The sequence below is a fragment of the Singulisphaera chitinilytica genome, from assembly GCF_049331405.1.
Classification (GTDB): Bacteria; Planctomycetota; Planctomycetia; order Isosphaerales; family Isosphaeraceae; genus PoT.
In genome coordinates, this window is sequence record NZ_CP186274.1 from 4,420,379 (window position 1) to 4,651,064 (window position 230,686).

Consider the following 230,686-nt stretch of genomic DNA (forward strand, 5'->3'; position numbering starts at 1 on the left):
GCGACCCGACCTACATCCACAAGGGGGGGATCTTCCCCCCCATCCTCCTCGCGAGTGCGGCCGGAGGCGCCGACGTCCGCGAGATCGGCATCAAGGTGGAGTCGGTCGCCTCCTTCTCGCAGGCCCACGACCTCGGCCTCGACATCAAGGGATATGCCCTCGGCCCCTATCGCTCGGGGCGGATCCGGGGAGAAGCAACGGACCTCATCGTCGTCGAACGCCGAGGATACACGGGCTTCGAGCCGTTCCCGGGCGAGCTAGCCCGCGAAGGCCGGATGAGGCCACACGCGGCGCGCGACACCATCGCCGCCCGCGAACTCTGGCAGGCCCGGCGGCGCCGGTTCGAAACCGACGAGGAAGGGTTCGATGCGACTGAGGAGACGCTGGCCCGCGTCATCGAACTCGCCGGCTCGCCCGACCTGGCCTGCCACCTCGTCTTCGAAGTCGAACGCGACTACTGGCAGTCGCGGAACCGCGCCGCACAGGTTCAGAAAGCCCGGCAGGACCGGCTCGGGCTGGGCTGGGGGAACCACGATCACCACACCTTCCGCTCCTCGCGGAAGAACTTCCCGCGCCTGATCGGGATGTTCGAGCAACTCGGCTTCTTCCTCCGCGAGAGTTTCCACGCCGGGGCCCATGCCGGCTGGGGTGCGCAGGTGCTCGAGCATCCGACGACGGGCGTCGTGATCTTCGCCGACCTCGACCTCGCCCCCGACGAGGCCTCGCAGGATTTCGCCCACAATCCCCTGCCCGACCTGCCCCGACCCAACACGGTCGGGCTCTGGGTCGCGCTCCATGGTGAATCGATCCTCGAGGCGGGTATGCACCACCTCGAAGCCCAATTCGACTTCGATGCCCTCCGCGACTCCCTCAAATCGGAGGCGGGCATCGAGGTCATGAAGCCTTTCTCCGACTTCCCATTCCTGCGCCAGGCATTCACCGCCGGCGAACGCTGGTCGGTCGCCAAGCTTCGCGCCGACCGTTGCCTCGACCTCGGCTGGATCGACGCCGAACAGCACGCCAAGTTCCTCCGGGACGGGACCCTGGGCAGTCACCTCGAAAACCTGCAACGCCGAGAGGGCTACAAGGGCTTCAACCAGCAGGCCGTCAGCGCCATCATCGCCGCCACGGACCCCAGGCTCCATTGATGGGCTATTGGAGCAGGATTCATGCGACCCCGATGTGGCTAATCAGGGTATCCGGGAGGATTGCATCGCCCCGGATACCTGAGCCATTTAGGGAGACCTGCTTTCCCTACAGAAGGAGACTCTGAGCCAGGTGGACATCGAAAGGTGATTGCATGCGGGGGCATGGGGACTGTATGCTAGACTCTCGAAGTCGACGCTCATCGCTGCTCCTTTGCGCCTCGCGATGGCCGCGAAATGGCAGAGGCACCGTCCCCCCGACCTCGATCCTCCCGAGGGTACGATAACGATGACTCCGCGCTTACTCTTAAAACTAAGCCTGGCGATCCTGCCGCTTCTCCTACTGCCCGGCGCTCCGACCCTGGGCGCGGACGCCCCCGCCGATTCCGCCTTGCTATCGAAAGGGCTCAAGCGAGTCGGGACCAACTACGTCCTGACCGAAGAGGCCACGATCCAGAAAGAACTCAACGAGGCCCGCGCCCTCTACAAGCAACTCACCCTGGCCGTCCAGCAGCAGCGGGCCCTGGCCCAGGAAGCCGAAGAAAATAAGTACCTCTTCAAGGAAATGATCCAGCGCCGGACCCTCCTGAATCAGCAGCTCGGCCAGACGTCGACTGTCGCCGAGCACAACCAGATCGTGACGATGCTCAACGACATCAACGATCGCATGCGGCTGATCCACGACGAGGAGAACGACTCGAAGGTCAAGGATGAGTCCAACGTCAAGGCCGCCCAGCGCCGCGAGGCCTTCGTCCAGGCCGTCATCGACCTGCGTCAACGCATCGACGAGGCCCAGAACAAGTACAAGGAACTGGCCGAGGACGCCGAGGTCAAGGACACCCTCGCCGCCCTGAACACGAAGACGAAGGCCAAGATCGCCCTTGGGCCGTCCAAGACCTTCCTCAGCAACGTTAAGCTCGTGGAGAAGATCGAGGCCTCGGTCCTGACCGAGAGCGTGACCATGAGACGCGACAACGGCGTCTTCTGGCTCGACGTCACCATGAACGGCAAGGTCACCGAGCCGATGGTCTTCGACACCGGGGCCGGCCTGACCGTCCTCTCGAGCGACCTCGCGAGCAAGATCGGCCTCAAACCGAGTGAATCCGACCCCACCATCGAATGCCAGATCGCCGACGGGTCGATCGTCGAGGCGAAGAAGATGACAATCCCCTCGGTTCGCGTCGGCAAGTTCACGATCAAGGATGTCGAATGCGCGGTGATGCCCCCCTCGAAGAAGGAAATCTCCCCGCTCCTCGGCGGTAGCTTCAACAAGTATTTCGACTACAAGATCGTGCCGGACAGCGGCAAGCTGATCCTCTCGAAGGTCGACACGGGCGAGGAGCCCGCCGCCCCCAAGTCGAGCACTCCCAAGTCGAAGGCCACCCGCACCAAGGCCCGTCGATGAACAACTTGGGTCGGTAGGAGGCACACAGCCCCTATCGACCCCGGCTGTCGTCCGTATCGGGACTCCGCCTCAACAGGCAAACCACCCTTCCTGGCCAATCAGCTTCACGAAACGGCAGGCCATGATCTCTTCGGAGATCGGCTCCCCGTTCGACTTCCTAACAACGGTAAGCTGCTGCCCTTCATCATCGCCGATCGGGACAACGAGGATGCCGTTCTCGATGAGCTGACGAAACAGCTCGGTCGGGAATGTCGGGGCGCCTGCCGTGACGATGATCCGGTCGAAGGGAGCCTCCTCGGGCCATCCCAGCGTCCCGTCGCCGATCCGGTAGTGGATGTTCTCGGATCCGTTGCCGTCGAGGATCCCTCGGGCCCGTAGCGAGAGCGTCGGCAGGCGTTCAACGGTGAAGACTTCGGCGGCGAGCCGGCTGAGCACGGCCGTCTGATAGCCGCTCCCCGTGCCGATCTCGAGGACGCGTTCCGCACCCCGGAGTCTGAGAGCTTGGGTCATCGCCGCGACGACGACCGGCTGGCTCATGGTCTGCTCGCAACCGATCGGAACGGCCCCATCGATCAGGGCCTGATCTCTCGTCTCCGGGGGGAGCAATTGGGCCCTCGAGATGGACGACATCACCTGGAGCAGGCGAGCGTCCTGAATCCCGTGCCTCTGGAGTTGGCGGATGATCTCCGCGCCCGGTACGGCATCAGGCGGATTGGGGACGCGCATGTTCTCGCCCCTCATCGAATTGGAAGTCTTTGATCTCAAGTTGCACTTCGCGACGACCATTCCATTCGTTGATCGAGACGTGGAAGGCCAGCGAGCAGACGCTGCCAGACTTCAGGGATTTCGCCCGCTCGGCCAAGTTCCAGGCGATCGCCTTGACGATGGTCCCACCTTGCGAGACCTTGAATTGGAGGTGGTTCTTCCTCTCCCCGACCGCCCGGGGATCGCCCACCACGCGGACGTCGCTGGCGATCAGAAGCGGCTTGGGGTTGCCCATGCCGTGGGGCTCGAGCGACTCGATCTCCTCGACGACCCGGGTCGTCAGTACGCCTAGGGGAACTTCGGCATCCACCTTGAGGATGCGATGGAACCGCTCGGGCTCGACGGTCTCGCGGCAATGCTGCTCGAACAGGGTGGCGAAGGCCTCGAAGTGGGCCCTGGGGATCTTCAGCCCCGCCGCGGCCGAGTGGCCGCCGAAGCCGAGCAACCCTTCCGAGCACGCGCTGATGGCCTCGTACAGGTTCACGCCCGGGATAGAGCGGCCCGAACCCTGCCCCATCTCGGCATCGAGCGCGATGACGATTGTAGGCCGGTGATATACGTCGGCAAGGCGACTGGCGACGATGCCGATCACGCCTGGATGCCACCCCTCCTTACCAAGTACGATGGCCCCACGACCGCTCACCCCCCCTTGCTCCGCGACCATGGCGTGGGCCTCGGAGACCATCGTCTGCTCGAGTTCCTGCCGTTTCTTGTTGAACTGATCGAGTTCGGCGGCGATCGTCTGGGCGAGCAGCGAGTCATCGGTCGTCAGCATCTCGACGGCCTTCATCGCACGCTCGAGCCTGCCCGCAGCGTTGATCCGGGGGGCCATGCCGAAGCCTACGGATCCGGTGGTCAACTTTTTCTTGTCCAGGCAGCCCGAGACCTTCATCAGCGCGCGGAGGCCGACGGGCGGGTCCTGGAACATCCCGGCCAGGCCTGACCGCACGAGGATCCGATTCTCCCCTTCGAGGGGGACGACGTCGGCAATCGTCGCGAGGGCGACAAGTCCCATCGAACGCACGAGGTAGTCTCGCAAGTGGGGCGACGCCTTCTTCCCGTCGCCGAAACTCTTGCAAATCTGCCAGGCGAGTTTGAATGCAACCCCCGCGCCACAAAGCTCGCCGAATGGATACTGGCTCCCGGGCAAGCGAGGGTGAACCACCACGTCGGCGTCGGGGATCTCGGGACCGATCGTGTGGTGGTCGGTCACGATGAACTCGATCCCGAGCGAGCGGGCGAGCCGGGCCTCCTCGATGGCGGAGATGCCGCAATCGACGGTCACGATTAACTCGGCCCCTTGCTCGTCGCGGAGTCTTCGGATGGCTTCGCCATTGACGCCATAGCCTTCGTCGACGCGATGCGGGATGTAGTAGTCGACGTTCTCGGCCCCTGCCAGGCGAAGGCAGAGCCAGAGAATGCTCGTCGCGCAGACCCCATCAACGTCATAGTCGCCGTAGATGACGATCTTCTTACCCGCCATGACGGCCCGGACCACGCGATCGGCGGCCTCGGCGACGCCCGGGAGGGTCTCGGGGTCGTGGAGTTGGGTCAGCTTGGCCCCGAGGAACTCGGAGACGAGTTGCGGCTCGGTGAGCCCGCGGTTGAGCAGGATCTGGGCGATCAGCGGCGAGACCTTCGCCGCGCGGCTCAAGGCCTGGATCATCTCCCGGTCATGGGGCAGTAATCGCCAGTGCGTGCTCATATCCCACGACCCCAAAAGCATACCCGACGCGGCAAGGATCGCCCGTTCGGAACGGCCGAAGGCTCCTCACTCGTATCGACCTTCGACCGTCCAAGCCTGGAGCCAGGTTTCGCCGATCACCTGAGCCGGTTTGACCCGACTTGATCACTTTCGTTCACGCCGCAGCTTGATTGGCGATGAACATAATTCCTCTACGCAATTCTAGCCGCTGTGGGCTGGAAGTCTCGAGGATTAAAACCAGCGACGATGCTTCGCCCAGAGATACATGCCGATTGGGGTCGATAGCATGATCAGGCAAGATCCGAAGAAGAGGAAGAATCTCGGCAATGGGGTCTGAAAGACGAGATTGTCGCCGAAGAAGTTCATGCCGAAGAAACTGGTGAGGAAGGACATGGGCAGGAACATCACGGTGGCGAGGGTCATCGCCTTCATGATGTCGTTCGTGCGGTTCGAGATCGCCGACAGGTACGTATCAAGCGCCCCGGCGATGAGGTCGCGGAGGGTCTCCGCGATGTCCTGAACTCGGACGATGTGGTCATACACGTCGCGGAAGAAGACCCGGTGATCCTGCTGGATCGGGTCATACTCGTCGCGAGCCAGGCGGTTGAGCACCTCGCGCACGGGGGCGAGGAGGCGATGGAACCGGAGGGCGGAGCGTTTAACTCGGAAGATCGATTGCAAGGTCTCGCGCGTCGGCTTCCGGAAAACTTCGTCCTGCGCCGCGTCGATCGCCTCGTCGAGATGCTCGATCACCGGGAGGTAGTCGGCCACGATCGTGTCGAGGATGTGGTAGAGGACGTAGTCGGCCCCATTCCTGAGTCGGCTATTCGGCTCGCGCTCGATATTCTTGTGCAGTTGCTGCAACGAAGGGATTGGGGTGTTGTGGAAGGTCACCACGTAGTTCTTGCCGAGGAAGACGTCGAGTTCGTGGACCCTGAGGAAGTCGGTGTCCTCGTCAAACTCGAGGGTGTGGAAGACGAGGTAGAGATACTCGCCCCAATCGTCGAGCTTGGTGATGTGGGTCTCGCAGAGCGCGTCTTCGATGGCCAGGGGGTGGAACTTGAAGACGTCGCGCAGCAGTTTCTCGATATTGCCGAAGCACTCGGGATCGTCTTCGAACAGGTCGACCCAGAGAGTCCCCTTCTCGTCCTTCAGGGCCTCTTCGAGCTTCTCCTTCGGCCAATCGAGATGGATGTTCCCCTGGCCATCGCGAAAGAGCGACTTGATGCGGATGCTCTGATCATCCGCGGCCCGGGTGCCCGACCTCGGCCGACTGATCTTCGTGGGCTCGGCGTCCGTTCCCCCCTCGTAAGATCTCAAGAGCCTTCTCCCTGCGAGCGACGATCCCGGAGCATTTCGGTGAGGAGATCGAGTTTGAGCTCGGCGCTTTCCCCGTCGCGGATGGTGCGGTGGATGGGCGTACCGAGCGGGTGGAACGTGCTCAGGAGGCGTGGGGCGATCGGGGCATACATGATCCCTATGGCGTTCTTACCGACGGGCACCCGGTCGATGTCGAACCGCCCATCAGGGCCGATCGGCGCCGTCCGTAGGTTGCCGACGGTGCCCAGGATCGGGGTGACCTCGATGAATCCCCCCTTCACAGGCTCGCCCCCGACGGAGACCACTCCTCGAACCCGTGTCGTCTTGAAGGAAACGGGGCCCAACTCCTCGCCGCAACCGGCCCCCAGAGCGAGGAGCACTCCGGCGGCCAGTGACCGTCCGATGCGTCCCATCAAGGGAGTACGCCTTCGCTTCGACCCCGACTCCATGCACCAGCCATCCTTCCGAAGAGACCCGAATCGCACGCCGTCTCCATCGACGATCCTCGTGATTCGTCCGAAACGTCGGGTCGATGGCCTCGACATTATAGATGTATCGCGCTCAATCCGAACACGACAGTGTCCTCGACCTGGGGACGTCCTGAAAAGCGCGGAAGCCGGTTCAGGAGGCAGAGGGACCACCGGCGAGGAGCGATGCAGCGTCGTCGATCCAGGGGGCGAGACCGCTGACGGCGCCGCGGAGCGTCTCGAGTTCACCCGGAGTCGCATCACTCGCCGAGCCGAGACGCACCAGTCGCCCGCCTCGATGACCTCGGCCCGCGTGTGGACCAAGCCCCGAGCCGTCAACGAAGATAAGGCCGCCCGACTGCCGCTCTCCGGCGAGTCGACCGACCCGTCCCAAAACGACCAGGACGCCCGACTTCTGGTTGAGCCCGGCTCGATTCCCGGCATTGCGGTTGGTGATGATGACTCCGCCTTCTTGCGCATAGCCGAGGCCTTCACCGACATCACCGCAGACGAGCAGCCGTCCGTCGCGCAAACCGCGACCGGCTCCATCGGCGGCCGCCCCGCGACAGATAACCGTCACCCCCGGGGCGTCAAGGCCCGCCGCGAGTTCGGGGCCGGCGCGGCCTTCGACCTCGATGAGAGCCTTCCAGCTCCCGCGAAGGCCCGAGACCAAAAAGCGTTGGCCCTCCGCGCCGACGAGTCGGACGCGGGGGCAACCTTGGTGGAGCAGTTCGATCAGCTCTGCGTTGATCCGCTCATAGTCGCGAATGTCCGGGATCGAGATTTGTGGGACATTCAAACTCGAATCGTCTTCGCTCATCGGGCACCGGCACCGGCGGCGACCTTGGCGGGCTGGCCCTGAGCACCGGCCACGTCGGCCTTGACCGGGTACTGCGTGCCTTGCGGGACCAGGAACGTGTTCGAGGGGGGATTCTTCTCGAGGTAGGCCCGAAGCTGACCAACCCGTTCCGTCAGGTCTTTGGCGACCTGCGCCTGCGTCCCCTTGGGGGAGTTAATCAGGTCGACGGAGGTCTTGACGAGCGGCTTCACGAGCTCGGCGATCTCCTTGACGGCCCGGTTCTGGGCGACCGCGGGGATCTTCATCAGGCCCGAGTCCCTCGCCCCTTCCTGGCCGTAGAAAGCGGGGAAGACCTGATAAACGAGGACCGAGGTCCAGTACTGGGCGAGGGTGATGTTCTCTTCATAGGAGTTCGCGACCTTCTCGCCCACCGTCGCCGCCACGTCGCCAATGAAGTAGGCCACGAGTGGATAGTTGAACTGGACGACGCCGCTATTAAGCCGCATCATTCCCAGCGACCAGGCGGCCTGGGCACGCACTTCGGGTTTAGCCTCGCGATTGGCGAGTTGGTGGACGACGGCGTCGGCCATCTCCACCTTGCCGGCGGCGGCCGGGTCGGCCGCGAGTCGCAGAGCACCGAGCGCCTCGAGGGCTCGGACCTGGACCGGCCAAGGGATTTCCGCCTCGCGGTTCAGGAAGTTCGACAGGGCCTTGGCCGCCGGGATCGCCCGGCCGCTCAGGACCTCATCGACCCGGTTACCGCCCGCACCCGTCTGGACGATGTTCGTGATCCCGCGTGCGGCCCAGAGCTTCACCCAAACCAACTGGTTCTTGTCGTTCAGTTGCTGGGTGTAAACGTTGATCGCGTCGGGGCTGCCCGTCTGCCCGAGCACGATGATGGCCTGGAGCCTGGAGATCGGGTGATTCTCGAGGATTCGCGGCAGGACCTTGAGCAGTTCCTGGCTGTAGGAGTTGAGGAACTCCTGATTATTCCCACGCTTGGCGATGTCGATGGGGTCGAGGAGATACCTGACCGCGTCGCGGATCCCGACCTTGGCGCTCTGGCTGACGGGCTTGCCATCCTCCACGATGGCGCGGATGTAGGACGGATTTGTTAGATCGGCGGCAAGGCCGGCGATGAACTTGGAGAGGGTGTCGCGATTGATGGGAGCGCCACCGGCCATCTCGGCGACAAGCTTCCTCACCTGGATCGTGGGAGTAACCCCCGCAAGCGGCTGGTATTTTTTTGAGAGCGCCTCGACGGCCTTCGGATCTTTGAAGACCTCGATGGCATGCTCTTTGGTCGATTCGCTGGCGGCGGTCTCCCCTTTGTCCTCGTCGGCCTTCTCAGCGTCGGCGGGGGGCGCGTCCTTGGACTTCTCCGCGTCCTTCGGAGCCGGAGCCTCCTTTTCCTTGGGGGCCGCGGCGTCTTTCTTCGTACTACCTGAGCTCTTGGCGGGCGCCTGCGAATGCGCATTGAGAGACAGCGCCGCGATCAGCCCGATCGAAAGGCACACCCACGAGTACCCCCGTGGCAACCTCGGGGCGAGCACTCTGAACATGTTCGACAACCTCTCGTTGGACCCTCGAACGGCGCACTCGGCCATACTCTTCGGCCAGGGCGCGGTCGTGAGGTCAGGTGCGCGTGTCTCAAGATTGGGTCGACGATACTCAGGCGAGTATCCCAGCCGAGAATCGGGGACCGGTCATCGGAGGGCCCAGGAAATGGCCTCGATGGGTACCCTAGGCCCCATGGAAGGGCTTGCGTGACGTAGACAACGACCGGGTCGGAAATTGCCGGATGTGACAATTCCTCATCTCGCGACAGCCGTATGACTTCCATCAAGCATAACCTAATTCAAGTTACCCTGCGGAATCACCCATGTCAAGTTACCCAACCACCTCAATCGCATGCAGTCAGGTATCGAAAACGCGAGCCGGAAGCCCTGTCAGGACCACTACAAGGCTCGCGTCGAAAACGGTCACAATACCTTTCTCTTTCAAGAATCGGCCAGGGAATTCGAGCTCGACCTGGACCTAGTCTCTTGGACGCATCCGGTCCCTATCGGTTCCACAGTCTCTATCTTTCATGAAGCAGGGTGCGACGCAAGGCCCCAAACGTCGCAGCCAGGCGCGTCGATGCAGGCCGACTCGCATGGGCGAGGGTCGAGGGTCCTGGGTGTTGTCGACGGGATGAGGGCTTCGTACAATCTGGCAGCATACACCTCCGCCGCTACCGACTACGCGGGATTCGAGCCTTCAAGCACTCGTCCACGTCAAGTCCTGGCCGGAGGGGAACGCCAGGAGCATTGGAGAGGAATGGTCGAGCGTCGTTATATATTCCCTGGTGTGATCGAACTGAACGTGCAGGCTCGGCGTCGGCTGGGCGTCAACATCTACCTCATTGATGGCGGATCGGAGTACGCGCTCATCGACGTCGGCTTCCTGGACGAACTGCCCGACGTGCTCGAGCTGATCCGCCAGATGAACTACCCCCTCTCCTCCTGCAAGATGATCCTGGCCACCCACGCGGACGCCGACCATACCCAGGGTCTGGCCCGGGCGCGCGACGTCCTCAAGTGTAAGGTGGCCGCGCATCCCAAGAGCGTGGCCCCACTTGAGGACGGGGACGAGGTCCTCACCTATGCGAGGATCGACGCCCAGAACATCCACATCCCCATGCCCAAGTGCAAGGTTGACATCAAGATTAACGAAGGGGACGTGATCGAGATCGGCGACAAGAAGCTCGAGGTCTGGAGCACGCCCGGACACACCGCGGGCCAGCTCTCGTTCCGGATGGGCGACCTCCTCTTCTCCGGCGACAACATCTTCCGTGATGGGTGCGTCGGCGTGATCGACGCTCACCACGGATCGAACCTCGTCGAGTTCATCGCGAGCCTCAAGCGGATCAAGGCTTGCGACGCCAAGTACCTCCTGCCGTCGCACGGGCCGATCTTCCGCAAGGACAACGCCCTGCTCGACGCGACGATCACCCGGCTCGAGTCGTACACCCATATGTCCGACTTTGGGACCTGCGCCATCGACTGGCCCCTCCTCGACGCCTGGGAGGACGAGCTGGCGCAGGGAATCGTGAACCTCTGAGACTGATCTGAACCGAGACAATCCTTCGCGGACGAGCCGAACCAGGGTCCGACCGCGTGCGTCGGATCGCGGCCGACCTCCGACGGTCGGCCTCGCTCTCGTTCCGCCCGGCAACCGCCCGAGGCCGACCGGATTGCGAGTTACCTTCGCTCTCCGGTCGGGAACAGGCGGACCGTCCTTCCCCCCCATGAGACCCGGCCTCGCCGGGTCGAGGAGTTGGCGGGAATGTCGAATCTCTTGGCCGCTCGCTGGCAGATGGCCATCTCGCTCGGATTCCACATCATCTTCGCCGTGATCGGGATCGCCCTCCCGCTGTTGATGGTGATCGCCGAGGCCCTCTGGCTCAGGACGAAGGATCCGGTCTACCGGATCCTCGCCCAGCGCTGGGCGCGCGGGGCGGCGATCCTCTTCGCGGTCGGCGCCGTCTCCGGGACGGTCCTTTCCTTCGAGCTCGGGCTGCTCTGGCCGAAGTTCATGGAGTTCGCCGGGGCGATCATCGGGCCGGCCTTCTCGCTCGAAGGGTTCGCCTTCTTCACCGAGGCTATCTTCCTCGGAATCTACATCTACGGTTGGGACAAGGTCGGCCGCCTGACGCACCTCTTCGCCGGGACCGTTGTCGCCGCCAGCGGAGCGGCGTCGGGGGCGCTCGTGGTCCTGGCCAACGCCTGGATGAATACGCCACAGGGGTTCAAGCTCGATGCCCAGCGTAAGCCGATCGACATCGACCCGATTGCCTCGCTGTTCACCCCGTCGGCCCTCTCTGAAACCCTTCACATGACGCTCGCCGCTTATGCGGCTACCGGCCTCCTGGTCGCCGGCGTCCATGCGGTGGCCCTGCTCCGCGACCGCACGAACCCTTTCCATCGCCACGCCCTGATGATCGCCCTGTTCGTCGGGGGCATCGCGTCGGTCCTCCAGCCGCTGAGCGGCGACTACGCGGCGAAGGTGGTCGCCAAGACTCAGCCGGTGAAGCTCGCCGCGATGGAGGGGCAATTCGAGACCGAGAACCGAGCCCCGCTCCGGATCGGTGGGATCCCGTTCCCGGAGGAGCGGGTGACGCGATACTCGATCGACATCCCCGGGGGCCTGAGCTTCCTCGCCTATGGCCGGTTCGATGCCCAGGTCAAGGGGCTCAATGAATACTCCGTCAACGACCAGCCGGACGTCCGCGTGGTCCATCCCGCGTTCCAGGTCATGGTCGGATGCGGATCGGTGATGATGCTCGTCGTACTCTGGGCGGGACTCCTCGCCTGGCGTCAGAAGAAGCTTCCGGACGGGAGGCTCTTCCTCAGGGTCGTCGCACTGACGAGCCCACTGGGGATGATCGCCATCGAGGCCGGCTGGATCGTCACCGAGGTCGGCCGGCAGCCCTGGATCGTCCATCAGGTGATGCGCACATCGGAGGCCGTCACGCCGGTCAGGGGGATCTGGATCTCGCTGATCGCCTTCGCCGGCTTGTATCTCGCGCTGGGGGTCATCGTGGCGAAACTGCTGCTCTATCAGTTCCGCTCGAGCCCCTCGGTCCAAGCCCTCAACGACCCCGCGAGCCTGGAATACGATGCCCACGACCACTGACGAGGCCTTGCTGATCTCCCTGGCCATGCTCGGGGGCTTGCTCGTCTACGCGCTCTTCGGCGGCGCCGATTATGGCGCGGGCGTCTGGGACCTGCTCGCGCGAGGCCCCCGGGCCGACGCCCAGCGCAAGACGATTTCGAAGGCGATCGGCCCGGTCTGGGAGGCCAACCACGTCTGGCTGATCCTGGTGATCGTTTTGCTCTTCACGGGCTTCCCGACCGCCTTCAGCGTCGTCATGATCCACCTGCACGTCCCGTTGACCCTGATGCTCATCGGAATCGTGCTCCGCGGGTCGGCCTTCACGTTCCGGGCCTATGACAATGCGCCGACGGCCCACAAGCGTTGGGGCGGGTATTTCGCCGTCCCGAGCGTCACGACCCCCATCTTCCTGGGCGTCGTCATCGGCTCGATCGCCACTGGCCAGCTCGAGGCGGTCGACAAGGGCGCGATGGTCCTCTTCGGCCAGGTCTGGCTCAGCCCCTTCCCCTGGGTCGTGGGCGTCTTCGCCTTGAATCTCTTCTCATTCCTGGCGGCCGTCTATTTGACCCTGGAAACCGAGGACATGGCCGTCCAGGCCGACTTTCGCCGCAAGGCGCTGACCTCGGGGATCCTGCTCGCGCCGGTCGCCCTGGCCGTCTACCTGGTGGCGAAATCGCAGGCCCCTCTGATCTACCAGGGCCTGGATACCTCTCCCTGGGGATTCCCGGTTCGTCTCGCGACCGGGACCTTTGCCATCCTCACCTTGCTCTCGCTCTATCTGCGATGGTTCCAGGTCGCCAGAGTCGGGGCGATGGTGCAGGTCACGCTCATCCTCCTTGGATGCGCACTGGCCCAGGCACCTTACCTGATCCCTCCCCACCGATCCCTGGCGAATAGTGCCGCCCCGACCGCGACGCTGAGGTTCGTCCTCTACGCCCTCGTCGCCGGCTCGGCGATCCTCTTCCCTTCCATCATGATGTTGTTGCGTGTCTTCAAGTGGCACACCATGCCAATCAACGCGAAGCCCACGAAAGCCCCCGATCGCTCTTCAGCGAGATAGCAACAAGCATCCCACTCCATCCCAATCCCTCCCGCTCAGGTCCGATTTCACGGGGCCTGCCCGTACCACTGCAAGTGTCGTCCCTTCTCACTTACCCCGAGTCCGACCCCAATCCATATCGGCAAACCAGATATTTGCAAGATTACGCATCACGGTATTGCCGGGACAATTCGGCAGTGACATAGGACACCATCGAGTGTCACTGCGCCACAGGCCATCAACTCATAGGAGTTCTGAGATGGCCCGTGGACAGTTCTCCTCGAACGTGCGGCGAGATTCGACATGAAAAAGATCTCTCATGATCTTTGGAATGTTTACAGAATCCGAAATTTGGGTAAGATACACAAATTTGTTCGCACTTTCCCCCCGCGAATCCTACGCATCCCCGATAACTCGACCTGACCGATTGCACTGGACTTCAACAGAGGAGCTCGGCATCTCCATGCAACGTTCCACGAGGCCCGAACGCGCGAACAAGACGCCTAAGAACCGGGTGAACCTCAATGTCGAGGTCCTGGAGACAAGGCTCGTCCTCAGCAGCGGGATGACCGCCGCGAGCGGCCGCGAGGCGATGGGATTCATTTCCGGCCACATCTCAAATGATGCGAATGGGCGAGGTTTGGGGAGGGTCTCGGTCGAGTTGATCGCCGCGTCGAATCAGGTGGTGGCAACCACGCGTACAGGGCCCTTGGGTAATTACCTATTCCGTGTCCGAGCCGATGGCCCGTACGTCGTGCATGCGGTCTCGCCGAGGCGATTCACCCAGACCTCGCCGACGTTCTCGAACGTCGAACCCACTGGCTCCTATGCGACCAATCCCAAGACGGGATTACCCTACAACAGTTCCAGTTGGAATTACCACACGGGCAATAATGACCCGGCCAACGGTCCGGTCGGGCCGGCATGGTGGTCGACCGTCGCCCCTGCCGGTGACGAGCCGTTCGAGTCGCCGATCAATATCCAGGGATCGCCCATCGACCTGAACCAGTATCTGTCGATCAATTATCAGAACGCGATCCCCAAGGCCATCGTCAACAATGGGGCTCAGATCCAGACCCAGTTCGCCTCGACCACGCTCGACACCATGTCACTCCATGGTCAGTCCTACACCCTCTCGCAATTCCACCTCCACGACCCCTCGGAGAACCAGGTGAACGGCTCCACCTTTCCGATGGAGCTCCACTTCGTCAATCAGAGCGCCTCGGGGGCTGAGACGGTGGTCGCCGTCTTCTTGCAACTCGGCAATTACAACCCCGCGCTGCAGACGGTGCTCGACGCGGCCAGCAAGGATCTCACCCAACCGAACTCGACGACCACCATCAACACCCCGATCAACTTCTCGGGATTGCTCCCTTCGAACCTGGAGGGCTGGTTTTACCAGGGCTCGCTCACGACGCCGCCGCTCTCACAACCGGTGAACTGGCTCGTCCTGTCGACCCCGATCACGCTCAGCTATCAGCAACTCCAGCAATATGAGGCGGTCGCTGGCGGCGCGGGATTCCTCCCGAATGCCCGCCCCATCCAGCCGTTGGACGGCCGGCAGATGAACCAGTTCAACATCGAGTTGAATTACCGGGGAGGGTCGATCCTCGGGGCGAATTTCTCGTTCGCTCCGCGAGCACTCGGTTTGAACGCCACCTCCGTCGACGCGAATCCAAACTCTCTTGATGCCCTGACACTGCCGATGAACCACAATACCAGGAATTCGATGATTTCCCGGGCAGCTCCCAAAGCCTTCAGCCGATCGTAGACTGCAACGGCCATTTGTTCTTGGTGTCCTGCGCCAATTCGCTTCAGTTTGTACTCTCGGCCGTCGGCAGCGGCAGATAGCCCCGAAGCTCTACCCAGAGTGTAGACGCTTTGGGGTCTCCTTTTCGTTTCTCGGGAATGGCCGGCCGAGCCATTCGAAAATCGGACCAGGATCTGCGGAATGACCCCGAACGCCAAACTAAACGGCCCATTGGCCCACTTCAGAGGGCCATCCAGATCCGTAACCTTCAAGTCAAAGAAATTACCCAGAACAAATATCCGAGCTAACACGTCAACGTTGTTCTTTTATAAATTTTATCTCTACTCATGTCTATTACGAAAGGCCGACTATTCGGAGTCTGGGATTCACCTACCAGGCGCAACGCCGAGCTTCGAATGCTCGGTAATCGGAAGAAGCTGGACGAGAAGCAAGGTCCGAATTGCATGAATCCCCGAGATAAACCGCGGAGACACCTGATTTTGGGCAAACACGGCTTCTCTCGAGAGAGAGAAATACATCTATCGGATGATAATCTCCGTTGATTTTCGATTCTCTATAATCCAACTCAACAATGAATATGGCTGGCCCTATTGACTGGAACGAATTACAACGAAGTCACCGTTCTCAACTCTCGCGACAAACACCTCAATCTTAATTGTTTAAGCCACGCTCACCCCCTCATGCGTCTTCGGAAATTAAATTTTCTGATAATATTTCGGTTGCCAGCGGCTTAATTGCGCGTTATCTAGGAAAAGTCATCGTGCTACGAAGGAGATCCTCCCGAGGGCATGCTGAAGGGCCTCCACTCCGAAGACTTTGAGGCCGGGGCTTCATCCTCTCCCCCGGCTCGACGGGTTGCTTCCGATTAATCTGACTTCGCCGATGGCCCCGCCGCACGACCCTTGCGCGGTGCCAGGCCCGGCTACAAATGCGAAAAGTGCTACACCATGTTTTCGCATCGATCCCGCTTCACCGCGCTGGCGACGGTCGTCGCGCTCACCTCGGCGGGGGGTTGCGGCAGTTCCAGCTCGGATGGCCTCCCCCGCAGGGCCATCTATGGGTCGGTGACGCTCGACGGCGTCCCGCTCTCGAAGGGGGCCATCTCGTTCGATCCCGCGGAGCCGGGTAGCACCGGCTCGGTCTCGGCGGGGGCCGTCATCCTCGACGGCGACTATTCGATCGACAGGCAGCAAGGGCCGACGCCCGGCAAGTATCACGTCTCAATCCGATCCGTCGCCTCCTCCGTCGCCGACAAGGGCGATTCGGCGGCCGCGACGAAGTCCGCTCCCGGCATGCCGCCCAGGCTTAAGAAGGGGGCCAAGGCCAAGGATCAGGATCAGGTCCCGAGCAAGTACAACAGCAATTCCGAGTTGATGGCCGACATCACCGTCGACGGCCCCTCCAACTTCAACTATGAGTTGAAGTCCAAGTAAGTCGGCACGTGCCTATCTTTCCTCCACGCGGACCGTCCCGGCAGCATTTCGCCGAGTCGATACGATCGCCCTGCGCCCGCCGCTGCCGATCCGAGTTTTCGTGACACCACGTTTCGCGTCACAATCCTGGCTCTGAGGAATCCCAATGACGAATCGTTCACGTCGGGGCCACGAAATTGGCTTCACCCTGATCGAATTGCTCGTGGTCATCGCGATCATCGCGGTCTTGATCGCGTTATTGCTCCCGGCCGTGCAGGCCGCTCGCGAGGCCGCGAGGCGGGCTCAATGCGTCAATAATCTGAAACAAATCGGCCTGGGCATGCACAACTACGAGTCGACTCACAGCTCGCTGCCCCAGGGCATGCGAGGGTGTTGCTGGGGCTCGTGGTTGATCCCCCTGCTCCCATATGTCGAGCAGCAGGCGCTTTTCAACTCGTGGAACAGCGTGGGGAACAACTCCGGATTGCCGGGCTACGTCGATGGCGACTTCCGATACGCCGGCGCTGCCAATATCACCGTGACCTCCACGCGAGTGAACGCGTACTATTGCCCCAGCGACGGCAATAACACGCAGACGGCCGGCATCAGCAACCTCGGCAAGAACGTCACCTCGCAGAACTACGTGGTCAACTTCGGCAACATCACCATGCAGCAGGGGAGCGTCCAGGGGGGCTCGTTCGTCCCCTACCTCCTGGATAACAGCGTCCGAGTGGACTTCATGGGCGCCCCCTTCGGAGACGTCGGTGCCCCGCTGCCCGACATCGCGGCCGGTGGCGGCCAGGGGGCGACCAACGGCGTCGTCCGCTTCGCCGGGATCACCGACGGCCTGAGTAACACCATGATGGTCTCCGAAGTCCTCGTCGGGATCAGTGGCGCGAGTTTGGACCTTCGTGGCTTCTCGCACTGGGCCTATGCCGCGAACTTCTCCGGCTACCTCACACCCAACACATCGAAGCCGGACTGGATGCAGGACCAGGGTTATTGCAACTACCCTGGATCGACGAATCCGCCCTGTATTGCCGGCCCCAATGGCCTGGTCATCACCGCCGCACGCAGCAAGCACCCGGCGGGCGTGAATGTCGGGTTCTGTGACGGCAGCGTCAAGTTCGTCAAGGACGCGGTCAATCCCCTGACCTATCGGGCGCTCGCCAGCACCAGGGGTGGCGAGGTCATCAGTTCCGACGCCTATTGAACCTTGGGAATGAGGCTCCTCGGCCGGAGGCCGAGGTATCAGGAAGGCCCCCCGAGGGGGCCCGATACGTGAGGAAGCCCCCGTTGGGGGCGATGACTTGAGTCGCTCCGTCGGAGCCCGGTACATGCGGTAGCCCCCGCGGGGGGCGTAAGGCCAGGAAGGCCCCCTCGGGGCCTACGGGGTTACTCCAGGTTCAACTCGCCCTGCCGACGATCCAGCTCATCCTGCTCGCGGATGTACTGCCGCACCCGGGCCTCATCAAGGCCCACCGTGCTCACGCAATAACCCGTCGCCCAGAAATGCAGGCCCGTCATCCGGCGCTCCTTCAACAGCTCACGATGGATCCGGACGGCGCTCTTGCCCTTCAGGAACCCGATCGTGTTCGCCACGCTATACTTGGGCGGTATGCTCAAGCACAGGTGGATGTGGTCGGGCATCGCGTGCCCTTCCAACAGATCGATCCCGCGTTGACGGCACAATTCCCGAAGGATCGGGCCGATCTGATGCCGAAGCCTTCCGTAGAAGACTTTGCGGCGGTACTTCGGTATGATCACGACGTGGTACTTGCATTCCCACCGGACATGGGAAAGGCTCTGCCATTCGTGCATAGGCTCCTCCTTCCTGCCCCTCGGGGCCTTCCTGGAAGGAGGAGCCTATTTCATTGCACGTCGGATCGCTCGAAGCTCTTCGGGTCGCACGGCCAGAGGCCGTGGATTTATGACGTATTAAAACGCCCGGGAGACGCACACTGTCTCCCCGGGCGACATCTCCTCAGAGACTTCACCTCGAAGCCTTTCAGATGGCTCGCGCGATCCGTTCCTCCCTCTTGCCCGTCCGGACCACTCGGGGAAGATGAAGCCGATCCCTCGCATGGCTGCAGCCGACGACTCGACTCATCGCGGTCGTACGCGTCGGCTACTCATGTGGGGCTCGTCCCTCTATCGACCCCTGGCACGATTCAGGCATGACGGAGAATCCCGATGGCGAGCGAGCCATCAGATCCTCAAGACACCGACCTCGTCATCGTGGGTTCGGGTCGGACCGGCTTGATGGCCGCCCTGCTCCTCACTCATCGTGGGATCAAGACAAGGATCCTCGACAAGGGTGAGCAGCAAGCCCATGAGTCGCATGCCTTCGGGATCCACGCCCGGTCCATGGAGCTCTTCCTGAGCCTCGGCCTGGCCGATCGGTTCCTTGAGCGGGGGCTGATCGCCTCCGGGATGCAGGTCTTCGAGGCCTATGGGCTGAGCCACGAGGTCCCGCAGGCTCCCTTCCTGATCCACCCCGACGGCTACATCGCCTATCGCGCCGATCGGCTGGACATCGCCGGGCTTGGGCGGTTTCTCCGTCGCTCCGATCGAGGTCAGGTCGATTCCGGCTCGGTGAAACTCCCGCCCACCTGAAATCGTTCCGCCAGGTCTCTGGGAACCTTGATCGGCCTGGACGTCGTCAGGCGGACGAAGGCTCCGGTCTGGATCGCGGTCGCCGAGAGTTCACCGTTGACCAGCAACTCGCACTGGAAGATCCAGCGCGGGCCCTGAAATTCCACGAACCAGATCCGCCCCAGAACCTCATCGCCGAACCGGATCGCCCGTTTGTATTCGATCTGCGTGCTTGAGAGGACCGGCACGAAATCCTGGGCAATCATCTCCTCGAGGGGATAGTGCCGATCGCAGAATCTAAGCCGAAGGTCTTCCAACCAGCGAACATAGACGATGTTGCTGACGATCCGGGCGAAGTCGATGTCGTAGCCCTGGACGCGAAAAGGCATCTCCACCTGCAGTCGCGCCGGCCTCTCGGAAAGTGACGGTTCCATGAATCCGCGGCCCGCGTGACGGGTCGCGCCCTCTTAAGAGGACAGGGCTCACTCAACTTCGAGGCGAAGTGCCACAAGCGCGTCGCTTCGCCGAATAACCTGGGACAAGCGTCAAACTCTCGACGATGGCCATTGGAAGCAGAATTGATGGCATCGTCCCAAGCCTCATTGTTGCGTCCCTATTCTAATAGTCGATAGTCAATGGGTACGAAAGTTCCTGTCGGCGAATAAGTGCCTGAACACCCCTCGAGAGAAAAGCGGGCTCGAGCATTCTCGGGTCGGGAATCCGAGCCCGGAAATCTCGCCAAAGGCTCGAACGATCGATCTCTTGAAGGATTCGGGAGCCCATTTTCGCCGATGAGACTTGCGGTTATCGCCGGATAAGTCCTCCACCCAAGTCGATCACCGTAACCCGACTGGCCGGATGGCACCTCCGGCGCGTTGCCGCGCAGGAATCATTTGTACGGTGCCGTAGCGTCTCGTACATTGATGGATCTTCCCTCCACACCGACTCGATGGTCCACGGCAACCCCGGGCCGAGGCAGAATACCGGGTCGCCGACCGAGAAATCGCCATGACAACCGAGATCCTAGCCAGCCCTGCGACGACCCAGGCCAAGGAGGCCCGCCCCCTCCCCCCCTTGCCCGCTCATTGGCGGTCGCTGCCGCGCGCCTTCGTCTATGAAGCCCGCAGCAACCCCAAACGACCCTGCATGTCCGACAGCACCGGGTCCGAGCTCACGTCCTCGGAGACGCTGCTGCGCTCGCTGGCGTTGAGTCGGGTCCTGGCAAGGCTGCTCGGTCCGGAGCCTTATGTCGGCCTGCTGCTCCCCCCCACGGTCCCCTCGGCCGTGGCCAACATCGCCCTGGCGCTCCTGGGCAAGATCGCGGTCAATCTGAATTACACCGCGAGCCAGGACCTGATCAACGCGTCGATCGACCAGTGCAAGATCGCGCAGGTCTTGACGTCGAAGAAGGCGCTGGATCGGTTCAAGGTCACACCCAAGGGGAATCTGATCTATCTCGAGGATATCCCCAAGCAGATGACGCTCGTCGACAAGATCTGGGCGGCCACCGTCTGCAAGGCCGTGCCGATGTCGATGCTCGGACTCTTCCTGCCGGGGCTCCGCGACGAGAGCCTCGACAAGACGGCCACCGTCATCTTCACGTCGGGCTCGACGGGGGATCCGAAGGGGGTCGTCCTCTCGCACGGGAATATCCTCAACAACATCTCCCAGTTTAATAATCAGATCGTGCTCCTGAAGGATGAGTCGGTCCTGGGTGTCTTGCCGTTCTTCCACTCGTTCGGGTTCACGGTGACGCTCTGGACGCCGCTCTGCCTGAGCAAGCGGGTGGCCTTCCACTTCAGCCCGCTCGACGCCAAGATCATCGGGACCCTGTGCGAGAAATATAAGGTGACGCTGCTGCCGGCCTCGCCGACGTTCTTCCGGGCCTATCTGCATCGTTGCGACCCCAAGCAGTTCTCGTCGCTGGTCCACCTCGTGCTGGGCGCCGAGAAGCTCAAGCCCGAGTTCGCCCGCGAAATCCGGGACAAGCTCGGCATCGAGCCGCTCGAGGGGTATGGCTGCACCGAGCTCTCGCCGGTCGTCGCGGTGAACATCCCGACCGACATCACCCTGGCGGATGGCCGCAAGGTCTCCGGCAATCGCCCGGGGACCGTGGGCCGACCGCTCCCCGGCACTCACATCAAGATCCTCGACATCAATACCGGGGCCGAACTTCCGCAAGGGGTCGAGGGCATGATCCTGGTCGGAGGTCCCCAGGTCATGGTCGGCTACCTCGGCAAGCCGGATGCGACGGCGAAAGTGCTCAAGGATGGCTGGTACAACACGGGGGACCTCGGCTATGTCGACCCCGACGGGTTCCTCAAGGTCACCGACCGCCTGAGCCGGTTCTCGAAGATCGGCGGCGAGATGGTCCCGCACATGGCCGTCGAGTCCGCGATCGTCGAAGCGGCCGGCACGACCGACCAGCACATCGCCGTAACCTCCCTCCCCGACGCCAAGCGGGGCGAACGCCTCTGCGTCCTGCACACGCCTCTCGAGATTTCGAGCGAGGAGATCTGCCGACGCCTCAATGCGAGCAACATGCCCAGGCTCTGGATCCCCTCGGCCGACGACTTCATCCCGGTCGACGAGATCCCGGTGTTGGGGACCGGCAAGATCGACCTCAAGCGGCTCAGGGAAATCGCCGCCGAGCGACTGGTGAAATAGCCCGACGGCCAAGACGGCCCCGTCGCTCGTCCCTTCGCACCCTCGGCCGCAATGACTTCGATCAGGAGTACCGCGTATGAGCCGATCTCGGCTATGATAGTCTACTAGGTTATCTCCGTGGGCCGGGCATGGTTCTTTGGCCATGCCCCTCACCGTATCGACGTCGTCGTGGTCGAGACATATTGGATTGGGATAACCTCGACGAGAGTCTGTCCGCTTCGGGGTTTCGGAGAGTCGGATGCAGGTCGTCCTTCGGGTGACAGGGGGCCCGCACTCAGGTCGAGAACTCTTGCTGAGCGACCGCGACGCGGCAGTCGTCGGACGCTCGTCGCAAGTCCGGTTCTCCATGCACGAAGATCGGCTCCTCTCCCGAGAGCACTTCCGGATCGAGGTCGAGCCGCCGCAGTGCATCCTGCAAGACCTGGGGAGTACGAACGGGACGAAGATCAACGGCCTCCGCGTCGAGTCGACGCCCCTCCGCAACGGAGACGTCATCACGGCGGGCGATAGCGCGTTCGACGTGGTGGTCGACCGGTCGACGTCCAACGGTACCTTCCCCATCTATTGCCTCGGCTGCGGCCGGGCCGCGCCCGAGGGCTTCGACACGCCCGAGCATCGGGCGAATCCCAGCGAGCCGGTCATCTGGCTCTGCGATCAGTGCGAGTCCATGAGGCGCAGGTTCCCGGAGACGCATCCCGACTACCTCATCGAGCGGAGGATCGGCGGCGGCGGCATGGGCGAGGTCTTCTTCGCCCGCCAGCTCTCGGTCAACCGGCCGGTGGCCATCAAGATGATGCCCTCCGTCGGCGTGACGAACGACCGCGCCCGCGACTACTTCCGTCGCGAGATGCTCGTCCTCAAAGACTTGCTGATGCCTTCTGGCCAGTGCCATCCGAACATCGTCGCCTTCTACGACATCTTCGAGCTCGACGGCCAGTTCCAACTCATCATGGAGTACGTCGCCGGCCGCAACGCGCTCGAATGGGTCTCGACGCTGTCAACCCCCCTGCCCTACGGGACGGCCGCGAGGATCGGACGGTTTCTGCTCTCGGCGCTCGACTATTCGCATTCCAAGGGGTACGTGCATCGCGACGTCAAGCCGTCGAATCTGCTGATCGTGGGCCCACCCCACCGCCCGCAGGTCAAGCTCTCGGACTTCGGCCTCGCCAAGAGCTTCCGTGAGAACGAGGCGTTCGTCGGGCTCACGCACCAGGGGGACATCGGCGGCTCGATCGGGTTCCTGTCGCCGGACCATATCCGCGATTTCCGGGACATCAAGGAGTCGGCCGACCTCTTCAGCGCGGGGGCGACCCTCTACTATCTGCTCACCCTCAACTATCCGTACTTCGACTTCGACCCGAGGCGGAACGACGCGTACAGCATCATCCTCGAGAATCCCTCGGTCCCGCTGCGCGCCCACCGGCCCGACGCACCCGAAGGCCTGGAGCGTCTGCTCCGTAAGGCGCTCGAGAAGAATCCGAAGGATCGCTGGAAGTCAGCCATGGCTATGTCCGAGGCGCTCAAGCCCTTTCTGGACATCGGAGTGTAATACCGTCGGCCAAATTGCGATTCTCGAGCTAAAGTTGCGAGAAAGGGCAGACTAGGCAATCCCGATCGAGAGAGGCATTCTGAGTCTTGGGCATTGGCCTGGTTGGAATTTCGTATTAAAATTTTTAAATCGTTGCCTGGCGATGTCGAGGAGTCGTGAATTTTGCCGCGTCTTGGGACCGTTGCAATCGTCGGAGTCGGCTTGATCGGCGGATCGGTCGGGAAAGCGCTTCGGGAACGGGGTCTGGTCGAACGGGTCGTGGGGATCGGTCGCGATGCCTCGAGACTCGATGAGGGAGTCCGGCACGGGGCGATCGACGAAGGTACGACCGATCCTCGACGAGGGGTGGCCGCAGCGGAGGTCGTGGTCATTTGCACGCCGGTCCCCCAGATCGTCGACGACGTCCGGAACGCAGCCGAGTGGGGGCCGGAGGGGGTCTTGGTGACCGACGCGGGGAGCACGAAGCGCGAGATCGTCGAGCAGGTCGCCAAGCACGATCGATCGCGCGCGGTCTTCGTGGGGGGACACCCGATCGCAGGTTCCGAACGCAAAGGGGTGGCCTTCGCCGACGCCAACCTCTTCGTGAACCGGTCATGCGTGCTGACCCCGACGGCCGACACCCCGCCCGATCGCCTGCAACGAGCCCGAGAGTTCTGGGGCGGCCTGGGTTGCCGCATGATCGAGACGACCCCCGAAGACCACGATAAGGCCCTCGCCCTGACCAGCCACCTGCCGCATGCCCTGGCCTCCGCGCTCGCCGGCGTGATCCCCGCCGAGATCCTGGCGATGGCCGCCGGGGCTTATCGGGACGGGACGCGGGTCGCCGGGTCGGATGCGAAGCTCTGGTCGGGGATCTTCCGGGCCAATCGCGAGGCGGTCCTCGAGGCGATGACCGCGTTCGAAAAGCGCCTCTCCGCGTTCAAGGACGCCCTCGTCGCCGATGACGAACCGACGCTGAATGACTTATGGGATTCGGCCAAGGCCCTGCGGGCTCGTTTCGACTCGGAAAACTCGGCGGTGGGCATCGAAAGTTGAGAATTGCATCCTGATGACTTGATTTTCATCCTGGAACGGACAACCTGGAAACGTATCCTTGATCCTGCGGTGCGCGTGAACTCGTTTCTCCCGCCTCGCGGCCCCGGTGGTCGTCGTCGACAAGATTAAAGCGTTACCCTACCTCGCCGATCACGGGCCACCCCCTGGCCCGCGACCGGTCGCGAAGCTAGTCCCTCAACATGGGTCTTCGGCACACCAACGGATTGGTACATCGGCTGACTTGAACGAACCTTTGATCCAATTTCGTCCTCTTCGAGTTAAATCTCATCATGTTATGGCATTTGCAGATTGACGCAGCCGCGGGCACCGTCGACCGCGAAGGTCGACGGATCGAGGCCGAGTCGGTCGAGTTGGGTCTCTCGGGTCCTTGGCGAATCACCGCAAGTCGCGGATTCTTGGTCGAAGGGACGCTCTCGAAGGACGACCTGATCCGAGCGGCCGAGCAGATCCTCGTCGATCCGGTCGTCGAAGCCTTTTCCGTCAAGCCTTCGCGTGAGTCGGGCCTCGGCCGGGCGAACGCCGTCCACGTCCTCCCCAAGCCGGGCGTGACCGACCCCGAGGCCGAGAGCGCCCTGGCCCTCCTGAAGGACCTCGACTTCGGTGTCGAGAACGTCCGCACGATCCGGACGTACCTCGTCGATGGCCCCGCGGAAGAGCTCCCCAGGCTCATCCAGCGCGTGCTCGCCAACGACGCCGTCGAGCAGGCGATCCAAGGAGCCTTGCCCTTCGATCGACTCGGTCAGGGGCATGAGTACAAGTTCCACCGCGTCGACGTCGCGCTCCGCGGCATGAATGACGCCGAGCTCCTGCACCTCAGCAAGTCGGGCCAGCTCCACCTCAGCCTGGCCGAGATGCAGACGATCCAGCGCCACTTCGCCGAGCTCGGCCGCGACCCGTCCGACGTCGAGCTCGAGACGCTCGCTCAGACGTGGAGCGAGCACTGCTCGCACAAGACGCTCCGCGGACTCATCGAGTTCGAAGGCCAGGTCATCAACAACCTCCTGAAGCAGACCATCTTCCAGGCCACTCGCGAGCTCGACTCCGACTGGCTCGTCAGCGTCTTCGCCGACAACGCCGGCGTCGTCCGGTTCGACGATGATGTGGACGTCTGCTTCAAGGTCGAGACGCACAATCACCCGTCGGCCATCGACCCCTACGGCGGAGCCAACACCGGCCTCGGCGGCGTGATCCGCGACCCGCTCGGCACCGGCCTGGGCGCGAAGCCGATCTGCAATACCGACGTCTTCTGCGTGGCCGCCCCCGACTTCCCCCCCGATGCCCTCCCCTCCGGCGTGCTCCATCCCAAGCGCGTGCTCAAGGGGGTCGTCGCCGGCGTGCGCGACTACGGCAACCGCATGGGGATCCCGACGGTCAACGGCGCGCTCGTCGTCGACCCTGATTTCCTCGCGAATCCGCTCGTCTTCTGCGGCACGATCGGCGTGATCCCGCGCGGGATGTCGAGCAAGAGCGTCGAGCCGGGCGACCGGATCGTCGCCATCGGCGGCAGGACGGGCCGCGACGGCATCCACGGCGCCACGTTCAGCTCTGCCGAGCTCACGGCCGAGAGCGAGAGCCTCTCGGGCGGCGCCGTGCAGATCGGCAATGCCATCACCGAGAAGATGGTGCTGGATGTCGTGCTCCAGGCCCGAGATAAGGGCCTCTTCCGCTCGATCACCGACTGCGGCGCGGGCGGTTTCAGCTCGGCCGTCGGCGAGATGGGCGAGCACCTCGGCGCCCTCGTCGACCTCGAGAAGGCCCCGCTCAAGTATGAAGGGCTATCCTACACCGAGATCTGGATCTCGGAGGCCCAGGAGCGCATGGTCCTGGCCGTGCCCCCGGAAAACTGGAAGGCGCTGCACGACCTCTGCGCCAGAGAGTCGGTCGAGGCGACCGACCTCGGCGAGTTCGTCGACACGGGCAAGCTGACCCTCCGCTATCAGGGGGAGACGGTTGCCGACCTCTCGATGGAATTCCTCCACGAGGGCCGGCCCGCGGTCGTCCGCACGGCGACGTACACCGCGCCTCCCGAGAAGGACCTGCCGCTCCCCGATCGGACCGACTACGGCGACGACCTGCTCAAGATCCTCGCCGCCTGGGATGTCTGCAGCAAGGAGTGGATCGTCCGCCAGTACGACCACGAGGTCCAGGCCCGCACGGTGGTCAAGCCGCTGGTCGGCGTCGACGACGACGGCCCCGGCAACGCCTCCGTCGTCCTTCCCGTGCGGGGATCCCGGCGAGGCCTGGCGGTCGGCTGCGGGATCAACCCGCGCTACGGCAAGCTCGACCCCTACGCCATGGCCGGCTGCGTGATCGATGAGGCGATCCGCAACTGCGTGGCCGTCGGCGCGGATCCCGAAAAGATCGCCCTGCTCGACAACTTCTGCTGGGGCAACACCGAGCGCCCCGAGACCCTCGGCTCACTCGTGAGGGCGGCTCAGGGGTGCCACGATTACGCCCTCCAGTACGGCACGCCGTTCATCTCGGGCAAGGATAGCCTCTACAACGAGTACACCCACGAGGGGCAGAGCCGGGCCATCCCGCCGACGCTGCTCATCAGCGCGATGGGCCAGGTCCCGGACGTCGGCACCTGCGTGACCATGGACCTGAAGGAAGCGGGCAACGTCCTCTTCGTCGTGGGTGAGACCAAGCTCGAGCTGGGCGGCTCGCACTGGGCCCTGACGCAGGGGACCGAAGGCGGGCGCGTGCCCAGAGTCGACGGCGAGCGCGGCAAGGCGACGTTCGCGTTCATCCACTCGGCGATCAAACAGGGCCTGATCCGTAGTTGCCACGACCTGAGCGAAGGGGGCCTCGCCACAGGGCTGGCCGAGATGGCCTTCGCCGGCGGCCTGGGCGTGAAGGCCTCGCTGCAAGATGTTCCCCGTCCTGAAGACGCCTCCCACGACGCCGCCCTCCTCTTCTCGGAGTCCCCCACCCGCTTCCTGCTCGAAGTCCATCCCGATGCCGTCCCCCCCCTGCTCAAGCTCGCGGCGTCCCTCCCCATCGCCCGAATCGGCGAAGTGTCGCAACCGGCCGGTGAAGTCGCGCCTCGCCTCGTGATCACGGGGCTCGGGGGCCAGCCGGCGATCGACGTCTCCCTCGACGACTTGAAGTCCGCGTGGCAAGTTCCGCTCCGCTGGTAGATCGAGTCTCCCACCTCAACGAGTTCTTTATGGATGTAAAATCTGATAGGGAATCAAAAATGCTAAGATTCGTGACATTTGTAGATGGATCCAATCTTGACGGCGTCCTGAAGCACCTGAATCTGCGCGTGGACGACTATGGCTCGTTCTACCGGCATGTTTTCGAGCAGAGCGTGCACTACTGGGGCCGGACGTTCGCCGAAGGGTCCCCCTGGCCCTCGGCCCAGCATTCTCGGATCTACTGGTATGTCGTCGGCAAGATGGACGAGTGGGACCTGAACGACCCCAAGGCGGAGTCCCGGCTCCGCAGCCGATTCGAGCTGAATCCGAGGCTCCGCGACAGCTACCTCGAGGACGTCGGTCGCAGGATGCCGGACCTCTCGGCGGAGCGCCGGGCGGAAGAGGCCTGGAACCTCTGCTTCACAGAGACCCGCGAGTGGTACGAAGGCAAGCGACGCGCCCTCGAGCGAAAGAAGCGGTTCTATCACGGCGTCCAGGCGGCGACCGACTTCGTCGAGATCCGCCAGGAAGGGCACTGGAAGGTCGACCTGCTGCACCACACGCTGAACGAGAAGGGGCTCGACACGAGCCTGGCCGTCGACATGGTCGCGCTCCAGGATACGTACGACATCGCCCTCCTGATCTCGGGCGACGCCGACGGTATCCCCGGCATCAACTATGTGAAGGGTAGGTCGAAGCACGTTGGCGTGGCCGAGTTCCGCCGGGGAGCCCCGGCCGACTTCCCGGCCAAGGGGGCCTCGTCCCGCTTGAAGATCGCCGCCGATTTCGTGGTCCAGGTCTATGAAGCCGACCTGATCCGTCGCAACCTGGCCTATCGCGCCGAGGTCGACTATCCCGCCACCTACTCGCCCAACGAAGGCAATTATTGATCATGGCTAGACCTCGCGCCATCATCCTGCGGGCCCCGGGCACGAACTGCGACGAGGAGACGGCGGCCGCCTGGCGGCTCGCCGGCGCCGAAGCTGAGACCTGGCACGTCGCGCGGCTGCTCGAGGAGCCCAGGGCCCTCGACTCGTACCAGATCCTGACCCTGCCCGGCGGATTCTCTTACGGCGACGACCTGGGCGCGGGGCGCATCCTGGCCACCCGCCTGGGGACCGTCCTCAACGACGCCATCCGGAACTTCCACGCGCGAGGCGGCCTGATCCTCGGGATCTGCAACGGATTCCAGGTCCTGGTGAAGGCCGGATTCCTGCCCGGCGAAGGCTGCACCGGCGCCGCGACCATCACGCATAACGACTCGGGCCACTTCGAGTCGCGCTGGGTCCGCATGCAGCCGAACCCGGGGCTCTCCCCGTTCATCAGCGACGATGAGCCGATCGAACTGCCCGTCGCCCACGGCGAAGGCAAGTTCATGCTCTCGGATCCGGCCGAGCTCGCCCGGCTCGAGGCGGCAGGCCAGGTCCTGCTGCGCTACGCCGACAAGGACGGCAAGCCCACGGCCGAGTATCCGGCGAACCCGAACGGTACGCCGGGCGCGGTGGCCGGCATCTGCGACAGCACCGGCCGCATCTTCGGCCTCATGCCCCACCCCGAGCGGTTCGTCGACCCGCTCCACCACCCGCGATGGACACGGAACCGCACCGACCGGGAAGGAGACGGCATGCGGATCTTCCACGGGGCCGTCAAGGCCCTGAGCGCCTGATCGCCGATGCCGAGTCGTCTCTTCGCCCCTGACGAGACGGCTCGGCCAGTCTGGGATTCGTACAGGTCGACATCGACTCGTTGCGAGGGAGTAGTCCCCCTACCTCCGAGTCGGTTGATGGCTCACTCGCTCGGCATGAGCTGTTCGATGTAGGTCTTCATCGCAAGGAGAACCTGACTGCCCCCGACCGCGAAAAAGTCGTTGTGGCCGGCCGCATCAACGGTGAACTTCATGACGGGCGTGTGCGCCGCCTCGGCGAGTTTCTCGGCCATCGCGTGGGGGATGAGCGTGTCTCGGGCGCCGTGTCCAATCAGGACCGGGCAGCTCACCTTCGACATCTTCGAGAGGCTGTCGAAGCGGTGGCGGAGCAGGAGTGAGGCCGGCAGGAACGGGAAGTTCTTGCGCGACATGTCCCCCATGCTCGTGAATGTGCAGAACGAGATCAGGCCGGCGACCTTCTCGCGCGAGGCGAGGTCGATGGCCACGGCGCCACCGAGCGACCAACCTGCGGCGACGATCTTCCTCGGGTCGATGTCTTTGCGCGTGCGGAGGTGGGCCAGGGCCGCGTCGGCGGTCGCCTGACAGCCCGCTTCCGACGCCTTGCCGCCGCTCATGCCGTAGCCGACATAGTCGGGGATCATGACGTTGAAGCCGAGCTTGCGGAAGTGCTCGAGCTGGTCTACGGCATCGCTCAGGCACATGGCGTTGCCGTAAAAGTAGAGGATGGTCGGACGGATGGTCGCGTCCGGGAGCTCCTCGCCCCTGAGAGAGAGCGCCGGGGCGAAGAGGGCGATGACCTTGTCCCCCTTGGCGGTGGTCAGGGTGACGAGTTCCTCGTCGGGCCTCGGCTTGACGACGGTGTCGGGCTGCCCCTGTCGCTTGGCGCCGGGGAAGATGAGGTCGGACTGGAGCGAGAAAAGGACGCCGGCGAGTCCGACGTAGACCAGGACGAAAATGCGCGCGATGCGCCAGGGCCAACTGGGCCTGCGACGGACGGGTGCCGGTTCGGGCCTTGGTCCTCGAGGTCGGCGTGGGGCCGGATTGGGCTGTTGGGTTTCGGGCTCCTCCATCAAGCACGATTGTAGCGACACCGAGGACCTCCCGTCATGACGAAACGAAAGCCACGGCGCGAAGGCGCGCCGTGGCCGGTCGAATGCAGGTCAATTCGAGGTCCGCAACCCCCGGGACGACGTCCACGCCCGGAGGTCGCTCGACGCTCCTTCATCGCAGCTCAAAGGCCGTTGCCGAAGCCCTGCGAGGTCTCGCGATCCGAGCCGATGCCTTCCGGCGAGCTCTCCTTACGAGGGGAGACGTGCGGCCCGCGGAGGACCGACTGGCTGCCGCGAGTGTGCTGCGTGTGGCCGCGGAGGGGCCCGCGGCGGAGGGGCGGCTCGCCCGCATGGGCGGCGACGGCCGGGGCGGCCGGGTCGAACGGCATATCGTATTCGGCGTCGAGATCGTCATACCTCGACACGTAGCCCGGCAGCTTGGAACGCTCGAGTTCGTCGGCGTACGAGGCGAGAACGGCCCCCTGGATCTTCTCGCGGCACATCGAGTTGATCGGGTGCGCGATGTCGGCGTGCAGCTTGGCGCGGCCGTCGGCGTCGCGGATGGCCCGGTTCTCGTCCAGGCGGCTCCCGCACTGGTTGCAGAACCGGCTTCGCAGGTGGTTCTTGGTGCCGCAATGGTGGCAGCGGTCCGTCAGCTTCCGCGAAGGCATCGCGACGAAGAAGCCCTTGGCGCCCTCGATGATCTTGAGGTCGCGGATGACGAACATATCATCGAAGGTGATGGAACAAAAGGCTTGCAACCGCTCATTGCTGCCCGAGTTGTCTTCCATGAGCTTGATGCGGACTTCGGTGATCTCCACAGCCGGTACTCCTTTACGAGGCGTTCTCTGCTGCTTGAGGGCCGCAGGATACGACCCGGACTCGTCCTAGTCCGAGCGTTTCAAGGTTGCGAGCTGCGGCTTGCGCCGCGCCCAGGTCGCGGCCCAGCCCGAAATAGGCCGAACCGCTCCCGCTCATTAGATACCCGTCGAGCGACGGGTCGAGACTCGCCAAGCCATCGCGGACCCGCGAGAGTGCGGGGGCGAGCGACTCGGCAACAGGCTGGAGCCGATTGAACAGCTCCGGCCCGAGGACGTCCGGTCGAGCTGCGACCAGAGCGTCCACCACCCTACCGAGCGGCCGAGGCCGTTCGGGAGGGATCAGGTGACTGTAGACGTCCGCCGTGCTCACGCCGATAGGCGGACAGATTAGGACGAAGTAAAGGGGCGCCGTCAGCGCCAGGGGCTCCACGACCTCGCCTCGGCCGCGACAGATCGCCGCCGGAGCATGCCGGAAAAACGCCACGTCGCTGCCGATTTCCCCGGCCAGGGCGTCGAGCTGGTCGGGAGGAGTCCGCAACTCCCAGAGTTCATCCAGGGCCACCAGCGTCGCGGCCGCGTCGCTCGAGCCGCCCGCCAACCCCGCTTGTGCCGGGATCGACTTGCTGAGCCCGATGGCCGCGCCTCGCGTGCATCCCGACGCCCGCTTCAGCCGCTCCGCCGCCTTGACGACCAGGTTTTCACGCCCGGTCGGCAGGGTCGGATCGTCGCAGGTCAGCGTGATCTCCCCCGAGGGGTCGTCGGAGAACGTCAGGGTGTCGTGCAGGTCCACGGCGACCATAAGCGATTCGATCTCATGGTAGCCATCGGGCCTGCGGCCCAGGATTTCCAGGAACAGATTCAGCTTCGCCGGGGCGAGCGCTCGCACCCCACCGGCATGGCGACTCACGATCATTGGAACCCCGTCCAGCGCCCGCTCGTCGCGCCTTGATCTACAACATATCGGAGATCTTTGAGAAATTTATCGCTCGGGTAACTTTCGCTCCGATCTCGACTTTCGTCGAGGGGGTCGGGGACGGGTCTCTCCGGCGACTCTTTTCGCATCGGTCTCGAACTGCGAGTCTTCTATCCCGATCGCAAAATCATCGCAAGGCCGAAAATTTCACTAAAGTCGAGATCTCCGGCCCTCAGACGACGATCAATATCAGTTCGGGCACGATTCGCGATTTCGGGCGAAATATGGGCGGCGAAGTACGCTTTCGGAGTGGTGAAATGGGCGGTCGCGTTCACACTCTCGACGCGCCCGTTGTAACTCTTACGAAGTGTCTCAACGGTTGCGTGGAGGGCGGCTGTTCCCTCGCCCTTCCCCGAGCAGCGAGGCCGCGAGATTGCGGAGATCCGCAGCCTCCTCAGGCTTGCCCAGGCCCTCATAGCAGGCGATGAGCCCATCGATGGCGTCGTAGAAAGGTTGGTTCGCCAGGCGATGGCGCGGCAGGCGGCCATCGAAGCCGGGCGGGATGGCGCGCTGTGCGAGTTCGAAGCCGTAGCCGAAGTGTCCCCGGGCGAGTGCCGGGTCGTTGAATTCCTCGAGAGCAATCCGGCCGAGGGCCACGTGGACCCAGAGATTGTCGCCACAGCCCTGAAGGGCGTATCGCAAGGCGTCTCGGGCCGCCTCGGGGTCGCCGGCCTCGCGAAGCTCGATCCCTTCGGCGTAATCGAGTTCCATCTCCTCGACGCAGCGCGGGTGTTTAAGCTCGAAGTCGCGGCCTCCAATGCACCTCAGGTTGAGGCCGCCACTCTTCTTCGGGACGCTCGGGGGTCGTGGCCCGCCGGGTGGGCGAGGCCCTTTGCCGTCAGGTCTTCGCTTCGGAGGGCGATTCGCACCTCCGCCATTCTCTCCCCCAGGGTTCGGCATAATCTCGGCACCTTCTCGCCCGTGAGGAGTTCCCTTGCCCTCTTTGCGGCGATCTCCAGGATATCCGACGATCGCCAATCGCGACGAGTCCTTGATGGTATTCCAGGAAAAAAGGGCAGGCCCCGTCGTTTCGAGGCCTGCCCTGGATTCAACGTTTTCGAGCGAGCCGATCAGGCCGTGACCATCCTGGGGGCGGCGATGCCCTTGGGGGTCGGGTAGAAGGTCGTCCCCTGCTGGGCGTGCTGCAGGAGCGTCTGGGTGGGCTCGAATCGCTTGCCGAGTGAGGCAAACCGCTCCAGCCGATCAACGATCCGCTCGGCGCCCTCGGCGTCGGCCCATCGGAGGATGCCGCCTCGGAAGGGCGGGAAGCCGATCCCGAGGATCACGCCCATATCGACGTCCGCCGGCTCGCGCACAACGCCTTCCTCCAGCACGCGGGTCGCCTCGAGCAGCATCGGGAAGATGAGCCGGTCCACGATCTCCTCGGGGCTCGTGCTCGTCCCGGAATTTTCCACCCGATGCTTCGCGAGCAAGGTGTCGAACGCGGGGTCGGCGACGGGCTTCTTGCCTCCGTGCTTGCGGAAGCCGGAGCCCGACTTCTGCCCCAGCCTTCCGGCCTTGAGCAGATCCTTCAGGAGCCCCGGGGCCGAGGCCCGGTCGGGATAGGCGGCGGCGAGGACGCTGCCGGCATAGAACGACGTGTCGATCCCCACCAAATCCTGGAGGGCAATCGGGCCCATCGGCATGCCGAACTTCGTCGCGGCGGCGTCGATGGCATCCATCGGCACCCCTTCCTGGAGCAGGATGAGCGCCTCGTTCATGTAAGGGAACAAGACGCGGTTGACCAGGAACCCTGCGCAGTCCTTCACCACGATCGGCGTCTTCCGGATCCGCTTGGCAAGCGCGACGATCGTCGCAACAGTGTCATCCGAGGTCTTCTCACCCCGGACCACCTCGACCAGCTCCATGCGATCGACCGGGTTGAAGAAGTGCATCCCGATGAAACGGTCGGGATGGGGGACCGACTCGGCCATCCTGGTGATCGAGATCGTCGAGGTGTTGCTGGCCAGGATCGCCCCGTCGCGAAGCACGCCCTTAAGTTGCTCGTAGGTCGCCTTCTTCGCGGACTCGTCCTCAGTAATCGCCTCGATGACGACGTCGCGGTCGGCGAGGATGCCCGGCGAGGTCGCCGTGCTCAGCCTGGAGAGCATATCCGCCATGTCCTTGGGGGTCGCCCGGCCGATCTTGATCCGGCTCGCAACGACATCCTGGGCGCGCTGCATCCCCGCGGCGAGCCTGGCGTCATCAACATCGACGATCGCCGCCGGGATGCCCGAACGAGCATGCGCGGCCGCGATCCCCGAGCCCATGAGCCCCGCGCCGATGACGCCGACGCGCTCGACCTTGCGAGGCGTCACGTCCGTGCGATCGACGCCCGAATCCCGGTCGAGCCGGTTCTTCATGAAGAAGACGGCGATCAGGTTGGCGGCGATGGGAGTGCCCATCACGGTCAGGGCCACCTGCTTCTCGACATCGAGCCCCTGGTCGAGGGGCAGGCTGCTCCCCTTCTGGATCGCCTCCAGGGCCGCGAGGGGTGCGGGATACTGCCCCTTGGTCTTACCCGCAATCTGTCCCTTGGCCACCGAGAAGGCGAACATCTGCTGGTCGAGCCTCAACTTCAAACGCCCGCTCAGCTTTTCGCGACGCTTCACCCACACCCCGGAGTCTCGGAGGTACTCGATCCGACGGACCCCGTCCTCGATCAGCTTGTCGACGGGGACGGCGTCGAACGCCAGCCCGAGCTCCACGGCCTTCCTGGCGTTGACCGGCTCTCCGCCGCAAACGAATTCGATGGCGTTGAGCCCCATCAGGCGTGGAAGCCTCTGCGTGCCTCCCCACGCGGGGATCAGGCCGAGTTTGGTCTCGGGGCAGGCGATCTTCGTCTCGGGCGAATCCGAGGCGATCCGGTCGTCCATCGAGACGACGAGTTCAGTGCCGCCCCCCATGCAATTGCCGTCGATCAGGGCGACGGTCGGGAACGGCAGGCGGCTGACCTTGGTAAACAGTTGATGACCGAAGTCGATGGCCTGCTCGATGTGCTCTCGAGGCGAATAGGCCAGTGCGCCAAGCTCATTGAGGTCGGCCCCCGCGATGAACTGGCCTCGCTTCCCGCTCCGGAAGAGGAGCCCTCGGAGGTCGGTCCGCGACTCGAGCTGGGCGACGAACCTGGCGAGCTCGGCGAGCACGCCGCGGGAAAGCGTGTTCACCTTCTTACCCGGCAGGTCCAGGGTCAGTAGGGCGATCTTGTCGTCCCGCTCTTCGAGTTGAAATGCGTCGGACATCGCGACCCCCGTATCTTTGCAAGAATTGAGATATGTTGAATCGGAAATATTTCGGCTCGTCGAGTGTCCCATGGGAAGTGCCTCGACGAGCCGGCCGGACGCCTGAACTCAGGCGGCCGGGTCGTTCTGATAGGGCATCAGGATCGCCTCGGGCTCGATGCCGGCGATGGCCTGGAACCCGCCGTTGGCGACGGTCTCCCCCAGCTTCGTGACGGCCCGGAGATAGGCGTCGGTCGGACGCTTACCCGAGAGCTTGCGCCGGAGGTCCTGGCAGAGGATGTCCGCCGCGGCCTGGACCACCGGGCTCGACTGCCTGGTTCCCCAGCAGCTCGTGGCCAGGATCACGACCATGTCCTGGATCCGCTGCGAGAGCTCGGCCATCCGGCACTGGCGGTCGGCCAGGCGGAGTTGATGCTTGCGCATCACGCCGTCGACCTCGAACCGACTGCGCTGGAGGGCCTTCATGGCGAAGCGAGCATGATCCGCGAGGGGACCGGTCGCGTCAACGGTCGGGATCGAGCTCCCGAACGGCATGTGCTCGCGGAACCACCAGCCGGCGTAGGGGACCAGGGCACTCCGCAAGGCCCAGGCATGCGCCGGGTTCAACGGATTGGGCTGGCGGATGCCCGCCGCATGCAGGGCCAGTCCGATCGGCTCGAAGTAGTGCTTGCCATGGTCCTTGATCAAGGACTTGAAGAAGGCCATCCCCAGCATCTCCCCTTCCCCTTCATAGATGCAGGGGGCGAGATACTCGTGGACGTTGTCGCCGAAAAGGTGCCCGTGCAGGAATGCGCGACCGCCGTGGGTCTTCATGAACAGCTCGACGGCCGCTTCCTTCTGCGCCTCGCTGCCGAAGATCTTGGCGATGATGCATTCCATCTCGCCGCGATAACCCTGGTCGAGCAGCCCCGCGCACCAGTCGACGAGGGCATCCGCCCCGACGATCAGAGCCGCGAGCCGTCCGATCCGACGCTTGACCAGCTCTCTCGTGTCGATCGCCGCGCCATAGGTCCGTCGGAAATGGGCCCAGGGGAGCATGTTCGCCAGCATCGTCCGCATGGTGCCGGCCGCGACCGAGCAGAGGGCTACGCGACCCAAGTTCAGGCCGTGATAGGCGATCGTCAGGCCGTCGCCGCGAGTCGGTTCGAGCAGGTTCTCCTTCGGGACGCGGAAGTCCTGAAACTTCAATCCATTGTTATACGAGTGTTTAAGCGCATGGAGCCCGTAGGGCACGATCTGGAAATGCTCATCCTCGCGCTCGGGCAGGTCGGCGATCAGGACCGCCGGCTTCCCCTCGATCAGGCAGACGAGCCCGATCGTCCGCCCCGGGACGGCGTTGGTGATGAAGAGCTTCTCGCCGTTGACGACGTATTCGTCCCCTTCGAGCCTGGCAGTCGTCCGCAAGGCCGTGAGGTCCGAGCCCGCGCAGGGCTCCGTGAGGGCGAAGCCGGAGAGCCGTTCGCCGCGAGCCAGCTTGGGCAGATGCCGAGACTTCTGCTCGGCCGAGCCGAAGGTCCGCAGAGGGTCGACCGCGCCGATGCAACCGTGGACCGAGGCGAGCCCGGCGACGGTTGGGTCGATGGTCGCCATCCTGGTCAGGAACCGGGCGAACACCGAGAACGGCATCCCCTGCCCGCCGAATCCGGGGTCGACGAGCATGCCCCAGTAGCCGGCGCCGGCGAGATCATTGAGCAAGGGGTTTGTGACCTTGCCGTGACCGTCGATCAGCGTGCTCGCCCGCTTGTGGTGGCGTACGACGGAGAGCGAACTCTCCATCGCGCGTTCCCATTTCGACTCGTCCTGCGGGTCCTGGGGCATGAAGAGATCGAGGGGGAAATCGTGCTCCCAGACCGCGCGATGCACGGGGCTCTTGGACGTCTGATAGCGTGGCGCGAAGAGGGCTTCGACTTGGTCGTCGGCCCGGTCGAGGGTCCCCGTTCGGCGTGATTCCTCACGACTCTTCCCACCCAGTTCCAGGGCGGTTTCGACGAAGGTCTGCGGCTCGAGTTCTTGGAGGTCCTGGCTCATGGTAATGATCCTTCCCTCTTCGGCCATGATTGAATCGTTACACCGCTTCGTGGGGCGATGCAAGCCCCTGCTGGCCCGCCCCGCGGGGGATGGACACGGCGTCCGGAGCAGTCGAGGGCTGGTGGTCGAGAAGCCAGTCCTCCAGGGTGATGTGGACGAGGAACGGCAGGCGCAACAGCGCGGCCTTGGACGGGAGCAATCGGTTCAGCCAGGCATGGCTATTCCACCCCGAGGCGAACCCCCTTCCGATCATGTGTACATACTTTCCTCTCTGCTGCAACTGTCGCGTGACGTTGTTCTCGAGCCTGGAGAACGTCGCGGGGATCAGGTTCGGCGCGGGCCCGACGTGGATCACCAGCTCGACGCCGCTGGACAAGGTCTTGTCGATCACGTCCCAGAGCTTCTGGGGCCGGTCCGTCCATCGGATCAGGACCTCTCGCCCTTCCGCCTCAGGGCCGGCATAACTCTGCTCGCCGGTGACGCACGAGAGGACCGGGGGCTTCGGGGCCTTCGGTAGCTCGTTCATCTGGTAGAGCATCACGGCGGCCCGGTTCGGGATCGATCGCTCCCAGATCAAGGGGGAATGGAGCGGGGGCCAGCGATTCGGGTTCCGCTTGAGGATCACCTTCTCGGAGATGAACTCCGACATCCTCTTCTCGACCCGCTCCAGGGTCTTCCCCCGGCCCAACAGCAAGGCCGTGTTCGGAGACAGATAGGCGGAGGGGCCGACCAAGCCATGCCCCTCGGCGCTCACCGCACGGCAGAGGCGCTCGACTTCCTCGGCGGAGAGTTCCCCGCCGCGGGTGAAGAGCACGCCCAGGCTCGTGTCCTCGGCGAGTTCGGCACAATCGGGGGCGAGCCGCAGCGGGACCGGAAGCAACCCTTCCAGCGAGAAGGCCCCGCCGAAGATCAAGGCCGACATCTCACCAATGCTATACCCGAAGCACATCTTGGCATTGTGCACGGGGATGCCGTGGAACTGCTCAAGCAGCTCGAGCTGCGCGAGTTCCATGCCGACGATGGTCGCGACGTCCAAGGGGAACTTCGCGAAGGACGTCGGTTCGGATGCGACGATGTGCTCGGCGATATCGACCTTCCTGCCCAATGCATCGGAGCTGACTTCCGAGACCTTGGCGAGCTTCCGACGCACGACCGGCCCATAGGCCGGGTGCTCGAGCAATTCGAGGCTGCGTCCGAGGTTGCTGACGTCATAGCCCCGGCAGGCAAGCGCCGCCGTGCCGATCCGCCTGGCCAAGGCCTCGCTCGTGATCTTTGAGGCCTGCATCTCGTCCGACTCATTAGGGCGGGCCTTCCCGGACGATCCCTTCGTCGCCCGCGGCTGATCCGCATCGATCGTCGCCCAGCGCAGCCAACGCCCGTCGATGTGCTTCATGGGATGGCTCCCTTCGATCGGGTGACCCCGGGTCGTCTTGGCCCGGCTACATAGACTTAATACGGGACTCGCGTCGGAACGGATCGAAATTTCGAAAACTCGAAGCCGGCCTTGCAAGCATGCGCAACGCGACCCGGACCCGGAGAACCCGCAATCGCAGGTTCATGGATCAAACATGCGCAGATAAACGATGGGAAGATGCTAACGACCCGGTCCTCGCCGTCAAGCATTGCCGGCGAGGCGACTTCCCATGACGAGCAGATGGCCGAGAAAGCCATAAAAGATTCGGACCCCGTCGGCACTTCGGCCGCTGAGGATGCCCGCGCACTGGTAAATTGTAGACCAGGCTAAGCCCAGAGAAAGGGGAAAAGAACGAAATGTTTCGATCCAGCCCTCGTTACAACCGACAAGTCCGTCGCCTCAATACCCGGGACGATTCGCCCTCAAAAGAGAAAGGCCGAGGCCCCGCATGGTGCGGGGCCTCGGCCTCGTTTCATCGCCTCGCGAAGCCTGTATCCCGAACAGGGACGGGTCAGCTCCCGACCTTCTGGGTGACCATCGACTGGGCGAACTTCTCGAGCTTGCGGGCGTCCGCGTAGAACTTGCGGATGCCGTCGCTGAGCTTGTCGACGGCCATGGCGTCTTCGTTGTGCATCCAGCGGTAGGTCTTCTCGTCGAGCTCGATCTTCTTGGCGTCGCTCGCCTTGGCGGACTCGGCGGTGAGCTTCGGCGTGACCTCGCCCGCGCCTTGCTGCAGCTTGGCGAGCAGGTCGGGGCTGATCGTCAGGAGGTCGCAGCCGGCGAGGTCCGTGATCTGCTCAACCTTGCGGAAGCTCGCGCCCATGACCTGGGTCTTGTAGCCGAACTTCTTGAAGTAGTTGTAGATCTTCGTCACCGAGGCCACGCCCGGGTCCTGGTCGGCCGGGATCTCGGCCCCCTTCTCCTTCTTGTAGTAGTCATAAATCCGGCCGACGAACGGCGAGATCAGGGTCACGCCGGCCTCGGCGCAGGCGACGGCCTGGGCGAAGCTGAAGAGGAGGGTCAGGTTGCAGTGGATCCCTTCCTTCTCGAGCTTCTCGGCCGCCTTGATCCCCTCCCAGGTGCTGGCGATCTTGATCAGGACCCGGTTCCGGTCGATGCCGGCCTCTTCATAAAGGCCGATCAGGCGATGGGCCTTCTTGAGAGTACCTTCGGTATCAAAGCTAAGCCCAGCATCGACTTCGGTCGAGACCCGGCCCGGGATGATCTTGACGATCTCGCGGCCGAAGCCCACGAACAGCCGATCCATGAAAGCCTCGGTCTGCGCTTCCTTGCTGCCGCCGTCCTTCGCGGCGTCGCTCAGTGCCTGCTCGACGAGGTGGGCGTACTGCGGCTGCTGGGCCGCGTTGAAGAGCAGGGATGGGTTCGTCGTGGCGTCCTGCGGCTTGTACTGGGCGATGGCGTCGATGTCGCCAGTGTCCGCAACCACGGTCGTGTACTTCTTCAACGAGTCGAGAAGGCTCATCTGTCAGGTTCTCCAGGGTAATTCGCCAGCGAGAACATCGATTATACTAAAATTGGCGTGAGCTAGGGATCCCCCCGCCTTCCCCGCTTCGGCGCGGCACATCGAAGACAGCCCCTCGATCCCTCAAACTCATACTCCCGGGCCGGCGAGCCCTTCCGAGCGGCCCTCTTTCCCGCTATGACTAGGGCAACGACCGTCGCACGCCACCGTCTTGTCGCGCGACCTCGGCTCAAGCCCGCCTCTCGAGCGCCATGCGACCTTGCCGCGGACGCCTCCCCTTTGGATTTGAGGTTCAAACCTGTGGACACGGCCGGACCGCAGATCGCTCCCGCCGGGCGAGGCCGGATCGCCTCGCTCGACCAGTTCCGAGGCTACACGGTCGTCGGGATGCTCTTCGTCAACTTCATCGGCGGGTTCGCCGTCATGCCCGCGGTGCTCAAGCACCACAACACGTATTGCAGCTATGCCGACACGATCATGCCGCAGTTCTTCTTCGCGGTCGGCTTCGCCTTCCGCCTGACGTTCTTGCGGCGGTTCGAGACGATCGGATATCGGGCCGCGGCGATCTCCGCCATCAAGCGGAACCTCGGGCTCCTGCTGGTCGGCTTCGTCTTCCACCACCTCGACGGCGACTACAAGAAGTGGTCCGACCTCGAGAAACTCGGCCTCGGCGGCTTCTTCGCGACGGCCTTCTCGAGGGAGATCTTCCAGACCCTCGTCCACATCGCCTTGGCCTCGATCTGGGTCCTGCCCGTGATCGCCCGAGGCCCCATGGTGCGAGTCGCCTACCTCGTCGCGAGTGCCCTGCTCCACCTCGGGCTCTCGTACGGGTTCTACTTCGACTTCGCCTGGAAACGACCGGTCATCGACGGCGGCCCGCTCGGCTTCCTCTCGTGGTCGATCCCTGTGCTGGTCGGCTCCCTCGCCTACGATATCGTCGTGAGTGCCAAAGGTCACGCGGTCGCCCGCCTCGCCGCGTGGTCGATCGTATTGATGGGGCTCGGATATGCCCTGTCGTGCATGGACGGCTCGCTCGCCTCGCCCCCCTTCTTCCCCCCCTCACGGCCGATCGACCTCTGGACGATGAGTCAGCGCACGGGAAGCATCAGCTACCTCATCTTCTCGGCCGGGTTCTCACTCGCGGTATATGCGATCTTCGTCGTCCTCTGCGACCGAGCGGGCCTGCAAGCGGGGATCTTCCGCACCTTCGGCCAGAATGCCCTCGTCACCTACCTGCTGCACGGGATGATCGGAGGCGCGATCAAGCCGTTCGTCCCCAACGACTCTCCGCTCTGGTACGTGGGCGCGGCGGTCGGCCTCTACTTCCTGATCAATTATCTCTTCATTCGATCGCTCGAGCGCGACGGCATCCACCTTCGCCTCTGACCGGCCCCATTACGTTCCCCCCCGACCCTTGCCGACGAGGTGTCACCATCATGTCGTCAACGTCGACGACCGTCCCCGCGCCGTCCTGGCCAACCCTGATCTTCACGGGGCTCTCCCTCTCCATCGGCTGGGGGATCCGCGGCAATTTCGGCCATGAGACCGGCGCGATGATGGCGGGCTCGCTCTCCGCCATCGCGATCGCCCTGACCTCGCGACGCGAGGACTGGCAGAGGCGCGTCGCCTACTTCGGCATGCTCGGGGCGCTGGGCTGGTCGTTCGGCGGCAGCATGTCGTACATGCAGGTCGTGGCCTACACGCATTCGGGCCACTCGCCATCGGTCCTCTACGGCTTCGCCTGCCTCTTCGTCATCGGATTCCTCTGGGCCGCTCCAGGCGGGATCGGGACGGCCCTCGCGGCCGTCCTCGATCGCGAGCGCCTGACTCAGCTCTTCGGGCCGATTTCGGTCGTGATCGCGACGTGGTGGGCTCAAGAGGCCCTGCTCGAACCCTGGCTGCGAGCGCGAGGCTACTCGCTTAACTGGCACGACACCGACTGGCTCGGGTCGCTCACCGCCATCCTAGCGGCCCTCGCCTATGCGGGCGTCCGGCGCAAGGTCGATCTGGCAACCTCTCTCGTTCTGTACATGGGGATTGGCTGGTGGGTCGGTTTCGCGGTGCTCGTACTTGTGCTCGGCATGAGGATGACGCCGCCTCGTGGCGATAACTGGTCGGGCTGCGTGGGATTGGTGGGAGGCCTCTTCGCCTATTGCCGACGCTACAACCTGGGCGAGGTCGCCCGCGCGGGCCTCGTCACGGGGATCCTCGGCGGGATCGGATTCGCGGCCGCCTCGATGCTGAAACTCGTCGAGGTTACCAGCGGCTACGACACGAACTGGCACAGCATCCTCGAGCAGACGACGGGCCTCTTCAACGGCTTCGCCCTGGCGATCGCGATGATCCCGATCGCTCGATGGTCTCCGGCTCTTTCGACGTCAGGTCGACCGAGGCGATTTACCGAGGTCTACGCCGTAGGCTTCATCCTCGTCTTCATCAGCTATCTCAACTTCCGCAAGAACCCGGCCGAGTGGATCCGCCTGAAGGCCGTGCCGGCCGAAATGATGGGGATCTCCGCGGCGCACTGGTTCGACATCGCCTACATCCTCATCGCGCTGACGATCCTCGTCCCCCTGCTGCGACACATCAGGAGGCCCTTAGCCCTGATCCCGGCGAGCGCGTTGGGACGGGGCCAATGGCTCTTTCTGGCTCATGTCTGGTGGCTCGTCGTGGGTAACTTCGAGCGGGCCCTCGTGGGATTCACCACTCAGCGATTGGTGACGGAAGGGGTGATCCTGCTGAACGCCGCCGTCTGCACGCTGCTCTGCGTGCTTTTCCCCGTCGAGCCTATCGCCGCGGATTCAGAGCAGGGGTCGAAGGAAAGCGGCATCCCTCGTCCTCATTTTTCCCTGCGAGCCACGGCTATCATCGGCTGCGTCCTGGCCTCCCTGTCGATCCTCGTCGACTGGCAGGTCGTGCGGGCGATCTATGGGGATCGCTTCGCCGGGCACGCCAAGTTGCACACGCGGTTCGGACCTCAGGCCACGTCGAGCGAGAAGCCCAAGCCGAAGTCCTGAGCTTCGAAATACGCGAGGGGCGCCAGCGCCGACGCCCCTCGGCTCTCACTCCGAATCAGACTCGCAGGAAGATCTTCCTACGATAGAGGAAGAGGAGGAAGAGCCACTCGACCAGGAGGATCCCCGTCGGCATGACCACGCTGCCGAAGGTTCCCGTATGCGTCGACAGCCCCGTGAAGAAGAAAGCGGCGATCTTGCGGAAGTCGATGATGTTCCGCCCGAAGTAGATGGTGATCGCGTTCGTACCGATGACGACGAAGAAGAAGGCCCACTTGCGCAGCTTCAACACGTCAATGACCATGTAGAAGAGCGCCAGGAGCAAGAGGCTCCAGCCTCCGGCGAACAGCACGAACGAGCTCGTCCAGAGGATCTTGATGATCGGGAAAACCATCCCCCAGGCGTAACCGACCCCCAGGCTCACCAACCCCGCCACGGTCAGGCCGAGCACCTTCATCCACGGTGAGTTCGGCGAGCGGAGCCAGTGGCCGGCCAGGACGCCGAGCAAGGCCGTCGCGACGGCCGGGATCGTCGAAACAAGCCCTTCGTTGTCGCCGAAGCCGTAATAGGCCTTGACGATCTTGCCCGGGAGGACGTGACGATCCACGTAACCCGCCAGGTTCCCCTCCATCGTGAGATCCCCCGCCTTGCCGCCCGGGACCGGCGTGAACGAGAGCAAGGCCCAGTAGCCGAGCAGGATGCCGACGACGATGAAGGCCAAGGTGCGAGGCTTGAACCTGAGGGTAAGGATCGCGGCGAAGAAGTAGCCGAGCGCGATGCGTTGGAGCACACCCGGCCAGCGCAGGTTCTGGAAGTCGAATCGGAGGATGTTGTTGGCGAGCAGTCCCAGAACGAAGAGGGCCAGGGCCCGACGCGCGACGCGAAAGTAGAGGGCACTATTGGCCCGCCCTTCCTCGCGGATCTTGCCCAATGAGAACGGCAGGACCGTCCCCACGATGAAGAGGAAAAGCGGGAAGATCAGGTCGAGGAAGTGGAAACCTTCCCACTGGACGTGCTCCAATTGCGTCTCGAGGACCTCGAAGGTCTTGCTCGCCGCCGGCGATTTCGTGACTTCCGCGATGAACTTGGACCAGGCGAGGACGAGCCCCTCGCCGCCGATGATCCAGAACATGTCGAACCCGCGCAACGCGTCGATGGAAACGAGTCGCTCGGTGGGCGTGGAGACCGACTTCGTCAGGGCGACGCTCGGCTCAGGGGAGGGTGATTCTGCGACGGTGGACATGGGGTGCTTCTCGGGGTCGAACGTGCGGGGAAATCGAGAGCCTTGGACGGCCTCCTGGCGATGATCGCGGACGCGTAATCCGGCGATCGGCAAGGGCCGTGGGGGGACGTGCTACTCGGCCGGCGGCAGTTCCGCGACGAACTCCGCCAGCTCGGCCAGGGAAGGACTCTTGGCAGTCCGCACATAGTATCCACTGGTCGACACGCCAGCACAAAGACTTTCGGCGAGGTCGAGCCCCAAAATCCGGCCGAGGCAGAACCCGGCGTTGAAGTGATCCCCCGCGCCCGTGCTGATGATCGGCTGCCTGACGAAGGGCCCGTCGAACTTGGCGGCCTCCGTCGCGGTCGCCGCCGCCGCGGCCCGCCTCGGGTGGATCACCACGCAGGAAAGTCCGAGTGCTTCGCGGATCGCCCGGGCCTCGTCGGCGATGGCACCCTCCGGGTCTGCGTGGCTCGGAAGGTCCAGGACCGCGTTGATCTGGAGTGCCTCCTTGAGGTTCAGCCCCAGGATCACCTCGGCATGCTCCTGGAATCGACGCAGCAAGCCCAGCGCAGCCCGGATCTCTTCGGGCGTCCGCTTTTCCGGGTCCGCCAGGTCGATGAAGATGATCCGAGGCCCCTGGCCGAGCTTCGGCAGGACCTCGTCCGCGAGTCGTTCCCAGATCTGGCTCATCCGGGGGATCATGGTCCAGTTGAGCATGCCGACGAGATTCGCGCCGCCGATCAACCCTTCGAGTCTTTCCTCGCCGACCCGCTCTACAATCGTCTCCCAGTGGATCTCGTTCAGGGAGCCGTTCTTGCCGAGCATGACCTTGCCGTCGTCGAATTCGAGGGCGTCGGTGTGCCCCGGCTGGGCGATGCTGATCAGTTCCGCCCTGGAGGCGAACTCGGCGAAGACCGGATCCGGGACGGGGAGCCCGAGGCTGCCGACGTACGACACACCCATCCCGAGGCATGCCAGGGCATTGGCCAGGATCGGCCCGTTGCCGCCGAGCTTGCGATGCTTGACGACGAGCTCGTAGTTGGTCGACTCCCCGGCCGCGGCACGGATCTTGTCCCCCATCGCGCCGATGGTCCGGACGGGGTCGAAGCGACCGTCCACATAACGCTTGTCGACGACGGCGATGATCTCGTCGACGAACCCGTCGAACCCGAGCAAGGCGCGGGCCTTCGCGGCCTCGCCCAGCCCGGTCGCCAGCTTCCGCGAGGTCGACGCGCAGATTTGCCCACGAGGACGGTTCATGCGAGCCATCCATTCTCCAGGAGACGAGAGAGGAGCCTACCCGATTGGGATATCGGCAACACTATACTCGTCCCCGGCGCGGTTCGCCCGAGGTTTTTGCGCACAGAGCTCAGACAGCTCAACTTTCGACCGAGCGGGCTCCTGGAACCCTCAAGGATTCGAGGACGGGGCAACCCCCTCGGACCTCAACGTTTTCAGCATGGCCAGAGTCTCGTCAACATGTTTGTTGACCTGCAACTGAGATGAGAAGATGTGCCTGACGACCCCTTGCCTGTCGATCAGATAGGTCACTCGACCGGGAAATAGCCCCAGCGTTTTGGGCACGGAATACGTCGCCCGGAGCTTCCCGCCCGCGTCGCTGAGCAGGTGGAAGGGAACCTGGAGCCTCCCCGAGAACTGGCGGTGCGAGTCGACGGAGTCGGAGCTCACCCCGATCACTTCGGCCCCGGCGTCGCGGAAGGCCTCATAGCTGTCGCGGAATGAACAGACCTCCGCGGTGCATCCCGGCGTGTTGTCCTTCGGGTAGAAGAAGAGCACGACTTCCGCCTTACCTCGGAAGTCGCTCAGCCTGACGGTTTCTCCCCCCGAAGCAGGCAGCTCAAAGTCAGGGGCGATGTCGCCCACACCGACGGCCTTGCTGGCCAAAGTTCGAACTCCTTGATGCAGGGACGAGGGCGGATCGGGGCGATCCTCTCGCCACGATCCCTCGGCCCAGCCTACACCAAGGAGTCCGAGACCGCCAGGAAGCTTTGCACTCAACGGACTTTCGACTTCACGGTGACATCACCGACGTCGCGAACCTCGCCGGGACGCAGCTCGAGTTGGCGAAAGACATCGCCGGTGTCGAGGCGGAAACCGGGTTTGGACGGGTTCTGGACGTGGACCGAGACCTTCAGACCTGGCCTGATCCCTGCAACCTGGAAACGGCCTTGGGCGTCGGTCGCCCAGATTTCGTCATCGGGCCATAAGCCCTGGAACGAGGGTCCGAAGCCGCCGATACCGGGGAAGTGCGTCTGCGCCATCAGGCCGGATGAAGCCATGGGGAGGCCATCCTCGTCGACGAGCCGTCCCTTGATCGTCGCTATGGGTTCGAGCCGAACTACCAGGGTTTCGCTCGGCTTGCGGTCCTCCTTCGTCACGGAGGCCCAGCCGACCAGTCCCCGCTCTTCGTGGCCGAAGACGATGAGACGCGGAGTTCCTGGCTTCAATCCGAGGACTTCGAACGCGTCGCCTTCGAGACTCCTGGCCGGCGTCCGGACGTCGCTATGACCAGAATACTTGGCGCCGAGGACCGCCTTACCGTCGGGACCGATCAGCCGCCCTTTGAGCGTGTCGCCCCTGGTCAGGTCGAGCGCGACATCCAGGGTCGTCGCGTCGACCGGGATATCGAGCATCTGGTAGGCATGGTAAGCGTTGAGGGGCATCGTGATGGCCTCTCGATCCTCCAATCCGCCGATCCCCTTGCCCTTGTCGGCCGGCCTCAACCTCGCCCGCAGGTAGGAGAGATTCTCCCCTCGAAGATTCGCGGCAAGCATCCCACGACCTGGCGGGACCGTGATCCGGAAAGTTGGGTCGACGATGCCACTAGTGCTGAGCTCGGCATCCCCCTCATTCTTATTCCCCGGGGCCTTGTCATAGGCGACATGCTTGGCACGCATGGGTTGTCCGGTTGCCGGGTCGACGAGGCGTCCGACGAGGATGACGCCCTTCGGGACGACGAGGTCCTTGACGATCGGGTCGAGCCCCTTCGTATCCGGGACCACGACCTCCGCGCTCAGATAAGGGTCGATACCGGTGCTCGGGATGACGCGGAGCTTATACGAAACCCCTTTGGGCAGGCCCAGGAGTTCAAAATGCCCTTTTTCGTCGGTCAGCGCCGAGACCTCGGTCCAGGTCAAGGGCTCGGTCGCCAGCACCTGGATCCCGGCCAGGGGTTTCTCGGATCCTTTCGCCTTCACCGTCCCCATGATCGGCTTGGTCGGGCCCAGGACATGCTGAAAGCTGGCGCCGACGAATGGCAGTGCGGGCGGAGGCCCGCCAGGTCGGTTCATGCCTGAGCCTCGATTCGTCTCCGGGCGAGTCCGGGCCTGGCCCTCGCGGGCCATGGCGTGGAGATACCCCTTCTGCACATTCGGGCCCCGAAACTCGAGCCGGACGACCCGATCACGGCCAACACCTCGGATCTCGAAACGACCTTCGCTGTCGGTCGTCCGCGGCTCGATCCAGGAAGGTCCGGAGTACTGGGACACGGCCTTCCCCATCTCGCCGCGGTTCAGGCTCGTCTCTCGACTCCGTTCGTCCAAGTCGATGACCTCGCGGGAGAAGACCGCGACCCCGGAGACCGGACGGCCTTGCTGGTCGAGGATACGTCCCCGGAGCGGCACGTCGTCGCGGACGAGCTTGAATAGAGCCTCATCCTTCTTCAGCAACGATTCGGCCGATACCCAGGCCATCCCGAAGCCGGGAGACACGGCGGCGATCTGGGCACCATGCCAGACGGGGAAATCCCTGTACGGGAAATTGCTCGCCGACTTGTCGAGATCGAATCGGAATCGGCCGTCGGGATTGGTACCCGCGACCTTCTCGGAGTGGGACTCGGGGATCGTGTTGCCCGTCGCCCTGGTCAGCAGGTCGAAGCTGTAGTGATGCACGTAGATCGTCGCGTCGGCGACGGGCTTGCCATCGGGGTCGACCACGCGGCCCTTCACCGGGAACGTACCGACAGCATCGAGCGGGTCGGGTTCCAACGCGGGCCGGGCCGCAACGACAGATGTTGCCGACGTCGGTAGTTTTGTTTTGGATTGCGGCTCGTCGCCTCGAAGTTCCAAGGCGGCAAGACCTCCACCGGCGATGACCGTCATGATGACGACGATCGATAAGATTTGCTTGAGTTTCTGAACCATCATGATCTTGAGTACCTCCTGACCGAGGATCACCGCCGAGCCGGCCGTCCCCTTGATGACGGCCGTCGTCATGGACGTTGATAGAGCGGCCCGGACGGTCGAGTCGATCCATGGCGACGGAACGACCGAGGTGGCTTCGCGAACGCGGAGCATGGCCATGCTCGCGGAGCCGGCCTCGAAACCTCGGCGACGGAGCCGGGCCTTGAGTTTCTCGCGGCCTTCCGTCAGTCGCCGTCGCAAGGTCCGTTCGCTCCAGCGCAATGACTCGGCCGCACGGACGAGAGAAAGGCCTTCGAGGTCGCAGAGGACGACGGCCTGGCGTGCCTTATCCGGGAGCTTCGCGACTTCGTCGTGGAGCGCCGGGGTCAGCTCATCGGGGATGTCGCGTCCTTCCTTCAAATTCGAGATCGCCAATTCCCCCGCCCTCCTCTCCTGGACACGTCGCCGGGCCTCGGCGGCGTTGGCCTGGATGGCGACCCTGTAGGCGACCAGATAGAGCCAACCGCCGATGTTGGCGCGACCTCGGAGGCTGCTTGCCTTCCGCACCAGGATCATGAAGGTCGCCTGGAAGGCGTCCTCCGCGTCGCTCGGGTTCTGGAGCACGCCCCGGCAGGCCCGCAAGACCAGGGGGCCATGTCGGGCGAGGAGGGACTCGAAGGCCAACCCGTCTCGTCCCGATAGGAAGCGGTCGATCAGTTGGGCGTCGGAGAGCCCCGTGACCGTCCCCTCGGTGAAGAGGCGTTGGATCTGGAACATGGTGGCGCCCGCCGGGTCTATGGTCATCTGGCCTGATTCCCCCTCGGATCGTTGCCTTCCGCCACTAATAGGGGCGGCTCTCGAGAATCTGGCCAAACTTTTTCGATGGATCGCCAACACGACCCGTATCAATTTCAAGGGACGTCGTCACAAATGGCCAGGACCACTCTAGTAACAACACCGGGATCAACTCATTCAAAGGCATGAAATCTGCAAGAAAGTGGGGGGGGGGCTTGCGGCCTGATTGGTTTCAACGGCGTCTGGAATGGCTTCCTTCGACCAATAACCGACGCTGGGCCGACGATTGCGTGCGAGAGGTGATGGGACCGAGGATCCTCCCTGACTGAATGGGCTTCGGCTATCTGTGATTTTGACGCAACTTTGCCGATCGATCGTCCGAGCCTGGCAAACATGAAGATGTCCAAACTCCAGCGAGGGCTTGCGGACGAATGCCTTGCCGCCAACAATCTGGCTGGCCGATTCCCGGCCCACATCGACCGGAGTCGGCGGCGAGCCGGCTCCATCACCCAATCCGGGTCGTGATTGATCCAAGAGGACAGGCGTAGAGTCCTATGAAGACACGAATCTCGGTCGCGCTCGGCGTGGCGATGGTCATGGGTTCCTGGCTGGCCGCTCAGGAGCCGAGCACGCCCAAGGCGCCCGAAGCCCCGGAAGGGGCGGCGGCTGCACGCAGCCACGATGAGCAGGCGATCAAAGGAGCGTATGAGGCCTTCTCCCAGTCATTTCAAAAGGGAGACGCCAAAGCACTCGTCGAACTATTCACGCCCGAGGGGGAGACTGCGGACGCGGAGGGGGGGATCCTCCACGGCCGCGACGCCCTCTTGCAGCACTACACGTCGCAGTTCGGCGGCGGCACAGGGGACCAGATCAAGACGAGCGTCGAATCCGTAACCTTCCTCGATGGGATGCTCGCGCGGGCGGCCGGGACCAGCGAGATCGTCCCGGCGGGCGGGGGCGCGACGCACCACTCGCGGTTCCACGGGCTGCACATCAAGCGCGACGGCCGTTGGTACCTCGCCAGCCTCCGCGAGTTGCCGAGTTCCGACCTCGCCCCGCAGGAGCACCTCAAGCAGCTTGAGTGGCTGATCGGCGACTGGATCGAGGAGACGGCGGATGCGGTCGTGCATACGTCTTACAAATGGTCGGAGGACAAGGCCTCGATCCATCGGACGTTCAGCGTGAGCATGAAGGGGCAGCCGGCCTTCACCGGCACCCAGCGGATCGGCTGGGATCCGCTCACGAAGCAGATCAAGTCCTGGGTCTTCGACTCCCGAGGGGGCTACGGCGACGGGCTCTGGGTTAGGTCCGGGAACCAGTGGTTCATCAAGGCGACGGGGGTGAGGAGCGACGGTCGGGTCGCGACGGCAACTCAGATTCTCACATTCGTCAACAAGGATCAGCTCGAGTGGAAGTCGACCGACCGGACCCTCGGAGCCGATGTTGAACCGGAAGTCCTGGAAATCGTCATGGTGCGGAAACCGCCCGAGCCCAAGTGAACCATATGCGACACATCTCTGCCCCCATTTCCCCCCCAACTTCGTCTTGAGGTATTCGAACATGCCGAACACCATAGTGCGACGGACACTCCTCTCGGCGATCGTCCTTGCCGGCGCCTCGGCGCTGGTCGGGGTGAATGCCGCGCCCCCGCCCCGATCGAATCCGGCCGCCAACCGTGCTCGGCAAGTCGCGCCGCCTCGGGCCGCACATCCGCAAGCCCGGCCCTCCGGGCCTGCCCACGCCGCGTCCAGGCCCGCCGGACCCACGATGCAGGCTCGCGGATTCAAGGTCCAGCCGATCCTGGCAGCCCCGCCCCGTGGCGGAGGCGGTGGGGGGCAGCGGCCGGGTGGTGGTGGGGGACCACGACCGGGTGGTGGCGGTGGGCCTCGACCCGGGAATCCTGGAAATCCTGCTGCGCGACCCGGCGGACCCGCCAATCTTGGCGCCAGACCCGGCAACCTCGGGGCTCGGCCCGGCGGAGCGAATCCGTTCGGCCCCGGCGCGGGCGCCCGCCCCATGCCCAATCGCCCTATCGGCGATAACCTCGGCGTAGTCAATCGCCAGGCGGCCATGGAAGCCGCGCGGAACCGGGCTCAGGCCAACCACATACCGCCCCACAATCCGGGCATCAATCCGAATATCCAGAATCGGCCGAATCTCAACAACAACGTCAACATCAACCGGCCCGGGATGATCAACCGGCCAACGAACATCAACAACAACAATATTCGCAATAACATCAATAACGCCAATATTCGCAACAACGAGATCATCCACAACAATGTCCGAAATAATACGAACGTTGTGAACAACAACGTCAACCGGAACAACGTCAACGTCAATAGAAACAACGTCAACGTCAACCGCAATCAGGTTACCAACATCACGAATGTGACGAACGTAACTCAGAACAACAGCCGTAACAACTTCCATGGTCATGGCGGCCAGGCCTGGGGCATGTATGGCGGCGGGCGTCCCCCCGGCGGCTACGGCGGCAGCAACGGCTTCCGAGGAGTCGGCTACGGTGGCTGGGGCGGCCCCTCGCGGTACGCCTCCTATCACTCGAGCTGGGTCAACGGCGGTTGGAACCCGAACTACTTCCGATCGGGCTGGGGCTCCAACCGCTTCTACGGCGGGGGTGGGTACGGTTTCGGCGGGGGTGGCTACGGTTACAACAACGGCTACTACGGCTATAACAACAACATCGGGAATAGCGCCCTCGGCTGGGGTGTCGGCATCGGCGTCGCGGCGCTTGGCATGAGCGCCCTGTTCAACCAGTGGGGATATTCCCGCTACTCGAACCCGTATTACGTCAGCCCGGCCCTGGCCCAGCCGGCGATCGTCGTCTCGCAGCCGGTGATCCCGGATCAGCCACCACCAGTCATCTACGACTATTCCCAGCCGATCGACCCTTCGGCCCCGCCGCCTCCTCCGGAGATCATCACCCAGGCGGTCTCGGAGCTCGATGCTGCCCGAGGTGCCTTCAAGGCGGGCGACTACAACGCCGCCCTGGCTCAGTGCGAGTCGGCCCTGCGCAAGACGCCGAACGATCCGATGCTCCACCAGTTCCGGGCGATCTGTCTCTTCGCCATGCAGCGCTACGACGAGGCGGCCGTCCCGCTCTACACGGTGCTGACCGTCGGGCCAGGATGGGATTGGACGACCCTCTCCGGACTCTACCCGTCGGTCGACATCTACACCCAGCAACTCCGAAACCTGGAGGGATACTGCGACGCGACGCCGAGGGCCGCTGCCGCTCGATTCGTCCTCGCCGACCTCTATTTGACCCAGGGGCACATCGAGGCGGCGATCTCCAAGCTGAGGGAGGTCGTTGCGCTCCAACCGCAGGACCGGCTCTCGGCCCAGCTCATCGAGACGCTGACCCCCAAGCCCGACGCCAACGCGGCCAGTGCCACACCTCCCGGACCTGTGTATGATCCGAACGCGACGAACGGGACGCCCCCTGCCCAGCCGACGAACGGGACCCCGCCGGAGCCCCCTTCTCTGCCGACCAACCCGGTTCCCCCGAAGCTCGTCGGCACCTGGACGGCCAAGCCGGATCCTTCGGTCACGATCACGCTCGCGATGGACGGCAACAAGAACTTCGACTGGAACGTAGCCTCGTCTGGCCAGCCGAATGCGATCAAGGGCCAGGCCACCTTCGATAACGATACGCTCTTCCTCGCTCCCCCCGACCAGCCCCCGATGGTCGGCAAGGTCACGTGGAAAACCGATCGCCAGTTTCAGTTCAAGGCCCTCGGCGGACCGGACAACGATCCGGGCCTCGAGTTCACCCTGAACTGAGTCGACCGAAATCTAACCCCTGAATTCGCAACCGCCACCGCGGGAGCCGCCTCGAGAGATCGGGCCGCTCCCTCCGGTGGCGGTCGGCGTTTGCGTTGCGTCTGAATTGCCAGCGATGATGAAGATCGTTCCCACCTCGAGCCTCGGCCGGAATCTTCTGGCGAGGTCCCCCTCGGTCTGATCCAATACCCGACATATCAACGTACTGCATCCGTTTTCGGCAATGGGACCTCAACGGTCCGGATAACCCCCCATGCGAGGCACGCGATGACCACCCACGGGCGACTCTTCGTGTTTGCGTTGACCGCTATGTTGACCCTGGTCGCATCGAGAAAACCGGCATTAGGAGAGGAGCGATCGATCTGGGAAGACCCGGTCATGACGCAGCCGTTCGACACGCAGCCATTCCGGCCGGTGGCAATCCCGGAGTGGGTGCAGGAGACGGTCGGATGCGGATACACCCTCTCGGTCATGGATTCGGAGTCGCGTGTAAGGGCGGCGACGCATGGGGTCACGATCAGCGAGATGGGCTTCGTCGATCCCTTCTTCACTTATTACGAGAGCCGCTTATTGAAGAAGCGTAGCCCGCATGTGCCTCCCGACCGGCTGGTGAAGGATATCGCGGAGTACAAGCGATTGGGCATCCGAATCCTCGCCGTCTATCCCCCTTGCCTCCAGAGGGAGGTCTACGAGACTCATCCCGACTGGCGCCGAGTGGATAGAGACACCCTGGAGATGCCCCAGATCGACATGCAAAAGTCCCCTCATGGCGGGATGCTTTGCCTGCTCGGGCCCTATGGCGACTTCTTCATCGAAGTCCTCGCCGAGATCCTCACAAAATTCCCCGACGTCTCCGCCTTCAGCTTCGACGGCCTACACTACGGCGGATTCTGCTACTGCCAGCACTGCCGCGAGGCCTATCGTCGCGACGCGGGGGAACCGATCCCGGCCGTCGACATGAATGACCCGGCCTTCCGCCGCTATCAGCACTGGGCCGACCGCCGGATGGAAGGCCTCGTTCGTCGCATGCAAGTGCGACTCAAGGGGATCAAGCCAGACGTGGCACTCGTCACGTGGACGACGAATGCCGGGAGGTTCGGCCACTTCCTCAGCATTCCCAGGAACATGCCTTCGCGCATGAACCTCTTGCTCGATGCCCCCGACCAGGAATTCTGGCTCGACGAGACGAACCGGGGGATGACGATCGTCCCGGCCTTCGCCAACGCCTATATCTGGTCGACCACGAACCATCGCGTGGCCTTCAGCGAGCCTTACATCCTCAGCCACGGCAACCCCTACGGTAAGGACAGCTTCCCGCCTCACGAGATCGGGCGCCGCATGATGCTGGCGCTGACTTACGGGGCCGCGCCGAGCATCGCCGTCAGCCAGCCCGCATTCTTGCAGAAAGAGCTGTACAGGTGCCTGGATCAAGTCCAGGAGCGCAAGCCATGGCTGACCCACAAGGAGCCAGAACGCTGGGCGGCGCTCGTCATGAGCGACAACTCGCGGAACTTCTACGGCCGCTCCCCGGGCCAGGTCGAGGAGCGCTACATGGCCAACGTCTTCGGGACCTTCCGCACGGCGGTCGAGGAGCACTTACCAGTTACCGTGATCAATGATTGGAACCTGAATGACGCCGACCTCTCGCGTTACAAGGTTCTGATCCTAGCCAACACTGCCTGCCTTGACGGGAGACAACTCGACGCCGTCCGCAAGTTCGTGAAGCAAGGAGGCGGCCTGGTGGCCAGCCTCGACGCCTCGCTCTTCGACGAATACGGCAACCCTCGACGAAACTTCGCGCTCGCCGACGTCTTCGGCGTCGACTATCGCGTCACGGCCGACGCGAAGCCTTCCGAGGCCAGGGATCTGGATGTCAATTTCGCGAAATCGATCGGCACCGACTACTGGGAGAAGCGGAAGGACGTCTTCGACTTCCGGCTCAAGACGCAATCATTCCTGAACCAGGGACGCATGAAAACCTACGTGAACGATAGTATCGTGACCTATAAAGGTCCCGCGGTCTGCGTCGTCCCTCGCGCCGACACGGAGACGATCGGGACGCTGCGAGTGAAGTCGAAGCCCGACGGCCAGGACTTCCCGGGAGTCGTCATCCACAAATACGGAGAAGGCCGCGTCGCCTACCTCGCCGCCGGCTTCGACTCGGCCTATTATATCTACGCGTATCCATATCAACGTCTCCTGCTACGAAATGCCATAGACTGGGCTGCGTCCGACGGCCCTCCGGTGAGAGTCGAGGCGCCGATGTGCGTGCACGCCAACTTGATGAGGCAGCGGCGCGACGGCGGTCAACGCCTGATCCTGCACCTCTTCAATGACCTGAACACTTCCGCCGCCCACGCCTTGCCGAACGACGATGTGCCCCTCCGCGAGGAGGTCATCCCGATCCACGACATACGCATAGCTTTCGCCCCGACTTACCGGATTCGACGTGTCCATCTCGAGCCGAAGGGCCAGGGCTTGTCGACCCAGGTGACCGCACAAGCCACGATTGTTGTAGTCCCTGAACTCGATGTCCACGCCATGGTCGTGGTCGAGCTCGGCCATTGAAGATGGCGGCACATGCGCCCTATAGGGTCGCCAAATGCTCGCAACAGCGGAGATCATTCCCGAGCGAGGAATTGTCGGGATACGTCACTCCATAACGGCCGTCTGCACGCGAGAAGCCGGGGCGAGGTCTCGCAAGACCTCGCCCCGGCTTCCATGCGAACCTCAAGAACGTATCGCGAAGTGGAGCCGTTAGAGCCGGGAGGTCAACGGCCAGTCGCCTCGGAGTATTCGAGCATCTGCTTGGTCAGATCCATCGGATACGAAACCTTGACGTCGATGATCCGACCGTCGGGGCCGGAGATGGCCTCGAGCTTCGGCATGACGTAGGCTGTGTAGGACGGCATCTCGAGCTTATCGACGCGGTCGCGGACCTCGTCGCGGAGCGTGGGGTCGAAGTGGATGCCGTAATCCTCGAAGAGCTTCTTCGCCGCGGGATAGTCCCCTTCGGACTTGATGCGCTGGACCTCGGCGAGTAGCTTGCCGACGCCTTCGTGGAAGGCCTTGGCGTCGACCATGACGTAGTAGGTCTTGCCCTCGCGCTTGCGGACCTCGATCGCCTTGGTGTGATCCATCAGCCAGCGGACGACCATCTGCCGGTTCCGCATGTGGTCCTCTTCGATCTGCGAACCTTCGCGGATCCGACGCAACTGGACCAGTGCGTTCCTGGCGTAGTTCTCGTAGGCGGCCTGGACGACCTCGGCTTGATCTTCGGCCCTGACGAGGCCAAGCTCGGCTAGCTTCGGATTACCCATGAAGTAGAGGGCCACGAGGTCGGCCCGGCCTTCCTCAAGGGCGGAATACTGCTCCTTGAGCAGGTCTTGCGGCTGCCCCTTGAGCTTGTCGGAGAGCCGGCCAGAAGCGTGGCCGATGACCTCGTGCATGTTCACCAGCAATTCGCCCGCGAGGGTCCCCCACTTCGCGGCTCGCTCGGCTTCCTCGGGGGTCCAGGCGAACTCGGTGCGGAAGCTGCCGGGCATCGACTTGTCGCTGGCCTCGAGGACGTTGGAGAGCGAGACCGACTTGCTGCCGTTCTCCTCCCGGATGCGCTGATCGTTCGGGAGATTGATGCCGATCGGGGTGATCGGGCCGCATTCACCGGTCTCGATCACCACTTCGATGGCGTTCGCCGTGATCCCGCGCACGTTCGGCTTGCGATAGATTTCGAGCCAGGGCATCCGGTCCTCGAACCACTGGGCCGAGGAGGCGAGCTTGCGGATGGCCCCAGTCTTCTCCGTGTTCACGAAGTAGACGGCGGACTCCCAGGCCCCCTTGGCTCCCCTCGGGTCGAGGTAGACTTCGATGAAACCGTTGATCGTGTCGACGGGCGAATCTTTATCCGCGACCCAGGCAATGTCATACGCCTCGCGGTCCTTGGTCTCGCCCGTCTCATAGAAGCGGGAGAGGGCCGCGAGGGCCGCCTTCATCGGGGCGGGAGCATAGGCCTCGGCCGCCTTGAGGTGACGTACAATGTTCGTGATCGGGTCGCTGTAACGTCCACCGACGCGGTAAGGCTCCTCAACAAGGCCGCTTTTCGTCTTCACGAGCCGGGAATTGAGCGGATAACGTTCCTGGAAGCCCTCGAGGTCCTTCGTGCTGACGCCGACGTAAAGGTTGTTGGCGCTCTCGGCGAGGATGTCCTTGCCCGGGCCCGGCGTCTTGTTGGTCACGATCGGCTCGACGCTAGCGTCGAAGAAGCTGGGCTTGAGCCGTTCGAGGAGGGCGTCGAGCGTCTCTCCCGAGGCCAGCGGGAGCTTGGCCCCGGCCTTGTCGGCGGCGTGCACGGCGGCGGTGAAGGCCTCCGGGGTGCATTTGAGGACGAACTTCCGGGCTGTCAGGTGGTTATAAGGGCCACTGTTAATCCAGAAGAGCTTGGTATAGCGGGTGACCTCGGCCAACGTCTGGGGATCGATCGATCCTGGATGCCGGAGGATCGCCTCGAGCACCCCGCGCATCTCCAACCCGTGGCGATAGCGCTGGTCATAATAGATGTCGCGGCCGGCGAGAGCGGCCTGATAGAGGTGCCACGTGAGCTTCTTCTCCTGGAGCGGCAGGCGGCTGAAACCGTCGGCGTAGACCTGCACCACGGCCGCGTCGTCGACGCGTTCGAGGAGGTACTTGCGCCCGGATTCCGGCTCCGCCGCCACCACCTGGATGCCCGTGGGCAAGAGCCCCAGGAGCATGCCCCAGCATCCCAACCACCTCAAGACCCGCTGCATGCGCTCTGATCCTCCTCATTTCCGAAGGGCCGGGAAGCATTGACGCCATCCGACGCCGAAGCCACCCGAGCCGATCTCTACCCCGGCGAATCATCGACAAGCCGGCCATGATAACGGTGCGGAACGCGATCCGCAGCCTTTCCATGACCCTCCGAGGGGAAGATGGAGGAATTGAGGCAGACCAGTGACCTCGTCACTCGTCATTCGGTAGAAAGGATTCGATGGAGGTTCAGGGCCGAACGACGGCTTACGAATCGACAAAATCCCCGGCGACCATGTGACAAGGTCTCTGGGAACGGTCGACGCGTGGGAGCCGGCCGGCGATCAGATCGAGGCGCGGTTGCGGCCGAACGCCTTGGCGCGGTAGAGCGCCTGGTCGCTCGCCTGGAGGAGCTTGGCGGGATCGTCGGCGGGGATCTCCGGGATGCTGGCGACGCCCAGACTCAGGGTAATCGAGAGCGGGACGTCGAGGGATTGCGACGTGATCTCGAGTTGCTCGACGGCCACTCGCAGCCGCTCTGCCGCCTCGAGGCCCCCCTGGCGGTCGGTCTCGGGCATGACGATCAGGAACTCGTCGCCGCCGAGCCGGCCTGCGAAGTCGTCGCGACGGGTGATCCGGCGGATCACGGCGGCGACCGCCACGATCGAGTCATCGCCGATGGCATGGCCGTAGTTGTCGTTGATCAGCTTGAAGCGGTCGATGTCCACGCTCATCAAGGCAAGCGACCGGCCGGAGCGTCGGCAACGGCTCCATTCGGCGTCGAGGCGAGAGAGGATCGCCCGGCGGTTCAGAAGTCCGGTCATCGAGTCGAGGGTGGCCAGCTCTTCCATCTGGCGATAGAGCCGGGCGTTGTGGATCGCCGCGCCGAACTGGTCGGCAATTGTCTCCAGGGCCAGTTCGTCACGCTCGTCGAAAGCCATCTCTTCCGGGCTGGCGATCAGGAGGGCACCTCGGGTCTCGGTCCCGACGTGCAAGGGGACGATCGCCCCCGAATGGATACCTTCCCACCCCGAGGAGACCTTGCCGAGGGACGGCCCGTTCGTGAAGAGGATGCGGCGAGATCGGATGCTCGAAGCCATCAGGCTGTCGTCGTTGATGACGAATCGAGGGGCCGAGGCAAGGACGCCCTCAACGTTCCTCCCCGCCGCCGCGACGAGCAGGAATTCATCCTGGTCGTCCTCGCGCAGGAAGACGCTGACGCTCGGATAGCCAAGCTCGCTGAGAAGGAGCTTGCACGCGGCATCAAGCAGCTTCTCCAGCTCCAGGATCCCCGAAATCCGGCTACCGACCTGATTGATCGAGAGCAGGAGGCCCGCCATGCGGCCGAGCTCATGCTGGAGCCGCCGCACGCGAAGGCAGGCACGGACGCGGGCGACGAGCTCGCCGTCGGCAACAGGCTTAACGAGGTAATCATCAGCCCCCTGGTCGAGCCCACCGATGATATCCTCGACCTCCCGGAAAACTCCGGTCAGGAAGATGATCGGGATATCGGACAACCCAGGCACATCTTTAAGCCGTCGAGCGACCTCGCTGCCGTCGATGCCGGGCAGGCGCATGTCGAGCAGGATCAGGTCGGGAGCCGTCTCCGACGCCATGCTCACGGCCTTGTTTCCGTCGCCGCAAATGGTGACGTTCCACCCCGCATCTTCGAGGACGAGTTGGGTCCGCAGGGCCTGGGTCGGACTGTCCTCAACCAGCAAAATTTTTCCGGAGTTAGGGCCAATGAGGACCTCCCTGGAATCGCCGGTTCGAAGCATCATGGGGGTGTTGAACTCGCTTGAGATTGCTGACGTCATCGTCGTCGTCACCACGCTCCCGAAACGGGCATTGAGGGCGGGAATAGGCTCCAGGACCTGGAGCTGGGCCCGCACATTTAGGATAGGACGTGATGGGCACCTTGGCAAATAGCCCGCGCATCAGCGCATGCCATCGCGCCTAACTCATCGGTCACGAAGGGGATAACGACGTTCTCGGCGTCGTTTCTGGACGCCAATTTCAGGGCACAGGCACAATTCCAAATCCCGTGTCGAAAGGCTTTTTGCAGACTCCAAGACAAAATAAGCGGCCACCATCCTCGTGTCACGCTCCTCTTCGGCTCGGACCGGTCCGCGAGAGGAGCGTGGCACGCGACATGACTCGAGGAATTCGCCCGACATGGGGCCCGCTTCACTTCGAGATGTGAGCAGCCGGCCGGATGCCCGGCTGGAATCCCCCGAAGCGGAAGGGGCGAGGGTGGTACTCGCCCACGAGGGAGACGTTGGCGTCGGCCGAGATCTTATCCTCGAGTCCGACCGCCCAGTAGGTGGCGTTGACGAGCAGGCGCCTGACGCCTTCGTTCTCGAGGTCCTGGCCGGCCCCCATGGTCGTGGTGAAGACGCGGGACTTCTTGCCGCTCTCCCCGGTGAACGACTTGATCCAGGCGACGGGCATCATCGGGTCGTTCTGCTTGCCCTCGACTGGGGCGTCCTTCGGGCTCATGCCGGTGAGCACCTGGCCGAGGATCAAGGGCTGGCTGTCGCCGGGAAGGGGGAGGCGGACGCCGTAGACGTCGGTCGGCCCCCAGACGTCGCCGTCCTTGATACCTTTCAGGATCGGCTGGCCCTCTTCGCCCTTGGCGACTATGCCCTTGGTGCTCTGATGACCGTGATTGCCATGGTGGCTGATCCAGGTCTCGCCGAGTACCTGCCGGCCGAAGCCTCCTTCCCAGCCCTTCTCGGAGCTGTTCCAGGAGTACTTGGCATAGGGCCGCCCACCCTTGATGTCGAAGCTGTGGGTCGCCGTGCGGAGGCCGATGACAGGTCTGCCGGAGTTCACGTAGTCGACGACGTGCTTCATCTGCTCGTCGGGCAGGTCGCGGAACCGGGCCGCGATGATCATGAGGTCGGCCTTGTCGAGGGCTTCGAGCCCGGGGATGTTGTCGCGACGGTTCGGGTCGATCGTCCCGTCCTTGCCGATCGCGAACAGCACCGTGCAGGTGAATCCGTGTCGGGTGGCCAGGATCTTGGCGAGTTGGGGAAGCGCCTCTTCGGAGCGGTATTCTTCATCGCCGCTCACGAGGACGACGTGCTTCCCCTTGCCCGCGCCCTCCTTCCCCTCATAAGTCACCCACTCGGGTTCCGCCCCTCGAGCCAGGCCGGGGATCGTGGTGCAAAGTGTGATCGCCGCCAAAAACCAGCCACCGCGAAGAGATCTCATCTTGGCCAAACCCCCGGCTTGTTGCTCGTTGTCGTGACTCTTGGCTCCTCAAGTCCTGCAATCTTAGCGACCTCTTCGACTCCGAGAAAGCAACGAGTCCGGCGCATCCCGGCACTGGCTCCCTGGCGAGATCCAGTCAACTCCGGTTACCCTGAAGTCAGGAGGATCGATTTGGACTCTGTTCGAAAGCGCTCCGGGGAGATCGCGAGACCATCGCGCCGGGGCGGCTCGCGGTCGTAGGGGTTGGCGCGACGATTGCGGGCCCACTTCGTCAGATGGAGCGCCTGATCGCTCAGAAAACGACCGATATCCAATCCTGCTCGTCTCCCTTGGTTTGATAGGACGTCCAACCATGAACGTACGATTTCAACGCCTGACGTCTTGGCTTGAAGGGAAACGTCCCGGCACGCTGACCTGGGCCTTCTTGATCCTCGTTTCCACTGCACCCTTTGCCGAAGCCCAGCCCAGGCTCCTGGCCAACCTGAATCACACCAATCGGAAGCTCGCCGGCGAAGTCGTCGACTACACGCACAACCACGGTTCCGACCGTCGCATCCAGTCCGCCGTACTGGGAATGCCTCGCGACCTCTACCTGTACCTGCCTCCGGGCTATTCCCCGAACAATGCGTATCCGCTCCTGCTCTTCTTCCACGTCGCCTCCGTGGACGAGCACATCTTCATCGCGACGGACGTCGCCCAGCAGCTCGACCGGATGATCCAGCAGGGGGAGATCCCCCCGGTGATCATGGCCTGCCCCGACGGGTCGATCGCGGGCGAAACCCGAGGGCGCTCGCCGCACTCGTTCTACGTCAACGGCCAGCTCGGGAAGTTCCAGGATCACATCGTCGGCGAGGTGGTCCCATTCCTGATGAGGACGTACTCGATCCGCCCCGAACGCCAGGCGCATGGGATCCTGGGCACTTCGGCGGGCGGGTTCGGCGCGATGAACATCGCCATCAAGCACCGCAACCTCTTCGGCAACGTCGCGGCTCTCGCCGGCCCGATGAACCTGCGATACTCGACCGCCGACGGGAATTACAAGGAAAACTTCGACCCGGCCACGTTCCGCTGGAAGGACGAGTACGACCCTGACGAGGTCGTCGGCGCCTTCTACTTCGGGCTTCGGAAGGTCCGCGCCAAGAAGTATCTCCAGCCCGTCTTCGGTAGCGGCCCCGGTACGACCGAACGCATCATGAGCGAGAACCCTGCCGACCTGCTCTTCAGCACCGACCTCAAGCCCGGCGAGCTCGCGATCTACCTCAGCTATCCGGGCAAGGATAACTGGAACTTCGACGCCCAGGCCGAATCCTTCGCGTGGCTCGCCCAGCAGAAAGGCATCGACCTCACCGTCGACAAGGACCCGCACGCCCGGCACACGCTCGTCTACTTCCGACGCAACATCGGCCCGGCCTTCCGCTGGATGGGCGGGCACCTCGGTGGACCCGTCTCCTTGACGACGCAGCCTTGAGTGGAAGTCTCGGCCTGCATCAAGGCTTCGGGATCTTCGCGAGTGCCCCCCGGGCCGCGCGGCTCACATCCTGATTCGCATCGTTGGCATTGGCTTCGAGGCTGGGGATCGCCGCCCCAGCTTCGGCGCCGAACTTCGCCAGCGCCACGGCCGAGGCCACGCGGACGCTCGGCTCCGCGTCGTCCAGGCAGTGGATCAGGTCCGGGATCGACTTCGCGGCCTTGTGGCCGAGGTCGCCGAGCATCGCGATCGCCTGGCATTTCTCCACCTCGGAGCCCGCGCGGGCGTCCTGGAGAAGTTCGGGCAGATATTTCTCGTTGAAATCGCGGACGGCGGTCTGGATCGTTTCGAAGGCTCTTTCAGCCTCGCGATGGAGCTCGTTCTCGGGGTCGTCTTTCAGGCGAGCGAGTGCGGGCAAGGCGATCTCGGCGTCCCCCTTGAGCTGGGTCAGCTTGCTGATGGCCGCCTCGCGGACAAGCTTATTCGGATCCTCGAGCGCCTTGGCGATCTTCTCGACCCACCGTTGCGAGACATCCTTCGGATGGCACTGGACAACCATCCGCCTGACTTCCGGGTCCGGGTCGTTGACGTGTGATTCGAGCTCGTTGAGTTCCTCCGGGGACAGCCCATCATACCAGCCGAGTGCTAGCACGACCGAGCTGCGAACGTACTGGCTGTCGTCCTTCAGCAATGGCATCAGGGCCTGGACGATCTGCTGCGTGCGAGCCTTCTCGCGGATGCAAATGGCCAGGCTCCTCACCGCCATGTTGCGGACCCACTGGTCCTTGTCCTTGATCGCGGCGAAGACGATCTTGAAGGCACGCTCATCCTCTTTCGTATAGAAGCCCAGGATGTTGATGCTACTGAGTCGATCCTGCCAGCTTGCCCAGCTCATGGCATCGATGAGGATGGGGATCGCCAGCTTCGATTCGGCTGTATTTGGCTCGTTTGACATGGAACTTAGTGCGAGTGCGGCGGCGACCTTATCTTCGCGGTTTGAAGCCTTCAGCATGGCCACTAGCGTCGCCCTCACCGCCTTGATCGTCGACTCGTCCTTCACTCCTTGGATCACGGAAACGAGACCTCGCGTTGCCTGCACCCTGACTCGAACATCCGAGTCATTCAGGGCCTCGAGCAAGGGCTCGACCGCCCGGGCCCCTTTCGAGCCCATGCCCTGGAATTCGGCCGCCGCCCGGAGCCTTTCGTCGGGATCCGATGACCTCAGCCGCTTCAAGGCCACGTAGACGGGATCCTCGACGGTCCAACGAAGGTCGAATACGGCGAGGTAAGCCGCCGTCGCTGCCACAAGGCCGATCAGGTGCCAGAGTCGCAGTCGAGGCACCGCCATCGTCAGTTTCATCGAACACCCCGAGTTATCGTATTGCGGGCGCCGGACCGTAGGGATCGGGAATCGCATCACGCGACTTAGCACCTATGACATTTGACAGAGTCTACTCGACGCCGACCCGGGTGGATAGCTTGCCGCGTCGGATTCTGACGTGTGTTGCGGATGTCCGACGAGGGTCGAGGGCTGGAGTCGACGCCTCGCATGCGATAGAGTCGCCCATCCTGGGGCTCGTGAAGCCGTTGCGGTCCTCCGCCCCTTTGGAAATCGTCCCGACTTAGAGCCGCGGAGAAACCGGCGTGCGCGTATTGATGACCGGCGGGTATGGCTGTATCGGATCCTGGGTCGCCAAGCAGTTGATCGACGAGGGGAAGGAAGTCTGGATCCTCGACCTCAAGGAGGACACGCACAGGCTCGATCTGCTGCTCGAACCGAGCCAGAAGGAGCGGGTCCACTTCGTCGAGGGGGACGTCTCCGACCCGGCAATCGTGCGATCGACCGTCGAGAGGCTCGAGGCAACGCACCTGCTCCACCTCGCCGGCTTACAGACGCCGACATGCCGGGCGAACCCGATCCTGGGGGCGAAGGTCAACGTCATCGGCACGCTCGCCGTCTTCGAGGCCGCGGTCGCCCTCAAGGATCAGGTCCAGCGCGTCGTCTACGCGAGTTCCGCTGCCGTGCACGGGCCGGCCGATCCCGATAGCCACGGGCCGCTCGCCGACGAGGTGCGCCTCGCCCCGCTGACCCACTACGGCGCGTACAAGGTCTGTAACGAGCTCAACGCCAGGGTCTACTGGCTCGACCAGGGGATCACGAGCGTCGGGCTACGTCCCTGGACGGTCTACGGGGTCGGCCGCGACTTCGGCATGACCAGCGAGCCGACCAAGGCGATCAAGTCGGCCGTGGCCGGGCGTCCGTATCACATCAGCTACGGCGGGTCGCAGGATTTGCAGTACGTCGGCGACGTTGCGGGCACGTTCCTCAAGGCCCTGACGGCGCCTTTCGAGGGGGCCGACGCCTTCAACATCCGGGGCGCGGTGGTCCCGATCGAAACCTTCCTCAAGACCTTCCAGGACGTCGCGCCCGAGGCCGCCAAGCTCGTGACCCACGGCGACCGCCAGTTGCCGATCAACGCCGACCTCGACGACTCCAGGCTCGAGGCCAAGCTCGGCCCCCTGCCCCGGACTTCGCTCAAGGATGGCATCACCGAGACCTTCGAGCGATTCTCGAGCCTTCAGAAGCAGGGTCGGCTCGACTTGTCCGACCTGGGCTGAACCAGCTCCGCCCGCAAACACATCGGCAACAAAAAAGAGCGGCCCATCGCCGGGCCGCTCTCTTGTTTTAAGGTCGTGAAGACTTGCCGCGCCAGGATTACTTGGCGGCCTTGGCCTTGGTCTTCTCGGCGGCCTTCGCCGGGGTCGGGGCGTCGGCGGGCGGGGCCGGGAAGAGGTCCTTCGGCATGTCGTTGATCTTGATCTGGGCGGTTTTGCGCTGGGCGGTCAGGAGGTCCTTCTGAAGCTCGGCCGCGTACTGGTTCAGGATGTGGGGGCGGTTCTGATCGAAGTCGAGCTGAGTGCCTTCCTTGCGGTCGGTCACCAGGATCAGGTGGTAGCCGTAAGGGGTCTCGATCGGGTCGGAGATCACGCCGGGCTTGAGGGCGAAGGCGGCCTTGCTGAACTCCTCGACAATCCCGTTGTTGAGACCGAAGTAGCCGATGTCGCCGCCGGCCCCTTGCGAGTTCGCCGGATCCTGCGAGAACTTGTTCGCGGCCTCGGCGAACGTCGTCTTCTTGGCCTCGATGTCCTTCTTGATGCCCGCGAGTTGCTGGCGGACCTTGGCCTTGTCGGCGTCGGTGGCCTTGGGCTCGATGCGGAGCAGGATATGGCTCACCTTGACCTGCGTGCCGTTGAGCAGGTCCTTGTGACTGGCCGCGTACTTCTTCAGCTCGGCGTCGGTCCCGCGCTGGTTGACGAACTCGATCCAGCGGATGCGGTCCGCGTAGATCTTCTTGACGTCTTCCATCCCCTTGTTGCTGTCGACGAGCGTCTGCGCGAGGCTCGTCCCCTCGGTCTCGAGCTGCTTTTTGAGATTGTTCACCGCCTCGTCGACGCGCTCGGGCGGGACGGGGATCTTGAGGCGGGTGAGGTACTGCGTCACCAACTTCATGTTGATGAGGGTCTCGATGGCATCGGTGTAGACCTGCTGCGGATCCTCGAGCGAGATCTGATATTGGCTGAGGAACTCGATGAGGTCCCGACGGGTGATCGGCTCGCCGTTGACGGTGGCCAGGACCTGCTTCATGAGGGCCAGTTCCGCCGCCGTCGGCTTGGGCGCCGCGGCCTTGGCTGCGGCCGGCGCGGGGGCTTCGGCCTTCTTCGCCGTCCCCTGGGCCTGCCCCCGCAAGGCGGGGACGACCACCAGGACCATCGCCAGAATCATCACCCCTGGTCGGACAATCGCTCGCATCAAAAGCCTCCCTGACAGATTCGAACGCACGTCCAGCGGTCGCGAAATCGAGTCGTTCGTGACCGAATTGTAGGAATTATACGGATTTCGCGGAATCGTGCCGCGCGAATCAGGACCCAAATCCGCAAGACGGGGGATTTCAGCGGGTTTGAATCCCGATCGACCGCGCAAGTTCGGGTATATCGGGCAGGCGCTCGTGGGAAAAGACCTGGAAGCTGGGGTTGTCGGGGGGGAGATCCAGGAAGGGGGTCTCGGGCCAGATCTGGATGACCTTCCAGCTCAGGTAGCTCAGGAAGCAATACATCGCGATCGTCGTCCAGGGCGAAGGGGCCCAGAACTTCATCGCCGTGCCGAAGGCCTTGTTGACCCGTGCCCCTTGCAGGTCGACGCTGCAGATCTCGTCCAGGAGCAGGTGCGAGAAGAAGCCGATCATCACGGCCATGGCCATGACAAGGCGGAGAAGCGGATTGTCGGTGGGATAGTAGAGGTATGCCAGGCAGCCCCAGACGGCGCAGGTGGGCAGGCTGTGGCTCATCCCTCGGTGGACGGTCAAATGTCCCATGATACGCTTGAAGCCGTGGCGCACCATGGCGTAAGAGGCGACGACCGCCCAGAGATGGAGCTCGAAGGGGGGCTCGGGATCCATCCTGCCGAGCTTCTGCCAGACGGCAAGCGCGACGAGGACTCCAAGGATCCCGGTGAAGCCCCTCAGCTCGACCCCCGATGCGGAGTCGAGATCTGGCAAGAGGCCGCTCAAGGTCGTGAGCAATATCGCCACGGTCCCATAGAGCCAGTGGACTCGGGCGACGAAGAAGGTGGCACCGGCGTAGGCCACGCCGAGCACGCTCGCGAAAGTCAGGTGTTGTCGGTAGTTGCCCACTCGTCCCTGAGTGGCTATGAGGCAATTGGCGGATGGATTACCTGGGGGCGGGATCCTAATTGGGATGCCCGCCCCTCCGAATCAATGGTCGTCGCCGCGCTGATGGACCACCCGCACGTTGCCGGGAGCCAATCCCTCGTTAGGCCGCCTGAAGCCAGCTTCGGATGCGCCCGAGCTCGCCGGACCATTCCGGACCGGTTCGGCACCGGCCGTAGGCATCGTACAGAAGGTCGAGGGTCTCGACCAGATGTCTTAGCCCGTCGATCCGCCCGACCTTGATCTCGTCGCCCGACGCCCCTTCGATCTTGGGGATGCTGGCGCCGGAGACGGCCAGGGTCTCGGCCTGGAGGGTCAGCTCGTACTGAATGCCGTGGCGGACGAGGATGAGCCCGGCCTTGCGGGGGATCTTGCCGGCCTGGAGGGCGCGGAAGGCTTCCGGAAGGCGGGTCGGGCCTTCATTCGTGAGTTGGTCGCGGCCGGTCTCGCCCCTCGGGCAATCGAGGAGGAGGGTCTTGGCGACCATCACGGTGACTTCGGAGTCGTCCGGCAGCTTGATGGTATCGCCGTCGAGTTGGAGGGTATGCCAGAGCCAGACGAGGAACTCATTGCCCCAGAAGTCCCGGTTCGTGGCATCGCTGTCGGTCCAGGCGACCGTCGAATGCGAATCGGGGCCGATGAAGCCGATGGGCCCGAAATCCTCGACGGTGCGCTCGTGGCCGTGGACCTCGGCCTGCGTGTAGGCGAGGCTGCCGGCGGTCACGGGCTCGAGGGTGCGGTCGAACGTCTCGCGGAAGAGGCCTTGCAGGCGGTCGAGCACGGAGTTGCTGGTGGCCCCGACGTAGAGGATGTTCGACTGGCCGTCCCAGAGGACAGGATAGTGGGCCATCCGACGGAAGCGGCCGTCCCCGGCTTCGGCCTCGGCGCGGATCCGGGCGGCTTCCTTCGCCTCCTGGCGCTGGGCCTTGGTGGGGTAGCCGCTGGGGTTCATCTGGGCGCGGGCGTCGGTCTCGATCTTGGTATAAGCCCGCAGCAGGGAGCCGGGGATCTTGTCCGTGTCGACCCGGATCGCCAGGTGGAGCGCGTCGTTGATGATGTTCTTGGCGAGGTCGAAGGAGACGTCCAGGACGTGATCACCGCCCGACCAGCCGACTGAGACGCCGTCGTTCGGGTCGGGCCCGCCGTGGCGTCCGATCGCGTGTTGGTTGACCAGTTCCAGCAGCTCTTCGCCGAACGGCAAGGGGTCCGACCCACTGACCCGATAGCGCACGTACGTGATGCGTCCGTTCAAGAACCCCATTGCGATGATCCTCCATGTTCCGCGCTGCCGATTCCACGGCGGCCTATCCCCCGGTCGACCCGGGCCTCCCCATTCATCGGACGGCCGCGCGGCGGCACTCAAAGCGAAGCGGACACGGAAGACGGCTCGGTGCGTCGGACGTAGCGGTCGGACCTCTCAGGTAAAGTTGACGAACTGGAGCGGATACTCGGGCCCGTTCTCCTTCAGGTAGGCGATCACCGACTGGAGCTCGTCGATCTTCTTGCCGGTCACGCGCACCTTGCTATCCATGATCTGAGCCTGGACCTTGATCCCCATCTGCTTGATCTGCTTGACCAGCTTCTTGGCGTCGTCGGTCTCGATGCCGATGTGGAGCGTGAGGGTCTCGCGGACCGAGTCGTGCGTCGCCTCCTCGAGCTTACCTCGCTTGAGGGCGTTCACGGACACACCGCGCTTCGCCATCTTCTCCTTGAGCACCTGGATCACGGTGTCGAGCTGCCCCTTGTGATCTGCGAGGAGCGTCAGGTTGTTGTCCTTCTTGTTGTACTCGATCGAAGCACGCGTCCCCTTGAAATCATAGCGGACGGCGATCTCGTGCTGGGCTTGCACCACCGCGTTGTGCATCTCGGCGGTATTGATCTCACTGACGATGTCGAATGCGTGATTATCGGCCATATTCGGGCACCCCGCACGAGTGATTAAGCGAATGGAATCCCGCCGGAGGGGGTCGACGACCGCCCTCTCGCGGATCGGTTCAGGCTGCCATCATAACCATTTCGAGGAAAGAGCCTGGAAGTAGGGATCGAGGTCGACGTTCCCGCCACCGATGATAACCCCGACTCTTCGGCCATCGACCTTCAGCTTCTTCGTGAGCAGGGCGGCGACGGGCACCGCGCTCGACGGCTCGATGATGATCTTGAGTCGTTCCCAGATGAACCGCATGGCGGAGACGATTTCGGCCTCCGAGACGGTAACGATCGAGTCGACCCGCGACTGGATGACCGAGAAGGGGCGTTCCCCCAGGCTCGTCTTGAGTCCGTCGGCGATAGTGCTGGGATCGCCCGAAGGCTGGATCGTCCCGGTCTCGAGTGAGCGTTTGGCGTCGTCGGCGAGTTCGGGCTCGACGCCGTAGACCCTGGTCACGGCCGACTTCGCCATCACGGCCAGAGTCGTCCCGGCCAGAAGCCCCCCTCCGCCGACCGGGCTGACCACCATGTCGAGGTGCCCGACCTCGTCGATCAATTCCCAGGCGACCGTCCCCTGCCCGGCCATCACGTCCCAGTTGTCGAACGGATGCACGATCGTGTAGCCGTGCTCGGCGACCTCGCGGGCCACGGCTTCCTCGCGGGATTTCAGGTTCGGCTCGCAGAGGACGATGCGGGCGCCATAGCCTTCGGTCGCGGCCCTCTTCACCGCGGGAGCGGTTCGGGGCATCACGACACAGACGCTTACCCCGAGCAGTTGTCCCGCCAGCGAGAGCGCCTGGGCATGATTGCCCGACGAGTGAGTGACGACCCCCGCCGAGCGCTCGGACTCGCTCAGGAGCAACAGAGCATTCATCGCCCCGCGAAACTTGAAGGCCCCGACGCGCTGGAAGTTCTCGCACTTCAGGAAGACCGAGCCCCCCACGAGAGCGTCGAGCGTCCTCGAAGTCAGCACGGGCGTGCGATGAGCCCAGCGCTTGAGCCGTTCGGCGGCCCTCGCCACGTCCTCGACATGACTGGCCGCGGCGGTTCCTTTGGAGTCGATAGGCTTGCTCATCGCAACCCGCTCTTTTCGTTCGGCATGAGTGGATCGAAGGATGTTCTCGTGCAACTCTAACCGACCCGAGCCCGCTGAAAAGGCCCTCGATGAGAAACGGCCCGAAGGAGACTTCCGCCAAAGATAGGCTTGCCGCGAACGGAAGAGGCGGCCGAGGGAACGAATCCCTCGGCCGCTTCAATCGATCAACCGACATGTGATCGCCGGCGAGCGTCTCGCCGCTCGATCAATACTCGTGGCTCTGGGCGTGTGCCTCGGCCGGGGCGGCCGCTGCCGGGGGCGCGACCTGCCGGATCGCGCGAGACTCGGCCTCGGCCTTGAGGCGGGCGATGGCCTCGGTCAAGGGCAAGGCTCCCTGGTCGCCGTCGATCCGGTCGCGGTACGAGACGGCCTCGGTCTCCGCCTCCTTGACGCCGACGACGAGCATCGCCGGGATCTTCTCGAGCTGGGCGTCGCGGATCTTGGACCCGATCTTCTCGGGACGAAGATCCATCGTCGCCCGCAGTCCGGCCGCCTGGAGCTCGGCCAGGACGTGCTTGGCGTAATCGGCGACCTTGTCCGAGATCGGCAAGACGCGGACCTGCTCGGGCGCCAGCCAGAGTGGGAAGGCGCCGGCGAAGTGCTCGATCAGGATCCCCATGAACCGTTCCATGCTGCCGAACGGGGCGCGGTGGATCATGACCGGGCGGTGCGGCTGGTTGTCCGGCCCCGTGTATTCGAGGCCGAACCGCTCGGGAAGCACGTAGTCGAGCTGGACCGTGCCGAGTTGCCACTGGCGGCCAATGCAGTCGCGGACGATGAAGTCCGCCTTGGGGCCGTAGAAGGCCGCCTCGCCGGGGGCTTCCTCATAAGGCAGGCCCATCTCGTCGAGCACCGCGCGGATATCGGCCTCGGCTCGGAGCCAGGTGTCGCCCAGGGCGCCGGCGTACTTCGGATCTTCGGGGTCGTGCTTCGAGAGCCGGAGCTTGTAGTCGGTCAAGCCGAGGCTGTTGAGCACAAACTGGGTCAACTCCATGGTCGCCCGGAATTCGCCGCGGACCTGGTCCATCGTGCAGAAGAGGTGCGCATCGTCTTGCGTAAAACCGCGCACGCGGGTGAGGCCCGAGAGCTCGCCTGACTGCTCATAGCGGTAGACGGTGCCGAACTCGGCGAGGCGTACCGGCAGGTCGCGGTAGCTCCTCGGCTGCGCGGCGTAGATCTGGATGTGGTGCGGGCAGTTCATCGGCTTGAGGAGGTATTCCTCGCTCACGCCGTTCTCTTCGACGTATTTGATCTTCCCTGCCTTATCGAGCTTCCAGTAATTGAGCGCGGTGGCCGCGGGGTTGGCCGGGTCGTGGCCGATGACCGGCATCGACTCGGGAATCCCCGCCTTGGCCAGGAGGATCTTCTGGGTCGGCTCGTCGAGCTCATCCTTCTCGAGCCCGCCGATCAACGCCATGGCCGAGTCGTCGAGCATCCGCAGCACGGGGAACTGCGAATCCTTGTAATAGGGGTAGTGCCCCGAGGTCTGATACAGCTCGATCCTGCCGATGTGCGGGGTGTAGACCGGCTGATAGCCGCGTTTGGTCAGCTCATCCTTGAGGAAGTGCTCGAGGATCCCGCGGACCATCGCCCCCTTGGGCATCCAGAGGATGAGGCCCGAGCCGACGAGGCTGGAGATCGTGAAGAGGCCGAGTTCCTTGCCAAGGCGCCGGTGGTCGCGCTTCTTCGCCTCCTCGACCTGGGCGAGGAAGGCGTCGAGTTCCTTCTTGTCGAAGAAGGCTGTGCCGTAGACGCGCTGGAGGACCTGGCCGTCGGTCCGGCCTTTCCAGTAGGCCCCGGCGATCGAGAGCAGCTTGTACGCCCCGACCTTGCCGGCGTGCGGGATATGCGGCCCCCGGCAGAGGTCGACGAATTCCCCCTGGCGGTAGAAGCTGAGGATGCCGTACTTGTGCAGCTCGTCGTCGATGTGCTCGACCTTGAACGCCTGGCCGAGGTCCTCGACGAACTGTCGGGCTTCGGCGACCGGCAGGCTGAAGCGCTCGAACGGCTCGGCGTCCTTGAGGATCTTGGCCATCTCGGCCTCGATCGCCGGGAAGTCGTCTTCCGAGAGCGGCTTGCCGGGCAGGTCGACGTCGTAATAGAAGCCGGTGGCCGTGGTCGGGCCGAAGGCGAGCCGGGCCCCCGGGAAGAGGCGGAGGATGGCCCTGGCCATGATGTGCGCGGTCGAGTGCCGCAGGACGTCCAATGCTTCTCGATCCTTCGAGGTCAGGAGCCGGAGCTCGATCGGGGCCGTCGTGCCATCCTCAAGCGGCCGATCGATGTCGACGATCGTCCCGTTGGCGACCGCGGCGATCGTCGCCTCAGCGAGCCTCTTGCCGATCCCTTCGGCGACCTCGCGAGGACGGACCCCTTCCGGATACTCCTTGATCGAACCGTCCGGCAACTTGATCTGCACCATCATCCGCGCCCGGCCCCGCTGAGGCCGGCCTTTCCTGGACAGAACCCTGAAGACGCAGGCGTACCTTCCCCCGACCCACAACGCCGGTACGAGGCCCCTGCGCCGTTCAGGGTAATCCAACCCATCGTTGCCTGCCAAGACACCCGCGAATTGCCGGGAGTTCGCCCCGCACCTTCACCGAAAAATCATGCCTTGACACCGCAGACGTCTCAGAGTAATGCTTAGGATTGCTTCGCGACGAAATGTAGGCCTGCCGCGGTGGCAGGTAGCTTTCGATCCGATGGCGGTCCGCTCCCCTTCGCGAGGGAGCTCTCCGCTGCTTCGCAAGGCGAAGCCCGTAGCCTACGTCCCAGGAGGACGCTATCGACCGGAATCTCAGGGTTAACGAGCAGATCCGCATTTCACCCGTGCGGGTCATCAATGCTGAAGGGGCCATGCTTGGAGTCATGCCGACCGGCAAGGCCCAGGAAGCCGCCCGCGAGGCGGGTCTGGACCTGGTGGAAGTCGCTCCGAATGAGCGTCCCCCGGTCTGCAAAATCATGGACTTCGGCAAGTTCAAGTATTCGCAAAAGAAGAAGGCCTCGAAGCAGAAACAGCATCAGGTCCAGGTGAAGGAAATCCGCGTCCGCCCCAAGACCGGCGACCACGACATCGAGGTCAAGGTCAAGCGGGCCCGCGAATTCCTCGAGCACAAGGATAAGGTGCTGGTCAACGTCCTCTTCCGCGGTCGCGAACTTGCGCACATCGACGAAGGCCGAAAGGTCATGGACGAAGTGCTCGTGGCGCTAGAAGACGTTGCCAAGGTCGAGAAGACCCCTTCGATGGAAGGGAAACGGATGACCGCGATCGTCGCCCCTCGCGTCTGATCGCTCAGGCCGTTCCCCCACCCTCGGTCAATCGAACCCGATCAAACCCTCGCCCCGGGCCGGCTGCGACCGGCAAGGGGCGAGGGGTTTCTTTTTCCACCGCATTGAGGCAAACTCCCCTGCTCCTGATCGGATCGGAACGGGCCGAGGCACTCGATGGGGGATTCAGGCATTGCGCCTGCGTGTCGAGGACCAATCGCTCACGGATGTTTGTGAGAGATGCCGAGTCACGCGCTGGTCATCCACGTCTAACGAAGACGAGCCATGAAATCGGTGAACGGCCAGATCATCCGCCGCGTCGGGCTCTTGCTGGAAATGATTTGCCTGCTGGGCCTGATCGCCTCAAGGAAGCAGCAGGTGCCTGCGCTGATCCTCGGGGTCGACTCCCAGCAACTCTTCATGATCGGACTATTGAGCGGGTTCGTGCTCTGGTTCGCCGGCACCGTCGCGATCTTCCGGCAGAATCGAAAGCCCGAAAAGCCGCCGGAGTGACGCCCGCGAGGAATTGTCCAGCTCGATTTCCGGCTTGGTCTTCAGGGCCTCGATCGAAGGTTGGAGAGGAGTACGATCCGAATCGTCCCGATGCTTGTCTTTCGAGTTGTCTCGGGGCAGGGACAGTTGCGGGCAGGTCGAACGGACGAACCAGTCGCCCTGTTCGTCGATATCGCTCTCGATCGCGTCGTGAATGACGGTGGAACCCCGATCTCTCTCCCCACGGTAGCCTCCCGGTCCTCCCCTGGAAACGCGCGTCGTATTTCCCTGGCGCCAGGTCGGCCCGAAGGTGATCAATCAGGCTCGGGCTCAGGATCCGGCGAGTTCCGGCTCCTTGTTCGCCTCGTACTGCTTCCTCGAGTCCCAGTCGTCGGCGCAACGCGAGGGCGTCCCCTTGCTGTGCTTGGCGTCGATGATCTGGTCGATCTGTACGGCGCAGAGCAAGATCAGGCTCGACAGCCAGAACCAGAAGAGGAGCACCATGACCCCACCCAGCGATCCATACGTCTGATTATAATTCGCAAAATTCTGCACATAAACACGAAAACCATACGAAACGAGCAGGAACGCGCAGGTACCCAGGAGGGAGCCCGGCGTCACCCATCGCCACTTCTGGTTGCAGTCCGGGCCCATGAAGTAGCTGAAGGCGAAGCTCAGCAGGACCAACGCGATCACGCAGACCCACCGGATGGCCGTCGCCAGGGCCGCCGCGTTCCAGCTCCAACCCACCCAGCTCAGGACCTGCGGCCAGGCGACGATGGCGAGGAGCGAGCCCACGAGTAGAAACGCCTGCAGGATCGTCGTGAAGATCGCGATCAGCCTGAGCTTCCAGAAGGGCCGGCTCTCGCGGACGCCGTAGATGCGGTTCATCGCGTCCATGACGGCGACGGACAGGCTCGACGAGAGCCAGATCGTGATCGCCAGGCCGAATGAGACGAGGCCGACGGGCAGATCCCCCTGGATGCGAGCGATCTGATCCTTGACGACCTCATAGGCCTCCCGAGGGAACAGCGAGCGAAGGGTGTTCTCCAGTTGCTCGACCGTCAAGTCACCGATCCCGTCCGTGGTGTGCGAATGCCCGGTGATGTCGGGCAAGAGCCGGACGACGAGCGTCAGGATCAGGCCCAGGAAGGGGACGATCGCCAGCATCGCATAGAAGGCGACCCCCGCGGCCCGCGTCATCAACTCGTTCTCGTTGAATCGATCCCAACCCTCCCGGCCCAACGAACGGAGAGCGGCCTGATCGACGTTGGCGAGCCATCGAGGTTTCCACGCGTGCGCCATGGGTTGTGCTCTCTCTTGCCGAGTCGAACGAGGATCCACAACGTGTGACAATCGTCATCGTTTCAGCATGTCATCCAATAACTTGGCTCATCGGACCAATTCCTGGATCGTCCCGGGCCGTGGAGATCCGGCGCCCCCGCCCCATCAGGGCGGGAGCGACCCGAGACGTTTCGACGTCAGCACCCGAGTCTCAGGAGCCGTGCGAGACCTCTTCACCCGAGGCCCCCTTGAGGACCATGCGGTTCAGGCCCTCTTGCAGTGCGTCGCGATGGGCCCGTTCGTCGGCCAGGACGCCCGAGAGTTCCTGGGCGCTCTCGACGTCGCCGATCCCCTGGAAGGTCTGGATCCAGGCGGTGCACCAGTGGATCGAATTGGCCTTGGCCATGAGGTCGTGCGAGACCTTTTCGAGCTCGGTCTCGGAGGTGACGAGATCCTCCATTCGATCCTTGAGACGTCCCAGGGTCTCGCTAATCCCCTCGGTGACGCTTTTCGTGGGCGAGTAACCATAGCGGATGGCGATCGTCTCGACGACATCCCGGTTCTTCTCGGCCACGGATGCCATCTCGTGATAGAGAACGCTCAAGGCTGCGTGAGGCGGCGAGGTCGCACGCTCATTGGCGATATCGACCGAGGACCGCATCCCCTCGATCCCCTTCGAAAATTCATCGGCGATCCAACTTCGGTTGATCGTCGGGACGGTCGCCATGTTGGCGTTTCCTTTCAAAGGTTGTCGATTTGAATGTTTGGCCGAGTCGTCCGATTTGGCTCACGTGTCAGGTGGCTTGGCGCTTGTACTGGTTCAGATCGTGTCGAGCTTCGAGGGCCAGTCGAGGATGACGCTCGTCCCCTTCTCCTTGTCGGCCTCGATCCGGGCACTGCCGCCGAAGAGTTCGCTGATCCTCGCCGCGACGGCCAAGTCCATGCCTCGGCGCTCGCCGACAGTGCCGCAGAGCCGCTCGAACGAGCGCGACTGGAGGGCCATCGTCGTGACGGACGAAGGAGCCGGGTCACTGACGCGGAACTCGATCACCCAGCGATCCGGGCTTCCGTGAGCGAAGAGTTGCACCTTCGCGTTCGACGACGCGGCCACGGCGTTCGCGAGCACATAGTGGATCGCCTGGCGGGCCCGGACCTGGTCGAGCGAGGCGGTCTCCGGGCACGAGTCGTCCACGAGGAGGTCGATGCGAACCGGCCGGCCGTTCTTGCCGAAGCTGCGGTTCTCCACGACCTCGCTCAGCATCCGCTTGGGGCTGAACTCCGAGGGAGATCCAGGCACCTCGATCTCGAAGAGGCGGTTGTAGTCGCTGAGAAGGGCGAGCATGCGCTCGATCTGCCGAAAATTCTCCTCGACGAAGCGATAACTCTCCTGGAGTTCCTCGTTATTCCGAGGCAAGGCCGGCTCGATCATCGGCAAGGAGAGCCCGACGACGTTCAAAGGCGTCCGCAGGTCATGGACGATCAGCGGGACGAGCCGGAGGTCGTTGCTCGACCGGGTGGGCGTCGTGGCCGTCTGCGTGTGGGCCTTCCTCAAAACGCGGGCGACGCGAGCCGAAAGCTCCGTCGAGATGCGGCTTCGGTGGATCCAGTCGTCGGCCGCATCAAGTGGCGTGGCGCCTCGGTCGTGGATCTCGTCGGAGTCGATGACCTGGATCCAGCGGAGGCCGACGCCCTTCAGCGTCTTGGCGAAATCGGACAGGCCCGACTCGTTCATGCCCAGCAAGTCACCCACAACTAACAGCGCGGGCTTGTTCTTGCGCAGGGATGTCATCAACTCAGTCAAGCCGGATAGGTTCTCGACCGACCACGAAGAGGAGGACTCGAGCTCGGAGCGAATCTCCGCGAGCAAACCGGATTCCGACCCCACCAGCACGATGAGCGGGCGAGTCGTCGCACTCACGAGTTCGCCCGACTGCGTTGTCGACAGCATTCGTAATCGGTCCCTTGGCTGAGACATCGGCATCCGGCCCCGATGTCTTTTTTCGCACGCCAGCACGTCGGGAGATTCCGGAACTCCGACGACTGGACATCCATCGAGTAAACGGATCAGGACGGGTCGGGGCTCGACTTCTCGCTTCAACCGAGATGCAACGTCCAGGAGATTCGTCTCGCAACCCAACGGCGGATCCGAATGCGACTCCCGTTACTTCTCATCGTCGACGCGGTTTCTCGAGTCGGCTTGCAGCTCGAGGCCACCGACGGACGACGAGAGCCGGGAAGGACTCACTCTTATTCGAAAATAAGGCCGCCAGCGTGTGAAAGACCCGCCCACTCTAAGGATCAAAGCCTGTCTGAACTCGCAAGTCCTGAGGCCAATAGTTAGGAAACTGGCCGCGACTCGATTTAGCGGCCAGTTTCCCCATGGAATCACCAGGGCTTGAGCTTCCAGCCCAAGACAAATCCGATGCCGACGGCCCATAGTCCGAAGGAAACCGGATTCTCCCGGGCGTAATCCTTCAAGCGATCGAGCGTCTCGTTTGCCATGTTCTCAATAGTGCCCATCGCCGGGAAATCCGCTGCGCGGGTCATATCTGGGGGGAAGTTGGTACGCGCGGTGTGGATCATGGCTAAAGCTCCTGAAAAGCCCGGCTGCCCGAACCGGCCCGTGTCGGGACGAGCATGCTCTAACGACATACAACGACAAAACAGCAAAAACGATACCTCAAAAAGCCCCATGTGGCGTATTCTGGCAACAAGGAGAAAAGCAAGATCGGGAAGCAGGATAGACAATCACGGGCAACCTGCAACCTGCTTTGCACAAAGTGGGAAATCCAATCGCAAATGAGAAAATTTCTGCGACATGGAATTAGATTTGCCTTGAATCCGCTGCCATAAAGAAAGGGCGCCAGAACCGAAATCCGGAATTCGACGAGAGACTCAAGAAGGATGTACCCATGCGCAGAAAACTGCTTGTAGTCGATGACGACCCCTACTTGACCTCCCAGCTTCGCAAGCTTCTCGAGTCCGACGCCCTCAGCGTGGATACGGTGTCGAGCGCCCAGGAGGCGCTCACAGCCTTGAGCGCCACCGACTACAGCGTCCTGATCACCGACCTCAAAATGCCCGGAATGGGCGGTATGGAGCTCATCAGGGAAGTTGCCCAACGACGGGTCCTCGTCACCACGATCGTGACGACGGGCTTCGGCTCGATCGACCGGGTCGTCGAGGCCATGCGTCTGGGTGCCTACGACTTCCTGACGAAGCCGATCGACCCCAATCACCTCAAGCTGGTCATGGACCGTGCGCTCAAGCAACGGGCCCTGCAGGATGAGGTGTTAAGGTTGAGGCAGCAGCTCAAGGAGAGCTACAGCTTCAACAACATCATCAGCAAGAATCCGAAGATGCACGCCATCTTCGAGCTGGTGCGCCACATCGCAGGCACCAAGAGTACCGTGCTCATCGAAGGTGAGACGGGGACCGGCAAGGAACTCATCGCCAAGGCCGTCCACTACTCGAGCGAGGAAAGGCAGGGGAACCTGGTCGCCATCAACTGCGCGGCCCTGCCCGAATCGTTGCTGGAGAGCGAGCTCTTCGGTCACGAGAAGGGAGCGTTCACTTCCGCCGAATCGCGTCGCAAGGGGCGATTCGAGATGGCCGATAAGGGGACGATCTTCCTCGACGAAATCGGAGACATCTCGGCGGCCATGCAGGCCAAGCTCCTCCGCGTGCTCCAGGAACGCAGGTTCGAGCGGGTCGGTGGCCACGAGAGCATCGAGGTCGACGTCCGGGTCGTCGCCGCGAGCAACAAGAACCTCGAGAAAGAAGTGAAGGAAGGGCGATTCCGGGAGGACCTCTTCTATCGGCTTAACGTGATCAAGATCGACCTGCCTCCGCTCCGCGAACGGGCCGAGGACATCCCGCTATTGATCACGCACTTCCTCAACAAGTACGCCCGACCCAACGAGCCGCCCAAGAAGATCGCCCCCGACGCGATGGAACGGCTCCTCACGTACCGCTGGTCGGGCAACGTCCGCGAACTCGAGAATGCCATCGAACGCGTCTCGGTGACCACCGTGGGGGACACGATCAACCTGGACAAGCTCCCGCCGCGAGTCACGGGGGGATCGACTGAGGAACGGCCACGGTTCGAGATCGACCTCAAGCACCCCCTGCCCTACTACCTGAAGGAAGCCACCGAGCAGATCGAGAAGCAGTACATCCTCAAGGCCCTCGAGAAGACGAGGGGCAACGTGGGGCGTTGTGCCGAGCTCTGCGGACTCTCGCGCCGGAGCGTCTCGGGAAAGATCAGCCAGTACGAGATCGACAAATATCCGTTCAAGTCGACATGAGCCGCGGCCGGTCCCAAACTTGCATGATTTGAATTCATCTTTCCGTAGATGCGAAGGACCTCCTGGGAGCGTATGCCGATGGGCGCCAGTGACTCGACCCGTTCGACGGCCGCCGACGTGATGACGTCGGCCCCGCGGACCTGTTCCATCTTCAGCACCGTGCTCGAAGCCGTCCTGATCTTCCGGGACGCCAATTGCGTGGCCGTCCCGGTGCTCGACAACGGCAAGGCGGTCGGAATCGTCACCGATCGCGATGTGGCCCTGGCACTCCCCGAGTATCGAGCCAAGCTCGATGAGCTCCCCGTGAGCGAACTGATGTCAAAGGGGGTCCCATCCGTCGCGCCGGAGACGCCCGTCGAGGAGGTGCTCGAGAAGATGAACGAAGCGGGTTACGGCCGCTTGCTGGTCGTCGATGCCGAGGAGCAACTCCTTGGCATCATCAGCCTGGTCGACCTGGCTCCCCACGTCTCCACCCGCGCCCTGGGAGAGACCGTTACCGAGGTCATCGAGAAGGCCTAATTCGTATCATTCGTCCCGTCGTTCTCGCCTCGCGAGCTACCATCAAGACGTATATCCTTGAACAATAAGCCGGGCGGTCCTCGGAGTATACTCCGAGGACCGCCCGGTTCTCATTTGGCACCAAGCCTGAGAGCTCGCGAGTGCGTCGCTGAGCCATGAATCGACCGGCTGAGAATGAGACGTATGACTCGGCATGGATCGACTTCCGAACCCGTAATCCTTCGAAGCCTGGCCAACAAGAGTACGCCCCGTGGCGGCGAGCACCACTCTGGAAAGAGGAGTTGCTCGCCGCCACGGGGCGTAAATTTGCTTCACGGAGAGGGGGACATGACCGACAGCTCAGAACCGGCGTCGCGAGGCGGGCCGACCACTATAGGTCAGCACCGTCTTGACCCAAAGGAAGTTCCTGGACAGCTCCTCTCGGGAACGTCGAAAACTCGCGGTCGACTTCGAGGCCAGCTTGGCCGAGACCGCGGCGATGATGGCACCGAGGACGATTGTGGTGATCCCCACGATGACGAGCGCAAGCCCGTTGGACAACTTGAAGGCCTCGGCCACGAGGTACCCGATGCCGAAGAGGACGACCGGCACGGCGCCCATGATCGCGACAACGGCCCCGACCATCGTGCCGAAGGGGATGGCGATTCGCGTCGCGCAGTCCTTGGCGTCCAGGGAGATGAGCTTGGCCTGGAGCTCGCAGAGCGTCGCCACGTCGTTGGCGAACCCCGTGATGTTCCCGACCACCCCTTCGTCCTGGCCGTCCTTCTGGCTCCCGTTCATCGTCGCTTGATTATCCATCCGAGGACGACCCCCACTCCCAGGGCGATGCCCAGGGCACGCACCGGTTCCTTGACGGCATATTCCCGAACCGCGTCTCGTCCTTCGGCCAGGCGTTCTTTTGCCGTGGCCATGACCTCGAGCGCCCGAGACTTGAGCTCATCGACTTGAGGCCCGTAATTCGACTCCATCTCCTGGATTCGGTCGATCATGGCGAGGTTCCTCGAAGGAGAAAGGGCAGGTTTGATCCCAGTTACTTCCCGGTCGGGTGCCCGGAGCCGGCCGGTCGATCGGGCCTCGAAGAAGGCCCAACGGGCGGCATCCCCGGCCCGTGCTGCTGCTGTGCGATCAGGCTCTCCAAATAGCCCACGGCATAGCTCTGGGCCGCCCGGATCGCGACCGGGCCGAGCATCCCCCAGGCCAGCCCGGCAATCCCCTTGGACGCCTTCTTCTTGGGGGCCTCATGGACAGTCTGGGCGAGCGATTCGGCCGGGACGGGGATCGCCTGGATCTGCGTCGTCGGCTTGTATCGCCGGGGGACGATGAGATAGCCCAGGGCGGCCGTCGCGCCGAGGATCAGCCAGGGATGCGAGCGAAGGTGGCGATGCCAGTCGGTGACTGCCACGACTCCCTTCACGTCCTGATGAAGCTCGTGCCGGATCTGAGCCATCTGCCGGCGAATGTCATCAACGTCGCTTGTCGCAGTGGCCACGCTTGCTCTCCGCTGAGCGTCTTGTGTCTCGTCACACAGCCTCGAGATCGGATCCCGAGGCTGGCCTAGATGTTCCTATTAACAGCAAGCACGGTGCCAAAATACGGCGTCACTGTTTGGGATTCCCATCATCACATCCTCGCCGCTGGTCCGCACCTTGTCCGATCGATAGCAAACCCAATCGATGTTGCGAGAAGGCAATCGCGTCCTCAGCCGACCTGCCATTCTTCAGGAAATGGTGATCTCGTTCCGACCACCGATGCCGATAACGTGATTGAATCTGACATAAGTTGAAGACTCCCGCACTTCCCGACCCGATCGGCAGCCCGATGCGCAGGATGAGGAAGCGGCTCAGACCTGGGTGGCCTGAGTGTCCTGCTTCTCCTTCGGCTTGCGAGACTCTCGCAGGTGGTTCCAGAGGAGCTTGCCCTGGCGGCCAAATTGATCGACGAGGCGGCGAGCTTTGGATCGGGTCGCGGCCTCGTGGAGGTGCCGGATGAGTGCAACTCGCTCGGCCCGATGCAAAAGGGTGGCGAGAGTCGGGAGCACGTGCTCGACAATCCCGAAAGTCGACGTCTTCTCGAGGCCTACGGCAACCATCTCGTTGATCGTCGGCGGCAAGGCGGCGCGCAAGGCTCCCAGCCTGGCGCGGACGGCGGCCTCGCGGTCGCGATTGCCTTTCGTCCAATCATACGGGGGCTTCCACTCGGAGCCGAACTCGGGCGAGTCGACCATCGTGACGACGGCCATGGCTGGCGGGATCTCCAGGCGGGGATTCTCGAGATACCAGCGGTTCCAGGCCTCGGCGAAGGCCACGTCCCCCCGGCTCGAGTCTTGCTTGCCGTTGACCACGATGAACAGGATGTCGGCCTGGACCGCGAGTTCCACGGCCTCGCGACGTGTGGACCGATCCCGGGCCGACTCGCCTGACGGGTTGACCGAATAACCGGGAACCTCCAGGAACCGGGCCGTCTTGAGCCGATCCATGAGCGACTGGTCGAGCCCCGCCGCCTCGAGTCGGGCCTTCACCAAGGTCAGGTCGCCCGAACGAGCCTCCTCGAGCACCTCGACGAGGCGAGACTTGCCCGAGCCCTTCGCCCCCACCACGGCGACGACGAACGTCTGCATCTCCTGCTCGATCGCGTGCGTGTCACGCATCCCTTTGCGCGTCAGGCGGCGATATTGCTCCGCCCCGATGACGAGCCGTCCGCTATAGAGCTCGATGAGGTGGACACCTAACCGATTAACATAGGCTCGATAGAACCACCTCAGCAAGTTTTGCTGCATGTTCTTCCAGGCGGGCTTGGCCATCCACTGCTGGGCGCCCAGCCGCATCAGGCCCGACATCGGGTTGAAGATCGGCAGCAGGTAGGAATAGATATCATTGGCGCGTTGGAGGTAGCCCGCGACCTGCACGGCCTGCTTGAGGTGGGACGCAGTGAGCATGTCTCCGCCGGGGACCTGCCGGCAGAGGCGATTGAGGTCCTCCGCGGCCAACTCCATGGCCGTCATGAACTCCACGAACGGGACTTGCCCGAGTGGGTCCGACTTCAAGGGATGATAGTGCTCAGCCAGCTCCTGCGCCAGGCGGCGCCCCGAATTAATATAAACATCTGCACCCGTCAACACCTCGATGGCGAGCTTGTCCCCCGCCTCGGCCTCGTTCTCGACGAGCGACCAGGCCTTGCGATCGAGGTCGGAGAAGGTATTGGGGGCCTCCCAGTCGAGCGGCGGCAGCAACGCACGCTGAGACTTCGTCCACAGTGAGGCCAGGACCGAAAAGAGGACGCCCGTGGCGATCCAGATCAGGCCGGCGATCAACAGCCACCCTCGGTCTTTAAGCCACAGGGCCCCGAGCCCGATGTAGACCAGGATCGGGCCGACCAGGAGCAGCAAGAGCACCCAAGCTCGCCAGTTTCTCAACACGGTCTCGACTCCGCGCAACACGCTTATTTGCTGAGAGGTATTCGGCCCACCTATCCCAACTATTTGGGGCCAATCGCGAGGAGAAAGGCAAGGAACTACCGCCCGTCGGATTACCTGATCCGGGAAAATCCAACGAAAACCGGCTCCTACGTAGGATCCTACGCAGAAGCCGGAAGTCGGGCCCGAGTTCTCTCGCGATGCGGCATGCTCGACGATGAACGAGCGATCGTGACGGCTCGGAGACGGCAAACCCCGAGTGCTTGAGAAGCGTCTTCGAGGTTACCGCCTGATCGATGTCAACTCGCTCAGCTCCGGCCGAAGTGGCTGGGGATACGCCTCGAAATGGCGTCGGGGAGGTTCCGGACCGAGTCGGCGAGGTGATGGAAGGAATTCGACGCACCGCGGTAGGTTTCGGGGAAATTCCGCTCGGCCCAGGTCTCCTCGCGGCGGCCCAGCAGGGTCGTCAGGACCAGCCCAAGCCCGAAGCCGACGCCCAGGCCCACGAGGACGGAAGGAGCCGGGTTGCGGCGGACCATATCCTGCGCGTCCGAGTAACGGCGGGCGGCCTCTTCGCGGGCGTGATCCCACTGCTCGGAGCCGTACTGGGCGGCCTTTTCCACACCCTCTCGGACCTGGTCCTCGTGCGAACGGAGCGTCTCGCGGACGCCACGGCCGGCACCACCATTCTGACGACCGTGTTCTTCTCGTTTCGAAGGCATTGCGATATTCCTCCAGGAGTGGTCGTCGAAGGTCGAATCTTCACGGTCTGATCCAACGCAATCGATCGACGAACGAAATCCAGGTTGTTGCAAGGCCTATGCCGAGAAGTTAAATTGCTGCCGGGAATAAGGGTGCGCGACAATACGCTACCATCGTTCGCAGACACTCCCCAAAAACGCAGGTTTTCGGGGAGGATTGACGGCTGGCACGCGTCTTGCCCTAGTCACCCGAGTCTCGGTTTCGAGGACAATGGTCCCGACGTGGGATCCAGTTTGTTTCGAAACACCGATTTGACCTCTGAGACAGGAATTCAACTATGAAGAGCCTTCTGGCTTCGGCTGTGATCCTCGGTCTGACCATGGGCTTCGTCGGTTGCGGCGAAGAGGCCAAGAAAGAAACGACGGTCGAGACCCCCGGCGGCACCACCACGACCACCGAGTCCGTCAAGAAGACCGGCGACAACCCCCCCCCGGCCGACGCCAAGCCGGTTGAAGCCCCCAAGTGATTTGATTTCACCTGGATTTGAAGCATAAAGGACGCCCCTCGACGTGTTCGAGGGGCGTCCTTTTTTTGTTGGCGAAATCGTGAATTCAAAGATTGGTGATTTCTCTGAGTTGGCATTGGCGTTGCTAGATAGTTCCTCCAGACAGCCGGTAGAGTCGCCGGTGAAACGAGGTAATCAAAGGAGCCTTCCGAGATGGCTATCAACGCTCAAGAGCTTCAGGGGCAGTGGAACAAGCTTCGCGGCCAGGTCAAGGAACGCTGGGGTCAGCTCACCGAAGACGACCTCCAGATCCAGGGCGGCAACATCGACCAGCTTGTCGGCCGGATCCAGCAGAGGACGGGCGAAGGCCGCGAGGCTATCGAGCGTTTTCTGACCGATCTGACCTCCCACGGCTCCTCGGCGATCTCGCACGCGGCCGAGTCGGTCAGCAACTTCGCCCAGCAGGCCGGTGGCCGCCTCCGCGAGCACTACGGCGACGTGGCGAACTCCGCCCGCGAGCGCTATGACTACGCCCAGGATGTGGTCCGGACCAACCCGGCCCAGTCCGTCGCCGCGGCCTTCGGCGTCGGCCTCGTGGCGGGAATCGTCGTCGGTTTGGCACTCCGTTCGCGATAAAAATCAATCAACGAAATCCGGCTTGAGCGAATCTTGCTTCCCAAATTGGCGGATCGCTCGGGCCGGATGGGAAAACAGATCGCCGCACCACCCACTTACAACTGAGGACTCCTATCATGCTTCGCTGGGCGCTCACATTCGCGATCATCGCCATGATCGCCGGCTTCCTCGGCTTCTATCAGGTTGAAGGCATCGCCGCTGACATCGCTCGCGTCTGCTTCTTCATCTTCCTGGTTCTGTTCGTGGTCGCCATCGTGGCCGGTCGCCGCATCCTCGAAGGTCCACCGACGGTCTAGTCACCGCCTCGGGAAGATATTCGTCTAACTCCGAAGCCGCGGCTTCGAAGCGACAAGGAGCGGGCCGGGATACCCAGTGGTATCCCGGCCCGCTCCTTTTCCATTTCGAAGGATTCAAGACGTTCGAGGAGGGCCCTCGATGAGATCCTGGCGAGCTCAAGCTCGGCCCATGCAGCACTTCTTGTACTTCTTGCCCGAGCCGCAGGGGCATGGGTCGTTGCGACCAACGGGGGACGACTCGGCATGCCTGCGGATCGTCACCCCCTTCACGCCCCCGCCCGGTTTGAGCCGCTCTGCATAGTTCTGCGCGATCACGCGAATCTGAGCCGCCCAGTCCTCGGCGTCCCCGAGACGGCCGCTGTCCTGGAGGTATTCCAGGAACTGAACGATCACCTCGGGCACGTGCGGCCTGGCGGGGTCGGGGAGCGTGAGGCGCGGCATCGACTCGTTCAGAACCGTAGCGAACGTACCGGGACTGACCTCATCGGGGAAGTCCGGGTCGATCTTGCGCACGGCCTCGCCAAACGTCGTCAAGATCTCGGGAACATGCTCGCGCACGGATGCGTCGATCAGGCTCCCCTTGAACGAGTCGACGAAGTCACCGATCCAGTTTTCCCAACGATTATCGAACATGGCTTGGGCGCCGTCGGTGAAGTTGCTGGAGAAAAGAGAACCCCTTCCGATCCGCAGGCCGTCGCACCGTCCTGATCAGGATCGGAGCGTCGCCTGGAAGCGGCCGGCGCAGGTATCGACGACGGAACGCACGGCCTGCTCGACCTCGTCGCCGGTCAGGGTCCGTTCCGGGTGCCGGAACCGCATTCCGAAGTGGAGGCTCTGCATGCCGGCGGGCAGGTTGCCACCCGAGAACGAGTCGAGATAGGTCACCGACTCGAGGGTCGGTCCTGCTGCATCCTTGACGGCTCCCGCCAGGTCTCCCCAGGGAGTCGATAGGGACAGGACCAGGGAGAGGTCACGCGTCACGGCCGGGAACGACGGCAAGGATCGATGAGCCGGGACGAGGTCCGCGAGATCCTGCAAGAGGTTGAACTCAAGCTCAGCCGCCGAGGTCGCTCCCCGCAACTCCCAGGCGTCGAGTTGCTTGCGATCGACCTCGCCGATGTAGCCGAAATGCTTGCCCTGGAGCAGCAATTCCGCCGATCGGCCGGGCGTGAACGGTGAGAGCGTGGCGGGACGGATCGTGAGCTCCTGATCGGCATGGAGCCGGCCGAGCAAAGCCTCGACCACCCCCTTGAGACCGAAGAAGTCGCGGCCGCTGACGAGGGCAAGCCGGGTAGGCTCCTCGGGCAACGGTTTGCCCGAGATCGGGAGGTAGACCCCGGCGATCTCGAAGAGCTCGGTGTCCGGATTGCCATGCGCCTCGTTGTGTCGTCTCGCCGCGAGCAGACTCGGTACCAGGCTCTGCCGCAAGGCATTTTCTTTCTTGCGGCTCGAATGGTCGACGCGGATCGGGCTCAGGGCGGGCGATTCCTGGATCGGAGGGCTCAGCTCCTCCGAAACCAGGCTTAGGGTCACGGCCTCGTCGAAGCCGCAGGCGGTCAGAGCCTGGCGAATCTCCGTCTCCACTCGCTCCCGTTTCGCACGCGGGGAGCTCGCCAGAGGGACGGCCCTGTTTTCGGGGATATGCTCATAACCGTGAATGCGAGCCACTTCCTCGATGAGGTCGATCTCGCGCTCGAGGTCGCTCCGCCAGCTCGGGGCTCGATGCGTCGAGGAGTCTTCCGATGATTCGAGGCATTCGAGGCCGAGGTCTCGAAGGATCTCCAGCACTCGCTCGCGCGGAATTTCGATGCCCAGGATCCGGCGAATCTGAGCATATCGCAGGGTTACGGGGGTTCGCTCGAGGCTCGCACTCCCCACGTCGATGAAGCCCGGATGCAGCGTGCCGCCGGCGATCTCGAGGATCAGCTCGGCGCAGCGGCGGCTGGCCCATTCGGTGCGTTCCGGGTCGAGGGGTCGCTCGAAGCGGTAGCTGGCCGGGCTGTGCAAGCCCAGGGCCCGGGCCGTCTTGCGGATCGACATGGAGTCGAATCGGGCGGCCTCGATCAGGACGTTCGTGGAGTGGAGGCCGATCTCGGTGTCGAGCCCCCCCATGACCCCCGCGAGGCCGACGGGCCGCTCGGCGTCGGCGATCGCGAGCATGTCGGGGGTCAGTTCGTAAACCTTGTTATTGATCGCCTTGAAGGTCTCGCCCTTCTGGGCGCGGCGGACTACGAGCCGCTTGCCCGCGAGTCGGTCGAGGTCATAGGCGTGCAAGGGCTGGCCGCACTCGAACATGACGTAGTTCGTCACGTCGACGACGTTGCTGATGGGGCGGACGCCGATCGTCTCCAGACGCCGACGGAGCCAGAAGGGGCTCTCGGCCACCTTCACGCCCGTGATGACCCTGGCGGTGAACCGGGGGCAGAGCGTTTCCTCTTCGAGCGCAACCGACGTGATCTGCCCGACGTCCACGCCCGAGGTCTTCGGCCATGGGTCGGGCGTCACCAATGTCTTGTTGTAGAGGACGGAGATTTCGCGCGCGATGCCGAGGTGCCCGAGACAGTCGGGCCGGTTGCTCGTCACTTCCAGATCGATGGCGAAGTCATCACCCACGAGATCCGTCGACTCGTGGTTCAGTCCCGTCAGGGCGAGCCGATCGGTCAGCTTTTCCACAGGCATATCGAGCCGGACATATTGCGTGAGCCAGTTCCAACTGACGATCATCGGCTTCCCTAAAATCGAGGATACCTGGAGCGAGTTTACGAGTTAAGGCGGCGGGCGAGTCCTGCTTCCCCCCTGCCCTATTATCCTCAGGCCTGGCCGTCGAGCCCCGACGGCTCCGAGGAAGAGCGGCTGCCCTTCCCCGCGTATGACCAGACGAGGTAGACGGGAATCCCCGTCAGCACGATCGCGAAGCCGATCCCCGAGGTCTCGGGCGCGAGGTAGATGAAGTCCACGACCAGCAGGAGGGCAAGCCCGATATAGATCAGCGCCGGCAGCGGATACGCGACCAGCCGATATGGGCGATCGAGGTGAGGCGACTTGCGCCTCAGGACCATGACCGCTCCCACCATCAGCATGTAGAAGGCGACATCGGCCGGGATGATGTATTCGAGGAGTTGGTTATACAGGTTGCCGAACTCGAGCCCCTGCTTCTGGGCATTCAGCTTCACGGTGACCGGCAGGGTCAATATCGCGGCCCAGATCCCCTGAGTCAGGAGCGCCGCGGCCGGGACGTGCCGGCTATTGGTCGTCGCGACCCTGGAGAAGAAGAGACCGTCGGTCGCCATTGCGTAGTAGACGCGGGCCCCGGCGAGGATCAGGCCGTTGACGCACCCGAACGTGGAGATCAGGATGGCCCCGGCCATCAGCAAGGTGCCGAGTTGCCCCTGAGGCGACGCCACGACCTGCATGAGCGCCGTGGCGACCCGGTCCTGAGGTGCATGTTGGATGCGGTCGAACGGCAAAGTCACGAGGTAGGCCAGGTTCGCGAGCAGGTAGAGGGCGACGACACTGCCACACCCGATGGTGAGGGCCAGCGGGAGGCTCCTGCCGGGGTTGCGCACTTCCGCCCCGGTGAAGGTCACGTTATTCCAGGCCGACTGCGAGAAGAGGGGACCGATCATCGCCTTGCCGAGCAGCATCGCCAGGGCCAGGCCCCCCAGGGCGGGCAGGCCTTCCTGGGCCTGCGCGGGTGTCCAACCGTTGTCCCAGGGGTTGAACCATGACGAGGTCCAGGCCGCGGCCTCGCGATTCATCCCCAGGGCGAAGCCGATCACGATCAGGCCAATGAGGGCGGCCGTCTTGGTGAACGTAAACGTATTCTGGATCCACTTACCCGTCTCGAGCCCTCGCATGTTCGTCGCGGTGAGGATCGCGATCACGGCGATGGCGACGAGTTGCTGGGTGGAAAGGCTCAGCGCATAGCGGCCGATCACCCAGGGGGGGATGATATACACGTCGGCGGCGATTTTCGGCAGGAAGACGCCTAGGAACTTGGCGAACGCCACGGCCACCGCCGCGATGGTCCCCGTCTGGACGACGAGGAAGAGTGACCAGCCGAAGAGGAACCCGAAGGCCCGGCCATAGGCCTCGCGGAGGAAGACATACTGCCCCCCCGCCTTCGGCATCATGGCGGCGAGCTCGCTGCAGCAGAGGGCCCCCGTGATCGTCATAACGCCCGCCAGGGCCCAGGCGGCCAGGAGCCAGCCGGGAGAGCCGACGAGCCGCGACGACTCGGCCGATGTGATGAAGATTCCGGAGCCGATCATCGACCCCATGACAATCATGGTAGCGTCGAGCTGGCCTAGGCCTCGCACCAGCTTCGGTGCCGCCGGTTCGCTCTCGTCGAGGGTCGTCGCCATGGATGTGCGTCTCGCCGCGGGCAGGGAGTTATGCGCCCTGGGCGACGAACGCCTGGACGTCGGCAATCGCGGCTTCGATCGTCTCGCGACGCCACTGCGTCAAAGCGCTGTCCAGGGCACGGGTGAGGTGGTTGGCCAGATGGTTGGCGGCATCGACGGGCGACTCACCTTCAGCGCGAATCTCGGGGAACTCGCGGTGGTGGACGCTCGTGGTATTCGCCGTGGCGCCGGTCGACACGATCACTTTACTCAGATCGCTCGCCATCGAAGTGGCCTCGATTATCTCTAGGAGAACATCGAATCCCGGCTCATCACGGGAGTCGAACGGAGAGTAAGAATCGGCTCGGCTGGCTGAACGCGGTCGGATCGGATTCGGGCGTATCCTCTCCCAAACTTGCCCACGGCCTGGATATCCGCATTCTTGCCGGCTGACTTAGAACTGGGAGAGGAACCGCGAGTCGTTCTGATAGAGGAGGCGGATGTCATCGATCCCATGGCGACGCATGCATAGCCGCTCGATGCCGAGGCCGAAGGCGAACCCGGTCACTTCTTCCGGGTCGTATCCGACGGCGCGGAAGACGTTCGGGTCCACCATCCCGGCGCCACCCATTTCAACCCAACGGTCGCCGCCATGCCAGAGCATATCGACCTCGACGCTCGGTTCCGTGAACGGGAAGAACGAGGGCCGGAATCGGATCTGGACGTCCTTGCCGAGATAGCTCTCGGCAAAGAGGCGTAGCACCGTCTTGAGGTCGGCCATGGTCACCCCCTTGTCGACCATGAGCCCCTCGATCTGGTGGAACATGAACGAGTGGGTGGCGTCGACGGTATCGGGGCGATAGACACGGCCGATCGCGATGACGCGGACGGGCGGAGGCTGATTCTCCATCACCCGGATCTGCACGGTGCTCGTCTGGCTGCGGAGCATGGTGCCGCCGGGCAGATAGAAGTTGTCGAGCGGGTCGCGTGCGGGGTGAGAGAGGGGGATGTTGAGTGCTTCAAAGTTATGGCGGACGTCCTCGACCTCGGGGCCTCGGGCCACGGCGAAGCCGAAGCGGCCGAAAAGGTCGATGAGCTCGTCGGCCGTCTGGGTCAAAGGATGGCGATGCCCGAGCCTGGGCTTCTGGCCCGGGAGGGTCACGTCGATCCCGGCCGCCACGCTCGCAGGCCGCTCGACGCGAGTTTTCGCGTCGTTCCAGGCGACTTCGAGCGCCTGCTTGACGGCGTTGAACCGCTGCCCATACTCCCGCTTGGCGCCGGATTCGAGCGACTTGAGGCGTTCCTGGGCGGACTTGACGCGCCCTTGCTTCAGCCCCAGGAACTCGATCCGGGCCGCCTCGACCGCATCCCCCGTCTGGGCCTGGCCGAAGGCAGCCTTGCCCGACGTTTCCAGTGCCTCGAGGTCAGCCAATGCAGTCGAGAGTGTGTCGGCGGTGCTCATGAGACCCATCAATCGGGAGTCGACCGGGACATCCAGCGGATACGCGAACCTATATTGCTAGTCGTTAAATCAGCAGGTTCGCTCCGCGACGACGGCTCCCCCTGTGAAGAATACACCCGCCGGGATCTCGAAAGGCGAGAATCGGCGGGCTGATTCCAACAAGTCGGGAGCCGGCGAACGACCTCGCTCGAACGCGAGGCTGCGGGGATCAGGCGGACTTCACAGCCTGGCGGCTGCGGACTTCGGCGTCGTGACGGTCGAGCTCGGACCGGATGCGGGTCACGATGGCGTCGAACGTCTCCGGGTCGTGGATGGCCAGCTCGGAAAGGCTCTTGCGGTCGAGGCCGATCTTGGCCAGGTGCAGGCCGTGGATGAGGCGGCTGTAACGCAGGCCACGCATCTCGGCGGCGGCGCTCAGACGGGTGATGAAGAGGCGGCGGAAATCGCGCTTCTTGGCCCGGCGGTCGCGGAACGCGAACATGCCGGCGCGGAGCAGGGTTTCCTTGGCCGAGCGGAGCAGCTTGCGACGTCCACCGACGAAGCCTTCTGTGGCCCGGAACAGTCGCTTCTTAGCCTTGTTGCGGGCTGCGCCTTTCGTTGCACGCATGAGTGATTCTCAGTCCAAACTCTCTGGGGACCGGGACGAGTGGAAGACGTCGCACGAGTCCCGGCCTTGGGTGGTGTGGGCGCAGCCCACGTAGGATTCACGATCGTTTCGAACGATTGACTTCAAGTTCCAAGCAGGCCGACACGCTTCGATCGGCTCGCCTCGAAACTCGGAGGGTTGCGGCAGGGCGCCGCGCCCACGCGTTGCCGTGGGCTTCGCCTCGAGTCAGGAAGCCGACGGCGTGGCGGTCTCGGCCGACTTGGCCTCGGCCAGGGCGGCGAGCTTGCCGGCCTCGATGGCCTCGGGCTGCGAGCCGATGCGCTCACGCACGGCACGTCGCAGGCGATGGGCCTCGGCCGAGATCTTCAAGGTCGACTTCTTGCGCAGACGACGCACTTGCTTGCCGCTCTTGTGGCTCATCAAGTGAGACGAGCCGCATCGCTTGTGGCTCACCTTGCCGTTCGCCGAAACCTTGAATCGTTTCTTGATTCCCTTGTGCGTCTTAAGCTTCGGCATGATCCCCGTATCCTCGAACTTCCGCCTTGCGGAGCACCGAATCGCGGCCGACAGACCCTCATGAACGATGCCTGAAAAATCAGCCGAGTCGGCCATCGTAACAAACAGTATGGCGGACAACCACACCAAAATTCCGAATCAAGCCGAAGCTGACGACCAGGCCTTTTGAGACGCCTTGGAACGTATCCGAAAGAATTCGGCTTGATACATCGATACGCAGACGCCGCGGGGGCTTGGAGTCTTGACGATGGGATCCGGGCCCTTTAGGGTGAACTTTCCCGGGCTGCGAGCATCGGAATGAACACAATCTTGCCGTGCGTCGGAGGTGCGTCTCCGACTCGTCCGGATTCCTTTCCCCTGGGTCGAGAGGTTTCATCAATGAGCTTCCGGGGATGGTCGACCGCCTGCGTGATCCTCATCGTCTCGGTCGCGTCGGCGAGCATGGCTCGGGGACAAGCCCCTGCCACTGCCAAGGTTGAGGCGATCCCGCTCGAGCTCAAGGCCCCCGACCGCTATCAGATCTATTCGTTCCTGGAACCGATCCGCCGCGTCACGATCATCGCGCCGGTGGATGGGATCCTGAGGAACTTCGACTCCCCCATCGGGACGGTCATCAAGGAGAGGCAGGAACTCGGGCAGCTCGACCGCACCGAGGCCGCCTCGAGGCTCAAGATCGCCAAGGCCAACGTCAAGGAGGCCGAGGCGGCCCTCAAGGGGAGCACCGGGACCGCCGCAACCATCAATCAGGCCCAGCTCGAGGCCGCCCAGGGGCGCGTGGAACTGGCCGAAGTCGAGTACGAGCGATGCACCCTCCGCGCCCCGTTCGCGGGTAAGCTGCTCGACCTCTACGTCAGCCCCGGCCAGCTCCTGGTGAAAGGGACGAAGATCGGTGACCTGGCCGACGTCTCCAGCCTCCGAGCCCTGGTCCCGTTCGACCGGGCGTCGGTGAGCGCAGGGGCGACCGTCAACGTCCTCATCGAGGGCCAGCCTGTCTCGGGCAAGGTCGTCACGACGGTTCCGCTCCCTGAGAGCCTCGCCCCCTTGCGAGAGCTGGCTACCTCTTTCGTCGCCGCTCTGGTCGTCTTCCCGAACACGAAGGGGGACCTCGAGCCCGGCCTGCGCGTCCTCAGCCCGTCGCTCCCGAACACGACGATCACCACCATCCCGAGCCGCTCGCTCCGTCGCCCCGACAAGGGTGAGACGACCGCGGCCAGCATCCAGGTGATCCGGAACGAGTACGTCACCGACGTCCCGGTGCGTGTCCTGGGTCAGCCGGGCCCCGACCGGGTCCAGATCTCAGGGCTCCTGCGTCCCAAAGATTCGCTGATCGTCTCGACCTCCGTCCCCCTGGTCGCGGGCACCCTTATCCGCTTCAACGGCGAGGACACCGGCTTGGTCGAAGGGACGAACCCCAACCCGGCCGAAGGGGGCGAAGTCGCGGGGATCACCCCGCCATCGGGGACTCGCGCGGGCGCGACGACGGGCACCGCCGGCCGCCCGACGGGCACTCGGCCCACCGGCCGTCCGACAGGAACCCGCCCAGCGAACACCACGCCCGGGACGCCCAAGGCGACAACCCCGCCGCCTTTCTGATTCCTCAAATGACGCTGGTATCCGGATGAATCAAACGACGAAGGGGTGGGCATTGGCCCACCCCTTCGTCGTTTTGCAGGTAGCAGGTCGCTAAAGCCAACCCGTTACTGGGCCGTCTCGGGTCGAGAGGCGAGCCACTGGCTGTTGGGATACTCTTTCTTGAGCACCTGCCAGACCTCATCGGCGCGGTCATCGCGGCGCAGGGTTCGCCAGAGATGGGAGATCTGGGCCAGGGCGCGAGGGTGCTGCTCCTTGTCCTTGGAGTAGAGGATGTCCGTGTGCAGGTAGGCGTCGAGCGCCTCCTTGGGCTTGTTGGCCGCCCGGAGGCAATCGCCCAAAGTGTTGTAGGCGGCGGACTGGGTCTGGACGTCCTCGGGAGGCGACGACTTGATGACCGAGCGGACGAGTTCCTCGGCCTCGGCGTACTTCTTCTGGCCCGCGAGGCCTTCGGCCTTGGCCAGCTTCGCCTCGCGCTGGCGGAACGAGCCCTCGGGTCCGTTCTTGATCAGTTGATCATATTCGGCGACAGCCTTATCGAAGTTCCCCTGCTTGGCGAAGACCTTGGCCCTGAGCACCGCGGCGCGGTCGGCGCTCTGCGGCAGCTTGGACATGGCGGCCAGGGTCTTCTCCACGGCCGCGAAGTCCTCCTTCTGGAGTTGCAGCCTCGCGAGATTGTCATAGGCAGAGACGGCGTGGCGGCCGCCGGCATGGGCACGCACGAAGGCCTCGAGCAGGGTGATGGCCTCGGGGGACTTCGAAGCATCCATCAGGGCCAGTTCGGCCATCGCGTTCGCCTGGGCGAAGAGGGCCGCCTGCTTGATAAAGGGCTTCTCGGCCTCGGCGGCCGCCTTCTTGTAGAGGTCGGCGGCCTCGGCCAGGGAGCCGGCCGACTCGCGAGACTCGGCCTGGACCATGACCGGCGGCTGGCCCGTGTAGGAGATCGAGGCGATCTCGCCGGTCGGAACGGTCGTGGTCGTCGCCCCCAGCTTCACGACGACGTTGGTCGACGACTCGGAATCGATCGTCCCGCGGACCCGTCCCCCCACAGCCCCCTTCACGTTCGAGTTGGGGACGAGCACCACGTCGTCGGCCATCGCCGATGCCGTCAGCAAGACCGTCAGTGAGCCGGCCGCGAGCTTATGTCGAAGTCTCATCGCGCGGAATTCCTCTCGAAAGAGTTCGAAGCCTGTCAGCTCATTGGATCTGCTTGAGCAAGTCTTCGTATTTCTGCTTCATCTCGGGGCTACCCAGGTTCGGCGACGTGCGCTTGATGCCCCCGAGGATCTGCTTCGCCTTGGTTCCTTGCTTGTCCTTGTTCAGGGCATAGGCCGCGTGGTACCAGGCGTCGTAATACTCGGTCGGTTTGACCCGGGACTTGCCGAGCCTTGAGGCGAGGGACTGCCAGTGGGCGAACGCGGCAGTCCACTTGCCCTGCCCGGCCGCGGCCTTGTCCTCAAGCAGCATCCCCTGCTCGAACATCGGCTCGATGGTCTGGGGGCTCTCCGACTTCAGCTCCTGGACCAGGACGTTGGCCGCCTCGAAGTCGCGCTGACCACGCAACGCGGCGGCGAGCTTGAGCTTCGTTCGCAAGAGCCGGCTCTCGCCGCCCGTGCCGAGGAAGTTGGCGTCCTTGGCGGCGGTCTCGGTGATCCGCTTGAAGACGGCCCCGGCCTCCTTCGAGTTGCCGAGCTTGAGCATGTTCTCGCCGGCCCACTGGAGCGAGTCGTAGGTCTGCCCCGACTTGGCGTTGATCAGGGCGCTGAGGAACTTCTGATAGTCGGACTGGACCTGGGCGAGCTTCGCGCTGTTGCCCTTGCTCTTGAGGGCGTCCATCTCCTTCTGGAGCAACTTGCCGAGCCCGAAGTAGAGCTGGGTCGTGCCGCCCCCAGACTTCTCGAGGGCCGCCATGTCGCTCTGGGCCTTGTCCACCTGCCCGAGGTTGATGTGGGCCCGCAACTGCGCGGAGATGAGCCGATTATAGGCCGGGCCCGAGGCGGTTGGGCCTTGGACCTTGACGCTCGGCTCGAGTACCCTGAGCGCCTCCTCGGGCTTGCCGCTCTCGAGCTGGATGTCGGCGATGTCGCAGAGGTTGGCCATGAGCTCCGGGTCGGTCAGGGCCGTGCCGGCGTCCTGACGCGACTTGAGGGCAGCGTTGAGCGAAGCGAGGGCCTTCTTGACCTCCTCATCGGCCTCGGCGTCCTGCTTCTTGCGCCTGAGGACCAGGCTCTGCTCCCAGTGAGAGGCACCCGCCCGCGTCTGGCCCTCGACCCACTTGGGGGACTTGGTCCGGATCTTGTCGAAGGCCTCGATGGCCTTGGGATAGCTGCCGGTCCCGTGGTAGATCTGCCCCAGGGTCAGCCGCGCGAGGTCCCCTTCTTCGCGGTCGGTGAAGGCCTCGGCCGTGTACTTGGCGAGGTCGATCAGGCGGTTCAGGTCGCTGTTTCGGTCGATCTCCTTGTACTCGTTGTAGGCATCCGCGAGCGCCGCCATGCCGATCTCGGCCGCCTTGGGGGCGAGCGGCTTGTGCGGATAACGCCTGGCGATGTGCTCGGTGAGCACGACGGCCTCGTAGTATCGCTTGTTCATGTAATAGCAGTAACCGAGAGTGTATCTCGGCAGGATCGCCTTGTCCGGATCCTTGACGGGGTCTGCCCGCTTGATGGCCTGCTTGAGCAGGAGGATGGCCTTATCGAAGTCGTGCGAGGCCACGGCCTCATCCGCCTGGGAGATCGCGTCTTCGTAGCTGAGTTTGGCGACGTCCTCGAACTTGGCGGCGGCCTTCGGCTTGTGTTCCTTCAATAACTTGAGCGCCTCGGCCTTGTGGGGGGACGCGTAGCGGACGACCTGTGAGAGCAAGTCAACGGCCCTGGCGATCCGGCCCGCCTTCTCGGTGGGGTTGGTCGACTCCGCCGCCATCGCCAATGAGGCCTTGGCCATCTCGAACCGGACTCCCAGGCCTTCGTTCGACGCGAGTTCGCCGGCGGAGCTATACGCCTTGACCCACCCCTGGCCGCCGAGATCGGCGAGGGCGAATTCCTTGCGCTTGTTGTAGAGGATGATCTGGAAGTAGCCGACGTTGCGCTGGAGGCCGCGGAGCCGAGGGTCGAGGTGCTGCATCAGCTCGTTGTAGATGCCCATCGCCGCGCCGAGTTCACCCTTCTCCTCGTAGCACTTGGCCTGCCACATGCGGGCGGCCATCCCGGCGAACCAGACGCGATATTTCTTGTAGAGTTCGTCGAACTGCTTGAGCCCCGAGGTGAGGAACTCGGCCCGCTGCGGCGAGCCGGCGGGGAATGTCTGCCCCTGCTCGTAGTCGACGACCGCCTTCTGGAGCTGGGCGTCCATCAGGGCGATGCGGACCTTCTCACGCTTTTCCTTCTCCTCGCCTTCGGGGAGGAAGTTGGGGTAGGCCTTCAGGGCCGTGTCGAGCTTCCCTTCAGCCTGGGTATAGGCGGTCCTCGCCTCCTCGAACGATGCCCTGGCCTCGCCCATCAGGGCGTTCTTCTCGTTGTCCTTTTCGGTCTCGTTGCTCTTAAGCATGGCCAGGTGGCCGCGTTCGACGTGAAGCCGGGCGAGCTGGACGAAGGCCTCGGGGGCGAGGGGATTACTGGCATGGTCCTTGGTGAAGGCGACGAGCTTGCCTCGGGCCTTGTCCAGGAGTTCCTTGCGGAGGACGAGGTCGCCCGTGCGCGAGGCCTCGTCGATCATGACGCGCCCTTGCTCGTAATCGATCGTCTCGAGTATGTCCTTGGGCGTCTTGGGGTCGGTCCTGAGCCGTTCGAGCAACTCGTCGACGAGCTCGAAATAGCCCTTGTCTCGGAGCCCCTGGAGGTAGGCGGGGGCGACCCTCATGTCCTCCTCGCCGAAAGCCGGGGTCGCCGCCAACGCGAGAACGGCGACCAGCCCGCCCAGCGTGGATTCAAAGCGCAGCATATTCCGCCCTCCCAAGCACTTCAGGCCCGGAATCCCGCGGCCGCGATTGGCCGATTTCCTTCGGTGCAATGATGCATCAGTGACTAAGTCTACGACGCTGAGAACGACCGAGTCAAGCATCCCAACGGCTCCGATAAGCCGGGAATTTCTCGGTATTCTCGCGAACCGATCGGGCCCGGTCCGGGTCGAATCTGCCGTCCCTCGTGGGGAGCCAGTCGACTTCCGCAGGAGCCCGGGGGCAAGGAGATGGATTTCGTACCATTCCGATGCCCCCGCACTCCGATCTTACTCGGCGCTCGCGTGATCTCTCAGGTAATTCTCGACGAGGTTCTTGAGTCCTCCTTCGACCTCGAGCCCCATCGCACGACCGTTGGCCAGGGCCTCTTCAGGGGACCAGTGCTGGAGCTTAGCCTCGTGCAGCAGTACGAGCGCGGCGGCCCTCGCCCCCTTGCGGCAGTGGACGAGGACCTTACCATCCGCCCCGTGCTTGCTCAGGAAGTCGCTGACGGCCGTCACCCCCTGCTCCGTCAAGGGGGCCGACCCGACGCCGTAGTGGACATAGTCGAGGCCGAGGCCCTTAACCTTCTCCCCCTCGGCCGAGGTGCTCAGGGGCTGCTCTGGCTCGCCGTCGTTCCGGAGGTTGACGACGCCGACGTACCCTTGCCCCTTCAAGGCCTCCAGGTCCTCGGCGGTCGGCTGGTCGGCGATGGTGATGGCCGGCGTGATCGCACGTTGGAAATTCAAGGCGTCCTCCTTCGGCTGATATGAAGGTTCAAGCCGGCAAATCTTTACCGGGCGGGGGCGAATGACTCTCCGTCGCCAAGGCTACTCCAAGCCCCCACCAGAACCAATCTATTCGACAGGAAAAGATCTCTTGCCACGATCGCTATTTCAGGCATAATACCTACCGTTCGGTAGCATTCTACCTAACGGTAGGTAACGTGAAACAAAGCTGAGCTGGCGGGGGTATGTCTATGGCGGTGGTGGACCCGACCAGGGCGTTGACGAGCGAGGTCGCACTCCAGATCGGAGAAATCGCCGCTCGCTTGTTCGCAACTCATGGTTATGACGCCACTTCGGTACGGACGATCGTGGAGGAAGCCGGGGTCACGAAACCCACGCTCTACTACTACTTCGGGAGCAAGGAAGGCCTGGCCCAGACCCTGCTCACGTTGCCCGTACACTGCCTCAACGATCGGCTGAGCAGCATCCTTTCGGAGTCGCAAGACGCGATTGCGATGCTCGTCCAGACCTTCGAGGCGCATTTCGAGTTCAGCCGAAGGGCGCCTGATATCGCCAGATTCTTTTTCTCGCTGATGTTCGGGCCGCCCGTTTCGGGCCTCCAGACGGATGTTGAGCAGTTCAAAGGGAAGTCGAGCTGCTTCATGGCCGCCATCGCCAACCGAGCCGCGGAAGCGGGCGTGATCGACCCCGGGCGGGTCGAGTCGTTCCTGACGGCCTGCCACGGCATGATCGTCATCTCGATGCTCGGATTTCTTTACAAGGGTAAGGACCTGGAGCCCGACCTTGCGGCTCGTCTCGTCGACGACCTGCTCCGCGGGTTCGGCACGCCGGAGACCCCCGACCGGGGATCGTGACCATGAGAGTCCGAGGATGGGCTGTCACCCTGGGAATGTTGTTGAGCGTCGTCCCCCTTTCCGGCTGCGGCCAGGAGGCGGCCGAGCCCGAGGCGAAGGCGAACACCGCCCCCAAGCCGGTGCCCGTGACCGTCGCCTCGCTCGAGCTCAGGCCCCTGGAGCGGGTCGTCGAGGTCGTCGGGTCGCTCAAGGGCTGGGAAGACATCCCGATCGGCGCCAAGAAGGAAGGGCGCGTCCTGCGGGTCCACCATGACATGGGGGACCATATCAAGCCGGGCGAATTGCTGGTCGAGCTCGATCCCATCGACGCCGACCTGACGATCCGCCAGCGCGAGCGTCAGCTCCAGGTCGAGCTCGCCAAGCTGGGCCTGAAATCTCTGCCCCAGGGGGATTTCGACGTCTCGTCCGTCCCGACGGTCGTCCAGGCCCGGCTCTCCCTCGATCGGGCCCGGCTGAACCTGGGCCGAGAGCGCTCACTGAGCCGGCGGAACGCCGGGACGACTCAGGACCTGCAGAACGCCGAGAACGATGAGCAGGCCGCCGAGGCCGCGCTCGCGAACGCGATACTGACGGCCAACTCCAACCTCGCCTCGGCGAGGGCGAGCCAGGTGGCCGTGGAGGTCGCCAAACAAGCCCGGGTCGACATGGAGATCCATGCCCCGCTGCTCTCCAAGGCCCCTCCGGGCGTGACCGACCGACTCACCTTCGCCCTCTCGCGTAGGTCCGTCTCCGAAGGGCAGATGGTCCGCCCCGGCGACCCGGTCGTCGACCTCGTCATCGAGAACCCGCTCCGCCTCTGGGCCAATGTCCCCGAGCGAAACAGCATCGACGTCCAGGTCGAGCAGCCGGTCCGGATCCTCGTCGCCTCCCAGCCGGGGATGACCTTCGAGGGCAAGGTCACCCGCATCAACCCGTCGATCGACGCGGCGAGCCGTACCTTCAAGGTGGAAATCTCGGTCCCCAATAACCGCGGCCTGCTCCGACCCGGCGGCTTCGCCAAGGCGTCGATCCTCACCAAGACTGGCGATAAGTCCAAGGTCGTCCCGCTCGAATCCGTCGTGAAGTACGCGGGCGTGACCAAACTCTTCATGGTCGAGGGGGACAAGGTCCGCTCGATCAACGTCGAGACCGGCCTCGAAGGCCCCGGCTGGGTCGAGGTCACGGGCAAGCTCCCGGATACGGGGCATGTCGTCACGACCGGTCAGACGCAGCTCGCCGACGGCACCCTCATCGTCGTCCGCGACCCCAACGAGGTCAAAGCCGAGAACAAGGTCGCCTCCGAGAAGGCGCCCGCCGAGGAACCGAAGACGCGCTGATCGGCGTCGAACCTCGGCTCAGGATTTCCCGACCGCTTGCCGACTCCCCCGCGCCCGCGTCCACGTTTTCTCTGGCGTGACGCCCCGGCGCGGAGAGTCCCGGCCACGAGCCGTCACCGGTTTGTCGAACATTTCCGCGAAGGCCTACCGGGTCCAGGCCCGACTCGCTCGGGCCGTTCTCCAGAGGACGAGGTCGTTCCTTCATGACCATTTCTGATATCTGCATCAAACGCCCCGTATTCACGTGGGTGCTCGTGGCGATACCCGTCGTGCTGGGCCTGGTCTCGTACGACCGGCTCGGCGTCGACCTCTTCCCCGACGTCGACTTCCCCGTCTGCACCGTGACCACCGTGCTCAATGGCGCGGGGGTCGAGGAGATGGAGACGTCGGTCACGAAGCCGCTCGAAGACATCATCAACACCGTCAGCGGCATCGAGGAGCTTCGATCCACGACGATCGAAGGAGTCTCGACGATCACCGTCGAGTTCCAGCTCTCCAAGAACGGCAACGTCGGGACGCAGGAGGTCCGGGACAAGGTCAACACGATACTGGCCGACCTCCCCGACGGTACCGAGTCGCCGATCATCGACAAGTTCGACACGGGCTCGATGCCCGTCATGACGATCGCCGTCTCCGGGCGTCGCGACTTCCGCGAGGTCACCGAGATCGCCCGCCGCCGGATCAAGGAGCGGCTCGAGACCGTCAGCGGCGTCGGTGCCGTCTCCCTCGTCGGCGGCCGCGTCCGCGCGATGAACGTCGTCGTCGACACCGACAAGCTGGCGAGCTACAACCTCTCCGTCGAGGACGTCCGCTTCGCCCTCGTCCGGCAGAACCTCGAGGTCCCCGGCGGCCGCGTCGATCAGGGGCCTCGCGAACTGGTGCTCCGAACCCTCGGGCGGATCACCACGGCCGCCGAGTTCAACAACCTGATCGTTTCCAACCGCAACGGCTACCCGATCCGGATCAAGGACATCGGCCGCGCGGACGACTCCTTCGAGGAACCCCGTACTTTGGCACGGCTCGACGGCGTCAACGCCGTGAGCCTCGTGATCCAGAAGCAGTCGGGCATGAACACGGTCAAGGTGGCCGACCTCGTCCGCGAACGGCTCGAGACCATCAAATCCTCGCTCCCCGCCGACATCGTCACCGAGGTCATCCGCGACCAGTCTCGCTTCGTGAAGAAGTCGATCGAGGAGGTGAAATTCCACCTCCTGCTCGCGGCCGCCCTGGTCTCGGCGACGATCCTGCTGTTCATCAGGGACTGGCGGACGACGGTCATCGCCACGCTCGCGATCCCCACGTCGATCATCCCCACGTTCGTCTTCATGAGCTACATGGGGTTCACGCTCAATAACATCACGATGCTCGGCCTGATCCTCGCGATCGGCATCGTGATCGACGACGCGGTCGTGGTCCACGAGAACATCTTCCGCCACATGGAAGAGAGCGGCCTGGACGCGATGGAGGCCTCGAGGATCGGAACACGGGAGATTGCCCTCCCCGTGCTCGCGACGAGCCTCTCGCTGGTCGTCATCTTCGTGCCGATCGCCTTCATGGGCGGCATCGTCGGCCGGTTCTTCTCGAGCTTCGGGCTCACGGTCGCCTTCGCGATCATCATGAGCCTCTTCGTCTCCTTCACCCTCACCCCGATGCTCTGCAGCCGCTTCCTCAAGCTCGACCCGAGCGAGGCGGGTCACGCCAAGAGCAAGTCGGGCTGGATCTATCGCCTCATCGACGGCGGTTACGGGCTCTCCCTCCGAGGGGCCCTGCGGTTCAAGTTCCTGGTGGTCCTGATCACGATCGGCGTGATCCTCAGCACGGTCCCGATCGGCCGGAGGATGGGCATCGCGCTCATCCCTCGCGACGACCAGGGCGAGTACGAGGTCAGCCTCACGACCCCCGAAGGCTATAGCCTCGAACGCACCAGTTCCCTCTGCTCGGAGCTCGAGACCCGCCTGAGGAAGCTCAAGGGGACGACCCACATCTTCACCACGATCGGCCAGTCCACGGGCGGCCGCGTGGTGAAGGGCCAGGGCGACGTCACCCGCGCCACGATCTACGTTCGGATGCCTGAACTGGAAGATCGCGAGTTCTCCCAGTTCGCCATCCAGCAAGAGGCCCGCACCCTGATGATGGACTACCCCGACCTCCGGGCGAGCGTCAACGACGTCTCGGCCTTCCAGGGCGGGCGCAGGCCGCAGACCTTCCAGGTGAGCCTGGCCGGTCCCGACATCAACACCCTTTCGACCTTAGCCGATGAGTTGAAGTCGAAGCTGAAGGATGCTCAGGGCATCGTCGACATCGACACGACCCTCTCGCTCCGCAAGCCCGAGGTCCAGGTCGTCGTCGACCGCGAGCGGGCCAGCGACCTCGGCATCGAGGTGGGCCTCATCGCCGACACGTTGCGGATCCTCGTCGGCGGCATGCCGATCTCCAAGTTCCGCGACGGCGACGAGCAGTACGACGTCTGGCTCCGCGCCAAGGCGTCCGATCGTTCCACGACATCCGGGCTCTATCAGCTCAAGCTCCCCTCCCCGGCCGCCGGGCTCGTGGACCTCTCGAGCATGGCCAGACTGGTGGACGAGCGCGGGCCGACGGAGATCGAGCGGCTCAGCCGCGAGCGCATCGTGACCGTCCTCGGCAACCCGGAAGGGATCCCGCTCGGCGAGGCGGTCACGCGGACCGAGGCCATCCTCAAGTCGATGAACCTGCCGAAGCAATACTCCTACGTCTTCACCGGGCAGGCGAAGACGATGGGCGAGACCGGCAAATACTTCCTCATCGCCTTCGGCCTCTCGGTCCTGTTCATGTACCTGATCCTCGCGGCCCAGTTCGAGAGCTGGACCCAGCCGATCTCGATCCTGATGGCCCTGCCCGTCACCGTGCCGTTCGGCCTCCTCTCGCTGGTCCTCTTCCAGACGCCGATGGACATCTATGCCATGTTTGGGCTCTTCATGCTCATCGGCATCGTGAAGAAGAACGGCATCCTCCAGGTCGACGCGACTAACCAGCTCCGCGAGAAGGGCCTGCCGCGGACCGACGCCATCATCGAGGCCAACCACACCCGGTTGCGTCCGATCTTGATGACGACGGTCATGCTCGTCGCGGCGATGGTCCCAATTGCTTTGGGCCAAGGGCCTGGCGCCGGCGCCCGAGCCAGCATGGCCAAGGTCATCATCGGCGGCCAGATGCTCTCGCTCTTGCTCGCCCTCCTCGTCACCCCCGTCTTCTACGCCCTGATCGACATGTGGGTCAACTTCACCCGCAGGATCGGCATCCGCTTCTCGGTGCAGCCGACCACGCCTGCACCTCAGCACGCGAAGTCGGCCCACGAACTCGAGCCCGCCCACATGGGCGGTTGAGTCTCTCGCAGGTTGGTTTGGGTTGCGGAAAGAATCGGAGGGCCGGAGCATTCGACTCGCTCGAAAGCTCCGGCCCTCGCCGCATTTATCCCACAAAACACAATATTTTGATTTGTCGTGTTTCTTCCGCCCAAATCGAGGGGGGATCGCCTGGACATCGATTCCCAAGAAGACGCTTCCCTTTCCGCCCGCCAGCGGTTATGAAAATGAAGTCCCTCGGTTTCCTCACCCGCCGAACCTGATCCGCCTTCACCTCTCCTGAAGGTACCTCCGGCGACTTTCCTCCTGTCGCACCCGACCAAGCGACCCATGTAACGCGTCCGCATCATCCCCCTCATCTCAGCGAAGGACGAACTTCATGCAATCCGGCTCGATGTCGAGTCTCATGGCCTTCTTCCTGCTCGCCATCTCCGCTCCCAGCTTTGGCGCGTCGTATCCGCAGCTCATCGCCACGCGCTATCCCGAAGGTTCAAAGCTACCCGAAGAGGCCAGCAGGCCGATCACCTGCTTCGACTTCGTCGCCCAGGACCTCCTCCCGGCCGGCGCGAAGGTGCTCTCCGCCGCGAGGGCGGCGAGCGGGCGTGTCCTGGTCGTCACAGACCAGGGTGCCTTCGGCTCGTCGGGCGAGAAGTTCGAGCGGCTCGAGATCGGCCCGAGACAACCCGAGCCGGGACAGCCCGAGGTCCGATCCTTCGCAAAGGTCGTTGCCATCGCCGGCGACGCGATCGGCCACGTCTGGATCGCCACGGATCGCGGCCTCTTCGCCACCGACGGCGAGCAGTGGTGGCAGAGCATCGATCGTCGCGACGGCGTCCCGTACGAGACGTTGACCTGCCTCTACCTCTCCCCGAACGGCGACGTCTGGGCGGGGACCCCGGAGGGAGCCTGGCGGCTACGCGACGGCCAGTACCGCTACTTCTGGGGCAAGCGCTGGCTCCCCGACAACCGCGTCCAGGCGATCTGGTCCGACGCCAAGAACCGCATCTGGCTCGAGACGAAGAAGGGCGTCTCCTGCATCGAGGAGCGGCCGATGACCCTGGCCGAGAAGGCCGGCCACTATGATGAGATCACCTGGAGCCGGCACAATCGCCGAGGCTTCATCTGCGAGATCAAGCTCAAGACGCCGGGCGACGTCAACAGTCCCCACACCTTCAACGTCAACGACAATGACGGCCTCTGGACGTCGATGTACGTCGCCGCGATGTCCCTCCGCTACGCCGCGACGAAGTCCCCCGAGGCCCGACTCCACGCCAACGGCTCGCTCAAGGCCCTTCTCGATCTCGAGCGTCTCCCCGGCCTCCCCGGATTCCCCGCGCGAGCGATCGCCACGGACGACGAATTGCAGAAGGGGGTCCTCGGCGTGCACCTCGACGACACGGTCCTCACTCCCGGAGAGACGACCAAGATCTGGTTCCGCTCCAAGCTCGATCCCAAACTCTGGTGCAAGGGGGACACGAGCAGCGACGAGCTCGACGGCCACTATTTCGCCTGGTACCTCTACCACGACCTCGTCGCCGACGAGGCCGAGAAGACGGAGATTGCCGGTGTCGTCCGTCGCGTGACCGACCACATCATGAACAACGGCTACAACCTCGTCGGCCACACCGGCCAGAAAACGCGCTGGGGGATCTGGGCCCCCGAGTTGATCAACCACCACCCGTTCTACCACGACCTCCGCGCCCTCAATTCGCTGGAGATCCTCTCCTTCCTCAAGGTCGCCGAGCACATCACCGGCGACGCCAAATACGACCGAGCCTATGACGAGCTCATCGAAAAGCACCACTATTTGCTCAATAGCCTGATGATGCGCCGAGGCGTCACCGGTCGCTGGCCGGACATCAACCACTCGGACGACGAGCTCCTCTACCTCGTCTACTACCCCTTGCTCATGCTGGAAAAAGACCCGGCTCGTCGTCGCATCCTGGTCCAGAGCATCGCCCGAACCTGGGAAGAGACCCCGGGCGAACAGAGCATCCGCCCCGAGCACAGCCCCTTCTACAACTTCGTATACGGCGCCACCACCGGACGGCGCTGCGACGTCGATGAATCCATCGAAACCCTGCGCGACTGGCCCTGGGAACTGATCGACTGGACCGTGAACAACACGCAACGCCACGACGTCGTCGTGAAGACCGAGCCCGGCGTCCATCGCCATCGGATCCAACTCGACCGCGTGCTCCCGATCTCCGAGCGTGCCCAGGGCCGATGGAACCGCAGCCCCTGGACCCCCGACGACGGCACCGACGGCCGTCGCGAATTCGATGGCGTCGCCTGGTCCCTCAGCTACTGGCTCGGCGTCCATCACGGTTACATCCCGCCGACGGAGTAAGCCTTCTGCGCGGACATTCGAGCAAAATCCGACCCCGGAACGAAGGACCCTCCTTCACTCCGGGGTATTGAATTTGGCCGACCAGTTTCGAATCGACCCTCTCATCAGAACACAGGCAATAATAAATTAATTTCATTTGATAACTCTATCCATTCCATAGCATTCCTGTTGAGAGTTCAAATCTATTGCTGCCGGATACGCTGGCCTCCAGCGAGGGCTTGTACCATCGGAGCTCTCCGAAACTCCTTGCTCGCCTCGCTGTGCGACCACTCGCATTCTCGATAGAATTCGGTGGGCGTTCGGAGCTCAGGCGAAGTCCAGGTCGACGCAACTCATAAAGTCCCAGAGTAATCAGCACGCTATGACTTGATACTGGTGCAACGACAACAGATCACCCGGACCAATCTCTCGAGCATCTCCACAATCGAATGAATACCGCGGCCATCGTCCTGTGCGGAGGCGAAAGTCGTCGCATGGGACAACCCAAAGCGTGCCTGCCTTTCGGCGAGGAGACGATGCTGCAACGCATCGTGCGAATCGTCGGCGCCGTCTGCGAAGAAACGATTGTCGTGGCGGCGGCAGGTCAGGAGTGCCCCTCGCTCCCATCCACGGTGACGTTGGTGCATGACCGCGTCGCCGGCCAAGGTCCGCTCGAAGGCCTCGACACCGGCCTGGCCGCCCTCTCGTCGAACCCCGAATTCCTCTATGCGACCGCCGCCGATACTCCCTTCCTGGTCCCCGAATGGATCGCGCGACTCCGCGAACTCATCGGTCCTCACGACGCGGCGATTCCCGAGGTCGATGACAAGCTTCACCCCCTGGCCGCGCTGTATCGCACGACCCCACTCATTCATGAAGTCAATTCTTTGAGAAGGGATAATCAGAGGCGCCTCATGCTTCTCGCGACGCACCTCCGGACGCGATTCGTAACCCCCGATGAGTTGAGAATCGTCGACCCTCCCCTCCAATCCCTACGCAACATCAATTTTCCCGAGGATTACGAGCGGGCCCTACGAGACCTTTAGTTTTCACGAGCCTCTCCCCCACACTCTTTCTCGTCAACATAACTGAGTGCGTGCAGCGAAATCCGCTTGAGTGCATTCATTTTTGAATGCTCGCACGCCGACTCGTTGTTTAATTGATGTATGCCGCGAGAAGTCCTCGAGAAGGGCGTCACACGGCCGGGGGGACGTCGTAGAAAAACCGAATGCCGATCCTTTCGAGGCCGCCGTTGGCCTCACCCGTCGACCGCAGAGGATGCAACGCCCCCCGCCCCGGAAGGAAACATCATCCATGTTTCCCCGATCGTGGTGCGCCATCGTCCTCGGAGATCCCATCGATCTATCGATATCTGATTCTTTATCGAATTTATTCGCCGTTGGATCGAAATGGGGCGTCGGACACTTTGCGGCAGGTGTTTTCCTCGTTATGGAGAGATCAGGATGCGCACCCACTTCGACGCGTTGGAAGAGGAAGAGAAGATCGACCCGACCATGCAGTTCTACGTGTTCATGCTGGTGTTCTGGCCCTCGTCCCTCCTATTCGGACTGATCGACCACGTGTTCATCACCGAATACGACCTGAGGCCCCTGACCCTCCTGCTCGGCCTGCTCTGTGGTTGGATCGGCGTTCTCGTCTACAAGTCGAGGGAACGGCGAAAAGGTGAAGTGTCTTAAATCCTCGCGAATCCCGTCCAGATTTCATAAGCACTCCGCCCCTCGATGAAAGACAAAAGTCCTCCCCCCTGCAATCTGCAGGAGGGAGGACTCGAAGATCGCCACAGTTTTAGGCGTAACGCCGTCTCACCTATTTCTCCCTACTCGGCCCGTTCGTTCCCGATCCGGGCCCCCACCGTCGCAAGGCCGGCAAAACGATCGACGGGCTCCCCACAACTCCAGGCGATCCCTCGCAAGATGACCCGCCGAAAGAGCGGGTCGTCGAACGTCCAGGAGTAGTGACCCGGAATCGAGCAGAAGACTTTCCCTTTGCCATGCTCTCGCGTCCAGAGCAGCGGCCGGGCCTTGCCCTCCTCGACGGCCGTCCCCAGAACCTGGATCTTCGAGGTGTCCCCGGCAAGCTCCCAGTAGCTCTCGTCCTCAAGGTGAAATCCGGCGAGCCCCTGCGTGATCGGGTGCGTGTTACCCGCGCCGAGGTCGAGGTCGAGCGGACCATGGCGGAACCGGGATCGTCCGTCCTGCCAGGCCAGCCCGATGCGTTCCGCCAGCGGCCCCGGCGCGGCCTTGCCGTTGACGGCGAAGTGGATGTAGACCATCCCCCCTCCGCGTTCGAGGAACCCGTCAAGTTCCTTCCCCTTGGCCTGCGACCACTCGGGATTCGCCGAGTACCAGACCAGCACATCAGCATGCGCCAGATCGTCGGCCGAAGGCCAACCCATAGCCTTCCGGACCGTCACCCCCTCGGCCAGCCCCAGCAGGGTTCCCCAGCGCTCCTGCCACTGCGGATAGTCGTGTTCGTCGATCCCATGATCCTTGGGCCCTGAGACCAACACGACATGCAGCGGCCGAACGGCTTTCTTCCCTCGTCCGGTGGCCTCCGCCGCCGGCGAGGGGATCTCCCCAAGGCTCCGAGGCGGCGGGGCGCCCGGACGTCGAATGGGCGAAGGCTCCAACGCCGGCTGCAGAAGGAATGCCAGGAGGTCCTTCATCCGCTCGTGCCCGAGCAGCGTCGGCAACCCCTCGGGCATCAACGATGTCGTCAAGGGCTTGAGTTCCTCGACCTCTTCGCGAGCAATCGAGGAGTGCCCCCCCCGCGCATCGCCGACGTGCAGCATCGTCCCCTCTCTGCGGATCGGCCCCGACAGCACACGCCCGTCGTTCAGCGCAATCGCATAAGAGACAAAGTCGGGATTGATCGCAAAGCTCGGCTGGCTGATGTCGCGAACCACCGACGCATAATCGCGCTCGATAAGGTTCGAGAGGTCCGGCCCGAGCGTCCCCCCTTCCCCTCGCACGGAGTGGCACTGAGAGCACCGCGCGACGTCCCCGTAAAACAAACTCCGACCTCGCAGCCAGTCCCCCCCCTTCCACTCCTCGGGCACCACGCGGGCCAGCATGCCTCCCTTCAATCGATCCGGCCGCGACCAAGGCGAGAGGATCCGCACACGCGGCAAAGCCCGCGGGCGAGGATCCTCATTGGTATAAACCGACACTCCGAGTGCGGCAGGCCCGTCTCCCCCGGTCCTGAGCTCGATCTCCAGCGACGAGGTCTCGCCCACTGCGGGACGGAACGATAGCACGACCTTGTTCGCGTTCGTATCCCTCGGAGACGTCTCGACCTCCCCCGTCGACGACCGCGCCACGAGCCCCGAATTCGACTCGAGCACGAGCGTCACGCGCTCCTCGGGCAGAGCCGCATCATCGACCCGAGATCCCGGCTGATACGCCGGCCGAAGAAGATCTCGCAGGTTGATCTTCGCCCTGAGTTTCAGGGTCCCCGCCCGCTTCAGCGAGGCCCAGAGTGTGTCATGCCCCGCGCTCCCTCGCGTCAACTCCCTGGCCACTTTCAGGTCGGGATGAGGCAACCATCCCGACCACCGGCCTCCTCCATCATTCCCTACCCAGGCCGCTTCGACCCCATGAAGGCCATAGCAAAGGTCGATGTCCGGCTCCTGCCGGATCGCCCCCTTAACAGCACTCGCCGAATCACTCCCGAATCCGGGCATTGTGATGGCATAAGAACTCTCTTCGAGTTGCGGACTCGTCGCGAGCAAGATGGTCCGCCCATAAGGCGTGAGGCTGGCCGAGTGAATCTTGACCTTGTGACGAGGCGCCGCCAACTGAGCGGCGACGACCTCATAACCCGGCCGCAACGATTCGAATCGGTCCCCGGCCGCAACCGCCCGCCCCGTCGTCAGAGAAACCCGCTCCGTCAGACCTCGCAGATACTCCGGAGAGACCGGCCGATCGAAGGCGATCCGCGTCTCCTGCTCCGACTCCGCCCAGGCGATGACCGGCTGCGGGAGCGTCCGATCCACATACTGGATCTTGAACAACTTCCCATGGCCTTCGGGACCGCTCCCCCAATCCGGCCCACCGCCATGCGTCGCGACCATCATCGCCCCATCGGGGCTGACGCAGGCATCGGCCACGAGACGACTCAAGCAAGCGATCAACTCGGTCTGAGCCACATACCCCGAGGCCGTATCCACGAGCTTCGTGCGATACAGCTTCCCCCGAGAATAGCCGCAGACGATCGCATCATCGGCCCACCAATCCGGACCAAAGACCTTTCTGCCCTTCCCCGGCTCATTGAAACAGAGCCCGCAGGTCGACTGATGCTGTGGCCTGTAATCAAAGACCGATGGCTCGTCGATGACCCTATTGAGATACTTGGGATGCCGCGGCGGGAACCCGTAATGCCGCCCCCTTCGTATGTGCAAAAGCTCATCAAACGGGTTCCCATTGGGCAGCCACGTCGCCCCTTCCTGATCCGTGGCGAACAGGTCTCCCTTGCGATTGAACGCCATCGAGACCGGGAATCGAATCCCCGTCGCGACGACCTCTCGGCCCTTGAAGTCGGGAGCAATCCGCAGGATCGCGCCTCGCTCCCCGTTGACGTCATAGTGAGCCTTGCCGTCGTGATCCACCTGAAACGCGTTCGTGAAGTCAGTCGTCCCGAGCCCGAAGTACACGGAGCCATCGGGAGCCTGGGCGATGCCCATCGCATCCACGCTATGCTTGATCTCGGGCCACCCCTCGGCCACGACGATCTCCTGGTCGGCGACATCATCGCCGTCCTTATCCACGATCAGCGAGCACTTCCCTTTCGAAGCGACGAACACCCCGTTGCCCCGGGGATCGCCAGGACGATTCAAAGCCATGCCGATCGGCGATTGCATCTTACCCCGGCCATCCCAGAAGAGCTTGACGTCCTCCTCAAGGCCGTCGCCGTCTCGATCCGACAGCAGATAAATCGCCCCGTTATAAGCCACGGCGAAGAGCTTACCGTCGGGCCGATATCGGACATTGTTCACATTCGTGAGTTGAACGGGCAGCTCGCGGGCCGCGAATCCCGGTACGAACATCTGAACGGGCGGGGGCTCGGCCACGCTCACGAGCGGCTCACCCTCTTCATCCCCCTTCCGCTTCAGCTTCTCTCCGAGTCCCGCATACTTCGCCGCGAGATACCCCCGCACCGACCCGATTGCCTCATCGCTCAGCAACCGGTCATAAATCAGAACCTCGGCAATATCACCATCAAAGAATCCTTGAGTGAACGCCGGTTGAAAATCATTCGTGTAGAACCGGGCCCCGAGCGTCATGTCATCCAGCGAGATCTTCCCCGCCTGCCGATCTCGACGCCCCTGCAACTTTCCATCGAGCCAGAGCGCCACCCCTCCCCGCCCTGCCCCCAGGTGAACCTCAACGATAAACGGCTGCCCAAACGGCAACGACTCATTCAGCAGGTCATTCGCCCCGACGAACCCCCTCCCTTCGACATTGATCGAGTCAAACCGGCTCGACATCGCGGGCGCAAGGTCGAGGCAGAAACCCGTATCATAATCGCGCAACCCGAACGCATTGCCCGCCAGGATCCCCCGAAACCCACCCGCATTCGACCTCGGCGCCACGATCACGAACGCCGTCAATTCCTCGGCCGTCCCCCCCATCCCCAGCAATTGCAGATGATCATCTTTCCCATCGAACCGCACGACCGCCACACTTCCATAAACATGAAATTTCGGCTGAGCCCCTCGATCCCGCTGCGCCAGATGCCTTCCATGCCCCGACCCATCATAAATCAGATTAATCCCCGCTCCCGGTACCAAAGGGGCACTCCCGCGAGCCGACCTCCCGCGATCCTGCCTCGAAGCATCAAACCAGGCGAACAACCCTTCTCGTTCTTTCAAACCAGGATCCGTCCAGCCCTCCGCTCCCTCCACCGCTCCCGCTCGCGAGCCCATCACGAGAAGCAAGATCAGCGAGACGCGAAACATGAAACACCTCGAAATCAGCTAACTCAGGAGACCGACCCTTGAGCGATGAAACTTTCATCCATTCATACCGAAGCGGTCTTGAAAACTCGAGGGTATACAGCATCGGGCTTCGTACTTAGCCCGTAAACGTACGAAAATCGTTTCTCTCGCTGAGGCCTCTCATTCGAAAGGCTGTACATCTCAAACAAAGGTAAATGCGCAGTGAAAAACCCGCTGCACCACGTGTGACTCGTGGTGCAGCGGGCGAAGTCGAATCCCAATCGTTTCGTGCAGACACTTCCCGCTGAGAAATCGCCGATCGCTAATTAGTTGGCGAAAGCATCCTGGCTCACCGGGAACTGCTTGTAAGGACCAAGCTTGCTTCCTGCCGGGGTGATGATCTTCGCGTAGACTGTCCCATCGATCGTGTTCGTAATGTAACGGACAGCACCGTCGCAGAAGACGTAGTTGCTACCACCCGGGTGGCCACTGTTAGCATAGGGGAACGAACCTTCGATGGTCAGGTTCTGACCAAAACCGATGAATTCATAGTTACCAGTTGTCTTGGCATTGGCGAAACCCCAGTTTGGGTTATCAATAGGAACAGAGGGCGTTCCCGTAGACATTGTCACTGCCAAATCACTGGCACACTTGTTAGTCGGACAAACATTGTCCGAAGCAAAGAACATGCAGAAATTCGGGAGGGGGCAAGCCCAGTTCGTGACGATGTTGCTCGAGTACTGAGTGCCCACCGAGTAACCGACGAGAGTGTTCTCGCCAACAAGCAAGGTGGAGCTAGCACCATCGGTTATGCTGCTCGGAGCAGTGTGAATGTCCCAGGGAAGATTTCCGGTTGTGGTGTTCAGGAACATCACACCCAACTTCGAGCCGACACCCTGCTGAGCCTGCCACGAGGAACCGGAAACGCCAACCCAATCCATGGCCGACCCGTCACCAGACGTACCATCAACTTGAGCACCAACCCATGAAACGGGATGGGCAGGGAAGCGAACGAACCCCCCGTTGACGACATAGCTCAGATTTCCTTGACCAGTCTGAGCAGTGTTGTCGTCCGGGCAACGCAAAATTCCGATGGCAGTGCTCGCGAGCTGGAAATTCGTGGGCGAGCCGGTAGCCCCCGTAGAAGTTGTGGAGTAATAATTCTGCTGCTTATTCCAGGCGTTGAAGATTTCCTGGCTATCAATATACGGCAGGATATCGACAACCCAGCTATAACCCCAGTTAGGCGCATTCGTAGCAAGAGGCGTCGCAGTGGCTGCAGTAGCCAAAATTGAAGTTGTCGGGTCAGTAGGCACCGCGGTGCCCAATTCAGCGAACTCACCGGCGGCGGGGAAGGTGTTCTTGGCGTTCGAGAACCCCATGAGGCCGAGACCGATCTGCCTCATGTTGTTCTGGCACTGGGTGCGGCGACCGGCTTCGCGGGCGGCGTTGACGGCGGGGAGCAGCAGGCCGACGAGGATGCCGATGATGCTGATCACCACCAGCAGCTCGATCAGCGTGAAACCTTTGGGACGACTTCGGCGAATCATGGAAGGGTCCTCATTCTTTGACGGGGAAACGACGGGAAACACTCCAAATTTTATCCGCAGGGCGATCCCAAGCACAAGGGAATTCCTTCGCGAGACCGCCACGCCACATCCTGGGCCCGAGAGCCGCCGGTACACCTCATGACCGGCGAACATCCGGGCAAAGCTTGCCGGAAGCTTCCGATCATTCGATCGTTTGGCGATAGACGATGCAGTCACGGAAGTTCGTCGGAAGCTGCGGGCTGAACCCATAAGCCTTCGTTCGATCGATCACGAAGAACGAGCGGTACCGGATATTCTCCCCCTGGGCGAGCCCGATCTCAGGACCAAGTTTGTCCGTAGCCAGCATCGCCGAGGTAGACCCCAGAAGCGGATCGCCTTCATTCAGCACTTCAAAGAACCCGACCGTAATCCAAACAGCGTACTGGTGGGTACGGACAGTCGTCAGGTTCGTGACCTTCTGCAGCCATTCCGTCCGGAACAACGGGTGTAGCCGTCTGTCACGTGCCGTAGCTCCGGTAGATACCGCGGAACCAGGATAATTTGACACCTCGGCCACGGGAGTTTGCGGAGCGTTGGCGAGCAGTGGTCCACTGCCAAGATAAAAGGAAAATGGCGTGACCGTAGGTGAGCCAGCACCTGTAGCAACAGAAGTTCGAATACCTTTTGAAGTCAAATCCATCGCCGGGTTATTGAGTATCCCCGCCCCATCCGTCGTTGGTGTATTAATTCGCGAATCGGCAAGGATACTTGCGTTCCATGCACCGGTCCCCGGAGTCACGTCGGGAATTTGCATCTGCCGACGCGGAGGAATTGGAGGAGGTTGAACAGGATTGTTGCTCGTGAAGTAGACAGGATTCTTCAACCCTGTATCGAAGACAAAACTGCCTGCTGTGGGAGGAAACGTGGGGAACGTGGTAGGGAAACTCGCCACCGGCGTGGAAAGCACAGAAGGAGGAAGAACTGCAGGTCGCATGATTGTGAAATTAATATCTGGATAAGACAATGAGTGATACGGTCTTTCCATTGCTGGAGGTCCAGTTCCCACTCCACCAAAAGGTGATTGCCCAACTAAACCATATCCATGGGCATATGCAAAACCCGAGCCTCCATGCCTCAGCTTAAGGAAGTCGCTGAAAGCCGACTTCATCCGATTGTCATAAACAGGATTTGTTGTTGGCGGATCGGCAGTCGGCAATTGGAATGGATCAATCGCAAAGTAGCCAACATTGCTCATCGAATAGAATGCGCTAGGTTTTCCGGTGGCGTCGATCTGCGTGACGATCCTGGGAGTAGCGGCATCTGCAATCTGCTCAACATTGAGGCGAGTATCACCAAGACCATCGAAATAATTAATTGTTTGGATGACAGGATTCCCAGTCATTGGATCATTATAACTAGGCCTATTGTTGAACGCCTTCAGCCAGGTTTCACTCATCAGAGAGAAGAAAACCTCTTCATCGATGATGAGATTCAAATTGAGAAGACCAGGCTTCATATCCTGGCGAGCCCAATCATAACTAGTGCCCTGGGCAACTTCACCAATCGCACCGAGCGCTGGGCTAGGAACCTCGAAGAACTCAAGCATTCTATACCAACCTGCACCTCCTGGGCCTCCGACATACCGAGGCGGATTACCGGTGATGGGATTGGAAGCGGCGGGATAGGTAGGAGCGGCTCCTCCTGCCGGGCTCAACCAAATACTATTCTCGGATTGAGCCGTATAAAAAAAGTTGTCAACGAGGTAAGGATAAGTTCTTGGATTTGCGGATTGGTCTCCAGTGAGAGTGCCAGGATTTACGAACTGAATCGGCAGTGTGGGATTGGGACTAGTGGTTGCCGAAAAGGCTGGAGGTGTAAATGGTAGACCTCCGGAAGCGCCACCCGTGCTCGTTGGATCAATATCAGAACCCGGCGGAGTATTACGCGGGGGATTAGCCGTGGCCGGAAAAGAAGCCCAGGGAGGAGCGACCTCAACAAATTGCTTCGTGAAAAGCCCCGGTGGACATCCGGGCACAAGCAGGAGTTCCGCGACACTTGCGAAATCGCGATCATGGAAGGGGAACAAATCCCAATTAGAATCAATTCGAGAATTGGCCAAACCGAGAGAGTGTCTGATAGGACCCGTAATCTGAGTAGGAGTAGCGGTTCCACCATTCATAAGAACGTATTGACCGTAATAGATACTGGATCCAGTCGGAACCGTTGGGATCACTTCGGTTTGCTCGCTGTAGCCATATGCAGACATCACGTAGCCTGTCGTGGGAGCCGTGACGGAAAGCGGCGGTACGGCATGGCCTCCCCGGTATGGCTGTAACCGTTGAAGAGAATACAAGTATTCGTTCGTTGGTCTGCTTACAGATTCATTTCCTGAAGAATCAACGACAGCGATCCCTTTTGATGCATTGAGAATGAAACGGAAACTATCAACAACAATCCTTTTCTCCCAGGGATTCCCTGTATCATACGTCGGATCAAAAGGGTTAACGGGCCGTCGAAGATGCAACCAGTAGTAACCATTCTCCGTCGCAGGAGGATTTCCCTTGATCTTGGAGAGAATAGTATTGGCAATAAAATCGACATTCTGATTGACATTGATTTGATTTGTACTATTAGCTGTCGGCTTAGCTGCCCAGGTAGTCAGATTATCAATATTGCCATTAACCTGAGTTGGGATTGGATTGGCACCCAACACATAATAATAAGGTGTAGGGGTAACAGTGCCCACCAATCGCTGATCAGGACCGGCCGGAGGAGCCGGTGGTCCCGTGCTGGTTGTAGTCGGCCCCTGCAAAGCCAAGATAGGGGTCATCAACTGTTGATAAGAACCAGTGGGAACCGTTGTATTGGTGATCACCGGATCACCGCTAGCAGCTACTGCTACGATGTTGCCTGTAGTCTGAAACGGGAGTTGCCCTGTAATAGGATCTGGTCGACCCAGATAGTCATCATTAGTAATGACAAAATCCCAGCCACTAAGATCTAGATCACTTGAAGAACCAGGAAGGATCGTTCCCGCGCCTAATGCAGGATTTCCATCTTGGGTCAAAGTATTGACCAACTCCACAAACATGCGACCATTCGTTGTCTGTGGAGGCGTTCCAGTCCCGCCTCGAACTATATGCTGAAATGCAAGTACCTCGTTAATGGCAATGGGATTATGTTCCATGCCATATTGCACAAGATAATTGGAATTCTGAACCGACCAGAAAGGCGAGAATGGAGAGAAAATTGTTCCCGGGGACGAAGTTCGTCTTGCAAGAGGTGTTGTGCGAAATGCCACCGTTGATTGAGTACTAGGAGCGATAGGGTCAGTCAATTGCAGGTCAGTGTTTACAAACTTCGTGCAGGTGGCGTCTGGATCTCGGAAATCAATGATGTTGACAACAAACTGACTCAATTGAGCCAATTCCTGGGGCGTATCGATCGCATTTGGTGGCAGCACATACTTCAAAAGTTCGTAGGTCTCGCGGATCCACTTCTGGCGTACAGCTTCTTGTGGATCATTACTTACGGGCAAAGGAAAGTTTAGGTTAATCCTGCGGTCTCTAAGCGCGATCGGAGGAATGCCAAAAATCGGGGAGATTGCGGGATTCAAGGTTTGGGGATAAGTACTCGTGGGATTTGCATTAGCATATGAACTAGCAACAACAGCATTGGCGCTATCGTTGGGCTTGAATCGACTATTATTGGGGAAAAGATTGTAAGGGTTGTCATTAGCCCAGACGAAATTGGTTGGATCCCAACTGTCGATGCTGAACATTCGCCTTCGACGATGACCATCTCCGGGGTTCAAAAAGCTGATAGGTGCCAAAGAGGAAAGTCTACTCTGCAAATGGCCGCCATCCGTGTCCTGGAGTCGATAGAGCCATTCGAGGTCACTGAAGGAATAAGGGTGATCTTTGTTCGAAGCCTGATAGAGGTTCATCTCATCGGCTTCATCAAGCGCCAGGGTACCAAGGTTTGAATTGAGAGCCACATCAAACGTTGGGGTCGTTGTAGGGAGAGACGACGCAGCCGTCGTATCGAAAGGCATCGAAGAGAGCAACCAGTTTGGCGTTTTCACACCACCCGCCGTATTCGTCATTACTCGATAACTCTCATACCCGTGGTACGGATTATTGGTCTTGTCGGGTATGACAGGAGTGTTAACAAGGCCCGCGGAAGGATAATTCGCCGTAGCAAGAGGTACGCCTTCCGGACGATGGTATTGGAGATAGCTAACCCTACCCCAGCGGTCTGGACCAGCGACACTCAAATGCCGATTGTAAGTGGTGATTAATCCCGTTCCAGAGAGATCCATAGGCGTGACGAATCGCCGCATCCGCTCCACAGCGAGGGCGATCGATCCACTCGCATCGTAGAAGTTGACAGTCTCTCCATTAAAAGTGCCTGCAGCCGTACTTCCAAAAGGATCAAAGCCATTAAAGTTGTCATCACGGCTGTCACCATAATTACCAATGCCGGATGATCCAGCCCGCACGGCGTTTGAATAGACATAGTATGTTGCGCCTGTTAAGGGGGGGGGAAGAATACTGGGAATTGAAGTCGGTTCACCCCACCGTCCTGCAACGGGAGGTGTCGCGGATGACACGCCAGGTCCACCAGGTCCACCTCCGTTTGATGGGGAATCGACAAAATCGGTGACGTTATTCGGCAGATAGACCGGCTGCCCGGCGATGTTCACCGAGTTAAGATCGTTGTTCGAGACACTCGTTCCACTGGTTACTTGCGGATGAGTGCCGGCAAGGAGGTTGCGGAGTTGAGTCACATTTACAGGAATCGGATTATCACCTGCAGTGCTGATGCCTGCATTATCAGCTTGCCAGTAGTTCACGCTTCCTAGCGCCAAATTTGAGGCATTACGCGGTGTACCATGGTCGTAATAATTTTGAAGGGCGTACGACGGATCGATTTCACTCGGAGAATATCCGAGGTGTGAGGCATGCTGCCAAAGAGGCGAGCCAGCTTGATTCCGAAGCTGGAGATTCCCAGCAGTATTGAGAGGAATCTTTCCGTTCAGGCCAATAACAAGGAACGAATAGAGAGGCTTGAACAATTGCCCCTCGGTGTTGCGACGAGCAGGAAAACCAAGGTCTAACCAAACGGAATCGGTCACGCCATCTGCATCGTTATCGACGTCAAAGCTAACCTTACCGGTCGTGGCATCCGGGAGAAGGTTAGGGAACGTGGTGGTATCGTGGCCGTCAGCAGCACGTGGACGCAGAAATTTAGCCTGTGAAAAGACACTGTTATTGGTCCAGTCGGCCGCGGTCAAAATACCAGGGCGGTGGAACGAAGGGATGACGACCTGGCCATCGGCGCTTTGAAGGGCCAGGAACCAATTTTCGAGGTCGCAAGCGTCATAGTCTTCATCCATGCCCGGGACCTGCGTGTTCGGATTGCCGTAAACAGCAGAGGTATCCGTTCCATCATAAGCATTGCCATTGAGAATATTCGCATTCACACGGAAATCAGCGTATTGCGAAAGTCCAAGCAAATTTTGGGACAATCCGAGATGCGTCGATAAAGCAGGACTCAAACCTTCAACGCCTGGCCCATTGAACGCGTGGAGGAAGCGACCATCAAGTGTAAACGCTGTCGAGAAGGTTGTTCCGCTGATGAACAAATCGAGTGAGAAGAGTGAGCTTCGATTGACGGTGGTAGGAACCTCCGGGCTAACGTAACCTGTAATGGAGGTGAGATTCGAATTCGTACCAGTGACTTCTTCGTTTCGTACGTAGAAGACACGGTGATTCGAGGCATCGTTGACGTCATCAACGAGAATTTCGTAGTTGGTACCTACATAGTAATTAGGGTTGGTTCCCGCCACAGGATCCGGTGCGATATTAGGGCCGAACCGCAAGGTCCATCGCGTAAAGTCGTAACCATAGAAGGCGGAGTCTGCAATCAAGATGTCGGTCACGACCTTATAGAGGCCTGTGACACTGACGCCATTGATCGTCGTGGGCGCGGTTACGATGCTGACCCCTGTGACGTTCATCGAAGAAGCGTCACTCGGCTTCGCTACGAGCGAGCCGTTGTGAAGGGCGTCGTTGCCGTACATGTCGCGTTTGAGGCTGTGACCTCGGATCGCCGACTGCGGGTTCCCCGTGTCGTCGATCAATTGCGACAATGCGAAGTCCATGAGCTCCTGCGTGTCGGGTATGTTCTGCGCCTGCGAGAAGTTCCGGGCATTGACCTTCGCCTGGCCACTGAAGGTTGCGAAGGTCACGCCGATCAGCGCCAAAAGTCCCAGCATGCCCAGGATCAGCACGAGGACCACGCCCCGGCGACGCGACTTTGATTGTGCGTAGTTGGCGAACATGACCGAACCTCACAGTTCTTCGGCAGAGACACCCGTTCGACTCAGGACGGCCACGCGACTGGGTCGCAAACCGCAGCCATCAATATCGAAGCAAGTTCAAATGTTCGGGAACAAGAGTCCTTGAGACTCTTACTTCGACGACCTCGATTGTAAATCCAGCCGATGGTTGCATCGCAACTCGTGCAACCAAGCTCGAGGCGAATCAGCTCCTCGAGCCTCAGATCATTGTCTTTCGGTGAAGTCCTGACGAATGGTCAGGGTCTTGACCTGTTCATTCCTCGGATCCACGACACGAATCTGGATCTGCAACCCTCGCAACGGCGCCGGATAGGGCGGAGGATACGATGGGTATACGGGCGGTGAGAATGGCGTGCCTACGGGCAACTTCGAGTTAGGATCGAATCCCGTCGCAGGAGCATTGGTATATGCGGTTGACCAAGTATCCCAGACTCGACGCAGACGTATCACATCGGTCGTATCGTCACCGACATTTCCGGTATAAGTTGTGTATCCGGCGAACGTCGTGAAGAAATTAGGATCCATCCGCAAGTCAGCGACTAATGGGGGCATCCGGCCCTCATGCGCCAATGTTTGACTGATAGTGTTATACGTCGATACGCCCGGCGCGGGAGGCCACATGAAAAAGGCGGGTGTACTATTGTGAAATGGCCCGGATGCCATCGGGATAACATATCCCGATGGCAATGTGTAGGGAGGGTAGCCATAAGGTTGATAAAGCCTCACGTCATCACCCCAACCCAGGTCCACATATCCTGGGAAGGAGTTGTCGTAGGCTTTCACGTCGAAGCTGCGTACGCCGACCATCACCAAATCGTCTTCCCAGGTATAAGGCCAGGCGGCGCCCACCAGGTTCGTCGTACCAAAACCGTCGTTGAAGGGTTGCTCAGTGCCTCGAACGCTCGTCGTCATGGGAGGCAGGAAGACTTTCGTATTATCGGCGGCATAAGCCTGAGACGGTGTTAATGTCGGACTAAAAGGACGAAGTCCGTTCGGCTGTAATGGTGATCCTCCACCATTAGTAACGTTACTTGCAACGGGATATCCGGGATCACTCCACACGGCTGAGATGGTTTCACGCCACGTGGGAAACCCAAAGTAAGTTTGATTGGTCTGCGGCCTGGGAAGATTATCACCGACTTGAAGGGGATTGTGGTTAACAACTCCTGGTGTAGTTACATTCGCCAACTGATCAAGAGCCGCGTTGGTCGTAGAGACTAACGTAGGGTCCGTCGAGTGAATCCATCCCAACCCCGACAGGCTGCCGGCCGTTGGATCCGGCTGCGAATACGCCCCGGGGAAAATGTAGGGAAACGCCATCGCATCGTAGGTCGTAAATCTCGAAGGCACACCGTTTGACGATTCAAAAATCAATGGGTTGGGGTTCGCTGTATTAAAAACATTTGGAAATAGTGTTGGGTAATAGTCGGGCACACCATCCCCCGTGTAATTCGCCGTACCTCCTGTCGTGAAGTTCAGGTCATCGGCGACACCATCCCCGCCCGAGGTGACGGTCGTGATATTGGTCAGTGTATTAAAGTCATTCCCAAATCTGGGAGAAGCGAAGCGGTTTTCGCGATTCGTAAGATCACCGAGAGTATTCAACTGAATCGGCGAAAGCAAAGCGGCAGCAAGACCCGAAGTCGTGGGATGCGCCGAAATGTCATTGACGCCCTGCCAACTGACAGGTGTATTGGCGAGGAAGTCAGGCGGGAAGGTGTATCCAGAAGCATTGACGATTGAAGATTGTTTATCCGGGGCAATCAACAAAACGCGACGATATAGGTTTCCGTTGCGGAGAAAGTAGATGATCTCGGCATACTGGCTCGTGAAAACGACAGGCTGGGCCGCTCGAGGAATCGTATTACCGGCGTCGGTGTAAGGTGAACCAATCCAGCACCGTCCGGTGAAGAGCTGGCCCTCGGGGGCTTTGGCAGTGAAACGGAGGCAGTCGTCGGTGTCCTCGCCCTGGACGTCGGCGAACTGATTCTCGATGTATTCGAGGTAACCCAGGTTGTTCTTCGGGTCGAGAGGCGGAGTGAGTCGAGCCGTGACTCCGTTCAAGTCCTGGCGGATGATGGAATCCAGATGGCGAAGGTTGCCGTCGAGTTCCTGATAGTGACGGAGCGCCGTGACCGAACCGGTGGCCGCCTTGAAGATGGTGACGAGGATCGTCATCATCAATACGAGGAGTGCGACCGAGACGAGCATCTCGATGAGTGTTACGCCGCGGCGAGGCGAACGGGGTCGTGGCGATCGGAACGACATCGAAGCACTCCCTCGAACGGACGGCCCGCAACGATCGCGAGCTCGATCACGATTGACTCAGCGTGTGTAGATGGTCCTGGGAAACACGTTGATGACGTTCGGCGAGATCAAGGCGGCATTCATGTGCGCGGGTTGAATGGGTGTCGCCGAAGCATTAAGCAAAGTTTGGGCCTTGAGATCGGTATGAACCCAGACCGTCATCGATCGGTAGGCCTCCGTATCCCCGGTGAACGCTTCGGCGGGTGCGGTCGTGGTACGCTTGACGATCTGATACCAGTAACAACGCTGATAAGGGAAAAACGTACCAATACCCGAGAGATATGCAGGACTTGTCAGGATGTCGGTATTGAGCGTGAAAATCCTGCGCGAGGCATCGAGGTTGGACGATCGCTCGTAGGTGACGTCGGCGATCCAATTCCCCACGCGAATATCAGGATCCGGGAGGCTTGCCGGCCATCGCAGGAGTACGACCCGTGACGCGGCTGCACCGTACCCGAGGGTGCCTTGTGTCGTGGATACCCGGCGAACGTTCGTGCTATAGCCGAAGACGGCCTCCACCACGGGCTCACCTGCAACGACCCCATTATCGATCGCGAAGGGCCGGTTCTCGAAGATGACGACGCTCCCCTCGAAGATCGCTCCATCCGTCGCATCACTCTGATGGCCAGTGAACATCCATGTGTAACGCCAGTCGATGTTGGCCACAGGGATAGTGTTAACAGTTGTCAACTCAGGTATCACCGGGCTGAGTCCGCTATCATTCGATCCAGTGCTCGTATCTCCCTGTTGCCAGACGATATCTTCGGGGGAGACGAACGTATCCGGGACCGTGTTCGGATTGATGAGCAGGGGGTTAAAATTGGTGACTCGCGGCAGCCCGTGAGCACTGGGGTCATTGCCGTCTGGGTCCGGCCTCAAGACGTTTACCCCGGTGGGCGTTGTCCAAAAGCCCGAGCCAAATCGAGCTTCAGGCATGGTCCCATCGGCGTAGATCCCCGTCTGGAAACGCCAGAGCGGATCATAAGCGACAGGCAGGCCAGGACCGGCGGTCCGAATGACACCGGAATCCATACCGGAAGCCAAAACGCCATAAGTGAGCGTATCTTGGATCCACGGATCATAAACAATTGTGCCGTTGTTATACCAAGGACTGAGGTAAGGGTTCGTAAATGACTGTTTATTCAAGAGATTGCGAATATTGAGGTCGGCCGTCGCGGACTCGGTCAGATAGCTGGAGCGGGACAGGCGCGCGGCGTCGCGGAGGCGCAGGAGGCCGAGGGGGAAGAGCGTGGCGAGGGAAATGATGCCCACGCCCATGATCAGGATCGAGATGAGGATCTCGGTGAGCGTGATGCCGGCCCTTGCTCGCGGCGATTGCCGAATCATGAACGACCCCTCTCTTCTCGATCTCGACCTACGGTTTGGAGCAAGGTGATCACGACGTTTTCCCCGACCTCGGACGGATGGACGCGGACTCGACTGACATCCGACGCTTGCATGGTCCGACGGTATGGACGAAGAACATGCGGAGCTTTACGGTCGCTGTAGCGAGGCCGTTGGCTCGATCGGTTGGGCAGTCACCGGGTTGTTAGCTGCACGACGGAATGACGGCGTATTGCGAGTTTCGCTTAGTGGAGGTCAAGGCTCGCGTCCACCGTCCAGGCTAGCCATGTTCACTTAAAATTATGGCAGGCTGTACTTACTTAAGGAGCCAACTGAAAGCCCACCTAGAGGTTACGGGCGAAGTTGCGTTTCGTGCCGGCGATTCCCGCTTTGCTCCGGATTTTTTCGTCGCAAAGCGGTTCGCCCGAATGACTGACGTCCGGTGGTTGGATCAACCGGACAGCTTGGTGATTAGCGTGATCAACGGGAGGAACAAGGCAATGACGATGAAGCCGATGATGCCACCCAAGGTCACGATCATGATCGGTTCCAGGAGGCTCACGAGGCTCTCGACGAGGGCTTCCACTTCTTCGTCGTAGTTGTCGGCGATCTTGTTGAGCATCGTATCGAGTTCGCCCGTTTCCTCGCCGACGTCGATCATGTTGACGACGATGTCGTCGACGATGCGAGACTCACGCAAGGGCTGGGCAATCGTCTCGCCTTCACGAATGCTGTCATAAATACGGGTGAAGGCCCGCTCGAACACCGCGTTGCCGGCGGTGTCTCGCACGATGTTCAGGGACTCGAGGATCGGCACGCCCGACTGGACGAGGGTGCCGAGGGTGCGGGTCGTTCGCGCGACGGTGGACTTCTCGACGATCGCGCCCATGACAGGGATCATCAGGAGGATCCGATCGCAGACGTAAGCGCCCGTCTTGTTGCGATAGAGGAGCTTGATGATGATCCAGAAGATGAACGGGAGCATGAAGACGACGTAGAAGTAATCGATCACGAAGTGGCTGGCGTGGATCAGGAACGTCGTCATGCCGGGGAGGGGCACGCCGAAGTCTTTGAAGATCGCCTCGAACTTCGGGATGATGAAGTAGAGGATGAAGCCGACGATCACGCAGGCGACGAAGATGACGACGATCGGATAGACCATCGCCGACTTGATCCGACGCTTGAGCGACTGAGACTTTTCCTTGAAGTCGGCGAGGCGCTGGAGGATGGCCTCGAGGGCACCGCCCGCCTCGCCGGCCTTGATCATGTTGCAGTAGAGACGGTCGAAGGCCTTGGGGTGCTTGGCGAAGGCCTCGGAGAGCGTCTGGCCGCTCTCGATGTCCTCGACCACATCGGCCAGGGCGTTCTTGAGCACGCCCGGCTTGCACTGGCCTTCGAGAATCTTGAGGCTCCGGAGGATCGGCAGGCCGGCGTCCTGGAGCGTCGAGAGCTGCCGCGTGAAGGTGCAGAGCTGCTTGGTCGAGATCTTGCCGATCGTGAACGACTTCTTCTTGCCCTTGCGCCCACCCGGCTTCTTCGCGCCACCGCCCTTGGCGGCCTTCTTCTTGTCGGACCGCTCGGAGATCTTGGTGACGAAGAAGCCCTTCTGGCGGATCAGTTGCTGCGCCTCTTCCTGGGTCGAGGCGTTGATCGTGTCCTTGACCTCGCGGCCGGTATGATCCATCGCCTCGTACTGATAGGTTGGCATCTGCCTTCTCCCCTTGTCGACGACGTTGGATCAACCGCGTCGTACGGCTCGTCTCGCGTCTGGTGCCGCCTGGTTGATTAGACTCTCAACACGTGAGTTGCGCTTCACATCTCGCCGCATTTTCTCGGAATTCCGCGAGGTGGCCGAATTCCACCGGGCGAATCCCCGCGGGCCGATCTATGCAAGGGCCAGCGGGCGTTGTGCCCGCCCTGCCCTTCGACTGGCTCAATCCTCGTCGAGCATCGTCTCGCGAAGGATCTCCTCGACGCTGGTAAGGCCTTCGTGGATCGCCTTCAGGCCCGATTCGCGGAGCGTCCGCATGCCGAACTTGCGGCAGGAGTCGCGGAAGTCGTCGAGGGACGTCTCGGCCACGACCATGTCGCGGAGGATGTCATTCATGATCAGAAGTTCATAGACTCCCATGCGGCCTTTATAGCCGGTGTTGTTGCACTTCTCGCAGCCCTTGCCGTAGAAGAACTTCTTCGTGGAGGCCTCGGCAGTGGTCATGCCGAGCTCCATGGCGACTTCCTGGCTAGGCTGGAATTCCGTGCGGCAATTCACGCAGATCTTGCGCACGAGCCGCTGGGCGAGCACCCCTTCGATCGTGGCCGTGATCAAGAAGGTGGGCAGGCCCATGTCGCGGAGCCGGGTGATCGCCGAAGGGGCGTCGTTGGTGTGCAGCGTCGTGAAGACGACGTGCCCGGTGAGCGACGCCTGGATGGCGATTTCGGCCGTCTCGAGGTCGCGGGTCTCTCCCACGAGGATCTTGTCCGGATCCTGACGCAGGATCGCGCGAAGACACGCAGCGAAGGTCACGCCGATTTCCGGGTTGATCGGCACCTGGATGAGGCCGTCGATCTCGTACTCGACGGGCTCCTCGGTGGTGATGATCTTCTCGGTGATCTCGTTCAGTTCATTGAGCGTTGCATACAAGGTCGTCGTCTTGCCCGACGACGTCGGCCCGGTCACCAGGATGATGCCGTTCGGCTTGCGAATCAGCTCACGCCAGGTGACGAGCGTATCGGGCGGCATGCCGATCTTGTTCAGGTCGAGCTGCACGACGGTACGGTCGAGGATTCGGAGGACGACGCTCTCGCCGAAGAGGGTCGGCAAGGTGGAGACGCGGATATCGATCTGGTTGCCGCCGATGGCAAGCTGAATACGGCCGTCCTGCGGCAGGCGGCGCTCGGCGATATCCAGGTTTGCCATGACCTTGATGCGGCTGGCGATGGCGGGAGCCAGGTGACGCGGGGGCGGCACGAGCTCATAGAGCACGCCGTCCACGCGATAACGCATCTTGTACTCTTCCTCGAACGGCTCGAAGTGGATGTCCGAGGCCTTGTCCTTGATCGAGAGCAACAGCACCATGTTCAGGAGTTTGCGCACCGGCGCCGCCTCGGCCATTTCTTCGATGGCTTCGAGGTCGATCGTGTTCTCGTTGCGCGACGAAAATTGAGCGAGTCCCTTGTCGGACTCGATCTGCTTCACGACGTCCTCGATCGACTCCTGATGCCCTGCATAGAGTCGTTCGATGGCCGCCATCACGTCGGCCTCGGACGCGATCGCCCCCTTGACCTCGACGCCGAGGAACGAGCGGATGCTGTCCAGGGTCGACGGGTTCTGCGGCTCGGCCATGACGACCGTGACGCTCTTGTCTTTCTTGTTCTGCGAGAGGGGCACGACCTTGAAGGCCGTGGCCATCGTCTCGTTGATCAGTTCGGTGAGCTCGGAGGGGATCGTCGTCTCGGCGATCTTGACGACCTTCATCCCGAGCTGCTCGGCGAGAGCCTTGAGGACCTGCTCTTCCTTCACGTAGTTGAGCCGGACCGCAACCTTGCCAATGAGCTCATTGCTGGAGCGCTTCTGTTCCGCAAGGACCGCCCAGAGCTTTTCCTCGTCGAGGTAGCCCATATCCACGAGAATCTGGCCGAGCTTACGCGCCGCCATGGATGGTCCTCACCCTCTCCGGTTGGTGCGGAACTCCCGTTGGAGGCCCGCACGACCTTAAATGCAAACACGCTGGTTGTATGATGCGACGAACCAAAGTGGGCCGACGCAACACCCAGGACGGGGGCGACGGTTCAGGAATCGACTAGGCCCGACCGGAGCAGATCATGAGACGCCGGCGGAGGACAGGAGGTCCCGAGATCGCCGGCATCATCCGAACAGACTCTACCCCAAGACCATACGGAAAACTCTCGGCGACGTGACTCGCCTCCCCGAGAGTCCTGGGATCAACCTTCCTCGTCCCCCTCTTCCTCGTCGTCGAAGATACCCTTCTTGGCATTCTCGATGCGTTCCCGGAGGTCGTTGACCTTGCGAGACTTGTAGAGGACTTCTTCTTCCTCGACCAGCCCCTGACGCCAGAGGTTGAAGAGGCTGTCGTCGAGCAGGATCATGCCGTGTTTACGGCCGGTCTGGATCGACGAATCAATGCGGTACGTCTTGTTTTCACGGATCAGGTTGGAGATGGCCGGCGTGACGACGAGCATCTCGTAGGCGGCGACCAGGCCCTTCGGCTTGCGCGGGAGGAGGGCCTGAGCGAGGACCCCGAGGATCGCGACCGAGAGCTGGGTCCGGATCTGGTCCTGCTGTTCCTTCGGAAACACGTCGATGATTCGGTTCACCGTACCTTCGGCCGAGTTCGTGTGCAGCGTGCCGAACACGATGTGACCGGTCTCGGCGGCGGTAATGGCGGCCGAGATCGTGGCAAGGTCTCGCATTTCGCCGACGAGGATGATGTCAGGGTCCATACGCAAGGCGCGACGGATGGCCTCGGGGAAGTCCGGCACGTCGATCCCGATCTCGCGCTGATTCACAAGCGACTTCTTGTGCTTGTGGAAGTACTCGATCGGATCCTCGATCGTGATGATGTGCCGGTCCATGTTGTCATTGATCCAATTGATCATGCTCGCGAGGCTCGTCGTCTTGCCCGAGCCGGTCGGCCCGGTGACGAGGATGAGACCGCGAGGGCGCGTGATCAACTCTTCAATGGCGGCAGGGAGGCCGAGCTGCTGGAACGTGAGGAATTCGTTAGGCACGCGCCGCAGGACCAAGCCGATGTTGCCGCGCTGCTTGAAGACGGCGACGCGGAACCGGGCCATGTCCCCGAAGGCGAACCCGAAGTCGGTCCCGCCGACTTCCTGGAGCTCCTGCTGACACCGCTCGGGCGTAATGGACTTCATCAACGCCGAGGTATCGGACGCCTCCAGCACCTTCGTCGCGAGCGGCCGCATGTGGCCGTGGAGCCGAAGCATCGGCTGGCTCCCGACGGTCAGGTGCAGGTCGCTCGCTTTCTGCGTGCAGACCGTCTGGAGCAGTTTGTCGATGAGCAGGGTACCCATTGCCGGATCAAACCTCCCACGTAAGCTCCATGGCGACCATCCCCGATCCCTGCCAGCATCCTGGTCCAGGGTCTCGGGGATCTTGACTTTGTCTTATGAACCGAGTGTCTACCGGAAGGAAACGTGGGTCATTTGATTTACGGCAAAGGTCGAGAGCACTTGCCGCTGACCCATTATTTCGGCGGTCGACCATGCGATCAAGCGATGGAGCCCGCTTTGAGGCCTCCCGAAGATGGCATCAGGAGCGGACTTCGGGGGGCTTGACGCGAGTTTCCGAGCCGTTGAAGGCAGCATCGCCCGGAGGAATTCAGCGAGGTTGACTCTCCTCCTTGGAGAGATGGAGACCACGCTGATGATGGAATTCCAACTCATCAGTTGGATTCGCCGCCAGCATCCTGCTTGGTGATGCGGAGCACCTCTTCGATGGTGGTCAGACCCTTGAGGGCCTTGATCATTCCGTCTTCAAAGAGTGTACGCATCCCCTGTTTACGAGCCACCCTACGAATATTCTGGGTGGAGTCTCCCTTGAAGGTCATCTCGCGAATCTGGGTCGTCATCCCGAGCAGTTCGTAGATGCCCATTCGGCCGCGGTAGCCCGTCTTGTTGCAGTTAGAGCAGCCCTTCCCCTTCATGAAGTTGGCCTTCTTGGCAATCTCGGGACGGAGCCCGAGGCCCTGAAGAATGTGGGCCGGCGGCTCGACGCGTTGGCGGCATTTCGGACATACCTTTCGCACCAAACGCTGTGCCAAAATCGCCATGACCGAGCTGGCCACGAGGAACGGTTGGACGCCGATATCGACCAGTCTTGTTACAGCGCTCGGCGCATCGTTCGTATGCAATGTACTGAAAACCAAGTGTCCTGTCAGACTGGCCTGGATGGCGGTATTCGCGGTCTCTTCATCGCGGATTTCACCGACCAGGAGGATGTTCGGATTCTGCCGCAACATCGCGCGGATGATGCGGGCGAAGGTCATCCCGATCTTGGCTCGGACCTCGCATTGGTTAACGCCAGGGAGGTAGTACTCGACCGGATCCTCGGCCGTGATGATCTTCACGTCGGGACGGTTCAGCTCATTGAGGGCGGCGTACAGGGTCGTCGTCTTGCCCGATCCCGTCGGCCCAGTCACGAGGAGAATGCCGTTGGGGCGTTTGATGTACTGCGAGAATCGCTTCCAGTCTTCCTCGGCGAAGCCGAGGTCGCGAAGGCCGACCTTGATATTCTCGCGGTCGAGGATCCGCATGACGACCGACTGTCCATGCGCGGTTGGCAGCACGCTGACACGCAGGTCGATATCCTTGCCGCCGGCGAAGATCTTGATTCGGCCGTCCTGGGGACGTCGCTTCTCTGCGATGTCCATCGAGCCCATGATTTTGAGCCGGCTGATGATCGAGCCGAGCAGGCGGCGAGGCGGAGAGTCGCGCTCCATGCAGACGCCGTCGATCCGGTAACGGATCCGGACGCGATCCGGGAACGGCTCGATGTGGATGTCCGAGGCCCGCATGTTCACGGCCTCCTGGATGATGAGGTGCACCAGCCTGATGACCGGCGCATCCCCTTCTTCCAGCGTATTCGTCCCACTCCCCGTCCTAACGTCGCCACCGTCGTCCGAGAAGTCGATCGCGGTGTCCGTGAACTCCTGGAGCATGGAGTCGACCGACTCGGTTTCGCTCGAGGTGCCGCCGTAGTATTTGTTGATGGCCTCGACGATCGCTTCCTTGGGGGCAAGCGAGACCTCGATCTCCCGGTTCAAGACGAACCTGAGCTTATCGATGGTGTCGAACGAATTCGGGTCGTGCATGATGACCCGGATGGTGCCGCTCTCCTGTGCGAGGGGCATCACGACGTTTTCACGCGCCAGGGACTCGGGCACGAGCTCGATGACGGAGGCGGGGATCTCGATCTCGCGGAGGTCGATGAAGGCCATGCCGTGCTGCTCGGCCTTCGCCTTCATGATGTCGTCGATTTCGAGGTAGTTCAGCTTGACGAGGGCTTCCTCGATGGGGGTATTCCCCATCTGCTTCGCTTCCTTGAGCTGGTCGAGCCCAATCAGCCCACGCTTGACCAAGATCTCGGTCCAATCGCGGTTCTGTTTCGCCATGGCGATGCGGCTCCGAAAGACTCACCAAGCGTAAGCCTAGGACCAAATCCGCATGATGCCAGCGCAATGGCATCCCCAAGCGGGGTCGTGGCCTCGCTCAGCCCGTGCCAGATTGAAATGGGACGTCAATTCCGAAAGTCAGCGGGGCGAGGACGATCAAGCGATCAATCACAACATCGGCCGCATGATGGAGATGACAGAATCGATAAAGTCAACGTTACCACAGCATTGACACGACGACAAGCAATCGAAATCGATTTCCGAACGGTTACAGACTCCCCTTCCGGACCACAGGACAAGGGCCGCCGTGGCCGAGAAAATTGGGGAATCGCAGCCCCATCAAACTCGAAAATGGCCCAGAGACCCGTCTTTGGTCAGACACTATTGCTAGACTGCGAAACTTAGGCAAGAAGAAACTACAGCGCCAGGACTTCAACGAACCCCACGTCACGGACTATTCGCGCCAACCGGCCCAACCCATCGACGAGTCCTCCGCCTACATCAGTCGTCGTGGAGGGAAGATCTCATCCGGCAAGAATCGGGCTTGCAAACATTTCGATAGCCGCATGTTTTCAATCTTTCAATTTAATTCGCAAAAAACATTGATACATCAAGACTTTATCGAATTTCCAATCAAGTCGGCATGTAGGTTCGAAGTAGAAAAGGCCACCCCCGGTTAGGGGGTGGCCTTTGTCTTGAACATCAGGTTGCGGACAACCAGGCTCAACGATCGCGGCTGATCGCCTCACCGTCGGCCAGCGACGCCTGGGCGGCCGCGAGGCGGGCGATGGGGACGCGGAACGGAGAGCAGGAGACGTAGTCGAGGCCGACCTTGTGGCAGAAGGCCACGCTGTCGGGATCGCCGCCGTGCTCGCCGCAGATGCCGACCTTGAGGTGTTCGCCCTTGGCCTTACGGGTTGCCCGGCCCTTGTCGACGCCCATGATGACGAGTTGGCCGACGCCAACGGTGTCGAGCGACTGGAACGGGTCGACCTTGAGGATCTTCTGGTCGATGTAGGTCGGAACGAACGAGGTGATGTCGTCGCGGCTGAAGCCGAACGTCATCTGGGTCAGGTCGTTGGTGCCGAACGAGAAGAATTCGGCTTCTTCGGCAATCTGGTCGGCCGTGAGGGCGGCGCGGGGCACCTCGATCATGGTGCCGATCAGGTAGTCGACCTTCACGTTCTCGACCGCAATGATCTCTGTGGCGATGGCCACGGCACGTTTCTTGAGGAAGGCGAGTTCCTCGATGGTGCCGACCAGCGGGATCATGATCTCGGGGAGGACGTCGATCCCCTTCTTCTTGACGGCGATGGCCGCCTCGATGATCGCCCGAACCTGCATATCGCCGATTTCGGGGTAGAGGATGGCGAGGCGGCAGCCGCGAAGGCCGAGCATCGGGTTCGACTCGTGGAGCTGCTCCACGCGACGACGCACCTTCTCAATCGGCACGTTGAGCTGCTTGGCGACCTCGGCCTGGCCGGCCTCGTCGTGCGGGAGGAACTCGTGGAGCGGCGGGTCGAGGAGGCGGATGGTGACCGGCAGGCCGGCCATCGCCTCGAAGAGGCCGATGAAGTCCTCGCGTTGGTAGGGCTCGAGGGCGGCGAGGGCCGACTTGCGACCGGCCTCGTCGTCGGCCAGGATCATTTTACGCATGTCGACGATGCGCTGGCCTTCGAAGAACATGTGCTCGGTGCGGCAGAGGCCGATCCCCTCGGCGCCGAAGTCGCGGGCCTTCTTGGCGTCCTTCGGAGTATCGGCGTTGGTTCGGACCTTGAGCTTGCGCTTCTTGTCAGCCCAGGCCATGAGGGTGGCGAAGTCGCCGCTGACTTCGGGGTCGACGGTCGCGGCCTGCCCGATCATCACGTCGCCATTGGTCCCGTTGATGGTGATGAAGTCACCCGCTTTGACGACCTGACCGGCGACGGTGACCGTCCCGGCCTTCTCGTCGATGTGGAGGGCACCGCAGCCGACGACGCAGGGCTTGCCCCAACCGCGGGCGACGACCGCGGCGTGGCTGGCCTTTCCACCGGTCGCCGTGAGGATGCCCTTGGCGAGGTTCATGCCAGCGACGTCTTCAGGGCTCGTTTCCTTGCGGACGAGCAGGATCGGCTCATTCGGATGATCGACGGCGAACTGGACAGCAGCCTCGGCCGAGAGGACGACCTTACCAGTGGCGGCACCGGGGCTGGCCGCGATCCCCTGCGCGACGGCCTTGAGCTTCGACTTGGGGTCGAGCTGCGGCAAAAGAAGGTGGTTCAGGCTATCCGGGCTGACGCGCTTGATCGCCGTATCCTCGTCGATCAGCTTCTCGCCGACCATCTCGACGGCGATGCGGACGGCGGCGGTACCGGTTCGCTTGCCCGTCCGGGTCTGAAGCATGTAGAGCTTCCCCTCCTGGACGGTGAACTCGATATCCTGCATTTCCTTGTAGTGGTTTTCGAGGTTCTCTCGAATCTTCAAGAGCTGCTCGTAAACCTTGGGCATCTCGTCGTTGAGCCGGCTGATCGGCTCGGGGGTGCGGATACCCGCGACGACGTCTTCGCCCTGGGCGTTGATCAGGTAGTCGCCGTAGAAGACGTTCTCGCCGGTGTTCGGGTCGCGGGTGAAGGCCACGCCGGTGCCCGAGTCGCCGCCCATGTTGCCGAAGACCATGGCCTGGACGTTGACGGCGGTCCCCTTCAGGCCGGTGATCCGCTCGATCCGGCGGTACTCGACGGCCTTCTTCCCTTCCCAGCTATTGAAGACGGCCATGATCGCCGCCCAGAGCTGCTCGATGGGGTCCTGGGGGAAGTCGGTACTGGTGTATTTCTTGTAGACGGCCTTGTACTTCTCGACGAGGATCTTGAGGTCGTCGCCGGAGAGGTCGGTGTCGAGAGCGACGTTGCGCTGCTTCTTGAGCGAGTCGAGCTCGTGCTCGAAGTGCTCATGATCGACGCCCATCACGACCGAGCCGAACATGTCGATCAGGCGGCGGTAGCCGTCGTAGGCGAACCGGGGGTTGCCGGTCTTCTTGGCGAGCCCCTCCACGGCCACGTCGGAGAGGCCGAGGTTGAGGATCGTGTTCATCATGCCGGGCATGGAGAGCGCGGCACCCGACCGGACGGAGACGAGGAGGGGATCCGAGGGATCGCCGAGCTTGGAGCCGACCATGGCCTCCACCTTGGCGATCGCTTCCTGGACCTGCGGCTTGACCGCGTCGGGGAGCTTCTTACCGTTCTCGTAGTACTGCGCGCAGACTTCCGTGGTGATCGTGAAACCGGGAGGAACCGGGATCCCGATGACACTCATCTCGGCGAGGTTGGCCCCCTTGCCGCCGAGCAGGGTCTTCATGTCGGCCTTGCCGTCGGCCTTGCCCCCGCCGAACGAGTAGACGTACTTCTGCGAATCGGCCATCGGTAATGCTAACTCCCTGGGTCGCGTGGATCGGATCCCCGGCAACCGTCGCGGACGCGTTTCGGCACGCGCGGCCTGCCGCATTGTTCGTAAACTCATGAAAGGACAAAGATTAACGCCCCCGTATAGTGGCGTCAAGGCGCTACCCGTCCCGGCGGCGGTCGCCTTCCGGGTCGAAGATTTGCGGGGATCGAGGGGTTTCTTCGCAGGGGTCGGAAACCCCTGCAGGATCGGTCTTTCGGGCGGCCAATTCGGACGCAGGCCGTCGCCTGGCCTTGGGTCGACGGGGATGACGGTGAGGCCCAGGGAGCAGCGAGCGGGCCGAGTCGAGCCGCAACGTGGGTCGGCTCGCGGGCTCGGACTGGGAAGGTTGATACTCGTGGACGACGTAGGCCGGTCGCCCCTTGGCTTCGAGGAAGATCAGCCGGATGTACTCGCCGATGATCCCCAGGCTCACGAGCTGGATCGAGCCCATGAAGAGGACAACCACGATGGTGCTCGCCCAGCCTCGAGGCGCGGTCTGGTTGTGGAAGGCGTCGAGGAAAACCCAGGCCATCATCAGCGCGGCGAAGCTCGCGGTCGTGATCCCGAGATAGGTCACCAGACGAAGCGGATAGCCGCTGAAGCTGACCAGCCCGTCGACGGCCAGGCCGAAGAGGGCGGGAAGCGAGTACTTCGACTTCCCCTCCGCCCGCGCCGGGCGATCGTAAGGCAGGCCGACCTGACGGAATCCGACGAACGTGCGGAGACCTCGGACGAACCTGCGACGCTCGGGCAGCGATCTCAGGACATCAACCACCCGGCGATCCATCAGACCGAAGTCGCCGCTATCGAGGGGGATATCGAGGTCGCTCAACGCGCGCAGCACTCGGTAGAAGGTCGCGTACGCGAGCCGCTTGGGCCAGCTTTCTTTCCGGGTTCGGCGGACGGCGTAGACGACGTCGTTGCCTTCGAGCCAGAGCCGGTACATCTCGGGCAGAAGCTCGGGCGGATCCTGCAGGTCGCCGTCCATCACGACAACCGCACGCCCCTGGGCATGGTCGAGCCCCGCGGAGACCGCGGCCTGATGGCCGAAGTTCCGGCTGAGGAAGAGCGTCGCCAGTCTCGGATCCCGGCGCTGCAGTTCCCTCATGAGCCGCGCAGTGCCGTCGCGGCTCCCGTCATCCACGAGCAAGATCTCGTAGGAGATCCCGAGGGGCTCGAGGGCCACGGTGAGCTGTCGGTGCAACTCGTGGAGGTTCTCTTCCTCGTTGAAGAGAGGGATCACGACACTGAGGTCCGGCTCCTCGGCCTGGACCGACAGCCCAATTTCATGCGAGATCGATGACACGGCCCACATCCGTCCCTGGATCGAAGACCTGGTGCGAAAGATGTCGCAGAATACCATCAGCCCCGGCTTGGCATAACCCGAGTTTGCCCGCGGTGCCCTGCGACACGCTCGATCAAATCAGGCCGTCGAAGACGAGTCGCGTGTGAAGGCGATGACACTCTCGAGGATCTCCGCCAGGGTACGACGAGGCTGGAACCCGACCAGCGCCGCGATCTTGGAGGTATCCGGCACACGCCTGGGCATGTCTTCGAAGCCGGCCTCGTACGCTTCGGAATAGGGGATGTAGACGATCTCGGAGTCGGAGCCCGTCGCCGCCTTGACCCGCTCGGCGAGGGTCGCGATTGAGACCTCTTCGGTCGAGCCGATGTTATAGACGTGCCCCACTGCATCGGGGTGGTCCATCAGCTTGATGAGAGCATCGACGACGTCGGCGACGTGTGCGAAACAACGGGTTTGCTTACCGTCGCCATAGACCGTGAGCGGCCTGCCTGCGAGAGCCTGCTTCACGAGGGAAGGGATCACCATGCCGTACTGCCCCGTCTGCCTCGGGCCGACGGTGTTGAAGAGCCGAACGACCACGGTCGGCAACTTCTTCTCGCGATAGTAGGCGAGGGCGAGGAACTCGTCGATGGCCTTGGAGCAGGCATAGCTCCAGCGCCCTTTCGTGGTCGCCCCCATCACGAGGTTGCCGTCCTCGCGGAAGGGGACCTGATTGCTCAGGCCATAGACCTCGGAGGTCGACGCGATGAGGACCTTCTTCTTCTTCTTGTTCGCCTGGGCGAGGACGACCTCGGTGCCGTGGACGTTCGTCTCGATCGTCCGCACGGGGCTCTCGACGATCAGCTTCACGCCGACCGCCGCCGCCAGGTGGAAGATCACGTCGCACTGGTCGACGAGTTCGGCGACGACCGGCTGGTTGTGGACCGAGTCCACGGTGTAATGGAACTTCGGCCGCTTGCGGAGGTGGCGGATGTTCTCGATGCTGCCGGTGGAGAGATCATCGAGCACGAAGACTTCGTCGCCGCGCTCGAGATAGGCGTCGGAAAGGTGGGAGCCGATGAAGCCAGCCCCCCCGGTGATCAGGACACGCATCCGACGAGATCCTTTCGGCAACAGGTCCAGTAGCGTCGGCCGTTCTCAGGCGCCGACGATGGTCGTATTGACCCCTTTGACACGACCACGCGTGACGCCCCGCGTATCGACGAGGAGCCTGGAATGGCGGACGACCAGATCCCAGTCGAACAGGCTGTGATCGGTCGCGATCAGGACGCAATCCTGGGATTCGAGCGTCTCCGGCGTCATCGGCGTGCTCTCGAGCCGGATCGTATATCCCCGGAGCGGCGGCAAGGCCGGGACGTGGGGATCGCTATAGGAGATGATCGCCCCTCGTTCCTGGAGCAACTCCATCAGCTCGACCGCCGGGCTCTCGCGACAGTCGTCGACATTCGGCTTGTAGGCGGCCCCCAGGATGAGGATCCGGCTCCCCTTCAGCGGTTTGCTTTGCTCGTTCAGGGCCGAGATCACCCGGTCGACGACGTGATGCGGCATTGCGGTGTTAATCTCGCCCGCGAGCTCGATGAAACGCGTGTGCAATCCGTACGTATGTGCAATCCAGGTCAGGTAGAAGGGGTCGATCGGGATGCAGTGCCCTCCCAGGCCGGGGCCGGGGTAGAAGGCCTGGAACCCGAACGGCTTGGTCTTGGCGGCGTCGATGACCTCCCAGACGTCGATCCCCATGCGATCGAAGACGATCTTGAGTTCGTTGACGAGAGCAATATTCACCGCGCGATAGGTGTTCTCGAGGATCTTGCAGGCCTCGGCGACCTCGCACGACGAGACGGGAACCACGCTCGGCACGACGGCACCGTAGAGCGCCTGGGCCAGTTCGCCGCTCGTCGGATCCCAGCCCCCCACGACCTTGGGAATGTTGGCGGCCGAGTACCGCGGATTCCCGGGGTCTTCGCGCTCGGGGCTATACGCGAGAAAGTAGTCCCCCCCTGCCCTGAGTCCGCGGGCCTCAAGCTGAGGCCGGAGCACGTCGCGGGTCGTGCCGGGATAGGTCGTACTCTCGAGGACGACGAGTTGTCCTGGGCGAAGATAGGCTCCGATCGCCCTGCCGGTCACGATGACTGCCGAGAGGTCGGGCTCGCGGTGGGTTCCCAGCGGGGTCGGGACGCAGATCAGGATCGCGTCGACCTCGGATAGTCGGGAAAAGTCGGCCGAAGCCTCGAATCGGTGGCCGTCGCGGAGCGCCTGGATCCGCTCGCTGCTGATGTGGCCGATGTAGCTCTCGCCGGCCTGGAGGCGGACCACCTTGCTCTCGTCGACGTCGAAGCCGAGGACGGTGAACCCCTGCGACGCGAACAGCTCGACGAGCGGCAGCCCGACGTAACCGAGACCGATCACTCCGACCCGCGCCGAGCGATCGGCGATTCGATTTCGGAGTGACTGGGCAAGGTCCCGGTCGAAATCCGGACCGGATCGCAAGGTCTTCGGGTCCGTCGGCGTCACTTCCGTGGTTCCCTGGGGAGGTGCTGGGCCAGGATCGCCCATCGTGGCGAGCTTGCGAAGGGATTGCGGGGAGGCTCATGCGTCCGGGACCGCCGTCGCGAGCCGCCCTCAACCGCAGTCGACGCGGCCCACAGATCGGCGCGGTCGTCGCTTCTCAACACGTTCCAGGTTAGCGTCCCGGAACCGACCGTCAAGCTCTGCTCTCGGTCCGACGAGACTTATCGTCGTCCTTCGACATGGGACGATCGAGGCGTTGCGGGTTCGTAGGACGCGTTGAACCCCAGACGAGCCTCGTAAAATCGTGCAGATCCCGATTATGGGACGTGTCTCTCTTCAAAAAAGAGACACGCAAGCCGATGTTCTGCGCGTCCCGAACGACTCCATTTCAGGCCCTAGTCGATGGGGACGACTTTCGAACGGTCGGCGCCGACAAGAAGGCGTCCCTGAGGATGTTCGGACTGCCAGTCGCCCCAGTCCTCGAGCGTCGGGGTGCAGAGGAGGCCGAGCTCGCAGCCTCGGCTCGGACCGGCGATGGCACGAAGAGTTTGCCTGGCATCATCCTCGATCCAGAGGCTTTCGGAGCCTCGATCGTAGAGGATGACCTTGCGATTCTGAGTGTAGCCGCTCACCCCCATCGTCACGCGATGCCCCTTCAGCATGGGGTCGTAAACGTGGACGGGCCCGCCCGGCGAGAGCGGATTGAAAGAGACGAGGAACGGTCGATTGCCGACTTGATCATTGATGACGCAGACTTTATCAAGCACCTGAATGGGATAAGCGGTCGTCTCCCCTTGATAATCGAGGTTCGCCACGGCGGCGTCGGTTGGGATCCGGCCCCAGATCCGCCCGCCGCCCCGCTCGATCAGGGGATAGTCGATCGCCTGGATGACGTCTCGACCGATGGGGAGCGAGAGTTGTTGCTGCTCGAGTTCCCCGCGCTTGACCCGGAACCACTGGTGACCGTTGCCATGTTGCCAGCCCGACCAGAGGAGGGTGAATTCCCCCTCGTTGTGGAACCAGTCCTCGGGCGTCTTGGCGAAGGAGTAATGCGGCGAGATGTTGAGGTAGCCGATGATCTCGGTGTGTCGGAGGCGATACTGCTCCGCGCGAAGGGTCTGCCATTCCCTGTAGAGCGACCGCCCTTGCATAGCGACGAACGCGACGAGCAAGGCCATCACGGCCATGATCAGACCGCGAGGAGCCGGCTTCGACCTGGTCTTGGCCTCGGGGGCGAGGATCGGCTCGATGGCGTCTTCGATGTCAGACATCGACAAACACTCCTTCCCGGGGTGGTTCGATCATGCGAGGACGGGGACCTGAACCTTACTCCCTGAGTTGGATGTTCGCTCTCGAATGCGGGAAATCCTCCGACGGCCGCCCGACTTCTACCTCGAAGCAGGATGCCAACCACAATATCGACGGTGCTTTCGTCGCCTGAAACCCGAGCGGATGCCCGGACTTCGTGCCTGGAGGTCGGCCGTTGCCAGAGAACCTGATCAGAGCGAATGGACAACTCACAACCGGAGACTGGTGATTGGTGTTATCCCACGCCCCATGCGCCGAGGTCAACTCCCTGCAAACCGCACCCAAAAGAAAAACGCACGCTCGCACACAGGTCGTGTGCGAGCGTGCGTCAGGTTTTTCAGGTGAAGGATCGGCCAGTCTCAGGCTCAGGCCGTGGCCTTCTCGGCCTGGGCCTTCTTCACGATTTCTTCCTGGAACTTGGCGGGCACCTTCTGGTACTTGAGGAACTCCATGCTGAAGCTCCCCTTGCCCTGGGTCATGCTCCGCAGGTCGTTCGAGTAGCCGAACATTTCGGAGAGGGGAACCTCGGCCGAGATGATCGCGAAGCCCGAGCGGTTCTCGGTACCCAGGATGACGCCACGCTTCGACGACACCTGGCCGGTGACGGGACCCTGGAATTCGACCGGAGTCTCGACCTCGACCTTCATGATCGGCTCGAGCAAGACCGGCGCGGCCTTGCGGAACGTCTCACGGAAGCAGTCGCGAGCGCAGATCTGGAACGCCATATCCGACGAGTCGACGTCGTGATACGAACCGTCCTGAAGGACCATCTTGACGCCAATCACCTCGTAACCGGCAACCGGGCCCTTGTGCAGCGAGTCGCGGAACCCCTTCTCGACGGAGGGGATGTACTCGCTCGGGATGCGGCCGCCGGTGACTTCGTTCGCAAAGACGAACGGCTCCGGCGAATCCGTGTCCAGCGGTTCCATGACGCCCACGACGTGGGCATACTGACCCGAGCCACCCGTCTGCTTCCGGTGCTTGTAGTTGAACGGCGTCGACTTGGTCGGGGCCTCGCGGTAGCTCACCTTCGGAGCACCGACGGTGCACTCAACCTTGTACTCGCGACGAATACGCTCGACATAGATTTCCAGGTGAAGCTCGCCCATACCCGAGATGATCGTCTCGCTCGTTTCGGGGTCGACGTGGACCCGGAACGTCGGATCTTCTCGCATGAAGCGATTCAAGGCCTTGGAAAGCTTGTCGTAGTCGGCTCGCTTGGCGGGCAAGATCGAGAGGTCGATGACCGGATCGGCCGCGTAGATGCTCTCGAGGGACAGGTTGATACCTTCCGAGCAGTACGTGTCACCGGTCGCGCACTCGATGCCCATGACCGCCACGATGTCGCCGGCCCCGGCCGAGTCGATGTCTTCCTTCTGGTCCGCGTGGACGCGAAGGATGCGGCTGATCCGCGCCTTCTTGCGCTGACGGACGTTGTAATAGAACTCGCCCTTCCGCAGGGTGCCCTGGTAGATCCGCATGTACGTCACCTGGCCGAACGGCTCTTCGACGAGCTTGAAGGCCATGGCGACGAGCGGCTCATCCGGGTCGGCGGAGAGGGGTACCTCGGCCATGCCGTTGTTGTTGTCCTTGGCGAAGACCTCGCGGTCCAGCGGGCTCGGCAGATACTGGGCCACGGCGTCGAGCAGGAGCTGGACGCCCTTGTTCTTGTACGCGGAACCGATCAGGACCGGGCAGATCTGCTGGGCGACCGTGCCTTCACGCAGGGTTTTGTGGATCAATTCGAGGGGAACTTCCTGCTCTTCGAGCAGCAGGCCCATGATCTCATCCGAGACGAGCGAGAGGGCTTCGAGCATCCCCTGACGGGCGCGTTCGGTCTCTTCGACCAACTCGGCCGGCAGCGGCTCGCGGCGGACCGTGTCCCCCTTCTCGCCGTCGAAGTAGACGGCCTCTCGGGTGATCAGGTCGATGATCCCCGCGAAGTTCGACTCGGAGCCGATCGGCAACTGGAGCGGGACCGTCGTGAGGCCGAGCTTGCTCTCGAGCTGCTCGATCACGTTCGCGGGGTTCGCACCCGTGCGGTCCATCTTATTGATGAACGCGAGGCGAGGCACCGCGTACCGCTTCATCTGGCGGTCGACCGTGATCGACTGCGACTGCACTCCGGCCACGGCGCAGAGCACGAGGACGGCACCGTCGAGCACGCGGAGCGACCGCTCCACCTCGACCGTGAAGTCGACGTGACCCGGCGTATCAATGATGTTGACCTTCTTATCCTGCCACTGGACCGTCGTCGCGGCCGAGGTGATCGTGATCCCTCGTTCCTTCTCGAGTTCCATGTGGTCCATCACCGCGCCTTCACCACGGACTTCCTTGATCACGTGGATCCGGCCGGCGTAGTACAGAACTCGCTCGGTCAGCGTGGTCTTCCCCGAGTCGATGTGAGCTGAGATCCCAATATTGCGGACGTTGCGAAGGTTTTCCATAGTGCGGTAACGTCTTGTCTCGAAGGGTGGAACCCCCTTCGGCCTAGGTGTCAACTGATCTCAGTTTCGATCGGGGTCGGTCAACCCGCCGTTCCAGTGGCAGGTTGCTGGGGACAGCTGCGATACAGCTTCGAGAGGGCACACGATTGCAAGGCGTTGGAGTGAGTAGCCTAATGCAAGAAGGTGTGCGGCATGGGAAGAGCCCGAGTAGGTCTCATGTTCGAAGGAACAACATCCTACCACTCCCCGACTGACGGTCAATACCCCAAGGTAGGATTGTTCCCTTATAGTACGATGATTGACAAGCCCGGTTCGGGAGGAAATCCGGAATTATCGCGCGATTTTGTCGGCCTCCCTCTCGTCTTTTCGAGGCCTCTCGCGTAAACTGCTGCGAGGTTTCGACACGCCCGGTTCAGGTGACAAGTTGAGGAATGAACAAACCTTAACGACTTAGGATTTCCTCGGGTTTTCCCGAACTCTCGAGGGAGACGAGGTCTATCAGCCTCGACGGCGACGATTAGAATCGCCCCACTTCAAGGCCTTTCCATTCCTCACCCCAGCAGCGAACAAACCTCGCCGGGCGATCGTAGCCTCGAACAGGGTGAATTGTCTCTGGCGGATCGCCGGTGGCCCGAAGGGATTCAAGGGCGCGGATGATTCGGAAACGCGACAAAATAATATCCGTCGCGCGATCGAATTCTTATTGAGGTCCAAGCGTCCTCAAAAAATCGCCCATTTTTGACAACCCCGGGACAACGGCGTTCCATCTGGTTGCCACACTCGTACAATAGTCCTAAGCCTTGAACCGCTCACCCGCACCACTGATATACCACCGAAAGTAACCGAAGTTTCGCGGTTCGCGCCGAATTTACGCTTTGGTACGGCTAGAATTCCATTTTCCGACTTTGGATGGGAGCGTTCTGAAATGTCGAGTAACGGACGGATCATCTGGCGAGAGGCGGTCGTGGCGAATTCGGCCTCGGCTCCGCGCTGGAAGGCTCCGGCCGGGCTCAAGATCTTGGTTCCCGGCTATGCGCAGTGGCGATGGAACCAGCGTGAGCGGGCGACGGTCTTGTTCGGTTCGTTCGTGATGGCGGTCGGGGTGGGAATCTTCACCTGGGGGACGATCACGGCCCTGGCGGTCTTCGCCTTCGCCTTCGGGACGCACGTCGTCTCGACGGTGGATGTGATGCGTCAGACCGCCTTCCCCGGATTCGGACGCTGGATGCCCTGGCTCTCGGCCTCGGGAGGCCTGGCGGTTGGCGTCTACGGGCCCGCCGTCTGCGTGGCGTCTCTCGTCGCCTGGCCGGCCTCCAGCCACCAGGCCGACCGCGAAACGTCGAGCCGGTATCTTGTCAATTACTTGGCATACCGCAAGGACGTCCCGACTCGAAACGAGTGGATCTGGATCCGCCCCTCGCGTTATCGAGATGGACGAGTCGGGCAGATCGTGGCGATCCCCGGCCAGGAAGTGGAATGGACCGGGAATCAGCTCCGAGTGGACGGGAAACGGCTTTGGCTCGCCACCCCTTGCCATTCTTTGCATCCTCCCGAGGAAATGGCCTATGTCGTCCCTGCCAAACATTTCCTCGTGAATACCGACACGTCTCGCACCGCTCGCCGTTCACGGTCCGGCGGCCTGGAACTCGTGCCCGCCGATGAAATCGCCGGGAGGGCCTGGGCTCGCCTCTATCCCATTCAAGATCGTGAACTGCTTCAATAAAACCCACTCCGCGCCGACTTTCAACCCCTTAGTAAGCCGAAATTATCATCTACGCGATTTGAAATCGGAAGAGAATCGCGACAAGTCGTGCGGGAAGTGGTATCATCGCTACATAGCGTCATTCGCGAAGGGGTTAGTTGCCCCAAATGCTGATGGCAAGCCGCATAGTTTAGGGTCGGGCGAGCGCGCCGCGATCCGCGCGGAGGCGTAGCATGGATCGGCTCTGGGCACCGTGGCGCGCTCAATATATTCGCGAGTCTCCCAAGGGGGTCGAGGCGGATCAGGGTTGTTTTATTTGTCGTGCGCTGGGTGGCGAGGAGGATCGCGAGAACCTCCTGGTCAGCCGAACTCCCCACAGTGTCGTGCTCCTGAACCGCTTCCCCTATAACAACGGGCATTTGCTTGTCGCCCCGATCGTGCATCGTGGTACACTGGGTGAGCTCACGGGTTCGGACCTGCTCGAGCCGATCGATACCCTTCGGACCATGACGGCGGTTCTGGACCGGGTGCTCCGGCCCCAGGGCTATAATGTCGGGCTTAACCAAGGAAGTGCGTCCGGGGCGGGCCTGCCAGGACATTTGCATTGGCACATCGTGCCGCGCTGGGATGGTGATACGAATTTCATGCCGGTGCTCGCCAACGCTAAAGTCATCGTGGAGAGCCTGTTAGAGTTTTACGACCGGCTCGTGGCGGAGTTGACGATCCAGGGACAGGATGGGGCCTCGCCTCCCGCTCCAGGCTGATCTCCCGCCGCGGCAACCGTCTCCCTCCCGGCCGAGTCGACGCGCAAGAAAGGTCTCCGTCGATGCTCCTGATCATCATAAGAACCTTGTTCGTACTCGTGATGGCCGCCTATGGCGTTCGCCTCGCCCAGATTGTGGGTGACAAGCAGTTGGCGAACCCCTCGCTGGTCTTCATCGGAGCGATGGCTGCCGCCATCGGGATCGTACTGACCGACCTCTTCACCCGGAGGAAGCGGATCCAGACGATTTCCGCCGTATATTTCGGAGTCATCGTCGGTGTCATCCTGAGCGACCTCATCAAGAACGCGATGGAACCGGCGCTGACGAGCTACTTCCGGCCCGAAATCCGACCCGGCTTCAATAGCTTGACGATGATCTGCATCTGCTACGTCTGCGTGAGCATGCTCCTGCAGACGAAGGATGACTTTCGCTTCATCATCCCTTACATGGAGTTTTCGAAGGACGTCAAGGGCTCAAGACCCCTCGTCCTCGATACCTCGGTCGTCATCGACGGCCGGATCGCCGACGTCGCCGAGACCCACGTCATCGACCAGCCCTTGATCGTCCCTCGCTTCGTCCTCCAGGAACTGCAAGGGATCGCGGACAGTTCCGACAAGCTCAGGCGCAACCGAGGCCGTCGCGGGCTGGATATCCTCAACCGCTTGCAGAAGTCAACCGGTGTCGAGGTCCAGATCCACGACGCCGAGATCCCCGAATTGACCGGTATCCGCGAGGTCGACCAACGGCTGGTGGTCCTCGCCCGACACCTCGGTGGCAAGGTCGTCACGAACGACTACAACCTGAACAAGATCGCCCGGCTCCAGGGGGTCGACGTCATCAACCTCAACGACCTCGCCAACGCGATGAAGCCCATCGTGCTGCCCGGCGAAGGTTTGACCGTCAAGCTCCTGAAACGTGGCGAGGAGCCCGGCCAGGGCATCGGATATCTCGATGACGGCACGATGGTCGTCGCCGAACAGGGTGGATATCACCTGGGCGAAACCATCCGCCTCACCGTGACGAGCGTCTTGCAGACGAGCGCGGGCCGCATGATCTTCGGCCGGATCGACCCGGCCTCTCCCTCGCGAAACTCGGCCAATTCGACGACGCAGCCGGATAGCACCGGCAGGCCAACCGTCTGACGACCCCGCCTGCTGGATCAAGCCGTATCGAGAAAGGGCCTGGGGACGCGTGTCGCCAGGCCCTTTCGCTTGCGCCCACCGATGAAGTCGACGCTCACGACAGCATCGCAATTTCTAGAAATGCGCATATCTAACATGCCAATATAAGAGCGGATTTAATCCTCGTCGGCCCCACCCTCAGCGAGGCCATCGTAGGGCGTCTTGCACCAGTGACAGACGAGGATGGCTTCGCAGGCATGGCAGTGGATGGGGACTTCGGGGCGAGACAGGGCCTGGTAGTGGGCCTCGGACGGGGGCACGTACGAAGCCCCGCAGGCCTCGCAGATCAAGGGGCGTTCGCAATAAGCGCAATCGACCATTGAAGATCCCCTGGATAATTCCCGGAACGAAATCGAGCAGGGTGGGCGAGCCTTGACCTGCTCCCCTGCCCTGCTCGTTTCTCGTGATCGACGATCGGAACGGATGAGCCGCGTTACTCGCTGACGGCCTTCTCGGGCTTCAAGCAGCGGCCGATCTGGCGGACGGCCTGACGTAGGCGATGCTCATTCTCGATGAGCGCGAGCCGCAGGCAGCCCTCGCCCGAGTCGCCGAAGCCGCGACCGGGGCTGACGGCGACTTCCGCCTCTTCCAGCAACTTCATGGCGAAGTCGATCGAGCCCATCTTCGACCGCCAGGGCTCGGGCATCTGGGCCCAGACGAACATGCCGGCCTTGGGCTTTTCGACGTTCCAGCCGAGCCGGTTCAGACCGTCGACCAGGACGTCGCGGCGCATCTGGTACTCGGCGACCTGCGCGAGCCGACCGGGCTCGCCATGTCGCAGGGCGACGATCGCGGCGATCTGCACCGCCTGGAAGATGCCGTAGTCGTAGTAGCCCTTGATCGCCTTGAGGGCGCCGAGCATGTGACGGTTGCCCGTCGCATAGCCGACGCGCCAGCCGGCCATGTTGTAGCCCTTCGACATCGTCGTGAACTCGCAGCCCACATCGATGGCCCCCGGGACGGACAAGAAGCTCGGGGCCTGATATCCGTCGAAGCTGATGTCGCCGTAGGCGAAGTCGTGCATCACGAAGAAGCGATACTTGCGAGCGAGCTTGACGATCTCTTCGAAGAAGGCCTTGTCGACGACCGTCGCGCTGGGATTGTGCGGGTAGTTCAGGACGAGGATCTTCGGCTTCGGGAAGAGGCTCTCGCAGACCCGCGCGATGTTCGAGAGGAACTCGTTCGAGTCCCGGACATCCAGGGCGATCACGTTGGCCGAGGCCAGGGCGATCGCGTGGACGTGGATCGGGAAGCTCGGCGCGGGGACCAAGGCCGTATCGCCGGGCCCGAGGAGGGCCAGGCACATGTGGCTGAAGCCTTCCTTCGAGCCGATCGTCGCGACGACCTCGTTGTCGGGGTCGAGCGTCACGCCGAACCGAGCCTCGTACTTGGCGGCGACCTCTCGACGGAGATTGTAGACGCCCGAAGCCACGCTGTAGCGATGGTTCTTCGTGTCCTGGGCCGCCTCGCAAAGCTTGTCGATCACAGCCTGGTCAGGCGGGTCGGTCGGGTTGCCCATGCCGAGGTCGATGACGTCGATCCCATCGCGGCGCTTGCGATACTTCAACTCATTGATCTTGCCGAACAGGTAGGGAGGGAGCCCGCGCACCCGAGGGGCGACCTCGATATCGAACGGCTCGTCGAACTCGGGGCTGTTGGTGTGGTCCGTCATCTCGGCAAAGGATCCTGGCGATTCCGAATGGGACTGATGGCGTCGACGGGTCGGTCCGCGACGATCGCGGTCGATCGACCGCATCCTTGCAGGAAAAACGTCTTTCGACCCTGCGTCTACTATATCGAACAAACCCGATGATCCGTAGAGTGACCTCGTCGTTTTTCGATACCACTCACCGAAATTCCGATGCTGGCTCCGACCTTTTATCAATTTCCCATGGGGATCGCGTCGATACTCACTCTTGCCACCTGGACGCCCCGCCGACCCACCTGCCGCCACACCCCGATACAACATCTGGATCTGGGATCGTCCGGATCATCGATAAAGCAACAGGGCCGGCCCGAGGAGCAATCTCCCCGGACCGGCCCTAAAGCTTTTTCTACAGTCTCTTCGAGAGGATGCCGGCGACTCGACGAGTTGCCTCGATCAAGCCGCCGACTAACCTACTTCGAGGCTCACTTCTTCTTCGACAGGTTGATGTAGGTGCCCACTCCGTCGTTGGCCTTCACGTAGAGCATCAGTTCGTTCGACTTGCTGCTCAACTCCTGGAACGTCTTGAGGTCGCTGACGTCCTGCGGCTTACCCTGGACAACCTGCGTGATGACCATGCCCTGCTTGAGGCCCGCGTCGTCGGCCGGGCTGTCTTCCTTGACCGAGCTGATCAGGAGGCCCTTGGTCTCCTTGGCGAAGCCAAGGCCTTTGGCCAGCTCAGGGGTCAGGGCCTGGACCTCGAGTCCGAAGTCGTTCAGCGATGCCTTCTCGGCGGCCGGTTTCTCTTCGGGCTCCTTGGCCCCTTCCTTCTGATCACGTTCGATGTCGAACACCACCTTGTCGGACGAGCCCAGGACGACCTCGGCGCTGTGCTCCTTGCCGTCTCGGTAGTACTTGACGGTCGCGGGCTTGCCGATGTCGCTCGAGGCGACGCTCAGGCGGAAGCTCGCCACGTTGGTCACGGCGGTGCCGTTGAACTCCGTGATGACGTCGCCGCTCTTGAGGCCGGCCTTATCCGCGGGGCTGCCGGGGAGGACCATGCCGACCAAGGCACCCTTGGTCTTGGCGTCGATACCGAGGTTCTTCGCCATCCCGGGGAGGAGTTGCTGAATCTGGACGCCCATGCGGGCACGGTTGATCTTGCCGTCCTTGATCAGCTTGTCGGCGACGTGGGAGGCGAGGTCGATGGGGATTGCGAAGCCGACGCCGTCGTTGCCGCCGCCAGCTCCCATCATCCGGCCGCCGCTCATGATGGCCGAGTTGATGCCGATGACGCGGCCTTCCATGTCGACCAGCGGGCCGCCCGAATTGCCCGGGTTGATCGGGGCATCTGTCTGGATGAACGACTCGTAGGTGTCGTTCCCCTCGTTGATGCCAAGGTTGTTACGCTCGGTCGCGGAGACGATGCCCATGGTGACCGACTGGCTCAGGCCGAACGGGGAGCCGACCGCCATGACGAGGTCGCCAACGCGGAGCTTGCTGCTCTGCCCCTTGGGCAGGGCACGGAAGGACGAGCTTTCCACCTTGATGACCGCGACGTCGGTCTTGGGGTCGCGACCGACGACCGTCGCGTTGGCCTCGGTGCCGTCGTGGAACGTCACCGTGATCTTGCCGCCCTGGTCGACGACGTGGTTGTTGGTCAGGATGTGCCCTGCGTCGTCATAGACGAAGCCCGAGCCAGTCCCTAGGCCACGGCCGCCGAACTGCTCACGCTCGGGTCCGAAATCCTGGTCCGGGGATCGGAACCGCTTCATCATCTCACGGAGCAGATCTTCGGGATTAACATTGCCCGGGGGGCCGCCATTGGGGTTCTGGAAGGGATTTCCACCACGACCACCACCCGTCCTCGATCGCTCGACGCTGATCTGGACGACGGAGGGGCGGACGAAGTCGGCGACGGCGACGAACGCGTCGGACAGTGCCTTTGCAGTCTTCTGGCTCTCGGCGGGGATTCCGGGTGCGGCGGGAACCTGGCGGGTCACTCCTCGCGAAGAGATGAGGGCGGCTGTGGAGACGACCAGCGCGGCCCATGCCACTACGTTGCGCTTCATGTGAAAAACATCTCCTAAAGTACGTTGTACTTGGGTGGAATGAGCATCCGAAACTAGCCACGAGCCAGCCCGAGTCGGGCCGGCTCAGGTTTGGGTCTACTTACTTACGTCGCGAGATCGAAGAAGGTTGGCTTTTCGGGACCAATTTTCTCGATTCTCGAGAGGCCGATTCCTGCCTGGCATCGTTGTCGTAAGTCGTTTCCGCACAAACCCCTACCCGATTCAGGATCGGCCACTCAACTCGATCGATCGACGTGTGCAGGGCACTAGGCGTCGGCGTCGTATGGACGCTACTCTAAGAAAATTCGTCGAATCGTCGACGAGATTTTCAAGATTTTGAGGAGTCGCTTCGTGTCGCTCGATCCCCGCGGACTGACCCCGTCACAACTGACCGTCCGCGCGAGCGAGTTGGGTGCGAACGAACTCGCCGTGCGACGCCTCCTCTCCGCCATCCTCGGCCGAGGAATCCACGACCCGGGGCGTTGGGGACGCGAATTCCAGGTCCCTCGCAAGCTCAGCGACGCGATCGGCGAGCTCCCCCGCCTGAGCCTCGACCGCACTGTCACATCCCCTCGCGACGGCTTCCAGAAACTCCGGTTCGTGACCCACGACGGAATGGCTCTCGAGACCGTGCTCATCCCTCTCAAGAAAGAGGGGGCCGTGAGCCTCTGCCTCTCCTCGCAGGTCGGCTGCGTGATGGGCTGCGCCTTCTGCGCGACCGCGAGGATGACCACGCGTCGCAACCTCGAGGCCTGGGAGATCGTCGATCAGTGGGTCCAGGCCCGCGACATCGTGCGGAGCCAGGGCCGACGCGTGACCGGGGTTGTGTTCATGGGGATGGGTGAGCCCTTCCTCAACTATGAACGCGTGCTGACGTCGGCAGAACTCCTCCGCTGCTCTTATGGCGGGATGATCTCCGCGAAGGCTATCACGATCAGTACCGTGGGCCTCGTCCCGGAGATCGACCGGTTCACGGCGGAAGGGCATCGGTTCCGCCTCTCCATCAGCCTCGGCGCCGCGACCGACGAGAAGCGGGCCAGGCTCGTTCCGATCGCCGCGAGGACTCCCATCGCGAACGTCATCGCCGCGGCGAGGCGACACGCGGAGGCGAGGCGAGATCGCGTGATGCTCTCTTATGTGTGCATCCGCGGCGAGAACGTCGGACCCGAGGATGCCGAGGCCCTCGGCCTGCTGATCGGCGACACCCCGGTCCGATTTGACCTGATCGACGTCACCGACCCGACCGGGAGGTTCCTCCCGCCCACTTCGGAAGAAATGGCGATCTTTCGCGACGCACTCAGCCAGCACCTCGGCCAGCCCGTCGTGCGTCGATACTCGGGAGGGGCCGACATCCAGGCAGCCTGCGGCACGCTGGCGGACGCCCCTCCGCAAGTCGTCGAGTTGACCGCCTGAGCGGCCCGAGCCCGAGTTAGTCGGGCTCACCCTTGTAGGCTCGTCACTTCGAAACCGGGCGGAGTTCGACGTTGCGGTAGAAGACCTCGGCCCCTTCCGATTGGAGGAGGATCTTCCCCTTGGTCACGCTGGACTCGACCCCTTCGTTGACGGTCACGCCGTTGACGATGTGAGTGGCGTTGCCGCCGACGCAGATGACCTCGACCGTATTCCACTGGCCGTTCGGCTTCTCGGCGTCCTCGGTCTTCTTGCGGTAGCTGGTCTCGCGCTTGCCCTTGACGGTGATGCTCGTGCCATCTACGAGGTAGAAGTCGCCCGTGTCGTGCTCCTGGATCTGGCACTCGATCGACTTCGGCCAGACCTTCTCGGCGCCGATCACGTGGTAGAGGATACCCGAGTCACGGACGACGTTCTCGCGGGGGGGCCACTTCTTGGTTCCCCACTTGTATTCCAGCTTGAGGTGGTAGTTCTCGTACTCTTTCTCGGTGGTGAGGCAGCCGAACTCTTCGCCGGAGACGTGGATCACGCCGTCCTCGACCTTGAAGACATCTCGAGGGTCTGCGCGGGGGTCGGAACCGTCCTTGTGGTTGAGGAACTTGGTCCACCCCGCCAGGTCTTTACCGTTGAAGAGGGGGGAAAACCCGGCGGGCTCGTCGCCCCGGAGGGGGACGAAGGCAGTAAGCCCCGCGAGCAGCGGGAGCACGAGAAGCCGGGTGAACGGTCGGCGCATCAGCATGGTAAGTCACTCCCCATCGATCAACACATAACCCGCAAGATGCTCCCCCCCTGCCTTTGCCTGTCGGCCGGCGGGGAGAGGAGCACATCGCTCGATTGATTCGGAATGGGGATCGTACTGCGCGCGTCGGGCGATCTCAACAATCGCGAGCGTCGCGAAAGATCCTGCAGGATCGACCTGGATTTCCGTCGCGAATCCCTCCGCGGCCGGCGATCGACGGGTCTGCTTAGGAGTGGGAGCGCCTGGCGCGACGGTTCTGCTCGCGTCGCAGGGCTGCGATCAGTTCAAGGGTCGGGGTGCGGTAAGGAGCCAGTGAATCTTGTTCGGCGACCCACTTTTCGGCATCCTGGATCGGCTCATAGAGCCGGCGACCTTGCAGGACCTCTCGGCTGACGATCCGACGATCGACCAGGAACAGGAGTACGGCGACCCGACGGCCAAGGGGTGCCTTGGACCAGTAGTCGGAACGAGAGAGATCGTGCTCGAGATGAAAGCCTGTGTATCGCAGAGCTTCTTCGACCAGGGCCTCGAGGTGTTCGTCGTTGCGGTGACGGCGATACGGGGCCAGCAGGTCGATCCACTGGCGCGATAAGTCACGGACGGATGATGCGGGCACGGAAAATGCAATCCCCCCAGAGATTAAGAAAGGGACGGCACGCCGACGTCCCATTCGCAAAGTTTCAGTCATTGTAAGGCGGAAGGCAAGGCCCTTGTCGGCAACGGCGCCGTAGAGCATCCAGGCCGTCATCTCAGCGCCGACAGCCCTTCATTTGCCTTTGACAGGGTTTGCTCGTTTCATTATGGTTCCTCGGTACACTTTAAGTACGATCCAAAGTCACCTTGGTTCGGACAATCGCGAGGCTTCGCGACGATCTTCGGCGCGACTGGCTTTCGCATTACGGATGCGACTTGCCCCATGTTCGAATTGCTCGCAGCCGTGGTCATCCGCCGAGGTTGGTTGGTCGTTCTGGGGTGGCTGATAGTCACCGTCACGCTTTTCCAGATCGCACCGCCTTGGGATAAAGTCAGCAAGGACGACGACGTCCGCTTCTTTCCCGCGGGATATCCCACCGTCGAAGGACAGGAGCTGCTCGAGCGGGGCTTCCCTGGCGAGGCCTCCAGCTCCCAGATTGTCTTCATCACAGAACGCCGCAAGGGGCTGCTGACCCCCGACGACTTCGCCTACGTCGACGGCCTCATTGCTGAATTGAATCGCATCCGCGCCGCCAATCCGGGGCTCGGGATCAAGAAAGTCGAGACCTATCGCAGCCCTGTCATCGGCCCTCGGTTCATCGGGACCGGGAAGGATGGAAAAAGCCAGGCGGTCCTGACGATCGCTTCGCTCAAGGGGACTTACCTGGCCAAGGCCACCGGGACCACCGTCGAATACCTGACACAGGTCCTGAAGAAACTCCCCCCCGCGCCGACCGGGCTCTCGATCGCACTCACCGGCTCCGCCGTCGTCGGCCACGACATGAACACGGCCGGCAAGACGAGCATGGAGAACACGACTTACGCCACGATCGCGCTGGTGGTCGTGATCCTGCTCGTCGTCTATCGATCCCCCCTCCTCGCCCTGATACCGCTGCTGACGATCGCGCTCTCGGTCTGGGCCTCGAAACTGGCCATCGCCCTGCTCACGACTGTGCCTGGTCTCAACTTCCAGGTCATCAACATCACGAACGTGTTCCTCGTCGTGGTGCTCTTCGGCGCAGGGACGGATTACTGCCTGTTCCTGATCGCCAGGTATCGCGAGGAGCTGATTAAGGGCCGTTCGAGAGACGAGGCCCTCTCCGAGGCCATCATCCAAGTCGGCGGCGCACTCGTCGCCAGCGCCGGGACGGTCATCGTCGGGCTCGGCATGCTCTGGTTCTCGACGTTCGCCAAGATCCAGTACACCGGACCGGCGATCGCCCTGAGCCTGGCGATTGCACTCGTCGCCGCGCTCACGCTGGCCCCGGTCCTGCTCCACTGGCTCCGTGCGACGGTCTTCTGGCCATTCCGCCAACCCCAGCACGAAGCGGGGGCCGACCGCGAGATCGAGAGCCTCGAACAATTGCCGATGTCCGGGTTCTGGATGCGGGTCGCGGACCTTGTCGTCCGCTATCCGATCCGAATCCTCGTGCTATGCGTCCTCGTGCTCGCCCCGTTTGCCATGGTCGGCGCCCGCACGAGGCCCAATTACAGCCAGCTCGCCGACCTCAATCCCGATCAAGACAGCGTCGTCGGTGCCCAGACGGTCCAGCGCTACTTCGCCGTGGGTGAGTTGAGCCCGACCGCCGTGCTCCTCCACCATCCCAAGCTGAACTTCCGGACCGAGGAAAGCCGAAGCAAGCTCGGAGTCCTCAGCCGCCAGATCGCCCAGATTCCCAGCGTCGCCGAGGTACGCTCGATCTCCCAGCCGCTGGGTAAGCCTTCCGTCTCGTCGGGAGAGCGAACCTTCTTACGGCGGTTCGTCGACAACGCGTTCGCGGCCGCGGTCAACGCGCGTTATGTCAGCCTGAGGGCCAAGTCGAAGGACGACGCGGACCATATCACGCGCATCGACGTCGTCTTCAAGAGCGATCCATTCTCCGAGGGGAGCCTCATCGGCCTGGAATCGGTCTTTAACCTGGTGAAGAAGGCCTCCGAACCCGGCCAGGCGCTGGAAGGGGCCACCTCCGTCGGCCTGATCGGGGCGACGGCATTGGTCAACGACCTCAAGAAGGTAACGACGAACGACGAGCGTCGGATGTACGTGCTGGGGACGATTGGCGTCTATGCGATCCTCGTCCTCCTCATCAAGCGCCCGGGCATCTGCCTCTACCTGATCGCGACGGTGATCCTCGGTTATCTCGCCTCGCTTGGCCTGACCGAGCTCGTCTTCCGGGCACTCCATCGCGGACCCGACCCCTGGGTCGGGCTCGACTGGAAGGTCGGCTTCTTCCTGTTCGTGATCCTCGTGGCGGTCGGCGAAGACTACAACATCTTCCTGATGTCGCGCGTGATCGAAGAAGAGCACAAGCATGGCGTCAAGGAAGGCACCCGCCTGGCCATCGCCCACACCGGCGGTATCATCAGCTCCTGCGGGTTGATCATGGCCGGGACGTTCGGCTCGATGCTCACCGCCAGCCTCACGGCACTCCGAGAGCTCGGGTTTGCGCTGGGGCTGGGAGTGATCCTCGACACCTTCCTTGTGCGTCCGATCCTCGTTCCCGCGTTCGTGGTGATCATGGATCAGTACCACTTCTCGAAGAGCAAGCGGTTCCGGCAAATGCGGATGGAACCCCAGCCGGCCATGCCGCTCAAGGTCGACTACGGCTCCAGCACCAAGCATTGAACGCCGAGCCTGCTCGGACGTTCGCGAGGGTAGGATCGCATGAAGGCCCTCCGGAACCTCGGGTTGTCCGCGAGTCTCGGGCTCGCCACCATCGCGATTGGCCTGAACGCTACTGGGATCGCGTGCGCCGACGAGCGGGACCGAGGCCAGATTGAGGCCGAGGCCCGCAGTCAGGCCGCCGAGGCGGACGCCCGCTTCAAGGCGTCCGACTTCGCCACCGCCCTACTCCTCTATCAGGCCGAGCAATCGTCTCGCAAGAAGCTCGGCGACATGCGCTATGAGGCCTACGCCCATCGCGCCATCGGATGCTGTCAGGAGCAGCTCGGCGACGTCGATGCCGCCATCGCCTCCTGGAAGGCCGCCGCCGTCCTGGACTCGAAACGCGAGGACCGAGGCTTCGAGGGCTATGACTGGTTCCTCGTCGGCAAGGCCGAGCTTCGGCGCGATCACGTTGAACAGGCCGTCATCGCGCTTGAGAAAAGCCTACCCTTGCTCGGAACGGCCATCGATCGCGACCACGAGTGCGACTCCCGGCTACTCCTGGCCATCGCCCGGCGGACGGAGGGGCAGCCGGACGAGGCCCAGGCGCAACTCGACCGGGCCGTCGAGCTGGCCCGGGAACTCAAGGACACGAAACGCGAGGCCGACGTCCTTGCACAGATCGGTCGGCTCACGCTGGAGCGAGATCGGCCCGAGCTCGCCGCCGAATGGTTGAGCCAGGCCCGCTCCCACTACGAGGGCCTCGGGCTCAAGGCCGAAGTCGCTTCGATGGACCGACTCCTGGGCGATGCCCTCCTCGACCTCAATCGTCCGGATGCGGCCCAGGCCTTCGTCGAGGCCTCGGCGCGTGAGTATGTCGCACTGGGCGACCACGCCGCGCTAGCCGACTCCTATCAATTCCTCGCCGCAATCCGAGCCGCGGGTCGGGACCTTCCCGGGGCCATCGTGCTTGCCCGTCGGGCCGTCGAGGCCGCTCGAGCGAACGAAGAGCCTGACGCCGAGATCGACAACCTCGTCACTCTTGCGCGCTATCAAAGCCTCTCGGCCGACTGGAAAGCCGCCTCCGCGACCCTCTCCAAAGGCCTGCCCCTCGCCCGCGAGCAATCCCCCCCCCCCGACCTCGTCCGCTTCCTCCTCCTCACCGCCGACGTCGAACGACACGCCTACGACGTCGGAAATTCAACAGCCTTGCTCCTCGAAGCCGAGAAGATCGCCAAGAGCGAATCCGACGAGACTTTGATTCAGCTGGTCTCCGAGGCCAAACGCCAGGTCGGCCGATAAAAATCCCCGACCCCTCATTTCCCAAGCATTCGATCACGCCTACGAGATACTCCTCACTCAACGGGCTTTCTCACGCATATCTGCGACCGACACACTCAGGCCCCACGCCAAGCAGACCGGTCGGGCCATCGCTTGCCTATATGAACGGCGGGTTGAGAATTCTTCGCCGAGGTAGGACCCAGTCCCGTAACTGAGAGCTTACTTATATCCTGACAGGCTTAATCATCCTGCACACAATCAACAATCCGTAGTTTCAACATTCGCTTTTCCAAGCGTAATTCGCCCCCCTTTCGGCAAAATCTCGCCGCCTTTCCATTCTCAAATCCGCTTATCCGCACAAGAATGTCCAAAATAGGCAGAGGCTGAACTTCGACGAAACTTCGACAGCTTGGAAGCCTGTTTGGCCATACCGCCCTCATGGTTATGTCGAAAGTAACCGATGCGATGTGATCGACACAGCAGATTGCCTTTTTGACGCGATTTTACGCCGTAACTCCTTTACCGTTAATATTTTCCATCAGTCTTAAAACGCACCATCAAGCCACTTAGCTCCGTTGTTTTTTTGCAACATATACCCGGGAATCTGCCGACAACGATTGCCGTGTCTAAGTATTTTTCGTTTACTAGTCTTCACGGGAGCCGCACTAAGATGACGGCCACGAACGAGAGTCAGGACGCCACGATTAAGCCGCACAGACAATCGGCGAGAACGTTCAAAAGCTTCGTGGCGTTGGCTCAATGAAAACGAGTCCGGCGTTGCCAGCCTGACAGGCGAAGTTCCGGGGCAACGGTCGCCCCGAGATGAACTTGTTCTGAATCAGAATATATTGATCGGTTCGAGGGCGTTAACCGACGTCGGGCTCGTCCCAGAACCACCCAAGGAGTTTCCCGTGTTGATTCGTCTCGCTGCGAGTCTGCGTTCGTTATCCGCGCTTAGCTTCCGTCGTGCCGCCGTGACGACGCTTGTCCTGGGCGGTTCCTTCCTGTCGGCCGGGTTCGCCCAGGCCGGCCCGCTCGGCCCCGCGTCCGACTACAACGTCTTCATCCTCGGCGACGCCACGCAGCAGTACACGGATTCCGAAGGTCGAGTGGCGGTCGGCGGGAATGCTACCTACAACGGATACAGCGTCGCCTCATCGCTCCCGAGCAACACGTCCAATGCTCTGGTCGTCGGCCAGTCGCTCAATTTCACCAACGGCTCGGTCAAGGGTGACGTGCATTACGGCACCACGGCGAACATCTCGGGCGCCGGCATCTCCGGGACCACGACCAACGACTCGCCGATCGACTTCAACGCCGCCAAGTCGAGCCTGAGCTCCCAGTCGTCCTCGCTCAGCCAACTCGCCGCCACCGGCACCTATGCCAGCAACTACGGCGTGACGCTGACCAGCTCGAATACGAGCCTTGCCGTCTTCAACTTGACGACCGCTCAACTCCAGGCCGCCAATGGTTTCGGCCTGAATATTGTCGTCCCCAATGGCGCCACGGTCGTCATCAACGTCGACGGCACCACCGGGTCCACGCTGAACCTTTCTAACTTCCAGATGAGCATCAATGGCTCGTCGAGTGAGTCGAACCCCCAGATCAACAAGGTCCTGTTCAACCTGACGAACGTCAGCACCTTCACCACGAGCGGCCTCTCGATCCTGGGCAGCATCCTGGCCCCGAACACGGCCCTCAACATGAGCAATGGCCACGTCGATGGCACGCTGATCGGTGCGAGCCTCACCGGCGGCATCGAAGCCCACAACTACGTCTTCAACGGTAACCTCCCGTCGGTCGCCGTCCCCGAACCCTCCTCGGTCGTCTTGCTCGGCCTGAGTGCTGTCGGCTGCGGCCTCTTCGTCCGCCGCCAGCGTCGCCAGACCGCTGCCTGAGCCTGACGAACACCGGACTCGCAGAACGCACGGAAATGACATGACGAACCGCCTCGGTCCTTGGAAAAGGGCCGAGGCGGTTCTCTCTTTGTCCCGAGGATATCGCGGAGTCGTTGATCACGCCCTGCGTAAGCAGGATGAGGTCATGAGGCGGAACGAATCGAAGAGAGGAGGAGGAAGTCCAACAAAGCCCCCAGGCCCCGCCGCAAGCCCCTGAGGCCCGCTCGACGATCGATGGGCGGAATTAGCGAGAAGAGCCGTCGAGACGACGCAGGGCGGCCTAAACGCGTCCATATCCGACCCACCTGAGCCGTTGATTCCTACATGTTTCCCCAGCCGAGGAATGAGGAGCGCCCCTGGCCGGCCCGGCGAATCCGCGGCTCTTCACTCGACGCCAAAAGAAAAGAGGCCTGGGAGAGCATGCTCTCCCAGGCCTCGATCTGTTAGACAAGGTGCGTCGAGCGAGGCTCGACGTCCTGCATCAGGACGCGGTTTCTTCGGCGGGCGGGGTGGTCGTCCCGGCCACACCGGCGAGGGCGGGAGATTCGCCCTTGGCGGTCGCCTCGAAGTTGAGCTTCTTCACCTCGCCGCTCTCGTCGAGGATGACCGTGATCCGGTCCTTCCCCTTGAACGTGCCGCGGAGGATCTCCTCGGCGAGCGGGTCCTCGATGTAATTCTCGATCGCCCGGCGAAGGGGACGAGCACCATAGTCGGGGTTGAAGCCCTTCTGAATCAGGTATTCCTTGGCAGGATCGGTCAGGATGAGCTCCATGCCGCGGTCGGCGAGCCGGCTCCGGACCTTCGACAGTTCGATGTCGACGATCTGCTTCAGGTTATCCTTGTTCAGCGAGTGGAAGACGATCACGTCGTCGAGCCGGTTGAGGAACTCGGGACGGAAGTACTTCTCGATGGCGACCTTGAGCCGCTCCTTCATCGTCTCGTACGTGGCCGAATCATCGCGACCGCGGTCGAACCCGAAGATGTTGGTCGTCGAGGTGGCCTCGGCGCCCGCATTCGTGGTCATGATGATGATCGTGTTCTTGAAGTCGACGTTGCGGCCGAAGCTGTCGGTCAGCCGGCCTTCTTCCATGATCTGGAGCAGCATGTTGTAGACGTCGGGGTGGGCCTTCTCGATTTCGTCGAGCAGGACCACCGCGTACGGCCGGCGCCGAATCTTCTCGGTGAGCTGGCCGCCTTCCTCGTAGCCGACGTAGCCCGGAGGGGCGCCGATCAGCCGGGAAACGTTGTGCTTCTCCATATATTCCGACATGTCGATCTGGATCAACGCGTCGGAATCGCCGAACATGAACTCGGCCAGAGCCTTGGCGAGCAGGGTCTTACCGACGCCGGTCGGCCCGGCGAAGATGAAGCACCCGATCGGCCGCTTCGGATCCTTCAGGCCCGAGCGGCTCCGGCGCACGGCCTGGCTGATCCGCTTGATGGCCTCGGTCTGCGAGATGACCTTCTTCTGGATCTCCTCTTCCATCCGGAGGAGCCGGCCCGTTTCCTCGGACTCGAGGCGGGTGAGCGGGATGCCGGTCATCTTGCTGATGACCTCGGCCACCACTTCCTCGTCGACCGTGCCATCAACTTCCTTCGAGCGCTCGCGCCACTCGCGGTTGATGGTCTCTTTCTTCTTCTTGAGCTTGTCGGCCTGATCCCGGAGGGCGGCGGCCCGCTCGAAGTCCTGATTCGCGACGGCCTCTTCCTTGTCCTGGTTGAGGCGTTCGATCTGATCGTCGAGCTCCTTGAGGTCCGGCGGCCGGGTCATCGCCTTGAGCCGGACGCGGGCGCCGGCCTCGTCGACGACGTCGATGGCCTTGTCCGGCAGGCAGCGCCCGGTGATGTACCGGTCAGACAGCTCGATGGAGGCTTCGAGGGCCTCGTCGGTGATCTGGACGCGGTGATGGGCCTCATACCGGTCGCGGAGGCCGCGGAGGATCTCCAGCGCCTCGGTCTTGCTCGGCGGCTCGACGATGATCGTCTGGAACCGACGCTCGAGGGCACCGTCCTTCTCGATGTACTTGCGGTACTCGTCGAGGGTGGTGGCACCGATGCACTGGACCTCGCCGCGGGCGAGGGCCGGCTTGAGCACGTTCGAGGCGTCGATCGCCCCTTCCGCGCCGCCGGCACCGACCAGCGTGTGCAACTCGTCGATGAAGAGGATCGTATTCTTGGCGCGTCGGACCTCGTTCATGACGGCCTTGATCCGCTCTTCGAACTGGCCGCGGTACTTGGTGCCGGCGACCATCATGGCGAGATCGAGGACGACGATGCGACGATCACGGAGCAACTCGGGGACGTTGCCGTCGATGATCATCTGCGCGAGGCCTTCCACGATCGCCGTCTTGCCAACGCCGGCTTCGCCGAGAAGCACGGGGTTGTTCTTCTGGCGTCGTGAGAGGATCTGGACCACGCGTTCGATTTCGTTTTGGCGGCCGATGACCGGGTCCAACTTGCCCTGGCGGGCCAGGTCGGTCAGATCACGCCCGAACGAGTCCAAGGCAGGCGTCTTGGACTTACTGCCCTTGGCGGCGGCGCCTCGTTCCCCTTCGCCGCCTGCGTCCATCCCGTGACCGAGCAAGTTGAGCACCTCCTCGCGCACTTCGTCGAGCTTCAGGTTCAAGTTCATCAGAACTTGAGCGGCGACTCCCTCCTGCTCACGCAACAGGCCGAGCAGGAGGTGTTCGGTCCCCACATAGTTGTGATTCAGGTTGCGAGCTTCCTCAATCGCATACTCGATGACCTTCTTGGCCCGAGGGGTCTGGGGCAATTTCCCCATGGTCACCATGTCCGGCCCGGCCTGGACGATCTTCTCGACCTCGTTGCGGATCTTGCGAAGATCCACGTCGAGATTCTTCAGGACGTTCGCGGCGACGCCGCTTCCTTCCTTGATCAGGCCAAGCAGGACATGTTCCGTGCCGACGTACTCGTGGTTGAAGCGTTGGGCCTCTTGATTGGCCAACTGCATCACCTTGCGGGCACGGTCGGTGAAGCGTTCATACATGCGGTCGACTCCGACGGTTCCACCGGGCCTCCCCGGTACAGGGCCTGCTCAAAACGTCCCGAGACCTGATGACGATCTTTACGATTGAGGGTTACCAAACGTTCATTAAGACGGTTCGTTCTCGCCTCGATAAGATCTCAATGCTCACTACGGCATACAAATCTTACGCCCGCCATTGCCGGACGATCCCCGAAACTCGAATTCGACTGCTTCGGTAGAAACGAAAGGACGCTTTACGTCAACTTCACATCCATTCCCAGACGGCCCTCCCCCACATTATAGGAATTCGAGCCGAAAACACCAAAACCAGGCACGCCAGTTCTTCACCGGTTCTTAAGAGGACGCCGAATTCGACGCTTCTCGAAGACACCTACGTGAGCCGAGCCGTTCAGCGACAAGCTTTCGCCTTGAGAATCTTGCGAAACAGGGCCAGAACCTACAAACGGGGCAAGGACCGCAGGCTTCGATAAGGATTCATAGGCCTCAAATTCGGTCGGGCAACCCCTATTTACCACAAAACGAAGATCCGCAAGAAGATGGGAGCGAGAAAAGGACGTCGGCCGGAGCCCTGAAAGTCATCAACAACTCTTGAAACCGCCTCCAACATCCGTTAAACGTAAACGCGACTAGAAGTGGATCTTTACTCGCCCGCGTCCAATAAAAAAGCTCGGATGGCGTCGACTTCTCGCGAAGTCGACGCCACCCAAGCCTGAACCGGGGAGCACCACAAGTCGTCGGACTCGCCTCAGGTCAAAGCCCCATCACCCAGCTTCGCGAGCGCTCGCCGGATTTCCCAGCGCCATTTCGACCCCCCTTCGAGCTCAAGACAACTCCTGAAGGCGCGACGGGCCAGCGCCGGCTGTTCGATGCGGACGTAGAGCGTCCCGAGTTGCATCAGTGCGTCGGCATCCATCTCATCCATGGCCAGGATCCGCTCGAAACGACGACGAGCCTCGTTCCAGCGCCCCTGGAGGTAAGACTCCGTCCCCTCGCGATAGAGCCGGTCGATCTCGGCCCGATGGCGTTCGGGATGGCAGAGCCAGACCCACCAGAGCGTATAACCGAAGCTGGCCACCCAGTGGCAGGCGGCGAGTGTCGCGAAGACGAGGTCCCAGCCCGGTGCAAATGACTCGGTCCAGACGAACCGGGTCACGAGGGCTAGGTTGAGGATCGATGCGAACGACACAGCCAAGATCAGGCCGAGCACTTCCTGACCCGACCAGATTTGCGGCAAACCCGGCCAAACGCTCAAGGCCGCGATCCAAAGTCGCCTGGGCACGATTCGGCTCCTTACCAGAACGATCAGACGCGGATCCTTCCCAAGCTCTCGGGATGGTGACGACGAACCGGGCAAATGGGGCAGTCTGGCAAAGTGGCCATCGAAGACGACCATCTGCGCTTAGTCAGACAGTCACCCCAGTCCGCGAGTTCGGTCCGTGGCCAGGATCCGGCGCACGATGAGGTCTGACTCCCCACTACGACCCTTTTCGGAAATCGAGGGTTCGATCCCTGAGACTGGCCGGGAGAAATGTGGGAATCGGCTTCAGGGCCGAGAAGCCGGGAGGGAAGAAAGTCTCGAATCGACCGCCACTTCGGCCGTCCTGGGGGAGAGGCCAGGACGCCGAAGCCTTTTCGACTCAAGGCCTCAACGCAAGATGCGTTCTCGGAACCGACGGCCGAGGTCGCGGAGCTTCTCGCGTTCGTCGTTGCGACGCTGCGGGTCGCCCGCCTTGGCCTGGCGGTCGGGGGGAGGTCCGTCGACGCTGATCTTCATTGCGTCCAGCGTCCCCGTGACATGGAAGACCGAGACCTCCTTGGCCACGTCGATGGCGAACTCCTCGAGCAGTTCGCGGGCCTTGCTCGGCAGACGCGATGCGAAGATGTCGGAGCGGAGCTTGTAATCGAGGTTCCCGTCGAAGTCGGTCCAGCCCGACAGGACGATGGGATACTTGGCCACGTCGATCGTGAGGTTGTCGGATCGGATCTTGGCGTCCCGGATCGCGAAGTCGGTCTTCACCGCCCCGACGCGATCCTCCTCGGGAAGCTCGAGCATGTCCGCCACCTCTTCGAGGAGACGAGATCCGTCCAGATTGATCGGGTCCAGCATCATCGTCCCCTGCCCGACCAGCGATCGCTTCAACGCCTCGCGAGTCGTGCCGGATCCTCGTACGTAGACCGTCGTCCCGAAGCGCCCTTCCAGCGACTTCGCCTTCGGCATCCCCGAGAGGATCGGGAGGAGGTAGATGATCGAGTTCGTCCCCTCGTCGAGGACGAGGTCACGCACCTGGATCCTGGCGTCGTAGGCGCAATCCGGGATGGACCGATCCCAGGACGCGGTGATGTTGAAGGTGCCGCCGTTGACCATCCCACGTAGCTCGGGGACGCTCGCATGCTTGTCGTGCCAGGTCGCCTGCCCTTGCACGTTGGAAAGGTTCAGACGCGTCTTCGACGACTCGTCGAGGATCGTGACCATTCCGCCGTTGAGCCGGATGTCGAACGAGGCCGTGTCGCAGGCGGCTGGATCCGAGTTCGAAGGTTCGGTCACCGAAGGTCGCAAAAGGTCGGCGAGTTCGAGCGATCCATCCTGACGCCGGAGGACCCGAAGACTCAGCCCGTCGACGTCGATCTCCGACGGCTCGAACTGCCCCGTGAGCATCTGCCAGGCGCTGACGTTGATACGGGCCGAGGCGACCTTGAGCCAGGGATCGTTGCTCGACCCCGGGGCCCCGATCTCCAGCCCTTCGAGATTCACACCGCCGAGGGCGCCGACTCGCAACTTCGCGAGGTGGATCGTGCGTCCCGTCGCCTTACCGAGCTTGGCCACGACCTTAGTCCGCGCCCATTCCGTGGGCGTGACCGCGAGGATCAGGAGCCAGAAGAGCGGCGGTATGAGGAAAATGACCGATGGGATCACCCACCGGAGGCGGAGGCGTCGACATTTCATGGGCGATCCTTCCTTGATCTCCCGCAAACCGAGGGATGAGGCCGTCGCATCCCTCCTGCTCAACCTCCTCAACCCGGACTGAAATCCCGCGCATCGCAATCTGCGGGCATAGAACGGCGGAACCATACTCCATCGCCGGGCGACGAACAAGCGAAGTTTGCCCCCTTTCTTGCGGACAACTCGCGCCCGCCGGGAGCGGCCCATTGATGCCGCCTTCGGGACCGGTTAGACCAAAATCTTTCCTCCCGCGTCCCCGGGACAGCGGCAGATTGCCCGTCCCCCCATCGCCTGGTCGAAGGAGCTGAAGGTGCGCGTCTCAGATCCGACCCTCCGACCGTTCGCCCTGCTCTTGTTCTCCCTCGTCCTGACGTATCAACGACCCGCGAAGGCCGAAGAGCTCCCCATCGTGGAGCAGGTCGAGTTCCAGCCCCTCGTCGCCCAGGTCCGGCAGGTCGTCGAGGCCCTCGAGCACCTGGGACAGCCCCTGCAAGCGGAGACCAGGAAGCAGCTCGAGGCCGCCCTCACGATGGCGGACGAACCCGCCGGGAACCGAGCCATCCAAGCGGTGCTCGACGACCTCTGCCTCGTCGGCGTCACGATCAATCCCGAGAGCCGGGTGAAGGTCTCGCAAGGGACGGCCCGCCCCCAGCTGATCCAGCATGGCTGGCGTCTCTTCCTCGTCAAGGTGCAGAACGAGGCCGGCGTGACGGCCCCGCTCGAGGTGCAGAGCCCCAACGCCGAGCGCCTCTATCGCCCCTCGACCAGCAGTGCGGAGCCGAAGGTGACGGTCCCGCTTTCGGAGATCCCCCAGCGCTGGATGGACGTCGCCGTGCTGCAGGATCGGCCGCTCAGGCGCACGCTCTCGGGTCTCGCGCTCGAGTATCGGATCCTCCAAATCTACAGCCGAGACTCCGGCAAGCGCGAAGCCAAGATCAGCTTCCATGTCGGCCAGGGGACGCAGGACCTCGGATTCCGGAGCGACGTCGACATCCTCTTCCACTGCGAGCCGGCCGTGGAGCTGATCCTCGACGTGCGCGATACCGATGGCCGACCGGCGATGGCCTCGTTCATCGTCCGCGACCCGCAAGGGCGCGTCTATCCGTCGCAGACCCGCCGGCTCGCCCCCGACTTCTACTTCCACCCCCAGGTCTATCGCCAGACGGGCGAGGCCATCCTGGTCCCGCCTGGGACGTACACCGTCGAGTACACGCGAGGGCCGGAATACGTCACGCAGCATAAATTGATTACCGTCTTGCCCGGCAAGAGCCAGCGCGAGTCGTTCCCGCTCAAGCGCTGGGCCGACCTGTCGAAGATGAAATGGTACTCGGGAGACCACCACGTCCACGCCGCCGGCTGCGGCCACTACGAGAGCCCGACCGAGGGCGTGAAGCCGGAAGACATGATGCGGCAGATCCTGGGCGAAGACCTCGACGTGGGCTGTGTCCTGAGCTGGGGCCCCTGCTGGTACGCCCAGAAGGCCTATTTCAGCGGCGGATTGAGCCCCCTCTCCACCTCCGACCACCTGATGCGCTACGACGTCGAGGTCTCCGGCTTTCCCTCGTCGCACACGGGACACCTCTGCCTCCTCCGGCTCAAGGAGGACGACTACCCCGGCACGACCCGGATCGAGGAATGGCCGAGTTGGGACCTGCCCGTGCTCAAGTGGGGCAAGGCGCAAGGGGGCGTGGTCGGATTCTCCCACTCGGGCTGGGGACTCAAGACGAACGACACACGCGTCCCCAACTATGAGGTCCCCCCCTTCGACGGCATCGGGGCCAATGAATATATCGTCGACGTGGTCCACGACGTCGTCGACTTCATCTCGACCGTCGACACTCCGGCCCCCTGGGAACTCAATATCTGGTATCATACGTTGAATTGTGGATTCCGAACACGAATCAGCGGCGAGACCGACTTCCCCTGCATCTACGGCGAGAAAGTCGGCCTCGGCCGGGCCTACGTCAAGCTCGAGGACGGCAAGCTCGACTTCGACCGCTGGTGCGAGGGGATCAAACTCGGCCGCTCGTACGTCTCCGACGGCAAGGCCCACCTCGTCGACTTCAAGGTCGAAGACGTGGCCGTCGGCGAGTCCGGGAGCGAGAAGAAGCTCGAACGCCCCGGCACTGTGAAGGTCACCGCCAAGGTTGCCGCCTATCTCGAGCCCGAGATCACGCCAAGACTCGAAGCCCTCAAGGCCCGCCCGATCGAGTCGAAGCCCTACTGGGATATCGAGCGGGCCCGAGCCGGCAAGACGCGGACCGTCCCCGTCGAGGTGCTCGTCAACGGATTTCCCGTCGCCCAGACCACCATCGAGGCCGACGGAACCTTCCGGGACCTCCGCTTCGACGTCCCCATCGAGCGATCGAGTTGGATCGCCCTTCGGATCTATCCCGCCGCGCACACGAATCCGGTCTTCGTGCTCGTCGGCGATCAACCGATCCGGGCCTCGAAGAAGTCGGCCGACTGGTGCCTCAAGAGCGTCGACCAGTGCTGGTCGCAGAAGCAGCGGGCGATCCGTGATGCCGAGAAGGAGGAGGCTCGCAAGGCGTTCGAGAAGGCCCGCGAAGCCTATCGAAAAATCCTCGAAGAGGCCTTCGACGACCGAACCTGAACGCCGCCTCAACCCTCCACCATCGCGGAAGGAGTGCCTCGCACCTACGGGGCATTCCTCCCGTCGGCTCCGATCGTCGATCCGCCTCCGGGCGATGGTGTGGGTTTTCGATGCTTTGGCCGCCCTGCCCCGAACGCACCTGGGGTCCGCCTCGGGTGCCACCGGACTCAACCCACCCACATACCCCCCTCGGGGATCGGACGATCACCATGCCGACCGATGAGTCACTTGTTTCGAAGGGGCCTGGATTGGTGCCTGGGTTCGCGTTCTTGATCCTCGCGTGTTGGTCCACGGCTTGCCTCGGCGATGAGACGAGGCAAGCCGACGTTATTATCCGCAATGCGAAGGTCATCACAATCGCCCCGGGAGACCGCATCGCCGAGGCCGTCGCCATCGCCCAGGATCGTATCCTGGCCGTCGGCACGAACGCCGAAATCCAGGCCCTGACCGGGCTGAAGACTCGCATCATCGACGCCAAGGGCAAGGCCCTGATGCCCGGCCTGTACGACAGTCACGTCCATCCGCTTGGTGCAGCGTCGAGCGAGCAGGACCACCCGATACCCTCCTATCCGTCGCTCGCCGCGATCCTGACCTACATCGCCGATCGCGCGTTGAAGCAGCCCAAGGGTACCTGGATCGTGGTCCGCTACGCCTTCCCCACCCGCCTGGATGAGAGCCGGTTCCCGACCCGCGCGGAGCTTGATGCCGTCGCCCCCGACCACATGGCCCTGCACCAGGCGGGGCCGGCGGGGATCGCCAACACGAAGGCCCTGACCTATTCCAAGATCACCAAGGACACGCCCGACCCCCCCGCCGGCCGGATCGTGAAGGATCCCGCGACGGGGGAGCCGACGGGCTTGCTCCGCAACGCCTATTCGGTCCTCAAGGATCTGCCCAAGGACGCGTATGGCGATGACGGCCCTCCCGCCACCCAGCGCGTGCAGGAACTCTTCCGCCGCTACAATTCGAGGGGTCTGACGAGCGTCGCCGACCGCTCGGCGAGCGTCGAGGCCTTGCGGACCTATCGCGGCCTTCGCGACCGGGGCGAGTTGAACCTCCGGGTGAACGCTACGCGTGTCCTGTCGCCCCCCTTCGGCGATCGGCCCGTGATCGCGTCCAAGCTCGCCGAGCTCTCGCGCGACGACAACGGTGAGGCCAACGGGCCAACGGGCGTCGGCGATCACTGGGTCCGCATCGGCCCGCTCAAGCTGTTTCTCGACGGCGGCATGCTCAATGGGACCGCCTCGATGCGCGAGCCCTGGGGCGTCGGGCCGACGTATCAGATCACCGAGCCCGACTACAAAGGGCTCCTGTTCGTGCCTCCCCCGCAACTCGCAATCATCGCCGAGGAGGCCGCACGCCGGGGCTGGCAACTCACCGCCCACACGGCCGGCGAGGCTGCCATGGACGAGCTCCTCTCGGCTTATGAGAAGGCCGATCGGGCGGTCGGCATCCTGGGCAAGCGCTGGCTGATCACGCACGCGAACTTCACATCGGCCGAGAACATCGAGCGGTGTGCCCGGCTCGGCGTGGGTGCCGATTTGCAGCCGGCCTGGATCTTCAAGGACACGAGGACGCTGCTTCCCCTGCTCGGTCCCAAACGGATGGCCTGGTTCCACCCCTATCGCAAGTGGCTCGACGCCGGCCTGACGATCGGAGGCGGCAGCGACCACATGATCCGGCTCGACCCGATCGAGGCCACGAACCCGTGGGATCCCTGGCTCGGGATCTGGGTCGCGGTCACCCGCCAGACCGACCGCGCCGGGGTGCTGAACCCCGACCAGAAGCTGAGCCGGATCGAGGCCTTGCGCTTTTATACGATCAACAATGCCCGGCTCCACTCCGAGGAGGCCGAGAAAGGCTCGATCGAGCCGGGCAAGCTCGCGGACCTGATCCTCCTCGACCGCGACCCCCTGACCTGCCCCGAGGACGACCTGAAGTCGACTGAGGTCCTCTGGACGATGGTCGGCGGCAAGGTCGTCTACGAGGCGCGTTGAGGCTCGCCCTTTCCCCGAGGTTTTTATGTCAGAGCATGACCGGGCGTTGTCGGTGGCCTTCGATGGCCAGGCCCAGAAATTCGAGCGAGCCCCGGTCCAGAGCGACCCCGCGGCGCTGGCGCGGTTGGTCCAGTTCGCCGGGCTCGCCCCCGACAGTTACATCCTCGACGCCGGCTGCGGCCCGGGGCTCGTCAGCACGGCCCTGCTCCAGGCCGGGCACCGCGTCTTCGGCGTCGACCTCTCCGCCGAGATGATCGCCAGAGCCCGCACGCGCGGCGAGCCGTTTGGCGACCGCGCTCAGTTCTCGCAGACAACGGTTTTCGACCCGTCTCTCTGGGGCCCGTTCGACGCGACGATCTCGCGCTACGTGCTCCACCACGTCACCGACCCGGCCGAATTCCTGTTCCGCCAGGTCGAATTGCTCCGCCCCGGCGGCGTCGTGATCCTCTGCGACCACACCACCGACCCCGACCGTGATCGGGCTCGGCATCATCAGGAGATCGAGAAGGCGCGCGACTCGACCCACACCCTCAACCTGACCCCGGGGGCGATCATCGACCTCTTCGCCTCCGCCGGGCTCTTCGAGATCCAGATGGTTGAGGAGACATTCACCCTCGACTTCGACGAGTGGTTCGACCGCGGCACGCCATCCGCCCCCAAGGCCGAGGTTCGCGACCGGATCGTGAACGGCCCCCAGGCCCGCGGCTATCATGCCGTGGAATCCGCCGATGGTTCCGTCACCATCACCTGCCAGCGCAGCCTCGTGCGCGGCCGAAAGCCGACGGCTCTTTAACGAGGTTCAAGCCTCAGTATCAGCGTTCTTCCGCCAAGTCCAAGATCTTCCATCATCTAAAAACTCGAACTAATCTTTAGATTAAAGACTTCCCAACATCTTCAATAACAAGTCCAAGGGCGGTCGAGGAGTCAAAGGCACTCCTCGACCGCCCTGGACATTTCATGGCCCCTTACTTCGCCGCGAGCTTGGACGCGACCTGGGCGACGTGCTCGCCCTGGAAGCGGGCGATCGACAGCTCGTTCTCCGTCGGCTGACGCTTGCCGTCACTGCCGGCGAGGGTGCTGGCGCCATAGGGAGAGCCGCCGGTGATCTCGTCCATGTTGACGAGGCCCTGACAGGAGTAGGGCACGCCCACGATGACGAAGCCGTGGTGCAGGAGAGTCGTGTGGAAGCTCGTGATCGTCGTCTCCTGGCCGCCGTGCTGGGTGCCGGTGCTGGTGAAGACGCTGCCGACCTTGCCGATCAGGGCCCCCTTGGCCCAGAGGCCGCCAGTCTGGTCGAGCAGGTTTCGCATCTGAGCGCACATGTTGCCGAAGCGGGTCGGCGTGCCGAAGATGATCGCGTCGGCCTCGGCGAGTTGCTCGGGGCGGATCACCGGGATCTCGGCGAAGGCGTCGCGGGCGGCCTTCGCACCGGTCCGCTCCAGCGCCGCGTCGGGCACGAGCTCGGCCACCTGGAAGAGCGAGACCTCGGCACCCTCGACCTTCCGCGCCCCTTCGGCCACGGCCTCGGCCAGCTTATGGATGTGCCCGTACATGCTGTAGAAAACGACGTACACCTTCATGCCGAATCCCTCGCGGTGGCTGGGCGAAATCCCAACGAGCGGAGCCGGGCGCCGCAACCCACGACGCACGATCCAGGCTCTCCCCAAAGGCCAGGGAACGTTCCCTCGCCAGCGGCTCATCATACCGATCCATCGCGACCAGGCCATCGGCCTCCCGACGTCGGCCGCAATTCCTCAACCTGCAGCAACCCTCGCGCCCGAAGTCGCCGCGATCTCGCCGAAGGAATAGGCCGAGATCAGATGCCCCATGATCCGGTCGCCGAATACCTTCCGGCCGAGTTCGCCGTCGGCCGCCCCCGCCGCCACCATGAGAGGTAACAGATGCTCCTCGCGCGGATGTGCCTCGCGGCCACCGGGGGCCGAGGCCCAGGTCTTGAGCTTCTCCTCCCGAGAGGCCCCCGCATGCTCCGTGACGGCCTCGGTCAGCCAGGCGTCGAACTGAGTGGAAGGACCGGCATTCCCGCCACTGAAGAAGCCCCGGAGGTTGTGATAGCTCATCCCGCTGCCGACGATCAGCACGCCCTCGCGTCGCAAGGGGGCAAGGGCCTTTCCGACCTCAATGTGAAGCGCGGGGTCAAGGCTCCGATCCAGCGATAGCTGTACGACAGGGATATTCGCCTCCGGGAACGCAACCATCAGGGGGATGAAGGTCCCGTGATCGAAGCCACGTTCCTCATCGATGGCAACGGGGACTCCAAGATTTGAAACGAGCCCTTGCACCCGTCGGGCCAGTGATGGCGAGCCAGGCGCCGGATAACGCAGTTGGTAGGTGTGGGCGGGGAATCCCGAGTAATCGTGGATGAGCGACGGATGCTCGCCCCCCGTGACCGCGAACCCTCGCGTCTCCCAATGCCCCGAGACCACGAGCATGGCCTTGGGCACGATTCCCACGAGCGAGGGGACGGTAGCCAGCCAGTCCTTCAACGTAAACCAGGTGTCGGCGGGCCCCATGGTCCAGTCCATGAAGAAGCAGGGCCCGCCTCCGTGCGGGATGAAGAGCGTCGGCAAAGGGTGGCCCGATGTGGTTCTTGCATCGGAATCGCTGTTCTTCGAGATGTCATCTGACATGGTGCTCGGCCTCCTTCGCTCAATACGCCACGGTGAAGCGGGCCCGGACGTGCTGACGGTTCTCCAGTTCGTCGACGAGGGCGATCGCGTAATCCTCGGCCGAGATCCGGCTCTGCCCCTGCCCGTCGCTCAGGAGTTGATCCATCCCAATCCGAAACTTCCCGGTGCGTTCCCCCGGCTGGATCAGGGCGGCCGGGCTCACATAAGTCCATTCGAGGTTATCGCCTTCGTTACGGAGCACCTCGAGGGCCTCGGCATGCTTCAGTGCGATCTCCTTCCAGGCCAAGGGAAACTCGGGAGAATCAACCAGCCTCAGTCCCGGTGCCACTTCCAGACTCCCTGCGCCACCGACTACCTCGAGCCGTTTCACGCCCGCCTTGCCAAGACCAACGATCAGGGAGCGTACGGAATCGATGACGGCCGATGCCCCCTGGGAAACTCCGGGGCCAAACGCGCTGATGACCGCATCATGCCCCGCAACTCCCTTCGCGACGCTCTCGGCGTCGAGCACGTTCCCCGGCTGGACCGTCAGGTTGGGATTCGACTCGGTGATCCTTGATGGATCTCGCACAATCGCCGTGACATGATGCCCGCGGCTCAGGGCTTCCTTCAAGATTCTCTGGCCGATCGTCCCGCTGGCACCGAAGAGTGCGATTTTCATGATCAAATGCTCCAAAGTCGATTCTGTAATCAAGAGAGTTACAGATCGACGCAAAAAAGAGTTCAGTCGATGGCTCTTCCCTCGACCGAAGCCAGAATGTCGGCAACGGTGGTTCGGGCGAGTTGCTCTTCCATGCCTTTGCGGACGTCGGCATAGACGTCCGTCAAAACGCCCTGGATGTGCCTACCCACGAGGCAGGCGGGGTTGGGCTGATTCCGTGGGAGCGCGAAGGTTTCCCTGTCCGGTTCCACCGCGTGAAGGACATCGAGGAGCCGTATCCGCGCAGGATCCTCGATCATGAGCCAGCCTCCGCCGACCCCTCCCCGCGACTCCACATACCCGGCCTCGCGGAGCAAACCGAGCAGGCGGCGGATCACGACGGGATTCGTGTTCACGCTCCCCGCGATATGCTCCGAAGTCAGCGGCTCCCCCGGCGGCTGAGCCAGCAAGGTCAAGATGTGTACGCCGACACTCAGCTTGGAACTCAGCATCCCTCCTCCATCCGCAACAATGTTAGTTGCGGATGGAGGAGAGTCAAGCCGGGCCTTCGATGCTCAGTACGTTTCCCTCACGGCACTCCAGGTGAGCAAGGTCCCGTCGCTCATCGCGGCGACGATCCGGCTCCCGTCCTCGGCGATGGCGATTCGCCAGGCGTGGCCCCCTCTGGTTTGGAGGGCGAGCACCTTCCTCCCCGTCTCGACCTCCCAGAGCGACACCGCCCCATCCAGGCCGGCCGAGACGATCCGGGAGCCATCGGGCGTGAAGGCGAGCCCCACGACCCAGCCCGAGTGGGCGGCGATCGATCGCAATTCTCGTCCGCTCGCCGCGTTCCAGATCCGGACGGTCCCGTCGGCACCGGCCGAGGCCAGCCTTGAAACATCATTCGAAAACGCGACGTCAAGGACCGGAGCCTCGTGGCCTTCGAGCCGATGAAGTTCCTTGCCGGTCTTGGTCTCCCGGAGGCCGATCGTCCTGTCCCCGCCGGCCGAGGCAAGGCGGGAACCGTCCGAGGACAAACGCACGGAATGGATCGAGCCGACGTGGGCCGACTGCTTCCAACGTTGCCGGCCGGTCTCGAGGTCCCAGAGACTGAGCGAGCGATCCCCCTTCGGCTCATAAACCCCCTTGCCTTGGAGCCCGTGGACGATGCCGAGCGGGTCTCCTTCACCAACAAGGATGGAATGCTGGCCCGGGTCGATAGCCAGGCTCGCAATAGGATCGCCGGGCCCTCGGAATGACGGCCCCTCGCGTCCAGTGCCGATATCGAAGGTTGTCACACGATGATCGGGACAGACCGACACAGCAATCTCCCCCGCCGCAGATCCGGCCAGAGGAGATGAGGCCCCTCGAACCGGACGCGACCAGAGGGAATGCCCATCGGTCGTATCCCAGGCCGAGATTCCTCGATCCGTCGAGACGACGGCGACCTTGCCATCGCCCGAGAGCACGAGGCCGTTCGCCTGCCCCCAGGAACCCTGCACGACCCGGACTTCCGGGGCTGCGGTCGCATCCCAGAGCTTGACAGTCCCGTCTTGCCCCGACGAAGCGATCCGCCTTCCGTCAGGCCGGAACGCCACGCTGAAGACCGGTGCATCGTGCCCGCGATAGGACGCGAGTTCGCGGCCCGTCGCCACGTCCCAGAGTTTTACCGAGCGATCGAGCCCTCCGGTTGCGAGCCGGGTCCCATCGGGACCGAACGCGATGCCATCGACACGCCCGTCGGCCGCCTGAAATGACAGGATTTCTTGGCCCGTTTTCAGATCCCAGATCTTCACAAGCCGATCGGAACCGCCTGAAGCGAGCAGGCGACCGTCGGGACTATACGCCACGCATCGGGTCGCTCCCTGATGCCCAGGCAAGGTGCGTTCCTCGAGACCCGTGAGCAGGTCCCAGAGCTTGATGACCCCCTCCTGCCCTGCCGAGGCCATCTGCCAGCCGTCGGGCCTCACAGCGACCCCGAAGACGGGGGCCGTGTGCCCGCGGAGGGCGAGAACCTCGGTGCCGGTGGACGTGTCCCAAACGCGGACGACCCGATCGGCCCCGCCGGAGACGAGCCAGGCGTCCCCCTTGGCGAAGGCAACCCCGGCGGCCCATGCGTCGTGCCCCGGCATCGTCCGTTTCAGTTCCCCCGTGGCCACATCCCAGACCCGGACCTTGCCATCACTCCCAGCGGTGGCAAGCCGCTTCCCTTCGCGGTCGAAGGCGACCCCATAGGCGAAGCCGTCGTGCCCGCGGATGTGGCTGATCTGGCGGTCGCCCAGGTCGTCCCAGATCCGGACCCCGTTCCTCGTCTCCGGACAGCAGAGGATGTCCGACGCCGGGGCAAAGGCCACGCCGCAGCTCACCCCGTTATGCCCTTCGATCGTGCGGACCTCCGAATGCACGAGCCGATCCAGGTACGACCACTCCCAGCGCCTGAGCGACGGCGGGCTCTCGTCGAGCAGCGCCCGGGCCGTCTGGAGGTCGTTGGCCGACCAGGCCCGCTCGGCCCTGGCGATCCTGTCGAGGTAGCGTTCGGGCTCGATCCTGGCCTCGCGCTCGACTCGCTTGGCGACCTCGGCCTCGGCTTCGAGTCGCGCCTTCTTCTCGGCCTTCCGCTCCGAGATCGCAAGACCGGCCGAGAGTATCGCGTTCGCCGCAAATCCGGCGGCGAGCACCGCGAGCAGGCTCGTCACCAGGAGCGCCGCGGCCGTCGGGCGGCGCCTGGCCCACTTGACGGCCCGCTCCGGCAGCGTCGTCGGCCTCGCGGTGATGGGCATACCGGCGAGCCAGCGGTCCAGGTCCTCGGCAACGGCCAGGGCCGTCGGGTATCGGTTCGATGGTGCCTTCTCCAGGCATTTCAGGCAGATCGTCTCGAGGTCGCGCGGGACCCTGCGATCGACGGCCGAGGGGCGTTCCGGCTCCACATCGCGGACTCGCCTGAGCGTTTCAAAGAGCGAGTCTCCCTGGATCGGTGGCCTACCGGTCAGCCCTTCGTAGAGGATCGCCCCGAGGCCGTAGACGTCCACGGCGGTCGTGACGACCTCGCGCGAGCCTTCGGCATGCTCGGGGGCCATGTAGGCGGGTGTGCCGAGGACCGAGCCGGTTCGTGTCAGGTCCCCGTCGGCCTCGATGTGACGTGCGAGGCCGAAGTCGGCCACGAGCGGCTGTTCGGAGCGGTCGAGGAGGACATTCGAAGGCTTCAGATCCCTGTGGAGGATCCCACGCTGATGGGCGTAGTGGACGGCCCTGGCCGTGGTCGCGACGAGCCTGGCCATCGCAATGAAGTTCCCGCGCATCCGGGGCAACTCGGTGGTCAGGCTTCCCCCCTCGGCGAGCTTCATGCTGAAGTAGCGATGCCCGTCGTGCTGGCCCACCTCATAAATCGGCACGATGTTGGGATGGTCGAGGCTCGCGACGGCCTCGGCCTCGAGATGGAAACGCCTCAGGTCGGCCTGGGATGTTCCCGGATGGTCGGGGATCATCTTCAAGGCGAGGATGCGGTCGAGGCTCACCTGCCTCGCCGCGTAGACCACGCCCATGCCTCCTCGGGCGATCTCGCGAAGCAATTCGTAGTCGCCGAAATACCCGACGAAATCCGGCCTCGCGATCGGAGCTTGGCTCCCCGGGAAAGGAACTGTGCCGGGGGCATCGTCGTCTGAGATCGGTGCGGCGATCCGGCCGACGTGGTCGAGGTTGTCGAAAAAGGCCGAGAGTTCGTCGGCGAACTCGGGATAGCGAGCCAGCCAGGCCGAGCGGTCGGGGAACCGCCCGGCCTCGACTTCCTCAAGGTACGCGGCCAGGATCCCTTCGAGCCGACGTTCCGGGTCGAACTCCCCCGCGGTGACGCTCGCCATCGACTTCACCCCTCCATCCCAACGGCCAGCTTCGCGCGAAGCGCCTTGAGCCCTCGATGCAGCAGGCCGGCCACGGCCGGCTTTGTCACCCCCAACTCCTCGGCGATCTCGGCCAGGCTGAGCCCCTTGAGGTGATGCAGTTCCACCGCCTGACGCTGAGATTCAGGGAGTTCCGCCAGGGCCTGGACGAGTTCCAAGAATTCCTCGTGGCGGATCGCCCGCTGGCTCGGCGACGACTGGTCGGCCTTGAGCCATCCTTCGAGCCGACTCGCCGACCGATCCAGGGCCGCGTCGAGAGACCTTTCGCGGAAGATGTCCCGCTTCCTTGCCCCCAGGCGACGCGCCTCGTCGGCAAGGTTGTTGACGAGGATCGCCCGGAGCCAGGCCGCGGTCTGTGCGGACGTTCGTCCCTGCGGGCCCGATCGGAAGGCTTCAAGGAGCGTCTGCTGCACCACGCCCGAGAGGTCGATGGCCGAGCGCAAACGAGGCGAGACCTCGAGCCTGGCCAGCAGGCTGAGGTACTCGCGGAATCGGCCGAGTTCGGCCCCCAGGTTTGGTTTGTCGCCCATCCGACGTCCCTCGCGACCATGATCGGTCCCTCGATTCGAGTGTATCGCGACCGACGGAGGAGGACCGAGCCTCCTCCGTTTGGCCGTGGCCATCAACTTCCCGAAGGTCGGGGCTTGTCGGGCGAGACGTTCATCGCCGACTTGCCGGTGTCGTTGCGTGAGTTGCGCTCGATCTTCGGCTTGGAGACACGTCCGCTGGCCGCGTAAAGGTAGACGAGTTTCAGGTCGGCGGCGAGTTGTTGGCTCGCGGAGTCCTTTTCCGCCTTCACGATGGCCCCTTGCAATCCGCCGCTCCGGGTCAACGCGGCTGCAAAGCGCTCACCCGCCCACCATTCTCGCATGCCAATGTCCGTCGCCGCGCCCAGTTGCTGATGGCAAGTGCGGCAATCCTTCGTCCTGGCCGCCACGACACCAAGTTCGATGACCCGGCCGTAATGTTCCGCCGCACGCTGGTCATCGCCTGTTCCTTCCAGGGCTCGTGCCATGGCCTTGGCATATCGGTGATCGTCGCAGGTTTCCGGGTTCAGGGAGATTATGACCTTCTTGGATAGGGCATGGAGTGCGGCATATCCCTCGGCGCGGGCCTCGGTGTTGAGGCCGACGTCGCGGAGCAGGCTCGCGAGTTGGGCCCGCACATGCGCCGGTTCCTCGCTCCAGACCTCCTCGCTCGTGAGTTGACGCTCTTCGGGGCCGCATTGCAGCGAGGTTCGAAGCTCGGTGACGAACTCGGCCGTGAGGAGCCGCTGGCAAAGCTTCTTGATCGATTCATCCTTGGTCGTCTTCAAGACCCTGCGGAGAATCGGCTCGACGTAGCGCCCCTGGGCCTTAAGATAGTCGAAGGCCTCGGAGCGGCAGCCCGGATCCTTGCCCATGAGGTCCTGCACAGCCTTCTCGGCGAGTTGCTCCCGCTCGGGCGTGAGCATCTCAAGCCGCCCGACCATGACCCGTACCAATTCCTTCGGCTTGGGGGTGATCGTCATCGGGATGAACTCATCGGTCCAGCGCTGGGGCAGGACGAAGAGGGCCCGGGTCCCCTCGGTCTTGAAGTAGCTCTGCTTCCAGGTGTTGACCATCGCCCTGGCCTCTTTGAGATAGAGCCCGCTCTCGACCAGGCGCTTGACGAGTTCGTCGCCGACGGCCTTGGCGAACTCCTCCAGGGGCAAGGCTTTCGCCATGTCGGGGATGATCCCCTTGATATCCTCGCCGACGCCGAGTGTTGGCCTGTATGCAAAGGCCCCCTTGCCGTTCTCGACCCGCAGGACGAAGACGTGCTTGACGTCGGTCTGGCCGTCGATCGTCGAGGTCAGCGTCCCGCCCGCCTGCGAGGTCATCTTGATGGGCAGAGGCACGGTCCCGAGTCCGCGATAGAAGAGGTATCGCTCGGTCTCGATCCCCTTGGGCCCGCCCGTCTGGACGAAGGCCGCGTCTACGTCCCTGGCATAGTTCCAGAGCGCGTCGGCCGATGTGGCAGGCAATGCAAGGGTTTCGTCCTTCGCGCTCGGAGGGATGACCTTGGCAAGCCAGACGATCCGGCCGGCCTGGGGCGCGTCGCCGGTCGGTGTCGCGGCGAGTGCCGGCCAGACCCCGGCCGCGGCCGGGAACCACTGGGTCCAGAGCCCGCGCGGGAACTTGACCTCGACGCGTACCCTGGCCTCGTTCGGCGTGTAGAAATAGATGACGGGCGTCTCCCCCTTGAGGAAGATCGACCTCGGGTGGAGTTGGTCGCGGGCCCTCGAATGGACGAAATGCGGGAGCGGATGTTCCTCGTGATACATTCCGTCGAGGGAGACCCCGTCCGACCCGCTCATGGCCAGGAACGTCCCCCACTCGTGAACGACCATATCCTTGCCGGTCGGCACCGGCGGAGCCGCCCCCATCAGCATAAGCACCGCGGGGACCAGCCAACGGAAGACCTGGCGCATCGCTGCCTCCTCCCGATTCCTCGCGCCCGGAGGCGCCAGCGAGCCTCGATCCGACCCGGCCAACCGCAAGGCCACACCGTCGTCTCGATCATCCCGCTAAAGGCATGGGCGAAGGATCTCCTGGGGGAGAGCGCGCGTCTTCGAGATTTTCCAGGTTGCGTTCGCGATGAGCCTCCATGCATCATCCGCCTGGGATCGAACGAATAGGTCGGTTAGAATCATGTCGAGAACAAATGGCCGGCGGTCAACCGGTCATGGCAAAGAGTGGAGAAGTGGGATGACGCACTTCCCGACGCTCGCCCGTGCCTCTCGCCTGTTCCAACGCTGGATCACGAGGCGCCTACTCATCCGCCTCGCGGCGATCGTCGTCATCCTCTATGGGACGTTCCTCGTCGGCTCCTACTGGCTCAAGGCCAGAGCCGCTCGCTTCAGGCGCATTGCCGCAGAGCACGTTGTGCCCTTTCCTGGGGATGGGGAGTTCGGCGTGATCAGCGGCCACGAAGGCGACGATCGCATCCACTATTTCGTCAATGGCAAGGAGATCCCTTACGATGTCGTCGATCGGCATCTCTGGCATTTGAGGCTCCAGAAGAAATACCTGGATGCCTCCCTACGTCCCTGGCTGCCCGTCGAACCTGACCCTCCCCCTTGACGCCTTGTTTCGTGGACAAGAGTGACAACATCATGAGTTCCATCAAATATACGCAGGGCGATGCGACTCAACCCCAGGGCCAGGGCAACAAGATCATCGCCCACATCTGCAACGATCTCGGCGGCTGGGGCAAAGGCTTCGTCCTCGCCGTCTCGAAGCGGTGGAAAGGCCCAGAGGACGCGTATCGTGCCTGGCACAAGGCCCGATCCGACAATGATTTCAAGCTCGGCGCAATCCAGATCGTCCAGGTCCAGCTCTACATCTGGGTCGCCAACATGATCGGCCAGCGAGGCATGAAAACCGGTTCGAAAGGCCCGCCAATCCGCTACGACGCCGTACGCGAATGCCTCAAAAGTCTCGCGCAGCAAGCCAAGCCGTTGAACGCGAGCCTTCACATGCCCCGGATCGGCTGTGGCCTGGCCGGCGGGCGTTGGGAGGAGATCGAACCGATCCTGCAGGAGGAACTTGCGGGGTTCGACGTGACGGTCTACGACTTCGGTTGAAGCCCAGGCTCTGTCGGCATCACTTCCGGAAAGGTGCGTCGGTTTCCAGGCCCTTCGACCGCTGAATCGTCATCAGCTGAGAATCTTCGGAAATCCACGGATCCAAACCGAGCCCGACGGGCAGTATCTCCACAGATGCAATACGACGGCCAAGGGCCTTTACGATGCGAGCGGGATGCAATTCGGCTTATACGGCGGACTTGAGTCATCTCTTCAGTCACGGCACCGCCCCTCTGGGCGACCGTGAGTTGCTCGATCGCTTCCTCGCCGATCGGGATCAGGCGGCGTTCGAAACCCTGCTCGCGAGGCATGGGCCGATGGTGCTTGGGGTCTGTCGTCGTCTGACGAACAGCACGAGCGACGCCGACGATGCCTTCCAGGCCACCTTCCTGATCCTCGTCCGGAAGGGCCCGGGGATCCGCGACGCGAACCGCCTCGGCCCCTGGCTCTACGGCGTGGCCGCGAGGGTCGCGACGAAGGCACGAGCCCAGGATGCGAAGCGTCGGCAACGCTTATCGAGGCTCTGCCAGGGTGAGGAAGGCGGCGTTTCTTACGAGACGTCCAACTCCGAACTGCTCGACATCAGGCCGATCCTCGACGCGGAACTGGCCCGGATCCCCACCAAGCTCCGCGACGTCCTGGTCCTCTGCCTGCTCGAGGACGTCACCGCCCAGGAGGCTTCCGACCGGCTCGGCTGCCCGCTCGGGACGGTCAAGAGTCGGCTGGCCCGAGGCATCGAGGCGCTCCGCTCGCGCCTGGTCCGCCGCGGGATCGCGTCGGCCGTCGCCTTGCTTGCATCGTCGAGGGCGTTCTCGGATCAGGTCCCCGAGCCTCTGGCCCGGACGACCCTGAGCCTGGCCGCCGGCAGTTCGGCCGTCGTCGCCCCGAGCGTCGCCATCCTCACGAAAGGAGTTGCCTCCGCCATGCTTCCCCGACTCTCCGTCTCTGCCTCATTACTCCTCGGCAGCCTGACCCTCGCTGGCCTGGGGACGATGTTATGGACCAGGTCACCCGCCAACGCGCAGTTAACGGAGAATGGCACGTCTGCCGACAGCAGGCAGGCGAAGGATTTCACGCCTCGCCAGGTCTCCGAGAGAAACACGAGGCATATCCTCCTTGCGTTCCACAACTACTATTCCGCGAATGAGCACTTCCCGGCGATGGCGATCTATGGCTCCAACGGGCAACCGCTACTCAGTTGGAGAGTCGCGCTACTCCCCTATCTCGAGCAGGGAGAGTTGTACAATCAGTTCCACCTGGGCGAGCCCTGGGATAGCCCGCACAACAAGGCACTGATCGCCCGGATGCCGGACGTCTTCAAGACTCCCGATGCGCCGGCCCCAGACGGGGAATCGCGCCTCCGCGGCTTCATCGGCGATGGGGCGATGTTCGACGGAGCGGAGGGTGTGAGTATCCCAGACGTGACGGATGGTACATCAAACACTCTCTTACTCGCCTCGGCCAAGGTGCCGACCATCTGGACCAAGCCCGGCGAACTCGTCTTCGAGCCTGGCAAGCCGATGCCGCTGCTGAACGACGCCGAACCCAATTCCTGCATGGTCGGCCTTTGCGATGGCGCGGTCCGATACATTTCACCTCGGGACTGGATACTCCTCGCGAACGTCCTGACTCGCGGCGGTGGCGAAATCATCCAATGGCCCGTCGTGAACGACTCTCCCGTACCGCCCCTGTCCAACACCCCTCCCCTCGCCCCGCCGCGGCCTCGTGCGGGTAGGAATGGCAGGATGGCCGGGGGCATGGCGATGATGGCAGCGGCAGGAGAGAGTGGCCCCGTCCCCCCCTCGACTCCCCCCATGATGGGCATGACGGCAGCGGCCGGAGGGGGCCCTGCCCCGACTGCCCCCTTGATGGGCATGACGGCAGCGGCCGGAGGGGGCGGCCCCGGACCTGCCCCGACTGCCCACGTCGCTTCTCCGATCGAAGAGCGTCTCCAAAGGCTCGAAGACAAGCTCGACCGCATCATCGAGCGACTTGACGCCGAGGCTCGCGGTGTGCCCAAGCGTTGAGCCTTCTCAATCTAAAGCGAATCCAACGAAGCCGTCGGCCGTCCCCAGGAACGGCCGACGGCCTTAAACGTTTGACACGATGTGTCGCGCAACTGGTAAACACGACCGAACTCGATAATGATCGAGTCTTGCGCTTAATCCGCAACTTAGTTAACCTCGCGGATCGAACTAAATCATGCTGGAAGCGGTCGTCTTCGACCTCTACGGCACCTTGCTCCGGCTCGACCGCGATTCGAAGCCCTTCCTGCGTTTCGCGCGAGCCGTCTGCCCCGAAGCCCCTCGGAGCGTCGTTGTTCAATCGCTCCTCTTGGAGTCGCGAGACATCGGCGACTTCGCGAAACGCATCGGATTCGAAACATTTTTGGATACCACGATACTCGATTCCGACCTGCGGGAGGACCTTCGCTCGGCTCGGTTATTTGCGGACGCCGTCGCGACTCTCGCCGATCTCAAGTCACGCGGATTGAGGCTCGGCCTTATCTCGAATCTGGCGAGCCCTTACAAACAACCGTTCCTGAGTTCCGCCCTGGCGATCTATTTCGACTCGCTCGAATTCTCCTGCGATGCCGGGCTCCGCAAGCCCGACCCGCTCTTCTTTCAACGAGCCCTATCAGCCCTGGACGTCGAGCCGCGAAAGTCCCTGATGGTCGGAGATAACCTTCGCTCCGACTATGACGGTGCCTTATCAATCGGGATGCAAGCCATACTGTTGAATCGTGGCGACCAAGCGATTTCTCCGAGGGTCCCCGCGATCAAAACCCTGCGGGAGATCCTGGATGACCCACAAGTCCCCGGCTAGAAGCATTTTCACATTTTCCGATGTTTTGACATGCGGATCCTCTCAAGCGACATGACGGATGGCCTCGTTGATACCGGTTTGAATCGGTCATCGAGGACCGTTCAGCTCGCATCACCTATCTTCTGCAGGATCCGAATCAGGGTGTCCCGCTCGACCGTGGTCAATCGCTTGAGCCTCGAGGCGAAGGCTCCTTCGAGGATCATCCTGGCCTCGGCGACGGCCTCGCGCCCCTTAGGGGTCATCGTCAGGAAGAAGCGGCGGAGGTCGCCCGGCTCGAGGGAACGCGTGAGGAAGGCCCCGGCCTCGAGCCGCTTGATGAGGAACGTGATCGAGGGCTTGGGGAGCATCAGCTTGCGGGCGAGGTCGGCGGGATAAGGTGACGCGTCCAGGTCATTGAGGAGGAAGAACTCCTTCATCTCCAGCCCGACGGCACGGATGCGGGGTTCCGCTTCGGCCAGGATCGCCTGGAGCACGTGCAGGTGGCCGAAGAACAGGTCCAGAGACGCGGAGTCCGACATTGAGGATCACCAGGGGCCGGCGGGGGCGTTCTCCTTTCGAACTCTACAATAAGAATCCGCCGGCGCCTTTGATCTGTCCAAAGTTCCAGGAAACTTGCAGCGAAACAGCACATCCGATCAAAAGCCTTCGATCGGTTAACAGGAAGCGGATTTCACCTCGACGCCAGATTTCTTCTTGAATGGAGCGGCCTCGACGAAGGCCTTACGTTCGCGACGCGTGACCTCGGCGTAACGGACGGCAGAGGCGATCACGGCGTCGAGGCCAGGCCCTTTCGCCCAGTCGCTCAAATCGCGCGAGCGGTCGATCTCGCCGACGCGGCTACCTCGGACGTGGGCCCAGCCAACCAGACGACCCGCGATAGCGACCGCTCGTCGAAGCTTACCTGGCTGCTCTCGGAGTTCGTCCAGACCCGAGCGATTCTCCTCGGGGATGAGTTCACGCATCCGGTAGAGTTCGCCCGCGAGTTCGATCACGTCGAGCTTTGCGGTGGGCCGTGACTGGAGCAGGCGCTCGGCCATGACGGCCCTCCTCGCGCCCGAGCCGCCATCCTGGAGTTGGATCTCGGTCGAGGAGCAACCGAGCAGGGCCGACTTCTGCGCCTGCTTGATGTCCAGGAGCCAGTTCCCGTCGGGCGAGCCTACCCCCTGGACCAGGACGGCATAGCGCTTCAAGCCAAGGCTGCCGGTGCCGGCGACGCGGAAGGCGACGTCGATCGCCTCGAATGCCTCAGGACTCGGTTTCGAACGGCTGTAGGCTTTGAGAGCCTCTGTGATCTGGTTCCTCGTGTCCGAGGAGACTTTCAAGAACCGTTTCGGCCTGAGTACGATGCGCCTTACGCCTTCCGTCGTCAGCTCCGTGAAGCGATCCAGGAACCTGGCTGATCCTTGTTTCGTGGGACGTTGCAGCAGGTTCCAGATAGGCCCGCGCGATGTCCCCAGCGCCATCTCGCCGACGTGTCCCGTCCGGACCGATTTCGTGACGGTGGCCCTGTAGCGGTCGAGGAAAGTCAGGACCATCCGCATGGCCTGCACCGGGCTCAGCTTCCAGAGTTGGGCCGCGAGGAGGATGCTCGTCGTGCAGCGCACCAGGTCGAGGGAGCACGGAGCCACCAGGGCCTCGTCGAAGTCGTTGATGTCGTAGAGGACCGCCCCGTCGTCGGTGCGATAGGCCCCGAAGTTCTCGAGGTGCAAGTCCCCGCAGATCAGGATCGAAGGCCCCGGATCCTGCGGCCCGAGTCGCGACCAGTGATGGGCGAAGATGTGGTCGGTGCCTCGCAAGAATGCGAAGGCGTCCTCCGACATCCGCCGATACTTGCGGTTCACCAGTTCCGGGATCCGATCGCGGTTGAACTCGAGGATCATCTCGACCGTGGCCGCCGCCGAGTGGGAATGCGTCAACGCTGTCCCTCCCCTTCTCCGACCTATGGCACGACGGACTCCTGAAATGGACCCGCCTCATGCTTCAGCATCTGTCGGAACGCTTCGGAAATCCAGCGGGAAGGCTCGCAACCCACGGAATGGGCCCGAACCCCGAATCATAGCCCCCTGTCCGATCCTAGAACGACTCGGCTTGAGATCGAAATCAACAAAGTCTCTGATCGAAGGCCATGACACTCCTTACCCAACTTTATATTCAGCAGAAGAAGCACTGGCCCTCCGAAGGGCATCACATCCTGGCCCAGTATGATGCCGAGTCCATCGTCATCTATCAGGCCTATCATCCCGCAATCGGCCGATTCGCCGCCGAACATGGCCATTTCGGGGGAGGCTTCGACTTCGGGAGGATGAGTTGGGTGAAGCCCAACTTCCTCTGGATGATGTACCGCTCGGGCTGGGGGACGAAGGAGAATCAAGAAGTCACTCTTGCGATCCGGCTCAAACGTACGGCGTTCGACGAGATCCTCAGACTCGCGGTCCACAGTTCGTTCGTGCCGGCAGCCTACTCCGATCACGAAAGCTGGAAACGAGCCGTGGCCAGGTCGAACGTCCGCCTCCAGTGGGATCCCGACCACGATCCCGCGGGCAACCGCCAGTCCAGGCGAGCGATCCAACTCGGCCTGCGCGGCGATGTGCTTCGTCGATACTCCGACGAGTGGATTCTTGAGATCCAGGACATTTCCGAGTTCGTGAGCCAGCAACGCGCCAATGCCGTTGCGCCCTATCTCGACCTCGTCATACCGCTCGAAGAAGTCTATCCGGTGACCGACGCCGACGTCGTCAGCAAATTCCAGTAGCCGGATGCTGATCCCAGCAACAATCCATTAAACCCAGGCATTTTCACAACCCCTAGGAACCTGGGCGGTTCGGGGCCTTGGTTCGGTGATCTCTTCGTGTGCGACGAGTATCGATAAGATCCCGATCGCAGAGTTGAAGATGGGAGTCGGCGCCTGGCCGAGCGATCGGACAGGCCTCGCGACGAATCACTCAGGAAGTTCATTGCAGGAGGACGAACTCGAGCCCTCGCCGAGGGGCAGTAGGGCTTGCAATTCCTCGGTCAATTGAGCGGCCAGTTCCGGGCATCCGTGGAAAGCGGCCGGCGTAGTCTGCAAGGCGGCGGCGAGCCACACTCCTTCGGTCTGGACGGCGGTCATGACCTGCACGGCGTTCACATTCGGGATCAGTTCTGACTTCCCGCGCGGCATCATGCCGACCACCGCATGCAGGGTCGCGACCTCGGGCGTGAGGGACCGCACGCTCCGAACGATCGAGAGGAACAAGCCCGTGGGGTATTCGGCGAAGATCGTCGCGAGGGTCGATTCGACCTCGGCCCGATCGACCATCTGACTCCCATCGAAGCCCACGAGAAGGCAATTCTTGCGGAATGAGGCGGCCAGGTCTGCCGCATCCTGGTTGTTCCAGGCGTCGAGGATCCGCTGATAGAGGGCTCGGATGGCGGTCTCAGCGACCGGATCGATGCCTTCAATGCCTGGCGTTTCGAGTCCCATCGCGATCCCTCCATTGCGTCACATGTAGGTCGGCTCAAGCCCAAGGGCACTCAACCGGGCGGCCTCGCATCTCGACCATCCTCGGTCACGCGTATTGATAATAGAGGTGCGGATCCTTGCCAAGCCCAAAGGGACTCTTGTCCAGGTCGCAGCCCGAAGACTTGAGGGAGTCGCCATCCTCGTTGGGCGAAATGATCACGGAATTCGGCATGATGTGCATGATGATGAATTCGCGAGTGGATGGCGATGGCTTGACAATGGCCGGCCCTAAACGGAACCTTGTAAAGATGATGCGGATCCCGTCAGGAAGGCGGTTTTTCGACGTCTAGCGTCCTCCTTGTCAGCAAACAAACACGCCTTCTCTCTTTTGAACAGGACCGACCATGAGGGATCACTTGCTGCGATCGTTTCTCTGGGTTGGGCTGACTTTCGGGGTGACGATCCCCGCGCTGGCCGATGGCCGATCGGCGGAGAAGATCCTCGCCGACATCGAAGCCGTGAAGCCTCCCGACCGCCCCCAGACCGAGGACCGCGAGGCGGTCGTCAAGTACTACGAGAAGCTCCGCCAGGCCGACGCGAAGAAGGCCGACCTGATCCTCGAACTTTACAAGTCGCATCCCGAACATGCTCAGGTCATCACCCTCCTGCCCACCCGCTGGATGACCCTGTTCCGGACCCAGAAAGACGGCAAGGACCTCGTCAAGGAGATCGACGAGGCCACCGCCAAGGTTAAGAACGAGAGCCTCACGCTCGAAGGGGCCTTCATGAAGGCGGTCTCAGCGCTCTACACCGGCCCGGAAGAGCCGGACGATGCCGCCGTCGCCACCGTCGACGACTTCATCAAGCTCGCCCCCGGCGACCGCCGCGGCGCCCAGTTCCTCGCCATGCTCGCGGAGAAGTCGAAGGACGAGGCCAAGAAGTCGGCCTTCGAGGATCGCGTCCTCAAGGAGTATCCCAAGTCCCCCTACACGTCGATTATCCAGGGGGGCCGACTCCAGCGCAAGAGCATCGGCAAGCCGTTCGAGCTCGCCTTCTCCGACGCCATGACCGGCACCGAGATCTCGATCGCAGGCCTGAAAGGCAAAGTGGTCGTCATCGACTTCTGGGCGACCTGGTGCGGCCCCTGCATCGCCGAGATGCCGAAGATGAAGGACCTCTACGCCAAGTTCAAGGACCAGGGGGTCCAGTTCATCGGCGTGAGCCTCGACGAGCCCAAGGATGACGGCGGCCTCGACAAGCTCAAGGCGTTCGTCACCGAGAACAAGATCCCCTGGCCGCAGTACTACCAGGGCAACGGCTGGGACAGCGAGTTCTCGAAGTCGTGGGGCATCAACTCCATCCCTAGCCTTTTCGTCGTCGACACCGAGGGCAAGCTCGCGTCCGTCGACGCGCGCGGCAAGCTCGAAGAGCTGATCCCGGAACTCCTCAAGAAGGCCAAGCCCGCTGGCGCCAGCGAGTGACCCTCTTCCTGCATCTCATCTAACTCAAGCTCACGAAGGCCCGGCGATGCCCCACAAGGACATCGCCGGGCCTTCTTCATTTCTATGAAATACGCAGTTACCGCGAGCATCCGGACGACTTCACGCGTAGATTCGAGTCGACGCACCCTCCCACGTTCCACGCCCGATTGAGCGAGAGCCGCATCATCCTGGGGCTCTCTCGCGTGATCGAAGTTGTCAGCCGGCCGTATCCTCGTACCTCGCTGCTCATGGTGATCCCACTTATGAAGCGACTCATCCCCGCCCTGTCCTGGGTTTTCCTCGCGGCTAACCTGACCTCCCTCGGGTCGATCGTAAGCGGGAGCGAGCAAATCGCCCTGCTGCAACTCGAACGATCCCGGGCGAAGTACACGACCAATGAGGCCTGGACCAAGCGTCGAGCCGAACTCCGACGCGCCTTCCTCGAAGGTGCGGGGATGTGGCCTCTGCCTGCCAGGGCGCCCGTCACTGCGACGATCCGGGATCGTCGCGAATACCCGGGGTACTCCGTCGAGAACGTCGCGATCGAGACGCTTCCTGGCTTTTATTGCACGGGCAACCTCTACCGGCCTTTGAAGCAGGACAAGACGGGTCCGGCGATCCTGCATCCGCACGGCCATTTCCAACCGCTGGGACGCTTGCGCGACGAGCAGCAGACCGCCTGCATCGAGTTCGCCCGCCGTGGCGCGACGGTCTTCTCCTACGCCATGGTCGGTTGGCAGGATTGCCAGCAGACGACCCACGACGACCCGCTCGTGCTGGCCTTGCAGACGTGGAACAGCATCCGCTCGCTCGACTTCATCGAGGGGCTCACGGGGGTGGATCCGAAGCGAATCGGCATCACGGGGGCCTCGGGCGGCGGGACCCAGTCCTTCTTCCTGGCACTGGTCGACGACCGCATCAAGGCATCCGCACCCGTCGTCATCGTCTATCCGTGGACCGAGGACGATGGCTGTCGTTGCGAAGGCGGTCTGCCGATCATGTCGAAAGCCGGGACCAACGCCATCGAGCTGGCGGCGGCAACCTCTCCGCGACCCCAGTTGCTGATCTCGGTCGGTGGGACCGACGGCACCCGGACCTTCCCCACCCTGGGATTCCCCTTCATCCAGGCGATATACAAGGTCGCCGGTGCCCCCTCCGCGGCTCGCAACCTCCACCTCCCCGACGAGGCCCACGACTTCGGCCCCAGCAAGTTGCGAGCGGTGACGAGTTTCTTCGTTGAGACCCTCGGCCTCAATCCCGCGCCCGATCCCGAATCGAAGCCGGTCCTCGAAATGCCGAAGGCCCTCGAGGTGTTTAATGCCGAGCGTCCGCTGCCCCCCGGGGCGATTCGGGGATCGGATGCGATGGCGAAAGCCTTTGCCAGCGTCTTCAAAGCCCCGCAGGCCAAGGTCCAAAACCCTATAGATGGTCCCCTCGTCGAATACGCGTTCCAGGAGTACAGCCCAGCCGACGACGCGATCCTCTTCACCCCCTCGGGCCACGCCAAAGTCGGCATGCCTGCGGAGGCGAACGGAGCGGATGCGGCTCATCTCAGGCTCGTCGTCACCGATAAGGCCACCGGCAAGCCGACGCCTTGCCGCATCAACGTCGTCGGCCCGGACGGCAATTACTACGAACCCGCGGAAGGCCAGCTCAAGAAATATAGCCTCTCGGGCCAATGGCCCGGGAAGGGATGGGGCAATCGCGTAGACAAGGCTCCTATCCGCTATTTTGGACGTTTTTTCTACACGAATGGCCGCACGCAAGCCAACGTACCACCAGGCATCTTACGCATTGAGGTCAGTAAGGGCCTCGAGTACAAGCCAGAGGTTCACACGCTCAAGATCGGGGCCGGCGAGACTCGCGAGGTTGCATTGAGCCTCGATCATGCGGTCTTGATGCCCGGACTCGGCTACCTCTCGGGCGATCCGCATGTGCATATCCCTCGCGAAAAGCCGGAGGACGACGGCACGATCCTCGACCTCATGGAGGCTGAAGACATCCACCACGCGACCATGCTGGCCTACAACGAGCCGCCCGGCCCCTATACGGGGGTGCTGGGCCTTCTGGCTTCGCCCCAGATGAGAGGCATGGGGAAGCCTTCAACCTCGTCCCGAGGCGATTACAGCATCCTCTCCGGTCAGGAATACCGGAGCAGCACCTATGGCCACATGAACCTGTTCCTACTCGATCAGATCGTCATGGCGGGCGAATCCAGGAATGCTAACAACTGGCCGCTCTACGGCGACATGGTGCGAAAGGCGAGGGAGACCGGCGGGATCGCCTTCTACGCTCACGGGGGTTATGCCCAGTCGATCTACGCGGACGTCGCCCAGGGGAATATCGACGCCGTCGAGTTGCTCCAGTTCGGCGTCTATCGCGGGATCGGCCTCACCGACTGGTATCGGATGCTCAACAGCGGCTTCCGCATCCCGGCCGTCGGTGCCTGCGACTATCCCGCCTGCCGCAAACTGGCCGACTGTGTAACTTATGCCGAGATGTCTCCGAAAGGCGACACCGCCGCCTGGCTCAAATCCACGGCCGAGGGGCGCAGCTTCGTCACGACGGGTCCCATGCTCCTCCTCGAGGTCGACGGCCAGAAGCCCGGGGCCAGGATCGCCAGGCAAGGGCCGCGGCCCCATGTCGTTCGGGCGAAGATCCGGGTCCGATCCGAAGTGACGCCGGTGACGAATGTCGAATTGATCGTCAATGGGCGGATGGTCGGCGAGAAACTCGCCGCGAGGCGCGACGGCCTCGGCCTCTGGATCGAGTTCGAGCAGGAAATCAGCCTCGACCGATCGGCCTGGGTGGCGGCGAGGGCGTATTCGTACTCGCCGCTGGGCACGCCCGACGCCGAGTCGCACACCAATCCGATCTACGTCGACCTCGACGGCAAGACTCCCTATGAGCGGGCCTCGCTCGACGTGCTGATCCAGCGTCTCGATGGCCAGATCGCCGCCCACAAGGCTCGCGAGTTTCCCGAGAAGGCACGCGTGCTCGCATATTTCGACAAGTCGCGTGATATCTTGTTGAAGATCCGCGAGGCCGGAGGAGCTTCGGCCGAGGGTCATCCCTCGGACCTGGCCGTGGGAACCACCGAGATCGAGGATCCCGGTCGACGCACGCATACCGAGGAAGAGCTCCGAGCATTCCTCCGACCGATCCCGCCCAAGGCCCCCGAGGAAGCCGTCCGCTCCTTCGAAACCAAAGACGGCTTCACGATGGAGCTCGTCGCGGCGGAACCCCTCGTCTACAGCCCAACGGCCGCGGCGTTCGACGAAAACGGTAACCTCTACGTCGCCGAGATGGTCGACTATCCGTACAAGCCCAAGCTGGGCCAGGAGCCCCTGGGCTCGATCCGCCTGCTCATCGACGAGGACGGCGACGGGCGATTCGATAAGGGCCACGTCTTCGCAGACAAGCTGCTCTGGGCCGCCGGCATCGCCCCCTGGAAAGGCGGAGTCTTCGTCGCGTCTCCCCCCGACATCTGGTATCTCAAGGACACCGACGGCGACCACAAGGCCGACATCCGCGAGAAAGTGTACACGGGCTTCGGCACCAAGAATCAGCAAGCGATGCTGAATAACTTCGCCTGGGGCCTGGATCACAAGGTCTACGGCTCGACCGCGGGCAATGGTGGGCTCGTCCGCCAGCCGGGCAAGCCCGAAACACCGCCGATCGATGTTGATGGTCGCGACTTCCGCTTCGATCCATCGAGCCGACGCTTCGAGGCGACCACGGGGACCGTCCAGTTCGGCAACACGTTCGACGACTGGGGCAACCGGTTCCTCTGCAGCGAGTCGCAACCGCTCCTGCAGGCGGTGCTCCCCCTGCACTATCTCGCGAGAAACCCTTATCTTGCGGTCGCCAACCCGATCCAGAACCTGACGGAATACCCCGTCCCGATCTTCCGGATCAGCCCCGTCGAGCGCTGGCGGCAGATCCGATCGAGTCGCCGGATCGCGCACAACAACCGCCCGGCAACCGCCGCGGGGGCGAGCCACCACGTCGTAGACGCCGCCGCGGGCGTGACCGTCTACCGCGGAGGGGCCTACCCTCCCGAATATCAGGGGAACATCTTCGTCGGCGACGCGCAGAACAACCTCGTGCATCGGCGAACGCTCGAGCCCTCCGGCGTCACGTTCACCTCGAAGCGGGCGGACCCGGAGACCGAGTTCGTGCGATCGCCGGACAACTGGTTCCGCCCCGTCAACTTCGTCAACGCCCCCGACGGCACGCTCTACGTCCTCGACATGAGCCGCGAGTATCTGGAATCGATCCACATCCCCAACGACGTCGTGAAATACCTCGACCTCTCGAGCGGCCGCGACCACGGCCGGATCTACCGAATCGCACCCCCTGGATTCCGATACCCAGGGCCGCCGCGACCGGGAAAAGCCTCGGCGGCCGAGCTTGTCGACGCGCTCGAGAGCCCGCATGGGTGGTTTCGCGACACGGCTCACCGACTCCTCTACGAGCGGCAAGATCCGGCGGCTGTCGCCCCGCTGCGAGACCTGCTCGAACGGAGCGATCGGCCTCAGAGCCGGATCCTTGCACTCTGGTCACTCCAGGGGCTTGGGGCATTGCAGGAGGCGGACTTGATCCGTGGCCTGTCGGATCGAGAGCCGCATGTCGTGACCCACGCGCTGCGACTCTCGGAGTCGAAGCTTGGGACGTCGCCGCAGGTCTTAGATCGAGTCCTCGCGCTGGTCAGTCGCGAAGAGCCGATTATCCGCTGCCAACTCGCGTTCACGCTAGGAGAATCGAAGGATCCCCGGGCAGTCCTGGCCCTTGCAAATATCGCCCGGACCTCGTCGAGCGATCCCTGGATCCGCCAGGCGATCCTCAGCTCCGCAACGGAATCATCGGCCGACCTATTCGATGCTTTGACTCACGACACAGGATTCGCCGAGACCTCGTCGGGGGCGGACGTGCTCTCGAACCTCATTTCCGTGGTCGGAGCGAGAAGAAATCCGGCTGAGATGGAGAATCTCCTGGAGACCTTGGCCAGGGCGCCGGGCAAGACCACATCAGGCTCGAAATCCTTCCAGATGATACTGGCCCTGGGTGAATCTTTGAGGCGCTCGGGGGGTTGGCTCGACCTCGCTGTGGAAAAGCCCGAACCGGCACGACGCTGGCTCGACGCGTTGATCCACGACGCCAAACAGACCTGCCTCAACCAGAAAATCAAACTCGACGACCGTCTCGCATCGGCTCGACTCGTGGCCTGCCTTTCGTTTGCCAAGGCTCGTGAAACTCTCGGTGCCCTGCTCGACGTCCGCCAGCCTGAGCCGCTCCAGGTTGCCTCGCTCCAGGCCCTGGCTGGTCATGCGGAGCCGGAGGTTGCGTCGATGATCCTCGGGCACTGGAAGGAGTATCTCCCCGAGGTCCGCGGCCAGGCGATCGACGCACTCTCCAACCACGAAGGCCATACTCTGGCCTTTCTCGACGCGGTGGCGAAGGGTGACATCTCCACGTCCCAGGTTGATCCGGTTCGACGTTCACGGTTGCTCGCCCATCGCAGTGAAACGATCCGCAAGCTGGCCGCGAAGTCATTCGCCCAGGATCAACAGGGCGGGAGGCAAGAGATCGTCGCGGCCTTCCGTTCCGTGCTGAAACTCGAAGCAGACCAATCCCGAGGCCGAGCCATCTTCTCGCGTGAGTGCGCCTCCTGTCACAGGATCGGAGGCATCGGGCACGTCGTCGGCCCGGATCTGACTTCGTCGGCCGCGAAAGACGGCGAGACGCTCCTGACCCACATCCTGGATCCGAACCGCGACGTCCTTCCGAACTACCTCCAGTATCAGGTGGCCGACACCGATGGCCGCATCTTCTCGGGCCTGATCGCCGCGCAGTCAGGCACGAGCGTCACCCTCAGGAAGGAGGCCGGGCTGACAGAGACCCTGCTGCGATCGCGGATCGAACAGATCGCGAGTTCCGGCGTCTCGCTGATGCCCGAGGGGTTCGAGCTGAAGATCGGCCGGCAGGAGATGGCCGACCTCATCGCCTTCCTCCAGTCCTCGCGCACCTCACCGGAGGAAGGAGATGCTCCGCTCGACATCGGCACCGAGCCCGGTATCGTCGAGCCGGATGGCGCGGGGCGTTGACGACCGGATCCCTCGCCCTCGGAGGCAATCTCGGCCATGATGATGGTTGAAGCCGTGACGACTCGAATCATCACTCGGAAACCTCGATGGATACCTTGACTTCGGAAATCGCGAGCGAGGACCTTTCCCAACCCCCGAAAACGCCGTTCGCGTTCGCCGACGTCCCCTGGCGATGGAGCGACATCCTGCTCGGCTTCGCCCCATTGGTCCTGTTACGAGCGATCTCGTTCTTCCTCAGGTCCGAGTGGATTGGGGGGATCCCCAAATGGCTCTGGATCCCCATGACGGCCGCCAACATGATCTGGCTGCTGGCATTCCCGCTTATCATTGCACATCGACGCCTGGGGATGACCCCTCGATTCTCGCAGCGTCCCGGGTTCCTGGCGGTGGGGCTCGAAGCCCTGATCGCGATGTGCTCGATCCCGGTGATGTGGATGATGCTCTTCGCCTGCCTGATGGTCGTGATCCTGGTGAGCGGCAAGGCGCCCAGCCCCGAACTGCCGCTCGCACCGATCGCGGGGTCGCCCAACCCCTGGGACAGGATCGCGCTCGTGGTGCTGGCGATCTGCACCGCACCGATCGCGGAGGAATGCTTCTTCCGCGGGATGCTCTTCAACAAGTTCCGACGGCACATGAGCCCGTTCTTCGCCGTCCCTTTGCAAGGGATCATCTTCGGCCTCGTGCATCCGTTCGGCCCGCTCCAGATCGCTCTCATCTCGGTCATCGGCATGGCCCTCGGCATCGCCTATCTCTGGAGGAAGACGATCATCACCTCCATGTTCATGCACGCGTTCCAGAACAGCCTGGCCATGGCATTGATGCTGCTTTTCCTGAACCTGGTATCGCACAGCCCGATGATCGGCGTGGGAGGTGAGGCCGTTGAGCAAGGCCACCTCATCCAGCAACTCGCGACTGACGGGCCGGCGGCCAGGGCTGGGCTCAAGGTCGGCGACATCATCACGACGCTCGATAGCAGGCCCGTCAGCGATACCGGCAGCATCATGCAATTCCTGCTCCTTCATAAGGCGGGAGACAGCATCACCGTGGACTACATCAGGGCGGGCGAGAAAGCGCAAGTCGAAGTGATCCTCGAGAAACGACAGCAGGAATAGGAGGGGGCGAACGTCGTGAAGTCGTCGGCCGCGGCCCGCCGATGTTAAAGATCTCGGACTTGAGCGAAACCTCAAGCTCGGGCTTCGGACTTGTGAGCGCTTGCCTTCGCGAGAATCGAGGCTACCATCGGACGGGATTGCCGGCTCGTCTCTCCCGTCGGACTGACGCGAGGTCGACCGGCGAGACGGCCGCTGAAGGAGCGGAACCGCAATCCCCTTCCCCCAGGAGAACTGTATGCAATTTCGTCGATGGAAATCCGGGCTGGGCACGCTGGCGGCGGCCCTCGGCCTCGTCGCGGGCATTGGCCAGGGCCAGGCCAGGGCCCAAGTGATGACCGTGACGGTCGGGTCGACCGGAGACGTGCTGACCCAACTGCGAGGCGTAGCCGCCGGATTCGAAGGCGCAGCGCCCGTGCTCCAGGCCATCGACGGACTCGAGAACGGGGGCCTGCTCAAAGGGCTCGACCGCACCAAGCCGATCATCGCCACGCTCGACCTGATTCCCCAGGGTGGCATCCCCACGGGCATCCCGGTCGTCGCGCTCTTCCTCCCGACGACGAACCAGGACGACTTGCTCAACGGCCTCAAGACCCTCGGCCTCAACATCGACGACAAGCCGGGAGTGGAAGGCTTCTCACACAAGCTCACCGTCGGCGAGCAGAATAGCCCGCCGATCTTCCTTCTGGCCTCGCCGCCGGAAGGCTACACCATCGCCACGAACCTCCCGGCGAACGCCGAGAAGCTCCGCGCGATGAAGCTCGAAGCCCTCAAGCCCTCGCGGGCGAGCACCGTGCGCGTCAGCCTCAGGCTCGATCGCATGCCCGAGCAGGTCAAGAAGCTCTGGCAGGCCAACACCAAGCAACTCAACGACGCCTCGCGCCAACGCAAGGATGGCGAGTCCGACGAAGCTCACGCGGCCAGGGTCAAGGGGATCGACCTGACCGAACAGGCCTTTGACGCCCTACTCCGCGATGGTCGCGAGTTCTCCATCGATCTGAACATCGACTCCAAGGCGGGGAAGGTCTCGTCGATGATCGGGCTCACCGCCAAGCCTGACACCGAGATGGGCAACGCCATGACGACCCTGGCGGGCCGTCGGAGCCGGTTCTCCGGCCTCTTCGAGAAGTCGGCGACGAGCCTCATCGCCAACTTCCCGATCGGCAAGTCGATGCAGGAGCCGATCCAGGAAGTGATCAAGTCCGCTCGGGAGAAGGCCAAGAAGGAGCAGGACCCCGAGCAGCAGAAGCTCGCGGAACAGCTCGTCGACTCGATCGCGAAGACCCTGACATCCTCCGAGCTCGACGCCTTCTTCACGATGGACGCCCCCGCCCAGGCGGACGGCGCCAAGGACAAGGCGGGGACGGTCGTCCTCTTCGGCATCGGCATGGCCGACGCGAAGAAGGTCGAATCCACCATCCGAGAAGGCGTCGCCAAGTTCGGCAAGCCCGATGAGAAGGAAAAGGCCTCGTTCGACTTCGCCAAGGGGGACGATGGTACGGCGATCCACCGGTTCACCGTCGAGCCGGGCCAGATGAAGCCCGAGGAATTCGGCGATCCCTACGTCTTCGCCGCCTTTCCCGAGGGCGCCGCGCTCGTCGCCGTCGGCGGGAACGGCCTGCCCGTAATTAAGCAGGCGCTGGCGGGTCTCAAATCCCCGTCCGACCCCGCGAACACGGCGGTCCCGCCGCTCGCCTTCGACATCCTCGCCACCAAGTTCGCCCAGCTAAACCTACCCGAGAAGGACAAGTACCAGGCGGCTGCCCTCGAAACCTTCACGGGCAACCAGCAGGGCAAGGATCACATCCGCCTGCGGCTCGTCCCGATGGAGCTGGGCGCCGAGCTCACCCTCGACATCGACCTGCCGGTCCTCCAGTTCCTAGGTAAGGTCGGTGCCCAGGTCAAGGCGAAGGGCGAATTGAAGCCCAACCCCTGATGATTCGGCGGAGTTGATCCCGCCGATCGACGGTTGAATTCGATTCGGAGTGCCCAGGCTCGAAATCCTGTCGAGCCTGGGCACTTGCCATTTCGAAGCCGGCGTTGCTGGATTTGACAATCAACTACAAATGTCATAGAAATAGGGAAATGCGTCTCGACAGGGGACAATCAAGGCGGTCCTGCATGCACGCGGCCTGAGAGTACCAAAATCAGAGGCGATGCCCCGGCCATGCGAATCTACCTCGCCACTGCCACGAAGATCGGCGTTCTCGCTCTTATTCTGTCCCCGACATGGGTGGCGGGAACCTCAAAGGGCGAGGACATGCCGAATCTCCAAGATGCGTTGGCTAGGATCGAGGCCCATGAGAAGGAATTGGGGTCGCTCGAATGGACCATCGCTTTCAAAGAGGGCACGGCCGCGGACCCTTCCAAGCCCGAGAAGGCGACGCTGAGCCCGTCTCAACATCAGGGTCACGTCACCCTGGATCTGGTCACGGGCCGTTATCGCGTCGACCTGGAGTCGGTCATTCGATGGATCCAGGGTCCCTCGGATTTCCTCGCATTGCGTCAATCCTGGTCGTACGATGGGCTGGAGCTCCGCGACCTCATATCGATGAAGCCCGGCAAGATCCTGCCCGACGCGACCGAGGATCGGGGCCGAGGGCGAATCGTCCGTCAGGGGAATCAGAAGAGTGAGTTCCCCCACTTCACCGGCGCCGCCGGGATCGACTCCATGCCGCCGAACTTCCAGGGGAAGAGGCTCTCGCAATTCCTCCGTGAGGGTATGAAGCCCGAACGGCCCCTCTCGATGGAGAAACACGGCGACCTCTGGAGGTTCACCGCCTTCGACCCGCTCATGGATAGCAACGTGCTAATTGACTACGACCCGAAGGCCGGGATGGTGCTCGAAGCGACCTGGCAGAACGGCACCCCGGAACGCCCCTGGCGTCGTTACACCGTCACGACCCAGGAAATCTCCCCGGGACGCTCTATGCCTCATATCATCCGCTCAGTGAATACCCTGGACGGGAATTTCACCCAGCTCACGTACTCCAGCGTGAAGCTCAACGCCCCATACGCTCCGGGCCGCTTCCTGCTGCAGTTCCCGTTCGGTTCGAACGTCACCGACTTCCTCCGGAAATCGGCCTACACGACGGGCGAGACCTCTCCGGACTCGCCCGAATCCATCCAACGATTCATGAACGAGAATGGACTGACGGACGCTCCAGCGGAACCTGACAAGTGATTGCCCCTCAGAACCAAGGTTTCAGCGATCGGAAACCTCCTGGGCGGGAAGGAATCGCCCGCTGAAAGCCACGCCAACCAGGAGGATGGCAACCACCGCGAAGGCAAACGGCAGGCTGACGGCTTGGGCGAGGAACCCGATCATGGCGGGACCGGCGAGGATCCCCGCGTACCCGACGATCGTGATGGCGGGCACGGCAAGATGTTCGGGCATCGTCGTCTGGCGTCCCACGGACGAGAACAGCACCGGGACCACGTTCGAGCATCCCACCCCCACCAGGGCAAAGCCGATGATCGCGGCCTGCCAGGTCGGCACAACCATCGCCAGGGCAAATCCCGCCGCAGCGATCGAACCGCCGAAGCCGACGGTCCTGACCGGGCCGATGCGAGCGACGATGGCATCTCCGGTCAATCGGCCCGCCGCCATCGTGAGCGAGAACGCGGCGTAACCGAATCCGGCCAGGGCAAATTTCCGATTCTTGGTCAGAAACTCGGCGCTCCAATCCAGGATCGAGCCCTCGGCCAGGAACACGATGAAGCAAAGGATCCCGAGGAACAGGACGACGCCATGCGGGATGGCGAACCACGACGATTCTCCAGCACGCTGCGACCCGTAAGGCAAGAGTCCTGCTGCACCCAGCCCCATGAGCACGGCGATGATGGCCACGACGCCAAGCACCGCGAGCAATGGCAACACACCCGCCCACAGCAAGAACGTGACTGCGGCCGATCCGAGAAGCCCGCCCACGCTGAAGAGCCCGTGGAAGCCGGACATCATCGTCCTGCCGCTCGCCCGCTCGACGTTGATGGCCTGGATGTTCATGGCGCAATCCATCGCGCCAATCCCTCCGCCGAACACGGTGAGGGCGACGACAAGGGCGGGTACCATCGTGGAGCCCGCCAGGATCGGCAACGCGAGGCCGACCAACGCAGTGGCCGTCAGGATGACGAATCGGCAACCAAGGCGGGAGGCGGCCGCTCCGGCCAGGGGCATGGCGATCATCGAGCCCATCCCCAGGCAGAGCAGCAACATGCCGAGTTGCCCATCATCGAGCCCCGCCGCCCGCTTCACGTAGGGGACGATCGGGGCCCAGGCGGCGTAGGCGAAGCCGGCGACGAAGAATGTGAGACGCGTCGCGATTTGCTCCCGGACGCCCGGAAGCGCCAGGGATTCGGTCAAGTTCGTGGCCATTGGGGGAGAGGTCCGCTCCAGGGGAGGACCACCGTCAAATGGTGGCGAGTCGAGCGGCAATTCAACGGGGTTTACCGCAGACTCAAAAAATGGCCTCTCAAACCCTCATCCGTCAATGGCTCAGGCCTCGATCTCAGATCCCCACAACGCTCGGCTGATGCGATAAGGCTCGACGGGCTCAGTGCCCTCGGCGCATCGGCTGCCAGTGCGGCCACATGGCCCCCTGCCCCTTTTCGAGGTGGGTGACGGGAAACTCGGCGTGATCCGAAAGCCGCATCACGTAGATCTGCCGGATGCCGCCTCGTTTGGAGCCATAAGCCAGCCATTTCCCGTCGGGCGAAGGTTGCGGGTGATAGTTCCAAGTCCCCGGCGAAGATTTGGTCAGCGACTCATTCTTGCCGTCGGTCGACACCCGGAACAATTCGATGTTGGTACCGACCTTCTGCGTGTAGAAGACGGACTGGCCGTCGACGGCCCAGGTCGGGACGTCGCTGCTCCCGCCGTGGAAGTCGGGGACGTCGAGAAAGTCGACCACGCCCCGATGTCCGCCGCGATCGGCGAGCTTGCGGAGGCCACTGCCGTCGGCTTGCACGACGTAGGGGTGACTATTCTCATGCTCGCCCGCGAGGAAGAGGACGAGCTTGCCGTCGGGCGACCAGGACGGGCCGAAGTTGAACGGATGCCCGGTCTCGATCTTGCGCTCATGCGAGCCGTCGGCGTCGGCCAAGTGGATCTGGTAGCTCTTGTGGTAGGCGATGCGACGACCATCCGGCGAGGCACTGAAACCGTAGGAGAACTCCTTCGAATCCTTCGTGAGGTCGCGTTTGTTCTTGCCGTCGCGATCCATGCTATAGGGATGCGAATTGCCGTCGATGAGGGCCTGGAAGCCAAGCCTGCTGGGATCGCCCGGCCAGAAGAAGAGGCCGGTGTTGTAGAAGCTCACGCCGTCGACGGCCGTCAGGTTCGAAGCATTCCCCGTCGAGGGATTGACCAGGAGCATGTCGTAGTGCCAACCGTCCTTCCCGAAGCGGAAGGTCTTGTGCTCCTCCTCCCAGCGGCCGTTCTCGGGGCTCTCCCAGCCCTTCCCGACGATGCACTCGAGCCCGTCCGGCGACCACCCGGCGAATTGCGTCCAGGTGTTCGGCGTGACGCATTGCGCCCCGGCAATATCTTGCCGACCAGTCCCATCCGCCCGGGCGACCATCGCTCGCATGGTCACGATATTCGCATGACGCCCACCCGGCAAGTCCGTGCGAAGTTCGGTGTAACCGATGAACCTGTCAGGTCGCGGCTCGTCGCCATGCACGAGAGCAGGCGACAGGACCGCCAACAGGCCAAGAAGCAGGACCGAATGAGGCCGAAGCCTCGTCTCGCCATCCCGAGATCTCCATAGCCATAGGAAGCCAATTGGCTCGAAATTCGTCACGTCACACCCTCGCTTGCGAATCCTGACGTCGGCACGTGTCGGGGCAGAAACCGGAAATCCCGGACCTGCTCAATGGCCCTTCTTGAAGATGGCGAACTGCACGCGACCAAGCTCGGTGACGTGGAAATACGGGAGGCCCAGGCCCGCGAGATCCTCGGGAGAGGTCACCTCCGAACGGCCGGGTCGTAGCACGCGTTCCTCGATCAGGTCGCGGACAACGTTCACGAGGCGGGCGAAATCCTGGCCGACCAGGGCGATCCTCGGCGCGGCTCCCGCCGCAGGATGCACCTCCATCAGGGCCCGCTCGCAGGCCGCCTCGTGGACGCCCTCGCTCAGGCTCACGAAATCCCAGTCGGGGTTCTCGGGCTGGGCGAGCACGCTGGAAACGAGGGTCTTGAAGGCGGAATACGGCATCGACCTCATCGAAGACATGCGCCTCTCCTTCCCTCATTCATGCTTCATCGCACGCAGACGTTTTGAATCGATGAAAGCCAACGCCCGGGGATAACTGTATGGTCGCGGGGCGCGACGTTCCTGTCAACGAGTCAACGAACCGGCCCCGCCTTGGAACTTCCGACTCGCGACGGCAAATAGGCCCATCGCCGAGGAGGAAGCCCCGAGGGGGGCCATCGATATTCGTGACATTAAGCCGTCAATTTCGGAGCGAGTTCGATCAGCGAGCGGCCGCGGCGGGGACCTTCGGGGCATCGGCCGGCTTCTGCGGAATCCGGAGTTTTTCCGGCGTCTTCGGGGCCTTCTCGACGAGTTGGTTGGGCTGCCCGTCTCGCTTGAGCAGGTCGAAGGCGTCGTACAGCTCGCCGGTCGCGGTCTTGGCCTGGTAGATGAGGCGGTCGCCGTCAATGGAGATGGTCTGGTAAAGCTGGGTGTCCTCGGCCGCCCGCTTCATCCAGGGCTCTTTATCGAGGTTGTACATCTTCGGCCCGCTGACGCTGACGACGTAGACCGTGCCGCTCTCGCCATCGCGGGCATTGGTGCCCGTCGGCAGGTTGTCGTAAACCCGCAGGCCGCTTCGGGCGTACGTATGATCATGTCCCGTCAGGACAATGTCCACCTTGTACTTGTCGAAGACCGGCTGCCAGAGGTCGCGAAGTTCCTTGTTGTCGCGGTTCTTCGCCGCCGAATAGACGGGGTGGTGGAAGGTGATGACCGTCCATCGGCTGGGGTTGTGGCTCAGGGTCTGGTCGAGCCAGGCCACCTGCTCCTGCCGACGCTCGTTCGAGTTGAGGCTGATGATCCGGGTGCCCTGGTAGTCGACGTAATAGACCGAACTCTTCAGACCCTCGGGACCGTTATCCGGCAAGGCGAACGTCGCGGCCCAGTGCGACGTGAGCCTCGGCTTGGGGCCGAACTTCTCGAAGGCGGCCTTGGCGTCGAAGGGCTTGTTCGCGGCCTTCGCTTCCTCTTCCAGCTTGAGCCGGGTCTCAGCCCAGGCCTTGGCCTCCGAGTCATTCAGGATGGTCGGGCGCGGATATTCGTGGTTACCCGGGGTCGGGATACTGGGGACCATACCGTTGACCCAACCGCCGGCGCCGTGCCACTCGCCCCACTCGGCGTCGTTGTCGCCGCGATTGACGAGGTCGCCGGCGTGGATGATGAACTTGGAGTTCGGGATGTCGGAATAAGCACCCCGGATCACGCGCGACCAGAGAGACTTGATGTCGTTCTGCGCATCGCCGAAGTAGATGAAGGAGAAGGGCTCGGCCTTGTCATTCGCCGTGCGGAAGTGGAACCATTCGCTCCAGTTCACGCCGTCGCCGACGCGATAGGCATAGAGCGTCGACGGCTTAAGATCGCCGAAGACCGCGGTGTGGTAGAGAGCCGTCCCGAGGTTCGTCTCGAGCTTGCGGGTCGTCGCCTTGACCTCGGCGGCCTTCTCCGTGAACTTGGGCGCGGCGCTGGCGAGGGCGACCTGGGCGATCGGCTTATGTACGGAGTCATCGGTCCGCCAGGTCACCGCCTGCGTGTAGGCCGTATCACCCGTCCATGTCAGGAGGATCCGGTCGGGGATCGCCGTGGGGCGGTAGGCCGTGGCGTCGGGCACCTTGACCGGAGGATGGTCGTGATCCGGGCCGTCATGCGCAAACGCGGGCGAGGACGCCAGCAGAACGACCATCGGCAACCATCGGAGCCGGGCGATTCGAAACGTCTGGATCATCACTTGTGATTCCCAAGGATTCGATAAACTTGATGGGGGGGTTGAATCGTCGACGTTGGGAGTGATTCTTGCAGAATCCGCCCGAGTTCGGGTGAACCCCGCGGGTGCGAAGCATGAATTTTCGTTGAACCAGCCTACCAAACCTGCGGGCGAGGTCGCTGCTCTCAGCTTCGACGGCCCCCCTTCGCCTCGGCCTTGGCGGTGAGGGGATCCTCGGGCCACGAATGCTTGGGATACCGGGCTCGGAGGTCCTTGCGGACCTGGAAATAGGTCGTCGCCCAGAAGCTGCGAAGGTCCTCGGTGATCTGCACGGGCCGATAGTTTGGGCCCAGCAGTTGGAGCAGCACCGGCACCCTCCCGCCCGCGAGCCGCGGCGTCTCCGTCCAGCCGAAAAGCTCCTGCAGTCGTACGGCCAGCATCGGGGGCTTGCCCGGTTCGTAGGTGAGCCGGATCCGGTTCCCACTCGGGACGAGGAGCGCCTCGGGGGCCTGCTCGTCCATCACCTGGGATTGCCGATGCGTGAGTCGACCTTTGAGCAGCGGCACGAGGGAGACGTTTTCGAGTTCGTCGACGGATCGCTTGCCGATGCAGGCATCGGCAAGAACCTCGCCCAGGGCCTCGGCTTCGAACTCGGGCCAATCGCCGTCGGGCTGGACCCGCCTGAGGAATTCGAGCCGGGCGAGCCATGAGGCCGCCGCTTCGTCACGCTCGAAGAACTCCGAAGCCCGGGAGGTCATGGCCTCGGCGAGCACCCGCGAGGCGGCCTGCGAATCGACCGAAACATTGCGGTCTTCCTTGAGCATCAGATCGCGATAGGCCAGAGTCGACAGCCCGACGACGCGCCGGCGCTCCTCGTCGAACACGGGCTTCCGCTCGCGCTTGATGGCCTCGGGGAAGAGCTCTTCGAGCCACTCGACGCTGATCGCACTGGCGATCCGCACTCGGGCCTCGAGCGTGCCGCCGCGACGATCCTCGCGAGGGTCGAGGGCCAGGAAGTATTCCGACTCGCGGACGACCGACTCGGGATCGAGCCTCACGCCACGGCCCCCGATCATCACCCCGGTCGCCTGGTCGCCCCTCCGACGAACGACGCGATCGGGGTAGGCCTGCAGGATCCACCGGAGCATCGTCTCGTCGTCGGATTCGACGGAGCCGCTGAGGTCGAAATCGGTCGCCCGCCTGAGGTTCCTCAGCAGGTCGTCGCGAACCTGCGCAACCCTGCGGGCATCGAACGGGTTGATACCCTTCTGACGAAGCTCGGGGCGAAACCGCTGGTGTTCCGCCTCTTCGAGCAGGTCGAGCCGGATGAGCAGGTCCGAATCGCCGCGGCGTCCCCTGGGAGGTCGAGGCGCCCCCGGCCCCGAGGAAACCAGGTCCTTCTCCGACAGCAAGGCGGCGAGGGCTGCACCATGAGCGGGCGAGCCGGATTCGGCCGCGGCAATCAGGAGCCTCCCCAGGCGGGGATGAACCGGCAGGTCGAGCAGCGTCTGACCGAGCGGCGTGATGCGCGCGCCGGATTCATCCAGGGCACCGAGCATGATGAGCAGGCGCGTAGCCGCTTCAAGGCTCTCGGCGGGAGGGGGCTCATACCAGGGGAAACTGGCGGCGTCGGCATGCCCCCAGGCGTGGAGCGCCAGGACGGTCGAGCAGAGGTCGACCCGGGCGACCTCGGGCAGGTCGGTCTCGCGCAGGCCTCGATGCTCACCCTCGGACCATAGCCGCAGGCAACGTCCCGGGGCCGTACGCCCGGCGCGTCCCGCTCGCTGCGTCGCCGAGGCCCGGCTGATCCGTCCGAGTTCGAGCCGATCGAGCCCGCGCTGGGGGTCGACGCTCGCATATCGCGCGAGGCCCGAGTCGATCACGGTCCGCACGCCATCGATCGTCAACGAGGTCTCGGCGATGTTCGTTGACAGGATCACCTTGCGCTGGCGACTCGGGCGGAGCGGACGCTCCTGCTCCTCGGCCGAGAGCCTGCCGTGCAGGGGCAAGACGAGCAGATCCTCGCGAGCCGCGAGCGTCGCCAGCTTCGACCCCGCGCGTCGGATCTCGTCGGCTCCAGGCAGGAAGACGAGGATATCGCCAGGATCGGGCTCGTTCGACTTCAACGCATCAGCAACCGCTGCCTCCACGGCCTCGACCGCGCCAGGCCTTAACGCCGGTCGATAAGCGATCTCCACCGGGTACGACTTCCCCTCGGCAGTGACGATCGGGCAGTCACCGAGGAACTTCGAGACAGGACCTGCGTCCATCGTGGCCGACATCACGACGAGGATCAGGTCGTCGCGGACGCTCTCGCGGATCTCTCGAATCAGGGCCAGGGCCAAATCCGTGTGCAGGCTGCGCTCATGGAATTCGTCGAGCACGATCGCCCCGACCCCTTCCAGGAATGGATCGGCAACGAGTTGCCTGTTGAGAATCCCCTCGGTCATGACCCAGATACGGGTCTCGCGACCGATCTTACGATCGAAGCGGACGTGATAGCCGACCTCGGCGCCGAGTCGCCAGCCATTCTCCTCGGCGATTCGCGTGGCCGAAGCCCGCGCCGCCACGCGCCTCGGCTGTAACATCACCAACGACCGATGCTCGGGAGAAAGCAATCCCGAGGCCACGATCGCCACGGGAACTCGCGTCGTCTTCCCCGCCCCCGGGGGCGCGACCAGCACGAGGCTGCGATGCTCGCGGAGCCTCGACGTGATCTCGGGCAGCCAGGCATCGATGGGGAGGGGCGTCATATCCTGGACACGTGTGGAAAGGCCACTTTCAAGGGTTCAGGCAGGAGAATTCGCCCCGAAGCACTCACGCCAGCAGTAAGTCCAAAATACTTCAACCGACGAAGACAACTTGCACCTACTACCGACCCATCAATTGACTCCACGAAAACCGCTAGAACCACCACCTCAATAGCAAACGGGCGCGGCTACACCTTGGTGTGCCGCGTCCGAAGAATGGTCGCATCAGAATGCCATCATCGAGCGATACTTGTGGACGCGGTCGTCCAACTCGGCCCGCTCGGTGCGCTGGAACCGACGGAGGCTGAAGTCCTCAACGTTGAAGCTGGCGACGACGGTGCCGTAGGCCATGGCGGTCTTGAGCGAGGCCAGGTCGGTCTTGCCGATCGAGGCAAGGTAGCCCATGAAGCCGCCGGCGAAGCTGTCGCCCGCGCCGGTCGGGTCGACCACATCGCCGAGCGGGAACGCGGGCATCACGAACGTCTCGTGCTCGCTCAGGAACATCGCCCCGTGCTCGCCCTTCTTGATGATCACGAACTTGGGCCCGAGTTCGAGGACCTTCTTGCCCGCGCGGACGAGGTTCACTTCCTGGGTGAGCATGCGGGCCTCACCGTCGTTGATGAAGAGGCCGTCGACCTGCTTGAGCAAGGCGTAGAGCTCGTCGCGCTGGGTCTCGATCCAGAAGTTCATCGTGTCGGCGACGACGAGCTTTCGCTGAGACGCCTGCGAGAGGACCTTGAGTTGCATCGCAGGGCTGCCGTTGGCGAGGAAGACGAACGGCGTCTCGGCGAACTTGGGAGAGAGGTCCGGGTTGAACGTGCCGAGTACGTTCAGGTGGACTTCGAGCGTCTCGGCCGTGCTCATGTCCCCTTCGTACTTCCCGCGCCAGCGGAAGGTCGAGCCCCCCTTCTCGATGATCAGGCCCGAGGTATCGACCTGGCGCGACTCGAGCAGGTCGCGGTGCTCGGGCGGGAAGTCCTCGCCGACGACGCCGACGAGTCGGACCGGAGTGAAGAAGCTAGCGGCATAGGAGAAGAAGGTGGCAGAGCCGCCCAGGGCGTTCTCCACGAGCCCGTGAGGGGTCTCCACCGAGTCAAGGGCCACGGATCCGACAACCAGCAACGGCATGAACTTCCTCCGCAATCCTGAGCGTAGGTCAAGGTGTTTGGACGGACTCGGAGAGCCATTGCTTGGCCCCCGAGGTGAATCTCATCAACAGCGATGGATCGTCATCATCCTGATAGCGTTCGAATTCGTCCGGCCGGATGCGTATGACGAGCCGGAAGTTCTCCTTGCGGAGGGCGTCCGGGTCGAAGCTCGGGAGTTCGAACCCCGTCAGGGCACTCCCTTTCTGTCGGTACTTGACCTTCAACGGCTTCGGACCATGCCCCCCGAAAGAGACCTTGGCCGACTCCCCCGCCTCGATCCGGGGGACGACGGCTTCCTCTCCTTCCATCGTGACCCGAAGCTCCTCGATCGGCTCCGTCCCTTCGTTGATGAGCAGCACGCTGCCGAGCGAGCCCCGGAAGAACTGGAGGCCGGCCTCGATGCCCCCGATCAGCAACACGACTCCGAGCGTGACCAGCAGGATCGGTTTCTTCGGGGGCATGTTCGGCCTCGTGATCCTCGAGGATCAAGTTGTGCTGGCGAGCATCGCCAGCGTTTCGGCGATCCGGGCCCGGCAGGCGTCCCGACCCAGGATCGCCAGGCAGTCGTACAACCCCGGCCCGACCCCCTGCCCCGTCGTCGCGACGCGGAGCGGGTTGACCACCTGCCCCATCGGATGCCCGTGCGACTCGGCATAGGCGTGGACCGCCGCCTCGAGCGTGGCCAAGTTGTAGGGCTCGACGGTCGCCAGAACCTGGTCGAGCTCGGCGAGCATCGTCGTGACCCCGTCTTTGCGGAGACGCTTCTTGACCGCATCGGGGTCGTGGGTCAGAGTCTCGGTGAAGAAATAGCGGCCAAGCGTCAGGATGTCGGAGAAGGTCTTGAGCCGATCGCCCAGCGCGACGACCACAGCCTCGATCCTCGCCTGAAGATCGGGCGAGACCGGCTCGGAAGCCAACCCCTGGTCCACGAGGTAAGGGATCACCCCCTTAACCTTTTCTTCCAGCGGGAGTTGCTTCATCCACTCCCCCTGGATCCAGAAGAGCTTGTCGGGGTCGTGGCTGGCCGGCGCGCTGTTGACGCGATCGAGGGTAAACTTCTCGATCAGCTCGGCGCGGGTGAAGATCTCCTGGGTACCGTCGAGGCTCCAACCGACCCTGGCGAGATAGTTCATCATCGCCTCGGGCAAGTACCCCTTCTTGATGTACTCGTCGAGCCCCACGGCCCCGTCACGCTTGGACAGCTTCCGTTTGGAGTTCGGAGCCGCCACGAACGGGACGTGGGCGAACGCCGGCATCGGGTAGCCGAGGGCCTCGAAGACGAGGATCTGCGAGAAGGTGTTCGTCAGGTGCTCCTCGGCGCGCACGACGTGCGTGATCTTCATCTCCGCGTCGTCGATGACCGTCGCGAAGTTGTAGAGCGGCGTGCCGTCGGGCCGGACGATGACGAAGTCGCCCATCTCGTCGGACTTCTGCTCGACGTTCCCCTTAATCATGTCGGGGATGACGAGCCTCCGGCCGGACGGGACCTGGAACCGGAGCGCGTAAGGGCGTCCCTCGGCCTCGTACTGCTTGAGCTCCTCGTCGGTCACGGGTTTGCGACGGAAGCGGTAGGCTCGCTTCGCCTTCTCGGCGGCCTCTTTATCGGCCTTACGCTCGCTATCGGTGCTATAATCGCGATAAGCATGTCCCGAGGCCACCAGGGCCTCGGCCGCGCGTGTATAATGATCAGAGCGTTGGGACTGGAAATACGGGCCGTGCGGGCCGCCGACTTCGGGGCCTTCGTCCCACTCCATCCCCATCCAGCGGAAGCCTTCGAGAATCAGTGCGACCGCGGCTTCGACGTGACGTTCCTGGTCGGTGTCGTCGATTCGGAGGATGAATTGACCTCCGGAGTGCCTCGCCAGCAGCCAGTTGAAGAGTGCCGTCCGCACCCCGCCGATGTGCAGGAACCCGGTCGGACTGGGTGCGAACCTCGTGCGTACGCTCATAAGTCTCAGCAGTCTTGATGTTGTCGAAACCACTTACCAACGAACATATTGGGGTTCACCATAGGGACTTTGAGGCACGCTGTCAATCACGTTCGATGCCGCCCGGGGTCCTCGTCGCGCCGGGGAAGAAGCCCGGTGTCACAGCCTCAAGTCCTCTTCTGTATTCCTTGATGAACCCGCTCGATCTCCGACGCCTGTCTCGTTGATGAGGCACCACCTGGCGTGGGCGATTTGCGAGTGCGGGAAAGCCTGATAAGATGAAGTGATGCCTGCCTCATTCGATTCGTAGCCGGGTCCTGATGCAGTCGAGCCGCATCCCCTCCTGAGCGAAAGCAGGAATCGTCTCCCATGGTCGAATTTGACGCGGAATCGCTCGCGGAACAAGCCGTCATGATCGGCCTCGTGAACAACGAGCAGGCCCTCGAAGCGCGGATGGACGCGGCGGACGGATCGGCCGATGCCCTGCTACGCTCGATGCTGCGGAAGGGATTGCTCACAAGCTGGCAGATCGATCGCCTCCAGAAGAGCGACCCCACCGGGTTCTTCTTCGGCGGCTGCAAGGTTCTCTTTCACATCGCCGAAGGCACGTTCGCCCGCGTCTATCGCGGCGTCCGCCTGACGGACAACAAACCGGTGGCCATCAAGGTGCTCCGCCAGCGGTTCGTCGCCGACCCGGCGGCCATCATTCGCTTCAATAAAGAAGCGGAAGCCGGCATGCGGCTCGTGCATCCGAACATCGTGCAGATTCTCGACTACGGCGAGCAGGACAAGAAGCACTACATGATCATGGAGTACGTCGAAGGGTCGAACCTTCGCGACCTCCTGAAGATCCGGGTCCACATCGAGCAGAAGGCCGCCCTGCCATTGCTGATCGGCCTGGGCCGTGGGTTGCAGTACTCCCACAACTCGGGGGTCACCCACCGCGACCTCAAGGCCACGAACATCCTCATCAGCCACTCGGGTGCCGCCAAGCTCGTAGACTTCGGTCTCGCCACGATCGAAGGTGAAGAGAAGAAGACGGCCAACCTCAACCAGCGGACAGTCGACTACTCCGCCCTCGAACGCCGATGTGCGAGCCCCAAGGGGGATCCCAGGTCTGACATCTTCTTCCTCGGCTGCGTTTACTACCAGATGCTCTCCGGCCAGCCCGCCATGCAGGACGCCGAGAGTAAAGACATGCTCACCAAGATGCTCAAGCGGAGCCTCGACGCCATCAAGCCTCTCAGCGAGCAGCGTCACGCCCCCGACGAGGAGTTAACCCGAATCATCGAGAAGATGATGAAGGTCGAGCTGAGATCCCGCTATCAGACCATGGATGAGGTGATCAAGGAACTCAGCGCGTACGAGGCTCTCATCAAAAACTCCCCGAACGGCGTCCTGCCCACCAAATCCGAAGCCCGCATCGAGGATGAGCTGATCTTCGGCTACCGCGGCGGCCAGCTCACGGCCACCACGATCCCCGGGAACACCCATGCCAATGGGAACGGAACGGCACCCGAGGAAGAAGCTGAGCAGGCCAAGCCGAAGCAACTCCTCTGCCTCGAAGCCCAGCCCGAGATCCGCGACGCCTTCCGCAAGACCCTCTCCAAGATGGGTTATCGCGTGATCCTCGTCGGGGATGCCGACGTGGCCGTTGAGCGGTTCGCCGAGTCGACCCCCGATGTCGTGATCTTCGACATCGACGGCTTCGGCCCTGAGGGGATCGAACAATTCCTCGGCCTCTGCGAAAAGGCGAAGGAAGACGAGATTCCCCTCTCCGCCCTTGTGCTGCTCGCCCCCAAGCAGAAGGCGCTCCGGCAACGGATCCCGACCAACGATCAGATCATCGTGCTCGACAAGCCGGTGAAGATGAAGCAGATCCAGGAGGCCGTTCAGCAACTCGCTCCGGTGGGCTGATCTCGAACGAGTCCTCAACTGAATCTGTCCGTCCATCGGGGATGTGTCAACGTTGCCCCAGGGTCGGGAGAATATTCCCGACTCTCGTGGTAACCTATTTGACGTTCGAGGGTTGAATAGTTAGACTTGGCATCCTCCGGCGGAATTGAGAGTGAGGGACCCTTTCCTAACCTCATGTCCCTGGATCGGGATCTTGTTTGATCCCACGAGATTGGGAGAGAGCCGACGCCCGTGATCGGGCAACTCCAAGGCCCCCCTTCTCTTTGATCAACAACACGTTCCTGAATTCTCCTTTGCAAGGCCGCCCTTGGCAGTTTGCCCGGGGGATCTCGGCCTGGAATCGTCCATAAGACGGGAGTCGAAGCCGTGGCGTTAGCGGTGAAAGAACTGATCGATGCCGGCGTTCACTTTGGGCACCGCGCCAGTCGCTGGAACCCGAAGATGAAGCCGTACATTTACGGCAAGCGCAACCTGATCCACATCATCGACCTCAAGGAAACGGTTCGCGGCTTGCTGCGTGCGACCAAGTTCTTTCAGCGCGTGGCGTCGGGCAACGGCCTGATCCTGTTCGTTGGAACCAAGCGTCAGGCGGCTGAGACGATCGTCGAGGAATGCACCCGCTGCCAGATGCCATATGTCACGGAACGTTGGCTCGGCGGCACGCTGACCAATTTCCGGACGATCCGCAGCCGACTCGAACGGCTCGAGGAACTGGAAAACATCCTCGACGGCGAGCAGGCCCTCAGCTACTCGAAGAAGATGATCTCCACGCTCACCCGTGAGCGCACGAAGATCGACCGCAACCTCTCGGGTATCCGCCACATGACGCGGCTCCCCGAGGCCCTTTTCGTCGTCGACCCGCACCGCGAAGACATCGCGGTCGCCGAGGCCCGCAAGCTGGGCATCAAGGTCGTCGCCCTGCTCGACACCGACTGCGATCCCGACCTCGTCGACCTGCCCATCCCGGGCAATGACGACAGCATGCGGTCGATCGAGCTTGTGATCAAGCACCTGGCTGACGCGATCAATGAAGGCCGCTCGATGGCCGTGCCCGAGGCTCCCCCGCGTGAAAATGCGGAAGGCGGCCAGCAGCGCGGCGACCGTCGTGGCGGCGGCGACCGTCGTCCCCAGCCCGGCCAGGGACGCCCCGGCCCCGGCGGCCAGCCTGGCGGAATCAGCCGCTCCACGACCCGGGCCGCTCGCGGCCCCGAAGAAGGCGCACCGGAAGCGGCGGCGGCCGAGCCCGTGGAATCGGCGGCTCCCGTCGCCCCCGAGTCCACGCCTGCCCCCGAGTCCACGCCTGCCCCTGAGTCCCAGCCCGCCCCGAGCGGCGACGCCGAGACGACTCCCGCTGCCGAGTAAGACTCGCTCGGCTCGTCGTCGATCACCGGTCGAGTTCGTTCTCTCCGCAAGGCTTCGAGGTCGTCACGACCTCGAAGCCGGCGATAACGCTCCGCAAGGTGGTCGACGACAGCGACGTCGATTGGTAAAAAAGACCTGACCCGAACCACGACACGGATTCAAGGCGGGCGGATCCATGTCCGTCCGCGATTGAGCGCAGAGGAGAAACGCCGATGGCCGAGATCACGGCTCAGGCTGTTAATGAGTTTCGTAAAGCAACCGGTCTGGGTCTGATGGAGTGCAAGGCCCTCCTGAAGGAAGCCGATGGCGACCTCAAGAAGGCCCTGACCCTCGCCAAAGAGAAGCACGGCAAGAACGCCGAGAACCGCGCCGGGCGCGTCACCAAGGCTGGGCGCGTCGAGGTTTACATCCACCACGACGGCAAGTCGGGCGCCCTGATCGAGGTCAACTGCGAGACCGACTTCGTCGCTCGTAACGAAGAGTTCCGCCAGCTCGCCAAGGATCTGGCCGTCCAGGTCGTCGCCGCCATGCCGATTTGCGTCCGTCGCGAAGAGGTCCCGGCCGAACTCGTGGAAGAGCAGAGGAAGATTTTCCTCGGCCAGGTCGCCGACAAGCCCGAAGCCGTCCGCGAGAAGATCGCCGAAGGCAAGCTGAATGCCTGGTACGAAGAGAAGGTCCTGCTGGACCAGAAGTTCGTCAAGGACTCGGCCAAGTCGATTCAAGAAATGATCGTCGCCACCAACGCCCGTACCGGTGAGAACATCTCGGTATCGAGGTTCGCCCGGTTCGTCGTCGGCGAAGGTAACGCCCCGGCCGCGGACGCCGCTGCCGAATAATTCTTCGATGCGTGGGTCGAGTTGAGGTCGGCTCCTCGACTCGACCCGATGCCTCCCAGCTTTCCGAGGTTCTCGACGATGGATTTCGCCGCCACCTACGGTCCCCCCGTCTTTCGCCGCGTCTTGCTCAAGCTCTCGGGCGAGAGCTTCTGCCGCCCGGGGGAGGGAGGCATCAGCGTTGAGGAGGTGAGCCGGATCGCCCGTCAGGCCTCACGGGTCGCATCCGCTGGCGTGGAACTGGCCATCGTCGTCGGTGGCGGCAACATCATGCGAGGAGCCACCTTCTCGCGTGGAAATGACGTCATCAAGGAAGCCACCGCCCACTACATGGGCATGACCGCGACCGTCATCAACGGCCTCGCCTTGCAGGATGCGCTTGAGAACGTCGGTTGCGAGACTCGCCTCTTGACGACCATCCGCATGGACGAGGTCGCAGAGCCGTTCATCCGCCGCCGGGCCCTGAGTCACCTGGCACGTGGCCGCGTGATCATCCTCGCGACAGGGACGGGCAGCCCGTTCGTCACCACCGATACGGCCGCCGCCCTGCGAGGCAAGGAGATCGGCGCCGAGGTGCTGATGAAGGCGACTCGCGTCGACGGCGTCTACTCGGCCGATCCCGAGAAGAACCCTCACGCCGTCCGCTATGAGCATCTGACCTACGACCAGGTCCTCCGCGACGACCTGAAGGTCATGGACATGACGGCCATCGGGATGTGCCTGGACAACAAGCTCCCGATCCTCGTCTTCAACTTCAAGAAGGAAGGCAACATCGAGCGAGCCATCGCCGGCGAGCAGATCGGCACCTGGGTGAGCAACGCCACGCGTCCCCAGCGCCAGGAAACGCCGACCGCCTGAACTCTCGCTTGATCGCCTCGAGGGGCCGTGCGAAGATTTGGTGATGGGGCCGAGACGCGGCCCCTTGCTTGCCTTGGGAGATGACCCATGAGTATCGAAGAGATCGCTCTCGAAGCTGAAGAGCGGATGGAAAAGAGCGTGACCCTGCTGACCGACCAGCTGCGGGGCGTTAGGACGGGCCGGGCCAACGTCGGGCTCGTCGAGTCGATCCGCGTCGACTACTATGGGTCATCCACGCCGCTCAAGCAACTGGCAAACTTGAGCACTCCCGAGCCCCAGCAGATCTTAATTCGACCATTCGACCCCTCGGTGATCGGCGACATCACCAAGGCGATCCAGGCGAGCGACATCGGCCTGACTCCGAACTCGGACAACAAGGTCGTCCGCCTGAACGTCCCCTCGCTGTCGGTCGAGCAGCGCAAGAAGCTCGTGAGCCGCGTCAAGGACCTCTCCGAAGAGGCCCGCGTTGCCATCCGCAACATCCGCCGCGACGCCAACAAGGTTGCCGATCAAGAGCAGACTGACAAGATCCTGACCGAGGACGAGCTCGAGACGTGCAAGGAAGAGATCCAGTCTCTCACCAAACGCTACGAGACTAAGGTCAACGAGATGGCCGACAAGAAGTCCGCCGAGATCCTCGAAGTATAATTCGCCCAAAATGAGGCAGAAGCCTCTTGACCTAAGCCCATCGAATACAGTAAGATAATTCTCATCAGTGAGGGCGATTAGCTCAGTTGGCTAGAGCACCAGCTCGACACGCTGGGGGTCACAGGTTCGAGTCCTGTATCGCCCATTACCCGCAAAGTGTCACGCCGAAAGCATTTACGCTTACCCTCCGGTGGTCGGAGGCGCGGCCCGGAAGTCGAAGCTCGGTAGTACCTGGTACTACCGATCCCCTTCGTACAGGGTTTCGCCTATGGCCAGCCGCACCTCTCTTCCCAAATATCGCCACTATAAGCCGAAAGATCTCGCTGTCGTCAGGATTGATGGCCGCGACCACTACCTCGGGCGTTACGACTCGCCCGAGAGCTGGGAGAAGTATCATCGTCTCCTCGCCGAGAGGAGCGTGTCGGGCTCCGTCTCTTCATCCCCTTCCCTCCCCTCCGATCCGACCATTTCCGGTTCGTGCTCTATCAACGAGTTGATCCTGGCCTTCTGGAGGTACGGCGAGGGGTACTATCGCCGCGCCGACGGGACCCCGACTGGCGAGCTCGAGAACTATCGCCACGCCTTTCGCGCCTTGAAGGCGATGTTCGGCTCCACCCCCGCCCGCGACTTCGGCCCGAAGGCCCTCAAATTGGTCCGGCAGTCGATGGTCGATTCCGGGCTCGCACGCACGGTCATCAACCGGCGGACTCAGAGGCTCATCCATCTCTTCGGGTTCGGCGTCGAGAACGAGCTCGTGCCGCCGGACGTGCATCACGGGCTCAAGGCCATCAAATCCCTGCGCAAAGGGAGGACGGATGCCCGCGAGACCGAGCCCGTCCGCCCGGTTCCCGACGACGTCGTCGAGGCAACGAAGCCTTTCTTGAGCCGACAACTCCAGGCATGCGTCAATCTGCAGAGGCTGACGGGCATGCGTTCGGGCGAGGTCGTAAGCATGAGGACCGGCGACATCGACATGTCCAAGGAGGCCTGGGAGTATCAGCCCGGCCGGCACAAGGGCGAGCACCTCAACAAGGCACGCGTCGTTCATCTCGGGCCGAGGGCGCAGGAGATCCTACGCCCCTGGCTGCGTCAGGATCCCTCGGAGTATCTCTTCTCGCCACTGGAAGCCGAGGCCCACCGACGTGGGGGTCAGAGACGACAGCGAAAGACCCCCCTGACGCCCTCCCAGAAGAAGCGGCGACCGAAGGCACAACCCAAGCGATCCCCCGGCAAGCAGTATGACAATCGGAGCTACGCGCACGCTGTGGCCAGGGCGTGCAAGAAAGCTTTCCCGCACCCAAACCTCTCGTCCATCAGGGCGAAGGACCTGACGCCGGAACAGCGCGACGAGCTGAAGGCCTGGCACAAGCGACATCGCTGGCACCCGCACCAACTTCGACACAGCGCCGCCACGGCCGTCCGCAAGGAATTCGGCCTTGAGGTCGCCAGGGTGATCCTGGGGCACTCCTCCCCCCTGGTCACGGCCCTATATGCGGAGGCCGATCAGGAGAAGGCCCGGCAGGCCGTCAAGGCAATCGGCTGAACTTATAGTAGCGGGCATCCCCAAAGAAAATCGAATTGCTTGGGTGGCGTGCACGTCGACGGGCGGGCACGCCTGAGCGGCAGGCCGGTCGGATGTCCTACCCTCATCCGATCGGCCTGCCGGCCCGGGCAAAAAGGGTAGGACCATGTTCCCGAAAGAGCTCCCCACCGACCCATCCGCGCGCGCAGCCCTCCTCGCCGAGGCCCAGAAGTATCTGGATTACTTCCTGCCGCTCCTCAGGGACCTGGAAGAAATCTGGGACGACCTGCCCGACTCGGAGAAAACTTCCGAGGAGGAGACGAGGAAGATCGTCAAGGGCAACTACCGCCTGCAGGTCCTCGGGAGACGTATCGGGGACTTGACGGATCAAGGGCCGCCAACGACGCCGCTCCTCGAGGGGTATGTCGATTTGCCCGAGGGCTCGGCCTGGGAGGAGGGACGTTACGCCGAGGCGTATAAGACCTACCCCAAATGCTGCACACACTACAACATGACTGCAACCGTTGAACAGACCGTGCGCGTGTGCGAGCTTTTCACGCGTCTCTCTCTCTCTCCTCCTGATCAATCGGAGAGGGAAGAAATACTGAAAGTAGACATCTCAGCGGAGACGGTGACCTGGAAAGGTGTCACGCGACGTGTGAGCCTTGAAGGATGCTGCTTCTTGGCGGCGCTCGCCTCGAGGCCACCGGGGACCATAGTCAGTTTCGGCACGATCCGAAAAGAATACCCCGTCATTGGATCGACGAATCAGTCGAGGCTGAAGAAGAAAATCGAATCCGATTTCCCCGGCCTCGTCCAAAGCCACGGGAAGTTAGGGTACTACCTGGCCGAACCAAAAGGAGGAAAGCCTTAGAAACGCCATCGTGGATCATGACCCCCTGAGCGAACGCCATTAACGCGGTTAACGCCTCTCGCGATGTTCCTGTGTGAGCCGCCATCCTGAAAATCATCTCCTATATCGAACGCCATTAACGCGGTTAACGCGGCCTCCCTACGCCCCCCCCTCGCAGCATCAGCAGGACGGATCACACAAACAAATCTAATTACATTTTTTGTACATTCCTATTACGCGGCCGAAAACCAATACTCCTTGCGGTAACGAATGAAACGTCGCAGGGAGCTCTGACATGCAGCGAGATTTCACGTCGACCGCCGAAACGCTCATCCCCCTCGTCAAGAAGGCTCAAGAGGTTAACGTCCACGTCTCGGCAGTCACCCGCTGGCGCGACCATGGGATCTGCGATCGCGCCGGGAATCGCATCCGGCTCCGCTGCTGCCGCGTCGGAGGCCGATGGTTCGTCCGCCCGGACGACTGGGATCGGTTCATTTCCGCACTGAATTCCGATCCGTCGGAAATGCCCGCCTCGCCCATCGCTCCCTCTCATACGGCCGAGGCTGCGGCCCGCGAGCTCGAACGGCTGGGGATCTGAACGCGCAAAAGAGAACGCCCAGGAGAAAAGCTCCTGGGCGCTGGGTGTTCCACCGAATTTCGGCCGTTGGCACCGGCCGACCACGTACCTCGAAAGGCGCACCGTGGCTTACACCAATCCTATTTGGGACGGCTTTGAAGTTCAAGCATCCCTCGTCTCAGGCGTGAAAGTCTCGAACGTCCGGACTGGCGTGGCCGAGCTGCCAGGGGGCGAGCATGAATAAACCAACCCTGATAGATCGGCCAATGCGAGAGAAGAAGGCGGTGGCGGATACCGCCATGGCCGCAATCGCGGCCGGCATCTCGGTCGTCCCTCCCTCCGAGGACGGGACGAAGCGCCCGCAAGGTGCCTGGAAACGGTTCCAGCGCGAGCTGGCCTCGCCTGCTCAGATCCAGGCCTGGTACCCGGGCAGTTATGGCGTGGGCTTCGTGACGGGCGCCGTGAGCGGCGGTCTCGAGCTGCTCGAGTTCGACGATAGGGCGACATATGAGAGCTACCTCGAACGAGCGACGGAGGCCGGCCTCGGCGAACTCGTCGAGCGCATCGAGGGCGGCTACTTGGAGAGTTCGCCATCGGGGGGGATCCACTGGTTATACCGCACGGCGGAGCTGCGGCCGAACACGAAGCTGGCCGAGCGAATCGGCCCCGATGATGCCAAGGGCCGTCCCACGCGGGAAGTGCTCATCGAGACGAGGGGCGAAGGTGGCTACGTGGTGGTCGCACCCAGCTTCGGCCCAGTACATCCATCCGAAGACCCTTACCGAATGATCCGGGGTGGGGTCGAATCCATCATCGAGCTCGACGCGGCGGAGAGGGACGCCCTCTGGGATTTGGCGCGTTCCTTCGACGAGGTGAAACCGCAAGTTCATCGGGAGCCGAAATCGAAACCTCTCGGGTTGAGGCCCGGCGAGTCATGGGCGGCCCAAACCGACTGGCGCGAGATCCTCGAGCCGCACGGCTGGACGCGAGTCTTCTCGAAGGGGGAGGAGACATTCTGGCGAAGGCCCGGGAAGGACCTCGGCGTCAGCGCGACGACGAACTTTGGAGGCTCCGATCTCTTCTTCCCCTTCACCTCGTCGAGCGAGTTCGAACCCCAGGCCAGCTACTCGAAGTTTGCCACCTTCGCCACCCTGGAGCACGGCGGCAACTACCAGGCCGCCGCGAAGGCGCTGGCGACACTCGGCTTCGGAGAGGCAAGGGTCGCCCGGGATGGCCACGAATGCAACGGTTCTCGGGGTGGGATGACTGCACAGGTCATCGACGAAGCTGACGACCCCCCGGTCGTCGCGAGAGAATGGCCATCCCCCCCTAGAGCGGCCTATGCAGGATTGTTGGGCGAGATCGTCGGCATGATCGAACCCCACACTGAGGCGGATCCCGTCGCGATCCTGGGACAACTCCTCGTCGGCCTCGGGAACCTCATGGGTCGGAATTCGTACTTCCAAGTTGAATCTACTCGCCATTATTTGAATCTCTTCCTCGGCCTGGTCGGCGAGTCCTCCAAGGCACGAAAAGGGACCAGTTGGGACCAGGCCCGAAGCCTGCTCGCCGCACAAGATCCCGCCTGGGACGACGATCGCATTCAATTTGGCCTCTCGAGCGGGGAGGGGTTGATTTGGGCCGTTCGTGACGCTATCTACAAACGAGAAGCGAAAAAAAAGGACGGGAAGGTCGTCGGTCATGAGGAAGTCGAGATTGATCCCGGCATCGACGACAAGCGTCTGCTCGTACTCGAAACAGAGCTCGGATCGACCCTCAAAGTGCTCACACGCGAGGGGAATACCCTCTCGGGCCAGCTCCGCCAGGCTTGGGATAATGGCCGCCTCCGCACCCTCGTCAAGACCAATCCCGCAAAAGCCACGGACGCTCACATCTCGATCATAGGACACGTCACCCGGGCAGAGCTCGTCAAGAATCTGACCGAGACCGAGGCGGCCAACGGTTTCGCGAACCGCTTCCTGTGGCTCTGCGTTCGGCGCTCCAAGCTGCTCCCGTTCGGGGGACGGATAAGCACCGTGAACTTCTCGGGGGCGAGCAGGGCCCTAGCGGAGGTCGTCGATTTTGGCCGGATCGAGCGGAGGCTCGAACGAGATCGAGAAGCCGACGATCTCTGGGCATCCGTCTATCCCGAGCTCTCCGAAGGCCGGCCCGGCCTGCTAGGCAGCGTCATCGGACGCGCCGAGGCCCAAACGATGCGCCTCGCGGCCCTGTTCGCGGTGGTGGATCGTTCGGAGGTGATCCGACTCCGGCACCTCGAGGCCGGATTGACACTCTGGAAATATGCGGAACACTCGGCTCGATTCATCTTCGGCGACAGCCTCGGCGACCCGGACGCAGACCGCCTGATGGCCGCGCTTCGGGAGGCACCACAAGGGCTAACCCGGACGCAGATCCGCGAGGACGTTTTTCAGAAGAACAAGCCTTCGGCGGAGATCGCCCGGATCCTGGGGCGTTTGCTCGAACAGGGCTCGGTGCGATCCGAGAGGATCGACACTGGTGGCCGGAGGCCCGCGGAACTCTGGCTCGCGGTCTCCCCAATTACCTCCAACCATCCCCTGCGATTAGGAAGTGACGCCGACGCGGTTAACGCCATTGACGCGGTCTCACCTGCCATGACCGAAGAGAACCGCGTCAATGGCGTTACACATCCCAGCTATTCCCTCGAAGATTCCGAAGGAGAGGGGCGATGGACAGCCTGATGGCCCTCCTCGACCTCGCCGCAGGAGCGGGGCTTCGAATCTCGATCGACGGGGACAAGATCGAGATCCGGGGTCCAAAGGCCGCCGAGCCGCTCGTCCGCAAAATCATCGGACGCAAGGACGAGATCATGCGTTGGTGGTTCGACCGCCCGAGCGGCGAACCCTCCGAGTCCCACGCCGGATGGAAGCCTCGGGAATTACCCTGGCGTCGCGAACTCGAAGCCTGGACCGACGGGTGGCGCGAACGTTGGGGTCGTCTCGCGGGCGATTACGAAGACGCAATCGGCGACTGGTTCGAGGCGGAACGCGCCGCATTCGAAGACATGAAAGCCAGGAAGATCAAATCCGAGTCCTTGTCCGCACCCTCGTGGAGGAACGCGTCATGAGGCAAGTCTTGACCGGAACTCGCACCTGCCCCGGTTGCGGGTCGACGCTCCTGATCGAGGACCTCTGCCGCAGCGGTCCCCACTACGGCCGGGAGCGGTGCGGCGCATGCCGTCGCCACATCCGCTGGATCCCCCGCCCCGCCGAAGGCTCGGGCTCGCCTCCGGCCGAACTGCTCGAGCTCGCGTCTCGAGCTCCTCGGCGCCTCGCGCATCTCCGGGGAGGGAACGACTCGCAACGTGCGCTCGCCGTCCGCTGCAGGGTGTCGCTCTTGGCCGCGGCCCTCGAAAGGAAGGACCGCGATCGAGCACTCATCGTCCGCACGACCGCCGATGCGTTGTGGTTCCTAGCGGAAGCCAAGCGACCCTACGACTCGCTCCGCTGGCCTCGCCCCGACCAGCTCGACCAAGGAGAGCAATCTTGAAACCGCCCGGATGGCAATTCAGAACCCAGCCTCGATCTCGAACTCCACGCGTCGGAGACAAGATCCGAACCCGTGTGGAAGGAACCCAGGCCGAGGGGGTCATCGTGCTGGTCGGTGAGGAGCTCGAGGGCCGGCTTCCCGTCGTCGCGGAAGTCTGCCTCTCGCCCCCCGGCTCCACCGTTCGCCGTCGACTCATCGAATCGCTCGACGACGTCCCGACAGAGGGGACCTGGGTGTTCCGTCCCGACGACAAGCAACCCGAGGAGTTTTGCAATGGCCAAGCAGAAGCCGGGTCCGACGCCGAAACCCAAGCCGCAGCCTCCTCGAGGACCTGCCGGCCCACCGCAACCCAAGCCGGTTAGCCCGAGCGTGCCGAGGCCGCTCCCGGCCGCAGGCTGAAAGCGTCCCCTTGACGTCAATCGACAGTTCAACATCTGAGGAAACAGCAATGTCCCAGACCCGAATCCCCCTCGAATTCGACAACGTTTTGCTGACAGACCGGGAAGGCCGTTCGTTCTCGGCCAGCGTATCCCAGGGACCTAATCCGTCAGACCCGGAGATGCGAATCCACGTCCTGGCCGTCGTCGGCGCGGCCGTCAACTACTCCAGCGGGTTCCGCTATTCAGCCACGGGCGGCGCGAACACCTGGCGCTGGCCGTCCTGAGCATCGACCATCCAATCCAGGGGCGGCAGCCCCGCCCCGCTTCCTCAAGAGCAACCACCATGTACACGCGACTCCCCGAAGTCGGCGATAAAGTCCTGATCGTCGACCATTACGCTCATACGGGCGCGACGACCATCGCAGGCATTTCGCCCACCGACCCACGGTTAGTGATAGTTCATCCGGTCGGCGGATTAAACCTCGACTTTTCCAAGCCGGTCAGGTTCGCCGACTTCCCCAGGTCGGGCCACTGGAGTTGGCCCGAACCCGGCGACAAGCTCGAGCACGCGCCACCGCCGCGACCCAAGGTGCTGCTCGTCCCGCCCCAGCGCTAGCCCTCAACTCCGCGAAACCATTTACCGCCCCACAAACCATGAAAGGCATGCAGATGAGCAGAACTAGTGCTTCGAAGATCAAGACGGAGGACGAGATGATAGAGACCGCGAAGCAGCTTCATGCGAGGGCCACGGCCATGCTGAATTGGCCGCTCGAGCGAACCACCGTGTCCGTCGGCCAAGCCGGCTCGATCTCGATCGTGATCGAGCCGGCCGGATGGAACAAGGCCACGGCCATCGACCTCATCAAGGCCGCGACGGATCTCGAGCAACTTGTCTTCAGCGGGGCGTTTCGACCGAAGCCGGAATCTGAAGACGCTCCCGCGAAGCCCAAGCCGAGCAAGCGATCGAGGAAGGTTCCATCGAGCTAACCCGCCCCCATCCCGCTTTCCGACATATTCGACCCATCCTCGTGGAACCCGGAAGGCGGGTGGACGGAGAGTTTCAGCATCTTGGTGCGCATGGCCGCACGGTGCAATTCGATACGCCGGACGGCCTCAGTGCTGACGCCATCGGTCGGGATCCGAGGGCCGGCGTCGGCCTGGGTCGAAACTTCCTGTTCTGTCTCACGGCGAGAGAAATGGAAAACCGTGTCTTCCAGATCTCGGGCGACCTTGAGCATGAACGCGGCGTCGCGTCGGCGCCAGCCCGCGGGTTCTATCGTCCTATGGATGGTGACCGGCCGCCCTTCCGCGTCCGTCTCGGTGATGGTGTCCGTCGCGGTGAACAACGGCGTCTTCAATATGGAGAGGGCGTCGATCTTGAGTTGGACCGCCGCGGCGATCGCCACGTCCTCGCCCTCGAGGGCCTGGCGCTTCCGCTTGGCCGCGTAAGACTCGACCGCCTTCGTCTCGCCCCGGACCTTGGCCCTGGCGAGATGCTGGTCGTAGGCCGTGGCTCGTTCGGCCCAGGAGTAGCCCTTGGACCACTTGCGAATCTGGCCGGAGGCGCCTGGTTTCGGATTCTCCGCGCCTTTCCGCGGCCCTTCCGCAGCCTTTCCGCGCCTCTTCCGCGCCCCTTCGGGCGACGGCATCTCCGCAAGCTTGCGGGAGGCAAGGTTTACCGTCCGATCCGGCCCGAGGTCGCGGTAGACGAGGAACGCACGGTAGGCGGGCCCGCTCTCACCAGGCAGTTGTTCCCAGGGATGTCGCTCGGGGGCGGTGCTCATATTGGCAAGTATATGCAAGGAGTGAGTTTGTGACGAGACGGCTTCGCGATTAGAGCTCCTCGCGTGCGACCCTCGGTTGATGGGTTAGTGTCGAAGGAGGGGCCGTGGTGAACCGTTCACCAGCCATTTGAAACCTCTTACTTGATACTCAACGACATGCCTGGTCTCGAAGTTGAAAAGCTCCTCGGAGGGTTGCCGATCGTAGCCAATTTCGACCCACCTATCAGGCGCAACACCATAGGGTTCATAGCTTTACTGAGTCAACTTCGATCTTGGTGATCGGATCACCAAAGTTTCGGACGATGGGAAAGACGTCTTGGTACGGATTTGATTGAACCGTTTTGGAGGATCGCAGATGACGCCCGCTTCGCACGCAATTGCCCTCGATAAGGCTCTCGCCAAGACGGCCGACATGCCCGATCCCGTCATCAGGGACATAGCCAATGAGAGGGAAAACTGATGCTGACCACCACTCACGTCCCTCTGTCCGATGCTCAGGCCGAGATCGCAGGATGGCTTTCATCCTGGGTGGCCGAGGGCAAGCCCAGCCCGCTGTCATTCATGCCCAAGTTCGCCGGCCAGTCGGCCGCGGCCTTGAGGAGAGCCGGCCAGACCGATCGGTGGATCCGCGATGCGATCGTCCCCGTGCTCGAAACCGTGATCGCGGGTTACCCCGCCTCAGTCCGACCGGTCTTCCTCGATGCCGTGGAGCGTCACTTATCGGAAGCCCTGCCGGCCGTAGATCCTGCCCTTCAAGGCCTCTCCCAAGGGACCCCCGATCGCGGGCAGGCCGTCTTCGACGCCTGGTGCGAAGGGGCGTCCGAGGCCGAGTTGCCCGAGATCCTCGATGCGATCCGCTCGGTGAAGGAGTTCGCGCGAGAGCTCAAGGCGGCCGGCCGGAGCGTCGAGGCGATCAGGGTCCAGGTCCTCGAACTACTAGGTACCCTGGAGACCCCGGTGAGCCCGGGCGAGCGAGCCCGGCTCCAAGGGCTCGCATTGTGGGCGGCAGACGAGGAGCTCATCCGCCCCGCATGAAATCCCAGTAGTCAATGCAGTGATCCTATTGATACAATCACATTTTTGAATTGCCCAGGAGTTCACCCATGTCCGACCCCATTACGAGATTGGGCCTCTCGCGTCCCCGTGTGCCCCGGCTGACTCCCGCCCAGCTCGAGTCGCTGCGGGCCGAAGCCAGGGAGGCCAGGGCGAGGGTCGAGGCGGCCGCACTGGCCGCAGCCAGGAAGATCGCATGCCCCCCTCGGCCCGACCCGGGCCTAATGAAGATCGACCCCGCGCTACTGATGCGCCCCATCCTTGGGCAGGGATCCCGCTGATCCGCCGCCCGCCTACCGCTGTTACCTATGTCTTCGACTGAATGACGGAAAGGGTTACGCCATGACAGAAGCTTTACTGGACGAGGCAGACTATCGACGTGCCGACTTCGTGCCCGGTGAGCCGGTGAAGCTGGCCGATGGTCAGGTGTGGCAACTTCGCCGGCCGGTGATCGTCTTCGAGGCCTGGGACGAGAGCGACACCGGATGGCGCAGCAGCCTCAGCGTGGAGGGGACCGACGACTACCAGTCCCTGCTCGACCGCCGCACGGCCCTCTTCAAGGCGGCCCAGGAGACGGGAACATATCGGCTGGCTGAGGCCGCCGCCGTCGAGCTGCCGATCGCCCGCCGTCTGTTGCTCGCAAACTACGACCTCGACAACTCGCAGGTCAATAAGCTGTTGAGATTCGTCTACGAGGAGCAGCACCCCCTTGCGACGGTGCGAGATGACGTCATGGAGGTGGCGGTTGGCAGCGGCCCAAAACGCTCTCCCGATGGCGACGACTCCTCGGACTCGCCTTCGGAGGAGTCGGATTCTATCCAGGAATGCTAGTGTGCGATTACCTGGATGTTTGCCACTGGCGAGCGATGGGGCGGCCGCCCCATCCCAACCGGTGGGTTGAGGAATTCGCAAGCATGACATCCGTAAGCACGTTGGGCAGCATTGGATGAAATGAGGTGGCAACTTGGCCAAGAAGAAATACATCATCCAGTTCATCGTCGATTCGAGCACCGCCGAGGCCGCCGTGAGGCGTGCCAACGCCGCGATGGGCCAGCTCGACAAGACCGCGACGAAGGCCGCGGCGAGCATCGACAAGGCGATGGCGGCCCTGGGGAATTCCGCCAACGCGGCGGCCAATGCGGCAACCTCCGCGGCCAACCGAAGCGCGGCCGCCCAGCAGGCCGCCGCCGACAGGGCGGCGAAAGCGGCTCAGGCTGCGGCCGACCGGGCCGCGAGGGCCGCCCAGGCAAGCGCCGCCAAGCAGGCCAAGGCGGGCCAAGACGCCGCCGATAAAGCGGCCAGGGCGCACCAGGCCGCCCAGGACAAGGCTGCGAAGGCTCATACTCGGGCCGCTGCCGCCGCCGCCAAGGCTTCCAGGGATCAGCAGGCCGCCGCCGACAGGGCGGCGAAAGCGGCCCAGGCTGCGGCGGAGCGAACGGCGAAAGCCCAGCAGCAAGCCGCAGATAGGGCGGCAAAAGCCGTTGCACAGCAACATGCAGCGGCGGCCCGGGCGCAGGCGGCACAGGATCGCCTGGTCACCAAGTCTCTGACCAATCAGCAGGTCCGGCAGCAGGCGTTTAATGCCAAGATGAGGGAAAGCAACAAGGCCCGCGTCGACGCCGCAATCGCCACGATGGGCGCCGAGAGATCGGGCTTCCTGGAGGCGACGGCAGGAGCCTTGGGCCTGGAAACCGCTTTGACCGCTGTCGGCGCCACGGCCGCCGGGATCGGGATCCTCGTGGCCGGGGTGGAGAGCCTCGCCGAATCTTTCGTGAGCGCCAAGGAAAGTGCCCTGGAGATGGCGCAGAAGACCCTGGATACCTTGGGGGATCTGAGGGAAATCGCTGCGATCAAAGAAAAATCATTCCCAACAGATGAGGATTTGGCACATCATTCGGATGTGAGGACCAAGTCGGGGCTGACGCACCGCGAGGCGGTCACCTGGCGGGCCGAACTGGCGAACACGCTCGGTACGGTAGGCGATGACAAGGTCAAGCAGGAGCAACGCGAGAAGTTGGAGATCGTGGGCGCCGAGTATGCCGCCAGGGCGGGCGGGGGAGAGCGTGCCATCAGCGCCCGGGCCACGGCGATGGGCCTCATCCCGTCCTTCATGAAGGGCGACAACCTGCAGGCCGAGGATATCGCCGACACCGCGACGACGGCCGACATGATCCTGGGCAAGGGTGCCGGCACGCAGATGCAAGGAACCCAGCAATACGCCAAGGTGCTGACGTCGATGTCTTCCGGCGTATTGCAGGGCAAGTTCCACAATCCCCTCCAGGCGGCCGCCCTCACGGCCCTCGCGACCAAGGCGGGCGCCGGCACGGCCGCGACCTCGGTGGAGCAGAGCATCCGCGGCCTCGAGCGGAGCGGAAAGATGACGAAGAACAAGGGGGCCATCCAGTCCCAGGGGGAGACCATCAAGGAGGCCGGGATCCTGGACACCGACGACCCCGATCAGAAGTTGCGCAAGTTCTTCACGTATCTGGATAAGAATCTCAAGAAGGACCAGTCGGTCGACAAATTCCTGCAGGATCGCGGCTTCGCGCAATCGGGCGAGAGGAAGGGGTTGACGAGGTTCTACGAGGCCCACACCCAGGGCGATTACGAGGACGTCATGGGCCTGGCCACGAAGCCCGTGGAGAAGGGGATCGCGGAGAAGAAGGCGAAGGAGTTCCAGGGGAGTCGTATCGGGCGATACAAGATCGCGCAAGCCAAGCGAGATGCGGCCACGTTGAGACGCGGCCTGCTTCACTCCGACTACGAGACGGGCCGGGTCGAGGCCGAAAGCGACCTGACCGACCAGGGTGTGTTCGACACGGGATGGGGGAAGGTCAAGCAGAAATTAGCCTCGGCCTCGACATTCGGGCTTGTCGAGGGCAAGGAGGTGATGATCAACGATCAACTGAAGAAGAACAAGGAAGATCAGATCAAAGCACTGGGGGGGGAGGTTTCGCCAGCCAGGGGCGGTGTTTCGCTGACGGATGTGGCCGGCGGTATAGCAGGAGGTCCGGCAGGGTTGGCGGGCCTGGCAGGAAAGTATATCGGTGGAAATGTTTATGAGCATGTCTTCGCGGACAAGTCGGCGGAGACGACCCACTTGGAGCGGATCGTGAAGGAACTCGAAAAGCTGAACGACAAGGCGGACAAGCAAGGCAAGGAAGTTAACGCTGCGGCACAACCAAAGAACCAGCCAGCCAGCGGGGCGAAAGGTCCGCCGTCCACGATCGGGACCTGGCAATCGTGGCTCGGACTGTGATCCATCCTGCACAGTCCTAGTCCTCCCCGCTAGCTCGCCTCACCCCCGCCGTGACCCGATTCAACAACTGACATCACCCCCTACCCGCAGAGGAGCGCACCATGTGGCAGAAACGGATCAAGTATTTGAACACCGCCGGGCTCTCGCCCGAGGCCGTCGCAGCGATCGAGGAGTTCGACCTGCGCCAGGCCGAGTTCGAGCGCCGCGAGTTCGAATTGGATGGTCAGGAGATCGAGGACCTCGCACTCTGGCTCTACGAGGCGGAGGAGGCGTTGACGCCCTTCCTGCTGGAGCAGCCCGGGCACACGATCCGGCATGGCGGCCGGACCTACACGGCCGGCGGAGGCCTCCCCGGCCTGGACGAATGCTCGGTCCTCTGCCGAGAAATCGGCTCGCTCGTGACCTGACCCTCGCGACCATCGAGCGGGCCGCCTGCTGTCCTGGGCTCGCAGATGCAATGGCTGGGCTCCTGACGGGCGGGCGATGAGTCCCCGTCGACTTAGGGGTCGGAGTGGCAGCAGATGGGGCGGCAGCCATGACGATCCCACGCCCACGAACGTGGCGGAAGATCGTCATCCTTCCCCGGCCCGACGATCGTTCCGGGCCGCCGATTCATCCCGGATTCTCCGATACGCTTTCCGGGCGTGCTCGTATGCACTCTCGGCCTGCTCCTGCTCGGCCTCGGCGTACGTCGGCTTCTTCGCCTTCCAGCACTGGTCCACCCCCCGCAGGCACCATTCCGCGCTCTGGCGCGACGCCCGGATCGGCTTCCCGCCCACGAGCACGAAGATCGGGTTGGTATGCGAGAACGGGAACGCCCGCACCGCGACCCAGCTGCTCGCCTTGATCGGCACCTCGAAGCTCAGCGTGCGGGCCGCCCCGTCCGCCGCGATCGCCCGCGTCGCGACGGGCAGCCCGTTGACCACCACCTCCACCGGCAGCTCGCCCGGTTCATCCCTGCGGGCCCCCGCCACGACCGTCACGCGAGCATTCCCCGGCCCAGCGAGCCTGAGCTCGCTCCCACGTTCTCCCACCGCGACTCCATTCCCTCCCGCCTCCATCCGGAAGTCCATCAGGTGACATGTGCCGTCGCTCACGTAGCTCCGCCCGTCGCGGAGGCCCTCGCACCAGCGGTCGTACGACAGCGGCGGGTCGACCTTCACGTAGACACGGCCCAGCCCCACGCGCTCGCCCGAGACGCAGGGGAAGTCCGTCTCGCCGCTGGCCCGGACGCGGAACCCACAGTTGAGCGTGTGGTACCACATGTTCCACTCGGCCTTGCGGTCGGTGTTCATCGTCGAGATGAAGTCGACCGCCGGCACCGGCCCGCCCCCGGGGCCGGGTACCTCATGGGTGATGTCCACGATGAATTCGTTGGCGCCGATGCCCGCGTAGTCGGGGATGTTGTAGGTCGGCAGCCCGTCCGGGCCGTCCTCGGCCCGCTCCACGCGGCCCACGAAGTTCGTCAGCCCGATCGACGAGTGCGCCGGCCCGCACACGGCCCCCTGCGCCTTGGCCCAGCGGAGGGTGTTCAGCCCCAGGGTCGGCCAGTGGTCCTTCGAGTCCCCGCCCGGATAGATCTGATCGCGCAGCCTCAGCAGGCAGAGGTGGCCCGACCGGGCCGAGCCGAACCCCGACACCTCCACGTCGTAGCGCAGGAGGTACGGGGGCCGCGAGGCCGCGTCCACCTTGCCGGCGAAGAACTGCTTCTGGTAATCGAAGCAGGGCCCCCAGGTGAGGTTGCATCCGATCTTGAGATCCTCGCCCATGCAGTGCCGGATCATGTCCTCGGCGTGCACCCCCTTCGTCGGGTTCTCGTAATGCGCGCAGCCGGCCGCGTGGATGTGATGGTCGCCCGAGACCCAGCCCTTGGCGTAGGGATCGACCCAGCGCCGGGCCCGGTATGACAACGTCACCGGCTCGCCCTTCACCTCCACCGCCTTCGTCTCCGGGATCGACTCCGGGCCGCGCGAGCAAGCGATCGTGTACGCCCCGACGGGGAGCTGGACCGTCTCCCCCGTCGTCCGGTAGACCTGCCTCTGGAAGAAGAAGTCCGGCGCCACGCGCTTCGACTGCGAGGGATAGACCCGACCCCGGCCGTCCTCGATCACGAACGCCGCGAACGTGTCCTTGCCGGCCTCGTCCTTCACGTCGAAGGTCAACGTCGTCGAACGCCGGCAATCGAAGGTCAGCGCCAGCGCCGACTCGCTCGGGCCCGTCCGCTCCGCGTGGCTCAGGCGGATCCGGTCGAAGGCGACGGGCCCGGCATCGCCCTGAATGTCGATCCGGAGTTTCAGCATCCCGCCTTCGCTGGGAAACACCACCGCGTACTCCCGCCCCTCCCCCGGCTCGACCTCCAGCGCGGCCTTCCGCCGGTCGTCGAACCGTCCGTCCCCGCCCGACGCCCAGGACACCTCCGCGCGTGCTCCCCGTCCCGCCCTGGCCAGGAACTTCAGCACATAATCGCCCCTGGGGGGCGCGCCGAAGTAGAGGGACGCCTCGATCCCCGGCGCACCTCCCATCGGCGTGACCACCAGGGCCCCGTCCTTGCCCTCGACCCGGCAGGACTTCGTCGCGGACCAGCCGTCGGTCCCCTCCTCGAACCCCCACTCCTTGATCAAGAACCCCTCCTGCCACTTCGACGCGGGCCGCCCCGGCCGTCCGGCCCAGCCCGCCAGGTCGAACCAGAGCATCGCCTCCCGCGCCCCCGCGTCGCGGCTGAAGAGCTGGACGATCCGATACTCGAGCCCGAGTCCGCTCAGGCGGGGCGTCATCGGCCTCCCGTCGTACATCGACAGCTCGAGCCATCGCTTGCCGATCTCATCCCGGGGCCCGCCCGGCACCGGTCGCGAATTGGGGCTCTGCACATCCAGCGTCGCCTCCGCCCCGGCCTCGTTGAAGACCTTCACCAGGTACGTCCTCCAGCCGTGCTCCACCAGGACCGGCCGGCCGCCGCGGGCGACCGCGTGCACGCCCCCGTCTTTCCGGACGGTGACGGCCGCCAGGCAGAGCGGATCGAGCGCCTCCTGGACGGCCTTGCTCATCGCCCTATCGTCGCCGCCCGCCTCGATCGCTCTCAGGGCCTGCGGCCCCAGGGGGCTGCCGACGGACTCCAGCGCCTCGCTCACCCTCCTCGCCTGCGCCTGCAACGGTTGCGCCTCGACCCGATCGATGACCGGCCAGGGATCCTCCGCCCCGTCGGCAGCACTCGCGATCAGAACGATCCCCAATGCGATCGGCCACCGCATCACACCCCTCCGTTCGATTCGAGCGGTCATTCGTCTTCCCTCTCTCGGCATCTCGGCGGGCTAGTGCCGCTGGCACATCGAGTAGACAACCTACCGCGCCGGGGTCGGGACGTGAATGCGCGGGGCGATGCGTGGTCAGCTCTTCGGGCGCAGGCGGTGAAGGTCGGGGGCATTCCCAGATCCTGAGGGTGCGATCATCGCCGGCGGTCGCCAGCGACCTGCCATCGGGCGAGAAGGCTAGGGCGCTCAGCCATGCCCTGGGGCCTTCCAGGACGCCGACCACGCCCCAAGAGCCGGAATCCCAGAGGTAGACCCTGCCGGCCCCCGTCGCCGCGGCC

Annotated in this window: 168 protein-coding genes and 1 tRNA gene (2 of these 169 cut by a window edge); 76 read left to right on the forward strand and 93 right to left on the reverse strand. The window is 62.9% G+C overall.

The annotated features are described in order from the left end of the window. Nucleotides 1-1,148: the 3' portion of a hypothetical protein gene (locus tag ACOYYX_RS17630; RefSeq protein WP_422931224.1), read on the forward strand. 262 nt of this gene lie to the left of the window's left edge; only the last 1,148 of its 1,410 coding nucleotides appear in the window; its start codon lies off the left edge, out of view; the stop codon is at nucleotides 1,146-1,148. A 286-nt stretch (nucleotides 1,149-1,434) separates the two neighbouring features. Beyond that, nucleotides 1,435-2,550: a TIGR02281 family clan AA aspartic protease gene (locus ACOYYX_RS17635; RefSeq protein WP_422931225.1), complete on the forward strand. Its 1,116-nt coding sequence runs from the start codon at nucleotides 1,435-1,437 to the stop codon at nucleotides 2,548-2,550. 69 nt (nucleotides 2,551-2,619) lie between these two features. Here ACOYYX_RS17635 and ACOYYX_RS17640 read toward each other — a convergent pair whose 3' ends face one another. From ACOYYX_RS17640 to ACOYYX_RS17665, 6 genes are all read right to left on the reverse strand, one after another. Next, nucleotides 2,620-3,276, reverse strand: coding sequence for a protein-L-isoaspartate(D-aspartate) O-methyltransferase (locus ACOYYX_RS17640; RefSeq protein ID WP_422931226.1), 657 nt, complete (start codon nucleotides 3,274-3,276; stop codon nucleotides 2,620-2,622). Beyond that, nucleotides 3,254-5,020, reverse strand: a complete 1,767-nt coding sequence (recJ, locus tag ACOYYX_RS17645) for a single-stranded-DNA-specific exonuclease RecJ (protein ID WP_422931227.1) — start codon at nucleotides 5,018-5,020, stop codon at nucleotides 3,254-3,256. The genes ACOYYX_RS17640 and recJ overlap by 23 nt, the downstream gene beginning before the upstream one ends. Nucleotides 5,021-5,251: 231 nt before the next feature. After that, a complete protein-coding gene (gene corA / locus ACOYYX_RS17650; protein ID WP_422931228.1) occupies nucleotides 5,252-6,340 on the reverse strand; it encodes a magnesium/cobalt transporter CorA in 1,089 nt (362 codons plus the stop codon). Continuing rightward, a complete protein-coding gene (locus tag ACOYYX_RS17655; protein ID WP_422931229.1) occupies nucleotides 6,337-6,753 on the reverse strand; it encodes a hypothetical protein in 417 nt (138 codons plus the stop codon). The genes corA and ACOYYX_RS17655 overlap by 4 nt, the downstream gene beginning before the upstream one ends. A gap of 208 nt (nucleotides 6,754-6,961) precedes the next feature. Next, entirely contained in the window at nucleotides 6,962-7,606 is a 645-nt protein-coding gene (locus ACOYYX_RS17660; RefSeq protein WP_422931230.1) for a glutamate synthase, read from the reverse strand. Nucleotides 7,607-7,623: 17 nt separating this feature from the next. Beyond that, a complete protein-coding gene (locus tag ACOYYX_RS17665; RefSeq protein WP_422931231.1) occupies nucleotides 7,624-9,123 on the reverse strand; it encodes a HEAT repeat domain-containing protein in 1,500 nt (499 codons plus the stop codon). Nucleotides 9,124-9,925: 802 nt separating this feature from the next. Here ACOYYX_RS17665 and ACOYYX_RS17670 point away from each other — a divergent pair. From ACOYYX_RS17670 to ACOYYX_RS17695, 6 genes are all read left to right on the forward strand, one after another. Continuing rightward, nucleotides 9,926-10,708 carry an MBL fold metallo-hydrolase gene (locus ACOYYX_RS17670; RefSeq protein ID WP_422931232.1) on the forward strand — a complete coding sequence of 261 codons (783 nt, stop codon included), beginning with the start codon at nucleotides 9,926-9,928 and terminating at the stop codon, nucleotides 10,706-10,708. A 225-nt stretch (nucleotides 10,709-10,933) separates the two neighbouring features. Then, on the forward strand, nucleotides 10,934-12,283 hold the full coding sequence (locus tag ACOYYX_RS17675; RefSeq protein ID WP_422931233.1) for a cytochrome ubiquinol oxidase subunit I: 1,350 nt from the start codon (nucleotides 10,934-10,936) through the stop codon (nucleotides 12,281-12,283). Continuing rightward, nucleotides 12,267-13,322, forward strand: coding sequence for a cytochrome d ubiquinol oxidase subunit II (locus tag ACOYYX_RS17680; protein WP_422931234.1), 1,056 nt, complete (start codon nucleotides 12,267-12,269; stop codon nucleotides 13,320-13,322). The genes ACOYYX_RS17675 and ACOYYX_RS17680 overlap by 17 nt, the downstream gene beginning before the upstream one ends. Before the next feature lie 442 nt (nucleotides 13,323-13,764). After that, a complete protein-coding gene (locus ACOYYX_RS17685) occupies nucleotides 13,765-15,072 on the forward strand; it encodes a carbonic anhydrase family protein (protein WP_422931235.1) in 1,308 nt (435 codons plus the stop codon). Between the two features lie 947 nt (nucleotides 15,073-16,019). Next, nucleotides 16,020-16,505, forward strand: coding sequence for a hypothetical protein (locus ACOYYX_RS17690; protein WP_422931236.1), 486 nt, complete (start codon nucleotides 16,020-16,022; stop codon nucleotides 16,503-16,505). 145 nt (nucleotides 16,506-16,650) lie between these two features. Then, nucleotides 16,651-17,697, forward strand: coding sequence for a DUF1559 domain-containing protein (locus tag ACOYYX_RS17695; RefSeq protein WP_422931237.1), 1,047 nt, complete (start codon nucleotides 16,651-16,653; stop codon nucleotides 17,695-17,697). A 182-nt stretch (nucleotides 17,698-17,879) separates the two neighbouring features. Here the strand turns inward: ACOYYX_RS17695 and tnpA are convergent, their stop codons facing one another. Continuing rightward, nucleotides 17,880-18,305, reverse strand: coding sequence for an IS200/IS605 family transposase (gene tnpA, locus ACOYYX_RS17700; protein WP_422923331.1), 426 nt, complete (start codon nucleotides 18,303-18,305; stop codon nucleotides 17,880-17,882). Between the two features lie 372 nt (nucleotides 18,306-18,677). On the opposite strand from tnpA, the gene ACOYYX_RS17705 reads away from it, so the two are divergent. Further along, on the forward strand, nucleotides 18,678-19,100 hold the full coding sequence (locus ACOYYX_RS17705; RefSeq protein ID WP_422931238.1) for an FAD-dependent monooxygenase: 423 nt from the start codon (nucleotides 18,678-18,680) through the stop codon (nucleotides 19,098-19,100). On the opposite strand, the gene ACOYYX_RS17710 is transcribed toward ACOYYX_RS17705, so the two are convergent. After that, nucleotides 19,061-19,468 carry an acyl-CoA thioesterase gene (locus ACOYYX_RS17710; RefSeq protein WP_422931239.1) on the reverse strand — a complete coding sequence of 136 codons (408 nt, stop codon included), beginning with the start codon at nucleotides 19,466-19,468 and terminating at the stop codon, nucleotides 19,061-19,063. The two genes, ACOYYX_RS17705 and ACOYYX_RS17710, sit on opposite strands and share 40 nt — an antisense overlap. Before the next feature lie 619 nt (nucleotides 19,469-20,087). Here ACOYYX_RS17710 and ACOYYX_RS17715 point away from each other — a divergent pair. The 6 genes from ACOYYX_RS17715 (at nucleotide 20,088) to purQ (ending at nucleotide 29,157) form a co-directional block, all read left to right on the forward strand. Next, a complete protein-coding gene (locus ACOYYX_RS17715; protein WP_422931240.1) occupies nucleotides 20,088-21,746 on the forward strand; it encodes an AMP-binding protein in 1,659 nt (552 codons plus the stop codon). A 289-nt stretch (nucleotides 21,747-22,035) separates the two neighbouring features. After that, complete coding sequence (locus ACOYYX_RS17720; protein WP_422931241.1) at nucleotides 22,036-23,295, forward strand: protein kinase domain-containing protein; 1,260 nt, start codon at nucleotides 22,036-22,038, stop codon at nucleotides 23,293-23,295. Nucleotides 23,296-23,496: 201 nt separating this feature from the next. Further along, complete coding sequence (locus ACOYYX_RS17725) at nucleotides 23,497-24,330, forward strand: prephenate dehydrogenase (RefSeq protein WP_422931634.1); 834 nt, start codon at nucleotides 23,497-23,499, stop codon at nucleotides 24,328-24,330. A 290-nt stretch (nucleotides 24,331-24,620) separates the two neighbouring features. Beyond that, nucleotides 24,621-27,491, forward strand: coding sequence for a phosphoribosylformylglycinamidine synthase subunit PurL (gene purL / locus ACOYYX_RS17730; RefSeq protein WP_422931242.1), 2,871 nt, complete (start codon nucleotides 24,621-24,623; stop codon nucleotides 27,489-27,491). Nucleotides 27,492-27,550: 59 nt separating this feature from the next. Then, the gene (locus ACOYYX_RS17735) at nucleotides 27,551-28,381 is read left to right on the forward strand and encodes an NYN domain-containing protein (protein WP_422931243.1); all 831 of its coding nucleotides are present in this window, start codon (nucleotides 27,551-27,553) and stop codon (nucleotides 28,379-28,381) included. 2 nt (nucleotides 28,382-28,383) lie between these two features. Next, nucleotides 28,384-29,157, forward strand: a complete 774-nt coding sequence (gene purQ / locus ACOYYX_RS17740) for a phosphoribosylformylglycinamidine synthase I (protein ID WP_422931244.1) — start codon at nucleotides 28,384-28,386, stop codon at nucleotides 29,155-29,157. Nucleotides 29,158-29,279: 122 nt separating this feature from the next. On the opposite strand, the gene ACOYYX_RS17745 is transcribed toward purQ, so the two are convergent. From ACOYYX_RS17745 to tal, 8 genes are all read right to left on the reverse strand, one after another. Then, nucleotides 29,280-30,248 (reverse strand): alpha/beta hydrolase, encoded by a 969-nt coding sequence (locus tag ACOYYX_RS17745; protein WP_422931245.1) that lies wholly within the window; start codon nucleotides 30,246-30,248, stop codon nucleotides 29,280-29,282. A 140-nt stretch (nucleotides 30,249-30,388) separates the two neighbouring features. Then, nucleotides 30,389-31,027 (reverse strand): septation protein SpoVG family protein, encoded by a 639-nt coding sequence (locus ACOYYX_RS17750; protein WP_422931246.1) that lies wholly within the window; start codon nucleotides 31,025-31,027, stop codon nucleotides 30,389-30,391. A gap of 13 nt (nucleotides 31,028-31,040) precedes the next feature. Continuing rightward, nucleotides 31,041-31,940, reverse strand: coding sequence for a 4-(cytidine 5'-diphospho)-2-C-methyl-D-erythritol kinase (gene ispE, locus ACOYYX_RS17755; protein ID WP_422931247.1), 900 nt, complete (start codon nucleotides 31,938-31,940; stop codon nucleotides 31,041-31,043). Nucleotides 31,941-32,312: 372 nt separating this feature from the next. Further along, on the reverse strand, nucleotides 32,313-32,711 hold the full coding sequence (locus ACOYYX_RS17760) for a hypothetical protein (RefSeq protein WP_422931248.1): 399 nt from the start codon (nucleotides 32,709-32,711) through the stop codon (nucleotides 32,313-32,315). A gap of 359 nt (nucleotides 32,712-33,070) precedes the next feature. Next, complete coding sequence (locus ACOYYX_RS17765) at nucleotides 33,071-35,242, reverse strand: 3-hydroxyacyl-CoA dehydrogenase NAD-binding domain-containing protein (protein ID WP_422931249.1); 2,172 nt, start codon at nucleotides 35,240-35,242, stop codon at nucleotides 33,071-33,073. Nucleotides 35,243-35,350: 108 nt separating this feature from the next. Further along, entirely contained in the window at nucleotides 35,351-37,270 is a 1,920-nt protein-coding gene (locus ACOYYX_RS17770) for an acyl-CoA dehydrogenase family protein (RefSeq protein ID WP_422931250.1), read from the reverse strand. 37 nt (nucleotides 37,271-37,307) lie between these two features. After that, nucleotides 37,308-38,663: an ACP S-malonyltransferase gene (locus ACOYYX_RS17775; protein WP_422931251.1), complete on the reverse strand. Its 1,356-nt coding sequence runs from the start codon at nucleotides 38,661-38,663 to the stop codon at nucleotides 37,308-37,310. 532 nt (nucleotides 38,664-39,195) lie between these two features. After that, nucleotides 39,196-40,167 (reverse strand): transaldolase, encoded by a 972-nt coding sequence (tal, locus tag ACOYYX_RS17780; RefSeq protein WP_422931252.1) that lies wholly within the window; start codon nucleotides 40,165-40,167, stop codon nucleotides 39,196-39,198. Nucleotides 40,168-40,467: 300 nt separating this feature from the next. On the opposite strand from tal, the gene ACOYYX_RS17785 reads away from it, so the two are divergent. Beyond that, nucleotides 40,468-41,553: a hypothetical protein gene (locus ACOYYX_RS17785; RefSeq protein ID WP_422931253.1), complete on the forward strand. Its 1,086-nt coding sequence runs from the start codon at nucleotides 40,468-40,470 to the stop codon at nucleotides 41,551-41,553. A gap of 50 nt (nucleotides 41,554-41,603) precedes the next feature. Beyond that, a complete protein-coding gene (locus tag ACOYYX_RS17790; RefSeq protein ID WP_422931254.1) occupies nucleotides 41,604-43,184 on the forward strand; it encodes a hypothetical protein in 1,581 nt (526 codons plus the stop codon). Between the two features lie 55 nt (nucleotides 43,185-43,239). Here ACOYYX_RS17790 and ACOYYX_RS17795 read toward each other — a convergent pair whose 3' ends face one another. The 4 genes from ACOYYX_RS17795 to ACOYYX_RS17810 all read right to left on the reverse strand — a co-directional run bounded on the left by ACOYYX_RS17795 (nucleotide 43,240) and on the right by ACOYYX_RS17810 (nucleotide 49,352). Then, nucleotides 43,240-44,424 (reverse strand): acyltransferase family protein, encoded by a 1,185-nt coding sequence (locus ACOYYX_RS17795; RefSeq protein ID WP_422931255.1) that lies wholly within the window; start codon nucleotides 44,422-44,424, stop codon nucleotides 43,240-43,242. A gap of 111 nt (nucleotides 44,425-44,535) precedes the next feature. Continuing rightward, the gene (locus ACOYYX_RS17800) at nucleotides 44,536-45,666 is read right to left on the reverse strand and encodes a hypothetical protein (protein WP_422931256.1); all 1,131 of its coding nucleotides are present in this window, start codon (nucleotides 45,664-45,666) and stop codon (nucleotides 44,536-44,538) included. A gap of 150 nt (nucleotides 45,667-45,816) precedes the next feature. Next, the gene (locus ACOYYX_RS17805) at nucleotides 45,817-46,311 is read right to left on the reverse strand and encodes a peroxiredoxin (protein WP_422931257.1); all 495 of its coding nucleotides are present in this window, start codon (nucleotides 46,309-46,311) and stop codon (nucleotides 45,817-45,819) included. Between the two features lie 110 nt (nucleotides 46,312-46,421). Then, nucleotides 46,422-49,352, reverse strand: coding sequence for a sigma-70 family RNA polymerase sigma factor (locus ACOYYX_RS17810; protein WP_422931258.1), 2,931 nt, complete (start codon nucleotides 49,350-49,352; stop codon nucleotides 46,422-46,424). Nucleotides 49,353-49,897: 545 nt separating this feature from the next. On the opposite strand from ACOYYX_RS17810, the gene ACOYYX_RS17815 reads away from it, so the two are divergent. From ACOYYX_RS17815 to ACOYYX_RS17825, 3 genes are all read left to right on the forward strand, one after another. Then, nucleotides 49,898-50,842 (forward strand): SgcJ/EcaC family oxidoreductase, encoded by a 945-nt coding sequence (locus ACOYYX_RS17815; protein ID WP_422931259.1) that lies wholly within the window; start codon nucleotides 49,898-49,900, stop codon nucleotides 50,840-50,842. Nucleotides 50,843-51,359: 517 nt separating this feature from the next. Beyond that, on the forward strand, nucleotides 51,360-53,147 hold the full coding sequence (locus tag ACOYYX_RS17820; protein WP_422931260.1) for a tetratricopeptide repeat protein: 1,788 nt from the start codon (nucleotides 51,360-51,362) through the stop codon (nucleotides 53,145-53,147). Between the two features lie 378 nt (nucleotides 53,148-53,525). Continuing rightward, nucleotides 53,526-55,715 carry a ThuA domain-containing protein gene (locus tag ACOYYX_RS17825; RefSeq protein ID WP_422931261.1) on the forward strand — a complete coding sequence of 730 codons (2,190 nt, stop codon included), beginning with the start codon at nucleotides 53,526-53,528 and terminating at the stop codon, nucleotides 55,713-55,715. A 203-nt stretch (nucleotides 55,716-55,918) separates the two neighbouring features. Here ACOYYX_RS17825 and ACOYYX_RS17830 read toward each other — a convergent pair whose 3' ends face one another. The 3 genes from ACOYYX_RS17830 to ACOYYX_RS17840 all read right to left on the reverse strand — a co-directional run bounded on the left by ACOYYX_RS17830 (nucleotide 55,919) and on the right by ACOYYX_RS17840 (nucleotide 61,136). Further along, entirely contained in the window at nucleotides 55,919-57,931 is a 2,013-nt protein-coding gene (locus tag ACOYYX_RS17830) for a dipeptidyl-peptidase 3 family protein (RefSeq protein WP_422931262.1), read from the reverse strand. A gap of 324 nt (nucleotides 57,932-58,255) precedes the next feature. Further along, nucleotides 58,256-59,632 (reverse strand): diguanylate cyclase, encoded by a 1,377-nt coding sequence (locus ACOYYX_RS17835; RefSeq protein ID WP_422931263.1) that lies wholly within the window; start codon nucleotides 59,630-59,632, stop codon nucleotides 58,256-58,258. Nucleotides 59,633-60,098: 466 nt separating this feature from the next. Then, the gene (locus ACOYYX_RS17840) at nucleotides 60,099-61,136 is read right to left on the reverse strand and encodes a ThuA domain-containing protein (protein WP_422931264.1); all 1,038 of its coding nucleotides are present in this window, start codon (nucleotides 61,134-61,136) and stop codon (nucleotides 60,099-60,101) included. A 343-nt stretch (nucleotides 61,137-61,479) separates the two neighbouring features. On the opposite strand from ACOYYX_RS17840, the gene ACOYYX_RS17845 reads away from it, so the two are divergent. Beyond that, on the forward strand, nucleotides 61,480-62,595 hold the full coding sequence (locus tag ACOYYX_RS17845; RefSeq protein ID WP_422931265.1) for an alpha/beta hydrolase: 1,116 nt from the start codon (nucleotides 61,480-61,482) through the stop codon (nucleotides 62,593-62,595). A gap of 19 nt (nucleotides 62,596-62,614) precedes the next feature. Here the strand turns inward: ACOYYX_RS17845 and ACOYYX_RS17850 are convergent, their stop codons facing one another. After that, nucleotides 62,615-63,955, reverse strand: a complete 1,341-nt coding sequence (locus tag ACOYYX_RS17850; protein ID WP_422931266.1) for a HEAT repeat domain-containing protein — start codon at nucleotides 63,953-63,955, stop codon at nucleotides 62,615-62,617. Between the two features lie 284 nt (nucleotides 63,956-64,239). Between ACOYYX_RS17850 and ACOYYX_RS17855 the strand changes: the two genes are divergently transcribed. Beyond that, the gene (locus ACOYYX_RS17855; protein WP_422931267.1) at nucleotides 64,240-65,214 is read left to right on the forward strand and encodes an NAD-dependent epimerase/dehydratase family protein; all 975 of its coding nucleotides are present in this window, start codon (nucleotides 64,240-64,242) and stop codon (nucleotides 65,212-65,214) included. A 97-nt stretch (nucleotides 65,215-65,311) separates the two neighbouring features. Here ACOYYX_RS17855 and ACOYYX_RS17860 read toward each other — a convergent pair whose 3' ends face one another. The 6 genes from ACOYYX_RS17860 to thrS form a co-directional block, all read right to left on the reverse strand. Continuing rightward, nucleotides 65,312-66,406: a peptidylprolyl isomerase gene (locus ACOYYX_RS17860; protein ID WP_422931268.1), complete on the reverse strand. Its 1,095-nt coding sequence runs from the start codon at nucleotides 66,404-66,406 to the stop codon at nucleotides 65,312-65,314. Between the two features lie 139 nt (nucleotides 66,407-66,545). Further along, on the reverse strand, nucleotides 66,546-67,286 hold the full coding sequence (locus ACOYYX_RS17865; RefSeq protein WP_422931269.1) for a metal-dependent hydrolase: 741 nt from the start codon (nucleotides 67,284-67,286) through the stop codon (nucleotides 66,546-66,548). Nucleotides 67,287-67,425: 139 nt separating this feature from the next. Then, nucleotides 67,426-68,583, reverse strand: a complete 1,158-nt coding sequence (locus tag ACOYYX_RS17870; RefSeq protein ID WP_422931270.1) for a hypothetical protein — start codon at nucleotides 68,581-68,583, stop codon at nucleotides 67,426-67,428. A 156-nt stretch (nucleotides 68,584-68,739) separates the two neighbouring features. Further along, nucleotides 68,740-69,237: a YajQ family cyclic di-GMP-binding protein gene (locus ACOYYX_RS17875; protein WP_422931271.1), complete on the reverse strand. Its 498-nt coding sequence runs from the start codon at nucleotides 69,235-69,237 to the stop codon at nucleotides 68,740-68,742. Between the two features lie 90 nt (nucleotides 69,238-69,327). Next, nucleotides 69,328-70,323 carry a pyridoxal-phosphate dependent enzyme gene (locus ACOYYX_RS17880; protein WP_422931272.1) on the reverse strand — a complete coding sequence of 332 codons (996 nt, stop codon included), beginning with the start codon at nucleotides 70,321-70,323 and terminating at the stop codon, nucleotides 69,328-69,330. 226 nt (nucleotides 70,324-70,549) lie between these two features. Beyond that, nucleotides 70,550-72,763, reverse strand: coding sequence for a threonine--tRNA ligase (gene thrS, locus ACOYYX_RS17885; RefSeq protein ID WP_422931635.1), 2,214 nt, complete (start codon nucleotides 72,761-72,763; stop codon nucleotides 70,550-70,552). Between the two features lie 362 nt (nucleotides 72,764-73,125). Between thrS and infC the strand changes: the two genes are divergently transcribed. Next, nucleotides 73,126-73,629, forward strand: a complete 504-nt coding sequence (gene infC / locus ACOYYX_RS17890) for a translation initiation factor IF-3 (RefSeq protein WP_422931636.1) — start codon at nucleotides 73,126-73,128, stop codon at nucleotides 73,627-73,629. 264 nt (nucleotides 73,630-73,893) lie between these two features. Continuing rightward, the gene (locus tag ACOYYX_RS17895) at nucleotides 73,894-74,121 is read left to right on the forward strand and encodes a hypothetical protein (protein ID WP_422931273.1); all 228 of its coding nucleotides are present in this window, start codon (nucleotides 73,894-73,896) and stop codon (nucleotides 74,119-74,121) included. Between the two features lie 309 nt (nucleotides 74,122-74,430). Here the strand turns inward: ACOYYX_RS17895 and ACOYYX_RS17900 are convergent, their stop codons facing one another. The 4 genes from ACOYYX_RS17900 to ACOYYX_RS17915 all read right to left on the reverse strand — a co-directional run bounded on the left by ACOYYX_RS17900 (nucleotide 74,431) and on the right by ACOYYX_RS17915 (nucleotide 78,132). Beyond that, nucleotides 74,431-75,405 (reverse strand): YihY/virulence factor BrkB family protein, encoded by a 975-nt coding sequence (locus ACOYYX_RS17900; RefSeq protein ID WP_422931274.1) that lies wholly within the window; start codon nucleotides 75,403-75,405, stop codon nucleotides 74,431-74,433. Between the two features lie 190 nt (nucleotides 75,406-75,595). Further along, the gene (locus ACOYYX_RS17905; RefSeq protein WP_422931275.1) at nucleotides 75,596-76,111 is read right to left on the reverse strand and encodes a hypothetical protein; all 516 of its coding nucleotides are present in this window, start codon (nucleotides 76,109-76,111) and stop codon (nucleotides 75,596-75,598) included. 93 nt (nucleotides 76,112-76,204) lie between these two features. Next, nucleotides 76,205-77,332, reverse strand: a complete 1,128-nt coding sequence (locus tag ACOYYX_RS17910; RefSeq protein ID WP_422931276.1) for an ATP-binding protein — start codon at nucleotides 77,330-77,332, stop codon at nucleotides 76,205-76,207. Nucleotides 77,333-77,769: 437 nt separating this feature from the next. Further along, entirely contained in the window at nucleotides 77,770-78,132 is a 363-nt protein-coding gene (locus ACOYYX_RS17915) for a hypothetical protein (RefSeq protein ID WP_422931277.1), read from the reverse strand. A gap of 164 nt (nucleotides 78,133-78,296) precedes the next feature. Between ACOYYX_RS17915 and ACOYYX_RS17920 the strand changes: the two genes are divergently transcribed. Continuing rightward, nucleotides 78,297-79,691, forward strand: a complete 1,395-nt coding sequence (locus ACOYYX_RS17920; RefSeq protein WP_422931278.1) for a sigma-54-dependent transcriptional regulator — start codon at nucleotides 78,297-78,299, stop codon at nucleotides 79,689-79,691. Nucleotides 79,692-79,769: 78 nt separating this feature from the next. Then, nucleotides 79,770-80,210: a CBS domain-containing protein gene (locus ACOYYX_RS17925; protein ID WP_422931279.1), complete on the forward strand. Its 441-nt coding sequence runs from the start codon at nucleotides 79,770-79,772 to the stop codon at nucleotides 80,208-80,210. A 339-nt stretch (nucleotides 80,211-80,549) separates the two neighbouring features. On the opposite strand, the gene ACOYYX_RS17930 is transcribed toward ACOYYX_RS17925, so the two are convergent. From ACOYYX_RS17930 to ACOYYX_RS17950, 5 genes are all read right to left on the reverse strand, one after another. Next, entirely contained in the window at nucleotides 80,550-81,008 is a 459-nt protein-coding gene (locus ACOYYX_RS17930; protein ID WP_422931280.1) for a phage holin family protein, read from the reverse strand. Then, nucleotides 80,987-81,199, reverse strand: a complete 213-nt coding sequence (locus tag ACOYYX_RS17935; protein ID WP_422931281.1) for a DUF883 family protein — start codon at nucleotides 81,197-81,199, stop codon at nucleotides 80,987-80,989. Before ACOYYX_RS17935 ends, ACOYYX_RS17930 begins: the two co-directional genes overlap by 22 nt. A 41-nt stretch (nucleotides 81,200-81,240) precedes the next feature. Then, on the reverse strand, nucleotides 81,241-81,699 hold the full coding sequence (locus ACOYYX_RS17940; protein WP_422931282.1) for a hypothetical protein: 459 nt from the start codon (nucleotides 81,697-81,699) through the stop codon (nucleotides 81,241-81,243). 351 nt (nucleotides 81,700-82,050) lie between these two features. Beyond that, a complete protein-coding gene (locus ACOYYX_RS17945; protein ID WP_422931283.1) occupies nucleotides 82,051-83,625 on the reverse strand; it encodes a GTPase in 1,575 nt (524 codons plus the stop codon). Nucleotides 83,626-83,930: 305 nt separating this feature from the next. Continuing rightward, complete coding sequence (locus ACOYYX_RS17950; protein WP_422931284.1) at nucleotides 83,931-84,344, reverse strand: hypothetical protein; 414 nt, start codon at nucleotides 84,342-84,344, stop codon at nucleotides 83,931-83,933. Nucleotides 84,345-84,661: 317 nt separating this feature from the next. Here ACOYYX_RS17950 and ACOYYX_RS17955 point away from each other — a divergent pair, with 317 nt between their 5' ends. From ACOYYX_RS17955 to ACOYYX_RS17965, 3 genes are all read left to right on the forward strand, one after another. Next, nucleotides 84,662-84,850 (forward strand): hypothetical protein, encoded by a 189-nt coding sequence (locus ACOYYX_RS17955; RefSeq protein WP_422931285.1) that lies wholly within the window; start codon nucleotides 84,662-84,664, stop codon nucleotides 84,848-84,850. Between the two features lie 192 nt (nucleotides 84,851-85,042). Continuing rightward, a complete protein-coding gene (locus tag ACOYYX_RS17960; RefSeq protein WP_422931286.1) occupies nucleotides 85,043-85,465 on the forward strand; it encodes a CsbD family protein in 423 nt (140 codons plus the stop codon). Nucleotides 85,466-85,581: 116 nt separating this feature from the next. After that, nucleotides 85,582-85,761, forward strand: a complete 180-nt coding sequence (locus ACOYYX_RS17965; RefSeq protein WP_422931287.1) for a DUF1328 domain-containing protein — start codon at nucleotides 85,582-85,584, stop codon at nucleotides 85,759-85,761. A gap of 156 nt (nucleotides 85,762-85,917) precedes the next feature. Here the strand turns inward: ACOYYX_RS17965 and ACOYYX_RS17970 are convergent, their stop codons facing one another. The 7 genes from ACOYYX_RS17970 to rpmI form a co-directional block, all read right to left on the reverse strand. Continuing rightward, a complete protein-coding gene (locus ACOYYX_RS17970) occupies nucleotides 85,918-86,394 on the reverse strand; it encodes an SEC-C metal-binding domain-containing protein (protein WP_422931288.1) in 477 nt (158 codons plus the stop codon). Between the two features lie 75 nt (nucleotides 86,395-86,469). Continuing rightward, entirely contained in the window at nucleotides 86,470-88,485 is a 2,016-nt protein-coding gene (pheT, locus tag ACOYYX_RS17975) for a phenylalanine--tRNA ligase subunit beta (protein WP_422931289.1), read from the reverse strand. A gap of 86 nt (nucleotides 88,486-88,571) precedes the next feature. After that, complete coding sequence (locus tag ACOYYX_RS17980) at nucleotides 88,572-90,125, reverse strand: APC family permease (RefSeq protein ID WP_422931290.1); 1,554 nt, start codon at nucleotides 90,123-90,125, stop codon at nucleotides 88,572-88,574. A 28-nt stretch (nucleotides 90,126-90,153) separates the two neighbouring features. Further along, nucleotides 90,154-90,390: a hypothetical protein gene (locus tag ACOYYX_RS17985; protein WP_422931291.1), complete on the reverse strand. Its 237-nt coding sequence runs from the start codon at nucleotides 90,388-90,390 to the stop codon at nucleotides 90,154-90,156. 168 nt (nucleotides 90,391-90,558) lie between these two features. Then, nucleotides 90,559-91,566, reverse strand: a complete 1,008-nt coding sequence (locus ACOYYX_RS17990) for a phenylalanine--tRNA ligase subunit alpha (RefSeq protein WP_422931292.1) — start codon at nucleotides 91,564-91,566, stop codon at nucleotides 90,559-90,561. A 208-nt stretch (nucleotides 91,567-91,774) separates the two neighbouring features. Further along, a complete protein-coding gene (rplT, locus tag ACOYYX_RS17995) occupies nucleotides 91,775-92,173 on the reverse strand; it encodes a 50S ribosomal protein L20 (RefSeq protein ID WP_422931293.1) in 399 nt (132 codons plus the stop codon). 225 nt (nucleotides 92,174-92,398) lie between these two features. Continuing rightward, nucleotides 92,399-92,689, reverse strand: coding sequence for a 50S ribosomal protein L35 (rpmI, locus tag ACOYYX_RS18000; RefSeq protein WP_422931294.1), 291 nt, complete (start codon nucleotides 92,687-92,689; stop codon nucleotides 92,399-92,401). A gap of 378 nt (nucleotides 92,690-93,067) precedes the next feature. On the opposite strand from rpmI, the gene ACOYYX_RS18005 reads away from it, so the two are divergent. Further along, a complete protein-coding gene (locus ACOYYX_RS18005) occupies nucleotides 93,068-94,282 on the forward strand; it encodes an HlyD family secretion protein (protein WP_422931295.1) in 1,215 nt (404 codons plus the stop codon). Between the two features lie 104 nt (nucleotides 94,283-94,386). Here ACOYYX_RS18005 and ACOYYX_RS18010 read toward each other — a convergent pair whose 3' ends face one another. The 3 genes from ACOYYX_RS18010 to ACOYYX_RS18020 all read right to left on the reverse strand — a co-directional run bounded on the left by ACOYYX_RS18010 (nucleotide 94,387) and on the right by ACOYYX_RS18020 (nucleotide 98,959). Next, on the reverse strand, nucleotides 94,387-95,436 hold the full coding sequence (locus ACOYYX_RS18010; RefSeq protein WP_422931296.1) for a tetratricopeptide repeat protein: 1,050 nt from the start codon (nucleotides 95,434-95,436) through the stop codon (nucleotides 94,387-94,389). Between the two features lie 40 nt (nucleotides 95,437-95,476). Beyond that, entirely contained in the window at nucleotides 95,477-98,215 is a 2,739-nt protein-coding gene (locus ACOYYX_RS18015; protein WP_422931297.1) for a tetratricopeptide repeat protein, read from the reverse strand. A gap of 285 nt (nucleotides 98,216-98,500) precedes the next feature. Further along, nucleotides 98,501-98,959 carry a beta-lactamase hydrolase domain-containing protein gene (locus tag ACOYYX_RS18020; protein WP_422931298.1) on the reverse strand — a complete coding sequence of 153 codons (459 nt, stop codon included), beginning with the start codon at nucleotides 98,957-98,959 and terminating at the stop codon, nucleotides 98,501-98,503. A gap of 230 nt (nucleotides 98,960-99,189) precedes the next feature. Here ACOYYX_RS18020 and ACOYYX_RS18025 point away from each other — a divergent pair, with 230 nt between their 5' ends. The 6 genes from ACOYYX_RS18025 to ACOYYX_RS18050 all read left to right on the forward strand — a co-directional run bounded on the left by ACOYYX_RS18025 (nucleotide 99,190) and on the right by ACOYYX_RS18050 (nucleotide 108,496). Beyond that, complete coding sequence (locus ACOYYX_RS18025) at nucleotides 99,190-99,813, forward strand: TetR/AcrR family transcriptional regulator (protein ID WP_422931299.1); 624 nt, start codon at nucleotides 99,190-99,192, stop codon at nucleotides 99,811-99,813. 2 nt (nucleotides 99,814-99,815) lie between these two features. Beyond that, on the forward strand, nucleotides 99,816-101,129 hold the full coding sequence (locus tag ACOYYX_RS18030) for an efflux RND transporter periplasmic adaptor subunit (protein ID WP_422931300.1): 1,314 nt from the start codon (nucleotides 99,816-99,818) through the stop codon (nucleotides 101,127-101,129). 203 nt (nucleotides 101,130-101,332) lie between these two features. Continuing rightward, complete coding sequence (locus ACOYYX_RS18035; protein ID WP_422931301.1) at nucleotides 101,333-104,491, forward strand: efflux RND transporter permease subunit; 3,159 nt, start codon at nucleotides 101,333-101,335, stop codon at nucleotides 104,489-104,491. Nucleotides 104,492-104,849: 358 nt separating this feature from the next. Further along, nucleotides 104,850-106,820, forward strand: a complete 1,971-nt coding sequence (locus ACOYYX_RS18040) for a hypothetical protein (protein ID WP_422931302.1) — start codon at nucleotides 104,850-104,852, stop codon at nucleotides 106,818-106,820. 473 nt (nucleotides 106,821-107,293) lie between these two features. Then, nucleotides 107,294-107,845, forward strand: a complete 552-nt coding sequence (mobA, locus tag ACOYYX_RS18045) for a molybdenum cofactor guanylyltransferase (RefSeq protein WP_422931303.1) — start codon at nucleotides 107,294-107,296, stop codon at nucleotides 107,843-107,845. Between the two features lie 417 nt (nucleotides 107,846-108,262). After that, on the forward strand, nucleotides 108,263-108,496 hold the full coding sequence (locus ACOYYX_RS18050; protein ID WP_422931304.1) for a hypothetical protein: 234 nt from the start codon (nucleotides 108,263-108,265) through the stop codon (nucleotides 108,494-108,496). Between the two features lie 140 nt (nucleotides 108,497-108,636). Here ACOYYX_RS18050 and ACOYYX_RS18055 read toward each other — a convergent pair whose 3' ends face one another. The 15 genes from ACOYYX_RS18055 to fusA all read right to left on the reverse strand — a co-directional run bounded on the left by ACOYYX_RS18055 (nucleotide 108,637) and on the right by fusA (nucleotide 142,439). After that, nucleotides 108,637-112,491, reverse strand: coding sequence for a ThuA domain-containing protein (locus ACOYYX_RS18055; protein WP_422931305.1), 3,855 nt, complete (start codon nucleotides 112,489-112,491; stop codon nucleotides 108,637-108,639). A gap of 590 nt (nucleotides 112,492-113,081) precedes the next feature. Next, entirely contained in the window at nucleotides 113,082-114,305 is a 1,224-nt protein-coding gene (locus tag ACOYYX_RS18060) for a DUF1559 domain-containing protein (RefSeq protein ID WP_422931306.1), read from the reverse strand. A gap of 181 nt (nucleotides 114,306-114,486) precedes the next feature. Continuing rightward, entirely contained in the window at nucleotides 114,487-120,630 is a 6,144-nt protein-coding gene (locus ACOYYX_RS18065) for a hypothetical protein (protein ID WP_422931307.1), read from the reverse strand. Nucleotides 120,631-120,852: 222 nt separating this feature from the next. Next, nucleotides 120,853-122,916 carry a PulJ/GspJ family protein gene (locus ACOYYX_RS18070; RefSeq protein WP_422931308.1) on the reverse strand — a complete coding sequence of 688 codons (2,064 nt, stop codon included), beginning with the start codon at nucleotides 122,914-122,916 and terminating at the stop codon, nucleotides 120,853-120,855. 57 nt (nucleotides 122,917-122,973) lie between these two features. Beyond that, nucleotides 122,974-124,302, reverse strand: coding sequence for a type IV pilus modification PilV family protein (locus ACOYYX_RS18075; RefSeq protein ID WP_422931309.1), 1,329 nt, complete (start codon nucleotides 124,300-124,302; stop codon nucleotides 122,974-122,976). A gap of 448 nt (nucleotides 124,303-124,750) precedes the next feature. Further along, nucleotides 124,751-126,007, reverse strand: a complete 1,257-nt coding sequence (locus ACOYYX_RS18080) for a type II secretion system F family protein (RefSeq protein ID WP_422931310.1) — start codon at nucleotides 126,005-126,007, stop codon at nucleotides 124,751-124,753. A 225-nt stretch (nucleotides 126,008-126,232) separates the two neighbouring features. Continuing rightward, the gene (locus tag ACOYYX_RS18085) at nucleotides 126,233-127,954 is read right to left on the reverse strand and encodes a GspE/PulE family protein (RefSeq protein WP_422931311.1); all 1,722 of its coding nucleotides are present in this window, start codon (nucleotides 127,952-127,954) and stop codon (nucleotides 126,233-126,235) included. A 287-nt stretch (nucleotides 127,955-128,241) separates the two neighbouring features. Further along, nucleotides 128,242-129,351: a type IV pilus twitching motility protein PilT gene (locus tag ACOYYX_RS18090; RefSeq protein WP_422931312.1), complete on the reverse strand. Its 1,110-nt coding sequence runs from the start codon at nucleotides 129,349-129,351 to the stop codon at nucleotides 128,242-128,244. Between the two features lie 371 nt (nucleotides 129,352-129,722). After that, nucleotides 129,723-131,450, reverse strand: a complete 1,728-nt coding sequence (locus ACOYYX_RS18095) for a GspE/PulE family protein (protein WP_422931313.1) — start codon at nucleotides 131,448-131,450, stop codon at nucleotides 129,723-129,725. Nucleotides 131,451-132,173: 723 nt separating this feature from the next. Further along, complete coding sequence (gene ppdK / locus ACOYYX_RS18100) at nucleotides 132,174-134,846, reverse strand: pyruvate, phosphate dikinase (RefSeq protein ID WP_422931314.1); 2,673 nt, start codon at nucleotides 134,844-134,846, stop codon at nucleotides 132,174-132,176. A 142-nt stretch (nucleotides 134,847-134,988) separates the two neighbouring features. Beyond that, nucleotides 134,989-136,176: a glycosyltransferase family 2 protein gene (locus tag ACOYYX_RS18105; RefSeq protein ID WP_422931315.1), complete on the reverse strand. Its 1,188-nt coding sequence runs from the start codon at nucleotides 136,174-136,176 to the stop codon at nucleotides 134,989-134,991. A gap of 117 nt (nucleotides 136,177-136,293) precedes the next feature. Next, nucleotides 136,294-137,268: a GDP-mannose 4,6-dehydratase gene (locus ACOYYX_RS18110; RefSeq protein ID WP_422931316.1), complete on the reverse strand. Its 975-nt coding sequence runs from the start codon at nucleotides 137,266-137,268 to the stop codon at nucleotides 136,294-136,296. Between the two features lie 45 nt (nucleotides 137,269-137,313). Next, a complete protein-coding gene (locus ACOYYX_RS18115; RefSeq protein ID WP_422931317.1) occupies nucleotides 137,314-138,687 on the reverse strand; it encodes a nucleotide sugar dehydrogenase in 1,374 nt (457 codons plus the stop codon). 392 nt (nucleotides 138,688-139,079) lie between these two features. Further along, nucleotides 139,080-139,955, reverse strand: coding sequence for a DUF3179 domain-containing (seleno)protein (locus ACOYYX_RS18120; protein ID WP_422931318.1), 876 nt, complete (start codon nucleotides 139,953-139,955; stop codon nucleotides 139,080-139,082). Between the two features lie 402 nt (nucleotides 139,956-140,357). Beyond that, the gene (gene fusA, locus ACOYYX_RS18125; RefSeq protein WP_422931319.1) at nucleotides 140,358-142,439 is read right to left on the reverse strand and encodes an elongation factor G; all 2,082 of its coding nucleotides are present in this window, start codon (nucleotides 142,437-142,439) and stop codon (nucleotides 140,358-140,360) included. A gap of 925 nt (nucleotides 142,440-143,364) precedes the next feature. On the opposite strand from fusA, the gene ACOYYX_RS18130 reads away from it, so the two are divergent. From ACOYYX_RS18130 to ACOYYX_RS18140, 3 genes are all read left to right on the forward strand, one after another. Next, nucleotides 143,365-144,162 (forward strand): S26 family signal peptidase, encoded by a 798-nt coding sequence (locus ACOYYX_RS18130; protein WP_422931320.1) that lies wholly within the window; start codon nucleotides 143,365-143,367, stop codon nucleotides 144,160-144,162. A 212-nt stretch (nucleotides 144,163-144,374) separates the two neighbouring features. Beyond that, nucleotides 144,375-144,905: an HIT family protein gene (locus ACOYYX_RS18135; protein WP_422931321.1), complete on the forward strand. Its 531-nt coding sequence runs from the start codon at nucleotides 144,375-144,377 to the stop codon at nucleotides 144,903-144,905. A gap of 62 nt (nucleotides 144,906-144,967) precedes the next feature. After that, the gene (locus ACOYYX_RS18140) at nucleotides 144,968-146,047 is read left to right on the forward strand and encodes a PIN/TRAM domain-containing protein (protein WP_422931322.1); all 1,080 of its coding nucleotides are present in this window, start codon (nucleotides 144,968-144,970) and stop codon (nucleotides 146,045-146,047) included. Nucleotides 146,048-146,202: 155 nt separating this feature from the next. On the opposite strand, the gene ACOYYX_RS18145 is transcribed toward ACOYYX_RS18140, so the two are convergent. From ACOYYX_RS18145 to ACOYYX_RS18155, 3 genes are all read right to left on the reverse strand, one after another. Next, the gene (locus tag ACOYYX_RS18145) at nucleotides 146,203-146,406 is read right to left on the reverse strand and encodes a hypothetical protein (protein WP_422931323.1); all 204 of its coding nucleotides are present in this window, start codon (nucleotides 146,404-146,406) and stop codon (nucleotides 146,203-146,205) included. Between the two features lie 113 nt (nucleotides 146,407-146,519). After that, on the reverse strand, nucleotides 146,520-147,758 hold the full coding sequence (locus ACOYYX_RS18150) for an aminotransferase class I/II-fold pyridoxal phosphate-dependent enzyme (RefSeq protein WP_422931324.1): 1,239 nt from the start codon (nucleotides 147,756-147,758) through the stop codon (nucleotides 146,520-146,522). A 458-nt stretch (nucleotides 147,759-148,216) separates the two neighbouring features. After that, nucleotides 148,217-149,803: a trypsin-like peptidase domain-containing protein gene (locus ACOYYX_RS18155; RefSeq protein WP_422931325.1), complete on the reverse strand. Its 1,587-nt coding sequence runs from the start codon at nucleotides 149,801-149,803 to the stop codon at nucleotides 148,217-148,219. Nucleotides 149,804-150,154: 351 nt separating this feature from the next. Here ACOYYX_RS18155 and rlmN point away from each other — a divergent pair, with 351 nt between their 5' ends. Then, on the forward strand, nucleotides 150,155-151,216 hold the full coding sequence (gene rlmN / locus ACOYYX_RS18160) for a 23S rRNA (adenine(2503)-C(2))-methyltransferase RlmN (RefSeq protein WP_422931326.1): 1,062 nt from the start codon (nucleotides 150,155-150,157) through the stop codon (nucleotides 151,214-151,216). A gap of 43 nt (nucleotides 151,217-151,259) precedes the next feature. Here the strand turns inward: rlmN and ACOYYX_RS18165 are convergent, their stop codons facing one another. Beyond that, on the reverse strand, nucleotides 151,260-151,952 hold the full coding sequence (locus ACOYYX_RS18165; protein ID WP_422931327.1) for a 3-keto-disaccharide hydrolase: 693 nt from the start codon (nucleotides 151,950-151,952) through the stop codon (nucleotides 151,260-151,262). A 226-nt stretch (nucleotides 151,953-152,178) separates the two neighbouring features. Then, a complete protein-coding gene (locus ACOYYX_RS18170) occupies nucleotides 152,179-152,568 on the reverse strand; it encodes a hypothetical protein (protein ID WP_422931328.1) in 390 nt (129 codons plus the stop codon). Nucleotides 152,569-152,868: 300 nt separating this feature from the next. On the opposite strand from ACOYYX_RS18170, the gene ACOYYX_RS18175 reads away from it, so the two are divergent. From ACOYYX_RS18175 to ACOYYX_RS18185, 3 genes are all read left to right on the forward strand, one after another. Then, the gene (locus ACOYYX_RS18175; protein WP_422931329.1) at nucleotides 152,869-155,271 is read left to right on the forward strand and encodes an MMPL family transporter; all 2,403 of its coding nucleotides are present in this window, start codon (nucleotides 152,869-152,871) and stop codon (nucleotides 155,269-155,271) included. A 39-nt stretch (nucleotides 155,272-155,310) separates the two neighbouring features. Then, nucleotides 155,311-156,552 carry a tetratricopeptide repeat protein gene (locus ACOYYX_RS18180; protein ID WP_422931330.1) on the forward strand — a complete coding sequence of 414 codons (1,242 nt, stop codon included), beginning with the start codon at nucleotides 155,311-155,313 and terminating at the stop codon, nucleotides 156,550-156,552. Between the two features lie 953 nt (nucleotides 156,553-157,505). Then, nucleotides 157,506-158,429, forward strand: coding sequence for a choice-of-anchor A family protein (locus ACOYYX_RS18185; protein WP_422931331.1), 924 nt, complete (start codon nucleotides 157,506-157,508; stop codon nucleotides 158,427-158,429). 481 nt (nucleotides 158,430-158,910) lie between these two features. Here the strand turns inward: ACOYYX_RS18185 and ACOYYX_RS18190 are convergent, their stop codons facing one another. The 3 genes from ACOYYX_RS18190 to ACOYYX_RS18200 form a co-directional block, all read right to left on the reverse strand. Then, nucleotides 158,911-161,436 carry an ATP-dependent Clp protease ATP-binding subunit gene (locus ACOYYX_RS18190; RefSeq protein ID WP_422931332.1) on the reverse strand — a complete coding sequence of 842 codons (2,526 nt, stop codon included), beginning with the start codon at nucleotides 161,434-161,436 and terminating at the stop codon, nucleotides 158,911-158,913. A 745-nt stretch (nucleotides 161,437-162,181) separates the two neighbouring features. Further along, a complete protein-coding gene (locus ACOYYX_RS18195) occupies nucleotides 162,182-162,715 on the reverse strand; it encodes a tetratricopeptide repeat protein (RefSeq protein ID WP_422931333.1) in 534 nt (177 codons plus the stop codon). A gap of 366 nt (nucleotides 162,716-163,081) precedes the next feature. Then, nucleotides 163,082-164,380 carry a hypothetical protein gene (locus tag ACOYYX_RS18200; protein ID WP_422931334.1) on the reverse strand — a complete coding sequence of 433 codons (1,299 nt, stop codon included), beginning with the start codon at nucleotides 164,378-164,380 and terminating at the stop codon, nucleotides 163,082-163,084. Between the two features lie 307 nt (nucleotides 164,381-164,687). Between ACOYYX_RS18200 and ACOYYX_RS18205 the strand changes: the two genes are divergently transcribed. From ACOYYX_RS18205 to ACOYYX_RS18215, 3 genes are all read left to right on the forward strand, one after another. Continuing rightward, nucleotides 164,688-166,991 (forward strand): CehA/McbA family metallohydrolase, encoded by a 2,304-nt coding sequence (locus ACOYYX_RS18205; RefSeq protein ID WP_422931335.1) that lies wholly within the window; start codon nucleotides 164,688-164,690, stop codon nucleotides 166,989-166,991. 251 nt (nucleotides 166,992-167,242) lie between these two features. After that, on the forward strand, nucleotides 167,243-168,988 hold the full coding sequence (locus ACOYYX_RS18210) for an amidohydrolase (RefSeq protein ID WP_422931336.1): 1,746 nt from the start codon (nucleotides 167,243-167,245) through the stop codon (nucleotides 168,986-168,988). Between the two features lie 25 nt (nucleotides 168,989-169,013). Next, nucleotides 169,014-169,781 (forward strand): class I SAM-dependent methyltransferase, encoded by a 768-nt coding sequence (locus tag ACOYYX_RS18215; RefSeq protein WP_422931337.1) that lies wholly within the window; start codon nucleotides 169,014-169,016, stop codon nucleotides 169,779-169,781. 172 nt (nucleotides 169,782-169,953) lie between these two features. Here the strand turns inward: ACOYYX_RS18215 and wrbA are convergent, their stop codons facing one another. From wrbA to ACOYYX_RS18250, 7 genes are all read right to left on the reverse strand, one after another. Further along, entirely contained in the window at nucleotides 169,954-170,568 is a 615-nt protein-coding gene (gene wrbA, locus ACOYYX_RS18220) for an NAD(P)H:quinone oxidoreductase (protein ID WP_422931338.1), read from the reverse strand. A gap of 174 nt (nucleotides 170,569-170,742) precedes the next feature. Further along, nucleotides 170,743-171,636 carry a DODA-type extradiol aromatic ring-opening family dioxygenase gene (locus ACOYYX_RS18225; RefSeq protein WP_422931339.1) on the reverse strand — a complete coding sequence of 298 codons (894 nt, stop codon included), beginning with the start codon at nucleotides 171,634-171,636 and terminating at the stop codon, nucleotides 170,743-170,745. A 19-nt stretch (nucleotides 171,637-171,655) separates the two neighbouring features. Then, complete coding sequence (locus tag ACOYYX_RS18230) at nucleotides 171,656-172,297, reverse strand: NAD(P)-dependent oxidoreductase (protein ID WP_422931340.1); 642 nt, start codon at nucleotides 172,295-172,297, stop codon at nucleotides 171,656-171,658. Between the two features lie 62 nt (nucleotides 172,298-172,359). After that, nucleotides 172,360-172,788 carry an Rrf2 family transcriptional regulator gene (locus ACOYYX_RS18235; protein WP_422931341.1) on the reverse strand — a complete coding sequence of 143 codons (429 nt, stop codon included), beginning with the start codon at nucleotides 172,786-172,788 and terminating at the stop codon, nucleotides 172,360-172,362. Nucleotides 172,789-172,851: 63 nt separating this feature from the next. Beyond that, nucleotides 172,852-176,133 carry a protein kinase domain-containing protein gene (locus ACOYYX_RS18240; RefSeq protein WP_422931342.1) on the reverse strand — a complete coding sequence of 1,094 codons (3,282 nt, stop codon included), beginning with the start codon at nucleotides 176,131-176,133 and terminating at the stop codon, nucleotides 172,852-172,854. Nucleotides 176,134-176,138: 5 nt separating this feature from the next. After that, nucleotides 176,139-176,702, reverse strand: a complete 564-nt coding sequence (locus ACOYYX_RS18245) for an RNA polymerase sigma factor (protein ID WP_422931343.1) — start codon at nucleotides 176,700-176,702, stop codon at nucleotides 176,139-176,141. A 92-nt stretch (nucleotides 176,703-176,794) separates the two neighbouring features. Further along, nucleotides 176,795-178,624, reverse strand: coding sequence for a hypothetical protein (locus ACOYYX_RS18250; RefSeq protein WP_422931344.1), 1,830 nt, complete (start codon nucleotides 178,622-178,624; stop codon nucleotides 176,795-176,797). Between the two features lie 277 nt (nucleotides 178,625-178,901). Here ACOYYX_RS18250 and ACOYYX_RS18255 point away from each other — a divergent pair, with 277 nt between their 5' ends. The 4 genes from ACOYYX_RS18255 to ACOYYX_RS18270 all read left to right on the forward strand — a co-directional run bounded on the left by ACOYYX_RS18255 (nucleotide 178,902) and on the right by ACOYYX_RS18270 (nucleotide 182,605). Then, entirely contained in the window at nucleotides 178,902-179,276 is a 375-nt protein-coding gene (locus ACOYYX_RS18255) for a hypothetical protein (RefSeq protein ID WP_422931345.1), read from the forward strand. 32 nt (nucleotides 179,277-179,308) lie between these two features. Further along, entirely contained in the window at nucleotides 179,309-179,779 is a 471-nt protein-coding gene (locus ACOYYX_RS18260) for a macro domain-containing protein (RefSeq protein ID WP_422931346.1), read from the forward strand. Between the two features lie 164 nt (nucleotides 179,780-179,943). Next, on the forward strand, nucleotides 179,944-181,806 hold the full coding sequence (locus ACOYYX_RS18265; RefSeq protein WP_422931347.1) for a sigma-70 family RNA polymerase sigma factor: 1,863 nt from the start codon (nucleotides 179,944-179,946) through the stop codon (nucleotides 181,804-181,806). Nucleotides 181,807-181,981: 175 nt separating this feature from the next. Beyond that, nucleotides 181,982-182,605 carry an HAD family hydrolase gene (locus ACOYYX_RS18270; RefSeq protein ID WP_422931348.1) on the forward strand — a complete coding sequence of 208 codons (624 nt, stop codon included), beginning with the start codon at nucleotides 181,982-181,984 and terminating at the stop codon, nucleotides 182,603-182,605. Between the two features lie 101 nt (nucleotides 182,606-182,706). On the opposite strand, the gene ACOYYX_RS18275 is transcribed toward ACOYYX_RS18270, so the two are convergent. Both ACOYYX_RS18275 and ACOYYX_RS18280 read right to left on the reverse strand, forming a co-directional pair. Beyond that, a complete protein-coding gene (locus tag ACOYYX_RS18275; protein ID WP_422931349.1) occupies nucleotides 182,707-183,123 on the reverse strand; it encodes a MarR family winged helix-turn-helix transcriptional regulator in 417 nt (138 codons plus the stop codon). Nucleotides 183,124-183,258: 135 nt separating this feature from the next. After that, nucleotides 183,259-184,521: a DUF2252 family protein gene (locus ACOYYX_RS18280; RefSeq protein ID WP_422931350.1), complete on the reverse strand. Its 1,263-nt coding sequence runs from the start codon at nucleotides 184,519-184,521 to the stop codon at nucleotides 183,259-183,261. A gap of 209 nt (nucleotides 184,522-184,730) precedes the next feature. Between ACOYYX_RS18280 and ACOYYX_RS18285 the strand changes: the two genes are divergently transcribed. Further along, complete coding sequence (locus tag ACOYYX_RS18285) at nucleotides 184,731-185,357, forward strand: DUF4291 domain-containing protein (protein ID WP_422931351.1); 627 nt, start codon at nucleotides 184,731-184,733, stop codon at nucleotides 185,355-185,357. Between the two features lie 186 nt (nucleotides 185,358-185,543). Here the strand turns inward: ACOYYX_RS18285 and ACOYYX_RS18290 are convergent, their stop codons facing one another. Beyond that, nucleotides 185,544-186,068 carry an SgcJ/EcaC family oxidoreductase gene (locus ACOYYX_RS18290; protein ID WP_422931352.1) on the reverse strand — a complete coding sequence of 175 codons (525 nt, stop codon included), beginning with the start codon at nucleotides 186,066-186,068 and terminating at the stop codon, nucleotides 185,544-185,546. 395 nt (nucleotides 186,069-186,463) lie between these two features. Here ACOYYX_RS18290 and ACOYYX_RS18295 point away from each other — a divergent pair, with 395 nt between their 5' ends. The 5 genes from ACOYYX_RS18295 (at nucleotide 186,464) to ACOYYX_RS18315 (ending at nucleotide 197,928) form a co-directional block, all read left to right on the forward strand. Continuing rightward, nucleotides 186,464-187,528 carry a TlpA family protein disulfide reductase gene (locus tag ACOYYX_RS18295; RefSeq protein WP_422931353.1) on the forward strand — a complete coding sequence of 355 codons (1,065 nt, stop codon included), beginning with the start codon at nucleotides 186,464-186,466 and terminating at the stop codon, nucleotides 187,526-187,528. 263 nt (nucleotides 187,529-187,791) lie between these two features. Then, entirely contained in the window at nucleotides 187,792-193,635 is a 5,844-nt protein-coding gene (locus tag ACOYYX_RS18300; RefSeq protein WP_422931354.1) for a PVC-type heme-binding CxxCH protein, read from the forward strand. Nucleotides 193,636-193,721: 86 nt separating this feature from the next. Continuing rightward, nucleotides 193,722-194,747 carry a type II CAAX prenyl endopeptidase Rce1 family protein gene (locus ACOYYX_RS18305; RefSeq protein ID WP_422931355.1) on the forward strand — a complete coding sequence of 342 codons (1,026 nt, stop codon included), beginning with the start codon at nucleotides 193,722-193,724 and terminating at the stop codon, nucleotides 194,745-194,747. A gap of 235 nt (nucleotides 194,748-194,982) precedes the next feature. Beyond that, on the forward strand, nucleotides 194,983-196,680 hold the full coding sequence (locus tag ACOYYX_RS18310) for a hypothetical protein (RefSeq protein WP_422931356.1): 1,698 nt from the start codon (nucleotides 194,983-194,985) through the stop codon (nucleotides 196,678-196,680). A 324-nt stretch (nucleotides 196,681-197,004) separates the two neighbouring features. Next, nucleotides 197,005-197,928, forward strand: a complete 924-nt coding sequence (locus ACOYYX_RS18315) for a hypothetical protein (RefSeq protein WP_422931357.1) — start codon at nucleotides 197,005-197,007, stop codon at nucleotides 197,926-197,928. A gap of 21 nt (nucleotides 197,929-197,949) precedes the next feature. Here the strand turns inward: ACOYYX_RS18315 and ACOYYX_RS18320 are convergent, their stop codons facing one another. The 8 genes from ACOYYX_RS18320 to gltX all read right to left on the reverse strand — a co-directional run bounded on the left by ACOYYX_RS18320 (nucleotide 197,950) and on the right by gltX (nucleotide 208,547). Further along, a complete protein-coding gene (locus ACOYYX_RS18320) occupies nucleotides 197,950-199,119 on the reverse strand; it encodes an MFS transporter (protein ID WP_422931358.1) in 1,170 nt (389 codons plus the stop codon). Between the two features lie 178 nt (nucleotides 199,120-199,297). Then, nucleotides 199,298-200,332: a hypothetical protein gene (locus ACOYYX_RS18325; protein WP_422931359.1), complete on the reverse strand. Its 1,035-nt coding sequence runs from the start codon at nucleotides 200,330-200,332 to the stop codon at nucleotides 199,298-199,300. A 282-nt stretch (nucleotides 200,333-200,614) separates the two neighbouring features. Further along, entirely contained in the window at nucleotides 200,615-200,977 is a 363-nt protein-coding gene (locus ACOYYX_RS18330) for a hypothetical protein (protein WP_422931360.1), read from the reverse strand. 241 nt (nucleotides 200,978-201,218) lie between these two features. Then, complete coding sequence (locus ACOYYX_RS18335) at nucleotides 201,219-202,721, reverse strand: fibronectin type III domain-containing protein (protein WP_422931361.1); 1,503 nt, start codon at nucleotides 202,719-202,721, stop codon at nucleotides 201,219-201,221. Nucleotides 202,722-202,885: 164 nt separating this feature from the next. After that, nucleotides 202,886-205,453 carry an ATP-dependent helicase HrpB gene (gene hrpB, locus ACOYYX_RS18340; protein ID WP_422931362.1) on the reverse strand — a complete coding sequence of 856 codons (2,568 nt, stop codon included), beginning with the start codon at nucleotides 205,451-205,453 and terminating at the stop codon, nucleotides 202,886-202,888. A gap of 222 nt (nucleotides 205,454-205,675) precedes the next feature. Next, nucleotides 205,676-206,578: a PfkB family carbohydrate kinase gene (locus ACOYYX_RS18345; RefSeq protein WP_422931363.1), complete on the reverse strand. Its 903-nt coding sequence runs from the start codon at nucleotides 206,576-206,578 to the stop codon at nucleotides 205,676-205,678. 28 nt (nucleotides 206,579-206,606) lie between these two features. After that, nucleotides 206,607-207,059, reverse strand: coding sequence for a hypothetical protein (locus tag ACOYYX_RS18350; RefSeq protein ID WP_422931364.1), 453 nt, complete (start codon nucleotides 207,057-207,059; stop codon nucleotides 206,607-206,609). Between the two features lie 24 nt (nucleotides 207,060-207,083). Next, the gene (gene gltX, locus ACOYYX_RS18355; protein ID WP_422931365.1) at nucleotides 207,084-208,547 is read right to left on the reverse strand and encodes a glutamate--tRNA ligase; all 1,464 of its coding nucleotides are present in this window, start codon (nucleotides 208,545-208,547) and stop codon (nucleotides 207,084-207,086) included. 348 nt (nucleotides 208,548-208,895) lie between these two features. On the opposite strand from gltX, the gene ACOYYX_RS18360 reads away from it, so the two are divergent. From ACOYYX_RS18360 to ACOYYX_RS18430, 15 genes are all read left to right on the forward strand, one after another. Further along, nucleotides 208,896-210,443 (forward strand): protein kinase domain-containing protein, encoded by a 1,548-nt coding sequence (locus ACOYYX_RS18360; protein WP_422931366.1) that lies wholly within the window; start codon nucleotides 208,896-208,898, stop codon nucleotides 210,441-210,443. Nucleotides 210,444-210,809: 366 nt separating this feature from the next. Then, on the forward strand, nucleotides 210,810-211,805 hold the full coding sequence (rpsB, locus tag ACOYYX_RS18365) for a 30S ribosomal protein S2 (RefSeq protein ID WP_422931367.1): 996 nt from the start codon (nucleotides 210,810-210,812) through the stop codon (nucleotides 211,803-211,805). Nucleotides 211,806-212,017: 212 nt separating this feature from the next. Continuing rightward, nucleotides 212,018-212,641, forward strand: coding sequence for an elongation factor Ts (gene tsf, locus ACOYYX_RS18370; protein ID WP_422931368.1), 624 nt, complete (start codon nucleotides 212,018-212,020; stop codon nucleotides 212,639-212,641). Between the two features lie 78 nt (nucleotides 212,642-212,719). Next, a complete protein-coding gene (gene pyrH, locus ACOYYX_RS18375) occupies nucleotides 212,720-213,496 on the forward strand; it encodes a UMP kinase (protein WP_422931369.1) in 777 nt (258 codons plus the stop codon). An 87-nt stretch (nucleotides 213,497-213,583) separates the two neighbouring features. Further along, on the forward strand, nucleotides 213,584-214,144 hold the full coding sequence (gene frr / locus ACOYYX_RS18380) for a ribosome recycling factor (RefSeq protein ID WP_422931370.1): 561 nt from the start codon (nucleotides 213,584-213,586) through the stop codon (nucleotides 214,142-214,144). A gap of 71 nt (nucleotides 214,145-214,215) precedes the next feature. Then, nucleotides 214,216-214,289: transfer RNA gene (locus ACOYYX_RS18385), tRNA-Val, on the forward strand. Nucleotides 214,290-214,412: 123 nt separating this feature from the next. After that, complete coding sequence (locus ACOYYX_RS18390; protein ID WP_422931371.1) at nucleotides 214,413-215,687, forward strand: tyrosine-type recombinase/integrase; 1,275 nt, start codon at nucleotides 214,413-214,415, stop codon at nucleotides 215,685-215,687. Between the two features lie 145 nt (nucleotides 215,688-215,832). Further along, nucleotides 215,833-216,540, forward strand: a complete 708-nt coding sequence (locus ACOYYX_RS18395) for a hypothetical protein (protein ID WP_422931372.1) — start codon at nucleotides 215,833-215,835, stop codon at nucleotides 216,538-216,540. 274 nt (nucleotides 216,541-216,814) lie between these two features. Next, on the forward strand, nucleotides 216,815-217,117 hold the full coding sequence (locus ACOYYX_RS18400; RefSeq protein WP_422931373.1) for a hypothetical protein: 303 nt from the start codon (nucleotides 216,815-216,817) through the stop codon (nucleotides 217,115-217,117). 245 nt (nucleotides 217,118-217,362) lie between these two features. After that, nucleotides 217,363-219,816 (forward strand): bifunctional DNA primase/polymerase, encoded by a 2,454-nt coding sequence (locus ACOYYX_RS18405; protein WP_422931374.1) that lies wholly within the window; start codon nucleotides 217,363-217,365, stop codon nucleotides 219,814-219,816. Further along, nucleotides 219,804-220,202: a hypothetical protein gene (locus ACOYYX_RS18410; RefSeq protein ID WP_422931375.1), complete on the forward strand. Its 399-nt coding sequence runs from the start codon at nucleotides 219,804-219,806 to the stop codon at nucleotides 220,200-220,202. Before ACOYYX_RS18405 ends, ACOYYX_RS18410 begins: the two co-directional genes overlap by 13 nt. After that, complete coding sequence (locus ACOYYX_RS18415; RefSeq protein ID WP_422931376.1) at nucleotides 220,199-220,624, forward strand: hypothetical protein; 426 nt, start codon at nucleotides 220,199-220,201, stop codon at nucleotides 220,622-220,624. Before ACOYYX_RS18410 ends, ACOYYX_RS18415 begins: the two co-directional genes overlap by 4 nt. 448 nt (nucleotides 220,625-221,072) lie before the next feature. After that, complete coding sequence (locus ACOYYX_RS18420) at nucleotides 221,073-221,288, forward strand: hypothetical protein (protein ID WP_422931377.1); 216 nt, start codon at nucleotides 221,073-221,075, stop codon at nucleotides 221,286-221,288. A 59-nt stretch (nucleotides 221,289-221,347) separates the two neighbouring features. Further along, a complete protein-coding gene (locus tag ACOYYX_RS18425; RefSeq protein ID WP_422931378.1) occupies nucleotides 221,348-221,620 on the forward strand; it encodes a hypothetical protein in 273 nt (90 codons plus the stop codon). 95 nt (nucleotides 221,621-221,715) lie between these two features. After that, the gene (locus ACOYYX_RS18430; RefSeq protein WP_422931379.1) at nucleotides 221,716-221,991 is read left to right on the forward strand and encodes a hypothetical protein; all 276 of its coding nucleotides are present in this window, start codon (nucleotides 221,716-221,718) and stop codon (nucleotides 221,989-221,991) included. On the opposite strand, the gene ACOYYX_RS18435 is transcribed toward ACOYYX_RS18430, so the two are convergent. Then, nucleotides 221,988-222,806: a hypothetical protein gene (locus tag ACOYYX_RS18435; RefSeq protein ID WP_422931380.1), complete on the reverse strand. Its 819-nt coding sequence runs from the start codon at nucleotides 222,804-222,806 to the stop codon at nucleotides 221,988-221,990. The genes ACOYYX_RS18430 and ACOYYX_RS18435 overlap by 4 nt on opposite strands. Before the next feature lie 441 nt (nucleotides 222,807-223,247). Between ACOYYX_RS18435 and ACOYYX_RS18440 the strand changes: the two genes are divergently transcribed. From ACOYYX_RS18440 to ACOYYX_RS18460, 5 genes are all read left to right on the forward strand, one after another. After that, nucleotides 223,248-223,823 (forward strand): hypothetical protein, encoded by a 576-nt coding sequence (locus ACOYYX_RS18440; RefSeq protein ID WP_422931381.1) that lies wholly within the window; start codon nucleotides 223,248-223,250, stop codon nucleotides 223,821-223,823. 68 nt (nucleotides 223,824-223,891) lie between these two features. Further along, nucleotides 223,892-224,122 (forward strand): hypothetical protein, encoded by a 231-nt coding sequence (locus tag ACOYYX_RS18445; RefSeq protein WP_422931382.1) that lies wholly within the window; start codon nucleotides 223,892-223,894, stop codon nucleotides 224,120-224,122. 61 nt (nucleotides 224,123-224,183) lie between these two features. After that, on the forward strand, nucleotides 224,184-224,672 hold the full coding sequence (locus ACOYYX_RS18450; protein WP_422931383.1) for a hypothetical protein: 489 nt from the start codon (nucleotides 224,184-224,186) through the stop codon (nucleotides 224,670-224,672). A gap of 133 nt (nucleotides 224,673-224,805) precedes the next feature. Beyond that, nucleotides 224,806-227,100: a hypothetical protein gene (locus tag ACOYYX_RS18455; protein ID WP_422931384.1), complete on the forward strand. Its 2,295-nt coding sequence runs from the start codon at nucleotides 224,806-224,808 to the stop codon at nucleotides 227,098-227,100. A 101-nt stretch (nucleotides 227,101-227,201) separates the two neighbouring features. After that, nucleotides 227,202-227,507, forward strand: a complete 306-nt coding sequence (locus tag ACOYYX_RS18460; protein WP_422931385.1) for a hypothetical protein — start codon at nucleotides 227,202-227,204, stop codon at nucleotides 227,505-227,507. A 165-nt stretch (nucleotides 227,508-227,672) separates the two neighbouring features. Here the strand turns inward: ACOYYX_RS18460 and ACOYYX_RS18465 are convergent, their stop codons facing one another. Together ACOYYX_RS18465 and ACOYYX_RS18470 are read right to left on the reverse strand one after the other, a co-directional pair. After that, nucleotides 227,673-230,228, reverse strand: coding sequence for a CehA/McbA family metallohydrolase (locus ACOYYX_RS18465; protein WP_422931386.1), 2,556 nt, complete (start codon nucleotides 230,226-230,228; stop codon nucleotides 227,673-227,675). After that, a protein-coding gene (locus tag ACOYYX_RS18470; protein WP_422931387.1) for a WD40 repeat domain-containing protein crosses the window boundary here: on the reverse strand, nucleotides 230,149-230,686 show its 3' portion. The gene runs 326 nt beyond the window's last position; the window shows 538 of its 864 coding nt (coding positions 327-864); its start codon lies beyond the right edge, outside the window; it ends in the stop codon at nucleotides 230,149-230,151. Before ACOYYX_RS18470 ends, ACOYYX_RS18465 begins: the two co-directional genes overlap by 80 nt.

Excerpts from the sequence above, each read along its gene's own strand:
- ACOYYX_RS17635 (WP_422931225.1), top strand. The coding sequence starts at position 1,435 with ATGACTCCGCGCTTACTCTTAAAACTAAGCCTGGCGATCCTGCCGCTT.
- ACOYYX_RS17640 (WP_422931226.1), bottom strand. The coding sequence starts at position 3,276 with ATGCGCGTCCCCAATCCGCCTGATGCCGTACCGGGCGCGGAGATCATC.
- recJ (WP_422931227.1), bottom strand. The coding sequence starts at position 5,020 with ATGAGCACGCACTGGCGATTACTGCCCCATGACCGGGAGATGATCCAG.
- ACOYYX_RS17655 (WP_422931229.1), bottom strand. The coding sequence starts at position 6,753 with ATGGGACGCATCGGACGGTCACTGGCCGCCGGAGTGCTCCTCGCTCTG.
- ACOYYX_RS17670 (WP_422931232.1), top strand. The coding sequence starts at position 9,926 with ATGGTCGAGCGTCGTTATATATTCCCTGGTGTGATCGAACTGAACGTG.
- ACOYYX_RS17675 (WP_422931233.1), top strand. The coding sequence starts at position 10,934 with ATGTCGAATCTCTTGGCCGCTCGCTGGCAGATGGCCATCTCGCTCGGA.
- ACOYYX_RS17680 (WP_422931234.1), top strand. The coding sequence starts at position 12,267 with ATGCCCACGACCACTGACGAGGCCTTGCTGATCTCCCTGGCCATGCTC.
- ACOYYX_RS17685 (WP_422931235.1), top strand. The coding sequence starts at position 13,765 with ATGCAACGTTCCACGAGGCCCGAACGCGCGAACAAGACGCCTAAGAAC.
- ACOYYX_RS17690 (WP_422931236.1), top strand. The coding sequence starts at position 16,020 with ATGTTTTCGCATCGATCCCGCTTCACCGCGCTGGCGACGGTCGTCGCG.
- ACOYYX_RS17695 (WP_422931237.1), top strand. The coding sequence starts at position 16,651 with ATGACGAATCGTTCACGTCGGGGCCACGAAATTGGCTTCACCCTGATC.
- tnpA (WP_422923331.1), bottom strand. The coding sequence starts at position 18,305 with ATGCACGAATGGCAGAGCCTTTCCCATGTCCGGTGGGAATGCAAGTAC.
- ACOYYX_RS17705 (WP_422931238.1), top strand. The coding sequence starts at position 18,678 with ATGGCGAGCGAGCCATCAGATCCTCAAGACACCGACCTCGTCATCGTG.
- ACOYYX_RS17710 (WP_422931239.1), bottom strand. The coding sequence starts at position 19,468 with ATGCCTTTTCGCGTCCAGGGCTACGACATCGACTTCGCCCGGATCGTC.
- ACOYYX_RS17715 (WP_422931240.1), top strand. The coding sequence starts at position 20,088 with ATGACAACCGAGATCCTAGCCAGCCCTGCGACGACCCAGGCCAAGGAG.
- purL (WP_422931242.1), top strand. The coding sequence starts at position 24,621 with ATGTTATGGCATTTGCAGATTGACGCAGCCGCGGGCACCGTCGACCGC.
- ACOYYX_RS17735 (WP_422931243.1), top strand. The coding sequence starts at position 27,551 with ATGCTAAGATTCGTGACATTTGTAGATGGATCCAATCTTGACGGCGTC.
- purQ (WP_422931244.1), top strand. The coding sequence starts at position 28,384 with ATGGCTAGACCTCGCGCCATCATCCTGCGGGCCCCGGGCACGAACTGC.
- ispE (WP_422931247.1), bottom strand. The coding sequence starts at position 31,940 with ATGATCGTGAGTCGCCATGCCGGTGGGGTGCGAGCGCTCGCCCCGGCG.
- ACOYYX_RS17760 (WP_422931248.1), bottom strand. The coding sequence starts at position 32,711 with ATGGAACTCGATTACGCCGAAGGGATCGAGCTTCGCGAGGCCGGCGAC.
- ACOYYX_RS17765 (WP_422931249.1), bottom strand. The coding sequence starts at position 35,242 with ATGTCCGACGCATTTCAACTCGAAGAGCGGGACGACAAGATCGCCCTA.
- ACOYYX_RS17770 (WP_422931250.1), bottom strand. The coding sequence starts at position 37,270 with ATGAGCCAGGACCTCCAAGAACTCGAGCCGCAGACCTTCGTCGAAACC.
- ACOYYX_RS17775 (WP_422931251.1), bottom strand. The coding sequence starts at position 38,663 with ATGAAGCACATCGACGGGCGTTGGCTGCGCTGGGCGACGATCGATGCG.
- tal (WP_422931252.1), bottom strand. The coding sequence starts at position 40,167 with ATGAGCCTTCTCGACTCGTTGAAGAAGTACACGACCGTGGTTGCGGAC.
- ACOYYX_RS17790 (WP_422931254.1), top strand. The coding sequence starts at position 41,604 with ATGTCGTCAACGTCGACGACCGTCCCCGCGCCGTCCTGGCCAACCCTG.
- ACOYYX_RS17795 (WP_422931255.1), bottom strand. The coding sequence starts at position 44,424 with ATGTCCACCGTCGCAGAATCACCCTCCCCTGAGCCGAGCGTCGCCCTG.
- ACOYYX_RS17800 (WP_422931256.1), bottom strand. The coding sequence starts at position 45,666 with ATGAACCGTCCTCGTGGGCAAATCTGCGCGTCGACCTCGCGGAAGCTG.
- ACOYYX_RS17810 (WP_422931258.1), bottom strand. The coding sequence starts at position 49,352 with ATGACCATAGACCCGGCGGGCGCCACCATGTTCCAGATCCAACGCCTC.
- ACOYYX_RS17815 (WP_422931259.1), top strand. The coding sequence starts at position 49,898 with ATGAAGACACGAATCTCGGTCGCGCTCGGCGTGGCGATGGTCATGGGT.
- ACOYYX_RS17820 (WP_422931260.1), top strand. The coding sequence starts at position 51,360 with ATGCCCAATCGCCCTATCGGCGATAACCTCGGCGTAGTCAATCGCCAG.
- ACOYYX_RS17825 (WP_422931261.1), top strand. The coding sequence starts at position 53,526 with ATGACGCAGCCGTTCGACACGCAGCCATTCCGGCCGGTGGCAATCCCG.
- ACOYYX_RS17830 (WP_422931262.1), bottom strand. The coding sequence starts at position 57,931 with ATGCAGCGGGTCTTGAGGTGGTTGGGATGCTGGGGCATGCTCCTGGGG.
- ACOYYX_RS17845 (WP_422931265.1), top strand. The coding sequence starts at position 61,480 with ATGAACGTACGATTTCAACGCCTGACGTCTTGGCTTGAAGGGAAACGT.
- ACOYYX_RS17850 (WP_422931266.1), bottom strand. The coding sequence starts at position 63,955 with ATGAAACTGACGATGGCGGTGCCTCGACTGCGACTCTGGCACCTGATC.
- ACOYYX_RS17860 (WP_422931268.1), bottom strand. The coding sequence starts at position 66,406 with ATGCGAGCGATTGTCCGACCAGGGGTGATGATTCTGGCGATGGTCCTG.
- ACOYYX_RS17870 (WP_422931270.1), bottom strand. The coding sequence starts at position 68,583 with ATGGGGTTCTTGAACGGACGCATCACGTACGTGCGCTATCGGGTCAGT.
- ACOYYX_RS17875 (WP_422931271.1), bottom strand. The coding sequence starts at position 69,237 with ATGGCCGATAATCACGCATTCGACATCGTCAGTGAGATCAATACCGCC.
- ACOYYX_RS17880 (WP_422931272.1), bottom strand. The coding sequence starts at position 70,323 with ATGAGCAAGCCTATCGACTCCAAAGGAACCGCCGCGGCCAGTCATGTC.
- thrS (WP_422931635.1), bottom strand. The coding sequence starts at position 72,763 with ATGGTGCAGATCAAGTTGCCGGACGGTTCGATCAAGGAGTATCCGGAA.
- ACOYYX_RS17895 (WP_422931273.1), top strand. The coding sequence starts at position 73,894 with ATGAAATCGGTGAACGGCCAGATCATCCGCCGCGTCGGGCTCTTGCTG.
- ACOYYX_RS17900 (WP_422931274.1), bottom strand. The coding sequence starts at position 75,405 with ATGGCGCACGCGTGGAAACCTCGATGGCTCGCCAACGTCGATCAGGCC.
- ACOYYX_RS17905 (WP_422931275.1), bottom strand. The coding sequence starts at position 76,111 with ATGGCGACCGTCCCGACGATCAACCGAAGTTGGATCGCCGATGAATTT.
- ACOYYX_RS17910 (WP_422931276.1), bottom strand. The coding sequence starts at position 77,332 with ATGCTGTCGACAACGCAGTCGGGCGAACTCGTGAGTGCGACGACTCGC.
- ACOYYX_RS17920 (WP_422931278.1), top strand. The coding sequence starts at position 78,297 with ATGCGCAGAAAACTGCTTGTAGTCGATGACGACCCCTACTTGACCTCC.
- ACOYYX_RS17925 (WP_422931279.1), top strand. The coding sequence starts at position 79,770 with ATGGGCGCCAGTGACTCGACCCGTTCGACGGCCGCCGACGTGATGACG.
- ACOYYX_RS17930 (WP_422931280.1), bottom strand. The coding sequence starts at position 81,008 with ATGGATAATCAAGCGACGATGAACGGGAGCCAGAAGGACGGCCAGGAC.
- ACOYYX_RS17935 (WP_422931281.1), bottom strand. The coding sequence starts at position 81,199 with ATGATCGACCGAATCCAGGAGATGGAGTCGAATTACGGGCCTCAAGTC.
- ACOYYX_RS17950 (WP_422931284.1), bottom strand. The coding sequence starts at position 84,344 with ATGCCTTCGAAACGAGAAGAACACGGTCGTCAGAATGGTGGTGCCGGC.
- ACOYYX_RS17955 (WP_422931285.1), top strand. The coding sequence starts at position 84,662 with ATGAAGAGCCTTCTGGCTTCGGCTGTGATCCTCGGTCTGACCATGGGC.
- ACOYYX_RS17960 (WP_422931286.1), top strand. The coding sequence starts at position 85,043 with ATGGCTATCAACGCTCAAGAGCTTCAGGGGCAGTGGAACAAGCTTCGC.
- ACOYYX_RS17965 (WP_422931287.1), top strand. The coding sequence starts at position 85,582 with ATGCTTCGCTGGGCGCTCACATTCGCGATCATCGCCATGATCGCCGGC.
- ACOYYX_RS17970 (WP_422931288.1), bottom strand. The coding sequence starts at position 86,394 with ATGTTCGATAATCGTTGGGAAAACTGGATCGGTGACTTCGTCGACTCG.
- pheT (WP_422931289.1), bottom strand. The coding sequence starts at position 88,485 with ATGATCGTCAGTTGGAACTGGCTCACGCAATATGTCCGGCTCGATATG.
- ACOYYX_RS17980 (WP_422931290.1), bottom strand. The coding sequence starts at position 90,125 with ATGGCGACGACCCTCGACGAGAGCGAACCGGCGGCACCGAAGCTGGTG.
- ACOYYX_RS17985 (WP_422931291.1), bottom strand. The coding sequence starts at position 90,390 with ATGGCGAGCGATCTGAGTAAAGTGATCGTGTCGACCGGCGCCACGGCG.
- ACOYYX_RS17990 (WP_422931292.1), bottom strand. The coding sequence starts at position 91,566 with ATGAGCACCGCCGACACACTCTCGACTGCATTGGCTGACCTCGAGGCA.
- rplT (WP_422931293.1), bottom strand. The coding sequence starts at position 92,173 with ATGCGTGCAACGAAAGGCGCAGCCCGCAACAAGGCTAAGAAGCGACTG.
- rpmI (WP_422931294.1), bottom strand. The coding sequence starts at position 92,689 with ATGCCGAAGCTTAAGACGCACAAGGGAATCAAGAAACGATTCAAGGTT.
- ACOYYX_RS18005 (WP_422931295.1), top strand. The coding sequence starts at position 93,068 with ATGAGCTTCCGGGGATGGTCGACCGCCTGCGTGATCCTCATCGTCTCG.
- ACOYYX_RS18010 (WP_422931296.1), bottom strand. The coding sequence starts at position 95,436 with ATGAGACTTCGACATAAGCTCGCGGCCGGCTCACTGACGGTCTTGCTG.
- ACOYYX_RS18015 (WP_422931297.1), bottom strand. The coding sequence starts at position 98,215 with ATGCTGCGCTTTGAATCCACGCTGGGCGGGCTGGTCGCCGTTCTCGCG.
- ACOYYX_RS18025 (WP_422931299.1), top strand. The coding sequence starts at position 99,190 with ATGGCGGTGGTGGACCCGACCAGGGCGTTGACGAGCGAGGTCGCACTC.
- ACOYYX_RS18030 (WP_422931300.1), top strand. The coding sequence starts at position 99,816 with ATGAGAGTCCGAGGATGGGCTGTCACCCTGGGAATGTTGTTGAGCGTC.
- ACOYYX_RS18035 (WP_422931301.1), top strand. The coding sequence starts at position 101,333 with ATGACCATTTCTGATATCTGCATCAAACGCCCCGTATTCACGTGGGTG.
- ACOYYX_RS18040 (WP_422931302.1), top strand. The coding sequence starts at position 104,850 with ATGCAATCCGGCTCGATGTCGAGTCTCATGGCCTTCTTCCTGCTCGCC.
- mobA (WP_422931303.1), top strand. The coding sequence starts at position 107,294 with ATGGGACAACCCAAAGCGTGCCTGCCTTTCGGCGAGGAGACGATGCTG.
- ACOYYX_RS18050 (WP_422931304.1), top strand. The coding sequence starts at position 108,263 with ATGCGCACCCACTTCGACGCGTTGGAAGAGGAAGAGAAGATCGACCCG.
- ACOYYX_RS18060 (WP_422931306.1), bottom strand. The coding sequence starts at position 114,305 with ATGATTCGCCGAAGTCGTCCCAAAGGTTTCACGCTGATCGAGCTGCTG.
- ACOYYX_RS18065 (WP_422931307.1), bottom strand. The coding sequence starts at position 120,630 with ATGTTCGCCAACTACGCACAATCAAAGTCGCGTCGCCGGGGCGTGGTC.
- ACOYYX_RS18070 (WP_422931308.1), bottom strand. The coding sequence starts at position 122,916 with ATGTCGTTCCGATCGCCACGACCCCGTTCGCCTCGCCGCGGCGTAACA.
- ACOYYX_RS18075 (WP_422931309.1), bottom strand. The coding sequence starts at position 124,302 with ATGATTCGGCAATCGCCGCGAGCAAGGGCCGGCATCACGCTCACCGAG.
- ACOYYX_RS18080 (WP_422931310.1), bottom strand. The coding sequence starts at position 126,007 with ATGCCAACCTATCAGTACGAGGCGATGGATCATACCGGCCGCGAGGTC.
- ACOYYX_RS18085 (WP_422931311.1), bottom strand. The coding sequence starts at position 127,954 with ATGGCGGCGCGTAAGCTCGGCCAGATTCTCGTGGATATGGGCTACCTC.
- ACOYYX_RS18090 (WP_422931312.1), bottom strand. The coding sequence starts at position 129,351 with ATGGGTACCCTGCTCATCGACAAACTGCTCCAGACGGTCTGCACGCAG.
- ACOYYX_RS18095 (WP_422931313.1), bottom strand. The coding sequence starts at position 131,450 with ATGGCGAAACAGAACCGCGATTGGACCGAGATCTTGGTCAAGCGTGGG.
- ppdK (WP_422931314.1), bottom strand. The coding sequence starts at position 134,846 with ATGGCCGATTCGCAGAAGTACGTCTACTCGTTCGGCGGGGGCAAGGCC.
- ACOYYX_RS18110 (WP_422931316.1), bottom strand. The coding sequence starts at position 137,268 with ATGCGTGTCCTGATCACCGGGGGGGCTGGCTTCATCGGCTCCCACCTT.
- ACOYYX_RS18120 (WP_422931318.1), bottom strand. The coding sequence starts at position 139,955 with ATGTCTGACATCGAAGACGCCATCGAGCCGATCCTCGCCCCCGAGGCC.
- fusA (WP_422931319.1), bottom strand. The coding sequence starts at position 142,439 with ATGGAAAACCTTCGCAACGTCCGCAATATTGGGATCTCAGCTCACATC.
- ACOYYX_RS18130 (WP_422931320.1), top strand. The coding sequence starts at position 143,365 with ATGTCGAGTAACGGACGGATCATCTGGCGAGAGGCGGTCGTGGCGAAT.
- ACOYYX_RS18135 (WP_422931321.1), top strand. The coding sequence starts at position 144,375 with ATGGATCGGCTCTGGGCACCGTGGCGCGCTCAATATATTCGCGAGTCT.
- ACOYYX_RS18140 (WP_422931322.1), top strand. The coding sequence starts at position 144,968 with ATGCTCCTGATCATCATAAGAACCTTGTTCGTACTCGTGATGGCCGCC.
- ACOYYX_RS18145 (WP_422931323.1), bottom strand. The coding sequence starts at position 146,406 with ATGGTCGATTGCGCTTATTGCGAACGCCCCTTGATCTGCGAGGCCTGC.
- ACOYYX_RS18150 (WP_422931324.1), bottom strand. The coding sequence starts at position 147,758 with ATGACGGACCACACCAACAGCCCCGAGTTCGACGAGCCGTTCGATATC.
- ACOYYX_RS18155 (WP_422931325.1), bottom strand. The coding sequence starts at position 149,803 with ATGAAGCGCAACGTAGTGGCATGGGCCGCGCTGGTCGTCTCCACAGCC.
- ACOYYX_RS18165 (WP_422931327.1), bottom strand. The coding sequence starts at position 151,952 with ATGCTGATGCGCCGACCGTTCACCCGGCTTCTCGTGCTCCCGCTGCTC.
- ACOYYX_RS18175 (WP_422931329.1), top strand. The coding sequence starts at position 152,869 with ATGTTCGAATTGCTCGCAGCCGTGGTCATCCGCCGAGGTTGGTTGGTC.
- ACOYYX_RS18180 (WP_422931330.1), top strand. The coding sequence starts at position 155,311 with ATGAAGGCCCTCCGGAACCTCGGGTTGTCCGCGAGTCTCGGGCTCGCC.
- ACOYYX_RS18190 (WP_422931332.1), bottom strand. The coding sequence starts at position 161,436 with ATGTATGAACGCTTCACCGACCGTGCCCGCAAGGTGATGCAGTTGGCC.
- ACOYYX_RS18200 (WP_422931334.1), bottom strand. The coding sequence starts at position 164,380 with ATGAAATGTCGACGCCTCCGCCTCCGGTGGGTGATCCCATCGGTCATT.
- ACOYYX_RS18215 (WP_422931337.1), top strand. The coding sequence starts at position 169,014 with ATGTCAGAGCATGACCGGGCGTTGTCGGTGGCCTTCGATGGCCAGGCC.
- wrbA (WP_422931338.1), bottom strand. The coding sequence starts at position 170,568 with ATGAAGGTGTACGTCGTTTTCTACAGCATGTACGGGCACATCCATAAG.
- ACOYYX_RS18225 (WP_422931339.1), bottom strand. The coding sequence starts at position 171,636 with ATGTCAGATGACATCTCGAAGAACAGCGATTCCGATGCAAGAACCACA.
- ACOYYX_RS18230 (WP_422931340.1), bottom strand. The coding sequence starts at position 172,297 with ATGAAAATCGCACTCTTCGGTGCCAGCGGGACGATCGGCCAGAGAATC.
- ACOYYX_RS18235 (WP_422931341.1), bottom strand. The coding sequence starts at position 172,788 with ATGCTGAGTTCCAAGCTGAGTGTCGGCGTACACATCTTGACCTTGCTG.
- ACOYYX_RS18240 (WP_422931342.1), bottom strand. The coding sequence starts at position 176,133 with ATGGCGAGCGTCACCGCGGGGGAGTTCGACCCGGAACGTCGGCTCGAA.
- ACOYYX_RS18245 (WP_422931343.1), bottom strand. The coding sequence starts at position 176,702 with ATGGGCGACAAACCAAACCTGGGGGCCGAACTCGGCCGATTCCGCGAG.
- ACOYYX_RS18250 (WP_422931344.1), bottom strand. The coding sequence starts at position 178,624 with ATGCGCCAGGTCTTCCGTTGGCTGGTCCCCGCGGTGCTTATGCTGATG.
- ACOYYX_RS18255 (WP_422931345.1), top strand. The coding sequence starts at position 178,902 with ATGACGCACTTCCCGACGCTCGCCCGTGCCTCTCGCCTGTTCCAACGC.
- ACOYYX_RS18260 (WP_422931346.1), top strand. The coding sequence starts at position 179,309 with ATGAGTTCCATCAAATATACGCAGGGCGATGCGACTCAACCCCAGGGC.
- ACOYYX_RS18265 (WP_422931347.1), top strand. The coding sequence starts at position 179,944 with ATGCGAGCGGGATGCAATTCGGCTTATACGGCGGACTTGAGTCATCTC.
- ACOYYX_RS18270 (WP_422931348.1), top strand. The coding sequence starts at position 181,982 with ATGCTGGAAGCGGTCGTCTTCGACCTCTACGGCACCTTGCTCCGGCTC.
- ACOYYX_RS18275 (WP_422931349.1), bottom strand. The coding sequence starts at position 183,123 with ATGTCGGACTCCGCGTCTCTGGACCTGTTCTTCGGCCACCTGCACGTG.
- ACOYYX_RS18285 (WP_422931351.1), top strand. The coding sequence starts at position 184,731 with ATGACACTCCTTACCCAACTTTATATTCAGCAGAAGAAGCACTGGCCC.
- ACOYYX_RS18290 (WP_422931352.1), bottom strand. The coding sequence starts at position 186,068 with ATGGGACTCGAAACGCCAGGCATTGAAGGCATCGATCCGGTCGCTGAG.
- ACOYYX_RS18300 (WP_422931354.1), top strand. The coding sequence starts at position 187,792 with ATGAAGCGACTCATCCCCGCCCTGTCCTGGGTTTTCCTCGCGGCTAAC.
- ACOYYX_RS18305 (WP_422931355.1), top strand. The coding sequence starts at position 193,722 with ATGGATACCTTGACTTCGGAAATCGCGAGCGAGGACCTTTCCCAACCC.
- ACOYYX_RS18310 (WP_422931356.1), top strand. The coding sequence starts at position 194,983 with ATGCAATTTCGTCGATGGAAATCCGGGCTGGGCACGCTGGCGGCGGCC.
- ACOYYX_RS18315 (WP_422931357.1), top strand. The coding sequence starts at position 197,005 with ATGCCGAATCTCCAAGATGCGTTGGCTAGGATCGAGGCCCATGAGAAG.
- ACOYYX_RS18320 (WP_422931358.1), bottom strand. The coding sequence starts at position 199,119 with ATGGCCACGAACTTGACCGAATCCCTGGCGCTTCCGGGCGTCCGGGAG.
- ACOYYX_RS18325 (WP_422931359.1), bottom strand. The coding sequence starts at position 200,332 with ATGCGAGCGATGGTCGCCCGGGCGGATGGGACTGGTCGGCAAGATATT.
- ACOYYX_RS18330 (WP_422931360.1), bottom strand. The coding sequence starts at position 200,977 with ATGTCTTCGATGAGGTCGATGCCGTATTCCGCCTTCAAGACCCTCGTT.
- ACOYYX_RS18335 (WP_422931361.1), bottom strand. The coding sequence starts at position 202,721 with ATGATCCAGACGTTTCGAATCGCCCGGCTCCGATGGTTGCCGATGGTC.
- hrpB (WP_422931362.1), bottom strand. The coding sequence starts at position 205,453 with ATGACGCCCCTCCCCATCGATGCCTGGCTGCCCGAGATCACGTCGAGG.
- ACOYYX_RS18345 (WP_422931363.1), bottom strand. The coding sequence starts at position 206,578 with ATGCCGTTGCTGGTTGTCGGATCCGTGGCCCTTGACTCGGTGGAGACC.
- ACOYYX_RS18350 (WP_422931364.1), bottom strand. The coding sequence starts at position 207,059 with ATGCCCCCGAAGAAACCGATCCTGCTGGTCACGCTCGGAGTCGTGTTG.
- gltX (WP_422931365.1), bottom strand. The coding sequence starts at position 208,547 with ATGAGCGTACGCACGAGGTTCGCACCCAGTCCGACCGGGTTCCTGCAC.
- ACOYYX_RS18360 (WP_422931366.1), top strand. The coding sequence starts at position 208,896 with ATGGTCGAATTTGACGCGGAATCGCTCGCGGAACAAGCCGTCATGATC.
- tsf (WP_422931368.1), top strand. The coding sequence starts at position 212,018 with ATGGCCGAGATCACGGCTCAGGCTGTTAATGAGTTTCGTAAAGCAACC.
- pyrH (WP_422931369.1), top strand. The coding sequence starts at position 212,720 with ATGGATTTCGCCGCCACCTACGGTCCCCCCGTCTTTCGCCGCGTCTTG.
- frr (WP_422931370.1), top strand. The coding sequence starts at position 213,584 with ATGAGTATCGAAGAGATCGCTCTCGAAGCTGAAGAGCGGATGGAAAAG.
- ACOYYX_RS18390 (WP_422931371.1), top strand. The coding sequence starts at position 214,413 with ATGGCCAGCCGCACCTCTCTTCCCAAATATCGCCACTATAAGCCGAAA.
- ACOYYX_RS18395 (WP_422931372.1), top strand. The coding sequence starts at position 215,833 with ATGTTCCCGAAAGAGCTCCCCACCGACCCATCCGCGCGCGCAGCCCTC.
- ACOYYX_RS18400 (WP_422931373.1), top strand. The coding sequence starts at position 216,815 with ATGCAGCGAGATTTCACGTCGACCGCCGAAACGCTCATCCCCCTCGTC.
- ACOYYX_RS18405 (WP_422931374.1), top strand. The coding sequence starts at position 217,363 with ATGCGAGAGAAGAAGGCGGTGGCGGATACCGCCATGGCCGCAATCGCG.
- ACOYYX_RS18410 (WP_422931375.1), top strand. The coding sequence starts at position 219,804 with ATGGACAGCCTGATGGCCCTCCTCGACCTCGCCGCAGGAGCGGGGCTT.
- ACOYYX_RS18415 (WP_422931376.1), top strand. The coding sequence starts at position 220,199 with ATGAGGCAAGTCTTGACCGGAACTCGCACCTGCCCCGGTTGCGGGTCG.
- ACOYYX_RS18420 (WP_422931377.1), top strand. The coding sequence starts at position 221,073 with ATGTCCCAGACCCGAATCCCCCTCGAATTCGACAACGTTTTGCTGACA.
- ACOYYX_RS18425 (WP_422931378.1), top strand. The coding sequence starts at position 221,348 with ATGTACACGCGACTCCCCGAAGTCGGCGATAAAGTCCTGATCGTCGAC.
- ACOYYX_RS18430 (WP_422931379.1), top strand. The coding sequence starts at position 221,716 with ATGATAGAGACCGCGAAGCAGCTTCATGCGAGGGCCACGGCCATGCTG.
- ACOYYX_RS18440 (WP_422931381.1), top strand. The coding sequence starts at position 223,248 with ATGCTGACCACCACTCACGTCCCTCTGTCCGATGCTCAGGCCGAGATC.
- ACOYYX_RS18445 (WP_422931382.1), top strand. The coding sequence starts at position 223,892 with ATGTCCGACCCCATTACGAGATTGGGCCTCTCGCGTCCCCGTGTGCCC.
- ACOYYX_RS18450 (WP_422931383.1), top strand. The coding sequence starts at position 224,184 with ATGACAGAAGCTTTACTGGACGAGGCAGACTATCGACGTGCCGACTTC.
- ACOYYX_RS18460 (WP_422931385.1), top strand. The coding sequence starts at position 227,202 with ATGTGGCAGAAACGGATCAAGTATTTGAACACCGCCGGGCTCTCGCCC.